Genomic DNA, 194,496 nt, shown 5'->3' on the forward strand with positions numbered 1-194,496 from the left:
ATGAGAATGAAAATCATTTAATTTTCTGAGTAATTCCAAAAGCTCGGTCTTCTCCTTATTTTCAAGTTTTCCGGCGAGAATTCTGGAAGTCATATTCACTTTTTCAACGGAGCGGTGGAAATAATCTTCGCCTTTTTCGGTGATGTTTAAACGCTTGCTTCTCTTATCTTCGTTGTCATTTTTTTCCTCAATTAAACCATATTCAAGCAGACGTTTGATAATCTGCGTACCCGTCTGTTTTTCGTGTCCGTTCCTTTCAATAAGCTGAATTTTAGTAAGATTAGGCTCATCTTTTAGTCGGTAGAGATAGGTAAATTCTTCATTGGCAAGTTCTGGAAAATCATTCAAACCTTTTCGAATGAGTTGTTTAGAATATCGTCCTAAAAGCAAAACCTGTTTGCAGATTTCATTTTCCGTAAACGAAACCTGGTGCTGTTCTTTCTTAAAAAGCTTGGTCGGACTTTCTTTTCTGTATTTTTTATCATTCAGCCATAACCTGAAATCCTCAATGGTGGAGTGAGATCTGTAAGCATCGGAATTTTCAAATTCTTTAACCTGATGAAGCAGATCAATGAAAAAGTCAGTATTCATAGTACAAATTTAATATAAATTTTTTTTCTTTTTTATAGTCTTACACTTCCCATTCCGCCATCAATTCCAAAAATCTGTCCGGTAATCCAGGACGACTTATCCGAAATCAGGAAAGCTGTCATTTCTGCAATTTCTTCCGCGGTTCCTACTCTTTGCAAAGGATGTCTTTTCGCAGAGGCTTCCCTTTTCTCGGGTGTTGCTAAAAGTTGTGATGCCAGATTGGTGTCCGTTAAAGAAGGCGCAATTGCATTCACCCTGATTTTTTGTGCCGAAAATTCTGCCGCCAGACTTTTTGTAAGACCTTCCACTGCGTTTTTGCTCGCTGCAATTGAAGCGTGAAAAGGCATTCCCAGTTTTGCCGCCACGGAACTGAAAAGAACAACCGAAGCTGAATCTGATTTTTTAAGATTCGGCAACAGTTTCTGAATAATTTTTACCGCTCCCAAAACATTGATCTCAAAATCATTCTTAAAATCATCCACAGAAAGTCGGTTAAACGGTTTCAGATTAATGCTTCCCGGTGCATAGACCAATCCGTCCACAACTTCAGGAAAGTTGATTTCATCTAAATTTCCCGAAAGAATGTCCATTGTGTGGAATTCAATATTCGGATGATTCAGTTCTGGATTTTCCGTTCTGGAAATCCCGATAATTCTGTTTTGTTCTGAAAGGATTTTTGCCGTTGCCAATCCAATTCCTTTTCCGCAACCAATGATGACGATATTTTTCATAATGATTTATTTTTATGTTTTTGAACACGAAGTTCACAAGGTTTACATTTTGAGACACTTCGACAAGCTCAGTGTGACATCTCTAATATTAACTGTTTTTACGCTGTCAGGCTGAGCTTGTCGAAGCCTTTATATGTTGTGCTTTTTTTATACTTTTTTTAATTTTTAAAGTATACTTCCAAACAATTCTTTTGTGTCTTTTGTGGTAAAATTTACCTTTTAGAAATTTTATTATTGCTGATAACTCTCTGTCTGCTGCATTTAAAACGGTTAATCTCTTCGCTTCTTTTCTTCAGATGTTTCTGGCTCACTCCCGAATTCACTCTTTTTCTCCAAAGCTTAAAACTCGATTCTTTCAGTTCCGAACGCATCAGTTCAATCACTTCCGATTCACTGATTCCGAACTGAAATTGTATCGCTTCAAACGGCGTTCGGTCTTCCCACGCCATTTCGATGATTCTGTCGATTTGTTGTATGTTGAGGTTTTTATTCATTTTTTTTAATTTGATAAATATTCTATCAATTGCGTCGGGCTTTAGCCCGATGTTATAGTTTAATTTACAAAAAGCTTTAGCCGAAATATATTTTTAAGTTTTGGCTAAAGCCAAACATTCTATTCTTTTTGAAAGCTAGTTTTTTGCTTTGCTGAGTGAAACGCCTTTGCGAACCTAAAAGCAGTTAGTATTTAAAAAAAATCTTTGCGAGCTTTGCGTTAAAACCAACTCAATTTTATTTTAAACTTCCAATAACTTCCTTCGCCGTCTTAAAATGCTGTTTTCGTTTTTCTTCCGGCATTTTCTCCAATGTTCTCAGCATCATTCCCAATCTTGGATTTTTAGCAAAAAATTCTTTGTTGTCATTGATGAAATTCCAAAACAGCGCATCCCATTTTTCATTCCATTCTCCATCGGGATAATCGCTCATTTTTTTGATGTAATTGCTTCCGCTGATGTACGGTTTCGTGCTCATTTTTCCGCCGTCCGAAAAACTGCTCATTCCATACACATTCGGAACCATTACCCAGTCGTAAGAATCGATGAACATTTCCATAAACCATTGATAGACCTCATCCGGATTGAACTGACAAAGATTCATAAAATTGGCAAAGATCATCAGTCTTTCGATGTGATGGGCATAACCGGTTTTCAGGATTTTCTGAAGCGAACTGTCAATCGGGCGGATTCCTGTTTCGGCGGTGTAAAAAGATTCCGGAAGTTTTTGCTTGTGTTTCCAATAATTTTTATTCCGCTGATACGTTCCCTGATACACATAAACCCCGCGAACAAATTCTCTCCAACCCAAAATCTGTCGGACAAAACCTTCAAGAGAATTCACCGGAATATCATTTTCTTTTGCAAATGAAATCGCTTTTTCCAGCACATCTTCAGGTGTTAAAAGTCCGACGTTCATCAACGGAGAAAGCACGCTGTGATGCAGAAAATGTTCCTTTTCAACGATGCTGTCTTCATAAACGCCAAATTCAAGAAAACGGTTTTCAAGAAACTGATCCAGCCAATGTTCCGCTTCCTTAAAAGTAGTCGGGTAGAGCTGTTCATCCGTAAGTGTTCCGTAATTCTTGGCAAAATGTTTCTCGGTGTAATCTTTCGCTTCCTCGTAAAATTCATTGCTTTTCGGAAAATGAATCGAAGGCGCTTTTTTATTTTTCGGATATTTTTTCCGGTTTTCTGTGTCGTACGTCCATTTTCCGCCTAAAGGTTTTCCTGCTTTCATCAGGATATTTCGGGTGATTCTCTGCTGTTTGTAAAAATCAGTCTGATGATAAGATTTTTTACCCTCAAAATAATCTTTCAGATCGTCTTTGGTATTGATGAAAAGCGGACTGTCAAGAATTTCGAGTTCCAGTTTTGTTTCCTTTAATCTTTTTTCCAGCCAATTGTCGCAAACATCCGTTGTTTTTATCGTTGTAAAATTTTCTTTTTCAAGCTTCGAAATTAAATTTCGGATGTCTGAATATTTGGATGAACTTTCAATATATTCAACCTCAAAACCTGCCTTTTTTAGTTCATTTTCATAAAACTTCATTGTCGCACGATGAAACGCAGTCTTCTGTTTGTGAAATGGATACTGTTTAAAAAACAGAAATTCCTCAATCAAAAGCACAGGCTGATTTTTATCCAGATAATCCGTATCCTCAAAAAGCTGATGCGGAAAAATCAATTGGGCGGTATGTTTCACTGTTTTAGCCATAATTTTCTGAATTCTTGATTAGCATCATACATTTCCGCCTGTTTCTCAGGGTTAAAAGTCCGGTCACGGTTGTCATTTCCGACTCCGGCAAGATACATCCAGTTGCCGTAATTGCTGTGAACATCATAATCGATCAGCATTTCCTCAAAATATGCCGCTCCGATTCTCCAGTCCTGTTTCAGGATTTTACAGAAATAGGAAACGACATTTTGACGACCACGATTGCTCATCCAGCCAGTATTTTTCAATTCAAGCATATTCGCATTGACGAAATCGGAATCCGTTTCTCCGTCTTTCCATTTTTGAATCAATGTTTTATTGTTTTCAACGAAATATTTTTGATGATTGATTCCGCTTTTCCAGAAAATCAAATCTTTGTACTGTAAGGAAATATATCTGAAAAAATCCCGCCACAACAATTCAAAAATCAGCCAGTACGTCGAATCATTGGATCCGAATTCCTCTTCATATTTCTTAATTTCATAGTAAATCGTGACCGCAGAAAGACTTCCGTCAGACAACCAAGCGGAAAACTTTGAACTGTAATCTGTCCCCACCAAACCATTTCGGGTTTGTTTGTATTGACTCAAATTTTGTGTTCCAGAAAAATAATGATGCAGCCTTTTCAGAGCTTCATTTTCTCCGCCCGAAAAAGGAAAAGCAGTTCTTTCATCCATTTCAAAATCTTCAAAACCGAGCGATTTCAACGAAATGATATCGCTTTTAAAATGAATTTCTGATTTATTATACATCAAATCTTCCGATTCAAATTCAAGACGAATCAGCAGATTTTTTTCAATTTTTTGTCTAAAACTGGTAAAAAGCATCGGAATTTTATCCAAAGTTTTAAAAACAAAAAGCGGATGAACCAAAAATTGTGAATATGATTTTTCCCAAATTGCGAATGGGATCACTTGCCGGATTTTTGCTTGAAGTTCGTTTTCCTCTTTTGTCCATTCTTCCTGACAGAAAATCTTCACGATTTGAAATTGTTCAGAAATTTCTTTGAAAATATCTTCTGTTTTGCCGTATCTGACTGAAAAAGGAATTTTCTGTTTCGCTAAATTCTGCTTTAAATCTTCTACACTTTCCAATAAAAATTTTGTACGGTATTTTCCGATTTTCCTGAAACCAAATTGTTTTTGAACAAAAAATTCAGCGTCAAAAATATACATTGCAAGAAAAGGCAAATCTTCCTGCATTGCTTTGTATAAGGATTCTGAATCTCTAGTTCTCAAATCTTTGCTGAACCAGAGGATGTTGATTTTTTGTTTTTCCGGCATCTTTCGCTGCAATATTTTACTTCGTCCCAGTTTTTCTTCCACTTTTTGCGCCAGTTGAATGGCAGTCCGCAGACTTCACAGATTTTGGAGGGTAATTGTGAAGGCATATTTTTATTAAATTTTAGTTTAAAAACAATTGTAATGTGTAGTAGCTCAATTTCTATTTGGTTAAAGTTTTAATTTTGATTGTCATTAAATATCTTTAATTATCAGGTCGCTCGTACGGAGCTCCCTCTTATGGGTCTTTATTTTTTCTATTAACAGCAAATTCCTACGGAATTTTGTGATGCTCCGGTAGGAGCTAACTGTTAGTAGAAAACCATTTTGTGTAAGCAGGAGCTCCGTAGGAGCGACCTGTTAATGATTTATTTATTCCAACAAAATTATTTTCAAACCTTTTTTGCTCTTTGAATATTTAAAATTCATCAAAAATCTGTTGTGACTTTTAATGATCTTTCTGTGATTAAATATCACTTACAATAATTTTTAAAATTATTAATTGCCACATCTTTCGCTTTCAAATCGTGCATCATATTGTACAATCCGAAAAACGTTCGGTTCAGGTAAATAAAATGTCTGGAACCTCGGTTGGTATTCATTCCTTTCATATCACTTGCTTTGGCGTATTTTTGTCCCAAATCAGCAATTTCCTGAAAGAATGATTCATCTGAAAAATCGAATTTTTCCTGATTAAATGGTCTTGTAAACAATTCCAGCAACTCGTAGAATAATTTGGCAAAAAATTCTTTTTCTTTTTCTGAATCATCTTCACGCAAAATTTCCAGCGTGAACAATTTCTCACGGAATATTTCAGGATTCTTAAGATTTTCCTCTTTTGCCAACTCAAAATACGGAATGTAAAAATCTTCCGGAATTTCCTTGATGCAGCCAAAATCGATAACCAACAGTTCTTTGTTTTCAGAAATCAGAAAATTTCCAGGATGTGGGTCGGCGTGAACTTTTTTCAGAATATGCATCTGATACATATAAAAATCCCAAAGTGTCTGTCCGATTTTGTTCAAATCTTCCTGAGAATTCTGTTTTTTGGTAAATTCCGAAAAATGAATTCCCGACATCCAATCCATTGTAATGATTTTCTCACACGAATATTCAGGATAATAATGCGGGAATTTCACATTCGGAAGATGATTGCATTCTTCTGCAAAGTGTTGACTGCATTTTAGTTCCAAGTTATAATCGGTTTCTTCAAACAGTTTGTCTTCCACTTCCTGAAAATAAGATTCGGAACCTTCTTTTTTGATGTTGAACATCTTCATCGCAATCGGTTTTACCATTTTAAGGTCACTCGAAATGCTTTCTCTTACGCCGGGATACTGGATTTTAACCGCCAGTTTCTTGCCATCTTTTTTTGCGGTATGAACCTGTCCGATGCTCGCTGCATTAACGGATTCGGCAGAAAATTCATCAAAAATATCTTCCGGATTTTTCCCGAAATATTTTCGGAATGTTTTCTTTACCAAAGCACCTGACAAAGGCGGAACGGAAAACTGCGAAAGGGAGAATTTCTCCACATATTCCACCGGAAGAATGTTTTTTTCCATACTCAGCATTTGGGCAACTTTGAGCGCGGAACCTTTCAATTCTTTCAGTGAGTCGTAGATGTCTGTTGCATTTTCCTCGTTCAGAATTTTTCGGGCTTCATCTTCATCTTTTGTTATTTTATTTCCGTAATATTTCAGGTAATTGACACCGACTTTCGCTCCTGCTTTGAGCAGGCTGCTTGTCCGTTCTAATTTTCCTGTAGGAATTTTATCTAATGTTTTCATTTTTAAATTTTGTTTGTAATGTGTTTGATGTACTAAGCTCCTTTGGGAGCTTTATCTGTGTAGCTTAAAGCATTTGTTCTTGGCGGCACTCCGTAGGAGTGCAATCAATTCAGCTTCATCTTTTTTCATTTTAAGATTGAACTCCTACGGAGTTCTCTTCAATACGATTATTCGTAATTTCTACACAGATTTCGCTCCTACGGAGCGCAACATTCTACTGTTTTTCTTTTATTTTTCGCAGCAGAGGTGCCTCATTCTTTTACCTTTAATTTTGAATCGGCGAATTTCGCAGCCCGACCTGAGTGGAGCTCTTTTTGTAAGACTGGGAAAAGCATTGGCACAAAAAAGCGAGAATCCTTCGACAGGCTCAGGATAAACTCAGGGCGGAAATAGCTGCCCAAATAAATAATCGCTTTATTTGAAGCCAAAAGCTATACATTAACTCATTTTAAACTTTTCCTTCCACAGAAATTTCCCAAGATCGAAAACTTTTCTTAACGGTTCATTATCCATTAATTCAAAACCGGTGTCGATGGTTTTTTCGATGAAAATATCGGTCTTTTCAAAATCCGGAGAAGTGTCTTTTTTCCAGAAATCAATGGCGGAAATCAAATGGAGCCAAAGTGCTTCCTGTCTTGATTTTTCGTTGAATTTTCGGATGTCTTCTTTCGCTTTTTCAATCATTTCCCATTCGTTGAAATTAAGGGTATTGACAAATTGTTTGTGGGTTTCCCTAAGATTCTGAAGCGTTTTGATGTTCTGAATTTTATTGCTTCCCAAAATTGATAATACCAGAGAACGGTTCATCGTCATATTTTCAAAGAAAATATAATAGACATTCAGGAGTTTTTCTTTGGTTGTCACTTCGCTCGAAGAATTAACTTCCGAAGCGAGTTCCAGAGATTTTGTGAAAAGATGATTCACAATTTCTCTTTCGATTTGCTCAAATCCTGAAAAATAATGGTAAAACTCTTTTTCCTCAAAATTATTTTCTTTGGCAAAAAGATAGACGTTTTTAGGTTTTTCTCCGTGATTCAAAAGATAATCTCCGTATAATTCAAATATTTTTTCCTGCGTGATATTGGCTTGTTCTTGCATAATAGAATTTATTTATTGACAAATTTAGTAAATAAATTTACATTTAATTAAAATAAAGTATAAATTTGTACTATATAAACCATTTAATTTTTGAATTATGTTGACAATACAGGCACAATCGAATATACCTACAGATTTTGGAATGTTTACTGTTTATGCGTTCTCAGAACACGAAGAAGACTGGAATCCGCACTTGGTTTGGGTGGCAGAAAATACAGATTTCAGCAAAACGGTAAACGTGCGTTTTCATTCTGAATGCATCACAGGCGAGATTTTTCATTCTAAAAAATGTGAATGTGGACAGCAGTTGGACGCAGCAATGAAATATATGTCGGAAAACGGCGGAATGATTATTTATCTTCGACAGGAAGGGCGTAATATCGGAATCATCAATAAATTAAGAGCGTATGCGCTTCAGGAAAAAGGTTTTGATACGGTGGAAGCAAATTTGAAATTGGGTTTGCCTGCGGATGGAAGAAATTTTGATGTGGCAGTTGAAATGCTTAAGATTCTGAACGTTAAAGAAATTAACCTATTGACCAATAATCCGGATAAGCTTAAATCTTTGGAAAACAGCGGAATTAAACTTAACCATCGGGTTTCTTTGGAAATAGAATCGAATGAGGTGAATGAAAGTTATCTTTCAAAAAAGAAAGATTATTTCGGGCATCTGTTGGAAAAGGTATGATTTTCTCACTAGCTGAGAAATAATTTTACACACCAAAACTCAAATCTAATGCAAAAAATTCTGCTTACCGGAGCTACCGGATATATCGGAAAACGAATGATTAACGTAATCGCTGCACAAGGTTATCAGGTAATCTGCTGTTGCAGAGATAAAAACCGTTTTTCTAAAAGTGTGGATATTGATGATGCACAGATTGAAGTGGTGGAAGTGGATTTCCTGAAACCTGAAACGCTGGAAAAAATTCCAAAAGATATTTCCGGAGCGTATTACCTGATGCATTCGATGAGCAACAGCAATGATTATGCAGAAATTGAAAAACAATGCGCCGTTAATTTTTCAGATTATATTGAAAAAACCGATTGCAAACACATCATCTATCTTTCGGGTTTGGCGAATGAAAAAGAATTATCTCAACATTTGAGTTCAAGATTTGAAGTTGAAAAAATCCTGATGAAATGTAAAGTTCCGGCAACAGTTTTACGGGCTGGAATTATCATTGGCTCAGGAAGTGCCTCGTTCGAAATCATAAGAGATTTGGTGGAAAAATTACCAGTGATGGTGGCTCCGAAGTGGCTCCATACAAAATGTCAGCCGATTGGAATTGCCAATGTGCTGGATTTTCTGATTTTTACTTTATTTAAAGAACAGGCATATCATAAAAATTTCGATATCGGATGCGATAATGTTTTGACATATAAAGAAATGCTTTTGGAGTTTGCCAAAATCAGAGGACTGAAACGAAAAATTTTTACGGTTCCTGTAATGACTCCGAAATTGTCTTCGTACTGGCTCTATTTTATTACTTCGACATCTTATAATTTAGCTTCTGCATTGGTGGGAAGTATGAAGATTGAAGTCATTTGCAGACCGGAAAGCCTTGCGGAAATTAAACAGATTACCGGAGTTCAGCCATTTTCTTATGATACGGCTCTGAGAAGAACGCTGGCTAAAATTCAAGACAACGAAATTGCCTCAAGCTGGAAAGACAGTTTTATCAGCAGCAGAAGCGATTCCAGCCTGAAAGATTATCTTGATGTTCCGAAGTATGGCTGTTTTACAGATTTAAGAACCGAAGAATATGATGACCGTGAAAAATGTCTCGACAGAGTTTTTTCATTAGGCGGAGCGAACGGATGGTACGGTCAAAGTCTCTGGAAGATCCGTGGATTTATGGATTTACTGGTGGGCGGACCCGGATTGAGACGAGGAAGAACACATCCCGACAAGCTTCACGAAGGCGATGCGCTGGATTTCTGGCGTGTTCTTTATGCCAACAAAGAAGAAGGAAAACTGATTCTCTTCGCTGAAATGAAACTTCCCGGAGAAGCCTGGTTAATGTTTAAAGTCTACAAAGGTAAACTTTGGCAAAAAGCGGTTTTCCGACCGCACGGATTATCTGGAAGATTATACTGGTATTCCGTTTTGCCGTTTCACGGAATTATTTTTAAAGGAATGGTGAAGAGATTGATTGGCAAATAGTATTTCCTCTAGCATTTACTTATAAGTAAAACAATCAATCTCTATATCGGTTGTTGATTACAAATTTTTCGAGCTTACTTTGTTATAAATATGATGAATAAGACCGTCTGCAACAGATATTTTTGGAACAAAAATCTTCGTGATTTCTGACCATGTCATAACATTGTTGTAAATTTTGAGAGCATGAACCAAAACGTCGGCTCTGTCTTGTCTGAAACCATATTTTGTCATTCTTTCTTCCACCGTAAGTTCATTAAACTCTTTATAAACTTTTTTAAGGTGAGCCGAAGAAATTGGTCTGCCGTCTTTTGTTTTACTCATTGAGAAAACTTTATTGATATTTCCGCCGGATCCAATAGCCACAATGGGTTTTTTGCTGGAAATATTTTTCTTTATTTCTTCTTTCATTTCCTTCCAATTTCTCTCTGTAACGAGATTATTAAGCAATCTTATAGTGCCGATATTGAAGGATCTTTCGTAGATCATTTTGCCGTTTTCATAAAAAGTAAGTTCTGTGGAGCCACCGCCAACATCTACATAAAGGTAAGCGAAATTTTTATCAAGTCCTTCTGCCACGTGGTTTTCATAGATAAGTGTAGCTTCTTCGTCCCCCGAAATAATTTCAATATCTATTTCTAAAGTCTGCTTCACCTGCTGTATAATTTCCTGACCATTGGCTGCATCACGCATTGCACTGGTTGCACAGGCTCGGTAATGATTTACTTTATAAATTCGCATCAGATCACTGAAAATCTTCATAGAATCAATGACCATTTTTTTTCGTTCATCACCAATTTTTCCTATGGTGAAAACATCCATTCCCAGTCTCAAAGGAATTCTGAGCAGATTAAGTTTAATAAACTCAGGTTTACTGTTCTGAATTTTCACTTCATTGATTAAAAGTCTGGCTGCATTACTTCCTATGTCTATCGCTGCAATGATCATATCTGATGATGAATTTTATTGAAAACTTTAAATATTACACAAATATAGGATAAATGGTGAAAAGATTATTGCCATGACATTCTTTAAGGCAACTTAATAATATAAAAAATCCCCAAGCTTTCGCTCAGGGATCATATTTAATAAGTTCTAGACTTCTTATTTCACTTCTTCGAAATCTGCGTCCTGTACATCTTCTGCACCTCCTGCATTTCCTGCGTTCTGTGCTCCTGCATCAGCTCCCGGCTGTTGACCTGCTGCATACAATTCTTCTGAAGCTGCCATCCATGCTGCGTCTAAAGCTTCTGTTTTAGCTTTTACATCGTCTGCATTTTTAGCTTCAAAGGCTGTTTTTAATTCTCCATGAGCAGTTTCGATGGCTGCTTTTTTATCCGCAGATAATTTCTCACCAAACTCTTTCAATTGCTTTTCAGTCTGGAAGATCAATCCGTCTGCTTTATTGAAGATTTCAACTTCTTCTTTTTTCTTAGCATCGGCAGAAGCATTTTCCTGAGCTTCTTTCTTCATTCTCTCAATTTCTTCGTCAGAAAGACCAGAAGAAGCCTGAATTTTGATAGACTGCTCTTTACCAGTTCCTTTATCTTTAGCAGAAACACTTAAGATACCGTTTGCGTCAATATCGAAAGTTACCTCAATCTGAGGAACTCCTCTTGGCGCAGGTGGAATATCTGTAAGGTCGAATCTGCCGATTTCTTTGTTATCGTTGAACATTGGTCTCTCTCCCTGTCCAACTCTGATGCTTACTGCAGGCTGATTATCAGAAGCTGTAGAGAACACCTCAGATTTTTTAGTTGGAATCGTAGTGTTTGCTTCAATTAATTTAGTGAAAACAGAACCCATTGTTTCGATACCTAAAGAAAGTGGCGTAACGTCTAATAAAAGAACATCTTTTACATCTCCTGTCAATACACCTCCCTGAATTGCTGCACCAATTGCCACAACTTCATCCGGGTTAACTCCTTTAGATGGTTTTTTACCAAAGAATTTTTCAACTTCTTCCTGGATGATCGGGATTCTTGTAGAACCTCCTACCAAAATTACTTCGTCGATATCTGAAGTAGATAAACCTGCATCTTTCAACGCTTTCGCAACAGGCTCCATAGATCTTCTTACCAAATCAGCAGATAATTGCTCGAATTTAGCTTTCGTTAAAGTCTTTACTAAGTGTTTAGGACCTGTAGCGGTAGCTGTAATATATGGAAGGTTGATTTCAGTTTGTGGAGAAGAAGATAATTCGATTTTTGCTTTCTCAGCCGCCTCTTTCAATCTCTGTAATGCAATTGCATCAGATTTTAAATCTACACCTTCTTCAGATTTGAATTCATCTGCCATCCAGTTGATAATTACATCATCAAAGTCATCACCTCCTAAGTGTGTATCTCCGTTTGTAGACAATACTTCGAATACACCATCTCCTAAATCAAGGATAGAGATATCGAAAGTACCACCTCCTAAATCGTATACAGCAATCTTTTGGTCTTTATGATTTTTATCTAAACCGTAAGCTAATGCCGCAGCAGTTGGTTCGTTGATGATTCTTTCTACTTTAAGGCCTGCGATTTCACCTGCTTCTTTTGTAGCCTGTCTTTGAGCATCGTTGAAGTAAGCCGGAACAGTAATTACTGCTCTTGTTACCTCTTGTCCAAGATAATCTTCAGCAGTTTTCTTCATTTTCTGAAGCGTCATTGCAGAAATTTCCTGTGGAGTATATTCTCTGTCGTCAATTTTTACTTTTACCGTATCGTTTGGTCCTGATACTACTTTATATGGTACTCTTGTAATTTCAGAAGCATCATCTTTAAAATGTGTTCCAATAAATCTTTTGATAGAATAAACCGTTTTTGTTGGGTTGGTTACCGCCTGTCTTTTTGCAGGATCTCCTACTTTTCTTTCACCATCTTCTGTAAATGCAACAATAGACGGTGTTGTTCTTTTACCTTCTGCGTTAGGAATAACAACAGGGTCTTTTCCCTCCATTACAGCAACACACGAGTTGGTTGTTCCTAAGTCAATTCCAATTATTTTACTCATAATATTTTATATTTTTTCTAAATTTTAAATTCAATTTACACTCACACTTTCTCAATATCTGTACCATTCATTTTTTTGTGACAAATTGACATATTAAATTAAAACAACCTGATTAAATAATTCTAAAAGTAAGCTTGTTCCAAACAGAGCAGCGTTTTTTGCTATGAGAACAAAAAATAAATACCCATAGCGATTGATTAAAAAATGGATTATTATCAGTTTATTAAGTTTAAAATTAAAGCTGGTATCGTACTTGTACTCTTCACAAACCTTTCACAATTTATACCGATATGAAAAAATATAATCTCACCATTGTTGTATTTTTATTCAGTCAATTTCTTTTCCATGCTCAAAAACTAAAGTCGCCGGACGGAAAACTGGAAATGACTTTTACGATTACAGACGGAGTTCCATTTTATAATCTGAAATATAAAGGGGATTTGGTAATTGAAGATTCAAAATTGGGATTAAGAATATTCGACGACACTTACGTACATTTTGCTTCCGAACAGGAGAAAGCAACAGATAACAATTGGGATCTCAACCGTGGTTTCATTAAATTGTCGGAAAAAAGGGATAATAAAAATGAAGAATGGCAGCCGGTCCTCGGAGAAAAGAAAATGTATATCAATCATTATAATGAGCTGAGCGTGACATTGCATCAGTCATCTTCCGACAGAAATATGATTATAAGATTTCGATTGTTTAATGATGGTCTAGGGTTCAGATATGAATTTCCTTATCAGAAAAATTTTGAGCATTTCAGAATTAAGGAAGAAGATACTGAGTTTGATTTTCCTTCAGATATGAAAGCATGGTGGATTGTTGCAGATTACGACTCACAGGAATATCAACCGCAAACGACATTAATTTCTGAAATTCCCGGACGGTGGGACAAAGCCTACGATAAACATTCATCCCAAACTTTAGTAAAAAATGCTGTGCAGTCGCCGCTACTTTTGAAAAAAGAAGGGAAAAATGAATTGTATGTCAATGTGGCGGAAGCTGCTGTCCTGAATTATCCGGCATCTCATTTGGAAGTGGATGCAGAGCGTTATAAATTTAAAACCCATCTTACCCCTAACAAACTAGGCATTAAGGCGTATCTTCAGACACCATCTGTTACACCTTGGCGAACCGTTATTGTATCTGATAAAGCCGCACAAGTTTTAGATTCTAAACTTTTATTCAACCTTAATGAACCTACGAAGTATAAAGATACTTCTTACATTCATCCTACAAAGTATATGGGAGTTTGGTGGGAAATGATTATTGGAAAATCAAAATGGGCTTATTCTACCAATACAAGTGTAAATTTACAGGAAACCGATTTTTCTAAGCTTACGCCAAACGGAAAGCATGGCGCAAACAATGAAAAAGTGAAAGAATATATTGATTTTGCATCAGAAAACGGTTTTGACGGGCTATTGATTGAAGGCTGGAATATTGGGTGGGAAGACTGGATGGGACATGACAAAGAATTTGTCTTTGATTTTATTACTCCTTACCCTGATTTTGATATTAAAATGCTGAATGAATATGCACATTCTAAAGGATTAAAGCTCATTATGCATCATGAAACGTCTGCTTCAGCAACCAACTACGAACGTTGGGCAGATGAAGCCTTCAGGCAGATGAATAAATATGGTTATGATGCCGTGAAAACAGGCTATGTTGGTGATATTATTCCCAGAGGAGAGCATCACTATTCTCAATGGACTGTTAATCATTATTATCGAATTGCAAAGAAAGCCCATGAATACAAAATTATGGTTAATTCCCACGAGTCAATAAGACCGGGTGGAGAAAGCAGAACTTATCCCAATTGGATTACCTCCGAAGCTGCACGAGGAACTGAGCACGAAGCTTTTAAAGGAAATAATCCTGATCAACAGACTATTCTTCCTTTTACCCGATGGATAGGGGGTTCTATGGATTATACACCTGGAATATTCCAGACTAAACTAGATTATTATTTCCCGGGAGATAAACGATTTGTAAAAACAACTTTAGCAAAACAGCTTGCTCTGTATGTTGTCATGTATATGCCCTTGCAGATGGCTGCAGATTTGCCGGAAAATTACAAAAAACATATGGATGCTTTTCAGTTTATAAAAGATGTAGCAGCAGATTGGGACGACACAAAGATTCTTGCAGCAGAGCCGGGAGATTATATTGTGACTGCGCGTAAAGAAAAAAATACTGAAAACTGGTTTGTAGGAGGTATTACAGATGAAAATCAAAGAGAATTTATGGTTGATTTTTCATTTCTCGCCAGCAAAAAACGTTATGAAGCTACGATATACGAAGATGGGAAAGATGCCGATTATATTGATAATCCCCAAAGCTATCATATTTATAAAAAAGATATTACCAGAAGTACTAAAATCAAAATTAAAATGGCACGCAGCGGTGGTTTTGCTATCAGCATTAAGCCTAAAACCTAACGGTTGTATGATTGGATTTTTTAATAGTAACTAATATTGTCATTTAAAAATTCAAATGGTTAAAATATTCGGGTTAGCCGGACGTTTTAAAATTGTTTTTCTGTTGGAAGTGATTAGTATCATAAGATTTAGATCACTTATTTTATAAGTTTGATGAGCCAACAAATCAATTTGGCAAAATCGATAAGGAGACCAATTTAAAAGACTTATAAATTATGACTGCAAAAGGAAAATTGCTGATTATTGGAGGGCATGAAGATCGAAGTGACAACCATATTGATATGGAAGAAGCTAATAATCATTTCTCACCTTATGAAATTCTTAAACTTTTAGCACAATCTAAAGATCACAGGATCGAAATTATTACAGCGGCAAGTTCTGAACCTGAAGATATGAGGAAAACGTATAAGGAAACATTTTCTAAAATCGGATTCACCAACTTTGGATTTATGCATTTGTCTGATGAATCTGAAATTGAAGAGTATATTGAAAGAATAAAGCAGGCAAAAACTGTTTTTTTTACAGGCGGGGATCAAAACAATATCTGTGAAAAGCTTAACAATTCGCCTATAAATGCTGTATTAAAGGAGAGATACTATAATGATAAAGATTTTATGGTGGCGGGAACAAGTGCTGGAGCTATGTGTATCCCAGAGATCATTATTGTTGAAGCAGAGAACGGCGAAGCAATTATTGACAATGATATCCAGCTTGGCAAAGGTCTTGGTGTGTTGAATAGTTCTTTGGTAGATACTCATTTTATACATCGCGGGAGGTTTGGGCGTTTAGCTCATGCCGTACTGAAAAATCAGGAATTATTTGGATTAGGTCTTGGAGAAGATGCCGCGCTTCTTATTGAAAATGGAAATCGTGCTATATGCAAAGGCTCCGGAATGGTAATCGTGATTAGTGCAAAAGAAGTTATGCAGACCAACGTTGAAACTGCTGATAAAGATTGTCCGATATATGCTGAAAATTTGAAGGTAAATCTTTTAACTGACGGATGTATCATTGACTTATACAGCGGTAATATGGAAAATACACAATGCTAAATGAAAAACAAATAATAGATTAATCATTGTCTATTGGAATTGTAGACTATTTGTTGTAAATTTGTACCCAGATTCTCATGTTTAATTTGAGTTTTCATGGTTATTAGTTTTTATCCTCGGCATTGCCGGGGATTTTTTTTATTATTACTAGTAATAATATATAATGAATTGAGTGAATGATAAATTGTTCCCTTTTTTATATCCTAAAAACATATGTTATATAAATATTTATGTACTAGTTACTTACATTTATTAGTTCATGTGATAATTTCAAAATTTTTACGTCGATATTGATAAATCATAACCACATACGTTTGTTATTGCTCTCAGATCATTCTACTTTTGTCTAAGAAATCAAGGACACCAAATTACAAATATATTTTCATCATTCAGTTTTCATGTAGATCAAGGGTTCAGATCACTAGGGAGAGCGAACCCTTTTTTCTACATTTCTTACTAAATCAATAACACAATTGTATATAAATTGGTAAAGCGAATCCAGATGGAATTCGCTTCCTTTTTTTCATATAAAGAGAAAAACAGTTATTATTGATCCTGATTAAGTCTCATAAATGCTCTAAAAATTCATTTCATTCTTAAAAAAAATGAATAAGTAAATTAGGAGATAATATTAATGGCAATACTGGTTCTTTTACATATATTTGTCAAATTTATGATCTCCGAAGAAAATCCTTTCAATAATAACTTTAGTTCTGATTTAATTATCCAGGCACTAACTTCTTCTTCTGCACCAACAGCTATTTATTCAGGCGAAAATATGGTCATACGTTTCGTAAATGAAGGTATGCTTGCAATTTGGGGCAGGGATTCTTCGGTGGTAGGAGAACCATTAATGGAAGCAATTCCAGAGTTGGAAGGTCAGCCTTTTTTAGGATTGCTTAAGGAAGTTTGGCATACTGGCAAAACTTATTCCGTATCTGAGGCTCCTGCCAAACTGATCATCAATGGTAAAGAAACGCTTGATTATTTTGATTATGAATACAAAGCACTCACTGATGCTCACAATAAAACATGGTGCATCATCAATACAGCTCTTAAGGTAACTTCAAGACGTGAATTTTTACAGCAGATACGTAAAAAAGAAGAGCTAGAACAGGCACTCAACAGAGAAATGGCAGCAACTCTTGAAGAACTCACTTTAACTAATAAAGAGCTAAACCATTCTTTAAAGCAACTTGCGCACAGCAGAGAATATATCCGTACAATCATTGAGCAGGCTCCTGTAGGAATTGCTATGCTGAAAGGACCCGAACATATTATTGAAATTGCTAATCCGGCAATTCTTAAGATTTGGGGACGCACAGAATCAGAAGTAATTGGTTTTCCACACGAAAAGGTGCGTCCGGAATTACGTGGGCAGCCGGTGAATAACTGGCTTAGAGAAGTTTATCATAGCGGAAATCTTAGAATAAATACAGAATTTCTTGTCAGATTGCGTCATAATGATGGTTTGAGAGATGCTATAGTAAATTCTGTGTATCAACCCATACTCTCCGCTGACGGAGATATTTCAGGTGTTCTGGTAATCCTTGAAGAGATCACCCAACAGGTTTTACAACGCAGAAAAAACGAAAATGATCAGCAAATGCTTGCTCTTGCTATAGATGCAGGGGAACTGGCTACCTTTTATTATCAGCCTTCAACAAATCTTTTTTCGGGAAATACGCTGCTTAAAACTTGGTTTGGACTGGCTTCCCATGAAAATATTGATCTTTCACTTGCATTAGCTGTTATTTTGCCGGAAGATAGAGACCGTGTATTTGAAGCTATCAACAAAAGTCTCAGTAAAGATTCTGACGGAAATTATTTTGTAGAATACCGCATCAGAAATAATACAGATAAAAAAATAAGGCTGCTGCAGGCTAATGGAAGAGTTTTCTATGATCAGCAGGGTAATCCTTTGAGCCTTAATGGTACGCTTAGAGATATCACCGAACAGAAAAAAGAAGAAGAAAGAAAAGATGATTTTATGGGAATGGTAAGTCACGAACTTAAAACACCTCTCACGTCACTTAAAGCGTATCTTCAGGTTTTGCAGCGTATGTCAATGAATACAGAAAACCTTTTTCAGCAAAATACACTTGAAAAATCTTTGAAGCAAGTGGATAATATGAACAGCATGATTAATGGTTTTCTTAATGTATCAAGACTTGATTCTGGACAGATGTATATAGATAAAACTCTTTTTGATGTGGAGTTGTTATTCTCTGAAATTAAGGATGAAGTTCTGGCAACTAACCATACGCACCAGATTATGTTCAAGACATCCGGGCAAATATTTGTACTTGCAGACAGAGAAAAAATATCACAGGTGCTTCATAACCTTATTGGGAATGCAGTCAAGTATTCTCAGCCGGAAACTATAATTACAGTAGAATATCAAACCATTGGTAATACTTTAAAGATTAGTGTTCATGATCAGGGAAAAGGAATTTCCCCAGAAGATCAGCAGCGGATATTTGAACGATATTATCGGATAAAAGGTATCAATAGCGAATCTATAGCAGGATTCGGTATCGGACTTTATCTTTGTAAAGAAATTGTTGAACTTCACAGCGGTACCATTGAAGTTCAAAGCTCAGAAAACAATGGGAGTATATTTTCATTTATTTTGCCACTGAATGAACAGAAATAATATATTTTTGAAGTTATCCTAAAGATAAAGTGTTCAGTTTAATATTATTTCGATAGGTAATAATTACATTTGCAACACAATTTTTCATCCATTGAACAAAATTCTCATCATTGACGACGAAGAAAAGATCAGGACGCTGCTTTCCAGAATTATCGGTCTGGAAGGTTTTGAGGTTTTTCAGGCTTCTGATCTGAAAAATGCCAAAAAAAGACTTGAAGTTTCTGAAATTGATGTCATTATCAGCGATGTGAAGCTTCCGGACGGAAGTGGTGTGGAGTTTTCTAAAATTATCAAAGACAATTATCCTGCTTCAGAAGTGATTCTCCTGACAGCATTCGGAAATATTCCCGACGGTGTACAGGCTATCAAAAACGGTGCTTTTGATTATATTACTAAAGGTGATGACAATAACCGGATTATTCCGCTCGTGTATAAGGCTTTGGAAAAGGTAAAGCTCAACAAACGTCTTTTCCAGCTGGAAAAACAGTTGGGTGACAAACAGTCTTTCGATAATATTATCGGGAAATCTTCGCTTATAAAATCTGCCATTGTTTCTGCAAAAAAAGTTGCGGTGACAGATGCTACGGTGCTTTTAACGGGCGAAACAGGAACAGGAAAAGAGGTTTTTGCACAAGCCGTTCATAATGCAAGTAACCGAAGCAGACAAAATTTTGTAGCCATAAACTGTTCTGCTTTTGGCAAAGATCTACTGGAAAATGAGCTGTTCGGACACAAAGCCGGAGCCTTTACAGGCGCAATGAAAGATTCAAAAGGTATTTTCGAGGAAGCTAATAACGGAACGGTTTTCCTGGATGAGATCGGAGAAATGCCTTTGGATCTGCAGGCAAAGCTGCTTCGTGTTTTAGAATCCGGCGAATTTCTGAAAGTTGGTGACAGTAAACCGACGAAAGTCAACATTAGAATTATTGCGGCAACCAATAGGGATTTACAGAAAGAAATCAATAACGGAAACTTCCGGGAAGATCTGTATTATCGGATCAATATTTTCAATATCGTGTTGCCATCTTTGAGAGAAAGAACTTCAGACATTGAAGAACTTGCCTATTTTTTTCTCAGAAAATTTTCAGGTAAGATTGGAAAAAAAACAACCGGTATTTCCGATGAGTATCTTAATTCACTAAAAAAACATTCCTGGAAAGGAAACATCCGGGAACTCAGAAATATTATTGAAAGGAGTGTGATTTTGGAAGAAAGTCATGAATTATCTGTTGGTAGCCTTCCGTTCGATTTACAGCAAAATACCAGCACAAATTCATCTGAAAATAAAACCTTATCCGCTTTTTCAATGGCAAGTGCAGAGAAACTTCATATCCAGAAAATCCTCAATCACACCAAAGGCAATAAAGCAGAAGCCGCCCGTTTGCTGGAAATTGGCATTGCAACACTTTACCGTAAGATTGAGGAATACAAAATTTCATAATCAGCTTATCATTCTGATAACGAGCCTATCATTTTGATAGGCTTTTTTATTTGTTTAAATCTCTAATTTTAATGTATTTAATTGTAAATGAATATATTAAATTCAATTTAATTAAATCGGAATATATCTTGGCATAGTTGATTCAAATAATTAAAGAATGAATCATCGAAAAACATTACATCCAATCACAAGATGTACTCCACAATCTTCACAAAAAGAAACTGAAAATCCATTAAAGATTGTTCCCTGGAACCTGTTGGTTACATTTTACGGAATAATCATTTGCGCTGGAATTATTTACAGAACATTCAATCCATAAAATGATGACATTTATACTCACGTTATCAGGAATTTTCCTGTTTATCATCTTTTTTTTAACAGTTAAATATTTTGAAAAGATATGATTGCATTATTCATCATTGCAATAGCCGTATTCGGATATATGTGCTATGTGCTAATAAAACCAGAAAAATTTTAAAAAGTAAAAATGTGAGAAGTTAAAATTTAAGGTCAATCCTTCGTACGTTTTATATCTCACTTCTAACGAATATAATTATGAATACAGAAATTTTAGGAATTATCCTGATGTTTGCCATCACCGTAACTCTGGCGATACCCTTAGGAAGATACATAGGAAAGATCTTTACCAAAGAAAAAACCTGGCTGGATGGAATTTTTAATCCCATCGACAAATTATTTTACAAAATTTCAGGAGTTGATCCTGAAAAAGAAATGAACTGGAAGCAGCATCTTGGCGCTATGCTTACCATTAACGCGGTTTGGTTTCTCATTTCAATGTTTGTGCTCACCAATATGGAGTGGTTACCGCTTAATCCGGACAATAACCCTTCCATGAGTGGAGATTTGGCTTTTAATACGGCAGTAAGCTTTGTTACCAATACCAACCTTCAGCATTATTCGGGAGAATCTGGATTGTCTTACTTAGGGCAATTAACCTTAATGCTTTGGCAGTTTATTTCTGCGGGTTGCGGTATTGCGATTGCCGCTGTGGTTTTCCTTGCCATGAAAGAGAGAACTACAGATAAATTGGGTAATTTTTATTTTCTATTCATCAGATCCTGCACCAGAGTTTTATTCCCGGTTGCAGTAATTGTAGCTTCATTATTGGCTCTAAACGGCACTCCGATGACGTTTGAAGGGAAAGAAAAAATTATTACTCTTCAGGGAGATGAGGTTGAGGTAAGCCGTGGTCCGGTGGCAGGATTTGTAGCAATCAAACAGTTAGGAACCAATGGCGGGGGTTTTTTTGGACCTAACTCTTCGCATCCGCTGGAAAATCCTAGCTATTTTACTAACATGGTCGAAACCATATCGATTATGCTGATTCCGATAGCAATGGTATTTGCAATGGGTTATGTTTTAAAAAGTAAAAAGCTGGCGTTGACTGTTTTCGGAGTAATGACCGTTGGATTTTTACTTTTATTGATTCCAACAGTAATTAACGAAATGAATGGCAATTCAGCTATCGAAAAAATGGGAATTACTCAGAATTTGGGTAGTATGGAAGGAAAGGAAGTTCGATTCGGACCGGCTGCTTCCGCATATTGGGCAATCAATACAACGGTGACGAGTAACGGCTCGGTCAACTCAATGCACGATTCTCTGACTCCGCTTTCAGGAATGAATGCAATGCTCGGAATGATGGTGAATGCTTTTTACGGAGGTGTTGGCGTAGGATTTCTGAACTTTTATATTTTTATTATTCTGGCGGTTTTCATCAGCGGATTGATGGTCGGCAGAACACCGGAATTTCTCGGCAAAAAAATCGAAGCCAAGGAAATGAAAATTGCCATGATGATTGCACTTCTTCATCCTTTTCTAATTCTTACAGGAACTGCCATCTCCAGTTTTATGGTTGCGCACAATCCCGATGAATACGGAAGCTGGCTAAATAATCCTGGGTTTCACGGTTTCAGCGAAATGTTGTATGAGTTTACCTCATCCAGTGCCAACAACGGAAGCGGTTTCGAAGGATTGGGAGACAATACACCATTCTGGAATATTGCCTGCGGTATCGTAATGCTGATGGCGAGATACTTACCGATTATCGGTCCGGTAGCTATTGCAGGAAGCCTTGCTGCCAAAAAATACATTCCTGAAAGTGCAGGAACTTTAAAAACAGATACTGCAACATTCGGCTTAATGGTATTTGCAGTAATTGCTATTGTAGCAGCTTTATCATTCTTCCCGGCTCTGGCTTTGGGACCTATCGCTGAATATTTTTCAATGTAATTAATTATTAAAACAATGAAAGGAAATAACAATTTGTTTCAGGCAGAATTAGTCAATGAGGCACTGAAACAATCAATTATAAAACTTCACCCTTCAAAAATGTTCCGCAACCCGGTAATGTTTATGGTATACATCGGAACTCTGGTAATGGCCGGAGTATGTATCTGGATTGCGATGGGTGAAAAAAGCCAGGGAAGCCTGGTGTACAATATCATCGTAACCTTTATTTTATTCATCACACTACTTTTCGCCAATTTTGCAGAGGCTATCGCCGAAGCAAGAGGTAAAGCACAGGCTGATTCTTTAAGAAAAACAAGAGAAGAAACTCCAGCTAAAATACTGGCTTCAAATGGAAAAGTTAAAATAGTTCCGTCCAATCAGCTTAGAAAAGGAGATGTATTTGTTTGTGAAGCAGGAGATATAATCCCGTCTGACGGAGAAATTATCGAAGGTTTGGCTACGATTGACGAAAGTGCCATTACGGGAGAATCTGCTCCGGTAATCCGTGAATCTGGCGGAGATAAAAGCAGTGTAACCGGAGGAACAAAAGTGCTTTCAGACAAAATTAAAGTAAAAGTAACAACAGAGCCTGGGGAAAGCTTCCTTGATAAAATGATTGCTTTGGTGGAAGGTGCTTCCAGGCAGAAGACACCCAATGAAATTGCTTTAACCATTCTTTTGGCAGGTTTCACATTGGTTTTCATTATTGTAACGGTTACTTTAAAACCTTTCGGTGATTACGCCAATACACCGATCACGATTGCGGCGTTCATCTCCTTATTTGTTTGTCTGATCCCAACAACCATCGGAGGATTGTTATCAGCCATCGGTATTGCAGGAATGGATAGAGCTTTAAGAGCCAACGTGATCACCAAAAGTGGTAAAGCGGTAGAAACTGCAGGAGATATTGACGTTCTGTTGTTAGACAAAACAGGAACTATCACGATCGGAAACAGAAAGGCTACTCATTTTTATCCGGCAAACGGCATTGACGAAGCCGTTTTAGTTAAAGCAGCCGTACTCAGCTCAATGGCCGACGATACACCGGAAGGAAAATCGATTATTGAACTCGCAGGTATCAATCCTTTGAGCTATGAAGTAAAAGAACCGCAATTCATCAGTTTTACGGCAGAAACAAGAAGTTCGGGAATTGATTATGAGAACACACGAATCAGAAAAGGAGCAACTGACGCAATTAAAAATATTGTTACAAATTCGGGCAATCTATTTCCGGCAGAGGTTGAGCAAAAGGTCAGAGAAATCTCGCAAAACGGAGGAACACCGCTCGTGGTTTCAGAGAATGAAAGAGCGCTTGGGGTTATAGAACTTCAGGATATCATCAAGCCGGGAATCAAAGAGCGTTTTGACCGTTTAAGAAAAATGGGAATCAAAACCGTGATGGTTACGGGAGACAATCCTTTAACTGCCAAATTTATTGCTGAAAAAGCAGGTGTAGATGATTTTATAGCAGAGGCAAAACCTGAAGATAAAATGAATTACATCAAAAAAGAGCAGTCGGAAGGAAGATTGGTAGCGATGATGGGAGACGGAACCAACGATGCTCCAGCTCTTGCTCAGGCAGACGTAGGTGTTGCGATGAACAGCGGAACACAGGCTGCCAAAGAAGCCGGAAATATGGTGGATTTGGATAACGACCCGACTAAACTGATTGAAGTGGTTGAAATCGGAAAGCAGTTATTGATGACCCGTGGAACGCTTACAACATTCAGTATTGCGAATGACGTAGCCAAATATTTTGCAATCGTTCCGGCATTGTTTATTGCTTCGATTCCGGCATTGCAGGGACTTAATATTATGGGACTTCATTCTCCGGAATCAGCGATTCTTTCAGCAGTAATTTTCAATGCGATTGTCATCCCGATGCTGATTCCTCTGGCGTTGAAAGGTGTTGCTTACAAACCAATTGGAGCTAGTGCATTATTGAGAAGAAATCTTCTGATTTACGGTTTGGGAGGTGTTTTAATACCATTTATCGGAATCAAATTAATTGATTTACTCGTATCAGTATTTATTTAAACTAAAAATAATTAATGTTAGGACGCCGGTACAGGTGGATTTGTCTGAAATTTTAATAGTAAATTACTATCCATCTGCCCGGATTCTAACAATCAATTTTAACAATAAAAGAAATGAAACAAAATATATTACCAGCCATCAGATTAACACTTTTCTGCGCTGTATTTTTCTCAGGATTCTACACTCTTTTTATTTTCGGAATTGCTCAGGCTGCCCCGAATAACGGAAAAGGAGAAATCATTGAGCATAACGGGAAGAAATTTTACGCCAATGTAGGACAGAAATTCGATAAAGACGAATATTTTTGGTCTCGTCCGTCGGCTGTAGATTACAACGCTGCGGGAGCCGGAGGAAGTAATAAAGGACCTTCAAATCCTGATTACCTAAAAGAAGTTGAAGGCAGGATTGAAAACTTTATGAAGCACAATCCAACGGTTAAGAAATCTGAAATCCCTTCTGATATTGTGACGGCAAGTGGAGCAGGTTTGGATCCGAATATTTCGGTTAAGGCCGCTAAAGTTCAGGCTCAAAGAATTGCCGACGTTAGAAAAATTGACATCAGCAAGGTGAATTCACTCATCCAAAACAGTATCGAATCTCCTTTCCTTGGAATGTTCGGAACAGAAAAAATCAATGTTTTAAAACTCAATATCGCATTAGACGGTTTAAAGTAAATTATATTACTAAAAAATGAAATCGAAGGTTGGCTACGCCGAACGGTGTTTCACGAATTCGAATCTTACAATAAAAAAATTATGAGTAATAAATTATCATTACTTGCATTTGTAATGCTTGGAGCATTTTCTACACTGCACGCTCAGGAAGAAACAGAAACTAAAAACCCTTTAAAAATCTCTGGATATGCAGAGGTGTATTACCAGTACGATTTCAATAATCCTGAAAACAACACAAGACCCGGATTTGTGTACAGCCACAACAGAAACAATGAGGTAAACCTTAATTTGGGATTTGTAAAGGCTAATTACGAAACCGAAAAATTCAGAGCCAATGTAGCTTTAGGTGTGGGAACTTACATGAATGCCAATTATGCGGCAGAACCGGGTGTTCTTAAAAATATTTATGAGGCCAATGTTGGGGTAAAAATATCAAAAAACAAAAACCTCTGGATTGATGCGGGTGTAATGCCATCACATATCGGTTTTGAAAGTGCAGTAAGCAAAGATTGTTTTACTTTGACCAGAAGTATGTTGGCAGACAACTCGCCTTATTTTGAAAGCGGTGCCAAAATCTCTTACACCAGCGACAGCGGAAAATGGTTTGTAAGTGCTTTAGTTCTTAACGGATGGCAAAGAATCCAGCGTGTAGACGGAAATTCAACCGTAGCGTTCGGACATCAGTTGACTTATAAACCTAACGATAAAATTACCCTGAACAGCAGTTCTTTCATCGGTAACGATAAGCCGGACAGCATCAGACAGATGAGATACTTTCACAATCTGTACGGAAGTTTTCAAATCAGTAAAAAGTTTGCTCTGATTACAGGGTTCGACATCGGGGCTGAGCAGAATGCCAAAGGCAGCGAGCAATATAATGTTTGGTATTCACCTGTGGTTATTGCAAAATACAGTCCTGCAGAAAAATTGAGTTTTGCAGTAAGAGGCGAATATTACCAAGATAAAAACGGTGTTATTGTGTCTACAAGAACAGAAAAAGGTTTTCAGACTTTTGGATATTCAATTAATGTGGATTACTGGATTCTTCCTAATTTGGTTTGGAGAACGGAAGTAAAAAACCTGAACAGCAAAGACCAGATTTTCTTTAACAGAGATAATGAATTAAGGAAAAATAATTTATCGGCTGTTACATCACTGGCTGTTAGCTTCTAATAAGTGAGAAGTTTGAAGTGAAAATGTAAAAGTGGAAACGGTATTTATTGGTAAAAATTAAAGTTTTTTTTCTCACTTTAAGTCTTAATTTCTCGTTCTACATTTACATATCACTTTTTTACTTCTAACTTTTTACTTCTAACTGAAAAAATTATGGAAGATAAAAAATGTGCCCAGGATTTCCTCAACCTGATCAAAAAATCAAGACGTGGAAAATTCAAAATCTATATCGGGATGAGTGCAGGCGTCGGAAAAACTTACCGGATGCTGCAGGAAGCGCATTCACTTCTGTCAAACGGCATTGATGTAAAAATCGGTTATATTGAAACGCATCACCGTAAGGAAACACACGCCTTGCTGGAAGGTCTGCCAGTCATTCCCAGAAGAAAATTGTTTTACAAAGGAAAAGAGCTGGATGAACTGGATGTACAAGCAGTCATTAATCTTCGTCCGGAAGTAGTGATTGTGGATGAATTAGCACATACCAATATAGAAGGCAGTAAAAACCAAAAAAGATGGCAGGATGTGTTAGAAATTCTGGAAGCAGGAATCAATGTCATTAGTGCCGTTAATATTCAGCATATCGAAAGTCTGAATGAAGATATTAAAAGCATAACGGGCATAGAAGTAAAAGAAAGAATTCCTGACAGCGTTTTGGCTCAGGCGGATGAGGTGGTGAACATCGACCTTACTGCAGAAGAATTGATTGACCGACTGAAAGCCGGAAAAGTTTATGATCAATCAAAAATCAATTCTGCACTGAGCAATTTCTTTAAAAGTGAAAACATCCTCCAGCTTCGTGAATTAGCTTTAAAAGAAGTGGCATCACAAGTGCAGCGAAAAGTGGAAACAGAAGTGTCGGTCATTAAAAATATCCGGAAAGAACGTTTTCTGGCGTGCATCAGTTCCAATGAAAAAACGGCAAAAAATGTGATCCGAAAAGCGGCAAGACTTGCGAATTATTACAACAGTCAGTGGTATCTGCTGTATGTTCAGATTCCAAAGGAAAATCCCGATAAAATTGCGCTGTATAAGCAGAGATATCTTATTAATAATTTTAAATTAGCAACAGAATTGGGAGCAGAAATTATCAAGGTTAAAGGCTCAAATGTTGCACAAACCATTATGCAGCAATGCGAGGAAAGGAAAATCACGACTGTATGCATCGGGAAACCTCATCTCAGCATCTGGAAAATCATTGCTGCAACAGATACTTTCAATTCACTGCTCAATAAATTATCAAAAGAAAATATAGACTTAGTTATATTAAGTTGAAAATTTAAAATTGAAATATGAAAAATCAAAATATTTTAAAAGATAAGTCTTACCTTTTTGCGGTAAGAATTGTAAAGTTTTATAAATTTTTGAAAGACGATAAAAAAGAGTTTATTCTATCAAAACAAGTTTTAAGGAGCGGAACTTCTATCGGTGCAATGGTGGAAGAAGCTTTGCAGGGAGAAAGTAAAATGGATTTTATTCATAAACTTTCAATTGCAAACAAGGAAGCAAATGAAACGAGATATTGGATAAGATTATTGAAAGATACAGATTTTATAGACGAAAAATTATCACAGTCTCTTATTTTTGATTTGGAAGAATTGATAAAACTTTTGGTTTCAATCATTAAAACAACTAAGAATTCTGTTGCTAAGTAATTTCAATTTCTAATTCACAATTATCAATTTATTAAAGTGAAAATTAAAACAAAACTCAATATTGGTGTCGGTCTGCTCTTTATCATGATTTTTGTATTGTCGGTTCTGAGCGGATGGTACATTAATCAATTGAAAAAAGATACCAATAACATCCTGAAAGCCAACTACAACACACTAGAATATTCCCGAAATATGCTTTTGGCGCTGGAGGAAATAAATTCTGACCCGCTTGCTTATCAGGTTTTTCAGAAATATTTACACAAACAGCAGAAAAATGTAACAGAATCTGGTGAGAAAGAAGCCACAGATAATGTTTCCGTTCATTTTGAAGCATTGAAAAAAGATACCGGAAATATATTTCTTCAATCATCCATAAGAAAGGATATTGCAGAACTGATGCAGCTGAATATGAGTGCGATCGAACACAAAAGTAGCATTGCAGATTCTACTGCTGAAACTGCGATAATGGTAATTTCCGTTACGGGAATGCTGTGTTTCATTGTTGCTTTTATTCTTTTGGTAAATCTGCCGTCCAATATTGCGGATCCTATTAAGATTCTGACAGAAAGCATCCGGCAGATCGCCAATCAGAACTATAAAGAAAGGGTTCATTTCCAAAGCAAAAGTGAGTTTGGCGAACTGGCAAAATCCTTCAATACAATGGCGGAAAAACTTCAGGAATATTCTGAAAGTAAGCTGGATAAGATCATAAGAGGCAAAAAACGTATTGAGACTTTGATTGATAATATGCACGATCCAGTAATCGGTATTGATGAAAATAAAAAAGTGCTTTTTGTGAATGATGAAGCTCTTAAAATTACAGGATTGAAAAAAGAGGCTTTTGTTGGAAAACTGATTCAGGATGTAGCAGTAACCAATGATCTTGTGAGAGATTTGATCAGAGAATTGATAAAACCTGACAATATCAGTCCGGATAAAGAACCTGTAAAAATATTTGCTGACAGTAAGGAAAGTTATTTTGAAAAAGAAATCATTGATATTAACGTAGTTCCAACGGGAGAGCAGGAAAGCCGCTTTATTGGTCAGGTAATAATGCTGAGAAACATTACCCCTTTTAAAGAATTGGATTTAGCTAAAACCAACTTTTTAGGAACAGTCTCGCATGAATTTAAAACGCCAATTTCTTCTATTAAAATGGGCTTACAACTCTTAGAAAACGAACAAATCGGAAACCTGAATAACGAGCAGAAAAATTTGGTGAATGGAATCAAAGAAGATGCTAACCGACTTCTGAAAATTACTGGTGAACTGCTCAATATTACTCAGGTAGAAAGCGGTTCCATACAGTTGAATATAAAGTCTTCGGACATCAAAGCAATTATTGATGATGCCGTAAAAGCCAACAAGTCTGCCTCGGAACAGAAAAATATTCACATTAATGTTACAATTGATGATAATATTACAAACGTCTTGGCAGATAGTGAGAAAACATCCTGGGTTTTGAATAATCTGTTGTCTAATGCCATCCGCTATTCATATGAAAATGCTGAAATTGATATTAAGGTTTTCGGTGATAGTGAGCATATTTGTTTTTCGGTGCAGGATTATGGAAGAGGGATTGAAGAAGAATATTTAGACAGAATTTTTGAACGCTATTTTAAAATTCCGGGAACAAAAAAACAAGGGACAGGTCTTGGATTAAATATCAGCAAACAGTTTATTGAAGCACAAGGTGGAGAAATTACTGCTAAAAGCGAATTGGGAGCAGGAAGTATATTTACTTTTTTGTTGAAAAGAGATAAGTAATTTACTGAATAAAGCCGCTTAAAATTAATCAGGCTAAGATTTGTTATTAAAAGTACCTTTTAAGGAACATTAATTGCAGTGTCATTTTACATTCATAAGACAATAATTATGAAGTTTAACTATTAATTACAAAAGATAGTTTGTCATTAGAATGAACATCTCATGATAATCTGTTATAAAAATCACAAAATTATTATGGAAAATTTGTTTTTTGACAATTGGGAAAGTCTTGTCAGAACTTTTATAGTGGGATTATTAGGCTACTTCGCATTGATATTGATGCTTAGAATATCTGGTAAAAGAACATTATCACAAATGAAAGAATTTGATTTTATTGTTACCGTTGCTTTAGGCTCTACGTTGGCAACATTGTTATTAAGCAAAGAAGTTTCACTGGCAGACGGTATTTTAGCTCTTGCAATGCTAATCTCATTACAATACCTTTTGGCATATCTGTCTTTAAGATCCAATAAAGTTTCTAAACTCATCAGCTCAGATCCAACATTGTTGTTTTACAAAGGAGAATTTCTTTGGAGCGCATTAAAAAAAGAAAGAGTAACAGAAGCAGAGGTGCGTTCTGCATTGCGTAGCAATCAAATTACTTCTCTGGAAAATGTTGAAGCTGTTGTCATGGAAGCAAATGGTAAATTCACAGTAGTGAAAACGGGTTCGCTTTCAGATAAAGATTCGCCTTTGTCCAATGTAAAGAGAATTGATTGATCTTCAATATTCCAAAAAAATTGTAATCATAGGTAAGTTGATTTGCTTATAAAAATTTGAACCATGAATAAAAATATATTCAAGTCTGTAAGAAAGATCTATAAAAATATTACCAACAGTATCGCATTTATTCCCGGAACAGTAGCATTTGCGTTTTTGGTATTATCGTTTTTTATGGTTCAGTTTGATTTTTCTGATGCAGGAAAAGAAATAAAAAGCAATGCACATTGGCTTACATTAAAGGACGCAAGTACCGCAAGAACCATCATTTCAACCATTACAGGAGGAATTATCTCTTTGACTGTTTTCAGTTTCAGTATGGTAATGATTTTACTCAATCAGGCGGCATCGCAGATGAGCAACCGCATTTTAGACAAACTCATAGGAAATCGTTTTCAACAGACTATCTTAGGCTTTTATATCGGAACAATTGTGTATGCACTTTTTTTGTTGAGTACCATAAGAGATATAAATTCAGGTATTTATGTACCGGCTATCAGTACGTATTTTTTGATTGCTCTTACAGTTGTAGATATTTTTTTATTTATATATTTCCTGCATTATGTTACTCAATCGGTGAAATATGATACGATTATCCATAGAATTTATGATGCTGCCTGTCATTCACTTAAAGAAAATTGTATTTCGGAAGATATTTCCAATCCTAGCTTTTCTGTAAATGACTACTTTCCAATCAACGCATATAAGTCCGGCATATTTCAGGGATTTTTGCGTGATGGTCTGTTGAGAATCTGTGAAAAAGAAGACATGATTATTTCTTTCAATTATCCTATTGGTACTTTCGTTATACAAGATACACCATTACTGAGGATTAACAGAGACAAAATTTCTGAGGATTTGCTGGATGAGATCAACAGTTTTATAGACATTCATCGGGGTCAGAATATTGATTCATCATATCATTACGGATTACGGCAGTTAATGGAAGTTGCTATTAGAGCCTTAAGTCCGGGAATAAATGATCCGGGAACCGCTGTTTTGAGTTTACAATCACTAAGTCAGTTATTAGCATTTCGGCTGAAAAACAATCCGTCAAATCAGATTAAAGACGAAAGTGGTTTTGTAAGAATTATAACTAAAGAACGATCGTTTACCGATCTTTTTAATGAATATATCTATCCGATATGGGACTACGGTAAAGATGACCGTCTTTTAATCAACGAGATGCATCACATTCTAATTCAACTCCAAGAATTAAACGATACGCAAGCAATACGTGAACTTTTAGTGGTTGTGAAAGATGCTAAAATTAAAAAGAATTTCCATGCAGCTTCGGATAAAAATCAAACAGATCGTTAATACATATTTTTGGATGAAAATTCATATACAACTTAGAGTTCGTTAAAATAATATTGAATAATCTATTTAGGTTTTTTGATTTTTCCTCGTAAATTTAGGCAATGAATATTTTAAAACAGTATAAAATAAGAAGTACTCTCAAAACAGGAATCATAATTCCCAGCATGATTTTTATTGTCGGAATCTGTCTGGTTTCAGCAATATATCCTAAAATAACCGATGGTTTATTAACAATCGTTAAAAATTTTATTTTTGTGAATCTCAACTGGATTTACGTTTGGGCAGTAACGATATTTGTGATTTTTCTGGTATATATCATGGCAGGTTCATACGGAAATATCCGTCTTGGCAGAAATGACAGCAAACCAGATTACAGCTTTTTTTCGTGGCTCTCTATGCTTTTTGCTGCAGGAATGGGAATTGGTCTGATGTATTTTAGTGTGGCAGAGCCAATGCAGCATTATTCTAATGATATTTTTTCAGGAAAATCTTCTGTTCAAAGAGCTCAAAATGCTCAGCTTTATACTTTTTTTCATTGGGGTATTCATGCCTGGGCAATTTATGGTGTTGTCGGGCTGGCTCTTGCTTATTTTTCTTACAGGTACCGGCTTCCATTGTCACTGAGAAGTTGTTTTTACCCGTTACTGAAAGATAAAATTAAAGGAAAATGGGGAAATGTTATTGATGTGTTTGCATTATGCAGTACTTTTTTCGGAATTACCACAACATTGGGATTTGGTGTTGTTCAGATCAATTCGGGACTTGTAACGCTTAATATTTTACCTGAAACCAGTTTTTTATATCAAATTCTGATCGTAGCTGTTTTGGTCTCACTTGCCATATTATCTGCAGTAACAGGATTAGATAAAGGAGTGAAAATTTTAAGCAATGTCAATATTATTGCTGTCGTAGTTCTGTTGATTTTTGTATTGGCTTTGGGACCAACGGTTTATCTGATCGGAAGTTTTACTGAAGGGATTGGGACGTATATCAACAGCTTTTTCAGCCTTACTTTTAATACTCATGTTTATGAAGAAAATACCCAGTCATGGTTCTATGACTGGACGATTTTATATTGGGCATGGTGGATATCATGGTCGCCGTACGTAGGACTTTTTATAGCAAGAATCTCAAAAGGAAGAACAATAAGAGAATTTGTATCTGCGGTGTTGATTTTACCAACTCTTTTCAATTTTATTTGGATGTCTGTTTTTGGTAATAGTGCAATATGGTTTGATGCCAATGTTGCCGACGGATTTTTGAGTAAAATGGCTAGAGATCCGGACGGATTGATGTTCCAGTTTCTTGAATATCTTCCTTTTACCGAACTGGTAAGCTTCTTAGTGATAGCTATCATTATTATTTTTTTCATAACGTCTGCAGACAGCGGTATTTATGTGATGAATAGTATTGCTACAAAAAATTCGAGAGTTTCACCAAGATGGCAGACCGTTGGTTGGGGATTATTGCTGGCAGTATTGTCATTAATGTTGCTCAATGCAGGCGGTTTAGCTGCTTTGCAAAGTATGACACTTATTACGGCACTGCCTTTTTCAATTATTATGCTCTTATTTATCATAAGTCTTACCAAAGCATTGATCATAGATAAAAATTATTACGAAAAAGATTTTTCATCAACAACGGTTCCTTGGTCGGGTGAGCACTGGAAGGAAAGACTGAAACAGATTGTCTCATTTAATGATGCTCAATCAACCGAAAAATATATCCAAACCACCGTAATGCAGGCATTTGAGGAGCTGCTTTCCGAATTTGCGGTAAATAAAGTGGAGGCAAAGATCAATTCTGAAAACATTCCGCAAAGTATTGAAATTGAAATCAGGTATGATATCATCAACAACTTTATCTATGGTGTAAAAAGTGAGCCTAAAGTTGTTTCAGAGCATTTGCTGAATGAGGAAAATCTTCCCGGATCTGAAGAGGATCTCATTTATTTCCCAAAATCATATTTTGGTGACAACAGGGAAGGATATGATGTAAAACTTTTCACAAAAAACGAACTCATTTCCGATGTTTTAAAACACTACGAACGCTTTTTAGAAATAATTTCTGAAGAAAAAAATACAATGTTTATAAGCAGTGATGCCAATCACCGTTTTAAGTGAAAGAGGCAAACGCAAGATCGGTTTTTCACTTGCTGTAACAGAAAGTTTATTATAGTTTTCTAATTCTTTCATAAATAATTTTTAATTCATGGGAAATTAGCTGTCAAACAGTTTATATAACCTATCTTTGTTAAAACCATATATTAAATTATTTCGTATATGATATAAGTTGTCGGGCAATTTTATGTTTAGATATTTCTATTGCACTGCTGACCATATTCAGAGTTCAATTGATATATAAACAAGATTTCATGGCTATACTTATTTTCATTATCATTCATTGGTATGCATCACTTTTTTTTCAGTCGGTATTTCATCACAGATATGCGGCACATAATCTCTTCACGATGTCAAAATTTTGGGAGAGAGTGTTTTATTTTGGATGTTTTATAACGCAGGGATCGTCTTATATCAGTGCCTATACTTACGGTCTTATGCACAGACTTCATCATGCTCATACAGATAAGGCAGAAGATCCGCATTCGCCGCATAATGATCCCAATCCTTTTTTGATGATGTGGACTACGAGAAACAATTATTTCAATTTACATATCGGAAAAACCGGAGCCGAAGACAAATACAAAAAAGATCTGCCGGATTGGGAAAAGTTTGATAAAATTGCTCACAATTATATCACCAGATTTATCTGGATCGGGATTTATATTTTTATTTACTGGCTTTTAGCAACAGCTTGGTGGCAATGGTTGTTTCTTCCTGCTACAATTATTATGGGTTCTTTGCAGGGTATGGCGGTTAACTGGTGGGCTCATAAATTTGGTTATGAGAATTATAAGATGAAAAATACTTCAAAAAATATTCTTCCATTTGACTTTATTTTTTGGGGTGAAGCCTACCACAACAATCATCACAGACATCCACAAAAACCCAATAACGCATCCAGATGGTTTGAATGGGACATGGGATTTCAGACCATGGTTATTTTACATAAGCTTCGCGTAATCAGAATTAAATAATTTCTGGATTAATGAAAAAATAAAAAACCTACTGATTTTCAGTAGGTTTTATTGTGTCAAATCAATTCGCAACTGTTTTTGGTTTATTGATCAGATTTTCAATTTTTACCAGAACATCGTCAATATCAAATGGTTTACCAATAAATTCATCCGCTTCACAGGCATTAGTTACCTGTTCTGCTTTAGCGTGGGCACTGATAATCATTACAGGAACATCAGAAGTTGAAGGATCTTGCTTTATTTCATTGCACAGATCTGTACCGAGTCCGTCAGGAAGTTTCACATCTAAAATAAAAATATCTGGAATTACCGATTTGTCTCTGCTGTTAAACAACGCTGCAGTCGAAAAAGAGCGTACGTCATAATTCTCAAATGACAGGAGTAGTTGCAATGCATCTCTGATGCCTGTCTCATCTTCTACGATAAATATTGTTTTCATATCACCATCATGACAAAAACAAAGCCAACCCAGATTGAAATTTAAAAATTTGTTCAAAATTTAAGATGCAACTACACAACTTCGAACAATAAAACAAAAATATAACTGAAGATACGCACACTTTAGATAAAATGATTTTTATCATAAAATACACTATAGAAAGCCTTTTCCTGCGATTTGGGGGATTTAGCAGAATTAATTAAGCATTAGGATAAAGTTTTGTATAATTTTTGCTTCTAAAATTTGATTAAATTTTAAGAATATTAAAATATAGATAAAAATACACTATTAATAAGTTTTTATCTGTTAATTATAATTATTTTTGAAATGTAGATCCTGTAACTAAACTGAATTTTTTCTGTTATGATTTTAATTGTTGACGACAATCCAAGCAATCTTTATTCACTAAAAAAACTTTTAGAATCAAAAGACTTTGAGGTTGATACAGCAGATTCCGGTCAGCAAGCATTGGGGAAAGCACTGAAAAATGATTATGCAGTGATTATTCTGGATGTTCAGATGCCCGAAATGGATGGTTTTGAAGTAGCAGAAGCTTTAGCAGGATACAGTAAAACAAAGGATATTCCTATTATCTTCTTATCTGCAGTAAATACTGAGAAAAGATTTATCACTAAAGGATATGCTTCGGGAGGTAAAGATTACGTTACAAAACCTGTAGATCCGGAAATTCTGATGCTGAAAGTAAAAACTTTTTACAATCTTCAGGAGAAAAATGTAGAGATGAAAAAAGCTCATCAGAGTCTTGAGCTGGAGGTAAAAGGCAGAAGAGAATCTCAGGTCACCATGAAATCGCAGATAGATCATTTTCATCTGATGCTGGAGTCTCTTCCACAGATTGCTTTTACCATGAATGAAGAAGGATGGGTAGATTTTGTCAACTGCAAATGGTACCAGTATTCTAAGTCAGAAAAACATTTTCCGGAAACGCATCCTGATGATCCGGATATAAACGAAGAGCTTGAAAGGTGCAGAAAAAAAGCAAAAGCATTAGATTTAGAAATAAGGATTAGAAATATTGAATCTGGTGATTTCAGATATCACTTACTTCGTATAACTCCTGTACTTGAAGATAACATTGCAAAAAAGTGGGTGGGAACTTTCACTGATATTGATGCTCAGAAAAAAGTAGAAAAAGAAAAAGATGAGTTTTTAAGTATTGCAAGCCATGAACTTAAAACCCCTTTAACCAGTATTAAAGCCTACATTCAGTTATTAGACAGAAAGCTGAAGCTCAGCGAAAGCAGTACAGAATCTGGTTTTATGGTAAAAGTACACGATCAGATCGAAAAGCTTAACATGCTGATAACAGATCTTCTGGATGTATCTAAGATTGAAAATGGCAAGCTTAAAATAAGTAAACAGCCTACCAATCTTGAAAATCTTATTCAAAACACCATAGAAAATATTCTTCAGACCAACGAAAACAAAGTGAAGATTGAACGTCACGGTGTAATTACCGATATTCTCATTCCTTTGGATGCCATAAGGATAGAGCAGGTTCTGATCAATTTTTTAACCAATGCCATCAAATATTCTCCACAGAACAATCAGGTAATCGTTACTACTTTTGTAGATGAGGAGGAGCAGGAAGTGAAAGTGAGTGTTACCGATTTTGGAATTGGTATTCCGGATTACAAACAGGAATCGGTTTTTCAGAAATTTTACAGAGTAGATGAGTCGTCGCTTCAGTTTCAGGGAATGGGAATCGGGCTTTATATTTGTTCGGAAATCATCAAGCAGCATCACGGAAATATTGGAGTTTCCAGCATTGTAGACGAAGGTTCAACATTCTATTTTACATTACCATTAAATTAATTTTATGCCTAAAAAAATACTTAGGAATTTACAGTTTGGAGTAGGTTTTTCTTTGATTATTTTGATTGCGAGTTCTATCTCGTCCTATCTAAGTATTCAGAATCAGATGAATCACCGCGAAAGCGTTGGAAAAAGCCGGCGGTCTGTAACGGCTGTAAAGGATATTCTGGTATCGCTTCTGGATGCCGAAACAGGAAACCGGGGCTATCAGCTTACAGGTAAAGAAAGTTTCTTAGAACCGTACAACCGAAGTATGCGCGAATATTCGCAGGCTATAGAACGTGCAGAAAGTTTGGATATTGAAGATCCAAAGCAGGAAGAAAGACTGATGTATCTCAAAAAAAATGTAGAAAGTAATATCAGTAATCTCAAGCTTTTTGTAGAAAACAGGAAAAAAGGTATTGTGATGACTCAGGATCAGATTTTACAAAGTAAAATCTACATGGATCGTTGCAGGAAAATGGTAGATGAATTTGTGAAATATGAAGATTTTAATCTTGAGAAGAAAACAATATCGCTCAATAACTCTTCCAATACAACAGTTCTTTTCATTATTTTTTCAGCGCTTTCTGCCATTGCTGTTACTGCGTTTTTTTATTTTAAACTAAGATCAGATCTTATAAGGAGAGAAAAGCTTGAAAACGCATTAAAGCTTAAAGATATAGAAATTACCAGAAGGGTAAGTGCTATACAACAGATAGCCAACAGAGTTGCCAACGGAGACTACAGCCAAAAAGCAGAAGATGATTCTCAGGATGATTTGGGTGATCTTGCAGATTCGCTGAATCACATGACAGAGTCTCTTAAAATTTCGTTTGATAAAATTAATAAAAGTGAATGGAGGCAAAAAGGACTTGTTATTCTGAATGAGTCTTTGGTTGGAAACAAATCTGTGAAGGATGTATCTGAAAAGTCTCTTCAGCAACTCTTAGAATACGGAAACTGCATCAACGGTTCGCTGTATTTATATGACGAAGGAATTCTCAGACTTTCTGCTGCGTTCGGCTTAGAAAATAATATGAAGAAAACCTTTGATCCGGGAGAAGGCATGGTAGGACGGGTTTTCATGACTGAGAAAATGAAGGTTTATAATAATCTGCATCAGGATGATTTTGTGGTAACTTTTGCCAGCAGTACAATCCAGATTTACGGAATTATGCTGTTACCTGTTTTTGGAGACGGATTCTGTATTGGTGTTATTGAATTAGGCTCTACCGTAAATTTTGAAGAAGATAGAATTGATTATTTTATTGAATGCAGCAGAAACATCGGGATTGCTCTAAGTGCAGCAAAAAGAAGAGAAAAAGAACAGCAGCTGCTTGAAGAAACACAGGCGCAGTCAGAAGAATTGCAGGTGCAGCATTCTGAACTTGAAAATCTGAATACAGAACTTGAAGCACAGACTCAGAAACTTCAGGCTTCGGAAGAGGAGCTGAAAGTACAGCAGGAAGAACTGATGCAGGCAAATGCCGAGCTGGAAGAACGTTCCAGATTATTAGAAGAGAAAAACCACCTCATTGCCGAAAGAAATATTGAGATTCAGAAAAAAGTAGAAGAGCTTGCGCTGAGTACAAAATATAAATCTGAGTTTTTGGCAAATATGTCTCATGAATTGCGTACACCGCTGAATTCTATTCTTTTGCTGTCAAGACTGATGGCAGAAAATCCTGAAGAAAACCTTAATGAAGATCAGGTAGAATCTGCCAAAGTTATCCAAAGTTCAGGAAGCAGTTTGCTTACACTGATTGACGAAATTTTAGATTTGGCTAAAATTGAATCCGGAAAAATGACTTTGGAATATGAAGATGTAAATGTGATTGATGTTGTGAAAGATCTGCAGAGTCTGTTTAATCCTGTTTTCCAGGAGAAAAGGCTGCTGTTTAATATAGACATTGAAGATAATTTAAATAAAATTATCAAAACAGATCGCCTGAGAGTAGATCAGGTATTAAGAAATTTACTTTCTAATGCGTTAAAATTTACTAAAAAAGGAAGCATCAGTCTTTCCATCAAAGCAGATACAAAAAAGAAAGATTTTGTCGTGTTTTCGGTAAAAGATACGGGAATCGGTATTCCGGAGGACAAACAGAAAATCATTTTTGAAGCCTTCCAGCAGGCAGACGGATCTACAAGACGGAAGTTCGGAGGTACGGGTCTTGGGCTCTCCATCAGCCGTGAGATTGCAAGATTACTTGGTGGTGAACTTGTATTGGAAAGTAAGGTAGATGAAGGAAGCGAGTTCAGCCTGATCATTCCGGTAAAAGAAATTTCGGAGATCGTTCATCTGGAAACTGATCAGGATATTGTAGAAATTATCCGTGAAGATGTAGAGCAGATACAGCATATTCTGGAAGATGGCGAGCAAAAAGAGATGGTAAATACGCTGGAAATTCCGGAGGATGTGGAAGACGACAGAAATGATATAGGTGAAGATGATAAAGTAATTTTAATTATTGAAGATGACACCAATTTTGCCAAAGCTCTTTTAAAATATTCCAGAATGCAGAATTATAAAGGAGTAGTTGTTGTAAGAGGAGATTACGGACTTTCTTCTGCGTTAAAATACAATCCGAAAGCAATTTTGTTAGATGTTCAGCTTCCCGTAAAAGACGGATGGCAGGTAATGGATGATTTGAAATCTAACCCTAAAACAAAGCATATTCCCGTGCACATGATGTCGGCGTTGCACGTAAAAAAAGAAAGCCTGATGAGAGGTGCAATTGATTTTATCAATAAGCCTGTTGCTTTGGATCAGATGGATGATATGTTCCGAAAGATTGAAGATGCGCTCAAAAAAGCTCCGCAAAAGGTTTTGATTGTGGAAGAAAATGCAAAACATGCAAGTGCACTTTCTTATTTCCTCAGCAATCTCAACATTTCTTTATCTGTAGAAAACAATGTGAAAGATAGTGTAAAGGCTTTTAAAGAAAATCAGATCGACTGTGTGATTCTGGACATCAGTGCTTCTAAAGGCAATGAATACCAGATTGTAGAATCTATAAAAAGTTTTGAAGGATTGGAAAATCTGCCGATTATTATTTTTAAAGAAAATAATTTATCTAAATCTGAAGAGCTTAAAATAAAGCAGTATGCAGATTCTATTGTTGTAAAAACTGCGCACTCTTACCAGAGAATTTTGGATGAGGTTGGCTTATTCCTTCATTTGGTGGAAGAAAAAAACAGCGCACTTGAAGTAGTGAGAAGCAAAACATTAGGTTCACTGACAGAAGTTCTGAGCGGTAAAAAAATACTGATTACCGATGATGATGCAAGAAATATATTTTCGCTTACCAAAGCTCTGGAGAAATATAAAGTGGAAGTTGTTGTCGCAATGGATGGGAAGCAGGCTTTGCAGCAGATAAAGGAAAATCAGGATGTGGATGTGGTATTGATGGATATGATGATGCCCGAGATGGATGGTTATGAAACAATAAAAGAGATACGGAAAATGCCTAAGTTTGCAAAACTTCCGATTATTGCCATCACCGCAAAATCTATGATTGGTGAAAGAGAAAAATGTATTACTGCAGGAGCATCAGATTATATCTCAAAGCCGGTAGATATAGATCAGTTGCTATCCTTGCTTCGTGTTTGGTTATATGAAAGTTAAACAGCTAAAATTCTGATGAATAAGAAAGTACTCATTGTGGATGATGATCCACGTAATATATTTGCTCTTACACTTACACTGAAGGCAAAAGGCTATCAGATAGAAAGCTGTACAATGGCGCAGGAAGCAATTGATATTTTGAAAAAAGATAATCAGTTTTCTATTGTCTTAATGGATATGATGATGCCGGAAATGGACGGCTATGAAGCGGTGAAAATTATCCGTGAAACTCCCGATATCAACCATATTCCAATCATAGCTGTTACCGCACAGGCAATGCCGGAAGACAGGCAGAAATGTATTGATGCCGGAGCACAGGATTATGTCTCAAAACCGATTAATGTAGATCAGCTGATGGCTGTTATTCAAAAATATTCTTAAAATGCTGGAACCAAGTATAATAAAAGATGAAGAAATTGAATATCTTATAAAAGATGTTTATGATCTGTATGGATATGATTTTTCTGAGTACAGCAGAGCATCTTTTAAAAGAAGGGTAAACCGTATCTGTCTGATCGACAGATTTACAAGTTTTGCTGAACTTCGTTATACTTTGATCAACGAACCTGAATATCTGAAAAGATTTATTGAAGAAATCACGGTAAATGTAACAGAGATGTTCAGAGATCCTCATTTTTTTAAAGCTTTGCGGGAAAAAATTCTTCCGCAGTTGGGTACATATCCGCTGATAAGAGTTTGGGTTGCGGGCTGTTCTACCGGTGAAGAAGCATATTCAATGGCAATTCTCCTGAAAGAAGCCAACCTTTATCATAAATGTCTGCTGTACGGAACAGATCTGAATCCTTCCGTTCTGGAATCAGCCAGAGCAGGAGTTTTCCCGTTGCATCAGATGAAGCTGTACTCTGAAAACTATATGCTTTCGGGAGGAAAGAGAGATTTTTCAGATTACTATACCGCCAATTATGACAGTGTAGTTTTTGATAAAAGTCTGAAAGAAAAATTGATTTTATCTACGCACAATCTGGTTTCGGATAGCTCGTTCAACAGCTTTCAGTTGATCATTTGCAGAAATGTTCTGATTTATTTTGACCGAGGTTTGCAGGAAAGAGTTTTCCGCTTGTTTGATAACAGTCTGGAAAATCTCGGATTTTTAGCTCTTGGAGCAAAAGAAACACTTAGATTTTCTAAGCTGGATAAAAATTATCAGCAGATAGAAGACCAGAGAATCTGGAAAAAAACTGATTCATAAAACTAGTATGGAAACAAAATTCAATACCACAGAATTAGTATTAATAGGAGGATCAGCAGGAAGTCTGCAGGTTATCCTGGAATTTATTAAAAATCTGAACAGAAAAGTTTCGTTTCCTATCGTTTTGGTGCTTCACAGAAAGGCTCATTCCAATAATGTATTACAGGTTTTGCTGCAACAGTTTACAGATTCTGAGGTGGTTGAGATTGATGACAAAACAGAAATAATGCCCAACAAAATATACATTGCTCCTGCAGATTATCATCTATTATTTGAAAACAAAAAAACCATGTCTTTAGATGGTTCCGAAAAAATGAATTATTCCCGCCCTTCAATAGATGTAATTTTTAAATCCGGTGCCGAGGTTTTCGGTAAAAACCTTCTGGGAATTTTGCTTTCCGGAGCCAATGCAGATGGAGTGGAAGGATTGCTATACATAAAAAAAAATGACGGAAAAGTATGGATTCAAAATCCGGATACAGCCGAAGTAGATTATATGCCGCGACAGGCAGCAGAACGGGTTGCTTATGATTTGCTGATTAGTCCTCAAGATCTTGCAGAGCAGATTAATCTTCTTGATATAAACTAATTTAAACTAATAACTGAATAATTTTCAATTCTATGAATAAAAAAATATTGATTTTTGATGATGATAAAACCATTTTGGAGGTTATAACGATCATTTTTGAAGAAAATGGCTATCAGGTCGAAATTTCTGAAACTTCTCATGATATTCTGGAGAAAGTTTCCCAATTCCGTCCGGATGTTATTTTAATGGACAACTGGATTCCGAAGATTGGTGGAGTAGAGGCGACACGGCTGCTGAAGAACAGTACAGATTTTAAAGATATCCCTGTCATTTATGTAACGGCAAATAATGATATTGTAGCACTTGCAAAAGAAGCAATGGCAGATGATTATGTTGCCAAGCCATTCAATCTTGATGATCTCGAAGAAAAAGTAGCAAAATATATATAAGAAAGATCCTGCAACATACACTGATGCAGGATTTTTTTTAATTAGCTAATCTCTTTTAAGTCCTGTGAGCTTTCCAGCATTGTTCTAATGCGGGTTTCAATAACAGATTGATCACAGTTTTCAAGATTAATCTCATTAATCATCGCCGTGAAAAATTGCTTTAAATCTGAATGCTCTGTAATTTCGTTACTAAAAGTTGGGGCGACAATTACTTTCTTTGATACTAGATTTTCAATAAGAGAAAATTCACATTCTGTATTCAGGTCTATATTGAATTGTTGTTTTATACTCAGCTTAAAATAATCATTCAGTAAATCTTTTTCCATTTTCGTATTTTTGTTTATATACATATAACTTTTATGCCACAAATGGTATTTTTCAGTTATTTGTTAAAAATAATTGGTTCTCCGCCAAAAATGAGAGTTCAGAATTGGGTATAACGGTTTGGGTATTGCCGAATGCAGGGATTTTTAGCACCCAAGCTCAAAGGAAATACCTCATTCAAATATAGCAAAAAGTTCAAAAGAATTACTTTAGCCCCGTTTTTGCCAATACAATGTTAGGCGATGTTTTTTTTTATCTTCTTTTAAACGCATAGTCTATTAATGGTTTGTTAGAATTGTCTAGTTTTGTAATGTAATCATCAATTATTAAGAAAAAGCTGCGTTTATTTTCAGCTAAAATTAGAATTTCTTGAGCAATTTTTGTTTGTTTTTTGGTTTTTGCTGCTATTAATAAATTTATGTTCGAATTTTTAACGTTGTTGTTTTTAATGAAATCTTGAAATGGTTTTGTAAAGTCATTTGAATAAGATAATATCAATTTAAAATTCTCAAAATCACTATAAACTTTCTCATAATCACGTTGTAATTTATGTTGCTTAAGATAATAATTCTTATTGTGATAGAACTCAATAATATGATGCTTGATATAGTATTTTTTGAATTCATATGGATATAACTCACTTATTAACTCAATTAAAAACGTATGTTGTCCATTTCTTTCATTTTGTTTTTCAGCTAAAATATTGAAAAAACTATCTTTTTCAGCTTCACTTAAGTTTGATAAATGTCTTGCAACAAAATATTCTTGAATTGAACGATGAATAAATGAAAGAATATTTCCATCCTCAACAAGAATAGAGATGGAAACTTTTAAATCTTCAAGAAAGTTTGAAATATTGATTTTTTTATCAATATTATTAGAAACGTCCTTCAAAATATGTTCAAATTCTAATGCAGTAAAACTGAATAAATTTTGAAAATAACTTGCTAAACAAAATGAACTTAATACATATTCGAAGTTTTCTCTATCTAGTTTTGATAATTTTGGTCGTCGATATCCACGTTTTGAAAATGTCTCATGTTTTTCGAATAATGCATCAAATACTTGCCAATAAAATTGTGTCTTCTTTGGCGGTATCTTTGGGTAACTTTCAAACGAATTAATGAATAAAATTAAAAATAGAGGATTACTTAATAACTCAATATATTTTAAGCTTGTTTTATTATTGAGAGTTTTAATTATTTCATCTGCAAAATTTTGATTATCAAATAATTGTTTTCTAACAAAAACTTCAATTTGATCCAGATCTGCTAATCCGTTGAGATAAATATTGTCAAAGCCATCTAGTTGAGTTGCTGAAGTATATGGTCTTGTTGAAATAACAAATTTATTTTTATTAAACTTAGCAACAAAATCCATGAAATCTTTAGTTATTACTGATTTTTTATTAACATCTAGTTCATCATAACCATCAAGAAAAAAAATGAATTCACCACTATCAAACATTTTTTCAATTATATTTTCATCTATTCCTACTTTATTAAATATGAGATGTTCAGTAAATGCGATGAAAACATAATTTTCTATAATCTTTTTATCTTTTACAACTTTTTTAATTTCATAGTTATTAAAATCTCTAAAGTTAAAAATTATTGGAATTTTATAATTTTTGATGACACATTCAATGTAGAAATGTTTAATAAAAGTAGTTTTACCAGCTCCTCCAGTTGCAACAATAGAAATTTTGTTTCTATCTATTATAAAGGAATTAAAGTCATGTATTATTGAATTCCTGAATGTAAAATCTAATGGGAAATAAATATCAGAAAGGTTTACGCTATCTTTATGTAAAATAGTTCTAACAGTTGAGAAATTTTTAGCATTTTCAACCAAATATTCTAAAATTTTATTGTTTGAAAATTGACTAATTTTTGGTCCAGCAAACTTTGATATTTTTTCTAACAATAACTTTGAACTTTCTATAATTAACTTTTCTTCCATTGTTTTTTATAAAATATCGCCTAACGTCGTTCCGGCGCTTGGCGTCAGTTGCGAGCTTCGGAACGAATTTTTTTCTGTTAAAGATAATATTTCTTGCGAAAAATAAACGTGAATTTACTACCAAATTCGCAATTGCGCCAAACGCCTGTTGTAGGCAGTATCAATTTATATTTCAATTTTTGTTTTTTCAATTGAAAGTGTAAAATTATTTAGTTCGAGGATTTTTATATTGTAGTATACATTACGTTCAAGTGAGATATTTCCTTTTTTACTAATTCTATTTTCGATTCCAATTTGTTCAATTTTATTATTGTAATTTTTCTTTAGTTCAGTTAATAGTAATACAAAATACTTTAACTTTTGAAAATCGTTTTCTGAAATTTGAGTCGATTGTTTAAAAAGAAATGAAATATTTTTATCATTTTCATAAATTTCAGAAAAATATAAATTATTAAAAAAATATGGTCCTAATATGATTTTAGAAATTGTTTCTTTTTTTATTTCAATTTTTCTAGAGTCAGTTTTGAAAATATCTTGTTTGTCAGAAACGTTTTGGTTTATTATTTTATCTCTTAATTTTGGTGTTAAGAAATCTAATTTATTTGTTGTATGACCTAGTTTATTTTTATTTATTAAAATTCTCCATTCTTTTTCATACTTCCAATCTTTCCATTTAGTTGAAATATAATACAATGTTGGTTCCATCATACTTAATTCGTTATTTTCGAATTTCAAATATTTTGAAAAGTCGATTGTATGCAATTTCTTTTTATAGTTTATTGGAAATATATAACAGTTTGTAACTTCTTGTTTGAGTTTCTCTAATAAAACATCTATATCTAATTCTAATACAAAGCCGTCATCATATGAATAGTGTGCCCACATTAAATTACTAGTACAGTTTTCAGTTAAAGATAAAACACCAGTATTAAAAGAATTTAAAAATGAAAGCATTAATTTGATATCTTCAAAGCCTATATTTTTCGATTCTTGATATAATTTCGATAGTTCTTCATTCGAAAATTGGTCAATAAAATCTTTATTACTAATTCCTAAATGTTGGTAAATTCCTTGTAGAATAAGTGAAAAGTATTTTTGTTCTAGATTTTTTAAATCCCATAAAATCATACTACCGTCAATAATATCATTTAGCTGATTCGGATGAGAAAAATATAAATATGGATTTTCTTTTCCTGTCAAAACATTAACTGAATTCGAACTCAATGAATAATGTTTATACATTTTTTTAGGATAATTCTGATTTGTATAATCGTTCAGATTTATTGGAGGAATGTTTTTATTCATTGTTTTTTGCAGTTTTTTGGGAGATATTGCCTACAACGTTTACATTGACGCATTGCGTCAAACTATCAATAAACTCTGGTATTGACGAAATGCGTCAATCCAAATTATCAATTCTCAAATATAAAAAAACAATTCAATAAAAAATTGTGGTTTTCCGTAATTAATTTTAATTTCAAACTTCTTTTTTGATGTTTTAGAGTTAATGATGTAAAGGAATAAATGATGATTCCTTAATCCTGATGTTTTTTATCAGAACAAAAAAAGAGCAGTAATACATGCTTACCACTCTTTTGAACAAGATAAAATAAAATCTATTTACCGCCGCCTCCGTTTTTCTCGACATCGGTTTTGGAGTTTTCCTTAACTTTCTGGTTTCCAAATCTTTTCACAAAAGATAAAGAAAATCCGTACCAGTCTGATCTTACAGAATTTCTGAAAGTTCCTGTCTGGCTGAATGTTGTTACATCAAAATTGGGTCTCTGAAAAATATTCATCAGCTGAAGACTGATTTCCATCTGTGTTTTAGGGAAAATTTTAGTTGCTGAAATATTATGGAAAACATTGGTGAGATTGGCGTAAGAGTTTCCGTTGTTCTGATTAGAAACTTCTACCCATGCACTCAGATTGATATTTTGGTTGAATAAATTGGTATATGAAACATTGGCAGAACTGCTCCAGAAGCTGATGTAGTCTCTTGCTCTGAGGTCATTTCTCTGGTTAAAATCACTGTTGTCAATATAATTCCAGCCAAATCCTACATTTACATTAAGCTTGTTTTTGAAGAATGTCTGGTTGGTATTGGCATTGATAAAGTATTTATGCACTTTTCCATTAAAATTTTGTGGCTGTGCAATAGTTTTATCAAATTCCGGAGTTGCTCCTTTTTCGGAAACATAGGCAGTCCAGTAATCCTGATTGGTAAATGAATATCTTGCAGAAAGGAAATACTTTTTGAGAATCCCAAATTTCATATAAAGTCTGTCACTCGGATTAGGATTAAGATTCAGGTTGCCACGGTAATAAATTCCGTCATTATTCGGAATAAGAAAAGGATTAAATTCCGAATACCAAGGTCTCCAAAGGTATCTGTTGTACGTTAAACTCAAATCGTAGTTTTTGGAAAAAGAATACTTCAGCAACAAGTTGGGTAATAACGTTCCGTACGATTCTTTTCTTTTTGCTCCTGAAATATCCTGACCTACAGAATAGTCAATATGTTCATAGCGCAATCCGACTCTGGTTTCTAATTTTTCAAAAAAAGTTTTACTGAAATTTGCATAAAGAGAATTGATGTTATCTTTATAACGGAAGATGTCGTAAGTCGGCAGGTTGCTCAGGTTATTCCCGTAAAGCTGATAAGGAATGACATTATTATTAAAATCCATTTTACCTCCTACTTCCATATTTCCTCCGGATTTTCCCAAAGGCTGTGTGTAATCTACTTTAATATAGTAATTTCTTGACTGCTGTTCAGACAATATTCCTATTTCGTTGGCTTCAGTAAGAGCAGAAGATGTTTTGATGAATAAATTGTCTTCATTGGAACCATCATAGTTTGACCCTATATTAACGTCCAGAATTTTATTCTTTTCTTTATCGTAATATTTGTAGAAGAAGTTTGTTCCTAAAGTTTTATTCAATACGGATGCGTTTTGGCTTTGACTGTATGAGCTGTTGAATGTTCCATCCAAAAATCTTGTTCCATCTGCCTGAGAATAGCTGTTTCTGTTACCTTGATACGCTTCAAGGATTATTCCAACAGAGTTTTTATCATTAAGTTCGTATTCCGATGTAGAAGAAAGCGATGGATTTTTGCCTTTAAAAATATTTTCGGAGTCAATTTGTGTGACGTCATTATTTTCGTACAGAGTATTGATGATAGAGTTTTTCTGAACGAAAGTATTATCACTGTAGCTTCCGATTAAAGTCTGTGTGAATTTATTTTTATGGTAATTCAGGTTAAAATTGGTGTATTGCGAGTTCTTGGTATTCTGACGGTTGTTGAAGGTTACACTTCCTTTAATTCCTTCGTCATCACGTTTTTTTAGAACAATATTGATCACAGATCCCGATGTTTCATATCTTGATGACGGACTTGTAATGACCTCAATTTTCATTAAATTATCAGCAGGGATGGTCTGCAGATAATCTTTCAGTTCCTTTCCTGTAAAAACAGATTTTCTGTCGTTGATGTAAACAGTAACCTGTTCGCCTTCAGCTTTCAGAGCATCATTATTGTCAACGCTTACTAATGGAGTCATTCTCAATACATCCCAAGTAGTATTTCCAGCCAGTATAGAGCTGTTGGCAACGTTGAAAACTGTACGGTCTACTTTAGATTCTACGGTGGGTTTGCGTGCGGTAAAAGTTACAGCTTCAATTTCTTTTTCTTTAGTTTTTACCGTATCGGTTTTTGCCTGAGCAAAAGTAAAGATACCTGCCAATAGTGCAATAGGTACGAAAATGTTTCTCATGAAAACTTAATTTTATAAATAAGACACTTTAAAGGGAATATTTGTTACATGAAAACACTCATAAAATTTTGTTAAATTTTTATTGTTAACCAAAAAGCGTGTGGTATGTATTCGTTTTTCAGATAGATATTGATTTTAATTCAAATATTAATGATAAATTTTAAAATAATAATTCACTATTGCGAATTGTTAAACATATTGCGTTTTTCGTATGACATAAATCATATAATCATAATATTTATGATAATTAATATGTATTAAATATCAATTTCTATATTTTTACGATTCCTAGAAAACTATTGTGTGATGATAAAGTCTCTCTCAGCCCTTATTGGGCTAAGCATATCTATGTGCGTCTATTCTCAAAAACCGGTTTCAACAATTTATTCTGACTTCGGCGGCTTTTGGCAAAGTACTACTTCTCCGGCTATTCCCAATAACAATCATAATCTACTGGCATTCACTTGGGATGCTGATGGAAGCGGAACGGTTTATTCACCGATTACTTACAGTACCGGTGTAAATGATGCAGTTCTTAATACGAATGGAGTAGCTTTTCAGGCCGGAACTTTCATCTCTTTGCCAATTTATAATATTCCTAATCCGGGAAGCAACACTTTTATAGGAGTGGGACAAGCATTGGGCGGGAATGGCAACGTTTCTCCAGTTCCGGTAAACAATAATCTTGTGGAATATCTATCTGACGGATTGAATGGATTAGGACTCGGAACTGCCATTTTTAATATTCCTCAGGGTTCAAGCATCAGTTTAAATACAATGGGCATTGTACCGTCGTCAATAGGTGACGGCATACCAGATCTTATTTTTACACAAATGGGGGAACCTTCCGGCGCTAATGATACTTTTTATTTTACAGATGCAAATAATAATATCATTGGAAATACGTATTCTGTGGCATTTAATAGCGTACCCGTAATAGGTAACGCCTGCTGGAAGTTTTATAATGCCAATACAACTCCTCCGTCTTATAATTCAAGTATTTCAAGTAACTGTACCCGTGCGATAAGAGTTTTGGCAGCTGACTGGTCAGAATTTGGTATTACGAGTGCTAATTATTCTCAGGCGATAAAATTGGTACAGACTTTTTCCGGTACTTCAGATCTTGCTTTTATTGGAGCTTATAACGAAGATTCTATCACCTTTGCGGCGAGTATCAACGGTTCTGTTTATAATGATAATAATGCTGGGGTTCCTGATGGAAATGCTTATCAGGGTGCAACGGTGAGATTGTTTAATAATGGTACTGAAATCAGGTCAACGGTTACTGATGTCAACGGATTTTATTATTTTGATAACATCAATACCAATACTTATCAGGGACCTTATGCAGTAACGCTTACTGTACCTTCAGGATTTGCTGTTGTAGGGAATAAAAGTGGTACAACCAGTAATAGTCTTAATGTTAATCTTACCAATAGCTCCTCCAGCGGAAATAATTTTGGAATCAATCGGCCACCGGTGGCTGTAAATGATAATTATTCTGTGCCAAAAAATACGCCGAAAACCTTTAATATTCTTGCGAATGATTATGATTTTAATTCAGGCTTATTAGTCGCTTCGACTATTAATTTAGTACCGCCTTCCGGAGCTTCATCAGTCGTAAGTCAGAGTGGTGCTGTAAAAAGTTTTTCTGTGTCAGGACAAGGATCCTGGAGCGTGGATAATAGTGGTTTATTAACTTTTACGCCAGAAAATAATTTCTTCAATAATGCTTCTGTTGTAAACTATACAGTGAAAGATAATGCGGGACTTACCAGTAATATTGCTTCAATTAATATTGCTGTTGATTACTGTTTCAAACCTGGAATTGGCGGTACTCCTGATGCTTATACAAATGTGGGTATTTCTACACTTTCTCAGAGATACAGAAACTGGCCTGAAGGTCCGGGACTGAATCAGGGCGGAGTTCCTAATGGTTTTTTAGCATTAAATTCTACCAACAAAGGAATGGTCATAACCCGGGTAGCAAATACTGGACTGATTAGCCAGCCTCAAAAAGGAATGATTCTCTACGATATTTCTGCTCAATGTGTGAAACTTTATGATGGTAATACATGGAAGTGTATCAAACGAAGCTGTAATGATTAATACTTTTAAAATTTTTATGATGATTAAATATATTCTTTCTCTATTAGTTGCAGGATTGGCAAACGCACAGGTAGCAATAGGTAAAGCTGAAGTGTCGGGAAGCAGTTCTATTCTGGAATTTGCCGGAAATGTTACGAATACCACAAATTCTCGCGGAATAATTCTTCCTGCAGTAAATTCTTCACCTGTTTTTCCGGTGGTTTCACCTTCTACCAATAATCCTCAGAACGGCACATTTATTTTTGACAAACAATCAAGAAAAGTCAGAATGTTTGAAAATGGAAGTTGGATAGATTTGTCTGATGAAGGAAATTCTGGCAGTATTATTCCTGTTGCTGGGTCAGAGGCAGGATCTGGTGTGATTATCGGTGCTCAGAATACTACTGCGCAAGGCGTTCTGGTACTTGAGTCGGCAGACAAAGCGCTTTTATTGCCCCATATCAGCAATCCGCATCTTACAGTAAAAAGTCCATATCCAGGAATGATGTGTTATGATATTGTAAGTAATTCTCTGGCCGTCTATGATGGCATCAACTGGAATTTTTGGAAATAAACTAAAAATTCATTTCAAGGTTATTGATTATCATTAAAATAAAAACCCAGCCGAAGCTGGGTAAAAACTAATAACCATGAAAACTCAAATTAAACATGAGAATCGCTATAGTAATAACAATTTGTGTGCCAAAAAACCAGTGATTTTTTCATAATAAATGTTATAATTTGTTAAAATATTTTAAAGTTTTAAACTGATACTTATTTTACGTTAGCCAGTTATAATAAAGGTTTTCTTTTATTAATATTTTAATTTAATTATGCCGAAATCATAGCAGGTTTCTTTAATAAAGAAAATAACAAAACCGGAAATTTTTCTTTCATTATTTTTTGTACTTTTGCGCCATTAAAAAACATTTATTTATGTCAAATATTACGTTTACAATGATTAAGCCTGATGCAGTTGCAGATGGTCATATTGGTGCTATTTTAGGGAAAATCGCTGAAGGCGGATTCAAAATTAAAGCATTAAAACTTACGCAGTTAACTGTAGCAGATGCAAAAAAATTCTATGAAGTGCATGCCGAAAGACCTTTCTATGGTGAATTGGTTGATTTTATGAGTTCAGGGCCAATCGTTGCGGCTGTTTTAGAAAAAGAGAATGCTGTTGAAGATTTCAGAACATTAATTGGTTCTACAAATCCTGCAGAAGCTGCAGAAGGTACCATCAGAAAAATGTTTGCAAGAAGTATAGGAGAAAATGCTGTTCACGGTTCAGATTCTGATGAAAATGCACTTATTGAAGCTCAGTTTCACTTTTCAGGCAGAGAAATTTTCTAAGGAAAGATTAATTTTTACATACTACATAAATCCGGAATTTTTTTTCGGATTTTTTATTTTAACCTGAGTTCGGGATAAATTTTCTTAAACGCAATGTTAAAAAGAGAGATTCAATTATTAGGAATTCAGTTTTAAATACACAAAGGCACTTCGGCTACGCTCAGTATAAACTTTAACTTATCAAAGTAATACCATTTTGTCTTTTTTCCAATAAACGAAGTGCCATTGTTTAGGTTAAAACTTTCGCGGTTGTTTTAAATTGTCAAACTGCTTGTATGTGACAATATGTCATCACAAAAATACCGTGTTTTTACGGATAGTTTTCAATATCAAATTTGCGCATCTTTACGAAGTAAAAACAAATAAAAGCTAAGCATCAATTTTCAAAAACTAATAACCATATAATTCTCTTTTATTTGTGAGAAAAGACAGTTTTTTTAAGCTGTCTTTTTCTTTTGCCATAGTTTTTGGGTTAAACAACTGCTCCTGAAAAGGTGTTTTTCCTTATGATATAGTTTTGATTTTGAGTCAACTTTGTCTCATTAATTTTAAAATAAAAAATCATGAAAAATTGGAAACACATTCCGGCAAAAATGTCCTTAGTTAAAAATTTAATTTTATCATTAAGCATATCTGTAGCTGCAATTTCGGTAAGCTGCAGTAAAGATGATGAAGCCGAACAGCCTGTACCAGTAGTTTACGCAGAAGAAAATCCTTTGGCGAAATATTATGAGAATACAGGATTTACGACATCTTCAGATTTTATTAATGCAGGAGATTACGAATTCGGACTCGCTTTTACACCGAAAGTGAAGGGTAAAATCAACGCCTTGGTTGCAAAACTTCCTGCGGCAAACTCAAGTCTGAGGGTCACTATCTGGGATTATGCCACTAAGACAGTAATAAGATCTGAAACAGTGAATGTAGGATCTGCTAATACGGAGATTGTAAAAAGTATTCCTGAACTGGTTTTGGAAAAAGATAAAATGTATCTTATATCAATGAATTCAAATGATTGGTATAAAAGAAATAAACCAGACAATTCTAATACGGTATATCCTGTAACTGCCGGAAATATTGTTTTTTCTGAATACAGATGGGTTTCAGGTACAGCACAAAACTGGCCTACCAATGTATCTTCTAATTACAATGCAGGAGATTTAAGCTTTAAATTCCAGCAAATTGATTAACCAATCATTCTTATATATTAACAAAAAGGCTGTTTCAACATTGAAACAGCCTTTTTAAGTCATAAAATCTTATTAAACTTTCAGCAGTTCAATAGTCCGTTCCGGAGATTCTGCAGAGAAAACTGCATTTCCGGCAACCAAAACATCTGCTCCTGCATCAAATAATCTTGAGGCATTGTCCAGATTAACTCCGCCGTCAATTTCAATCAACGCTGTGGAATTGTTGCTGAGAATTAAATCCTTAGTTTCAGCGATTTTTTTGTAGGTGTTTTCAATAAACTTTTGTCCGCCAAATCCAGGATTGACACTCATCAGCAATACAAGATCTACATCTGCAATAATATCTTCCAGCATAAGAACAGGCGTAGAAGGATTCAGTACGACTCCTGCTTTCACCCCTTTGCTCTGAATATGGTGGATGGTTCGGTGAAGGTGGGTGCATGCTTCATAATGTACTGAGATAAGATCTGCTCCGTGATCAATAAATTCATCAATATATTTTTCTGGTTCTACAATCATCAGATGGACATCTACAAACTTACTGGCATGCTTCTGCACAGTTTTCATAACCGGAAATCCAAAGGAAATATTCGGAACAAATCTGCCATCCATTACATCTATGTGAAACCAGTCTGCCTGAGAATTGTTCAGCATTTCGATATCTGTTTGCAGATTCCCGAAGTCTGCGGATAAAAGGGAAGGAGCAATAAGCTTCGTTTTCATTTTTACTTTTTATACTTTACTTTTATTTCTTTTTCAAACTGATTAACTAAGATAAATTAAACAGTTTCGATTTACTTTTTACTTGTTGCTTTTTACTTATTAATGGTATTTCAGCTTCATTTCCGGTGTGATTTTCAGAATCGTTTCATAAATCAGCTGAATAACATTTCCCACATCTTCTTTCGCAACCATTTCTACTGTTGTGTGCATATAGCGCAAAGGTAAGGAAATCAGCGCACTCGGCACACCGCCGTTAGAATGAGCAAATGCATCAGTATCTGTTCCGGTTGCTCTGCTTGCAGCGGCTCTTTGAAAAGGAATTTCTTTTTCTTTTGCAGTTTCGATGATCAGTTCCCTTATCTTATGATGTACACTTGGCGCAAAAAATACTACAGGACCATTTCCACATTTTTGATCTCCTTCTTTTTTCTTCTCAATCATTGGAGTAGTTGTGTCATGGGTTACATCAGTAACAATAGCAATATTGGGCTTGATGGTATCTGCAATCATATCAGCTCCGTAAAGACCTACTTCTTCCTGCACAGAGTTGGTAATATATAATCCGAATGGAATTGTTTTTTTATTTTCTTTTAGCAGTCTTGCTACTTCTGCGATCATAAATCCGCCGATTCTGTTATCCAAAGCGCGGCATACAAAATACCGGTCATTCATTTCAAAAAACTCATCGGGATAGGTAATCATACATCCTACAAAAATTCCCAGATCTTCTACTTCCTGTTTTGATGTAGCTCCGCAGTCAATAAATATATTTTCAATTTTAGGAGTAGGTTCGTTCTGGTTGGTACTTCTGGTGTGTATAGCAGGCCAGCCAAAAACTCCTTTTACAATTCCTTTTTCTCCGTGAATATGCACAACTTTTGATGGTGCAATAGTCTGATCAGAGCCACCGTTTCTGATAACATATATCAATCCGTCATCTGTAATATAGTTTACATACCACGAGATTTCATCGGCGTGAGCCTCAATCACAACTTTAAATTCTGCTTCAGGATTGATGATTCCGTAGCAGGTTCCGTAATGATCAACTTCAATTTTATCTACAAAAGGAGTGATGTATTCCATCCATATTTTTTGTCCTTCATGCTCATAGCCTGTTGGTGATGAGGTGTTTAAGTATTTTTCAAGGAATTTGATTGATTTCTTTTCAAATTTCATATAAAAGGAATGATTTTTGTTGTTAAAATTTGCTATTAATACCTGTAAAAATAATGAAATTTCATAAAATTGCCCTCCTTTTTCTGATCTTTTTGGGAGTGCATATATTTGGGCAGCGAGATTCTGTAATTACTAAGTCATTGGATCAATATCCCCAAGACCTGCTTCAGAAGGATGAATTTGGGAATCTGTATTATTACGATGAAAGGCAGAAAGCAAAAATCTACGAAATCAACGGTGAAACGGTGGTGGTAATGGATGAGCTTACGCTTTTAAACAAACCCAGATTCAATAATCAGTTAGATAAAAATTATTATTTCTTTCTTAATAAAAAACTGTACAGAGTATATCCTCTTTTTTTAACAGCATTGCAGCAGTACCGCGATATTAAAGTGGAAATGGATGATATGAATACTTCAGCAAGACGTAAATATGTAAAAGACAGGCAGAATATGCTTGCTGATCAGTATGAAAAGCAGTTAAGAGATCTAACCACAACAGAAGGTCAGGTTTTTGCAAAGCTAATGAACCGTGCTACCGGTAAAAATGTTTTTGAGATTATAAAGGAACTTCGTGGAGGATGGAGTGCTTTCTGGTGGAATCTGAAAGGTAAAATGGCAGATATTGATTTGAAAGATCAATACAATCCTCACAGAAACCGAACTGATGAATATCTGGAGTCTTTGTTGCAATCTAACTGGAACTCGGGTTATTTGGAACCCTATCCTGGAGCAAAAGATTTTAGAGTTTCAAAATAAAGCGTTTAATGAAAAAGATACTTATTGTTTACCTTATCACCTTTGTAGCAGGCTCTTTATTTTCCCAGCAGCTAGGAAGAGGGGATAAGAATTCTGAAGTTGATAAGAATGATTGTATCACTTTCATAGATGAAGAAAAAATCAAAAGTAAGGTTGGATCTGACCGAAGATTGATTGGCTTTATTCCCGGGACTTTAGGCAGGGATAAAAAGAACAGACCTCCGCTGAATTGTGAGACAAGTCACGGAAAATTACAATTTTCTACATTGTAAATAAAAATGGTGTTGTAATTTATGCGAGAAGAGAAGACGGTCTGGAAGATGTGTGCGTAGTTTCTTCGGTTGTCGGCTGGGTTCAGAAATACGTAAAAGCAGAGAGATTCTCAGACTTGTCTTATGGCAGATATACTATTGATATTTAAATCGTTCTTTTAGTTTGTCAAAAACTATTCTGTCAACCGGAAGTGTGAAAGGATTTTCTTCCTGATCAATAGGAATCCATTCTGTTTTTTCGATGCACGGATCCAAAATAATAAAGTCTTCTTCGTTAATGATGTTGACAAGATAATACACTGTGATCAGCTGTTCATTATCCCTGAATCTCGAAACCAGAAAATCTTCCTGAGTATAAAGATGTTCAGCAATTTCTATGTTTACATTCAGTTCTTCCTCAAATTCTCTTTTAAGACATTCCGTCAAGCCTTCGCCGTATTCCAGTCCGCCGCCGGGAAATTTCATTAAAGGCTGTCCAGCATATTCTTCAAAAAGGGTCAGAACTTTCATGTCCTTTACAACGCATGCATACACTCTTACATTAAAGCTGTTGATCATAATAATAATTTGTAGAGCTAAAATAAGGAAAAATATTTTGAAACATATACTGAAAGCTGAAAGTAAATGTTATACTATAAACCTAATAAAAGAATGTCTGGGTTATAAATTTTCGGCTCTTTATTATATTTTAACAGCGTTAATCATCTCTCTTTTTCCTGGAGGTCCCTGTTTTTTTTCTACTTTAAAATTAAGCTCTTCCAAAATTCTTCTCACGGTGCCTTTTGATGAATAAGTGGTAAGCAACCCGTTTGAATCCATTTTCTCTGAAACCATTTCAAATAAAGGTTTTTCCCACAAATCAGGCTGTACTCTTGCTCCGAAACAGTCAAAATAGACCAGGTTAATTTTTGGTAAATCAATATTTCTGAGATCAAAGAAGTCACATTGAATCTTTTTCAGGTAGAAACCTTTAATAATTTCTATTGAATTTTCCCATTCGCAGGTATGAATTTTATGATAAATATTTTTTAATTCAGGATTATCAAATAATTCAAAATAGGCAAGATCCTTAATTTCCGATTCATTTATGGGATATTTTTCAAGGGAATAATAATTGATGATATGATTTTTGTCAGTTTTTAAATATTCATTAATTGTTACTAAAACATTCAAACCTGTTCCAAAACCGAGTTCTAAAATGTTAATTTCATAATCATAAATTAAATTCAATCCATTTTTAATAAACACGTGTTCTGCTTCCTGCAATGCTCCGTGGTGAGAATGGTAGTTTTCATTTAATTCGTTGATAAATAGGGTTTTACTGCCGTCTTTTGTGGTTTTTATTTCTCTGTTCAAGGTATTTTTTTTTCAAATTTAACCTAAAATTTTTATATTTAAAAAATTATGTTAAATTTGTAGAACATCATAAAAATTTTAAGAAATGATAATTCAAAAAACTGAAAACTCCAGAATTTCTGCTTTCGATCCTAATAATTTTTCTTTTGGTAATACTTTCATCGATCATATGGTGATCTGTGAGTACGAAAACGGAAAATGGGGCGAGGTAAAACTGGTTCCATACGGTCCTTTGCAATTCACACCGGCAATGATGGGAGTAAATTACGGACAGGCATGCTTTGAAGGAATGAAAGCCTACAAAGACAAAGACGGACAGGTTTTCCTTTTCAGGCCTGAGAAGAATTTTGAACGTATCAATAAATCTGCAAAGCGTCTTGCAATGCCAGAAGTAACTGAAGAAATGTTTCTTGAAGGATTAAAAGCATTGGTAGATATGGATAGAGACTGGATTCCTCAGGGTGAAGGAATGTCTTTATATATAAGACCTTTGATCTTCGCTACCGAAGAAGCTCTGAAAGCAAGAGTTGCCAATAAATATATGTTTGCTATCGTAGCTACACCGGCAAAAATGTACTATACGGAGCCTGTTTCTGTAAAAATTTCAGATCATTATTCAAGAGCAGCTAACGGAGGAGTAGGATCTGCGAAAGCGGCAGGAAATTATGCAGCAGCATTTTATCCTACACAATTAGCCATCGAAGAAGGTTACGAGCAGATTATCTGGACAGATGATGCAACACACGAGTATTTTGAAGAAAGCGGAACTATGAATGTTTTCGTAAGAATTAATGATACTATTTTTACGCCGCCTACTTCAGAAAAAATTCTTGACGGTGTAACAAGAGACAGCTTTATTCAGCTTGCGAAAAAGAGAGGAATAGAAGTGAAGATAGAACCTGTAAAAGTAAAAGACGTAATAGAAGCTCAGAAAAACGGAACTTTAAAAGAAGTGTGGGGAGTTGGGACCGCTGTAGTTACCACTGTTTTCCAGGCATTGGGTTATAATGGAGAAAAACTTGAACTTCCTAGACTTTCGGATGAAGAAAGTTATGCAGTAACACTTAAAAATGATCTTGTAAACTTGCAGACTAATCTTTCAGAAGACCCTTTCGGATGGAGAGTATTGGTAGATCATGCTATGGAAACTGTATAATCTCTAATAAAATATTGATTGAAGCCGGATTTTTCCGGCTTTTTTTATTGAAGCAATGCTGTTTTGGATTGTAATTTGTTTTAAACTCCAGTATTTTTCCAAAGAGAATAACCGGAAAGTTTGACATCAAAATTACCATAAAATTCCGTAATTTTGCACAGCGTGATTTTCTGGTAAAATCGCTCCAAATTATGAGTAAATCAACAGAATATATAGAAGTTTACGGTGCACGTGAACACAATCTTAAAAACATCAATGTAAAAATTCCGCGCAACGAATTGGTGGTTATTACCGGGCTTTCCGGCAGTGGAAAATCCTCACTGGCTTTCGACACCATTTTTGCGGAAGGTCAACGCCGATACATTGAAACTTTTTCTGCTTACGCAAGGCAGTTTTTAGGCGGGCTGGAACGTCCTGATGTAGATAAAATTGAAGGACTGTCTCCCGTTATTGCCATCGAACAGAAAACCACCAACAAGAATCCACGTTCTACCGTAGGAACGGTTACTGAACTGTACGACTTTCTCCGACTTTTATTCGCAAGGGTTTCAGATGCATATTCACAGACTACCGGAAAAAAACTGGTAAGCTATACCGAAGATCAGATTCTGGAAACCATCAAAGAAAATTATAAAGGCGAAAAAATTATGCTGATGGCTCCTGTGGTACGTTCCAGAAAAGGACATTACCATGAGCTTTTTGTACAGATGGCAAAAAAAGGTTACGGACAGGCAAGAATTGACGGCGAATTGCAGGATATTGAATACGATCTGAAACTTGACCGTTATAAAACCCACGATATTGACATCGTAATCGACCGCTGGATTATTGGAGAAAGTGCTTCTGAAGCCAGAATGGAAAAATCTCTACGTACCGCTATGGAAATGGGAGAAGGCTTGATCGGCATTCAGAAATTAGGAAGAAATGAGATAGAATATTTTTCTAAAAATCTGATGGATGCCGAAACCGGTCATTCTTTGGCATTGCCGGAACCGAATACATTTTCTTTTAATTCACCGAAAGGAAGCTGTCCCAATTGCAAAGGTTTGGGTACCATCAAAAAAATCAATACCGATTATTTTGTTGAAAATCCTAAATTATCAATCAATCAGGGAGGTTTGCTGCCTTTGGAAGATATTAAATCAAACAAATATATTCTTTCCCAAATTAAAAATATTCTGGAAATATTTGGACTGGATTTATCAACAGCTTTCAAAGATATACCGGAAGAAGCGCTGGATTATATTTACAACGGATGTCATAAGGAATTTAATAAAGATCTTAAATACGCAGGAATTACCAAAAAGATAAAGGTAAGTTTTGACGGGCTGATTCCTTTCATGGAAGAAATCATTGAGGAACGAGAATCTTATGAAGCCATCATGCTGGAAAGACATTTTACAACGGAAGAAACCTGTCCGGTATGTAAAGGAACCCGCCTTCAGCAGGGAAGTCTGAGTTTTAAAATTGATGGAAAAAATATTGCAGAAGTCAATGCTTTGAGTTTAATTGATCTAAAAGAATGGCTTGCTGACGTAAAAGATAAATTTTCTGAGAAAAATAAAATTATTGCTCACGAAATTTTAAAGGAAATAGAAACCAGATTGCAGTTCTTGTTGGATGTAGGTCTGGATTACCTGAGTCTGAGCAGAAGTTCCAGAACACTTTCCGGTGGAGAATCCCAAAGAATCCGCCTTGCAACGCAGATCGGTTCGCAGCTGGTAAATGTTCTTTATATTTTAGACGAACCAAGTATCGGGCTGCATCAAAGGGACAACGAAAGGTTGATCAATTCACTGAAAAATCTGCGTGACATCGGAAATTCTGTTTTGGTGGTAGAACATGATAAAGACATGATTCTGGAAGCTGATGAAGTTTTAGATATTGGTCCGAGAGCCGGGAAATTTGGCGGAGAAATTCTTTGGCAGGGAAAACCTGAAGATCTGGTAAAAGCTGATACGATCACAGCACAATACATCAACGGAAAAAGAAAAATAGAAATTCCCGCGGAAAGACGAAAAGGAAATGGTAAAAATATTGTGTTAAAAGGTGCAACCGGAAACAATCTTAAAAATGTTACGCTTGATATTCCTTTAGGAAAACTGGTGGTGGTTTCAGGGATTTCCGGAAGTGGAAAATCTTCATTGATCAACGGAACTTTGTATCCTATTCTTAACAAGCATTTTTACAGAGCTGTTCAGGAACCTTTGCCGTATAAAAAAATTGAAGGTCTTGATAATATTGATAAAATAGTAGATGTAGACCAGACTCCGATTGGAAGAACCCCACGTTCAAATCCTGCAACTTATACAGGGATGTTTACCTACATCCGAAATCTTTTTGCCGAATTGCCGGAATCTAAAATCCGAGGCTACAAGCCGGGAAGATTTTCTTTCAACGTAAAAGGCGGAAGATGCGAAACTTGTCAGGGAGGCGGTTTGAAGGTTATTGAGATGAATTTTTTACCCGATGTGTATGTTCACTGCGAAACCTGCAACGGAAAACGTTTCAACAGAGAAACGCTGGAAGTCCGTTACAAAGGAAAATCAATTTCTGATGTATTGGAGATGACGATTGATGAAGCCGTAGAGTTTTTCCAGCCGATTCCTAAAATTTTCGCAAAAGTAAAAACGCTGCATGATGTAGGATTAGGATACATTACTCTTGGACAGCAGTCTACCACGCTTTCGGGAGGCGAAGCGCAGCGTATCAAGCTGGCAACAGAACTTTCAAAAAGGCAGACCGGAAACACTTTATATATTCTTGATGAACCGACAACCGGACTTCATTTTGAAGATGTGAAAATTCTGATGGAAGCCATTAATAAACTGGTTGAATTGGGCAACTCATTCATTATTATTGAACATAATATGGATGTCATTAAATTGGCAGATCATATCATCGACGTGGGTCCAGAAGGTGGAAAACACGGCGGACAAATTGTTGCACAGGGAACACCGGAGGAAATTATTAAATCTAAGAAGAGTCTGACAGGGAAGTTTTTGAAGAAGGAAATGTAATTTAAACAAGTAGTGTTATCAAGGTTTTAAATTTTGACAAGGTTGAATGGGATATTTTATTTCTTTAAGTTTAGATTGCGACTTTTCACTTTGTGTCATTCACATTCTCAGTTAGCATTGTCTCTGAGAGAAGCGAAACAATAAACATTCTTTAAGTGGTAAATTGCAAACTGATACAATATAAAATCCGTCTCACAAGTGAGACGGATTTTATATTTATAAAAAAAAACAGAAATTATTCTGTATCGTATTTGCTGATTACTTTTTGGGTAACTCCGGAGCTGCTGAATCCACCGTCGTGGAAAAGATTCTGCATTGTCACTTTCTTGGTAAGATCTGAGAAAAGCGTTACACAGTAATCTGCACATTCCAAAGCAGTTGCGTTGCCAAGAGGAGACATATCTTCGGCATAACCAAGGAAACCACCAAAACCTTTTACGCCGCTTCCTGCCGTAGTTGGAGTAGGAGACTGGGATACAGTGTTTACACGCACTTTTCTTTCTCCCCAATAGTTTCCAAAAGTTCTTGCAATGCTTTCAAGATAAGCTTTGTTATCAGACATATCGTTATAATCCGGAAATGTTCTCTGAGCAGCGATATAAGTAAGCGCCAAAATACTTCCCCATTCATTCATACAGTCTTTTTCGTACGCTACTCTCATTACTTTGTGGAAAGAAACAGCAGAGATGTCCCATCCTTTTTCCAACCAGTCATAGTTCATTTCTGTGTAATGTTTACCTTTTCTTACGTTGATAGACATTCCTATGGAGTGTAGAATAAAATCAATCTTACCAAATTTTGCGATAGCGGCATCAAAAAGCTTTTCAAGATCTTCAATAGAAGTTGCATCTGCACCAATAACTTCCGAGCCTGTTTTTTCTGCTAATCCGTTTAGCTCGCCCATTCTCAGAGCGATGGGAGCATTAGATAAAATGAATTCAGCACCTTCTTCGTGGCATCTTTCAGCAACTTTCCATGCGATAGATTGTTCATTAAGGGCTCCAAAAATAATTCCCTTCTTGCCTTTAAGTAAACCGTATGACATAATTTTTTAATGTTAATTTGATTACAAATGTAGCAATAATTTGTGTTTAGAGCATAATAAAAACGAAGCCTTCGTAAAAAAGACTTCGTTTTTCTCTGATAATATATAAAAGACTAAAAAACTATTAATTTGTTTTCTTGTTCCATTCTGCTTTTACATCTTCAGCAGCATCTTTGGTTTTTTCCCAGGCATCATTCGCTCCGTCTTTAACGTCTTCCCAGGTTTCTGATGCGTTGGCTTTTACTCTGTCGAACCAATCTTCCTGAGTCGCTTCCTGATCATTATTTCTTTTTTCGTTGATATAATCTCTCGCTCTGTCTGCCAAATCACTTACTTTCCATTTTGCATCATTAGCTGTATTTCTTAAAGAATTTTCTGTGTTGTCAACCGCTTTCTCAGCTTTGTTGTAATCTTGATTTTCCATAATATTGATATTTAGTGTTAATTGAATTACAGTAAAACAGACAAGAAGTGTTCCTAAAAGAAGAATTATTTTGTTAAACTTTTCATAAATCTTCAGTTTCTGGCAGTAATTGTCAGTAAACGTCTATTTTATAATTTCTATTCTAATTGTAGCGCAGTTTAATTTATCAATAGGAATTGCTGAAATTGTGAATTTATTTAGTTTTTATTGAATTTTATATTAATAATTATCTTTTATGGTATTTTTATTCAATTTATTACTAATTTGCCTATTTTTGTATTAAATAAAAACTAATGAAAACAAAATTTTTAACTGTTGCATTTATTGCTGTTCTGAATTTAAGTAATATGTTTAGTCAGGTTGGGATAGGAACAACAGCTCCTCATTCATCATCTATTTTGCATCTTAACAGCACAAATAAAGGTCTTTTGCTGACAAGTATTTCTTTGTCATCTGTAACGGATGCCTCTACCATTCCATCACCTGCAACAGGACTCTTGGTCTGGAACAATGGAACGGGTGGACTTTCTCCCGCCGGATTATATTATTGGAACAATTCTCAATGGAATTTTATATCCAATGCAAGCAGCGGAAGCTCATCAACAGGATGGAGTACAAACGGAAATAATGCAGGATCATATTCCGGTGCTTCTACTACGCTGTCTATCGGAACTTCAACATTTGATGATTTGGTTTTTAAAGTGAATAATGCAAATGCAGGTCGTCTTGGAACTAACGGATCGGTTCTTTTTGGTACAGGAACTTCTTCTTCACAGAATGGTGTTGCTATAGGAACCAACTCGACAGCAAACAACAATGAAAGTACAGCAGTAGGAGCAGGTTCAAGTGCAGCAGGTTTTCAGTCTCTTGCTTTGGGATACAATGCAAAAACAAATTCCAATAACGAAACGGCTGTAGGTAATAACGCACAAACAAACGGGCAAAATTCTACTGCACTGGGTACAGGAACCAATGCATCGGGTCAAAATTCTACAGCATTAGGATTTGGAGCGTCAACAGCACAAGCTAATGCTATTGTTATAGGTAATAACAATGCCAACGTAGGGATCGGAACAAGCACACCCAATACTTCTGCAAAAATAGATGTAAACGGACAATATAAGCTTGGGGAGAGGGGAAGCATTCACAAAAATCAGATAAGTTTTGAAGTATTTCCGTCAGTTTCAATTGCTGGTTTGCAGTCAGGAAGAACTACAACAATCAATATTCCAATTCCTGCAGCATTACAGCCAGCTTCTACACGTGCAAGTATTGTAGTTTCTCCGGCATCAGATTTTGCAGGAATTTCAGAATTTGGAATTAATAACCCACGCCTTACTTCCACTTCCAACATAACGATCAATGTCACCAATATTACCAACGGAACGGCCAGTTTAAACTCAGGACATTTTTATGTAACAATCAATGAATTTTAAACCAAAATCAATATAAATGGAAAAGGATTGCAACCAGCAATCCTTTTTTTTACTTTATAATCCTTTCTAAAACCCATTCAATCAGTTTTCTTTCGGAAACCTGATGGTTGGAAGAAAATTCACCTCGCCTTCTGTTGGCAATAACATTATTAACTGTAATTGCTTTATGACCTAATAATTTTGAAAATGCATAAATTGCAGAAGTTTCCATTTCGAAATTGGTGATTCCCAGATCATTTAAGTTTTCAAGAAATTTTTCATCCAAAGCTTTTAAGCGTAGCTGTCTTCCCTGCGGCGCATAAAATCCCGGAAAAGTAGCTGTATTGCCGTGATAAGCTGCATCTTTATACAATTCGCCCAATTCTTCAGACCATTCTGAGAAATAAAGCATTGGCTTAATATTCAGATAAGGGAAATTTTCATAAAAGTTTTTAGAAAAATCATTTTCAAAATGATAATCCTGATAAAAATTCATCAATCCGTCTAAACCTACAACATTCTGGGTAACCAGCATATTATCTACCTTTACATCCGGATTTACACTTCCGCATGTTCCCATTCTGAAAAGACTTAACGACTGATGTTCTTTTTTGAATTCTTTGTTTTTCAGATCAATATTCACCAAAGCATCAAGCTCATTCATGACGATATCAATATTTTCTGTACCAATTCCTGTAGACATCACAGAAATTCGTTCACCACTCAAAGTTCCGGTATGGGTATAAAATTCACGTTTATTCTTTTTGATTTCAATGGTATCAAAGTACTGCGAAACTTTCGGAACTCTGTCGGGGTCCCCTACCAATATTATTTTTTCAGCAATATCTTCAGGTAAAAGATTCAGATGATAAACACTTCCGTCCGCATTAAGCACCAGTTCTGAAGCAGCAAGTTTATTGAGCATAATTATTATAAGTTTATGTATTCAGTTTAATTTTTTGGGGAGTTAAAATTACTAAATTTTAGGTGAATAAAAGATAAACATTATTTAATTCGCTGTTAAAACTGCTGTAATGTTCAGATAATAGTTTTGCAGTATGAAAATATATCCGTTATTGATCTTTGTTGCTTTCTTCGGTTTTTTTGTGATGTCTTTTGAAACTGCAGATAAAGGAGTGAAAGTAGAAAACAATTTTATTTCTTCTGCTTTACTGGACTTTAAAAAAAAGGTGGAGAAACTTAAAACCGATGTATATCTTTACCAAGATGAAAAAGCAGATATAGAAACCGTTCGCAAATCGCTGTCATCTGCAAGAAACTCATATAAAGAGATTGAGTTTTATATCGCCTATTACTATCCTGAGTTTGCCAAAACTCATCTGAATGCCGCTCCTTTATTCAGAATAGAAGCAGCCGGAACTTCCGCTTTTACTTTACCGCCGGAAGGATTACAGGTTTTGGATGAATTGATTTTTTCTGATGAAGCTTCTGATAACAAACAAAAAATTATTGAAATCACAGACTTTTTATATAATAACTATAATAACTTTTATCTGAGTGCAGCCCAAAACGGAACGAGCCAAGGTGTCAATAAAAGTCTTCCTTTACGGATTGAGCTGATCAGAATTTACACTTTAGGGCTTACCGGATTTGATACTCCCGGTTCGCTCAATATTTCTGAAGAAGCGGGACATGCTTTATCAGGAATAAAAAAATATATCAAAAACGATCTGTATTTCCGAAACTTTGCAACAGAAAAGGCAGAGCGGATGCTGTCTGATGCCATTGCCTATCTTTCTTTTCATACAGATTTTGAAAGTTTTGACCGAATTGAATTTTACAAGAAATATCTGCAGCCAATTTATGAGGAAATGGGAAAGTGGGATGGAAATGCTGATGAATTGAAGGAATTTTCAGGCTGGAATCCTTCCAATAAGAATATTTTCAGCAGTGATTTTCTGAATCCGTATTTTTACACGCTTCTGAAAGAATCTGAAGATAATGACCAGTTGAGAAATCTGGGAAAAAGAATTTTTTACGATAAAACATTAAGCGATAACGGAAAAATGAGCTGCGCGAGCTGCCATTTGCCTGAAAATGCTTTTACAGATTTACAGCCAAAATCTTTGAGTAATATTAAGGATAAAACTGTTCTCAGAAATTCCCCGTCTCTTTATAATGCTGTTTTTGCGAAGAGATTTTTTTACGATATGAGGGCGTTTTATCTTGAGCAACAGGCTGAACATGTAATTTATAATAGTGATGAGTTTAATACAAGCTATGAAAGCATTATCAAGAAGCTTAAGGCAGATTCAGGCTACAAAAAGGCATTCAGAATAGCTTATAAAAACTCAGAAATCAATCAGAAAACTTTTTCTAAAGCATTGAGTTCCTACGTTGCATCCCTTTACTCGTTTGATAGTGATTTTGACCGTTTTATGAGAAATGAAATAGAGGTTTCTGAAGATGTAAAGAAGGGATATAATCTTTTTATGGGAAAAGCCAACTGTGCCACCTGTCATTTTGCACCTCATTTTTCAGGACTTGTTCCTCCTTTTTTTAATGAAAACGAATCTGAAGTTTTGGGCGTGACAAAAAATCCAATTCAGAAATTTCCTTTAGAAATAGATGCTGACAAAGGAAGAATCAACAGCAACGTAAAAAAAGAAAATTCCTGGATTTATGAAAATTCTTTTAAAACGATGACGGTAAGAAATATTGCCCTAACGAAACCGTATTTTCACAACGGAACGTTCAGTACACTGGAAGAAGTTATAGATTTTTATAATGAAGGCGGAGCAGAAGGGCTGGGTTTGAAAATAAATAATCAGACTTTACCTGCAGATAAACTGAATCTTTCGTCTCAGGAAAAGCAACAGCTTATTTCTTTTCTTAATTCACTTACCGATATAAGTAAAGTAAACTCTAAAGGAAAATAGTTTTTTTAACAATAATTTAATCCTCGTAATATTCAGTTTTTGATTTGTTAATTTTTGGATTAGTTTATTTAAAACCTTATTAATAAAGACTTGGCAAAGATCAGATAGTTTTGCAACAGTAAAAATAAAAAGTATTAAAATGAAGAAAAAACTACTTACAGTTGCTATGCTTGCATCAATGGCAGGCTCACTGATTCATGCACAGACTACCATATTCGGACAGGGATCATCATGGAGCTACGATGACAGTAATGTGGCGTTGCCTGCTCAATGGAAAAATGCAGATTACAATATCACTTCCTGGGCTTCCGGAAACGGACCTTTAGGATACGGTGATCCGGTAACCACAACCATTAATTCAGGATTAATCACGGCTTATTTTGCAAAAGATTTTACAGTAAATCTGGCAGATTTAAGCGATAATATGGAATTTGGAGTAAGAAGAGATGATGGTATTATCGTGTATCTTAACGGACAGGAAGTCATAAGAGATAATATGCCTTCGGGAACCGTTACTCACAATACGTTTTCTAGTACTACAATAGACGGAGCTGCGGAAACTGCGATCAATCTCTTTACCATTCCGAAAAATAAATTTGTACAGGGTATTAATAGAATTTCTATCGAATTGCATAACAGAAGTGCAACAAGCTCAGATCTGACAATAGATGCTCATCTGAAAACCACTGTACCTGTGACACCGCCTGTCAATACATGTACCGGAACTCATATCAGCTGTTTTACATCTATTGTACCTACCAGCCAGACTTCTAAACTTATTATTCCCGCAGAACATACATATCAGATGATTCTGAAAGAAGGTGACAGCTATACCGAAGGTGGAGGAATGGTAGGTGGTCTTAATGACTTTACCGGTTATGTGCCAAAAAACTCAAGCAGTGTAGATGGTTATCTGTCCGTGAACCACGAGACCAATCCGGGAGGTGTAACGATGGCTGAAATCAATTACAATTCTACAACAAAACTCTGGCAGCTTACCAAGTCAAGAGGAGTAAGTTTTTCTGCACCAAGTCTGGTACAGACCATTAGAAACTGCTCAGGAGGTGTTACTCCATGGGGAACCATTGTTACGGCAGAAGAATCTGTAACAGGAAATGATACCAACGCAGACGGTTACAAAGATTACGGCTGGCTGATTGAAATAGATCCCGCAACAGCACAGGTTATTACAACCAATACAGATGGAAGCAAAGGAAAGCTTTGGCAGATGGGGATTATGAACCATGAAAATGTAGTAATCAATAATGCAGGAACTACTGCGTATTATGGGGAAGATGGAGGAACGCACATGATTTACAAATATGTAATGGATACTCCTAATAATCTTAGCTCAGGAAATTTATATGTATTAAAGCTTGATCAGGGATTATCAAACGGAAATCCAGTAACTACAACCGGAATCTGGATTCAGGTTCCGAATAAAACAAAGGCAGACCAAAACAATACAGCTGCATTGGCACAGTCTCTGGGCGGAACTCAGTTCAACGGAGCAGAAGATGTGGAGATCAGCCCAATTGACGGAAAGATTTACTTTGCAGCAAAAGGTTTAAATAAAGTATACCGTCTCCAGGATAACGGAACTACCGTTTCTCAGGTAGAAACATTTGTTGGCGGGCTTACAACACAATATTCATTCAACACAGCACAAGGGGTAAAAACCGAGACATGGGGAGATGGTAATGATAACCTTACTTTTGATGAGCTTGGTAACCTGTGGGTGCTTCAGGATGGCGGTAAAAACTATATTTGGGTAGTAGCTCCGGACCACACTCAGGCAAATCCGAAAGTAAGACTTTTTGCTTCCATGCCTGCAGGATCAGAACCAACAGGATTAACATTTACACCAGATCACAAATTCGGATTCTTCTCTGTTCAGCACCCGAGTTCTACAATTTCTACTGATATTGATGCAACTGGAAATACCATTGATTACAGAGGCAAATCTGCAACTATGGTTATTGCTCTTAAGCAATTTTTAGGAACTCAGCAGGTTCTTGGAACATCCGAAACTGTTGCCCAGTCAGATGTAACAGTGTCACCAAATCCTACTGCGGGACTTGTAAAAATCAATTCGCCAAAAGCATTGAAAAATCTTTCGGTTACTGCTTATAGTATGGATGGTAAAATTGTATACAGCAAAACTTTCAACGGATCAAATACTTCATTAGAGCTGGACTTTACTGCACAACTCCAGACAACAAAGGTATTGATGCTTAATATTGAAGCAGAAGGATTCCAGAAAACGGTAAAAATCCTCAAAAAATAAATTACTAATTTTCTTTCACGGCTGCCGGCAGTTTCTTTGTCGGTGGCTTTTTATTTGTAAAATATGAAAAAGCTCTTTCTATTTGCGGTTGTTTTCTTTGTTTTTTTTCAAACCAAAGCACAGATTGATCCTCTTAAATATCCTACATTTACAGACATTCAGGAAGCATTGGCTGCTAAAAAAACAGTTTACAGCATCAGTTTCAGAGATAAAGGTATCTATAATGTTTCTCCCGAAATATCAAAGTTTAAGAATCTTTTTTTTCTTAATCTTATGGGAAACAATCTTGAACAGATTGATCAGGAAATTTTTTTGCTTAATGAGCTTGAAATTCTGAATATCAATTCCAACAACATCAAATTTATTCCTGACGAAATCGGAAAGCTGAAAAACCTTACCAATTTCTCTATGAATCTCAATCAGCTGGTAAAAATCAATGAAAATCTTGCAAATCTTCAACAATTAAAAATAGTACAGTTTGATGCCAATAATATCACAGTATTTCCTGAGGTTTTACTGAAAATAAAAGGACTCGAAGAAATAAATCTCTCATCCAATCAGATCAGTTTTATCAGTCATGATCTGAGCGTGATTGAAAATTTAAAGTATCTGAATCTTTCTGCCAATCAGATCAATGATTTCAGCAACATAAGACTTCCGAAGAAACTGAAATACCTGGAGTTGCAGCACAATTCAATTGTCAGCCTTTCTGAAAAGCTTTTTGAGTCGGAAAATTTAGAATTTTTGAATGTAAGTGATAACAGAATTAAAGAAATTCCACAAAATGTAAAAAAACTGAAATCTGTTGTCAGTATGAATCTGGCAAATAATCAGCTTAAAGATCTTCCGAAAGAATTTAGCAGACTCAAAAATCTGAAAACATTAATTTTAGCGGGAAATCCGATGAATCATGAGACTATTGAGAAATTAAAAAAAATAATGCCTCACACACAAATCTATTTTTAGATTATCCGCCGACTCTTTTGGTTTTATAGCCCATTTCTTTCAGGATATTCATTATTTTATCCCGGTTGTCACCTTGTATGATGATCGTTCCGTCTTTTTCAGAACCACCTATTCCCAGCGTGGTTTTTATTTTTTTTGAAATTTTCTTCAAGTCTTCTTCACTACCTTCCCATCCTTCAACGATGGTTACAGGTTTTCCGTTTCTGCCTTTTTTTTCAAATTTACAAACCAGAGGTTCTTTTTGCTTAAATTCTTCTTCAGGCATTTGAAAATCCTGTTCTTCATGTTCCGGGAAAAGGTTTTTGAGTTGATCACGTAAGTCCATAAAGCAAAATTAAAAATTATTGTTAATTTGATGTAACCTTTCCTTATATTTATTTGTCTTTTTATAATAATTCAACCACTATGAGAAATATTATCTGCATTTTAACGACAATATTATTGTCCTTTGGTATGGCAAAAGCACAGTCAGGGTTTTCAGAAAGTCCTCTGAATGCCATATTTGAAACTAAAGATGTTGACAACTTCTGGAAAGCATTTGATGCTATGGAAACTTCAAAAAGCAATCCTTTTGAAGAATATATGAGCAGCGGTTCGCCGGGAGTGAAAGGATTTACACCATACAGGATATTGAATGCCGACTCATTATACCTTATGGTAAAAAACAAAAAAGAAGATTATATAAAAAGTAAAAATGTTCTGTCTGAAATCGGTTATAAAGAAAAAAGAATAAAAGCTATATACAGCGCATTGAAATATTGGTATCCGGAAGCTAAATTTCCGCCAGTATATTTTGTTTACGGACGTTTTAATTCCGGAGGTACGATTTCCCAGGACGGAATAATCATCGGAACGGAAATGCTTAAAGATCTGAACGGAATTACCGGGCTAATTGCACATGAGCTGATTCATTTTCAGCAGAATATCAAGGGAGATCATTCTTTATTGAGACAGTCTCTGGTTGAAGGCAATGCTGATTTTGTAAGTGAATTGGTGTCCGGAGAAAACATCAGCAATCCACACTTTAAGTACGGAGACGCAAATTCTGAGAAGCTTTATAAGGAGTTTGTAACAAAACTGAAAGAAGACGATTTGCAGGACTGGCTTTATGGAACAAGCGGGAAGGATAACAGGCCCAATGATTTGGGGTATTGGATTGGTTATAAAATTACCGAAGCATATTTTAATAAGCAACCGGACAAGCACAAAGCAATTCAGAATATTCTGAATATAGAGAATCCTCTATTATTTCTCAAAGAAAGCGGATTTTTGGATCCTTACATCAGAGAATATGTTAAAAAAAACAATACGAAATTCGATGACTTTTTTAAAGAATATTCTGACGAAACTCATGAGGTAACCTTTATAGTCAATGTTCCTGATAAAAATGATGAAATTTATATTACCGGAAATCAGCCGGAACTGGGAAGCTGGAATCCATCTTCTTTGAAAATGAACAGAAAAAACAACTACCAAAGATACATTACCTTAAAAATTCACCTTCCTGCACAATTAAAATTTACAAAAGGAAATTGGGACAAAGAAGCTGAAGTTTCAGAAATTGATAAAGGCAGCAATATAAAAATACAAACATTACCTTCAAAAACAATACATTATCAGATAAAAGGGTATCGCAATTAAACAATGTTTTTAATCTTTGTAGTCAATAATATTTCGTCGAAATTTAAGTCTTTCAAATTCTTCAATTCGCTTTAAAATCAATAAATTTGTTTGTTAAATAAATTTAAAATGTCAAAAAAAGCAATATTAGCAATACTTGATGGTTGGGGTTTAGGAACAAATCCTAATGTTTCGGCATTAGCTCAGGCAAATACACCATTTATAGACAGCTGTTATCAGAAATTCCCACATACAACTTTAGAAGCAAGCGGTTTGGCAGTAGGACTTCCTGCGGGACAAATGGGAAATTCCGAAGTAGGACATATGAATCTGGGAGCAGGAAGGGTTGTTTATCAGAATCTGGTAAAGCTCAATATGGCAGTAGAAAACGGAACTTTAGGACACGAAGAAGTTATTCAGCAGGCATTTGCTTATGCAAAAAGAGAAAATAAAAATGTGCATTTTATCGGTTTGGTTTCTAATGGTGGAGTGCATTCACATATCAATCATTTAAAAGGCTTATTATCTGCGGCCAAAGAGTTTGGTTTAAATGAAAACGTATTCGTTCATGCATTTACAGACGGCAGAGATTGTGATCCTTACTCAGGGCTCGGATTTATTGAAGAACTTCAGAATCATATGCTTCATACTACTGGAAAGCTGGCTTCCGTGATCGGAAGATACTATGCGATGGATAGAGACAGAAGATGGGAAAGAGTAAAGCTGGCTTATGATGCTATGGTGGAAGGTATTGGTCTTCAGACTACAGATGCTGTTACGGCAATAAAAGCTTCATACGAAGAAAATGTAACAGATGAATTCATCAAACCGATTGTAGTTGTAAACACTACACAGCTTGGAAATATTGTTCCGGTAGGAAAAATTGTAGATCATGATGTGGTAATCTGTTTCAACTTCCGTACAGACAGAGGAAGAGAAATTACCGAAGTACTTTGTCAGCACGATATGCCTGAGTATTTTATGCATAAACTGAATCTCCATTACATTACACTCACCAATTATGACAAGACTTACCAAAATGTAAATGTTGTTTTTGACGAAGAAGTTTTGAGAGAAACAATGGGTGAGGTTTTAGAAAGAAATGGCAAGACACAAATCAGAATTGCTGAAACCGAAAAATATCCTCACGTTACATTTTTCTTTTCCGGAGGTAGGGAAGAAGAGTTTCACGGTGAGAAAAGACTGCTGTGTCCAAGCCCAAAAGATGTTCCTACTTACGATCTGAAACCGGAAATGTCAGCTTACGAAATTACCAATGTCATTTTACCTGAATTGAAAAATCAGACAGCAGATTTTATTTGTTTAAATTTTGCCAACACAGATATGGTAGGTCATACCGGTGTTTTTGAAGCTGCTGTAAAAGCTGCCGAAACTGTTGATCAATGCATTGAAAAAGTAGCAACAATGGCCTATGAGAATGGCTACACAGTCTTTATTCTGGCAGATCATGGCAATTCGGATGTCATGATAAATGAAGACGGATCTCCAAACACACAGCATTCTACCAATCTTGTTCCGTTTATTGTAATGGATAAAGATAAAGAGTGGACTCTGAAACCAGGAAAACTGGGTGATGTGGCTCCTACTATATTACATACAATGGATATTGAAATTCCTGCAGTAATGACAGGAGATATTTTGGTATCTTGATACAAAATAATAATCTTAAAATAGCGTTACAATAAGAGCGTGTTTAATTTGTTTGCATAAGACTTTTGAAATATTATGTTAATTAAAAAGTTTTTGATAAGCAAACTCAGATAGTAATGCTATTTTTAATGATTTATATCAGGCATGGTATGAGATACATACGATATTATGCCCCAAATAATAAATAAATCATATCTTTGTAAATTATAAATTTTATTTTTAAATGTACAATCAGCTGGTAAGAAAAGAGGTAATGAGTATTTTGGAGAAGGAAGTCAGTTCTTTTCTTGATAAATTTTTGACTCCGATAGAAAAAATATGGCAACCTTCAGATTTTTTACCTGATCCGTCAAGCGAAGATTTCAAACACGATTTAGACGAAATACAGACCTTTGCACGAGAAATGCCTTATGATCTTTTTGTAACCTTAATTGGTGACTGTATTACAGAAGAAGCTCTACCGTCTTACGAATCATGGTTAATGGGTGTTGATGGCGTTAATCAGGAAGAAAAAGTAGGCTGGGCAAGCTGGGTAAGATCTTGGACTGCTGAGGAAAACAGACACGGAGATCTGCTGAACAAATACCTTTATCTCTGCGGAAGAGTAAATATGAGAGAAGTAGAAATTACAACTCAGTATTTAATCAGTGACGGTTTTGATCTGGGAACAAGTATGGATCCTTACAGAAATTTTGTTTATACCAGTTTTCAGGAAACAGCAACCAATATTTCCCACAGAAGAGTAGGTACACTGGCTAAGCAGTCAGGAAACGGTAAACTGGCAAAAATGTGCGGAGTAATTGCAGCAGACGAAGCAAGACACGCAAAAGCTTATAAACATTTTGTGACCAAAATTTTAGAGCTTGATCCTTCAGAAATGATTTTGGCGTTTGAAGATATGATGCGGAAAAAAATCGTAATGCCTGCTCACATGATGAGACAGTCTGGTCAGAAAGCCGGAGAACTTTGGGGGCATTTTTCAGACGCAGCGCAAAGATGTATGGTCTACACAGGTCAGGATTACATCAATATTATGAAAGAGCTTCTTGATGAATGGAAAATTGAGCATGTAACAGGTCTTACCGAAAAAGCAGAAAAAGCACAGGAATATTTAATGAAACTTCCTTCCAGATTGCAAAAAATAACAGACAGATTATCCACACCGGATTTACAGTTTGAATTCAGCTGGGTGAAGAATTAAAATATTTTAATTAAATTATAAATGAGAGTGCTGATTGTTTTTCGGCACTCTTTTATTTATTTCTTATCTTTGCACAGCTAAAAACGCAATAAAATGTTAAATAATAAAAAAATTGCTGTAGATTTTGACGGAACGATTGTAGAGGATGCATATCCTTCAATCGGTAAACCTAAAATTTTCGCATTTGAAACCCTCAAAAAACTTCAGTCACAAGGCTTTAGATTGATACTGTGGACTTACAGACACGGGAAAACTTTGGACGAAGCAGTAGAATTTTGCAGACAAAACGGGATAGAATTTTATGCTGTCAATTCCAGTTTTGACGGAGAAGTTTTTGATCCTCAGACACAATCAAGAAAACTTGATGCAGATTGGTTTATAGATGACAGAAATCTGGGAGGCTTTCCTGGTTGGGGCGAAATTTACAATATCATCAACGAAAGAATTGAATTTCGCGTTGAAGGTAAAGAAGTTTTAGCTTATTCAAAACTTAAAAAAGAAAAGAAAAAAGGACTGTTCTGGTAAATCAAGAAATTAGAAGTTAGTAATTAGAAAATAGTTCTAAACGGTGCTTCAAATTTACTGGTCAGAAAATATAGATGTTTGCTGTTATTTAAAACTAATATCTAACATCTAATATCTAACATCAAAAATAAATGATTCAATTAAAAAACATAGACGAACTTCGTCTGATGAAGCAAAGTGCCCAGTTAGTTTCCAGAACCTTAGGAATGTTGGCAAAAGAAATCAAACCTGGAGTTACTACATTGCATTTAGACAAATTAGCGCACGAATTTATAAAAGACCATGGTGCACAGCCCGCTTTTTTAGGATATGGAGGTTTTCCTTATTCACTGTGTATTTCACCTAACGAACAGGTGGTGCATGGTTTTCCAAGCAAAGAAGAAATAAGGGAAGGAGATGTACTTTCTGTAGATTGCGGCGTTATTCTCAATGGTTTTGTAGGTGATCATGCGTATACTTTTGAAATTGGTGAAGTAAAACCAGAAACCCAAAAGTTATTAAAAGTTGCTAAAGAATCTCTCTATAAAGGAATTGAGCAGTGTGTAAGAGGAAAAAGGATAGGAGATATTTCTCATGCTATTCAAACACATTGTGAAAAAGAAGGATACGGAGTGGTAAGAGAGCTTGTTGGTCATGGAGTCGGAAGACAAATGCACGAAGATCCGCAGGTTCCGAATTACGGAAGACAGGGAAGCGGAAAAGTAATCAAAGATGGTTTGACTATCGCTATTGAGCCGATGATCAATCTCGGAACAGAAAAAGTAAAGTTTCATAACGACGGATGGACGGTTACTACGTTAGATAATCAACCTTCTGCACATTTTGAGCATGATGTGGCGGTAATTAACGGTAAACCTGTTTTATTGTCTACTTTCCAGTATATTTATGATGCTTTAGGAATTGTAACAGATGAGGAAAAAGCTTTTCAACTGGATTTTTAAATGAAAAAGCTGACTAAGTTTTTACTCAATAAAATTCCTCGTCCGATGCTTATTCAAATGAGTGTTTGGGCGAGACCGCTTATTTATCAGTTTTTTAAAGGAGATCAGTTTTTTGATCCTATTGACGGAAAATCATACAGGAAATTTCTTCCTTACGGCTATGGTAAACAAAGAGAAAATGCTTTATCTCCGGGAACTTTAAGCCTGGAAAGACATCGGCAGATGTACCTTTATCTGCAGAATGAAACCGATTTTTTTATTAAAAATTATAAAGTTCTTCATATTGCTCCCGAACAGGAATTTTTAAGAAAATTCAAACGAATGAGCAATATCAACTACATATCGGCAGATTTATATTCTCCGATTGTAGATGTAAAAGCAGATATTTTAGATTTGCCCTTCCCGGATGAAAGTTTTGACATCGTTTTTTGTAATCATGTTTTAGAACACATTCAGGATGATACCAAAGCTATGAAAGAGCTCTATCGTGTTATGAAGCCTGGAGGATGGGGAATTTTACAGGTTCCTATGAAAAACTCTTTAGAAAAAACTTATGAAGATTTTTCTATTACAGATCCAAAAGAAAGGCAGAAACATTTTGGACAGTATGACCATGTCCGATGGTATGGAATGGATTATTTTGACCGTTTGCAAAATGTCGGATTTGAAGCTGAAGCTAATTATTATTCTCAAAAGTTTTCTGACGAAGAAATCAAAAAATATGGTTTGAGAAAGAATGAAATTCTCCCGGTAGTATTTAAAAAATAAAAAATAGGCTTTAGAAATTCTGAAGCCTTTTTTTTAAAGGTTTTTCCTGAGATGTTCTAATGCATGAATGATAAGTTCGTCTTTTTTTGCGAAGCTGAATCTTATATAGTCTGAATTTTGTCTGGAGGTGTAAAAAGCAGATAAGGGCAGACAGGAGACTTTCTTTTCTATTGTAAGCCATTTTGAAAAATCAATATCTGTCATTGTTTTATTCAAGTTTCTGAAATTTACAATCTGGAAAAAACCGCCTTCTGCCTGAGATTCAATTTGAAGCGGAGTTTCCTTAATTAGATTGATAAAGATATCTCTTTTATGCTGCATCATTTCCTGGTTTTCTTTAGGATCGAAAACTTTTAGGTATTGTGCAATGGCATACTGACACGGCGCATTGGTACTGTAAGAGATGTACTGCTGATAACTTCTGAAATTTTTGAGCAGATTCTCATTGGATATGAGATAGCTTACTTTCCAGCCGGTTGCGTGAAACATTTTTCCAAAAGAAAAGATACAGAATGTTCTTTTTTTTAGTTCGGGATGAAGAAACGAGCTGTAATGATCTACAGAATCATAACAGTAAAGATCGTAAATTTCTTCTGAAATTAAATAAATTTCTTGGTTTTTAATCAATTCATAAAGCTGATTCCAGTCTTCTTTTTTCCAGATTTTTCCTGTAGGATTCTGAGGAGAGTTAACTATAATTGCTTTTGTCTTATCTGAAAAACATTTCTGTAATTTTTCCCAGTTTATACTAAAATCAGTTTCCAGATCATAATAAACAGGAATTCCGCCATTGATAACAATAGATGGTGCATAAGTATAATAAGAAGGCTGAATAACAACAACTTCGTCGCCAATATCTAAAATTGACTTTAAAGAAGTAAAAAGAGCAAATGTAGAGCAGGGCACAATATTAACCTCATTTCGATTAATGATTAAACTGTGCTTTCTTTTAGCATGAAGGTTTATAATTCCTTCAATGAGCATTTCATTTCCTGCAAGTGATTCATAACTGTGCGAACAATCATCTGCAGCTTCTTTGAGATAGTTACGTAAACGTACATCTACTTCAAAATCTGGCAGCCCTAATGACAAATCATAACTTTGATGTCTCGAAGCGAGTTCAGACATCTCAGTGAAAAATGTAAAATCATTAAATCCGTAATTATTTACCATAGGCTTTATCAAATATATAAAAAAATAGTTTTGCTAATACAGCTAAAATATTTTTAGTATTTTTAAACCAATAATTCTTAATCTGCTATTTTTTATTCAAAGCAGTCGTTTTTAAACAAATATTTATATGAGAAAAATACTAATACCACTTTTATCTGTAGTTATTTTAAGCAGTTGTGGATCCGCAAACGTTTCAGAAAGTACGAAAAAAACTGATGTTTCAAATTCAAGTAGTTTAAAAAATAATAAGGCTTTTAATTCTGCATATCAGCAAATTAAGATTGATGATTTGAAGAAAAACTTAACAGTAATTGCTTCTGATGAAATGGAGGGAAGAGACACCGGAAGTCCGGGGCAGAAAAAAGCGGGTGAGTATATGATCAACTTTTATAAAGATTTAGGTATTTCTTATCCTAAACAACTAGGTTCATATTACCAGAAAGTTCCGGCTTCATTTATGAAACAGAGAGGCGGCTGGAATTTGCCCGACTCAGAAAATATTCTTGCTTTTATTGAAGGAACTGAGAAACCGGAAGAAATTATTGTTATTTCTGCTCATTATGATCATGTAGGAAGTAAAAACGGTGTTGTTTATAACGGCGCAGACGATGATGGAAGCGGAACTGTTGCTGTGATGCAGATTGCAAAAGCTTTTCAGGCTGCTAAAAAAGCAGGAAACGGTCCTAAAAGATCAATTCTGTTTCTTCATGTGACAGGAGAAGAACATGGGCTTTTCGGTTCTGAGTATTATGCAGATCATCCTGTTTTTCCATTAGCAAATACCGTTGCAGATCTCAATATTGATATGATTGGTCGTGATGATCCCGAAAACAGAGGCAAAAATTATGTCTATGTTATCGGTTCGGAAATGTTAAGCTCAGAACTGAAAGTAATCAATGAACAAGCCAATAAAGCAACAAATAACCTTGAGCTGAATTATAAGTATGATGATCCTAAAGATCCGGATAGATTATATTACAGGTCAGATCACTATAATTTTGCCAAAAACAATATTCCTGTTGCATTTTTCTTTGACGGAATTCATGAAGATTATCACAAACCTACTGATGATGTCAGCAAAATAGATTTTTCTTTATTACAGAAAAGAACTCAACTTGTTTTTGCTACTGCTTGGGAACTGGCAAACCGAAAAGATAGAATTGTGGTAGACAAAAAATAGATTTTACTAAGTCAGAAGATGATGAATCAGCAAATTAAATCAGTCCGTCCATTTGTTGGAGCTAAAAACTTTACCGTCAGCAGAGAGTTTTATAAAGATTTAGGGTTTGAAGAAAATATTCTTCAGCCCAATCTTTCTGTTTTTAAAAAAGAAAATTTTGCCTTTTATCTACAGGATTATTATGCAAAAGAATGGATTGATAATACAATGATTTTTGTAGAAGTCGAAAATACTGATGATTTTTGGAAAGAATTATCTTCATTGAATTTGCAGGAGAAATACTCTGATGTAAAACTGGTTCCTGTGAGAATAATGGATTGGGGTAAAGAGTGTTTTCTGCATGATCCTTCAGGTATTTTATGGCATTTCGGAGAATTTTTTAATTAATGATCATATGATTTACGCTTTCGATACGTATTATTATGACAATTTCGCTAAAACAGTCTGTATCGCTTTTGAAAATTGGAATTCTGAAAAGGAAACTGCTGTTTACTCAGAAAACATATCCATTACTGCTGATTATGAAAGCGGTGCGTTCTACAAAAGAGAATTGCCATGTATTCTTCATTTATTGAAAAAAATTAATTTAAATGAAGGAGATGTGATAATTGTTGATGGCTATATGAGCTTAAACTCAGAGGGTAAGTTAGGCTTAGGAGGTTACCTGTTTAAAGAACTTGATGAAAGATGTCCTGTTGTTGGAGTTGCAAAAAATAAATTTTCGGAAGAAAATATCAACAGAGCAGAAGTTTTACGGGGTAGAAGTAAAATACCTTTATATGTAACTGTTACCGGAGCAGATATTTCAGAAATTCAAATAAAGATTCAGAAATGCATGGTGAATTCCGAATCCCGTCACTTCTCAAAAAGCTGGATCAGCTAACCAGAGTCAGCCAATAAAAGAATCCGCTCTTTAGAAGCGGATCCAGTAGATAAATACATCTCATTTTTTAAATTAGACAACAACAAAAAAGCACAGCCGACGATGCTGTGCTTAAATTTTTATTTTAAATTTAATTGCAATTCCGGAATCGAAAAAAGCAAAATTTAGATACATTGGATTTGTTTTACATAGTAAATTTAGAGATAAATATTGATAAAATATTTAAACTGAATGTTAAAATTCACATTTTATCAACATAAAAATATGAATAATTATTTTTAAATATAAGTGAAATACATAATAAAAGATTATTATTAGCTTTTTAACTTATATTTTTTATTTATAAGTATTAATGATTATATTTGCAGAATGATTGCCGTCATCACCGGAGATATTATCAATTCGCAGCAGTCTGCGACAGAAGTATGGATTACCAGACTTAAAAACCTTCTCGAAAATTGGGGAAGCACTCCGCAAGCATGGGAAATTTACAGAGGTGATGAGTTTCAGCTGAAATGTAAAATAGACGATGTTTTCTGGTATTTCTTAGCCATAAAATCATTAATCAAGAGTCAGGAAAATTTAGATGTAAGAATTGCCATTGGCATCGGACATGAAAATTTTTCGTCCGAAAAAATCACAGAATCTAACGGCTCTGCGTATGTAAACTCGGGAAGACTTCTGAATGAACTTAAAAGTGACGGACATACTGTTTCAATAAAAACATCTAATGACCGTGTGGATCGTGATCTGAATATTCTATTGAAATGGGCATCCAAAGATTTTGATAACTGGACAATGGCTACTTCGGAAATCGTTCACGAAATGATCATGAATCCCAACAGTACACAGGAAGATTTAGCAAAAAAATTTAACATTTCACAGTCTTCTGTAAGTCAAAGGCTGAAACGCGCCAATTACGAACTCATTGTAGAGACTAATCAATATTTTAAAAAGAAAATTTCAGAACTGTAAAATGATTTTTGTTCAGCTCATATTGGCGCATTTACTTGGAGACTTTATTCTTCAGCCAAATTCATGGGTTGCAGAGAAAGAAAGCAAAAAGCTGAAAAGCAAATATTTATACCTTCATGTTCTCATTCACACGATTCTGAGTTTCATTTTCCTTTGGAATACCGAACTTTGGTGGATTGCCGTTTTGGTAGGGTTTTCACATTTTATTATTGATGCTGCAAAGCTGAGCTTCCAGACGGTAAAATCTAAAAAATCATGGTTCTTTATTGATCAGGCTTTGCATATTGCAGTGATTGCAGGAATTTCCTTTTATTTCAATGAATTTAATTTTGATTTTCTTAAAAATCAGGAGTTTTTAAAAATCATTATGGCAGCTTTGTTTTTAACGACACCGGCTTCCATTTTCATCAAGATATTATTGTCTTCGTGGACTCCGGTTTCCGAAACTCAAAACAATATACAGACTGAATCTTTATCAAGTGCCGGAAAATATATCGGGATTTTAGAACGATTATTGGTTTTCACCTTTATTGTAGTCAATCATTGGGAAGGCGTAGGTTTTATGATCGCTGCGAAATCTGTTTTCAGATTCAGTGATCTTGCTCAGGCAAAGCAGAGGAAGTTAACCGAATATGTTCTTATCGGAACTCTTTTAAGTTTCGGAATGGCAGTTTTAACAGGAATTTTAGTTAAGTAATATATCAATCTAATAAAAGTAATTGTAGAAATGGAAAAGAAAGAAATGTTGTACGAAGGTAAGGCAAAACAGGTTTTTGCAACCGATAATCCTAATGAAGTAGTGGTGCGTTTTAAAGACGATGCTACTGCATTCAATGCTCAGAAAAGAGGGTCTGTAGACCTTAAAGGAGAGATGAACAATGCGATCACCACTCTTATTTTTGAATATCTGAATGAAAAAGGGATTAAGACTCATTTCATTAAACAACTGAACGAAAGAGAGCAGTTGGTAAGAAAAGTATCTATCATTCCTTTGGAAATGGTGGTAAGAAACTATTCCGCTGGAAGCATGGCTCAGAGATTAGGAGTGGAAGAAGGAATAAAATCTCCGGTTACCATCTTCGATATCTGTTACAAAAAAGACGAATTGGGAGATCCGCTTATCAACGATCACCACGCAGTGTTCTTAGGTGCGGCAACGTATGAGGAACTTGATGAAATGTATGAATTAACTTCAGACATCAATGAAATCTTAATTGATCTTTTCGATAAAATGAACATCATCCTTGTAGATTTCAAAATTGAATTAGGGAAAACTGCAGATGGTGAAATTATTCTTGCTGACGAAATTTCTCCTGATACATGCAGGCTTTGGGACAAAGATACTATGAAGAAACTGGATAAAGACAGATTCAGAAGAGATCTTGGTGAAGTTACCGAAGCGTATGTTGAGATTTATAACAGATTGAAAGCTGTTCTTAACAAATAAATGTAGAGTAAGCAGATGTAAATTTATTTAACATAATATTTAAATTTACATCTAACTGAAGATCTACAAAAAATCTATATAGAAATAAAAATGAAAAGTTTAGACATTCATAAAAGTGAATATTTAAAACAATTTGAAACTCAAACCTACGGAAGAAATCTTTTCAGAACGCAGGAAGAAGAAAGATTAGACGCTCCCAACGAAGAGTGCGGTATATTCGGAATGTATTCTGATAATGATCTGGATACATTTTCTCTTTCACAGTTCGGGCTTTTTGCACTTCAGCACAGAGGGCAGGAAGCTTGTGGTATTTCTGTTCTTAAAAACGGAAGAATTACCAATATGAAAGATGAAGGTCTGGTTTTGGATGTTTATAAAGAGATCGCAGATCCTGAAACTTTTATGGGAAATTCTGCCATCGGCCACACCCGTTATACAACTGCAGGAGACAAAAAGAAATATAATTTCCAGCCTTTTTTTGCTAAAAACGAATATGATCAGATTATTCTTTCAATTGCACACAATGGAAATTTAACCAATGCAAAAGAGCTGAAAGCTGAGCTGGAAGCTGAAGGTGTTGTGTTCAGAGCAACTTCTGATTCTGAAGTGATTTTAAGATTGATTCAGAAAAATCTTGATCTTGGGCTTCGCGGAGCGATCAAAGCGACCATGGAAAAGATTGAAGGAGCTTATTCTGTAGTCGGAATGACGAGAAACAAATTCTTTGCATTCAGAGATTTCAACGGAATCCGTCCTTTGGTTTTGGGAGCAATTAACGAAAATTCTTATGTGGTTGCTTCTGAATCTGTAGCACTGGACGCTGTTGGAGCACAATACGTACGTGATATTTTACCGGGAGAAATTATTTATACCAATGAAAATGAGCCTGGAAAACTTCACTCCATTATGGTTGATGAAGCAAAAGCAAAACAAAGAATCTGTTCTTTTGAATATATTTATTTTGCAAGACCCGATTCTTCACTTGAAAACATCAATGTTTACGAAATCAGGGAAAAATCAGGAGAAAAAATCTGGCATCAGGCTCCTATAGAAGCAGATGTTGTGATTGGTGTTCCGGATTCCGGAGTACCAGCTGCAATTGGTTTTTCCAAGGCTTCAGGAATTCCTTTCCGTCCGGTTTTAATTAAAAACAGATACATCGGAAGAAGTTTCATCGTACCGACTCAGGAAATGAGAGAAAGGGTAGTAAACCTTAAACTGAACCCGATTATTTCTGAAATTAAAGATAAAAGAGTGGTTATTATTGATGACTCCATCGTACGTGGAACTACTTCAAAAAGACTGGTTAAGATCCTGAAAGATGCAGGAGTGAAAGAAATTCATTTCAGAAGTGTTTCTCCACCGATTATTGCGCCTTGTTATTTAGGAATTGATACGCCATCAAAAGACGATCTGATTTCTGCCAATATGACTACGGAAGAACTGAGAAAATATTTAGGAGTTGATTCTTTAGAATTTTTGAGTGTTAAAAATTTAAAAGAGATTTTAGGTTCTGCCAATCACTGCTTCGGATGTTTTACTGAAGAATATCCGGTGGGAAAAGGAGAGGAAGTGGAGTTATTTAATTAAAAAGATCTCAAAGATCAGATATTCCTAAAAAAAGTTTATTGAAATTGTTTCAATAAACTTTTTTGTTTGTTGTTCTTTTACATATAATTAATCATTCGCTTGTTTATCACCCACAATATTGATGCTTGTAGGAGTTACCAAAGGAATTTTGATTTCGTCTAATTTAGTTTTAATCTGTGATAAAGCATTACTTTTTACCTGAACTATATTGGCTCCAACAGCTAGCCAGAATTTTACCTGTAAAGTGAAATTTCCTTGTTTGTAATTAGTAAAATTCACCTCTGCTGTTTCGGGACGGTCAGTATTTGGCAGATTTCTGATCACTTCTAAAATGCTGTTTTGTGCCTTATGGATATCTTCATCTGCCGGAATTTCAAAATCTAATATGATTCTTCTTTGCGGAGAAGCAGAGATGTTGTAGAAAGGTGCATTGAATATGACCTGATTGGGAATATATGCTTTTTTACCATCATCAGTGATAATTTTTGTTGTAAGAAAGCCAATATCCTGCACTGTTCCGGAGTGATTTCCTATTGTGATATAATCGCCTGTTTTAAATGCTTTGTCTATACCAATCAGCATTCCTGAAAATATACTTGATACAAGATCTTTCAGGGCAACTCCTGCAATAACTCCTGCCACTCCCAGGCTTCCGATAAATTTCCATAAAAAGCTGCTGAAGCCCATGATTTCCAATGCAACAAAAGTACCCAGAAGCATGATAATGAATCTGAAAATTCCGATAATAGTGACTACAGAACCTTCCTTTTTGCTGTTAGGAAAAATTTTGTGCATAAGATTTACTGCAGCTTTACTCAGGTATTTGCTGAACATCAGAAAGAATGAAAAGACGATGATTCCGACTACCAGTTTCGGAGTAAACTGTGCAAACTTCACATACCAGTTCTCTAATACGCGGTATACCATGTCAAAATAGCTGCGACTGGTTTTTTCCATATTTTTTTTTAACAAAAATATAAAATTCTTTAAAATTATTTTGTTGGTTTCAAAAAGTCTATTAAATTTGTAGACTAATAAAACAAAATATTATGTCAATTAAATTAGGAGATACAGCACCGGATTTTCAGGAAGAATCCAGTTTGGGAATAATCAATTTTTATGATTACTTAGGAGATTCCTGGGGAATTTTATTTTCTCATCCTGCAGATTTTACGCCTGTGTGTACTACGGAACTTGGTTTCACTTCAAAACTTCAGTCGGAATTTGAAAAAAAGAATACGAAAGTTATTGCATTAAGTGTAGATGGAGTAGAAGATCATAAAAAATGGATTGAAGACATCAATGAGACCCAGAATACATATGTGCAATTTCCTATCATAGCAGACAAAGACCGGAAGATTTCTGAGCTTTATGATTTCATTCATCCTAATGCTTCAGCTACGGCAACCGTTCGTTCTCTTTTGATTATTGACCCGGAAAAAAAAGTAAGACTTATTATTACCTATCCAGCTTCTACAGGCAGAAATTTCAATGAAATCAGCAGGGTTTTAGATTCATTACAATTGGTAGATGAATATAAGGTGGCAACACCTGTTAACTGGACAGATGGTGATGATGTAATTATTCCGCCTGCTGTTTCTACTGCCGATGCAGAAAAGCTTTATCAAAAAGGTGTTAAAGAAATCAAACCTTATTTAAGATACACACCTCAGCCAAACAAATAGCAATTGGTTTTTTTATTTATTATATAGTTTAGTTTTAATTGAAAAAGCGGCTCGGAATAATTTCCGAACCGCTTTTGTTGTTTATTTAATAATAGTTTATTCAATATTATTGAGCATCGTTTGCTATTTGTTTAGCTTTTGATGTTGGGATAAAGATACTGAAACCTACATTAAAAGTAATGTTAGAGTTTAAACCTTCATTACCAAAACCTGTCTGTCCTCTGTATTTTACCAAACCTTCCAAACCAATGTTCGGAGTGATAAAATAAGAATAACCAGGACCTACACCAAAGTCAAAACCTGTTGTAGAGTTTCCGTTTTCTACGCTGCGACCTCCTAGACCTGCATTAGCTTCAAAAAACCAACGACCATGATTTAATAAATTATCAACACCTTTTTCACCTGGTGAAAGATAATATCTTCCTAAACCACCAACTCCGTAAATGAACTCAGTCGGGCTGCCGTTCGTAACTTTATTGATACCTAGATCTACATATCCACCGACAGCAACATTATCTTCAATGAAATATGCACCTCTTGGCTGAATCTGAATGTTATATCCACCTCCTGTATTCAATCCAAAATTACTTGAAATCAAGCTGCTTCCAACCATCCAGTTACCTCTTTGGATCTGTGCATTTGCTGTAGTAGCTAATCCTGCAACGGCTAATATTCCTGTAAGAATTAGTTTTTTCATAATTTATAATTTAATAATTAATGTTTACTATTTTGAATAAATTATGAAACACAATTAATGTGCCAAACCATCCTGTTATGAAGCTTTTTAATAAAAAACAGTCAATTTTGTCATAATATACTTATGTGGAAAATTGAAGTTATTTTTAATGATATGATAATTTAAATCAACAATAAAACCACAGCAGCAACAAGCCCTGCAACTGTGAATTTAATTCCACGTTTGAATGCTTTACTTTTTGGGTTAAACATCCAGAAGCTTGATATAACGAAGAAAAAGAGACAAATCCCGAAAAATGCATTTAGAGGCGAAAATCTATCTTTAGACTGAGATTTGTGAAGTTTTGCCATTTTATCCAAAATGAAAGGCAGCTCTTTTTTTGTGTATTTTGCTTCTCCTGTTACAGAGTTATAAGTTCCCTGTTTGAATTTAAGAATGGTTCCTTCTGTTTTTTCAACCTCAAAATTCTTAATTTTCAGTTCTTTACCAAGCGCTTTTTCATCAAGATTTTTTTCGATGATTTTTTCATATTTTTTTTCTTTTTTAAGAAAGTCGGTATCTCTGTAAATGAGCAAGACGCCACTTACAGCGTAAATTGTCATAATGCCTGCCATGAAATACCCCAGATATCGGTGGGTAATTCTCATGAAACTTCTTGTGTCTTTAATCTTATCCATGTATTGTTTTATTTCAAATAGTAAAAGTGGAAACCTCAAAATTCAGTTACCACTTTCCAATAATTTATCTTGTTGAACTTAGAGTTTATAGGTTAATGTAAAATAATAGTTTCTTGGTGCAATTGGGTTTACAGAATAATTTTCGTGTACATTGTAGTTTACTGTGTCAAAAAGATTACCCACTCTTGCCTGGATCATGAATTTTTTCCATTCATAAGCTGCTGATAGTGATACAGTAGTGTAGTCATCCAACTCAAAAACTCTGCTTATACCGTTTCTTTTTTGTAAGCTGTTGGCACCGGTTTTTGTGTCGTTCCATCCTGCAAGTCTGTCACCTATGTAATATATTCCGGCTCCAAATTTTAATCCGGGAACAAATTTTGTGAATTTATAAAATACAGATGCATTTGCTGTTGTAGCAGGAGTTCTTACTAATCTTTGGTTTTCAACATACCCAAACATTTCCGGAGTATCCAGATAAACAGAATGGTTATATGAAAAACCACCAATAATAGATAAATTTTCATTAGGATTGCCTGTAATATCCAGTTCAACACCTCGGCTTCTCATTTTTCCTGCAAAATCTTTTGTAAGACCTGTAGGATCTATAGGGTTGCCATTGTCATCCAGTGCATTCTGGTAATAATTTCTGTAGAAAATCTGATAAACTGTCAGGTTAACTGCTAATGAATTATTCCAAAGATTTTTTTTGGCACCCACTTCGTACTGATCAATATTAGTAGGAGTAAGAGCTTCATTATTTCTTAGCTTCCCAACATTGGCTGCAAACGAATTGGTATATGTGGCAAATGCAGAAAAGTTATCATTAGGCATATACACGAAACCTAATTTTGGTGATATTGCCTGATCTGATGAAGCTGAATTATCTACCAGCTTTTTAACTTCTTTAGAATCAATACTTACCAAACCGTTTGTTACGGTTTTAAATGCAGTATTAATGGTAGGCATATTTTCAATATATGACCATCGTAATCCGGCAATTACTTTGAATTCTTTAGTTAGGCTGATAAAATCCTGAGCATAGACACCAATTCTTCTCGTATTGATTCTGTTTTTTTCTAATTTTTCTGAATCAGGCATATTTCCACCTATCCATGATTCTGGGTTGTCAAGATAAAGCAGACCATTGCTGTTCCCATTGGTTCCGTAAAGATAACTTGTTCCGTAAGCACGTCTGGTGGTGGGATTAAAGTAGCTGTATGCGTCGGCTGTACCATAATCTGCATCAGTTCCGAATAATACTTTATGATTAATTTTTCCCGTATTAAACTCTCCATTCAGATTTACCTGTGCAGACGTATAGTTTTGTTCATTATAGGTTCTGTTCAATGGTCTCTTCCATGTCAGTCTGTCGCCTACATAGCCCCACTGAACTCTTTCTGTTGAAAAGTAATCTTTTGTATAGTTCTGATAAGAAGCTGTAGCATTTAGAGTCCATCTTTCGCTGAACTGATGATTAAAAGTAACATTGGTAGTAGCCTGTTCTACATTTTGAAATTGCCAATCTGTTCCTAAAAACGAATTTCTTGGCAGAAGATTATTTAATTTAAAAGTATAACCATCTCGCTCGGTAATAGCTCCAATTCCAAAATCAGGAGTGAAATCATTCTTAAGATAATCTGCTTCAATGATTAATTGCGATTTTTCACTCAAATTAAAAAGAAATGAAGGATTAAAATAATATTTTTCCGATTGTACTACATCTCTGAAACTTTCAGCATATTCATAGGTTCCATTAACTCTGAATGCAGCGTTTTTTGAAAGCGGACCATAAATATCAACCATTGGTTTATAAGAATTCCAGCTTCCGGCGTTCATTCCTACATTTCCTCCGAAATTAAATCTCGGTTTTTTAGTAATCATATTAATAACACCACCTGCAGCAGTATTTCCGTACAGCATTGCATTAGCACCTTTCAAAACTTCCACTCTTTCCAAGCCTGTTACTTCTGGAAAAACACCGCTGTTGACTCTGGAACCATTTTTGAAAATATTGTCATTTCCTAAGATAAAACCTCTTCCTCCAAAGCTGTCCTGTGAATTTCCTCTTGAGGAAGTTACATAAATACCATTTACATTCTGAAGAACATCACTTAGCTGTTTTGCCTGTTGCTGCTCAATGATTTCGTGAGTTACAATAGCGATCGGCTGAGGAGTTTCCATCATCGTAAGATTAGACTTTGTAGATAAAGGTCTCGCTTTGTTGGGGTTTCCTGTCTTATGAAGATTCACATCTTCAATAGTTTGAATTTTAAGGGTATCACTTTCAATATATTTCAGCTGCGCATCCAAAGAAATGGTTGCGAATATTAATCCTATTGTTGCAAGCTGCTTTTTCATGTTCGTTTTATTGTTATTTAGAGCGGTTTTAAATAGTACGCAAATGTAAATTATTATTTAGAATTAATAAAAACTATAAAATGATATTTATCATTAATTGGTTATTTAGAAAATAGGATGTTTCCTGCTTTTATGAGGATTCAAAGGGAATTATAATATCTTTGTTAAAAATTTAGAGTATGCAATTAATTAAAGCAGGACTGTGTGCGTTTGGAATGAGCGGTAAAGTTTTTCATGCTCCGTTTTTGAAAGAACATCCTGGCTTCTTTATTTCAGCAATTGTTGAGAGGAATAAGAAAGAATCTAAAGAAAAATATCCTGATGCAACTATTTACCGCTCGGTGGAAGAGATGCTGAATCGTGCAGATATTGATCTGGTTATCGTAAATACTCCCGTTCAGACACATTTTGATTTTGTTAAAAAAGCTCTACAAGCAGGAAAAAATATTGTTGTTGAAAAGCCTTTTACTGTAAATGCTGCTGAAGCTGAGGAATTATCGGAATTAGCCAAAGAAAAAGGGTTATTTTTAAGTGTCTACCAAAACAGAAGATTTGACAGAGATTTTCTAAAGGTGAAAGAAATTCTGTCGGGCGGAAAGCTGGGTGAATTGAAAGAGGTAGAAATTCGTTTCGACAGATTCAGAACTGAAGCAGGAGGTAAAGAACATAAAGAAAATCCGAATCATAAGGGTTCCGGAGCACTTCATGACTTAGGAGCACATCTTATAGATCAGGCAACTTTGCTTTTTGGGTTTCCTGATAAGATTTTTGCTGATGTTTTTTCGATGAAAGGGGAGAATTTTGCCAATGATTATTTTGAAATTTTACTCTATTATAAAAATCATTTTATCGTACGATTAAAATCAAGTACATTTTCTAAAGAAGCCCATTATGCTTACAGTCTTCATGGTTCCAAAGGCAGTTTTTTGCAGGAGCGAAGCGACAATCAGGAAAATGAACTGATTGCAGGAGCCATTCCTGTTTATGGAAAAGACTGGACAAAGCCTTTACAGCAACAAGATGGAATTCTCAATTTTGTTGATGAAAATCAGAAAACCGAGCGGATTCTCACATTAAGCGAGCCGGGAAACTATATGAACTATTACCAGCAGATTTACGAACATATTGTTTTTGGATACCCGCTGCCATCGCCTGCCGAAGAAATTATTCAGAATATGCAAATTATTGAAGCAGCGATAGAAAGTGCTAAAGAAGAAAAAGTGGTTTATTTATAAGGTTTTAGGGTTGGGATAATAAGAGAGTTTTGATTTGCCAAAAATAATTGATAAACAAACTCTTTTGGTCTAAAAAAACAGCCTTTCCGACTCTAAAACTCTCAAAAACCCTTTATTTCAACTATGCTTCTCCTAAGATTTCCTGAAGTTCCAGCCATCTCATTTCGTGATTTTCAAGCTTTTCTGAAATTGTTTCGAGTTCTGCTGACAAACCTGCTATTTTTTCATAATCGGTTTCATTATTAAGCTTTTCTAAAATTTCAGCTCTGTTTTTTTCGAAATCCGGCATTTCCTTTTCAATTGTTTCGAGCTCTCGCTGCTCTTTGAAAGAAAGTTTCTTTTTTGCGGTAACAGGAGGATTGGCTGCAGGAAGTTTTTTTTCAGGAGTTTCGGTTTTATCCTCTGTTTTTTGATTTCCTGATTCAGTTTTTTTACTTTCTCTGTATTCGGAAAAGTTTCCGGTAAAGTCTTTAATTTTTCCGTTGCCTTCAAACGCCAGAATATGATCTACGATTCTGTCCATAAAATACCGGTCGTGGGAAACGATAATCAAAGAACCCTGAAATTGCTGTAAAAAATTTTCTAATACCGTTAAAGTAGGAAGATCCAGATCATTGGTAGGTTCGTCAAAAATCAAAAAGTTTGGATTCTGATACAGGATATACATCAGATGCAGTCTTCTTTTTTCTCCTCCCGAAAGTTTGGAAATAGGAGAGTACTGCGTTTGGTCATCAAAAAGAAATAATCTTAAAAACTGCGATGCAGAAAGACTTTTTCCGTTGGCTAAAGGATAATGTTCTGCTACTTCTCTGATGAAATCAATCACTCTTTCATCTTCTTTATACTGAAGTCCTTTTTGTGAAAAATATCCAAAATGGATGGTTTCTCCGGTTTCAATCTCTCCGTTGTCAGCTTTTTCAAATCCCTGAATGATATTTAATAAAGTAGATTTCCCGGCTCCGTTTTTACCCACAATACCCACTTTTTCACCTCTCTGGAAAGAATAACTGAAGTCTTTCAGCAAAACTTTGTCTCCAAAACTTTTATCAATATTTTTGAGCTCCAGGATTTTGTTTCCTAATCTTTTCATTTCAAAATCAAGTTCTAGACCTTGTTTCCTGGTATCAGTTTTAGCAACTTTTTCCGTTTCGTAGAAAGAATCAATTCGTGATTTTGACTTAGTAGTTCTGGCTTTCGGCTGTCTTCTCATCCATTCCAGTTCCTTTCTGTAAAGGTTGTTTGCTTTATCAATGGTGGCATTCAGATTATCTTCACGAATCATTTTATTCTCAAGATATGTTGCGTAAGCCCCGTTATGAACATATAAGTTCTGATCTTCCATTTCCCAGATAGTATCACAAACACTGTCGAGAAAATAACGATCGTGAGTAACCAACAGTAATGTTATTTTTGCCTTATTCAGATAGTTTTCCAGCCATTCTACCATTTCAACATCCAGGTGATTGGTTGGCTCATCCATAATCAATAGAGTATGGCGGTGTTCAGCTCTGGTCGCTGTTAAAAGTTTTGCCAAAGCTACACGTTTAATCTGTCCTCCCGAAAGATTTCCCATTTTGGCATTCAGGTCTGTAATTTTGAGCTGAGAAAGAATCTGTTTCATTTCGTTTTCCAGATCCCAGGCTTTATGCACTTCCATTTGCGCCAAAGCATTTTCTATAAAATCGGTATCAGTAGAATGCAGAGATTGATGATAGTTTTTCAGTGCCTGAATCGGTTCAGAATCCAGCGTCATCATATATTCATCAATGGTGAGCTGAGAATCAAAATCAATTTCCTGATCAAATAAAACTACCTGAATATCTTTGTTGATAATTACAGTTCCGCTGTCCGCAATTTCTTTACCCATCAAAATTTTAAGAAGAGTAGATTTTCCGCTGCCGTTTTTGGCAACAATGGCAATTTTATCCCCTTCATTGATATTAAAACTGATGTTTTTAAATAAAGTCTTTATTCCGTACGATTTGGTAAGATTCTCAGCAGCAACGTAATTCATCTGATATATAAATTTTGTGCCACAAAAGTACAAAATATAAAAATCTGCCGACAACAAAAAACATTTTAGTTTCGATTCGTTAGTGCTTAAATCTAACCTTAAAAATAATTATCCCGAAAAACAATATTAACTTATAATGAACGATCAATCTGCTTTTTTCATCGCAGCACTTGCGGTAAATCCGTGTATGGCAATAGAGAGAAGAATGGTAAATAAAACCAATGTCCATAATTCATTTTCATTTTCAAAATCAAATTTAGAAAGAGCAAAAGAGAGATAAAACACAGATCCCATTCCACGGATTCCGAAAAAACCGACTACAAGTTTATCCCGAAAGTTGAGTGTGTTTTTTCTGAGTGCTATCCAGCCGAATAACGGACGTAATACCAGAAGAAATACAAGACCAAAACCTACTGTTTGCCATGTTATATTTTCTAAACTTCCCATCACCACACTTCCTCCAAGCAGAATAAGTAGAATACACAACAGAAGTCTTTCTATCTGATCAGTAAAAGAATGAAGCTCATCATGATATTCATGTTTTTTCTCGTAATGACGGAAGGTAACGGCACATACAAAGACCGAGATGAAGCCGTATCCTGAGATGAGTTCGGTACATCCATAAACTAAAAGTGTAGCAGCTACCGCAAGAAGTCCGTCACTGGTTTTCAGGAATTGGTATTTTTTTGCAGCATCAAATACTATATATCCCAGAGTTTTTCCTGCTATAAATCCGATAAGGAGTCCTATTCCTATACGGTAAATTACATCATACGTAAACCATTTGAAAAAGCTTACGTCATGCCCAGACGTTGAAAAACTGATAACTACGGCAAGCCATGAAAAAGGAAATGCCACTCCATCATTAATTCCTGCTTCTGCTGTAAGAATAAATTTTGTCTTACTTGTATGTTTTTCATTGGGAGGTCCCACCTGTACATCAGATGCCAAAACGGGATCTGTAGGAGCCAGAACTGCTCCCAGTAAAACTGCTGAAGCCAAACCCAGACCTAATATATAATATCCTAAGAGAAATACAGCAGAAATACATAAAAGCATTGTTATAAAAACCAGCTTTAGCGGAGAAGACCAGTTTTTAAAAGAAAATTTCTGATCAATTTTTAATCCTGTGCCCATTAAGGAAATAATAACAATAAGCTCAGAAAGGTGAAGCGTAAAATCAAGATTATCTCCGGGAATGGGGTTGGGTAAATGTTGTGGAAAAAGTAAATAAATAAGACCTCCAAATAAGACGTAAAATACAGAATAAGAAATTCCTGTATATTGAGATAGTTTTGGCATCCAAACCATTAAAAATGCTGCAAGACCTGCAAAAGTTAATATTAATACATAATCCATCCTGTAATTGTAATCTGGTTTAAAACAATATTCCAAGCAAATTTTCAGCCACAATAAATAAAAATATTGATGATTGTATATTGAAAAACAAACTACATTATAATTTAAAGACTACATTTGTGGACATTTTTATGGCTTATCACTTTAAAATTTTCACCTCTGTTTCAGAACTTCCGGATGACTGGGATTTTACTATAGGACAATACAATGTTATGCTGTCAAAATCCTACTTTTATACTTTAGAAGAGTCTAAACCAAAGAACATGAAATGTGTTTTCGCAGGTTTTTTTGATCGTAATGAATTGATTGGAGGGGCTTTGATTCAGTATCTGAGTTTTTCAGAACATAAAACATTTCAGAAAAACGAAATTTTATGCAGCATCAGAAATTTTATTACAAAACAGTTCAGCCGCGATTTATTGATTCTTGGAAATAATATGCTCACCGGGCAAAACGGATTTTATTTTAATCTTTCAAAAATCACCTCAGAAAATGCAATACTGTTATTGGATGAAGCCTCACTGGAGTCTCAACACCTGTTTGGTAAACCATCCCTTGTTTCGTTCAAAGATTATCAGAAAAGTTTTCTAAAACATTTTGAAACCAAAAACTTTGAGAAGTATTACAGATTTTCTGTTCAGCCCAACATGATTTTAAACATCAGGAAAGAATGGAAGAGCATGGAAGACTATTCTCTTGATTTTTCTAAAAAGTATAGAGCAAGATTTAAATCTGCCAAAAAAAAGCTGGATGGCATTCATAGAAGTGAATTGGACATTGAAGAGATTAAAAAATATCAGCATGATATGAATGCTCTTTATCAGAATGTAGCTGAAAATGCACCATTCAACACTTTTTTTCTTCGTGAAAATCATTTTAAATCCATGAAGTTTCATCTGGGTAACAAATTCAGGGTATTCGGGTACTTTTTAGAAGAAAAACTGATTGGTTTTTATACTTTAATCATCAATAATAAAGATGTTGATACTTATTTTCTTGGGTACGATAAAGAAATTCAGAAGGAGAAACAAATTTATCTGAATATGCTTTTTGATATGGTAGAATTTGGGATCGAAAATCGTTTTGAAAGAATAATTTTTGGCAGAACGGCTTTAGAAATAAAGTCTACGATTGGTGCAGAACCTGTTGAAATTTTTGGATTAATCCGGCATAAAAACAAATGGGTTAATTTCCTGATGGAAAAGATTTTTACTTCAGTTAATCCAAAAACCGAATGGATTCAGCGTAAACCGTTTAAATAAAATATTTCTAAATTTGGTTAAAAAGGTTTAAGCTTTAAAATTTCTTATCAATGATAATGAATATTAATTCAGAAATATCATAAAACTTCTAAATTATTCTTTGATAAATTTTGCATAGTAAATATTGTTCTTGGTTTTTACTTTCAGATAATAGGTGCCTTTTGCAAAGTCTTCCACCTGAACAGATTTTTGAACAGATTTTGTAATAAATCTCCCAAGATTATCATAGATTTCGACAGCCGTTACTTCTTCTTCAGTCGCGATATTCAGGATGGTTTTTACAGGATTCGGAAAAATTGCAATTTTATTTCTTTTTACAAGTTCAGAAGTATTTAATGTTGAATTATAAAAATTTCCAAAATTTAAAATTCCGTATCCCATCTGATCAGTATGAGCGGGATAGAGTGAAGCAGTCTGACGGAGTTTGGTTCTCATCAAATCTCTGTTCATGGTAGGAAACGCCTGTATGAGACAGGCAACGCCGCCTGCGGCAACAGGAGTTGAGAGAGAAGTTCCTGTAGAGGTTGTTACAGAATTGTTGTTAACTGTTACCGTATTGGTACCTCTTGCACTTGCATCTGGTTTTACAGCTCCGAGAGAATTGGGTCCGTAGGAAGAAAATCCTGAAGAATTTCCTGCTGAATCTACGGCTCCTATAGTGAAAACTTTGGTATTATCTGCCGGTGTTGTAAGGTAATGCCACGAATTCTGCCCGGAATTGCCTGCTGCAAATAAAACAAAAATGCCTTTGTTGACAGCAATTTCGCTTCCTCTTGCGATGAAGGATGTTGATCCGTTCAGATGAGCATAGGTGTAATTGTACTTAGGATCATCAAAGATATTGTAGCCCAGAGAAGTAGTAATGATGTCAACTCCTTTTCGGTCGGCTTCTTCAGCAGCTTCAATCCAATATAATTCTTCTTCCGGAATCTCAACAGCCGCATTTTCGCTTCTGTAAAGATAAAAATCAGCATCAGGAGCAGAACCAACAAACGAATCTGCGATATATCCGCCGATTGTTCCTAAAACAATTGTTCCGTGATAATTTAAAGAAGGATTGTAAATGTCGGTATTTTTGGCTACAAAATCATAGCCGCCTTTAATTTTATTCTGAGTCCATAATCTGGAAAATGCAGAACCGGTATTTACGGTAGGAAATCCGGTATCAATGACGGCAATAGTAACTCCGGTTCCCGTATATCCTGCAAGATGAAGAGGTCTGAGATTGATCTGATCAATCTGTTCGGAACCTGCGCCGTACCCAAAAACAGTTAAGTTTTTTTGTTGAGCTTCAAAATCAGACCATTTATTTGTTGTCTGATTTTTTAAAACAAGAGAAGAATTTTTAGCAAAACTTTCAACAGACTGCACGAAAGGCTGAGCTTTTATGATATTTACCTGAGCCTGATTGGCATTCACTGCAACACCATTCAGCCATTTAGAATAATCGGTAATGGTAAATCCCAGATTTTGTAAATTTTGAATATAAGACTGCTCAATAGGAGCGTCCTGATCGTTAAGCGGAATTCCCAAGGCAGTTCTTCTGTCAATAGATTTTTGTGAAAGCTCGGAAAGCGGATTGGCATAAAATGCAGCTTTGTTTGGTTTTCCTGTAAAATAGACAAATACCAATTCCGATTGTGCATGTGTAATGGAGTAACCCGCTAAAAAACAAAAGAGTAAAAACTTTTTCATCTTATAATTTTGCATAAAGATAAAACAAAATCAATAAAATTTTTGACAGGATTTTAAATTCCTTATTTTTACACAAATATTTGTTGATAAACCCACACACAATTTAAACTTTAAATGTGACGGTACTTTCAAAAAAAATTAAAAAATATGAAGAAAATTCAGATGGTTGACTTACAAAGTCAGTATTACAAAATAAAAAATGATGTAGATAATGCAGTTCTTAATGTGATGGATTCTGCTGCTTTTATCAACGGACCTGAAGTGAAGCTTTTTCAAAACGAAATGGAAACTTATCTGGATGTAAAACACGTAATTCCTTGTGCTAACGGAACAGATGCTTTGCAGATTGCTTTGATGGCACTTGATCTGAAGGAAGGCGATGAAATCATTACGTCAGATTTTACTTTTGCTGCAACTGTAGAAGTAATACACTTATTGAAACTGAAATCGGTTTTAGTAGATGTAGATTACGATACTTTTACCATCTCTACTGAAGCTGTTAAAAAAGCGATTACTCCAAAAACAAAAGCGATTATTCCTGTACATCTTTTCGGGCAGTGTGCCAATATGGAAGAGGTCTTAAAAATAGCTGAAGAAAACAATCTTTTTGTTATTGAAGATAATGCACAGGCAATTGGTTCAGAATTTACTTTTTCAGACGGAACGGTAAAAAAAGCGGGAACCATGTCTACTGTAGGAACAACTTCTTTCTTTCCTTCTAAAAATTTAGGCTGTTATGGAGACGGAGGTGCTATTTTTACCAACAACGATGATTTGGCGCACAGATTAAGAGGAATTGTCAATCATGGGATGTATGAAAGATATTACCATGATGAAGTTGGAGTAAATTCCCGATTAGACAGTGTTCAGGCAGCGATTTTAAGAAAAAAACTTCCCCATTTGGATACTTACAATGATGCAAGAAGAAAAGCGGCAGATTTTTATGATGAAGCATTTGCAGGGAACGAAAATATCCTGACTCCCAAAAGAGCTGAATACTCAACGCATGTATTTCACCAATATACTTTAAGAATTCTGAATGGAAAACGTAATGAACTACAGAAGTTTTTAACTGAAAAAGAAATTCCTGCAATGATTTATTATCCTGTAGCTTTAAGAAAGCAAAAAGCTTATTACCAGGAAAGTAATGATGCTGATTTTGTGAATACAGACAAACTTTTGGATCAGGTAATATCTCTTCCGATGCATACGGAATTGGATGAAGAGCAGTTGAAGTATATTACGGATGCTGTGTTGGAATTTATGGGATAAATGAAGAAGAGAGTTTTTAAGTATAGAATTATCGGGATTTTACTATTTTTAATAGAAGTCTTTATATTCATTTTATTTAGCTTTGGAAGTTATGATAGCTTTGCTAACTTTACTTCACAAGAAATATTTTCACAAGAAAGTTGTCTTTTTCTATTTGCTGTTGCAGTAGCTTTTACTTCTTTTTTAAGTTTAATTTCGCTTCTATTTAGATCTAGATATACAATTTTACTTTTAAACATTCACTATTCAATTATTTTATTACTTTTTCTAATTGGAATGATGCAATTAATTTACAGAAATGATTACTATAAGGAGGATAATTGGAAATTTATTACAATAATTTCAATTATTTTAATTCTCATATTCATGGTGAATTTCTTTAAGATTAAACGTATTGATTTCTTGGAATTAGATGAAATAGGAAAACCAAATTAGCATTACATATAAAACAATGGCAATACTCGTCACAGGCGGACTCGGATATATCGGTTCTCACACGGTTGTAGAACTCATCAACAATAATTTTGAAGTGGTAATCGTAGATGATTTATCCAATTCGGAAAAATTTATTTTACACAATATAGAAGAAATTACAGGTAAAAGACCTGTTTTTTACCCTTTCGATTTAAAAAGAAAAGAACTTCTTACTCAGGTTTTTGAAGCACATCAGATTGAGGGATGCATCAATTTTGCTGCTTTTAAAGCGGTAGGAGAGAGTCAGGAAAAACCAATAGACTATTATGAAAATAATTTGTTTTCGTTAATTAACATTCTTCAGGAATTTAAATCAAGAAATATTTCTAATTTTATCTTCAGTTCATCATGCACAGTTTACGGACAGGCAGATGAAATGCCGATTGATGAAAACACGCCGCTCAAAATGCCAGAAAGTGTGTATGGGAAAACAAAGCAGATGGGCGAAGAGATTCTGAAAGATTTTGCAGTTGCTTATCAGAAAAAGGTATGTCTTTTAAGATATTTTAATCCGATTGGTGCTCATCCTTCAGCATTGTTGGGAGAATTACCGATTGGAATTCCCAATAATCTGATTCCTTATGTGATGCAGACAGCAGCCGGAATTCGTGAAAAACTGAGTGTTTGGGGAAATGATTATCCTACTGAAGACGGAACGGCTATCAGAGATTATATTTATGTAGTAGATCTCGCAAAAGCGCATGTCGCAGCTCTAAAAAATCTGATGAATAAAAATTCAGATGAGACAGTTGTTGATGTTTTCAATTTGGGAACAGGAAAAGGTTCATCGGTTTTAGAAGTTGTACATGCTTTTGAAAAAGCAAACGAAGTTTCAGTCCCTTATAAGATCTGCGATAGAAGAGAAGGTGATATTACCATTGCTTATGCCAATGCAGATAAGGCAGAAAAAGAGTTAAAATGGAAATCAGAAACATCTTTGGAACAGGCTTTGAAGACAGTATGGGAGTGGCAGAAATATCTGCAGTCAAGAAACAATTAACATTAAATATTGCGGAATTTATGATTTTAAAAAATTCAGCAATTATAAACTTAAAAAAATAGCTACTTATGAAAACACAAAGAATAGGAATTACCTTTTCCTCATTTGATTTGTTGCATGCAGGTCATATCAAGATGCTGGAAGAAGCAAAAACTGTTTGCGATTACCTTATTGTAGGTCTTCAGATAGATCCTTCACATGATCGCCCTAATAAAAATAAACCTACTCAGACGATTGTAGAAAGATACATTCAGCTAAAAGCAGTGAATGCAGTAGATGAGATCATTCCGTATTACACAGAAGAGGATTTGGAAGATATTTTGAAATCTTTCGTTATTGATGTGAGAATTATTGGTGATGATTATCTGGACAGAGATTTTACAGGAAAAAAATATTGTGAAGAAAAAGGAATTGAAATTTTTTATAATAAAAGAGATCACCGTTTTTCTTCCAGCGATTTAAGGCGGAGAATCTATGAAGCCGAAATGGCAAAAGAGCTCTTAAAATAAAAAAATTCCGAAATATTAATATTTCGGAATTTTTATAATTTTTATTTCTTGATGATAAATTCAGATGTGTGATTTTCAATGCTCAGGATATATTGTCCTTTCGCAAAATTGCTCAGATCTATTTTCTGCAGCTGTCCGGAAGTAAGTGTTTCAAACAATATTTTACCTGAAACATCATAAATCTTCAGAGCAAGATTTTTTTCTGAAGAATCTATCATAATATAATCTGATGTAGGATTCGGAAACACCTTAAACAATTTCTTTATGGAAGCTTCTTTGGTGTTGAGAAAAGAATTATTGTAAAATACTTTATTTCCGTCAGCAGGATTAGTAATGATCAATGTTTTTGCAGTTCCGTTATTCAGAATTTCATAATTAAAAACAGCTCCGTTTGCCACTAAATAAAAATCACAATTCTTTTGATCATAAGGTCTTGCGTTTTGCCAATTGGTTCCCCAATAATCGACTAGAGTACAAGCTCCGCTGGTTTTAGTAAAAGAATTTTGAGTTGCTGAAAAAACTATTTGTACACCTGCAGTATTAAAATATCTCGAGCTGAAGGTATATAAAGATCCGTTCTGCACAAATGATGATGTCGTAAGACTTTGATCCATCATGGGTGAGTTGGTAGTCTGTCCGTTCATCTGAATTTGGGAAATATACCAGCTATTGTTGAAAAGCTCAGGATTTTGTGCAGAAATCAGTCCGCCAATCAGAGTCAGACAGAGTAAAGTTTTTTTCATGGAATTATTTTTTTAAAGTTACAAATTTTTTTGAAAAAATTAGTGTGAAACAGCTTTCAATCCAATTACAGAACCAATTAAGGTACTGATGAAGAATATTCTCCAAAAACTTACTGGATCTTTGAAAAAGAAGATCCCAATCAAGACGGTTCCTACAGCCCCAATTCCGGTCCAGACTGCATAAGCGGTTCCGATAGGCAAAGTTTGGGTAGCTTTGATTAATAATAGCATACTGATCGTTAAGCAGACCAAAAACCCGGCGAACCATGCATACATTTCGTTTCCGGTGGTTTCTTTTACTTTTCCGAGGCACGATGCGAAAGCTACTTCGAACAGTCCCGCAATGATTAAAATAATCCAGTTCATAATTTATCTCTTATTTTAATGTCAAAAATAAACCTTTTAAATATAATGATGAAGGCAGGCAAATTTTGTTTTAGTAACTTTGTAAAACTTTAAACGTAGAACATTAAACTTTAAACAAAATAAATGCACAAAGCAGGATTTGTAAACATCGTTGGAAAACCAAATGCAGGAAAATCTACTCTTCTTAATCAATTGATGGGAGAGAAGCTGGCAATTGTAACACAGAAAGCCCAAACAACACGACATAGAATTTTTGGAATTTATAATGAGGAAGACTTACAGATTGTATTCTCTGATACACCGGGAGTTTTAGATCCCAAATACGGTCTTCAGGAAAAAATGATGGATTTTGTCAAAGATTCTTTGCAGGACGCTGATGTTTTTCTTTTTATTGTAGATGTTACAGATAAAGCCGATCCTTCAGAGTTTCTTATAGATAAACTGAATAAAATTCCTGTTCCGGTATTGCTTTTATTGAACAAAGTAGATCAAACCAATCAGGAAGGTTTGGAAAAACTGGTAACGGAGTGGCACGAAAGAATTCCGAAAGCTGAAATTCTTCCAATTTCGGCACTAAATGCTTTTAATACAGATATCATTCTTCCAAAGTTAAAATCTATGCTTCCGGAAAGTCCTGCGTACTACGATAAAGATATGTACACAGACAAACCGGAAAGATTTTTTGTAAACGAAGCCATCAGAGAAAAAATTCTTTTAAACTATGATAAAGAAATTCCTTATTCGGTAGAAGTAGTGACCGAAATGTTCAAAGAAAAAGAAGGAATTATTTTTATTGATTCTATTATTTATGTAGAGAGAGATACCCAAAAAGGAATTTTAATTGGGCATAAAGGCGAGGCGATCAAAAAAGTAGGAACCGAAGCTAGAATTGATTTAGAAAAATTCTTCGACAAAAAAATTCATCTGAATCTTTTCGTAAAAGTAAAGAAAGACTGGAGGAAAAACGATCGTGATCTTAAAAATTTTGGCTACAGATAAACTAAAAAACCAATATCCATCGCTGTATTAAAAGATTTTATTATCTTTAATTTTAAAATTTATTCAATGATCTATTTTAACTCGAAAACCACTCCTGTAATTTTTGATATTGTTATTTTTATAGTAAGATTATTGGTTGGATTTGCGATGATTTCTCACGGATTTCCCAAACTTCAAATGCTGATTGAGGGCGGAGATATCCAGTTTTTTGATTTTATAGGACTAGGTCCGAAAATAACTTTAGGATTAACGGTCTTTGCTGAATTTGTTTGTTCAATTTTTATCATATTAGGACTTTTCACCAGAGTTGCGGCAGGTTTTCTGGTTTTTACTATGATGATAGCAGCGTTTGTTGTACACGGCTCAGATCCTTTCGATAAAAGAGAGATGAGTCTTTTGTATCTTTCAATTTATCTGATTATCATTTCATTGGGAGCCGGAAAAATTTCAGTAGATCACATGATCGAAAAAAGGAGAGGAAATTCAGAATGGTAAACTTATTTGATATAAATAAAAATCCCGGAACATTTTTAAATGCTTCGGGATTTTTTATTGTGAAAATAAATTTTAAGCTAATTTCTGAGAATCTGCTACAAACTGAGCCAGTCCGCTGTCTGTCAAAGGATGCTTCAGCAGACTCAAGATCGGAGGAAGCGGTGAAGTGATAACATCTGCACCGATTTTAGCACAATCTATAATGTGCATAGAGTGACGGATGGAAGCTGCTAAAATTTCGGTTTCATACATATAATTATCAAAAATCAATCTGATTTCCTGAATTAAATTTAAACCGTCTGTCGTAATATCATCTAATCTTCCTAAAAATGGAGAAACGTAAGTTGCGCCTGCTTTTGCTGCCAAAAGAGCCTGTCCCGGAGAAAAAATCAGTGTACAGTTGGTTTTGATTCCTTTATCTGAAAAATATTTTAAAGCCTTAATTCCGTCTTTAATCATCGGGATTTTCACCACAATATTCGGGTGGATTGCCGCAAGTTCATCACCTTCTTTGATCATTTCTTCATACGTAGTAGAAAGTACTTCTGCAGAAATATCTCCGTCTACAATTTCGCAGATCGCTTTATAATGATTTTTGATTGCTTCCGCTCCCTGAATTCCTTCTTTAGCCATCAATGAAGGATTAGTAGTTACGCCATCAAGAATTCCAAGATCTTTTGCTTCCTTAATCTGCTCCAAATTGGCAGTGTCAATAAAAAATTTCATTCGTTTATAGATTTATTCGCACAAAGATAATCATTCCTTTGTAATTCATGGTTTCACTAATAAAATGATTAGTTTTAATTATCTTTGTTTTTGTCAGAAAAATTAATTAAACATTAATCATATCATGAACATCATATTGGCTTCGACCTCTACACTTTTCGGCGGAAATTATCTGGAATATTTAAAAGAGGACTTAGTAAAGCTCTACGATGGAGTAGATGAAATTATTTTTATTCCTTTTGCCAGACCGGGAGGAATTTCTCATGAAGAATATACCCAGAAAGCACAATCTTTTTTTGAAACATTAAATATTAAAGTAAAAGGTCTTCATCAATTTGAAGATAAAATTGAGGCAGTGAATGCTGCAAAAGCATATTTTACAGGCGGCGGAAATACTTTTTTGCTGGTTAAAACTTTACATGAAGAAAATTTGATGTCTGTTTTAAAGCAAAACATAGAAAGCGGAAAGCCTTACTTAGGATGCAGCGCCGGAAGCAATATTGGCGGACAAAATATGAAAACAACCAATGATATGCCGATCGTTTATCCACCGAGTTTTGATTGTATGGGGTTGGTTCCTTTTAATATAAATCCTCATTATCTTGATCCGAACCATGGCTTGAAACACAATGGAGAAACCAGAGAAACCAGAATTAAAGAATTTTTAACGCAAAACGATGTTAAAGTTGTAGGGCTTCGTGAAGGGAATTGGATCAGAAGAACAGGAGATAAAATAACCGTTGAAGGCAGCGAACTGACAAGAATTTTTGAGAAAGGAAAAGAGCCTTATGAAATAGAGGCAGGAAGCAGATTGTAGTTTGATTTCTCTATTTGATGTTTAGCAAAGTGTTATTATGATAAATTTTTAAATTATTTTTCATGAAAAACGTACTCACTATATCTATTCTTTCCACGCAAACTATTTTTGCTCAAAATATTGCGCAGAAATTAGATAATGCTACAAAAAATCTGATGAACTCAACTTCAGCCATTTCATCAAACTTATCGTTGTATGTAGCTGATGAAAGTGGAAATCTCATCTATGAATTCAACGGCAATAAAGGACTTTCAACCGCCTCTACTCAAAAGATTTTTACCGCTGCAGCTGCTTTGGAAACTTTGGGCAATAATTATACATACACAACAACTTCTTCATATTCAGGAAAAATTTCAGATGGAAATCTGAATGGCAATCTGTATATTTCTTCCAATGGCGATCCTACTTTAGGAAGCTGGAGATATGACGGCTATAAACCGGAAAACTTTAAGCAAAAATTTCTGGAAGCTGTGAAAAGGTCTGGAATTAAAAATATTTCGGGGGATTTGATTGTTGATGATTCTTATTTCGATCATCAGACTATTCCGGGAGGCTGGCCTTGGGATGATTTAGGAAATTATTACGGAGCCGGAGTCTGGGGGGTAAACTGGCGCGAAAATCAGTTTGATATTAACATCAGCGGAACCGATTTCAAAAGTTTTTCATATCCTTTGGAAGGAGTGAGATGGCTGAATGATTTAACAGCTGCCGGAAGTTCTGATCAAAGTCTGATTTTTACTGCTCCTCATTCTGATGTTGCTTTAATCAACGGAAGTTTGCCCGCCGGAAGAGTGACCACCGTTTCAGGATCTGTACCCAATCCGCCTTTGCAGCTGGGCGCTGAAGCAGTAAAATGGCTGCGGGAATCGGGAATTGAAGTTTCAGGAAAATTAATGACAAGTTCCCAGCTGGAAATCGAAGGTAAAAAGATGCAAGAAGCACCTGTAAATAATGTTATCTTAAACTACAAGTCACCAACTTTAGACAAAATTGTCTACTGGTTTTTAAGAAAAAGTGTGAATCTTTATGGTGAAACTTTAGTTAAAACTTTAGGTAAAGAAAAAAAGGCAAATCCAAGTTTCAGAAGCGGGATTTCTTTTTTAAAAGAATTCTGGACATCAAAGGGAATCAATTCCAACATGATTAATTTTGCAGACGGAAGCGGACTTTCTCCACAAAATTATGTTTCGGCAAAAGCTGAAGTTCAGGCTTTGATATATGCTAAAAAACAACCTTGGTTTGAAGCATATTATGAAGGCTTTCCAACGCAGGACAATGGGATGAAAATGAAAAGTGGAACAATGAGAGATACCAAATCTTACGCAGGATATCATACTTCAAAAGACGGAAAGAAATATGTATATTCTATCATTATCAACAATTTTCCGGGAAGCGGAAGTGCGGAGCTGCAGAAAATTTTAAATGTATTAAAATAAAAATATTGAAAAAAAGAACCATTTTAGGCAGGTTAAATAATTGGTTTATTTTTACGATGATGACTATTGTGGTGATCGCAATCGTTATATCTTCCACTTTGGTTATCAATTATCTAAAAAGAGAAGAGATCAAAAGGGTTGATATTTTGGTCAATGCCATCAAATTTCAGCAGGATGCAGTCACGCCCAGTCTGGAGGTTCAGGAGTTGCTGCTGAATATTTACAGTTCAAATACCACCATTCCGGTTATTATTTTAGATAAAAATGATCAGGTAATTGAGTTTAAAAATTTACCCAAAGAAGTAGGATCTGAAACCAAAGATGTGATTGCTCTTGCCAAAAACATGGCAAAAAAATATCCGGTGATTGAAATAAAAGTAGCGGGAGGAAATGATCAGTTTGTTTATTATGACAATTCAAAAGCACTTAATTACCTTCAATACTCGCCTTATTTACTGGGCTTATTTGTGTTGAGTTATTTTCTTTTTTCATTCTGGTTTTTAAGAACAGTTAAAAAAACTGATGAAGGCTATTTGTGGGCGGGACTGGCAAAAGAAACTGCACACCAGATCGGAACTCCGTTATCATCAATGATCGGCTGGATGGAAATTATGAAGCTGGAAAACCCGGATTCAGACGGAATTATAGAAATAGAAAAAGATATTGAAAGACTGAGAACCATTTCAGAAAGATTTTCAAAAATCGGTTCGGTTCCTGAACTTAATGACATGAACTTCAATGAAACCATTCAGGAAAACTTTGATTATCTAAGAACGAGAATTTCAAAAAAAATCAACTTCACCCTGCAGATTCCCACTTATAATATTTTAGTTCCTCATAATAAAATTCTGATGAGCTGGGTGATCGAGAATCTGGTAAAAAATTCTGTAGACGCAATGAAAGGAGAAGGTATTTTGAAGATGTCGGTTTTTGAGCGTAATAAAAATATTCTGGTAGAAGTAAAAGACAATGGCAGCGGAATGACAAAATATCAGGCAAATAATGCTTTCAAACCAGGTTATTCTACTAAAAAACGAGGTTGGGGATTGGGATTGAGTTTAGCTAAAAGAGTAGTGCAGGAATATCACAACGGCGATATCAGGATTTCCCAGACTGAAGTAGGAAAAGGCAGCACTTTCAGAATTCTGATTAAGAAGTGAATTAGGATAAAAGCTACATAAAAAAAGTAAAAATTTTCACTATTTTTGAAACATGATTAAAGCTAAAAACATCCATAAATCATATGGAAATCTGGAAGTACTGAAAGGAGTTGATATTCACATAAAAACTGGTGAAGTGGTGTCTATTGTAGGGGAATCTGGTGCGGGAAAATCTACGCTTCTTCAGATTTTAGGAACATTAGACAGCCCGTCTAATCCTAAAAATTACGATACTGAAATCACACTGAACGGAGAATCATTTATCAACATGAATGATAAGCAGATCTCAAAATTCAGAAATCAGAATATTGGTTTTGTTTTTCAGTTCCATCAGTTACTGCCGGAATTTACTGCTTTAGAAAATGTATTGCTGCCGACCAAAATTGCGGGAAGCATCGAAAAAGAAGCCTTAGAAAAGGCACATCAGCTTTTTGAAGATCTTAAAATTGCTCAGAGACTGCATCATAAACCAAATCAGCTTTCAGGAGGAGAAGCACAGAGAGTAGCAGTAGCAAGAGCGTTGATTAATTCACCTAAAATTATCTATGCAGATGAGCCAACCGGAAATCTGGATTCAAAAAATGCAGATGATCTTCACCGCTTATTCTTTGATCTGAGAGATAAGTACAACCAGACTTTTGTCATCGTAACTCACAATCCCCAATTGGCGGAAATTACTGATCGTAAATTGATAATGAAAGACGGAATGATTATAGAATAATTTTTTGTATGAAATTTTTAGTGTGCATTTTTATCTTTTTTACATCCTTCAATGCCATAAAAGCTCAGGATACGAAGGACGTTTTATCAAAAGAAAAAATAATTGAACTGAAAAACTATCTGAAAGATAAAAATTATAATCAGGATCTGGCAATTTTCATCAATTTTAAAATTCATTCAGGTAAATACAGATATATTGTTTATGATCTTAAAAATGATAAAGTTTTGCAGAAAGCAATCGTTTCTCATGGATCGGGTTCTGTGATTCCCAATTCAGATAAACTGCGTTTTTCAAATACAGAAAACTCTTACCAGTCATCTTTGGGAAAATATGAAATTCAGGAAAGTTACGAAGGGAAATTTGGTAAATCATATCGGATGAAAGGACTGGATTCCAGCAACAATAATGCGAAACAGCGAGCCATTGTTTTGCATTCTTACGATTGCATTCCCGATAAAGAATCTTATCAACTGTCTTGTTTAAGCTTAGGGTGTCCGATGCTTTCAAAAAAAGCCTTTAAAGAAACCGCTAAATTTCTGGATTCATCAAAAAAACCTGTGATTTTATATGCATTTTACTAAATTTGTGTTGATAAAAACACAAAAAGATGTCTATAAAATTTTTAGCTGAAGATGACCGACCAAGGGAAAAGTTCCTGCTGAAAGGCAAAAATGCACTTTCTGATTCCGAACTTTTAGCGATTATTATGGGGAGCGGAAGCCGTGATGAGACAGCTGTTGAACTGGCAAGAAAAATTTTAGGTTCGGTAAACAACAATTGGCATCAGCTTAGTCTGCTTACGATTAAAGATTTAATGAAATTTAAAGGCGTAGGAGAAGTGAAAGCAATTACAATTGCGTCATCTTTGGAGATAGGAAGAAGAAGAGCCAGTCAGGAAATTCCCGAAAAACCTCAGATTTCCGGAAGCTTAGATGCCTATAATGTTTTAAAACTCCATTTGTCAGATTTAAGGACGGAAGAATTTTGGGCTGTCTTTCTGAATCAGAGCAATAAAGTGATACATATTGCACAGCTCACACAAGGCGGAATCAGTCAGTCGATTGTAGGTGTCAGAGTTTTATTTAAAACAGCTTTAGAACACTTTTCAACCGGAATTATTGTGGCGCACAATCATCCTTCGGGAAACAAAAAACCGAGTACTGAAGATATTAATATTACTAAAAAAATAAAAGATGCCGGAAACCTGATGAATATTCAGCTTCTGGATCATTTGATTATTACTCAAAACGCTTATCTTAGCTTTGCCGATGAAGGTTTATTATGATTAGAAGATTAAAGTATCACGAAATAGATTTTAACAAATATTCAAGTTGTCTTGAAAATTCATTTCAGCGGAAATATTCCGCTACAAGATTATTTTTAGATATTACTTCTGATAAAAAATGGGAGCTTTTGGTTTACAAAGATTACGAAGCTGTAATGCCGGTTCCTTATGTTTTTAAACTGGGAAAGAAAATTGTTCATAACCCGATGCTTTGTCAGCAGCTTGGTATTTTTTCCAAAACAGATGATGTTGAAATTAATGAAGCTTTTCTGCATTTTCTGGAACAGAACTATCTTATCAGAATTTATACTTTTAATGAACACAACCAGTTTAAAACCTCTTTAAAAACCAAAAAAAATTTTCTAATTGCTCCTGATGATTATGAGAGAGTATATTCCAGATATTCACCCAAAAGAAAAAGAAAGCTGAGACTTGATGAGGATGTGGTCAATCATTCTGAAATCAAAAAAATAAGTTTTGCTGAAGCTGAAGGTTTTATAAGACAAAACTTTTTGGGAGCAAGCAAAGAAGAGGATATTGATTCTTTTTTGAACATTTTTAAAAAGATGGCTGATGAAAATTGTATTGAAATTACGGCATTTTTTCTTCATGGAAAAATAATTAATACCATTATTACCTACATTGATGATTGTACAGCTGCGCTTTTAGGAACTTTCAATGATAAAGAATATGTGAAAATTTCAGGAGCTTCGGTATTGATAGATCATGCCATAAAAGAGAATATTGGCAATAGAATTTTCGATTTTGAAGGAGGCGAAATTCCTAATGTGGAAGAGTTTTTTCGGGGCTTTCGTCCAGAATTGCATCCCTATCGTTTAATAGAATATTCCAAAAAAGAGCTTATCAGAAAAATGATCAGGTTGAAGTTTATCATAAAATCGTAATTTAATGTACTCTTAAACTTCTTTGTGAATATTATTTCCTACATTTATATCTGTTTTTGAATCATAGAAAATGCTTAATAAAATTCGTCAGTATAAGCTTCCTTACATCATCTATAATTTTTTCAACAAAAAAAAATTGGAACATAATATTCCGCTTTATAAAAAATACGGAATTGATAAAAGCTATTTTTCCAGCATTTCGAGCAAAGATTTTGCACACCTTCCACATCACGAAAGGAAGTTTGACGCTCAAAAACTTTATAATACAGAATTTTACAAAAATTTATCCGAAGAAAATAAGCTGAGCGCACAGGGTTTTGATGAAAACGGATTTTTGGTACTCAGGAATTATCTTTCACCGGAAACTGCGGATCAGATCAACAGCGAGATAGACCGGCTTCTGAAAGACGGAATCATTAAGTTCCGATATGCCGGAAAGCTGATGTTTGTCATTCATCATTCTGAAATCTTAAAAAATATCGGAAATGATAAACAACTACTCGAATTTTTATCTGTTTTAATGGACGGTGATGCTAAACTATTTCAAAGTATCAATTTTATCAACGGAAGCCAGCAGAAGACTCATTCAGACAGTATTCACATGACAACTTATCCTTTAGGCGGATTGTTGGGAGTTTGGATCGCTTTGGAAGATGTGGATGATAGCAATGGTGCATTACATTACATTCCTAAAAGTCATAAACTTCCCTATTTTTTGAATTCTGATTATGATAATGAAGGAACATCGCTTAAAATCGGTAAAAAAAGCTACAAAGCCTACGAAGAATTTCTTGAAGAAAAAGTAAAAGAGCTGGGACTGGAAAAAGAGGTTTTCAGAGCAAAAAAAGGAGATCTTTTAATATGGCATGCTAATATTTTACATGGCGGAGAACCCCATTTAGATAAAAACAGAACAAGAAAAAGCCTTGTCTACCACTATTTTGATGCAAAAAGTGTGTGTTATCATGAGGTTACCCAAAGACCTGCATTATTTGAGCTGTAAATTCATAAAATATTATTAATTTTGCATCCTTAAATTATGTCAGACTTCTCAGAGTATTTTCCGTATGCTGCGGCATTAGTTATTGCAATTCCTTTTTTGGTTTTGCTCAGACAGTTTGTTTATACCTACATTAATTTAAAAAATCAGGAATTAAAATTACTTTCCATCAAATCAAATTCTGAAAACAAGGCTCATTCTTACGAGAGAATGACTTTATTTTTAGAAAGAATAAAACCATCCAATCTTATTCAGAAATTCGACAAAGATCTGGCGGTACACGAGTTTATTTTTCTTACTGAAAAAACCATTAGCGAAGAATTTGAATATAATGCGTCACAGCAGTTGTATATCACCAAAAATTCATGGCAGAATATTGTAGATTCTAAAAACGCTATTATTGATCTGCTGCACAAAACGTATGAAAGTCTGAATAACAATCCTGATCTTAATGAATTTAAAACTGTTTTCATTATGAATTATATGAATGAAAACGATTTTATCGGAGCAACGATTGAGGATTTAAGACGAGAAATTTTAATAATTGCCTAATTAAAAAAATAAATATAAATAATGATTCCAAATTTTAAAGCGCATCCATGGCACGGAATTTCTGCAGGGGAAGATTCGCCAAACATTGTTAATGTTTTTGTTGAAATTGTTCCTTCAGATACCATCAAATATGAAATTGATAAAGTAACAGGTTATCTTAAAGTTGACCGTCCGCAAAAGTTTTCAAACATTATTCCTGCATTATACGGGTTTGTACCGAGAACATACTGCCACAATGAAGTAATGAAACTTGCTATTGAAAGCGGTGCAAATGATGTAACAATGGGTGACCACGATCCATTGGATATCTGCGTTTTAAGCTCGCACAATATCCATGCAGGAGGTCTTTTGATGGAAGCAATTCCAATCGGAGGATTTAAAATGATTGACGGAGGTGAAGCAGATGATAAAATTGTAGCGGTAATGATCAACGATCATGCTTTTGGTCATTTCAGAGATATTTCTGAACTTCCGGCTGCTGAAGTTAACCGTCTGATGCACTATTTTCTTACATACAAAAACTTACCGGATGAGCCTGCAAAATGCAGAATTCAGGAAGTTTACGGAGCAGACCACGCCAAAAAAGTGATCGAAGCATCCAAAAGAGATTATTCAGAAAAATTCGGAGGTTAAGTTTATTTAAGATTTCGAAATTGTATATATGGCAGATGAGCAATCATCTGCTTTTTTTATGTAGTAAATTAAAAATTTAGCATTATTATTAATAGGTCATAAATTTTTAGAATGTTTTATGGAAATAATTGATTATATTTAAAAATCTATTACCAAAAAAATATTAAACTATGAGCTTATTTATGTTAGTGCCAATTTTTGGCGTTATTGCATTACTTTACACTTTTCTTCAAAGCAACTGGGTGAGCCGGCAAAATGCCGGAAACGAAAAAATGAAGCAGATCAGCGGATATATTGCTGATGGTGCAATGGCTTTTTTAAAAGCTGAGTATAAAATTCTTACTTATTTTGTCATTATTGTTGCTATTCTTTTAGCATTTATGGGAATGAGCAATGCCAATTCTCACTGGAGTATTGGAGTTGCTTTTGTAATCGGAGCGGTATTTTCTGCTTTAGCAGGCTTTATCGGAATGAAGATCGCCACAAAAGCCAATGTACGAACAGCAGAAGCAGCAAAAACTTCTCTATCCAAAGCTTTGAAAGTTTCCTTCACAGGAGGATCTGTAATGGGTATGGGAGTTGCCGGATTGGCAGTTCTGGGATTGGGAGCTTTATATTTGATTATTAAGCAGATTTTTGCACCCAATTCACCTGTAGATTCTCACGAAATGGAAAAGACGATAGAAATCCTTACCGGATTTTCCTTGGGAGCAGAATCTATTGCATTATTTGCCAGAGTTGGTGGCGGAATTTATACAAAAGCTGCCGATGTGGGTGCAGATTTGGTAGGAAAAGTTGAAGCAGGAATTCCGGAGGATGATCCTCGAAATCCTGCGACCATTGCAGATAATGTAGGTGATAATGTAGGTGATGTTGCCGGAATGGGTGCTGATTTGTTTGGTTCTTATGTAGCAACAGTTCTGGCAACAATGGTTTTAGGACGGGAAACGGTTTCTGTGGATGATTTCGGCGGATTTACCCCAATTTTATTACCGATGCTTATTGCAGGAACAGGAATTTTGTTTTCTATTATCGGAACTTTTTTTGTTAAAATAAGTGATAACGAAGGTACGTCTACTTCTAATGTACAGAATGCTCTTAATCTCGGAAATTGGAGCAGTATCATTATTACAGCAATTGCATCTTATTTTTTAGTGACTTATTTGTTACCGGAAAAAATGGTTCTCAGAGGATTTGAATTTACTAAGAATGGAGTATTTGGAGCTATCATTGTGGGTCTGGTTGTAGGAACCTTAATGAGCATCATTACAGAATATTATACAGCGATGGGGAAAAGACCTGTTTCCAGTATCGTAAGACAATCTTCAACAGGTCATGCAACCAATATTATCGGGGGACTTTCAGTGGGTATGGAATCTACCTTTTTACCGATAATCGTTTTAGCAGGCGGAATTTATGGTTCGTATTTATGTGCTGGACTTTACGGAGTTGCTATCGCAGCAGCAGGAATGATGGCTACAACTGCAATGCAGCTTGCCATTGATGCATTCGGACCTATTGCAGACAATGCAGGAGGAATTGCTGAGATGAGCGAACTAGCAAAAGAAGTTCGTGAAAATACAGATATTCTGGATGCGGTAGGAAATACAACTGCAGCTTCTGGAAAAGGTTTTGCCATTGCTTCTGCAGCATTAACAGCTTTGGCGTTGTTTGCAGCATTTGTCGGTATTGCAGGAATTGACGGAATTGATATTTACAAGGCAGATGTTTTGGCGGGACTTTTTGTAGGCGGAATGATTCCTTTTATTTTTTCTTCACTGGCTATTACAGCGGTTGGTCAGGCTGCGATGGCAATGGTAGAAGAAGTAAGAAGACAGTTCAGAGAAATTCCTGGAATTTTAGAAGGAAAAGGAGAACCCGAATACCAGAAATGTGTTGCTATTTCTACTGATGCTTCTATCAAAAAAATGATGCTTCCGGGAGCTATCGCTATTGCATCTCCATTATTGATAGGATTTATTTTCGGACCTGAAGTCTTAGGCGGATTTCTTGCTGGAGCAACGGTATCCGGAGTTTTGATGGGGATTTTTCAGAATAATGCGGGCGGAGCTTGGGATAATGCCAAAAAATCTTTTGAAAAGGGTGTTGACATTAACGGAGAGACTTACTACAAAGGCTCTGATCCTCACAAAGCTTCTGTAACCGGTGATACGGTAGGTGATCCTTTCAAAGATACTTCTGGACCTTCTATGAATATTCTGATTAAATTAATGTCAATTGTTTCACTGGTTATTGCGCCTACTTTGGCAGTTTTACACAAAGATAAAATTGATGCCAACCGAAAAGCAAAAATAGAAAGCCTTACCGGAGTTAAATCAAATTCAATCATAAGTACGGAAAATGATAATTCTCAGGAAATGTCATCTCCTGAAATTATTAAAGGTCAGCTAAATGAATTTGGTGATTTTGTTTATGAAACAGGAAAAATGAGAGACGTAAAACTCGGCAATGGAAATACGATTTCTTTAGGCGAAAACAGTCAGCTTTTCTATTTGAATAATGAATTGGCTAAAAAGGATAAAGAATTGTTAAATCCTGAAAAATGGTTTACAATAGAAAATTTATATTTTGAAAGCGGATCAAGTGACTTAAGAGCAGGTTCGGAAAGTCATCTTAAAAATCTGGCAGAAATAATGAATGCTTATCCTGAATTAAGAATTAAACTGGGAGGCTACACCGATAATTCAGGAAGCGAAGAAACCAATCTGAGGCTTTCTAATTTAAGAGCTCAAACAGCAAAACTCAAATTACTTGAAATGGGAATTGCGGGAGACAGAATAGAAGCAGAAGGTTATGGTTCACAGTTTCCTGTTTGTACGATGGATGAAAGTGATGAATGCCATGCTAAAAACAGACGTATAGATGTACGGATTTTAGCTTACTAAATGAAAAATAAATTGATTATAAAGCACTGCGGATAAGCAGTGCTTTTGTTTTTCTGGTAATATTTACATTGGACCTTGCTGATCGTCTCCGGAAGCATTTGAATTCACATCCTTTTTACGTTTAGGTTGATCAATCTTTTCTCCTTGTTTAAATCTGTAAGTAAGAGAAACAGCAAACTGTCTTGGCTGCCACTGCATATAAGAATCTCTAACAAAGTTTTGCCCGAAGGTAGTTGATTCCATCGCTCTGGTATTGAAAATATCCTGAATATTGAACGATAGTGTTCCGTCACCTTTCCAAATCGTCTTAGAAGCTCCAAAATTTAATGCATACATATCTTTTCTATCCTGAAAAGCTGTTTTTTGCCCACCTCTGTAAAAACCTTGCAATTGGAAGCTAAAGGTTTTATCAACTTTAAAGGTTGTCGTAAGTCTGGATCTTGCAGCAAAACCGCTTCCGTTAAAATTTGCAGTTGCAACGATAGGATCTCCGTTATTATCTAATGTGTCATATAAGGTACTTCCTTTAGTTTTATATCCAAACAAATCAATATTTCCAAGAAACTTAAGCCAAGGTGTAGCATCCCAACTGAAATTCAGATCTAAACCGTAACGATCATCAGTTCCTAAGTTGATTGGTTTGGTATGAAAAACTATTCGGTCTTCTTTTTTACCAAGACTATTAGTAAATGTTTCTTTTTCATTATAAACCAGCATCTTTGTGTCATCTGTCTGGTGTCTGAAATATAGTGTCGGATTAATAGTAAGCTTCTTTTTAGAAATACTGTATCCAAGCTCAAAAGAATCTACATAAGAAGGATTTAAATCAATATTTCCATCGAAGATGTTCTGGTTGTCATTGTAGCTGGGATTGGGAATAAGAAACCACGATCTTGGTCTGTCAATTCTTCTGGAATAATTTAGCAACAGCTGATTATCTTTTGAAAACTCATAGCTCAAAAATACGCTTGGAAATAAGTTGTTGTAGGATTTTCTTCTTATAAGCGGTGCTTCATCTGGTACAAGATTAGCATAATCAATATCAATAGTAGAGTGTTCATTTCTTAACCCCAACTGATATCCAATCTTACCGATTTTACTTTTAAACTGTATGTAGCCTGCATTGAACATCTCTCTGTACAAAGCATCATAAGTATATAAAGGTAGAAATCTTAATGTTTGAATAGCAACAGTGCTTTCTCTTACATCATTATTATAGTTATTTTCATTAATGTCTAATCGGTAACCTGCTTCTATTTTAGAATTTTCACCAATTGGAAGTTCATAATCAGCTTTTCCGACTAAAGTTTTATTCTTTGTTTGCTGATTAATAATATTTTGTAATTCAAAATTTCCATTTTTGGTTTCATCAATATAAGTATCATTGTAAGAACGGTTACTTTGTAAACTTAATGACAAAGCAAGATTTTGTCCTTTATCATCAAATTTATGATCCAAACCAAAATCGCCCTGAAAAGCGAGATTGTCATTCACTCCTGTAGTAATCCTATTTCTAAAAATATCTGCAGCGTTTAATAATTTATTGTCATAAGTTACGTTTCCGTTACTTGTATTGTTGAATGTTCTTACAGTTCCTGATGCATTAACAGAAGTTTTATCGGTAATATCATAAACAATACCGGTCGAGAAATTATAATTATTATTCTGGCTGTCATTGATGTTTTCCTGATTAGTTCTCAGGATAGATTCATCTTTTGTAACATTATTGAAAACGCTATTTGTTCTATTCGTATTTCTGGATTCTCTGTAACCGCCGCCACCGTTTAAAAACCACGTTAAATTACCCTTTCTCCAGCTTAAATTAGTATTCAAATTGGTTTGTGGTAAATAGCCTAAAGTTCCGATAACACTACCATTAAAACCTGTTTTCTTTGATTTTTTTAAAATGATATTTAAAATACCTGCGGTTCCGCTTGCCTCAAATTTTGATGAAGGATTGGTAATTACTTCTATTCTTTCAATCTGATCTGCCGGAATACTTTGCAGGGCATTGGCTCCGTCATCAATTCCTAAAAGCGCAGAAGGCTTACCATTGATTAAAAAACGTACATTAGAACTTCCTCTCATAGAAACAGTTCCGTCTGTATCAACAGAAACCGAAGGTACATTAGACAAGACATCCTGAAGATTTCCGCCTTTACTTACGATGTCCTGAGAAGGATCATAAGTTCTTTTGTCTAATTCAACTTTGTATGGCTTTGTAGTAGCTGTAATTGTTACTCCCTGAATATCCTGAGTTTTCACATTCGTTGCAGAAGATTCTGCCTCAATAGAAAGGGCTCCAATATTTCCGGGTCTGCTGATTTGCTTATTGATCACACTTTTTTTATAATCTATAGCTTCAACTGAAATGTCGTAATTTCCCGGAGTAAGATCTAGTTTATAATTACCTTTTTCGTCAGTAAGAGTAGCGTCACTGAAGAGCTTATTCTGTTTGTGGCTGAATGTTACTGATGCATAAGGTACAGGCTGATTACTCTTGTCTACAACTGTTCCCGAGATCCCCACTTTTTCCTGTGCAAATGCTAAAGCTGCTGCTGAAAGTACAAAAGTAAGTCCAAAGGTTTTTCTGGTGAAAATACTGATTATTTCCGTTTGATTCATAGATATTCTTTTTATGAAATTGTAACAATAATGCTTTATGATTAAATTCTAACTAAAACATAAATTGAGCCAATTTCATGGTTTGTTTAATGTTTATAATTTATATGTCGATTAATAATAATAAATGTTAATTACAAACTTGTTAAAAAAAGTTAAATATTTTTATTATTTGATATTTTTAGAGTTTAGCCAGTCCTGATATGCTTTCGCATTCACTGCATGTTCCTCTGCACTTGCTGTGAATTTGTGATATCCTAATCTCGCAGGATCTGCACACATAAATATATAATTGTTGTTTTCTGCATTCAGAACAGCATCTACAGAATTTTTATCTACCACACAAATTGGTCCTGGTGGAATGCCTTTATTTGCGTATGTATTATAAGGAGATGGTGTTGTAAGATGTTTATAAAAAACTCTTTTTATAGATTCTTTAAAGTTTGTCTGCTTATTGATGGCGTAGATTACGGTAGGATCAGACTGCAGTTTCATGTCTTTTTTATAACGGTTAAGATAAAGACCTGCAATGGTTTTCATTTCATCTGGCTTTCCTCCGGATTCTTTATACACTATCGAAGCCAAAGCGTAGATTTGATCTCTCGTTAGTCCCGACTGTTGTTCTTTAGATTTTCTTTCCTCGTCCCAGAATTTTTGGTACTGATCATCAAATTTTGTGAAAAACTCCTGCGGAGTTACCGTCCAAAAGAATTGATAAGTATCAATAAAAAAATATTTTTTAAGATCTTCTGCATTTTTATAACCTTTTTCGGTAGCTATTTTATTCAAATCATTTACAAATCTCAACGAATCAAGCTCTGTTTTTCGGCTCACTTTCCCAACCATCTGATAAATATCTCCAAAATCCCCGATTCTGAAAGAGTTCGCCGTCTGGTTACCTGCCTTTATCATATTTACCAATGAGGTATTATTGGCTCCTTTTTGAAAATGATAACGACCAGGCTTAAAGTAGTTGTCCATATCTTTATCTTTTGCTACTTGTTCAAAAGATTCCTTATTTTTAATATATTGGCTTGCAGAATCTAAAATCTGTTTAAAGTTGGCACCGTGAGGAATAAGCACATATCCTTCTTTTGCCACATTGCTGCCATAATATTTTTTATAAAATTTAAAACCAAAAAATCCTGCAACAGCAAGAATTAAAAGGATAATAATAAGAATAGCTTTTTTCATTCCTGAAATAAGATTAATAGTTTTTAAAGTAAAAAAATTAAATGAGATCTATTTTGCCTCTGAAAACCTGTTTAGCAGGACCTTCCAGCCATATTTTTTGAAATTTACCTTCATTTTTTTCTGCATAAACTTTCAGGTTGCCTCCTAAAGTTTTTACTTTGATGGAGGTTAGATTGTTTTTTTGCAGAAAAGTTAAAGCAGAAGCTGTAACTCCTGTGCCACAACTGTAAGTTTCATCTTCAACGCCTCGTTCATAGGTTCTTACAAATATTTCGTTATCAGAAATTTTTTCTACAAAATTGACATTAATGCCTTTTTCACAATAATTTTCGGAGTTTCTAATCCTATTTCCTTCAGCAAAAACATTGTAGTTGGCAATATCTTCAACGTATTTCACGTAATGAGGGGATCCTGTATTCAAAACAAAATCTTCTCCGTCAGAAGAAATGCTTTCAACATCAATCATTTTTAGTTTGACAACTCCGTTATGTATTTCGGCTTCATGTTCCCCGTCAATAGCTATGAAAGTGCATTTTTCCTCGAAAATATCCAGAAAAAAAGCAAATGCGACCAAGCATCTGCCACCATTTCCGCACATGGTGCTTTCTCCGCCATCCGAGTTATAGTAAACCATTTTAAAATCGTACCGGTCATCATTTTCTAAAAGAATGAGACCGTCTGCGCCAATTCCGAATCTTCTGTCACAAAGTTTTTCAATTGTTTTTTGATCTTTAGGAAACTGTAGATCCCGGTTGTCAATCATTACAAAGTCGTTTCCGGTTCCCTGATATTTATAGAATTCCATTACACTTGAATTTTGTTATAAAAACCTGCAAAATTACTTTATTTTATATGAAAAAACGAACAGCAGATCTGTTCGTTTATTTATTATTTGATGAATGCTATCTTCTGAATCCGCCATTTTGATTATTTTGATTATTTTGGTTGGTGTTTTGCGGTGCTTCTGATCTGTTTCCTGCCGGATTGCTGTTTCTAAAACCGCTTCCATTGCTGTTTCTCGGTGCCTGTTGCGGAGGCTTTTGAGGAGATTGATTTCTGTAGCCGCTGTTTCCCTGTGTATTTCTGTTAGGGTTTCTGAATCCGCTGTTGTTGGTATTATTTCTTGGGTTGTTATTATTGGGGACATTTCTGAAACCACTATTTTCCCGAGGTATATTGGAGTTTTGACGTTCAAGATATATTCTTGTTCTGTTGTTCCCATAATAATAAGGAATGCCGTTATCATAATAGTATCTCATGTCATTACGATAATAATAACCATCATTTCCAAAATATCCGCCGTTGCCGTAATATCCTTGCGGAGCGTAATAATATCCGTTATCATAGTAAGGTTCTCCGTAAGCTGCATAACCTGTATTGTAAGCTGAGCATGCCGTGAGACTTGCGGTAAGACTTAATCCTAAAACTATTTTTATTATATTTTTCATAACTCTATCGTTCTTTTATTAGTATAACTATTCTTCCAGGCAACAAATCCTACGATTGCCATAATAGTAAATACCAAATATTGAACCGAAGTGATTCCGTACCCTTTATAAATATACATAGGGATAGATGCAAGATCTCCTATAATCCAGAAAATCCAGCTCTCAATACGTCTTCTCGCCATAAGCCACATTCCCACCAAAAAAACGGAGGTAATAAATATATCCAGCCAGTTTGCCCTGTCAAGATGATGAACTCCCACTGTGACCTTATCAATAGAAAAGCCGTTTTCAATAAAAGGTTTATAATAATAAATGAGAGTTATCAAAATTAAGCTCATCATAAAAAGAGCAGAAGATAAAATCCATTCTTTTTGAGAAGCCCAGTCTACGGTTACATGAATCTGATCTTCAGAATTTTTAGCCCACAAAATCCAGCCGTAAATACTCATTACCGTGTAATAGATGTTGATAATGCAGTCACCAATCAATCCAGCGATATATAAAAGATAGACATAAATAACGGTGGAAACAATTCCCGTAGGATAAACCCAGATATTTTTTTTAATAGAAAAAAATACACTCAAAATTCCCAATAGAGTTCCTGTAATTTCAAGAGTGATTTGCAAAATGTCTGCAGTTTCATAAGGCTTTATGAAAAAATCATATAAATTCATGGTTTAAAAATAACTAAAAAAACAGATAATTAAAATGAATAGAAATGGGTGTAAATCAGTTTTTTATATTTTTAAAGTTAAATTAATTTGCGAAAATCAGTCATTAAATGTTAATATCTCTAAATTTTTTATATTTTCGTAAATCTTTAATAAATAGAAACATGTCGAATATTTGGAAAACTAAACCACTCGGAGCCTATGAGGCGGATATGAAAAAAAGTGAACTCAAGCGAGTTCTGGGCAAGTGGAGTTTAACTGCCATAGGTATTGGAGCAATCATTGGAGGCGGTATTTTTGTACTTACGGGAACGGGAGCTTATTATCATGCAGGTCCCGCATTAGCATTGTCTTTTGTAGTTGCAGGTATTGCCTGTATTTTTGCTGCGTTGTGTTATGCAGAATTTGCAGCATTATTGCCTGTTGAAGGTTCTGCTTATGCGTATGCTTATGGTACAGTGGGTGAAGTTTTTGCATGGCTGATTGGATGGGGATTAGTTCTCGAATATGCAATGGGCTCTATGACGGTTGCTGTTTCATGGTCGGGATATTTTAATAAATTCCTGAAAATTATCAATGTTGAACTGCCGTATTATCTTACCAATGACTTTGCTACTGCAAAACAATATGCGGTGAGTCATGGTCTTACGGAACCTTCATTTGCATTCAATCTTCCTGCGTTTCTGATTGTTTTGATCGTGACTTCTATATTGGTAAAAGGCACAAAAGAAGCTGCAGGAGCAAATAATATGATTGTAATTCTGAAAACTTCTGTTGTAGTTTTTGTAATTGTTGTAGGTGCACTTTTCATCAATATGGATAATCTTACACCATTTATTCCGGACGAGAAAATGATCATTCAGTCTGATGGTAAATTAGGACCTGCTTACGGTTTTAATGGTATTATTGCCGGTGCAGCTGCTGTATTTTTTGCTTATATAGGCTTTGATGCTGTTTCAACTCAGGCTGCAGAAGCAAAAAATCCAAGAAAAGATATACCATTTGCGATTATTGTTTCGTTATTAGTATGTACAGCTTTATATATTCTTATGTCTCTTGTACTTACGGGGATGATGAGTTACAAAGATTTCGGAATTGTACCGGATGCGTTAACAGCTCCTGTTGCTGTTGCTTTTGAAAAAGCTACCGGAATGGATTGGGCAGTAATATTGATTACAGTTGCTGCTACGATAGGATTAATTTCTGTACTTCTTGTAATGATGTTGGGGCAGTCAAGAATATTTTTAGGAATGGCTAAAGACGGTTTGTTGCCGAAAATGTTCAAAGAAATTCACCCGGTGAGAAAAACTCCTTATAAAAATACTATACTATTAGGAATTATTGTAGCTACTGTGGCAGCCCTTACACCTATCAGTACATTGGTTCATATGTGTAGTTTCGGAACTCTTTTCGCATTCACAATGGTTTGCTTTGCTGTTTGGCTGCTTAGAGTAAAAAAACCTGAATTAAAAAGAGGATTCAAAACTCCGATGCTTCCTGTAGTAGCATCATTGGGAATTTTAATCAACATCTATCTAATTGTCAATCTGGAAATCACTGCCATTTACATGGCGATAGGCTGGCTGGCTTTGGGACTTCTTATTTACTTCTTATACGGAAAACGAAATAGTGTTCTAAACCAGGGTGGTTATGATGAATTTATAGAAAATTAAATTATCAATATACATATATAATCCGCAGTTATTTCTGCGGATTTTTTATTTTTACAGATATGAAAAAAATAATAATTCTTTTTTGTCTGACTTTAAATCTCTTTTTGTTTTCTCAGAAAATTGAAAGTTTTAAAACTATATTCAATGACAAGATAAGCATCAGAGCCATTGAACTATACGATAACAAAATTTGGTATAGCGGAACAGATTCTAAATTTGGGTATGTTGACTTAAAAAAGCCGCAGAACCAAAAACAGATCAGACTTTCTGAAAAGAAACTTCAATTTAGAACTCTGGCTCAGGATATAACATCATTTTATGCTGTCAATATTGAAAGTCCTGCTTATTTTTTCAAGATCAATAAGAAAACACTTACTTCGGAAATCATTTATACAGATACAACGAAAACAGCTTTTTATGATGCTTTACATTTTGTAAGTGATGACTTGGCTTTTTCATTTAGTGATACCGATAAAAGTTTAAAATTGAGATTGCTGGAAATTTTTCCTAAAAAGAATAGTTATAAACCTTCCGGTTTCATATCCCGGAATGGAAAATTAATGATGAATGAAGGTGAAGCTGCTTTTGCAGCCAGTAATACCAATTTGGCATCTTACAAAGAATATTTATGGCTGGGAACAGGAGGTGGTTCAGCAAGAATTTTTAAATTTAATTTGAGATCTCAATATGCGGAAATCTTTGAAACTGGATTTATTCAGGATTCAGAATCTCAAGGTATCTATTCCATAGATTTTGCCGATGCAAACTTCGGAATTGCTGTAGGAGGCGATTATACAAAACAGGAGGCAAATGTTAATAATATTGCCACTACGCAAAATGGCGGTAAAAGCTGGAAGATTCAAGCATCAGGAAATAATGCAGGTTACACTACTTGTGTGAAAATAAAACCCGGATCAAAAGGTAAAGACATCATTTCTGTCGGAGATCAGCATATCAGTTATTCATCGGATTATGGAAAAACATGGCAGGAAATTTCTGATGAAAAAGGTTTTTACGTCTGCCGTTGGATTGATCAAAACACAGTAGCTTTTGCAGGAAAAAATAAAATTTCTATAATGAAGCTTATATTCTAGATGCTCAAACTCATACGGATTGATAGTCTTTATTTCAGAAGTATTGGTTAATTTTGCAGGATGAATTTTTTTAATTCATATTAATCATTTATTTTAATTCTGCATGAGTTCATTAGTTGATAAATATAATATTCCCGGTCCTCGATACACTTCTTATCCTACTGTTCCTTATTGGGACGAGTTTACTTTTTCCCGCGAAGAATGGAAATCAAGTGTGATAAAATCTTTTAATGAAAGTAATTCGGAAGAAGGAATTTCAATTTATATCCATCTTCCTTTTTGTGAAGCACTGTGTACTTTCTGCGCTTGCCACAAAAGAATTACAAAACAGCACAGCGTGGAAATTCCTTATCTGGAAAGTGTTTTGAAAGAATGGACGCTTTACCTGCAGTTGTTTAGTGAAAAGCCAAAATTAAAAGAGCTTCATTTAGGAGGTGGAACTCCCACTTTTTTTTCACCTCAAAACTTAAAAACTTTGCTGGAAGGAATTTTTGAAACTGTTGAAATTTCAGACAAGCCAGAATTTTCTTTTGAAGGGCATCCGAATAACACCACAAGAGAACATCTGCAGACTTTGTATGATCTTGGTTTCCGAAGAGCAAGTTTCGGCGTTCAGGATTATGATCTGAAAGTACAGAAAGCCATTAACAGGATTCAGCCTTTCGAGAAAGTAAAAGAAGTTACAGAATTGGCAAGAGAAATTGGATACACGGGAGTGAGCCACGATTTGGTTTTCGGACTTCCGCACCAGCATTGGGATGCAATGGAATATACCATTCGAAAAACTTTAGAACTGAAGCCAGATCGTCTTGCATTTTACTCTTACGCTCATGTTCCGTGGGTAAAAGGGGTGGGACAGCGTGGTTTTGATGAAAATGACCTTCCAAGCGGAGAAGAAAAACGCCGTTTATACGAAGATGGTAAAAAGCTTTTGCAGGAATTGGGATATATTGAAGTCGGGATGGATCATTTTTCTCTTGAACACGATGATCTTTACCAGTCTTTAATTCAAAAGAAATTACACAGAAATTTCATGGGCTATACGTCAAGTAAAACTCAGCTTATGGTAGGATTGGGTATGTCATCTATTTCAGATTCATGGTATGCTTTTGCACAAAACGTAAAAACAGTGGAAGAGTATCAGAAGATGGTTGAAGAGGGAGAAATTCCTGTAGTGAAAGGTCATATACTTAATGATGAAGATTTGCTGATCAGAAGAAATATTTTAAATCTGATGTGTCAGCTGGAAACAACATTTCAAGACATTAATGCAATTCCCGAACTTCAGAATGCTTTTGCTATGCTGGATGAAATGCAGCGGGATGAATTGGTGGAAATCAACGGGAATCAGATAAAAATAACAGAAAAAGGCAGAGCTTTTACCAGAAATGTTGCAATGGTTTTTGATCTCAGAATGATGAGAAATAAACCGGAAACAAGAATTTTTTCAATGACTATTTAATGAATTTAAAATTGATTAAGAAACATATACAAATTAATTGCTTGGATAATCTCTGAGCAATTTTTTATTTTACGTGCTTAGGTATTCTCTTAAATACAGTTTTGAAAACTGACAATTTATATGAAATTTACATTAAGTTTCATTTAAACATCAAAAATACTTTCACATTTTATCAAAAATATGCCTGAATATATCTGAAAATAAACGATTTCTGCCGTGAAAAATTCATAAAATATCAATAAAATCATTATATTTGCCGACTTAATTTAACGTAGTTATAACAAAATGCAAGGAAAAGGACTTATTACAATTGTTGCTATTGTATTAGGGCTAATATGCTTAAATGAGCTATTGCCAACCTGGTACGCAAGCAAAATTGAATCGCAGATTGAAGCTGCGAACGGGAACGAGAAAGAGATCAAACGATTAAAAGAAGATACTCTTCATCTGGGTTTTACAGATCTTTATTACTCTAAAGCGAAAGACAAAGAAATGAAACTTGGTCTTGACCTGAAAGGAGGTATCAATGTACTTTTGGAGATCAATCAGAGAGATTTGGTAAGTGATTTAACTAATTATTCTGCTAATCCTGTTCTTATTGAAGCTCTAAACAGAACAGATGAAGTACAGAAAAACTCTTCAAAATCATATATAGATAACTTCTTCGTTGAGTTTGATGCAGTAAATAAAGCTAAAGGAGCTAACCTTAAACTTGCGGATCCTGAGATTTTCGGAAATACCAATCTTTCTGAAATCAAATTCAATACAACGGATGACCAGGTTAAAAGCATCGTTAAAAAAAGAATTGATCTTTCTGTAGGTACTGCTTTTGAGGTAATCAGAACCAGAATTGATAAATTAGGAGCTATACAGCCCAATGTACAGAGAGTTCCCGGAACAGCGAGAATTTCTGTAGAAATGCCGGGAATGAAAGATATTGATAAGGTGAAAAAAATGCTTCAGACTTCCGCAAAACTTCAGTTTTGGGAAATACAGCAGATCCCGGAAGTGGCACCTTATTTCCAGACTATTACCACAACAATTGCCGCAAAAGGAGATTCTATGGGAGTTGCAAAAAATGTAAACTTCATGAATCTTTTGCAGTTGGACAAACTAAAAACCAATGGTGTTGCAAGTGTGAAATTATCTGACACTGCAACTGTAAATAAAATCCTTAACAGCAAAGTAGCACAGTCTTTGAGACCGGCAAACATTAAATACACTCAGTTTATGTGGGGGTATAAGCCTGAAGCTACAGACGAAAACAGTCTTGTTTTATATGCTATCAGAGGAAATATCAATCAAAAAGCACCTGTAGACGGAGCAGTAGAGACGGCTAACATCAGCTATGATGAATTGGGCAGAGTGGTTGTAGATATGCAGATGGATTCTAAAGGTGCAAAAGACTGGAAAACGCTTACAGAGAAAAACGTAGGAAAACCGGTTGCTGTAACTTTGGACAACAGAGTGTATACTGCACCTAATGTTGTCGGTGCAATTCCTAACGGAAGAACTCAGATTTCAGGGAATTTTTCTCAGGATGAGGCGAAAGAATTAGTAGATGTTTTAGGAGCAGGTAAACTTCCTGCAGGAGCAAAAGTAGTTCAGGCAACACAGGTTGGTCCTTCTTTAGGTCAGGAGTCTATTGATGCCGGTGTGGTTTCATTTGCTATTGCATTCCTTATCATCATTGTTTATATTATTTTCTATTATGGAGGAGCGGGTATTTATGCGGTAGTTGCAATGATCATCAACTTATTCTACATTTTCGGAATTATGGATTCCGGAGACTTTACATTGACGCTTCCTGGTATTGCGGGTATAGTACTTACTATGGCAATGGCAGTAGATACGAATGTTATTATTTACGAAAGAACAAAAGAGGAACTTTTCGCAGGGAAAAGTATATTTGAGGCATATAAAGACGGTTTCAAGCATGCTTTAAATGCAATTATTGATGGTCACCTTACAACTTTATTAACGGCAGTAGTATTATTTTTCTTCGGAACGGGACCTATTAAAGGTTTTGCATTGACGTTGATGATTGGTATTGTAATGACATTATTTACCTCAGTAGCGTTATCAAGAGTAATGATCTTCTCAAGACTGGAAAAAGGAAAAGGTCTTTCCGTTTGGACAGCTCCTACTAAAAATCTTTTTAGAAATACGTGGATTGACTTCATTGGAAAGAGAAAAATTGCTTACGCGGTTTCAGCTATTTTAACCGTAGTTAGCTTAATTTCAATTTTTACAAGCGGTTTCAAATATGGTATTGATTTTACTGGTGGTAGAAATTATATCATAAGATTTGATAAGCCGGTAAATGCGGAGGATATTGAAAAAAAATTGGTTCCGTTTTTCAAAACTGAAGATGGTAAAAACTCTTCGGTTGAAGTGAAAACTTTTGGTAATGACAATCAACTGAAAATCTCAACAGATTATCTGATCAATGATGAATCTTTGAGAGCAGACCAGACTGTTGAGCAAAAATTATTTGAAGGATTAAAAGATGATTTCTCATCATCGACTACTTTGTCAGATTTCAAGAGCGCAGATAAAGGAAATACAGGAATTGTTTCATCAGAAAAAGTAGGACCTACCGTTGCTGATGATATTCAGAATCATGGTATTTTGGCAGTTGTTGCAGCTTTGGGAGGTATCTTTATTTATATCTTGTTCAGATTTAGAAAGTGGCAGTTTTCTTTGGGTGCAGTTGCGGCTTTATTCCACGATGCAGTTATTATATTAGGAGCTTATTCGTTACTTCACAGAATCATGCCTTTCAACATGGAGATCAATCAGGATTTCGTAGCTGCAATTCTTACGGTATTGGGTTATTCTATTAACGATACGGTAATTATCTTCGACAGAATTAGAGAATATCTGAGAGAAAAGAAATCTGCAACCTTGGCAGGGCTTTTTGATGATTCTATCTCAAGCACTTTAGGAAGAACGTTCAATACAACACTTACTGTGTTATTGGTAATTCTTGCGATTTTCATCTTCGGAGGAGACAATTTGAGAGGATTTATGTTTGCTTTATTAATCGGTATTGGTTTCGGAGCTTACTCGTCTATCTTCATTGCTTCTGCAATTGCTTATGATTTCCTTAAAACAGGCAAAGAAGAAGAAGTAAAAGGCAGAACAACAACCAGCAAAGAAGTTCTTTCTTCAAAATAATTTAAACTACATTAAATAAAAGAGTCTTTCAATTGAAAGGCTCTTTTTTTATGATCTATTTCTATTTACTTTTAAAACGGTAAAGTTTTAAACAATAATCAAAATATTAACTAATTTTGCATCCGCAATGGAAAAATCAAAAAAGAAAGCAGCAATAGGTTTTATTTTTGTAACGCTTTTGATAGATATTATCGGATTAGGAATTATTATTCCTGTAATCCCGAAACTTATAGAAGAACTTATTCACGGAAGTGTAAACGAAGCTGCAAAATATGGCGGATGGCTCGGTTTTGTATATGCTTTTGCGCAATTTATCTTCGCTCCGGTTATTGGTAACCTAAGTGATAAATATGGAAGAAGACCAATAATTTTAATTTCACTTTTCGGGTTTGCCGTAGATTATATATTTCTTGCCCTGGCTCCTAATATTATGCTTCTTTTTTTAGGACGAATTATTGCCGGAATTACAGGAGCAAGCTTTACCACAGCCAGTGCATATATCGCAGATATTTCTACAGATGAAGACCGTGCAAAAAACTTCGGAATGATTGGTGCTGCATTTGGTCTGGGATTTATCATCGGACCTCTTTTAGGCGGCGGCTTAGGATATTTTGGTCCAAGAATACCTTTTTATGCAGCAGCAGTTTTATGTTTGCTTAATTTTTTGTATGGTTATTTTATTCTTCCTGAAAGTTTAGATAAAGATAAAAGACGTGATTTTGACTGGAAAAGAGCAAATCCTGTAGGTTCATTTAAATTTATTTTGAAACATCCTGAACTTTCCGGGCTCATTGTGTCACTTTTTCTCGTATATATTGCTGGACATGCAGTACAGACCAACTGGAATTATTACACCATGGCTGTTTTCGGATGGGATGAACTTATGGTTGGAATTTCATTAGGAGTAATTGGTATTCTAATAGCTTTGGTTCAGGGCGTTCTGATCAGATGGACAACGCCGAAATTAGGTGAAAATAAAAGCATCTATGTAGGTTTGTCATTGTATGCATTAGGAATGTTGCTTTTTGCTTTTGCCACAGAAGGATGGATGATGTTTGCTATTTTAATTCCGTATTGTCTGGGTGGGATTTGCGGACCATCTTTACAATCGGTGATCAGTAAGAATGTTTCGGCAACAGAACAGGGAGAGCTTCAGGGTGCACTTACAGGTTTGATGAGTGTAACTTCATGCATAGGTCCACCTTTGATGACGTATCTTTTTTATCATTACAGTGAAAAAAGTGCTGTCGTAAAATTTCCGGGAGCTCCTTTTTTTCTGGCATTTATTATGATGTCTGTAAGTGTTGTAATAACGTACTATGCTTTTCAAAAAAAGAAGTCTTAAAATTTGTTTAAAAATGCCGCATAATATAATTTGTATGTATAATCTTTTGTAATTTAGCCTTATGGAATTAAGCATTGGAGAAATGGCACTCGTTGCCATCGCAATAGTAGTTTTGTTCGGTCCCGACAAACTTCCGCAGATTGCCCGAGATTTGGGTTCTGGTGTGAGAAAAATGCGTGGAGCCGTAGAAGATATAAAAACCGAAATTTTGAAAGAAACCGATAATCCTGTTTCCGAAATAAAACGTGAGATAGAAAAAGTAAAAGATGCTGCCAAAGATTTTAATCCCATGCAGAATATTGAAGAAAATATCTCGAAAAAACCTTCTGAATCTGCTCCCCAACAACCTATAATAAAGCCGGCAGATGACGAAGCATACGAAGGTCCTGTAAGCAGATAATGATGGAGGAAATTATTCAGCAAGACAAAGAGCTTTTCCTTTATCTAAATAATTTGGGCGATACGCCATTTGATCAGTTCTGGATTATTGTTTCTGATAAGTGGATCTGGATCCCGCTTTACGTTATCTTTTTTTATTTTTTATATAAAAATTTCAAGCTGAAATCGCTTTTATATATCTTGATTTTTGCAGCAATCGGAATAACAGTTTCAGATCAGGTATCAGGAATTTTTAAATACGGTGTTGCGAGACTTAGACCTTGTAATGATCCTTCTCTTCAAAATTTCATGAGAATTGTAAAATGTGGCGGACCTTACGGTTTTTATTCCGCTCATGCATCCAATACTTTTTTTCTGGCAACGTATCTTGGCTTACTTTTGAAAGATAAGTTAAAATGGTTCCCTTATTTCATTTTTATCTGGGCGATGGTGGTAGCTTACAGCCGTATTTATCTAGGAGTACATTTTCCGATGGATATTCTTGCAGGTGCCGTTGCAGGAACTGTATTCGGATTGATGTTTTTTCTTTTGGTGAAAAAAGTAATGAGCAGACAAGCAGTTTCAGGAAACTGATATGATTTCATATTAAAGAAAATAGTAATTTAGCTTTCAGTAAACAGCAAAATCCTAAATATGAAAAAACAACTACTATTTTTTTCTATAGCTTTATCAGCTCTTCATTTTGTATCTGCACAAGATAAAAAAACAGCTGAAGAATGCTTTAAAAAAGCTGACTATCAATGTGCAGAAGAGCAGTATTCAAAGCTTGTTTTAACCGAACATATCCAAAGATATCAATCTGAATATTACAATCTGCTTGGAACATCTCAGCGCAGATTAGGAAAAACAGCACAGGCTTTTAAATCTTATGAATCTGCATTAAGATCTGATCCGAAATCTGTTTCGGTATACGAAAATCTGGCATCACTTCATAATCAGAAAGGCAACAGAACAAAAGCGCTAGAATATATTAATACCGGTATCAGAATTGAGCCTGAAAATGCTGAATTGTATCTCACCCGGTCCAAAATTTACAATAATTTAGGTAAAAAAGATCTGGCAATGGAAGATTTGAAGCATATTCTTACGTTTGCTCCGGATAATATTTTTGCAAGAACAGGTTTGGCAAACCTCAAAAAAAATAACGGAGATCTGGATGGCGCACTGAAAGATTATAATCAGCTTCTTTCCGAAAAGCCAGAATCTCTTTTATATAACGGAAGAGCAGATATTTATCTGAAAATGAAAAAAACAAAAGAAGCTCTCGCAGATATTAATAAAGCCATAACTATAGATCCTAAATTTTCTCAGTCATACGTAACGAAAGCTGCTATTTTGTTTGAAACAGGAAAAGATAAAGAAGCTTGTACTAATCTGGAAAAAGCTGGCGCAGCAGGTTATGAGAAAGTGCTTTTACAGGAATATAATGCCAAATGTTCTAAAAAATAATCAGTTTTAATTAATATTAATCATTCAAAATATTCATGTTAAATATCGTTCTGGTCGAGCCTGAAATCCCAAACAATACCGGAAATATAGGAAGATTGTGTGTGGGAACCGAAAGCAGGCTGCATCTCATTCATCCGCTAGGATTCTTAATTGACGATAAAAATTTAAAAAGATCAGGTTTAGATTACTGGGTTCATCTGGACGTTACGGAATACAAAAATGTACATGAATGGATATCTGCAATTCCTGACTTATCAAGAGTGTTTTTGTTTAGTTCTCATGCTGATAAATCTTACCTTGAAAATGATTTTCAGGATGGTGACTGGCTTGTTTTCGGAAAGGAAAGTGTGGGTTTAAGTAAAGATGTTTTAGACCGCTTTGATAATCATTTAACGATTCCGATGTCTAATCTCATCAGAAGCTTCAATATAGCCAATTCTGTTGCTTTTGTTGTGGGAGAAGCGAAAAGGCAAATAGGGTTGTAATAAATTAAAACAGCTTTTTGATTTTTATAGTAAGTAATGCATCGGAAATTTGTTAGATTTGGAAATTAGGAGAAGACAAAACTTTTCAAATTGCTTAGTTGAAAAAATAATACGATGAAAATTTTTATTCTTGCATTTTTATTATGTCCTTTTTTTGCATTTACGCAAATAAACAAAGAACTCGAATTTGATATTAAAAAATACGATTCTCTATCTTTGATAAGTGATTTCAGAACAATTGATAATTTTGATGAATTTGTATTGTTAAGAGATAAAGTAGAAAAGTCAATTCTTTCAAAAACTAATGAATCGGATTTAGTAAGTTTCTATAAACAAGAAATTCCTTTGTCTTTCAGAAAGTTAATTATTCAAAAATTCTTTGAAGATAATGATACAGCAACTGTTGTTCAACTTTTTAAAGCAACCATTGGACGAAAAGATATAATAGCAGAAAGCCATTCTATTAGAAATTTTGATCCAGAAATTGGATCTATTATTTTTAACGGAGAATTGTTTGAGCGTTTAATAATGGATCCCAAAACATATGAGATTAGGGAAAGTGCTCTAAAAGATGAATTATTAAATTTTATTTTTGCTTCTGAACCATTAAATGAAAATTTACTGTCCAATATTCAATATGCTATTCCTTTGAAGAAAGAATATTATGATGTAATTAAAAAACTGGTCAAAGAGAAAAATTTCCCTTATCTGCTCGGATATATAGCTAAATTTAAGAAACAGGAAGATATAGAATTTATTAAAAGTTTTGGCGACAAATCTTTCTTTGCTATACAGGAGTTCCCTGATGAGAAATTTATTCCATTTCTAGAGCAGTTTATTGAAAAATTTGCAGGTGATGAAGATTTTTTTGTATACCAAACCTATTTGAGAACTGTTGCAAAATTTTGTAGTCCAAATGCGAAGATACTTGTTGAAAAAATATTTAATTCTGGTAACCCCAGAAGGAGTTTTTTAATTTCGGCTTTGAGTAGGAGTACTTATGATTTTAAAAACGAAGTATTTGTTGATCATTATTGCGAACTATATTATCCTTACATAAAAGAAGCTTGGATAAATGATGGAGTACTAGATAATTATGTATTCGAAAATTACACAAAAAAAATTCTCAATAAAAATGACCTTGCAAGTTATCTATATAATGGATTTAAAAAAATTAAGATTAATGAATTTTCTACACGTGATATAGATAATGAAGTTGAATTACCGAATCTTTCTCAAACGAATATCAAGTTTTTGAAAACCCTAAATAGTACAATGTATCTAGAGATTGTAAACAAATATATTTTGGAGCTGGATTTTTTGCAACATTTGGATTTTTTCATAAAATTTCTTGATGACAGACAAGCAATTTTAAATGCTAAAGATGCTATAAAACTGAGGATTGATAAAGAAGAAAATTCTAATTATTTAATTTATACTGCACAAACATTAAAAAAAAATGATTATAAAGAGCTTTTCGATTATACAGTTGAAGCAATCAAAAGGCTAAAACCTAAAGTTATGAAAGGAGATCACGATTACAGCAAAGAACAAATAAAAATTTTTGAAAAACAATTTTATCTTTCTTTATAATTTTTTGAATACATATAAATATTCAAAAAAAATATATCTCAATCGTTGTGATAAGGTTTTCCCTGCAAAATCTGATCTGCACGGTAAAGCTGTTCCACAATAAATAGACGAATCATCTGATGGGTAAATGTCATTTTAGATAATGACATTTTTTCGTTGGCTCTGCTGTAAATTTCGTCTGAAAATCCGTAGGCACCGCCAATAAGAATGTGGATCTTTTTTACCGAAGAATTCATCCAGGTATCTATTTTCTGAGAAAATTCTCTGCTTGTAAACTGTTTTCCTTTTTCGTCTAAAATAGTAACCCAATCATTCTTATCAATATGGTTGAAAAATAATTTAGCTTCTTCCTTTTTCAGGAGATCAGGAGAAAGATTCTTGGCATTTTTGATGTCGGGAATTTCTGTGATTTCAAAATTCCAGTGTTTTGGAAGCCGGGCAAGGTAATATTTAATCAAAGAGGTAATTTCTTTATCATCTGTTTTACCGATACAAACTAAACTGATTCGCATTTCTTATATTTGCTAAACACAAATATACTTTATGGCTATAAAAATTCCTAAATTTATCCTGAAAATTCAAGAGTTTCTTGATGATTTGCATATTCCTGTACTCGGAATATCACTTTGGCAGCTGTTTCAGATTTATTTTGCAGGAGTTTTTAAAGGAAAAATAGGGAAGAAGGCAGCTGCAATCTCCTGGAGTTTTACATTGAGTCTCTTTCCGTTTCTTCTGTTTCTGCTTTCCGTTTTGCCTTATATGCCGCATTATGATAAACTTCAGTTTTATATTTTTGAAGTTTTGATGAGTAATATTTTTCCGTCTAATATTGAGGGAGATGTTAGAGGATATATTCAGGAAAATATTATTCCTAACATGAAGGGAATAAGTAATTTGACTATACTTATTGCTTTGGTTTTTGCGACAAACGGAACTTTTTCCATCATCAACGGCTTTAATGAAAATTCTAAGGAGAAATTACCGGATGTCAAAGAATTTATTCTTTCATTCTTTATTACGATAGGCTTTGTAAGTGTTGTTTTTTTATGTCTGTTTGGAGTCTATTATGCTGAAGTTGTTCTCAAACAATTTAAACCTGCTTATGATTTGTCATGGTTTGTGAAAAACCTTTCCAAGCTTATTGGTTTCGTTTCATTTCCTATATTTTTCTTTTTACTCTTAACTTTATTTTACTGGTTAGGAACAGTGAAAATTGCAAGATTCCGACAGGCAATTCCGGGAGCGATCCTTACAACTGTTTTGTTTATTCTTACAACCTATCTCTTTACTCTTTATGTAAAAAATGTGGCACGATACAACGTATTATATGGTTCTATTGGAAGTATGATTTTGCTGATGATCTGGATCAATGTAAATGTTTATCTTCTTCTCTTCGGAAATGAACTGAATATGGCACTTCGCAAATTAAGAATAGAGAAGCTTCTTTCGGATGAGATCAAAAGAAAGACTAAAAGTTATCACGCCGAAACTACCGAGCCAAATCTTGAAAGTGATGAAGAGCACAGGAGAGAAAAATAGCAATTATTCCTGTAAATTTCTGATACATTTTTCCCTTATATCCCATATTTCATCAAAACTTCTGTCTATTTTATTATTGCTTAGCCAGTCTTTTATAAAACTCTGATGGTATTCAACTTTAAAAATGTCTACTTGTTCAGGTTCAATTTCGATTTCCTGAATGATGTACTTTTTGAGATTGTTAATATCAGAATTTTGAGTGGTAACATCAAACCTTTCATTATTGATCATTAAATAGCAATGTGCTTCCGGGATAAAATCCAGATGATGATCCTGTAATACATTTCCAATTTTAGGAGTATTCAGATGATTCATTTTGTACATTCCTAAAATGAGTTTAACATTATCAATATGATTAAGCTTGGCAATTTTTCGTAAAAAAGCATGTTTTGAACTGCAGGTTCCTCTGTTCTCTTTTAATACTAATGATAAGTCATATCTGTTTGAATTTCTACCGTAGGGAAGCTGTTTTATAAAGTTAACTGCTTCGCTCCAAGTTCTGATGTTTTTTTGTAATATTAAGCTTGTCAGTTCATCATCAGAAAATAAAGCAATTTGTTTAGTAGAAATAATGATTTTGTATCCATCAGGATCAGAAAATAATATTTCGTTATTTTCCCAATAAGGATTTCTTGGTTTTTCCTGCTGAATATGATTGCTTTTTAATTTTCCTATAAAATTTTGATATTCCAAGTCCGAATTTACATAAAACACCAAAGCATCGTCTTGATCAAAAACACTTTTGGGTGACTCTTCCGATGCTGTAAACTCTAAATGCCAATCTGTATTTTCGAGTCCTAAAAATATACCGTTATATCCGTTATGGTTTTCAAAAGATCCTAGTTTGTTAAGACCAATAATTTTGGTATAAAAAATTTCAATACAAGGAAGATCCCGGGTGTGTCTGGCAAATCTTAATATCATTTTGGAAAAAACTAATTTTGAGCCAATTCCATTTCTTCATCATCGTCTTCTTCAATATTTTTTGATCTGCTCAGAATAAAATACCCTAAAACTGCTGCCAGAAAAGAGGCTATCAATATCGCAAATTTGGCTTCATCCTGAATGTCAATCTGATGTTTAAATGAAAGTAGAGCAATAAAAATTGACATCGTAAATCCTATTCCTGCCAAAAGACCTACACCCATCATCTGGCTCCAAGAACTATTGTGCGGGAGCGAACTGATTTTTAATTTAACCGCAATAAAAGAAAGAAGATTAATACCAATTAGTTTACCTAAAACGAGTCCACAGATTATTCCTAATCCCAAACTGCTGAATAAACCATCTGTCATTCCGCTTTTGAATGCTATATTGGTGTTTGTCAACGCAAAAATAGGCATAATGATAAAACTTACCGGAAAGTGCAGAGAACGCTCCAGTTTTTCTAAAGGAGAAATTTTTATGTTGGAAACATTCGTAGGAATGCTAAACGCCAGCAAAACTCCTGCAATGGTCGCGTGAATCCCTGAATGATGCAGATAATACCACAAAAAGATTCCTGGAATAATGTAAAAGATAATTCTTTTAATTTTTAAATAATTAAGTGCAAATAAGAATGCTGTAATTCCCAGCGAAAGCCAGAGATTCATCCACTGTATTTCATCAGTATAGAAAATAGCAATAACCAGAATGGCTCCAAGATCATCAACAATTGCTAACGCAGCAAGAAATATTTTCAGCGACGAAGGAACTCTTTTCCCCAACATGGAAATAATTGCCAATGAAAATGCAATATCTGTTGCCATGGGAATTCCCCAGCCTTTGCTGTAAGCTGTACCATTATTGAAAAGACTGTATATAACAGCGGGAACCAGCATTCCGCCAATGGCGGCAAAGATTGGAAGAGAGGCATTTTTAAATGAAGATAATTCGCCTTCTACCAACTCTCTTTTGATTTCTAATCCTACCAAGAGAAAAAATACAGACATTAAGCCATCATTAATCCAAATACTTATCGGATACTGTAGATGAAGACTTTCTATACCGATTTTTGTATCTAAAAATATCTGAAAATGTTCACCTAAACCTGTATTGGCAATGATGAGCGCCAATATTACACAGCAAATAAGCAAAATACCTGATGACTGGCTGCTTTGAAAAAATTTTTTGAAATATACAGATAACTTCATTCTTATGATTTTACAGCCTTCTGATACGGGAAATTCCGTCGATGGCTTTCAGTTTTTTAAAGGTTTCTTCAAGCTGACCTTTGTGTTTTACTTCTAGATTGATGGTTCCGGTAAAAATTCCGTCATTAGACTCTATAGACATACTTTTCATATCCATTCCCATAGCGCCGCTGATAACGGTGGTAATGTCATTAATCATTCCCATCCTGTCGAGTCCTTCAATCTCTATTTTGATACGGTTTTTAAAACTTTCCTCATTTACCCATTTTGCAGGAATTACCCTGTAATCATACTGAGCTCTGAGGTTGATCGCATTCGGGCAGTTGTCATTATGTACCTTAATGCCTTCGGAAATGGTAATAAATCCGAAAATTTTATCTCCCGGAATCACCGTACAGCATTTAGCATACGTATAATTGAGTTTTTCTTCATCCTTTCCGAAGACAATCATGTCGAGATTTATTTCTTTTGAGTCTTCGTAGTTCGGATTTTTGTTGGAAGTTCTCTTGAATCGCGAAAGCAGATTGTTGAATACGTTTTTGCTTTCAATATATTTTCTCAGACTGCTTGCATCAAGCTCATTGGTCTGAAATTTAAGAAATAATTCCTGCGAACTTTTAAGATTAAAAAATTTCTGAAGTTTGTTGATTTCCTCATCATTAAAATTAATTTTTGCATGGCGAAGCTTTCTTTGCAAAATTTCTTTACCTTCTTCTACAAAAGAGTTTTTCTGAGAATTAAGGAAACTTTTTATTTTAGATTTTGCTTTTGAAGTCACCACAAAATCCAGCCAGTCAAATTTTGGTTTTTGATTTTGTGAAGATAAAATATCTACCTGATCTCCATTTTGCAATACATAAGAAATTGGAACAAGCTTTCCGTTGATTTTGGCTCCCAAACATTTCATTCCCAGATCGGTATGTACCGAAAATGCAAAATCAAGCGCTGTTGCATTGGTCGGAAGAATCTTAATTTCCCCTTTTGGCGTAAAAACAAAAACCTCTTTAGAATAAAGATTTAGTTTTATATTGTCTAATAATTCTGTGGTAGTAAGATTTTGCTGCTGTTCAAGAACTTCACGGATCTCTGTTACCCATTTCTCAAAGTTCCTGTCATCATGACTTTGTTTGTAGCCTTCTTTGTATTTGTAATGTGCGGCAACACCTTTTTCGGCAATATCATCCATTCTTTCCGAACGGATCTGAACCTCAATCCATTTTTTATCAGGACCTAAAACGGTAAGGTGTAAACTTTCATATCCTGTGGAACGGGGCTGTGTGATCCAGTCTCTCATTCGGGAGGGATTGCTGTGATATACGTCGGTTACAATAGAATAAATTTTCCAGGCAAGGAACTTTTCGTTTTTCGCATCTGATTTGTAAATAATTCTAATGGCGTAATTATCAAAAACTTCCTCAAACGGAACACCTTGTTTCAGCATTTTTCTGTAAATAGAAGAAATTGCTTTCGCACGGCCTTTAATGCTTACATTCAGACCTTCTTCCTGCAGCCTTTCGGAAACTTCTTTTTTAAATTCTTCAATATATCTTTCCCGATTTTCTTTTGCCAGTTCAAGTTTTTCGGTGATTTCGCTGTAAACTTCGGGGTTATTATATTTCAGAGAAAGATCTTCCAGTTCAGATTTTATGTTGTACAATCCCAGTCTGTGAGCCATTGGGGCATAAATATACACCGTTTCAGAAGCAATTTTTTTCTGCTTATCGGGTGCCATGCTTTCCAGAGTTCTCATATTATGAAGACGGTCTGCAATTTTGATCAGAATTACTCTGAAATCTTCTGAGAGAGTCAGCAAAAGTTTTCTGTAATTTTCAGACTGCACAGAAATATTCTGATGATTCATAATAGAAATCTTCGTGAGACCGTTTACAATACCTGCAATTCTCTCTCCGAATATCTTTTTTAAATCTTCATACGTATAATCGGAATCTTCAATCACATCATGCAGTAATGCACAGGCAATAGAAGTAGCACCCAGACCGATTTCTTTTGCAACAATTTTTGCAACTGCGATAGGGTGGTATATATAGGGTTCGCCCGATTTTCTCCTCTGATCTTTGTGCGCATCCAGCGCAATATCAAAAGCCTTACGGATAAGCTTGTTGTTTTCCTCATCCAAAGTCCTGTATGTATTAGAAATCAGGTCTTTATATCGTGCTAAAATTTCTTTGTTTTCTTGCTCCAAATCGTAACTCATCTGTGTAAAAGCTTTATTGGAACGAAAGTACGAAAAAATAAGGATTTTCCCGGGTTATACAACAAAAAATCCGCAGAAAAATATCTACGGACTCCGGTTAAAAGTTTTTATCTTTTGGTTAGTTTTTTAGGCTTTCACTTCAGAGGTAATTCCATCATGCTGAACTTTTATTCTGACATTCGGGCTGTTGTGAATTTCGGCTTTGCACCGTGCATCTATCAGTTTTTTAAGATGACTGTACGAAGCCTGTTTGATACTCATGTTTTCAAATAAATAAGTCTTAAGAACCTGATTCTGATCAAAAATGTGCCTGATTTTTTCGGTCAGATCTCTGTTCTTTATTTCTACACTCACCAACAACTGGGAGTTATGATCCTCACTAAGATAAACAATATACTCGGAATCCCGAATGCCTGAACTTTCCAGTTCCAGCTCGAGTTTTTTGTAATCATTCTGATGGCTGAACATTCCTGCTAAGATACTCGACATATTACTTTTGTTTTGGTATCTAAAGGTAGTAATAATTTTAATATCATTAAAAAATTTTTAATAAAATTTATAATATTTTATTTTATCTATAAAAAATTAATAAAATTTAAGATGTTGTCTATTTTCGCAAATAAAAAACTCTGCTCAGCAGCAGAGTTTAATGTTTATATCTGAACGGATTTTAAATCCTTTCGTTTTTGATTTCTTCAACGATTTCAGGATTCAACAAAGTGGTGATGTCTCCAAAATTGCTGAAATCTCCTTCAGCGATTTTTCTTAAGATTCTACGCATAATTTTTCCTGAACGAGTCTTCGGAAGTCCGGAAACAAACTGTATTTTATCAAGCTTAGCAATCGGACCGATCTGGTCTGAAATCAGTTGATTAATTTCTTTTTTCAGATTGTCCTTATCTCTGCTTTCTCCGGATTCTTTCAGAATAACAAAACCATACAGTGCGCTTCCTTTAATATCGTGCGGGAAACCAACAATCGCTGATTCTGCAACTGCAGGATGTTCATTAATGCTGTCTTCAATAGGAGCGGTTCCCAGATTATGTCCGGAAACAATCACTACATCATCTACACGACCTGTGATTCTGTAATAGCCAACCTCATCCCGCAAAGCACCGTCTCCTGTGAAATATTTCCCTGGAAAAGCCGTAAAATACGTTTCCTTGTATCTTTGATGATCTCCCCAAATAGTTCTTGCAATTCCCGGCCACGGAAAACGGATACAAAGATTTCCTGTAACCTGATTTCCTGTAATTTCATTGCGTTTATCATCCATCAAGACGGGTTGAATTCCCGGTAAAGGAAGCGTTGCGTAGGTTGGTTTTGTAGGCGTAACGAATGGAAGTGGCGAAATCATAATTCCTCCGGTTTCAGTTTGCCACCAGGTATCAACAATCGGACATTTTTTCTTTCCGACATGATCGTTAAACCAATGCCAGGCTTCATCGTTGATCGGTTCACCAACAGAACCGATCACTTTTAACGAGCTTAAATCGTGTTTGTCTACCCATTCTGAACTTTCTTTAGCCAGAGAACGAATGGCAGTCGGAGCTGTATAAAACTGTGTAATTTTATGTTTTTCAATCACTTCCCAGAATCTGTCCGGTTCAGGATATGTAGGAACGCCTTCGAAAATAACAGTGGTCGCACCGTTTAAAAGCGGTCCGTAAAGGATGTAGGAATGTCCTGTAATCCAGCCAATATCTGCAGTACACCAATAGATGTCGTTTTCTTTATAATTGAATACATTTTTAAAAGTATACGCAGTGTAAACCATGTATCCGGCGCAGGTATGAAGCATTCCTTTAGGTTTTCCTGTAGAACCGGAAGTGTACAGAATGAACAGCGGATCTTCTGCATCCATAATTACGGTAACGAAATCCGGAGAGGCGTTTTCGTAAAGATCTTCCATCCAGAAATCTCTATGCTCCTTCATTTTTACTTCATTATTGGTTCTTTTTACTACCAAAACTTTTTCTACACTTGGCGTTTTTTCCAGAGCTTCGTCTACAATGCTTTTAAGATCTAAAACTTTGTTTCCTCTGTAGCTTCCGTCTGAGGTGATGACCATTTTTGCACCACAGTCATTTACTCTTGAAGAAACTGCCGATGCCGAAAATCCTGCGAAAATAACGGAATGAACGGCTCCCAGTTTTGCACAAGCTAACATAGTGATAGCCAATTCCGGAATCATCGGAAGATAGATGCAGACTCTGTCGCCTTTTTCGATGCCCATTTCACGAAGAACATTCGCGGTTTTGTTCACTCTTTTATAGAGTTCGTTGTAAGAAATATGCTGTGCTTCTTCTTTTGGATCGTTCGGTTCCCAGATGATTGCTGTTTTATCGCCTCTTACCGCTAAATGTCTGTCGATGCAGTTTTTAGTAATATTTAGTTTAGCATTTTTAAACCACGAAATTTTGGCTTCATTCATATCGTATTTTACGACCTTGCTCCATCTCTGATACCACACGAAATTTTCATCTGCAATTTTATCCCAGAATTTTTTAGGATTTTTGATCGATTTTTTATACTCTTCAAAATATTGCGGTAGGTTTTCTATCTGATAGTTTCTCATATTTTTCTTTTTAAAATTTATTTTATTATTTAAATTATTGTCTTAATACACAATGTGCGGAGTTTTTTGTTTTTTATGTAAGCCTAAATCATGAATAATTTGATCTATAATTTTAGTTCCATAACGGGTAAAAACCGATTTTTTATTGATGTTTCAATCTGGCTGATTTTTAGAAATCCGAAACCTTCATAAAATTTCTCTGCATTGGGATCAGCTTCCAAAATTATCTTTGCTGTTTTTTCTTTCTTAGTTTTATTCATGAGATCGTTCATAAGTATTTTTCCATAACCTTTTCGCATTTCTTCAGGAACAACGAATAAATTGTCAAGTTTTACAGTATTTTCATTAAAATTAAAATAAGAGTAGTAAGCAATAATTTTATTATTTAATGATAATTTATATACCTCACTTTTTTTGATATAATCTTTACTTATCGTTAAATCTTGCGACCATTCTTCCATTTGTTCATCCGAATATCCCCAATGTGCTTTTGATTTTTTGGTTATTTCGGTTAAAATCTTATCGTCTTCAGGATTTGCTTTTACTATTTTCAACATTATGATTTCAATTTATGCTCTGTATTCTCCAATTTTCTCCTGAATCTCTTCAATAATCTTTTCGTCATCAATCGTCGAAGGAATCTGAAATTCTTTTCCGTCCAGTAAAGTTCTGATCAGCTTTCTTAAAATTTTTCCAGAGCGTGTTTTAGGTAAGCGTTTTGCAACCATCACATTTTTAAGGCAGGCAACAGCGCCTATTTTTTCGCGGACTGTTTTTACGATGTCTTTTTCTACCTGATCTTCAGAAACAGCAGATCCGTTTTTTAAAACGACTGTTGCAAAAGGAATCTGTCCTTTCAGTTCATCATCAATTCCGACTACGGCACATTCTGCAACATCGGGATGAGAGGAAACAATTTCTTCCATTTCGGAAGTGGAAAGGCGGTGTCCTGCAACATTAATGACATCATCCACTCTTCCGGTAATGAAAATATAGCCGTCTTCATCTTTTATGGCTCCGTCTCCGGAAAAATAATAGCCTTTGTACTGCGAGAGATAGCTTTTCTCAAAACGGTCATAATCATTCCAGATTCCTAATAAAGATCCTGGTGGAAGTGGTAATTTTATAACTAAATAACCTTCATGATGCGCATCCAGTTCATAGCCGTTTTCATCGAAAATTTTAATATCATAGCCCGGAATTGGTTTTCCTGCGGAAGCTCTTTTGATTTTGTAGTCGTCATTAAAAGTCATTAAACCCAGCATTGGCGAACCGGATTCTGTCTGCCACCAGTGATCGATTGCCGGAACGCCGATGTGTTCAGCAAACCAGTCCAGAGTGGCGACATCACATCTTTCGCCTGCTAAAAACTGCTTTTTGAAATGGCTTAAATCATATTTTTTCACCAATTCTCCGTTCGGATCTTCTTTTTTGATGGCTCTGATTGCTGTTGGAGCGGTAAACATTGCTGCCACTTTATATTCGGAAATAATTCTCCAAAATGTTCCTGAATCGGGCGTCATAATGGGTTTTCCTTCAAAAATAATCGTTGAATTTCTGTTGATTAAAGGACCATAAACGGTATAACTGTGACCAACTGCCCATCCGAAATCGGAAGCTGCCCAAAAAGTCTCCCCCGGTTCGATTCCATAAATATATTTCATCGAAAACTTTAGCGCGGTTGCGTAACCTCCCGTATCTCTTGCAACGCCTTTTGGTTTTCCGGTCGTTCCGGAGGTATACAGCAAATAGAGCGGGTGAGTGGATTCCACCGAAACACAATCTGCTGGTTCTGAATTCTGAACCAGATTTTCGTAATCAATTAACCCATCAAACATTTCATGTTGATTGTCAACTAATTTTCTGTTGTACACAATGATGTGATCCACCTTATCCTGTGCCAGTTCGATCGCTTTTTCTACTAAAGGCAGATAAGGAATTCTTTTTGCAATCTCAACTCCAGCGGTTGCTGTAATTAATGCTTTTGGTTTACAGTCGTCAATTCTCACTACCAGTTCATTCGGTGCAAAACCTCCGAAAACCACATTATGGATCACTCCGATTCTCGCGCAGGCAAGCATGGAAAACAAAGTCTGCGGAATCATCGGCATATAAATGACAGCAGTATCGCCTTTTTTTAAGCCTAAAGAAATTAATCCTCCCGCCAATTTTGAAATTTCTTCTTTGGTTTCATTGAAGGTGTAGGTTTGCTTTTGGTTCGTTACGGGAGAATCGTAAATAACCGCAACCTGATCTCCAAAACCATCTTCAATATGTTTATCAATACATAAATAGCACATATTGAGTTTTCCGTCCGGAAACCACTGGTTGTATTGGTTTTCGTCATTAGAAGTAATGGTTTTCGGGAATTCAAACCAACTGATTTCCTGAGCCTGTTCTTTCCAGAAATTCTCTTTGTCTTCTATGCTTTGCTTAAATAAAATATCTGTATTCATAATAGTTTTTATGTTTTTGTCATTGCGAGGAGCGTAGTGACGAAATAATCTTTTAATACTTTGTTGAGATTGCTTCACTTCGTTCGCAATGACGGTGTGGAAAATGTATTAAAACATTTCTTCTATTTGCTGCATGAGTTTTTTTATTGAATAAGGCTTTGTAACGTAAGCATCGGCTCCCATTTCCAGCCCTTTTTCAATATCTTTCGGATTGTTTTTGGCACTTAGGAAAATTACTTTTGTATCTTTCAGTTTTTCATCCTGTTTTATTAGTTCCAGGGTACTGTATCCATCAAGATTCGGCATCATAATATCCAGTAAAATGACATCAGGCGTCATTGTTTTCAGAAATTCCAAAACTTCTGTTCCGTCCCTCGCAATAAATACGTCGTATCCATTTTTCTTAAAGCTGTATTCCAGCGACATTAATATTTTGTGCTCGTCATCAGCAATGATTATCTTCTTCATATTGTGGTTGTCTTATTGTTCAACTGCATTGTTTTTATTTGTTTCTTTTGGGGAACCCGAAGGGTTCAATTTAAATAGCTGTAGGTGAAACCTAAGGAATAATGATTCGCATCATACCATCCCGTAAGGGTTGAATTTTATTAATTTAATTCCGGATCGATTCCATGTTCTGTTAAAAGCTTTTTAAATTCATCATCAAAAGTCTCTGTTTTATGGTGATGTTTTTGATTTTTTATATAATTTATTATTGTTTCTTTATCCTTTAATGAATAGGTAAATGCTCCGTATCCTTCCTGCCATCCTGAGAATTCAGGAAATAATCCCGATTCTTTCATCCACAAATTGGTTGCAACTTTTATATCTTTTACAAGGTTGCTGAGATTTACATTTGGATGCAGATCACAAAAGATGTGGATATGATCCGGCATTCCATTAATTCTATATAATTTACATTTTTTATTTCTTAAAATTCCCCAAATATATTTGTAAAGTTCTGATTCATTTTCTTCATTAATTGTTTGTTCCCGATGTTTGGTTCCAAAAACAATATGATAAAATATTTGTCGATACGTTCCCATCTTCTCATTTGTGTTTATTTATTTCCATAGGTTTTACCTACGGCTATTTAAATTGAACCCTTTGGGTTCTCTCATCCCTTATCTTCTTTTGGCAGAGCAATTGTAAATGTCACACCCAATCCGCTGTTTTCTGCTTTTATGGTTCCGGAATGTGCTTCTACGATTCTTTTTGAAATAGCAAGCCCAAGACCGCTTCCGGAAGGTTTTCTTATGTTTTGGTTCTTTGATTGATAAAACTTATCAAAAATAAGCTCAAGATCTTCTTCGGGAATATGTTTTCCGGTATTGAAAATCGCTATGTTGAGATCATTATCTTTTTCAAAAAATTTGGTCTGAATAGTTCCCTGCTCATCTGTAAATTTCAAAGCATTTCCTAAGATATTCTGAAATAACTGAATCATTCTTGCTTCATCATATTCAAATAAATAATGATTAAGAAGATTGACTTCACTTATATGAATGTTTTTCTGTTGAATAAGATGGATAATAGGATTCAATGCTCTTTTATACGTTTCCAGAATATTGTTTTTCTGAATGTGCAAAGCAATTTCGCCATGCTGGAGTTTATCCAGATACAGAATATCATTAATAATTTCACTTAAGCGGTCAGATTCAGTGATGATATTGTTTAAAAATTCTCTTTTAATTTCTAAAGGAATATCGTCGTCATCGGCTAAAATTTCTCCTGCTGAACGAATGGCTGTAATCGGAGTCCGCAATTCGTGGGCAACAGAATCTAAAAAGTCATCTTTCTGTCGGTCTTTGATGATTAAATTTTCATTCGCTGCAGTAAGATCATGAGAAAGCTGTTTGAGTTCTTCAGATTTTTCGGTCAGTTTTTTATTCAGAATGATGTTTTCTTTAGATTCTTCAAGAATATTTAAAACTTCTTTCAAAGAAATTTTATCTTCTTTGGTAACGCCTTCAATTAAAATTTTTGCAGAAGCAGTCCCAATTCTTCCTGCCAGAAGATTTTCAGAAAATTTGATAAATCTTGAGTCTGCGGTTTCTTCCTGAGTATCAATATTGTATTTGATATTGAAGATCCGCATTGCCTGTTCGGTCTTCTTTTTACCTAAAAAACGTTCCAGAATATTTTTAATATCCGAAACATAAGCCGTTCCTCTCCATATAAAAGCATTTTCATGATTTTGGATATATTTATCAATATCAACATATAGTTCGGCAAAATTTCTTTCACGGTAGTTTCCTTTCATGCTTACCGATAAAATCGTGAATAAACCTGTGTTTACCAAAATAGACCAAAAGAAAATTTCCGGAATACGGTCTAAAAATGTTATATCAAAGAACTGGAAAGCATCATACATATTTCGTAAAATACCCTTCAGATCCTGATTGTAAGAAAAATAATACTGTGGAATAATTAAGCCGAAATAACAGATAATTAAACCTGCTAAAAGTCCGGTAATTGCTCCTTTATAACTTCCTCTTCTCCAGAATATGGCTCCGAAAAATGCAGGAGCCAACTGTGCGATAACGACAAAAGAAATCAATCCCACAGAATCGAGCGAAGTTTTCAGAATGAAATATTTATAAAAGACAAAAGCTAAAATAATCAGTCCGAAAATTGAAAACTTTCGAATATTGGTAATGTTTCTTGTATTTTGAGTTTCATTTTCAGCTTTAAATTTGCCCAATAATCCGTAAGGAATAATGAGGTTGTTGGAAAGCATGATGGATAAGGTAATTGATGATATAATAATCATCGAAATTGATGAACTTAAACCACCAAGAAATACCAAAACGGTGATTAAAGTATTATCAAAATACTGCGGAATTAAAATAGAATAGAATTCCGGATTTACATTCTGACCATCAAAAAGCAATCTTCCGCCCCATGCAATAGGAAAAATAAAAACAGTGAAAACCAATAAATACAATGGGAAAAACCAAATGGCTGTTTTGATGTGTTTTTCCTGTCTGTTTTCTACAATAGCCGTATGAAACTGTCTTGGAAGAATACAGATTGCTGTTCCGGAAATCATACTGAGAACCATCCAGTTCATGGCGCCTTCCACACCATTGAAAGTATTTTTAGCCTTAAAATCAGGAAATTTACTTGCCTTGCTGTAAAGATCTGAAAATCCGTCAAATGAGAAATAAATAACAAATAAACCTAAAATAATAATGAAAAACAGTTTAAGAAAACTTTCTAAAGCTATTGCTGAAATAATTCCTGATCTTTTTTCTGATGCATCTACATATTTAGTTCCATAATATGAAGAAAATACCGCAATTAAAACAACGACAAAGGTTGCACTGTCATTTAAAATGTTTTTAGATATTGCCGTTTCTGTTACCAAATGAAAGGTTTCGGAAATTGCTCTTATCTGTAATCCGATATATGGAATAATTGCTAAAATACACACCAAAGTGATAATAGCGCTGAAACTTCTGCTGTTTCCGTATCGTAAAGAGATAAAATCTGCAAGACTGCTTATTTTGTTGATTCTTGAAATACGGACAATCCTTGTGTTGATATAAATCCATGCCGGAATAATGATAACCGGACCAATATAAATAGTAAGGTAATTGAGTCCGCTTGTCGCAGCAACGCCAATGCTTCCATAATACGTCCATGCAGTACAATATACAGCAAGAGACAAAGCGTAGATGTATGGATTATTGATCCAGAACTTACTTTTTTTCTTCTCAGCAAAATACGCAACAAGAAACAGAAGAGCCAGATAAATAAGAACAACAGTAAATAATGCGAAACTACTCATCATATTTTTTTACAATGAAGAAAGAAATCATAATAGAAATCATCCAGACAGAAAAAACATACACCAGAATTCTTGGAAAACCTAAAACCTCTTTCTCGCTGTTGAAAAGTAGGGAAACAGGAATACTGAAAGCAATCAGCAGACCTATACACAGGATAATCAGTTTTTGTTCGTGACGTTTTTTCATGATGGAATGATGAATTTATTATAATTGGTAAACATTGATCAGAAAGATAATTGATGAATAGAATCATTCATCAATTATCATCTAACATTTAATTTACTTATCGTCAGAATATTCTCCTATCAAAGAGTAATATCCGAAAATTGCCATTCCACCGGAGACAATGGGTACCAATACAAAAAGTATAATGATACCAAATACAAGATCTTCCTGCTTTCCTGAGGCGAGTTTAGGGATTCCCATCACTGTGATCCCAAAATAGGCAACAGCAAGAGCAATTAAAATCCAAACAATGCCTAATATTTTTTTTAGTCCGTCCATTTTCGTAGTTTTAAAATTAGTGAATTTTGATTAAATAAGCTATTTGTCGTGGATATTATTGTTTTTGTTTTTAAGATAAAACATTCCGATGACCAAACAGACTGTTGCAACACCGATAGGATACCAAAGACCTTCGAGATACCACGTTGCGTGTCCCGCATCTTTACCTGTGGTTACCAAATAGGTTGCAACCGCAGGAAGTAAGCCTCCAAATACGCCATTACCAATGTGATACGGAAGAGACATCGATGTATAACGGATTCTCACCGGGAACATTTCTACAAGAAATGCTGCAATAGGACCATAAACCATCGTAACAAAAATCACCTGAATAAAGATAAGGAAAACAAGATACCATTTTGTGCTGTCACTTAAGGTAACGGATTTTGATACTTTAGGTTCTTCAGCTTTTCCATCCTTCATTACCGGACCGTTGATTGACCAATGAACAATACTGTCTTTTTTAATTAAAGTTCCGTCGGTATAAACTGTTTCTTTATGGAAAGTGATCAGACTGTCTGCTGCAATTTCTTTATGAACTTTGGCGGTTCTGTTTTCAGTAATGCCATTATCGGCAACTGTTTTAGCTTCGATATTAATGCTTTTGTACATAGCATCATAAATCGGTCTGTACGCTAAAATAGCAATCAGCATCCCAGTCATCATAATCGCTTTTCTTCCTACTTTATCAGACAGCCATCCGAAAAACACAAAAAACGGAGTTCCTAAAAACAATGCGGTTGCCATCAAAGAATCTACCTGTGCAGATTCTACATTCATCACTTTTTGAAGGAAGCTCATGGCGTAGAATTGTCCGGTGTACCAGATTACTCCCTGTCCCATTGCTGCTCCAAATAAGGCAAGCAAAACAAATTTGAAATTAAATTTATTTCCGAAGCTTTCTTTTAAAGGATTTTTTGAAGTTTTTCCTTCACTTTTAGCTTTTGCAAACAAAGGAGATTCTTTCATGTTTTTTCTGATGATATAAGAAACACCCACCATAAGAATCGAAATCCAGAACGGAACTCTCCATCCCCAAGTGTCAAATTCTTCTGCTGAAAGTGAACTTTTCGTAACAAGAATAACAATCAGAGAGATAAAAAGTCCTGCTGTAGCGGTAGTCTGAATCCACGATGTCCAGTAACCTCTTCTGTGTGGCTGTGCATATTCTGCGACATACGTTGCTGCACCACCGTATTCACCTCCTAAAGCCAGACCTTGTAAAAGTCTTAAAATTAAAACCAAAACAGGTGCTAAGAATCCGATAGTTTCATAGCTGGGAATACATCCGATCAGGAATGTTGAGAAGCCCATAATTAATAAAGTGACCAGAAAAGTATATTTTCTGCCAATAATATCTCCTAGTCTTCCGAAGAATAAAGCTCCGAATGGTCTTACGACAAAACCTGCCGCAAAAGTTGCCAATGTAGATAAAAATGCTGCGGTAGGATTGTCTGCAGGGAAAAATTTGGTTGCCAAAACAATGGCGAGACTTCCAAAAATATAGAAATCATACCATTCTATAAGGGTTCCGAGAGATGACGCTGTAATAACGCTCCAGATGGTGCGGTTTTTCTGCTTTTCAGTCATATTCTCGTAGCTGTCGTGATGTTGCTGGTTCATATTACTAGATTTTATTTTTAATTAAGAATGAAATTTTAGAGATAAATTTGGAGCTGGATAATAAACTCTCCTTTGGAAGTCGGGCTTTCAGTCGGACTTGTGTAAACAGGTCTTGTAGAATATTGAGTGGTAACCTTTGCATGATGACCATCTAAAAACCAGTTGGCTCCTACATCAAACTGAGAAGAAGATTTCTCATAAGCATCAAAATTTTTGTGAGTATAAGCTGCGAACGGCTGAATTCTGATTTTTGGCTTTTCGGCCTGACTTGGTAGTAATAATCCCGCCTGAGCGTAGATGATGTCACCTGTACCTATCATTGGCTGTAGATTTCCCGGTCCGGCTATTGCACGTTGCCCGACAAAGTTGGGATCATTGGCTGCAACGTTCATGATTCCCAGATTCCTTACATAATTAGGTCCGAATTGATAGTTAAAATAACCTGCGTAAGCAGAAACAGCCATTTTATTTTTAGCATTTCCCAAAGGAATATCTGCAAAAGCATCGGCGGAAAGTAATGTTATATTATGTTTTTCAATATTTGAATTGACTGAAGTTCTCGTTCCGTCTTTTTGATGATAAAAACCTGCACCCAGATTGAAAACCTTTTTGGTTCCCAGATAAGAGCCTACTTTATACGGCAGTGTATTCGATTCTGAATCTAAGAACTGATATTCAAAATAACCTGCCTTAGACCAATTTGGGTTTCCGTTGTTGTCAACTGCAACTGAATTATCAGGATTTAAAGTGTTAGCTGGAGTAAGATCGGTTGCAAATGGTTTATTCAGACTCATTCTGTACTCAAAATTTCCATATTTTCCTTTGGCGAAAACTCCCATCTGTCGTGCAAACTGATCCGAATTATCAATCAGAGGCCAACTGAAAATAGGGGAGTCTACTGTAAGAAAATTTAATGTTGAAGCCATCGTCATACGGGAAAGTCCCATGTAATAATGAAGTCCTCCTCCTAAAGTAAGACTGAATTTTCCTGCTTCTCCCGGTAATATAACAGCATATTCATTCCATGCATCATGAAAGAAAAGCTGAGGTTTTTTACCGTTTCCGTAGCTTCCCGTTCCTGATGTTCCGGTTGCTCCGCCGTTGATGAAAGTTTGATTATTTATACCGACGTGCGCAAGAATCATGTATCTTTTACTGATCTGTGCATACGCCAAAATACGTGCTCTTCGGTTTCCTAAGTTCCAGGTATTGTCGGTAGCTTCACCGCCGACCATACTTCCGGGATTCATGTCTGAATTTCTGATCCAGAACTGATCCCATAGAATAAATCGTACATATTTATCTCCGTTAGGATTTAGATTTATTTTTAAACCGCTTCCATAATCCGGAGAACCTTGTGAGTATAAAGAACTGCTGATTAAAGCTAATCCAATAAAACTTAATATTTTCTTCATAAATTATTAATTTTTTGGCTTTTATTTTGTGAAAGCCAAATTGGAATTAATAATTTAATTACAAAAATTTAATATATATAATTGGTAATAGTATATTTTTTAATTTTAAATCATGAATTTTGAGCTGAAAAACTGTTCTTATAAATCATGTTTTTTAAATTAAATTGATAATTAATGTTTTGATTATTATATTTTTAAATGAATAAATTCTATTTCATTAGAACTCAAAATTTATAATTAATAACTTATAACTTCTGAATCTACTTCTTAAACCTTTCCCATTTTATCAGCATATATTTGTCTGCAAACTGTGTGATAATTAATCCTGAATTCTTCAGATTTTCTTCTTTACTCATATATTCAATCAGTTCATTTTGTTTTAGGATTTTATACACCGGATGAAATTCAGAATGAGGAGGTCTTGTAATATTGTATTTCTTAATCCACGAACTGATCGTAACGTGCGAGACACCAATAATTCTTTCAATTTCACGGAAACTTAAACCCTCAAGATACAGCTGTAATGCTTTGGTTACATAGTAATCATCTATTTGTTTCCCAAGTTTTTTCACAGTAAAATAATAGTTGCAGTCTTTACATAAAAAGCGTTGCTTGTTGTTTACAATTCCGCTTTTAACCACTTTGTCTGTGTTGCATTTCGGACAGCGATTTTCCATAGCTATATCTTTTTAGCAAATATATAATAATTTAGCAAAATATTAAATTCATGTAAAGATAAAATTACCTGTATATTAATTTAATGCAATAAAATTATCTTTTTTATTTGCTTATTAAAGAAATTATATTTTAAATTTGCCAAAAAATTTAGATAAATAAATGGAAATAGAAGTTTCCTCATCCATACATCTGAAGTATGTGAGTGAAATACAGCAGGAAATGTACGATTCTGCACAGCGCAGAGGAACGGGGATTGCCAAACGTTCCATCGAGTATCTCAGTAAAAAAATTACTGAAGGTAACGCTGTAGTTGCCACTGATAAAGGAAAGTGGGTAGGTTTCTGTTATATAGAAACATGGTCTCACGGACAGTTTGTTGCCAATTCAGGACTTATAGTTTCTCCGGAATTCAGGCATTTGGGAGTGGCAACCTTAATCAAGGATAAGGTCTTCGCTTTGTCCCGAAAAAAATACCCAGATGCTAAAATTTTCGGATTAACTACCGGTTTGGCGGTTATGAAGATCAACAGCGATTTAGGATATAAACCCGTTATCTATTCTGAATTAACACAGGATGAAGAATTCTGGAACGGCTGTAAAAGCTGCGTCAATTATGATATTTTAATGAAAAAAGAACGGAGAAACTGTCTTTGCACAGCAATGCTTTTCGTTCCCGATAATACAAAAAACAGCACTGAAAATAATCAGTCTGAAAACAGATACAATAATGAGCAAGAAAGTAGTTTTAGCATTTAGCGGAGGTCTGGATACCTCTTACTGCGCCAAATATTTGAGTGAAACAATTGGATATGAGGTGTATGCAGTGACTGTAAATACCGGAGGTTTTTCCAAAAATGAAGAAAAAGAACTGGAGAAAAAAGCCCTGAATCTTGGGGTAAAAGAATACAGGTGCGTTGATGCTCAGGAAGATTATTACAATTCTTGTGTAAAATATCTGATTTTCGGTAATGTTCTGAAAAACAATACCTATCCTCTGTCTGTAAGTGCGGAGCGTACCATTCAGGCGCAGGAAATTGCAAAATATGCGATTGAAATCGGCGCGGATGCAATTGCGCACGGAAGTACGGGAGCGGGAAACGATCAGGTTCGTTTTGATCTTATTTTTCAGGTAATGTGTCCGAATGTAGAGATCATTACGCCCATTCGTGATATGGCTCTTTCCCGTGAAGAAGAAATTGAATTCTTGAAAAGTCACGGTTACGAAATGGAATTTCAGAAAGCACAATATTCTGTCAATAAAGGACTTTGGGGAACTTCAGTTGGCGGAAAGGAAACGCTGACTTCAAGAAATTATCTTCCTGAAGAAGCTTTTCCGTCACAAATTAAAGAAAATCAACCTTCCGAAATAGAAATTGAGTTTAAAAATGGTGAAGTTGTAGCAGTAAATGGCGAAAAATTTGAACATTCTGTTTATGCAATTCAGAAAATTGAAGAATTGGCTTCGGCTTATGGAATCGGTCGTGATATTCACGTAGGAGATACCATTGTCGGAATCAAAGGAAGAGTAGGTTTCGAGGCGGCAGCGGCTTCAGTGATTATCAAATCGCATCATTTATTGGAAAAGCATACGCTTTCAAAATATCAGCAAATGATGAAATCCCAATTATCAGACTGGTACGGAAACTGGCTTCACGAAGCACTTTTCTTAGATCCTGTGATGAGAAATATTGAGTCTTTTCTTATTGATTCTCAAAAAGCAGTCAGCGGAAAAGTATTTGTAACCCTTCATCCTTATCGATTTATCTTAAACGGAATTGAATCTGAACACGATTTGATGTCAGACAAATTCGGAAGCTACGGAGAAGCAAACAGGGCGTGGACAGGCGAAGATGTGAAAGGCTACACAAAGATTGTAAGCAATTCTTTAAATATATACCATCAGATTAATAAATAAAATTTGGGCAGCTTTATCCGCCTTCCGCTCCCAATCTTTTTTGCAAGACGATTTCAGATTCAATAGAACTTGAATTCCAAGCAAAAAAGGATTTCCACTCAAGTCGGGCTGCGAAAATTTGGGCGCAAAATGAACCCGCAGGGTTCAATATGAATAGCCGTAGGTGAAACCTATGGATTAAAAAGGATCAACATAAACATAGAATCCGAAGGATTCAATAAAAGTAGCCGTAGGTGAAACCTATGGACAAGAATAAAAATGATTGAAATTAACAAAACAGCAGGAATTATTGGCGCCAACGGTTATACAGGAAGCGAACTGGTTCGTCTGCTGGCTTTTCATCCTCATGTGTCTTTGCGTTTTTTATATAGTCGTTCGAATTCGGGAACAAAGATTTCAGATTTGTACTCGGATTTAGCGACGGTTTGTGAAATGGTCTTGACGGATCAGCCTGAAGATGTTGATATTCTGTTTCTATGCCTTCCTCACAAAGAAAGTCAGAATTGGCTGGCTCAAAATCCTATAAAAGATTCAACGTTGGTTATTGATTTAGGAAATGATTTTCGTTTGGATGGAAATTTCGCCAACAGAAATTTTATCTACGGTTTGCCTGAAATCAACAAAAAACAACTTTCAGGAGCGAAAAGTATTGCGAATCCGGGATGTTTTGCAACGGCAATTCAGCTGGCTTTACTTCCGTTAGCAAAAAAAGGTTTGTTAAATGAGGTTTACACAACAGGAATTACAGGTTCAACAGGCGCAGGTCAGTCTTTGCAGGCAACCACGCATTTTACATGGAGGAACGATAATATTTCAGCGTATAAAACTTTAACACACCAACATGTGGATGAGATTTTACAGCAATTAATTTCTTTTAATAACCAGGAAGTTAGTCTTAATTTTATTCCATGGAGGGGAGATTTTGCCAGAGGAATTTTTACGAGTTCCACAATAAAGACAGATTTAGAACTTTCAGAGATATATCAGTTGTTTGAAGATTTTTATGCAGATGAACCTTTTGTACAGGTAAGCGAAAAAGCAATTGATTTAAAGCAGGTTGTCAATACCAATCGCTGTGTGATACAGGTTGAAAAATGTGGGAATGTTGCGGTCATTCACTCAGCGATTGACAATTTGTTGAAAGGTGCTTCCGGACAGGCGGTTCAAAACATGAATATTGCCATGGGCTGGGAAGAAAATTTAGGATTAAACTTAAAACCGATTGCGTTTTAAAAGCTCAATCAAAAATGACTTAGGAAAATGGAGCGTTAAGAAAAATAATTTTATGAACGTTAAGAAAATTCTACTGTTTGAATCGCGAAACAAATGTAGAACCGAAAAACAAATGCTGATTTCGCGCAAGTTTTAGAATTTTTAGAGAACAAAAATATTTTTTAGCGGAAGTTTCCAAGTCTTGAACTTTTGTTTCTTTTGTTTGACTACATCGAAATAGTATTCATCAACTGAAAGGAGATAATCTTCGATTTCAAGGCAAAAGAAAAATATAAGAAGATGAATCATTCATCAAACATCAATTATCATTTATAAATAGACATGAATTTATTCAACGTATACCCATTATTCAACATCAATCCTGTAAAAGCGAAGGGATCATTTCTCTGGGACGATAAAGGAGAAAAATATCTTGATTTTTACGGAGGTCATGCGGTGATTTCTATTGGGCACAATCATCCCCATTATCAGACTCAATTAAAAAATCAATTAGATAAAATATCTTTCTATTCAAATTCAGTTCAGAATGAATTGCAAACTGAATTGGCTGAAAAATTGGGGAAAATTTCAGGTTTAGAAGATTACAATTTGTTTTTATGTAATTCAGGAGCAGAAGCGAACGAAAATGCTTTAAAACTGGCTTCTTTCCACAATGGAAAAAATAAAGTGCTGTATTTTTCCGGTTCATTTCACGGAAGAACTTCGGCAGCCGTTTCGGTAACGGACAATCCCAAAATTGTAGCTCCGGTGAATTATGATGAAAGATTCATTAAATCTGAATGGAACAATATCGAACAGCTTGAAGAAGTTTTTGAAAAACAGGGAAATGAAATTTCATCCGTCATCATTGAAGGAATTCAAGGGGTTGGCGGAATTATGATTCCAACGGTTGAATTTTTAACTAAAATCAAAGAATTATGCGAAAAATACAATGCTGTTTTGATTTTGGATGAAGTTCAGTCGGGATACGGAAGAAGTGGCTATTTCTTTGCCCATCAGGAATTTAGGATTGAAGCAGATATCATCACCACGGCAAAAGGAATGGGAAATGGTTTCCCGATTGGCGGCGTTTTGATTCACCCGAAGTTTCAGGCAAGCAATGGTTTATTGGGAACGACTTTTGGCGGAAATCACTTAGCTTGTGTAGCGGCAATTGCGGTTTTAGACGTCATGAAAGATGAAAATCTTATCGAAAATGCTCAGGAAATGGGCACTTACATTGAAAATGAAATTAAAGATTTTCCACATATCAAAAACATCCGAAGGAAAGGCTTGATGATTGGGATTGAACTCGACAGAGACTGCTCGGAAGTGAGGAATAGCCTGTTGTACCATCATCATATTTTCACAGGAAACTCTAATGATAAAGCGGTCTTAAGGATTCTTCCGGCACTTAACATTAAGAAAGAAGAAACCAATCTTTTTATTAATGCTTTGAAAGAAGTATTGGAGAATATTTAAGCGCTAAGATATTAAAGAAAGCTGAGAAAGTTTATTTGAAATTAAATTTAGTGCAAAGTTTGTCATTCCGCAGGAATCTGAACTGATACAATGAAAATTTAGATTCTTCCTTCGTCAGAATGACAAACACAACTTTCAATTGCTGAGTGAAACGCCATTGCGAACGAAAAATATTTTCAAGTTTAATTTTAAAAAACTTTGCGATCATAGCGTTAAAAACTCAACATAATATGTAAGATAAAAAATCTTTAAAATCAATTCAAAATGAAAAAATTCACCTCTGTAAGTGACGTTGAAAACTTACAGCACATTATAAAAAAAGCATTACAAATTAAAGAAAATCCTCTTTCGGAACCCGAAAAAGGAAAAGGAAAAACTATTGGACTTGTATTTTTAAACTCAAGTTTGAGAACCCGTTTAAGCAGTCAGATTGCGGCTCAGAATTTAGGATTAAATGTTTTAACCTTAAATGCAGCACAGGAAGCATGGAATCTGGAATTTGCGGACGGTGCAGTAATGAACGGCGATACGGTGGAACATATCAAAGACGCAATTGAAGTTTTAAATCAGTATTGCGATATTATTGCAGTTCGTTGTTTTGCAGGAATGAAAAGCAAGGAAGATGATGTGAATGAAAGCATTCTCAGCCAGTTTGAGCAACATGCGAAAGTTCCAGTTATTTCTCTTGAATCTGCGACACGTCATCCTTTGCAAAGTTTAGCAGATTGCATCACCATTACCGAAAACTGGCACTTCGACAAGCTCAGTGTAAACCGTAAACCGAAAGTAGTTTTAACGTGGGCGCCTCATATCAAGCCGATTGCTCATGCGGTGGGAAATTCTTTCGCAGAATGGATGCAGGAAATGGATGTAGATTTTGTCATCGCCAATCCGGAAGGGTATGATTTAGATAAAAACTTTACAAAAGATGTGAAGATTATTTATGATCAGGAAGAAGCATTGAAAGATGCCGATTTTATCTATGTTAAAAATTGGTCGTCTTTTGATGATTATGCTAAAATGCCTGAAGTGAAAGAAAACTGGATGCTGACGAATGAAAAATTAGTAAATACCAATCAGGCAAAGGTTATGCATTGTCTTCCTGTCCGCCGAAATTTGGAACTGAGTGATGAGGTGATGGATGGTGAAAACTCGATCATTTATCAGCAGGCAAAAAACCGAATTTTCTCCGCACAGGCTGTTTTTTCTGAAATCTTAGATGAATTGAATTCTTAATAAATCAAACCTCATAGGTTTTTAAAACCTATGAGGTTTCCAAAAAAGATTTGTAATGAAAGAAAAATTATACATCATAAAAATTGGCGGAGCATTAATTGATAACGAGGAATTATTAGAACAGTTTTTAGAGCAGTTTTCTGAAATTCAGGAAAAGAAAATTCTGGTACATGGAGGAGGAAAACTGGCAACAACTTTAGCCGATAAACTGGGAATTGAACAGAAGCTCGTAAACGGAAGAAGAATAACCGATAAAGATACGTTGGATATTGTTGCAATGGTGTATGCGGGAGGAATCAACAAAAATATTGTAGCAAAACTTCAGCAGAAAAAATGCAAAGCCATTGGATTTTCTGGTGCGGATGCGAATTTAATTAAAGCCAAAAAAAGAGAACACGCCGAAATAGATTTCGGATTTGTGGGAGATATCACAGAGAAAAGCGTGAACAGAAAATTAATTTCAAAATTGCTGAAACTGGAATTGGTTCCTGTATTTTCGGCAATTACCCACGATAAAAAAGGACACCTTTTCAATACCAATGCAGATACAATCGCTTCGGTAATTGCACAGGCTTTATCCATAAAATATGATGTTGAATTGTTATACTGCTTTGATAAAGAAGGAGTTTTAGAAGATGTGAACAATCCTGAATCTGTTATTAAAAATATTTCCGAAGAAGAATTTTCAGCCCTAAAAGAGGATGGAAAACTTCATAAAGGAATTCTTCCCAAACTTGAAAATGCTTTAGGAGCGGTTAAAAATAATGTCAATAAAGTATTTCTCATTAAAGAAACTGAACTGAAAAACCATATAGAAAACCATCATGCAGGAACTGAAATCTGTTTATAGCAAAGAAGAATTGCGGGATAACGCTGTTGAATTATTAAAAAGACTGATTGAGATTCCTTCATTCAGCAAAGATGAATTTAATACGTCCGTGGAAATTGAAAATTTTTTCAAAAAACATCAGATTCCTACAAAACGTTTTAAAAATAACGTTTGGGCGGTAAATAAAAATTTTGATGTTTTCAAACCGTCAATTTTGCTGAATACACATCACGATACCGTAAAACCCAACAAAGCATATACTTTGGATCCGTTTGTTCCGATTGAAAAAGATGGAAAATTATTCGGACTGGGAAGTAATGATGCGGGAGCTTCTCTGGTTTCCATGGCGCAGGTTTTTTTACACTTTTATGAAAAAGAAAATTTACAATATAACTTAATTATAGCTTTGACGGCAGAGGAGGAGATTTCAGGTTTTGACGGGATCGAAGCCTTATTTCCCCAATTACCCAATATCAAATTAGCCATTGTAGGAGAACCCACGCAGATGAATCTGGCGATTGCAGAAAAAGGACTTTTGGTAATTGATGGTGAAATGAAAGGCACTCCTTCTCACGCCGCTCATACAAACAATGATAATTCTATTGTGAAATGCATGGAAGATTTGCAGAAAATTTTAAATTTCAAATTCCCAAAAGTTTCGGATTATTTGGGTGAGATTAAAGTGACATTGTCAGGAATTCATGCCGGAGTTCAGCATAATGTCGTTCCGGAGTCCTGTACTTTCACTTTGGATGTAAGAGTTACAGACGAATATTCTAATAAAGAGGTATTTGAAATCATCCAGTCGCAGATAAAATCTACTTTAACGGCAAGATCTTTCAGGCTGAATTCTTCTAAAATTGAAATGGATCATCCTTTTGTAAAAGCAGGTTTGGAAATCGGGAGGACAACGTATGGTTCGCCAACATCATCGGATCAGGCAATCATTCCCTGCACTTCTGTAAAATTGGGACCCGGAGACAGCAGGCGTTCTCACACGGCGGATGAATTTATTTTCATTGAAGAAATCGCGGAAGGTATTGAAATTTATATCAAAATTTTGGAAAAGATTTTATAGGCTGGAAGCGGGGAGATTGATGATGGAAGTCTATGAAGCATAAAAATATCGACCTAGGAAAATGAAGCGTTAAGAGAAATAGTTTTATGAACGTTAAGAAAATCCCACTGTTTGAGTGCGACGGAAATATCAAATCGAAGAAACCAATATTCAATTCGCACGAGTTTTGGGATTTTTAGAGAATAAAAATATTTTTTAGCGAAAGTTTCCAGTCTTGAAATAACATTCGCCGAATTTATGGAGGCAATTTTTGTTTCTTTTGTTTGACTACGTCGAATCTTCGATTTCAAGACAAAAGAAAATTTTAAAAACAAAAAAGAAATTTTATGAAAAAAATATGGCAGAAAGACAATAACACCACCAATATATTAGTCAATACATTCACAGTTGGGAAGGATCTTGATTTTGATGAACGTTTGGCAAAATACGATGTCAAAGGTTCAATGGCGCATTGCAAAATGTTGTCGGAAGTCGGGATTATTTCTGTTGAAGAATCAGAGCAAATGTTATTTGTTTTAAAAGAAATTTTAGACGATATCGAAAACGGAATCTTTCAAATCGATAAGAATGCGGAAGATATTCATTCTCAGATTGAATCGATTTTAATTGAAAAATTGGGCGATACCGGAAAGAAAATTCACACGGCGCGTTCCAGAAACGATCAGGTTTTAGTGGATATCAAATTGTATTTATTAGATGAAATCCGTGAATTGACAGCATTAACTGACGAATTCTTTCAGATATTAATTAAACTGGCGGAAAAGCATAAAAATGTTTTGCTTCCGGGATACACGCATTTGCAGATTGCGATGCCTTCTTCATTCGGATTGTGGTTTGGAGCTTATGCAGAAGCGTTGTTGGATGATGTTGAAATGTTGTTTTCAGTTAAAAATATCATCAATAAAAATCCATTGGGTTCTGCGGCAGGTTATGGTTCGTCTTTCCCGATTGACCGTGAAAGCACAACATATAATTTAGGCTTTCAGTCGATGAATTACAATTCGGTTTACGCTCAGATGACGCGTGGAAAGTCTGAGAAAATGCTGTCGATGGCAATGGCGACTTTAGCCGGAACATTAGGGAAATTTTCTTACGATGTTTGTCTGTATTTAAGCCAGAATTTCGATTTCATCAGTTTTCCAAAGGAATTTACCACAGGAAGCAGCATCATGCCACACAAGAAAAATCCGGATATTTTTGAGCTGGTTCGTGCGCGTTGCAACAGAATACAGGCTTTGCCGAATGAATTTATTTTGCTCACAAATAACCTTCCTTCCGGCTATCACAGAGATATGCAGTTGACAAAAGAAATTCTTTTCCCAGCTATTGATTCTTTAAAAGAATGTCTTGAAATTTTGAGCTACACATTACCCAATATTCAGGTGAGAGACGGAATTTTGGAAGATGAAAAGTATAAATATCTTTTCAGCGTAGAAAAGATCAATGAAGAAGTGAAAAATGGAAGTTCATTCCGTGATGCGTATGTGAAAGTAGGTCAGGAGATTGAAAATAACGATTTTGATTTTGAAATTGGAAATTTAAATCATACACATCAAGGAAGTATCGGAAATCTTTGTTTGGATAAGATAGAATATCAGTTTAATAAGTTGAAAAATAAATTATTGGGTTGATAATTAAATGAATAAATTATGTATCATAATTTATTCATTTGTTTCGTGGAAATCTTCGAAATGAGACTCTTCATTATAATCAAGTTTTTCAAATCTATCATCGAATTTTGAGTGTAAAACTATATGTAGTCTTTTGAAGAGAATTTCTAAAATATCATTTTTATCTTCTTCTTGAATTGGAACTGACATTTTTGTTATGAAATCATTACCTTTTTTACTTCTTATTTTATCAAGACAAAATAGACTGATGAATTTAGATTCAACTCCATATAAAGATAATCCTAATACTTGAAATCTGCTGGTGTCAATGTTAAAATATTTTCCAATACTTTCTATGTCATCACCAAATTTTGTTCCTAAGTAATCAGAAATATCTGCGGCGGCTGTTCCTACGAAATCGTTATATTGTACGTCTGCTTTCATATTTATTATTGTAATTCTCGTTTAATTGTTGCTAAAGTTTCTCCGAAAGTTTCTTTAATATTACCTTTTGAAAATCTTATTTGTTGAATACCATGTAAATTAGAAAATTCTTCAGTTCCACTTTCCAATAGAACAATTGATTTACTAAAACCTAATTTTCCTTGAAATAAGCCAATTTCATGTATGACATTTGGTCTTGCAGTAGTCTTACCATCATTAAGTTTATCTTCAGCTGTCATAACCAAAACGGCAAATGAACTTTTATTGGACATTTCTTCCAATATATCTCGAATTGTATGACCAGCTCTTGCTCCTGTTTCGTAAGCTTCAATTTTAAAATCATGCTTATCTGACAAATGATCCTTTAAATCTTTCCATTGAGGATTTCTACCATGACCAATAAAAATAGTTAAAGGATTATCATTATCAACCTTATCTACTTTTGAGTTAGGGAAATTTTTTTCAAATATTTCAAAGACTTCTTCAATCTCACCACGAGATTTTGCTTGTACAATTATATTTGTTTCTTTATTTGAGACATAATTTATTGATATACTTAAATTTTTATCAAATTTTCTTATTGTAGAATTTATATGCGGTTTTCGATAATCAGCAAAAAACTCTCTCTCGTCATCAAATTCCCAAGTTTCATCAGAAGTTCTTAATTTATAACTTCCTTTAGCATCTTCTTTAGAAATATACTTTTCAAAAACTTCTTTTATGACATCTGCTCTAAAATATGCTAATTCAAAACTTTTAGTTTTTTCCATTGAAACTTTTGTATAAAATTACGGTTTTTATGTTATTAATTCTAGAGCTAATCCAAATCAATCTTAAACTTAGTAGACTTCTTCACCTCATGAAGCACGATAGAACTGTGATATTGCCCGATACTAGGAATATTTGAAATGACGTTGACGGTAAAGTCATTATAAGAATTGATGTCTTTTGCAATAATTTTCAGCATGTAATCATATTCACCAGAAAGACTGATGATTTCCTGAACTTCATCATGCTGCATAATGTTTTTTTCAAATGTTTCCAGAACTTTTTTAGACTGTTCTTTAAGACGGACATTACAGTAAACCACAATATTTAAGCCCAGTTTTTCACGGTTGAGAAGACCTACATATTTTTCAATGATTCCCTGTTTCTCCAGCTGTTTAATACGTTCGTAAGTCGGCGTAAAGGTAAGACCGATTTTTTCTGAAATTTCCTTAACAGAATGCGTAGAGTCTTCCTGAATGATGCTGAGAATCATTTTGTCTTTTAAGTCCATATATAATGAAGGTTGAATGGTAACAAAAATAATATATAAAAATGAAATAGGAAAAAGAATATTCTAATTAAATCCACTTTAGAGTTTTGTCATTTTACAGAATTGTTATATCTTTGCACCTAATGAATAACACAGTATTTATATCATTAGAATTTCCGGGCGTAGACGCCCTTTACGATATTTATTTATTTTAAGCGAAGATATTTTCTTCGCTTTTTTTTTGTAAAAAATTTAAAGACAATATGTTTACGATTACAGAACTAAGCAACGAGAGAATCAACAGTATAGTAACAGAAGCTTTGGCTTTTGCGAACGGAAAAACTGCCAAAATTGATGGAGAAGTTTTTTGTTCCAATCTTTTCTTCGAAGACAGTACCAGAACGAAAACAAGTTTTGATATTGCCGAAAGAAAATTAGGATTGCAGGTGGTTCCTTTTGATGCATCAAACAGTTCTGTGAATAAAGGGGAAAGTCTTTATGATACAGTAAGAACAATTGAAAGTCTTGGAGTAAATCTAGTGGTAATAAGAGATAAAAAAGACAGATATTTTGATGAATTAAATGATATTAAAATTCCCATAATCAATGGAGGAGACGGAACAGGAAATCACCCTTCACAATGTATGCTGGATTTGATGACGATTTATCAGGAATTCGGAAAATTTGAAGGATTAAAAATAGGAATTGTAGGAGACGTAAAACACAGCAGAGTTGCCAATTCTAATGCCGAAGCTTTAAGAAGATTAGGCGCAAAAGTTTATTTTTCCGGACCTGAACAATGGTTTGATGAAGGTGCTTTAATCAACGGAACCTACTTATCTGTTGATGAAATGATAAAAGATGTTGATGTATTGATGCTATTGAGAATTCAGCATGAAAGACACGATGCAAAAATGAGTTTTTCTGCTTCAGAATATCACAGAAAATATGGCTTAACAAAGGAAAGAGAAAAAGCCATGAAAAAGGAAGCCATCATTATGCATCCAGCTCCGATCAACAGAGGAGTTGAAATTGATTCAGATTTGGTAGAATGCGAACGTTCAAGAGTTTTCAAACAAATGCAGAACGGCGTTTTCGCAAGAATGGCAATTTTAAAAGAAACCTTAGAAAAAGAAGGATATACTTTTAAATAAGAACCAAGGTAAAAGAGCCAAGGTAAAAGAAAAAAGAATCAAGTAGTAAGACGACCCGAAAGGGTCAAACAACAATAGCCGTGGGTGAAACCCATGGAAAAAAATGACCAAAGATCTGAAAGGGCGATCTATGAATAGCCGTGCGTAAAATCCATGGACAATAAAAAAAAGCCTCGTAGAGGCGACCTGTTAATAAAAAAAGAAAATCTAAATAAAAAAAATGAAGAAAAAGTTAATACTGGAGTCCGGTGAAGTGTTTCATGGAGAAGGTTTCGGAGCAGACTTGGAAACTGCAGGAGAAGTAGTTTTCAATACCGGAATGACAGGGTATCAGGAACTGATTTCTGATCCGTCTTATTGTGGTCAGATTGTTTGTATGACTTACCCGCTGATTGGAAACTATGGTATTAATAGAGATGATTATGAGAGTATTGAGCCGGCTATCAAAGGTCTTATCGTAAAAGAACTTTGTGATCTGCCATCTAATTTCCGTACTCAGATTACTTTAGATGAATTATTTAAAAAGAAAAGCCTTTCAGGAATTTCAGGAATTGATACAAGAAGACTGACAAGAATTCTTCGTAACTCCGGAGTGGTGAAAGGAAAAATCGTAAATGATGATTCTGCTGATGATACAGTAGTTTCAGAATTAAAATCAACATCGTTCCCAACCAATCAGGTGGAAACGGTTTCTACAAAAACATCTTATGCAAATCCAGGAAGAGGTTTAAAAGTTGTTTTAGTGGATTTTGGATCAAAATTGGGGATTATCAGAGAATTATCTCAAAGAAACTGTGATATTACAGTGGTTTCTCATGACACAACGGCGGAAGAAATTCTATTGATGGATCCGGACGGAATCATGCTTTCAAACGGTCCCGGAGATCCTGAAGATAATCAGGCTGCCTTAGAAATGATCCGTGGATTATTAGGAAAAGTTCCAATTTTCGGAATCTGTTTAGGACATCAGTTAATTGGTTTGGCTTGCGGAGCAAAAACTTTTAAGCTGAAATTCGGACACAGAGGTGGAAATCACCCGGTTTTAGATTTAGAAAAAAATAAAGTAGCAATTACTTCTCAGAATCACGGTTATGCAGTTGATCAGGAAAGTTTGAAAGATACAGATTTAATAGAAACTCATATCGCACTGAACGACAGAACAAACGAAGGTCTGAAACACAAAATTCACCCGTGCTTCTCAGTTCAGTATCACCCTGAAGCAAGTCCAGGTCCGGAAGATGCAAATTATTTGTTTGATGATTTCATTACTTTGATGGAGGATTTCAAGAATAAATAAAATCAGCAATTTAGATTTAAATAGATATAAATGTCAACATTCCGCCAAATATATTATCATATTGTATTTAGTACTAAGCATAGAAAACCTGTGTTGAGCATTGAGCATGAAGATCAATTATATAAATACATTTGGGGAATTATCAAGAATAAAAACTGCAAACTTTATAGGATTAATGGGATGCCAGATTATATTCATTTATTTACAGATTTGCACCCATCAGTTTCTTTAAGTGGTCTTGTTAAAGACATAAAAATTTCAAGCAACCTGTGGATAAAGCAAAGCGGACTTTTTCCTGATTTTGAAGAATGGCAAAGTGGTTACGGAGCATTCACTTATTCGGAAAGAGAAAAAGATATGATTATGAATTATATTAAAAATCAAAAGCAGCATCATAAAAATGAATCTTTTGAGGTTGAATATAAGAATTTACTACTATCTAATGGGATTGAATTTGATGAAAAATATCTATGGTAAATAATGTTCAACCCATTTCATGGGTTGTTTGATATAATGAAAATTTGCAAACCATAGGTTTCACCTACGGCTATTAAAATTCAGCCACTTCGTGGCTGCGCAAAAAGGAAAAGAACCATGAAATGGTTCAACAATAATAGCCACGGATGAAATCCATGGAATAATAAAAAAAGAAAAAATGAAAAGAAACGACATAAAAACAATTTTAGTAATCGGTTCAGGACCCATCATTATCGGTCAGGCGGCGGAATTTGATTACGCAGGAACGCAAGCTTGTCTGTCTTTGAGAGAAGAAGGCTACAAGGTAATTTTGATCAATTCAAACCCTGCAACGATTATGACAGATGTTGAAATCGCGGATAAAGTATATATTGAGCCGATTTCACTTCAGTTTGTAAGTCACATCATCAGAAAAGAACGTCCCGATGCACTTTTACCGACTCTTGGAGGACAAACTGGACTGAATATGGCGGTAGAACTGGAAAAATCAGGAATTCTTGAAGAATGTAAAGTTGAGGTTTTGGGAACGAAGCTTTCAGCAATCAACAGAGCAGAAGACAGAGATTTGTTCCGTGAATTGATGAGAGAACTCAATGAACCGGTTCCTGAATCTGATATTGTAAACACGGTAGAAGGAGCATTAAGATTTGCTGAAGAAATTGGTTATCCTGTAATTGTTCGTCCTGCCTTCACGATGGGTGGAACAGGTGGAGGAATTGCTGCTAACGAAACAGAATTAAAAGAAATTGCCGAATTAGGATTGAAACACAGCCCTGTAACGCAGTGTCTGATTGAAAGATCAATCGCGGGTTTCAAAGAAATAGAATATGAAGTAATGCGTGATGCAAATGACAATGCGATTGTAGTTTGTAACATGGAAAATATAGATCCTGTAGGAGTTCACACAGGAGATTCAATTGTTGTGGCACCATCTCAAACGCTTTCAGACAGAGAATATCAGTTGTTGAGAAACGCTTCACTGAAGATTATAAGAGCTTTAGGAATTGAAGGTGGATGCAACGTACAGTTGGCTTTAGACCCGCATTCATTCGATTATTATATCATTGAGGTGAATCCGAGAGTTTCCCGTTCATCAGCTTTAGCATCAAAAGCAACAGGGTATCCGATTGCTAAAATTGCTGCTAAAATTGCAGTAGGATTGACTTTAGATGAGATCATGAATCCAGTTACCGGAAAAACATACGCTTGTTTTGAGCCGGCTTTGGATTATGTGGTAACGAAATTCCCAAGATTCCCTTTCGATAAGTTTGAAACGGCAGACCGAAGATTGTCAACACAAATGAAAGCAACGGGTGAAGTAATGGCAATCGGAAGAAATTTCGAAGAATCTTTACAGAAAGCAATTCGTTCATTAGAAACAGGAATCAGACATTTAGGTTTAAAGAAAAAACAGGCAGAAGCCTTAACAGACGAAGAGATCGAAAGAAGAATCCGCGTTTGTGATGACGAAAGATTATTCATCATTGGTGATGCTTTAAGAAGAGGGTACGACTGGGAACAGATTGTAGAATGGAGCAAAATAGATAAATTTTTCATCTGGAAAATCAAAAAATTAATTGATTTTGAAAAAACAATTGCTGATAATAAATTTGATGTTAAAACTTTAATTGAAGCTAAAAAATTAGGTTTTGCAGACTTAAATATTGCTCATCTTTGGGAAGTCTCTCAGAGAGAAGTATTCAACTTCAGAAAAGAAAACGGAATTATGCCGGTGTACAAAATGGTAGATACCTGCGCCGCAGAATTCGAGTCTGAAACTCCTTATTTTTACGGAACTTACGAAGAAGAAAACGAATCTGTAGTTTCAAATAAGGACAAAATTATCGTTCTGGGTTCTGGTCCGATCAGAATCGGGCAGGGTGTTGAGTTTGATTATGCAACGGTACACTCAGTTTGGGCAATCAAAGAAATGGGTTATGAGGCAATTATCATCAACAATAACCCCGAAACAGTTTCAACTGACTTCTCGATTTCAGATAAATTATATTTCGAACCTTTAACGGAAGAAGACGTAATGAACATCATTGAGCTGGAAAAACCAAAAGGTGTTGTGGTACAATTCGGAGGACAGACAGCGATCAATTTAGCAGATAAATTAGCCGCTCACGGAGTTCAGATTCTGGGAACTTCTCTGGAAGATCTGGACAGAGCCGAAAACAGAGATAAGTTTGAAAAAGCGCTTCAGGAAATGCAGATTCCGCAGCCGTTAGGAAAAACATCCACTTCAAAAGAAGAAGCAATAAAAATAGCCAACGAAATTGGTTATCCGGTATTGGTTCGTCCGAGTTATGTTTTAGGAGGAAGAGCAATGGAAATTGTGTACACGGAAACAGAACTGGCGCACTATATGGAAAATGCAGTTGAAGCAAGCCCTGAACATCCTGTCTTGGTCGACAAATATATGGTTGGAAAAGAAGTGGAAATTGATGCGATCTGCGACAGTGAAACGGTAATCATTCCGGGAATTATGGAACATATCGAAAGAGCGGGCGTTCACTCCGGAGACTCAATCGCAGTATATCCTCCACAGAATATTTCACAAAGCGAGATCGAAACTTTGGTTGACTATACAAAGAGATTGGCAAAAGGATTAAACGTGATCGGATTGATGAACATTCAATACGTTCTTTTCGAAGGAAACGTTTATGTGATCGAGGTAAATCCAAGATCATCGAGAACCGTTCCTTTCTTATCTAAAATCACGGAAGTTCCGATGGCAAATTTAGCTACCAAAGCGATCTTAGGTCAGAAACTGAAAGATCTGGGCTACGAAAGCGGACTGGTTCCAAATAAAGAAGGTGTTTTTGTAAAAGTTCCGGTATTCTCTTTCTCAAAATTAACAAAAGTAGATATCTCTTTAGGACCTGAAATGAAGTCTACAGGAGAAGTTATGGGGAAAGACACGACTCTGGAAAAAGCTTTATACAAAGGATTGGTTGCAGCAGGAAGAAAAGTTCCGATGCACGGTTCAATCTTGTTCACAGTTGCAGATAAGCATAAGCAGGAAGCAGCTGATCTGGCAGCAAGATTTCACGAAGTTGGTTTCAGAATCTGGGCAACGGAAGGAACGGCAAAATTCTTTGAAGAAAAAGGAATTCCTTGCAAAATAGGATACAAAATCGGGGAGGAGAGTGTTAACCTGATCGACCTGATCCAAAAAGGAAAAGTACAATATGTTGTCAATACCATGACGAAAGGAAAACAGTCGGAAAGAGACGGTTTCCAGATCAGAAGAATGAGTGTGGAAAACGGTGTTCCTTGTTTAACGTCTATGGACACGGTTGAAGCCATCTTAAAAGTAATCGAAAGCATGAGTTTTAAAATGGAGACGATGTAATTGTCGGAAATTTTAATGATTTACCATAAATCAACCTCACAGATTTTTAAAGTCTGTGAGGTTTTTTTATTTGAATTACCGAAAATTCTGAAAAAGGAATACAAATTATTTTTGATTCTGAAAATGAAATAAGCATCAAAATATCACACAAAAGTGCTATCTTTTACAAAGTTGATATTGAGTAACTTCGGATAAAATATTTCAGGAAAATGTTGTGAATTATTTTAAATTACAGTAACTTTTTTCTGTAATTTATAAGTGATTTTTTATTGACTAATAACCTTAAAAACTTATATTATGTTTAACTTTTTTAATGCTGCTGAAACAAAAGCAATCATTGTTGATAAGCTGGTAAATCAGTACGGTCAGATTATCAAAGATCAAAGCAAGTTAGAAGAAGCAAGGCTGCTGAATCACCCGCTTATTGATCTTGAAGATAATCAGAAGCGTGTAGAAACCAGAATAGCTCGTGAGAATCTTAATTTCAATCTTGGAATTGAAAGAATTATTGAAGAAAATGATTTGGTTGACATTGTCAATCTTTCTAAAATACTAAAAATATCTCAGTCTGTCTGCCGAATTTTACATAATAACAAACCTGTGGGAACGGGTTTTTTAATCAACGGAAATATTTTAGTTACCAACAATCATGTGATTTCCAGTGAAGAAGAGTGTACAAATATTAAGGCTGAATTTTTCTATGAACTTGATGAGGAAGGTAGAATACTGAATCCGGTACAGTTCAGACCAGAACCTAAAGCTTTCTTTTTTACTTCACACATCAAAAAGAGTCCTGAAGATGAATTTTCCGGACTGGATTTTACCATGGTTGCGCTTGAAGAAATTAATCTTAGAGGAAAAAAAATTACAGATATTCCTTCTTTAGAACTGGATGGAAATATTGGTAAAATTATCAAAGGTGAAACCTGCATAATCATTCAGCATCCTAATGGTCAGCCAAAAAAGATTTCGCTAAACAATAATTCTTTCTTTTCTGAAAATCAGGATCAGATTATTTATGAAACCGATTCTTTGCCGGGTTCATCAGGTTCACCGGTTTTAGCATTAGGAACGTGCGAAGTGGTAGCACTACATCAGACCGGGGTTCCAAAAATGGATGAAAACGGAAATCCTCTTACCAAATACGGAACTGTTGCCAACTCAGAAACTCCTGATGAGGATATTGAATGGGTAGGAAATGCCGGAATCAGAATCAGCAGAATACTGGAGTTTCTTCAAAAGAAAAATTTTGATAAGCCGGCTCATAATACTAAAAAAAATGAAATTCTTGCAAGAACCAATAAAGCTAAAAAAGAGTTGGACGAAGTAGTAGAAAATCAGCCTGAAATATCTCTTACAGATGTTAAGAATGAAGCACAGAAGCTAAAAAATTCTGCATCAGATGCTAAATTGAAAGATGAAAATAAATCTGCAGCCGCTTTTGAAAAATTTCCGTTTATTATCCTGGCAAAAAACAACCCTGAAAATTTCGAAAATCTTGAAGCTGAACTGAAACTTAATTATGGTAATGACTTTAGTCTTTACCTTGCAACTCCTGTGTCTGCAAAAGAAAATGAAGAAGAACTTTTTGTATTGAATATTTCTTCTGAAGGCAAAAATCCAAACGAATTTGCCAGAGAATTACTTTCATTAAAAGAGATTATTCATGCAGAATATGACAGTGAGATTTATCTCAACATGGAAGTAACGTATGACAATGATTTGAAAGCTTTTGAAAGCTCTGGTTCTAAAGATTTTAATAATGAACAGCATTTTCTTGAGCTGTATAGCCAAACCAGCAAATATGTAAAAGGTAAAACCAAAGAACAGTACAGACAATGGAACTGGAAGGCTGTGAATTATAACTCAGCGATTACCGATACTATAGGAGATTCCATAAAAATTGTTCAGTTTGATACCGGATATTCTCATCATCCGAAAAATTATGGTGCTTTTAATTTTTCAGAAGATTTTGATTTTGTAGACGATGATGATAATTCCAGAGAAGAGGAGCATCGCAAGATTACTTTGGCAGATTACGGTCACGGAGCCCGTACAGGAAGCATTATTATAGGAAATCTTTATTCTGATGCAGAGGAAAACGGCAATTGCGGATTACTGCAGCAAAACGGAATAAAACTTATCCCTTATCGTGTTGCCCAGGATGTTTTGATTTTAGGAAGACAGGCAGAACTGGCAAAAGCTGTAGATGCTGCTATTGCCACGGGCGCAAAAGTAATTACCACGAGTATGGGACTTCCTCCAACGATGACAACATACAATCTGGCAAAAAAAGTTTATGAGAAAGGAATTATATGGTGCTGTGCTGCAGGAAATGAAGTAAGAGAAGTGGTAGCACCGGCAGTACATCCCGGAACTATTGCAGTCGCCGCCTCAAATCCGGATGATAAAGAATGGAAAGGCTCTTCAAGAGGGAAAATGGTTGATATTACAGCACCGGGAATGCATGTGTATGTTCCGAAGTTTTTAAAAGAAAGCACAGGCTTATTTCGCTACGGAATGGGGTATGGTCACGGTACAAGTTATGCGACGCCTCACGTTTCATCTGCAGCTGTTCTCTGGCTTTACAAAAACAGAGAAAAACTAAAAAACTATCATGGCTTTCAGATTATTGAAGCTTTCAGAACTTGTCTGAAAAGTTCGGCAAGAACACAGCATCATCTTCCTGCAAATTTTGGAGCAGGTATTTTAGACATTGATAAACTTTTAAAGACAGAACTCCCGGATAGTTCAGACTTGATTGATGCTTACATAGATGAAGACATCAGCAGAGTTGCAATGACATTCAGAACCGTAGGAGAAAGCCTTAAAATGTTATGGAACGGAATTTTGAGAGGAATCAAAAAAGGAATTACTAAGGAAGAAAGCCTTATTGCCGAAGAATACGAAATGTCTGATCATGCTAAAAAAATTATTGAGCAGAATTCACCAACAGGATATTCAGCAAAGGAAAGCATAACAAATCCTAATGTAAACAGAACTCTTGAAACATTTAACATGATAAGAGAAAAAGTAGTTAATTCTTAAAAATGCAGATATGAAAAATATTTTTGATTTTCATTTTCATTTGTTATTCAAGCATTTGATCAGTATAAAAGATAACGGTCGTCTTCCTCTTGATTCCAACTTCAAAACAAAAGGATTGATGAGTGCGATAGATGAGTTTATGGGAAATGCATTCGACAGTCAGTCATCACCTCAGATGGTAAAAACCAGCCAGCTCGGATATGGAGTTACAGCACTGATGGCGATGGAATATGCTTTTGCAGAAAATATCAATGGCTTTTTCAAAGGGTTCAGTCCGTCAAAACTTCCCATCAACTGGAGTTTTATAGACCGTGTGAAAAACAGGGAAACCACTTATTTTGATTTATTTAAAGAAGAAATTGCTTATTATCAATCAAACTTTACCAATTTAGAAAAAGATTTCAATATCCGCTTTATCAGCAGGAAACAAAAACCGGCAGAAGATATTTTCAGCAACCAGCAATATACTTACCTTGCGTTTTCTGTAGAAGGAGCACACAATTTTTCTGATGCAAAAATCAGAGAGTCTGGAGCTGTTACAGATCCCGGAAAATGTTACCGTGAGATTCAGGATGATAAAAATAATGTAGATTTATTCAGTATCAATCTTGTTCATCTAAGCGAAATTCCCGAACAGCACATGTGCGGTTTTGCTCAGGCTCTCAACGGAACAGCTCAAACAGCATTCCGGAGCGAAGATTTTATCCCGAAATCCGGCTTTGGAATTTCAGATAAAGGTAAAGATTTTATCCGTTCAGTCTTTCTGCATCCTTATCCTTCTCTTATTGATATAAAACATATGAGTGTGTTTTCCCGCCACAAATTTTATCAGTTTCGCGAAGAATTGGGAGAAGAACATCCCGAAACGCTCAGACTTCCGATTATTTCATCGCATACAGGTTTTACATTTTCTTCGATCAAAGATTTTGTAGAGCAGAAAAATTACCGTTCAGGTTTCAGGTATGTTCAGGGCAAAACAATTTGTGAAATTCAGGCTAAAAACAGATTTATCGGTAAAACAGATTTTCTGCTGAATAATAAACTGTTTGCCAATCCCTGGACCATTAATTTATTTGATGAAGAGATAATAGAAATTATGCGCAGCAACGGACTCATCGGAATTTCGATGGATCAGCGGATTCTCGGTGCAGCAAAAGGTACTGCAGATGGAATAAGACCTGAATATTTTAAAGATCCTGAAGCTATCCCACTCTACGAATGGCGAAAATGGTTCAAAGAGGGAACTTTTGACCTGAAAGAATCTATGACAGCTACTCAGGAATATAAAACCGACCGTCAGATAAGACATATTTATCTTTTATGTGCACATATTATTTATGCAGTACGGTTGGGATATGCTGAGATGAATTGGGTGGGAGAGCGCAGTCCGTGGGATCACATCTGTATAGGTTCTGATTATGACGGATTGATTAATCCCATAAATCCGTATGATGATATTACCAATATCGGAAAACTAAGAAATGATCTGCTGGTTTATTTGCCAGTTGTCGATAAACGTCTGGAGCCTCTTAGCGAAATAAAAGTTTTTAAAAATACAGGTTCAGAATCTATTCAGGAAAGTTATCTTGAAGAATGTGTTGACAAATTTCTTTCTGAAAATGGCAAAAAGTTTTTGAAAAGATACCTCAATAACTGGTATTAATATTAAAAATGAATTTAATCTGATGTTTAATTGATAACTTAAATTAACTGCCAACCAATATTTTTTAGCCCTGTGATTATATTACAGGGCTTATTTTTTATAAATCTGACGAAATTTAACTAAATTGGTGTTATGGAATATAATGCAATATCTCAGAATACATCATTTGAAATTAAAGCAGGCAGCCAGATTCTTGGTAAGCTCACTTATGGTAATTGGTTTAAATTTAATGCAGAAATGGAAATTGCCGGTGAAAAATATGATGTTGAACCGAAAGGCTTCTGGAAAAAGAATATTGAAATAAAAAATGATGCAGAAATTATCGCTGATATAAAGATGAACTGGGACGGAGATTTAATCATAAGAATGAAATCATCAGGTAAAGAGGAGGAATTTGTATTAAAACACTCGGGCTTTTTTAAGGAGAAGTTCATTCTGACCAATGATCAAAACGAAGATTTACTCATCTTTAAAGCATCCTATCGTTGGGTAGACATGATCTATAACTATCACATCACCAGTTCAGAAAATTTTGAGGCTATTCCGGGTAAAACTTTATTGCTTTTCATCACTTTATATGCTGCCAATTATTTTATGTGGATCTCTGCATCAATTTAATTGTGACTACACTAAAAATATTAATTTTCTCTCACATTTGAATTAAAATAATTATCTTCGGATCATCAAATAAAACCTAATGACGAAACACCAACAGCGGGTCGTTGAAGTGAAGCATTTTTTCGACAATAAAGATACTGTTCTCGGGTTCAGAAAACTGATGGATTGTGCCATGGATACCCAAAACATGGACATCTACAAAGAGTCAATTGAACTTACAGACTGGAAGGAAAAATATCCTGACTATACCGAAGAACTTATTCAGAAATCTAACGATCTGCTTCTCAAAATTGAAAAAATTCCTGTTCAGGAGCATCCTTTGGAGCCCTCTGTTCTTCGGGCAAGAAACATTATGAAATCTTACGGAAGCAATCGCTTTTCGCTGGGACCGGTTTCTGTAGAAATCAACAAAGGTCAGGTATACGGTTTGGTAGGAGAGAACGGTAATGGCAAGACGACACTTTTGAGAATTTTAGCCAAAGAAATTTCTTACAATGAAGGCGAACTCAATTATTCATTTAATAATCAGCCCGAAAATGATTTCGATCTTCGTACGAAACTGGTCTATATTCCGCAGCGAACAGAAAAATGGTATGGAAGCCTGAAAGACAATTTGAAATTTGTACTTTCCAATTACGGAATTTCTCCTGAAGAAAATGAAACCAGAACTCTGATGATGATTGCCCGTCTTGGTTTGTGGAATTATAAACATTTGAAATGGAGCGAGCTTTCTTCCGGTTATAAAATGCGGTTTGAGCTAGCAAGGACGCTGTTGAGAAAGCCCGAGATTCTTTTGCTGGATGAGCCTTTGGCAAATTTGGATGTTTTGGCGCAGCAGGTCATTCTGGAAGATTTAAAATCAATTGCCAATTCTGTAAATAATCCCATTGCTTTGATTCTCAGTTCGCAGCAGCTGTATGAGGTGGAGAAGATTTCAGATAAAGTCATTTTCCTGAAAAATGGGCAGTACAAAGATAATTCTGAACTTCAGAATACCGAAAATTCCCATCTGATCATCGAAATTGACACCCCGGAATCCCGTGAAAAACTGCTGGAAATTTTCAGAGATTTTAATCCTGAAAAACTGAACTTCAACGGAGGTATTTTTGTAGCATATTTCCCTTCTGAAACTAAGTTTTCGGAGGTGATGAAAGCCTTAGGAAACGCCGGAGCAGAAATTGTGTATATCCGAAATATTTCTTCTTCTACCAGAAGATTTTTCGTGAGTTAATCTTCCTTAATCTAAAAAAATGCAAAAAATAAATCAATTCAATCAATATCTGCTTGAAAAATATCCTACAATCTGGAATACCAGAATCGTGTGGATGCTTTTAGGAAGCTTAGCAGTACATATTCTGTTTTTCGTGATAGGTTATCTTTCACATATAGATCCTGTTTCACTGCAAAAATACAGCGTGAAAAATGATTATTATACAGATGGAGTTATCTTTATACATCTTATTATCTCTATTCTGATGATTGTAGGCTGGCTTCTCATGATGTTTAAAAACAACGCTTTCAAAAATTTTTATCCGTCCTCAAAGGGTAAACTTTTTGTCCAGTTTGTACAGTACTTTATCATCATTTTCGCAAGTACAACTTTTTTCTTTTCCTATATGGTTGGCTTCAGATTGTTTATTAATCAGAAGTATTCTGACGAGGAAATGTCGAAAAATATTGATATCATCAACAGAGTACATCCTTTTCTTTCACAAAATCTGGAAAGTTACACGCTGGAAAACCGTCTTTTTCCCAAACCTTTCAACGATTTGTATTGTGAAACGGATATTGATGATATTGACAGAAACAAAAAATATTTTGTGTATTATGACAGGGTTTATCAGTTTAACTCTGTATATTCCAAAACTTCATTCAAGAGAAACAAAAAAAATGAATTTATCATTCCTGAACCCGAAGCTTCACTGAAAACACCTATTGCATATTCCGACACAAAAGAAAAATCTCAGATTTTTTATTTCAAAAAAGAGGTAGTGGACGTTTCTCCTTATATTAAAACAACAGGACTTACGTATTACAATTTCTCAAATATACTGTATGACCATAACTTTCAAGCTTATGATGATGGAGTTTCAGGGATTGAGATCGATTATTATTACAACAAAGACTCTCCTGATCATACTTTAAAAAACAAAAAAGCCATAATCAACCAGAAAACCGCAGAACTTCTAGACAGAAAAAATCCCGCTGAGCTGGAAAAATTACTGACAGATTTTCTTGTCATTTCTAAAAAATATAGAGTTAAAAATAATCTTGAGGCAAAAAGCTGGGTAAAAATGATTTATACTCCCCAAAATCCTGATTTTGAAGTGCGGTATTTCATTAAAGACTATCAGCCTCGCATAAATGAAGATGATGAATACTATGATTCTGATATTGTAGTTGATTCAGTTTCTAATGCTATAGATGAATATGGAAATATTGTGACTGACAGTGTGAAAATACGTCAATTTAATCCTGAAATTAATAATCAGGTCTCTCCGCAGGATTATTTTAAAAACAATGTCACCGATTATTATTACTGTACAGATCATATGAAAGAGCTGTTGGAAAATGTAGACAGGGTAAAAAATGAAGACTTCTTTTCAGAAAATGTTCATATTTATATCTGGATTGCATTTTTTCTTTCAACTTTTATTTTCAGTTTCAGAATTACAGGACTTAAATCCCTTATGTTCAGTGTAATCAGCGCAGGATTACTTGTTTTGGCGATTACGTTGGTCATCGTAATGTACACTGCAGTTACAGGGCTTAAAGAAGAGTTTTTCGTTTTATATTTTTTGCTGCTGGTTTCACTGGTCATTCTTCTTATCCCGATTTTTAAAATAGAATCTTTAAGCAAAGTGGTTTCTTCTATTTTTGTTAATATTTCTATGAATGGTTTTGTGCTCTTTCTTCTTTTGATTTTTGGAATTATCAATATGCATCAAAAAGCAATGTGCGGTGTAGAGATTTATGACAGCTATGATATTTCTCAGACTAAAACCTGTGTCACGGTATTTGATTATTTAGGACTTGGAATAAGCTATATTCTACTTCTCGGAGGATTTATCTTTATGTATTTCTATACCTCTGTTCTCCAAAGATGGAAGGCGATGCCGGAATAATTTTATCAATAACAATATTTAAACCTCGTAATTCATGTATGAGGTTTAATTTTATTTACAACAGCCATGAATATCATTAAAACACTTCTTGACGCTCATATTTTTCAGACTAAAAAAACGGTGAAGCGTAATCAGTTTTTGAAGTTAAGCGGAGAAAAAGACACGAATATTTATTTTATTGAAAAAGGGAGTGTCAGAATTTTTATAAATGATCAGAACGAAGAGCGTATCATCCGTTTTGGCTATGAAGGAAATATCATTGTATCTTTAGACTCATTCCTGTCTGGAAATCCTTCTGATTTTTGCATTCAGGCAATCAAAAAAACCGAAGTCCTCATTGCCGGAAAAAAAGACTTCTACAACTTTATTCAATCTTCAGGAGACAACCTGAAATTGTGGACTGTAATTCTGGAAGATCTTGTCCTGCAACAAATTGAAAGAGAAAAAGACCTGCTCATCAGCTCTCCAAAAGAACGCTATGAAAGGGTACTGAAAAGAAGTCCGCAGCTTTTTCAGCAAATTCCGGATAAATATATTGCCAATTATCTCAGAATGTCACCTGAAACTCTTTCAAGGCTCAAAAAATCTTGATTCCGATCAATGTTTATCATTTCTCAAAGCCGGATCTTTGCCATAAAATTGACATGAAAATGAATACACGACAATTGATTGATGAGCTGAAAAGTATTACGCAGGGTAATCTGAATTTTGCTGAAAAACTTCTCAGTCAACCTGATGAGAAACTCAATTTCAGGCTTTCAGTAAAGAGCTGGAGTATTTTGGAGTGTCTGGAACATCTTAATTTGTACGGAAGATTTTACCTGCCTGAAATAAGAAACAGCATTCAGAATTCTGATACCAGATCTACAGAGGTTTTCAGTTCCGGAATATTGGGAAATTATTTTGCTAAATCAATGCTGCCGAAGCAGAAACTCAATAAAATGAAAACTTTCAAAAGCATGAATCCCATTCACAGCAATCTGGATAGAAAAGTGCTGAACGAGTTTATTGCCCAGCAAAAACAGATGACAGAGCTTTTAAATGATGCTGGAAATGTAAATTTAAATACAATAAAAACCGGAATCAGCATTTCAAGTTTTATAAGGCTGAAACTGGGAGATACCTTCCGCTTTGTTATTTATCATAATCTGAGACACATCAAACAGGCAAAAAGAATTCTAGAAATTTAACAAATTTTATCAAAACCAAAAAGCTATTTATAAACTTGATTTTGTATTTTTAAGCAAATTTTAAAAAGTGAAAAAATTATTATTTGCAGTTTGTATATCAGCTTCTGCCATGGCTTTTGCACAGGATTATTCTGTACCAGCAGCAAGCCCGCGACAAAAAGTTGAGCAGCAGTTTTCGATGTCTAAAATTACCGTAGATTACGGAAGACCGGGAGTAAAGGGAAGAAAAATATTTGGTGAGCTCGTTCCTTATGGTCAGGTTTGGAGAGCAGGAGCCAACTCATCTACAAAGATCACTTTCGGACAGTCGGTCAATTTTGGTGGTAAAACAGTTCAGGCAGGAACGTATGGATTATTTATCGTCCCAACTGAAAAAGAATGGAAAGTAATCTTAAACAAAGACTTCCAGCAATGGGGAGCTTATACGTATGATCCTAAACAGGATGTGGTAGATGTTACCGTTCCGGTAAATACATTGGCAGACAAACAGGAATGGTTTGAAATTACTTTAAATCCTACTGATGAAAACTCTGGAAATCTGGTTATTAAATGGGATATGGCTCAAGCTGAGATTCCTTTAAGACCAGCCAAACCAGATGCGGTAACCAAAATTGCAGAAAAGCTGAAAGAGATTAAAAAAATTGAATCTGAGGCTGCAAAATCTAAAGGATAATACTATAAACAATACAGATCCCCTTTACAACGAGGGGATTTTTTGAACCTTGAATCTGTCATCATAATATTTAGTTTTTAAAAATATTTATATATGAAAAAATATAAAATCCAGAAATCACCCTTTGTAGTTCCCACCAACGATGGTAAGCTTATTCAGGAACATTGGGGAAACTCAACAGAAAATCCCAATATTTCTATTGCGCACATGATTGCGCCTCCCAATTGGAGCGAACCGCACCAAACTCCTGAATTCGATGAATTTACACTTATCATCTCCGGGAAAAAACAATTTGAAATCGACGGCGAAATAGTAGTTTTAGAAAAAGGACAAAGTATTATGATCGAAAAAGGAGCAAGAATACGTTACAGCAATCCTTTTCCGGAAGAATGCGAGTATATTGCTATCTGCCTTCCTGCATTTTCTATGGAAAAAGTAAACAGGGAAGATGAAGGAGTAGATTGATGTAAAATAGTATAACAGTGCAGCAATTATTTTCTATTGTTACACTGTTAGATTTCTACTTTGTTATATTGTATAGTTGTTTTATTACTTAAGGATTTCTTTCAGAAATAAAAGTGTATGATTCCATGCTCTTTTTGCCATTACAGGATTATAATCAGGAGATTTCGGGTCTGTAAAAGTATGTTTTGAATTAGCATACGTAATGATCTGCCAATCTGCTTTTCCGTCTTTCATTTCTTTTACGAGATTATCATAATCTTCTTTGGTAACGCTTTGGTCTTCCGCAGGATTTTCAACCAGAACTTTTGTCAGAATCTCCCTATTTTCTCTAGACGGATCTTTTCCGATGCTTCCATGAATAGAGATCACACCGGCTACGGGAAGCTGTCCTCTTGCAGACTCCAAAGCGCCTGTTCCTCCGAAACAATAGCCAATTACTGCAATTTTTTCAGGAACTGCACCATTTTTCTTCAGCTGTTCCAAAGCTAATGCAATTCTTTTCTGATAATCGTTAAAATTCTTCTTGTAATAGCCTGAACTTTTTGCTGCCGATGCATTATCCGTCGGAATATTTCCTTCACCGTAAATATCAGCAATGAAAGCAATATAACCTTGTTTTTCCAGATCTGCAGCCGCTGTTTTGGCTTCATCGTCAATCCCTTTCCAGGCGGGGAGAATCAATACTCCTGGAAGTTTTTTCCCTGCATTTGCAGTAATCATTCCGTTCAGTTTTTGCGAACCATCCTGATAAGAAACATTTTTAAGATTCTGACTCAAAACACTTCCTGATGTCATCATAAATGCAGATAGTAAAATTGTGCGTATCATATTTTGTTATTTTGTTGATGTCAATCTTTTCATTACAGCTCCTGAAATTTTGATGACTGTATTTCAGGTTCATTATTTTCAGGAGCTTTTTCCCGCTTTCCGCTGTATCTTTTTTAAACGAACTCCGCTTTGCTTCGTTCGCTCAAAAAAGGATGCCGCTCTAATCGGGGCTATTTAATTTCGGTGAATGAACAAGCAAAAATCGTACTCAAAATTTCAAAAAAACATTTCTTTGAGATTTCATCTATTCTTTATAAAAAGATACTCGCCGTTTTCATAATATGCATGAATATGCTGTAATCCGTTTGTAAGAACAATTTCTGAAGCTCCGATAACAGAGTTGTATCTTGCAGTTTGCTCAAAGGTTTTTTCAGTCAGTTTAATCTGAGGTGCTTTGCATTCGATCAAAATTTTAGGTTCCGTTTTTTCGGTAATCAGAAGATCTATTCGTTTTGTTAAGCCATTCAGCAAGATCTTTTTTTCCGTAATCAAAGCAGAAGCAGAGTAAGCTTTTACCGTAAGATAATAGTGAACCCAATGCTGTCGTACCCATTCTTCAGGAGTAAGCAAAAGATAAGTTTTGCGCACCAGATCATAGATAAAAAACTTATCTTTGTCTTTCTTGAATTTAAAATCAAAAGTTTCCTGAAAATTCAGTTTGGGAAGTTCCATTAGTAAAAGATGAAAGAATTAGATTTAATCCTCAAAAATATTAAAAATAAAGAAGTTCTGCCGATTTATTTTTTTCATGGAGAAGAACCTTACTTTATTGATCTTGCTGTAAAAGCTCTGGAAAATGATTTTCTGGAAGAAGACGAAAAAGCTTTTAACCAGACCGTTGTTTACGGAAAAGATACCACATATCAGGAAGTTCTTTCACTGGCAAGGCAGTTTCCGATGATGGGTGATAAGCAGGTTATCATCGTAAAAGAAGCTCAGGATCTGAAACTTACCGAAAATGAAAGCAATGCATTGGAAGCGTATATTCAGAACGCAGTTCCTTCTACTGTTTTAGTTTTTGCCCATAAACATAAAAAGCTTGACAGCCGTAAAAAGGTTACCAAGCTTCTTGAAAAATCCGGAACATTGTTTCTGAGTGAATCTGTAAAAGAAAATCAGCTTCCGAAATGGATTGCAGACGAATGCATTAAACTAAGCATTAAAACCGCTCCCAATATTTCGCATCTTCTTGCAGAATATCTTGGCAACGATCTTTCCAGAATTGCCAATGAACTGAATAAGCTTAAAATAATCCTCAAGCAAGGGGATATTTTAGACGGAACGGTGGTAGAAAATCACATCGGAATCAGCAAAGAATTTAATGTTTTTGAATTACAGAAAGCTTTAGGAACAAAAAATGCCAATGCAGCCTTTAAAATTGCTCATTTTATGGGTAAAAATCCGAAAAACAATCCGTTTGTGATGATGCTGGCAAGTCTATACAGCTATTTTTCCAATATAATTATCTACAATACTATGGCAGGACAGCCTCCGCAGGTCATAGCTTCTCAAATGGGAATCAATCCTTATTTTATTAAAGATTATGCCGAAGCAGCCAGATTATATCCGCTAAAGCATTCTACCAGAGTTATTTCTATTTTACGGGAGTTTGATATGAAAGGAAAAGGACTTGGAGCAGTTAATATGACTGAAGCTGAACTTATTAAAGAGCTAGTGTACAAAATCATCAATGTGGATAAAATTAAGATGAAAGTGTGAAAATGAATAGTGAATAGTTAATTCATTTCATTTTGACATTTCTTCGAATGAAAATTCACAATTCACTCATTAACTTTAAAATCGACCATTTGCATATCAGATATTGACAACTATCATCAAAATAAATTTAATTAGAAAGTAAAATTTACGAACTTAGCATCCGAAATTTTTAAAATTATTGATAAACAGATTATGGAGCAAAATATTTTAGATTGTATAATAGTAGGATCCGGACCTTCTGGTTTTACCGCAGCAATTTATGCCGCAAGAGCAGACCTGAAACCCGAATTATACACAGGTCTTGAGCCGGGCGGACAATTGACTACCACTACTGAGGTAGATAATTTCCCGGGATATCCTGCAGGAATTACCGGTCCTGAAATGATGATGGATCTTCAGAAACAGGCGGAAAGATTTGACACAAAAGTACATTACGAACTGATTACAAAAGCTGAATTCTCCCGTGAAATCGGCGGAGTTCACAAGTTGTATGCAGGAAATAAAGAGATTTTTGCAAAAACGGTTATTATTTCTACCGGAGCTACGGCAAAATATCTAGGTCTTGATGATGAAAAAAAATATGCAGGAGGAGGAGTTTCAGCTTGTGCAACCTGTGACGGTTTCTTTTATAAAGGAAAGGATGTTGTAGTAGTGGGAGCAGGAGATACTGCCGCAGAGGAAGCCACTTATCTTGCGAAATTATGCAGAAAAGTGACCATGCTTGTAAGAAAAGATGTCTTCAGAGCCTCTAAAGCAATGATTCACAGAGTGGAAAATACTCCGAATATTGAAGTGAAATTCCATCATGAACTGATAGGAATAGAAGGTGCCAATAATCTGGTAGAAAAAGCAGTGATTATCAATAATCAAACACAGGAAAAATCTACTGTTGATGTAGAAGGAATTTTTATTGCTATCGGTCACAAACCGAATACCGATGTATTTGTTGGTCAGGTTGATTTGGATGAAAACGGATATATCATCACCGAAAAAGGCTCTACAAGAACCAATCTTCCGGGAGTATTTGCAGCAGGAGATGTACAGGATCACATCTACAGACAGGCAATTACGGCAGCAGGAAGCGGCTGTATGGCAGCAATGGATGCCGAAAAATATCTTGCCGAACTGGAATAATATAAGGATTACTCTTAATTTATATAAGCCAAAAACCGCCTTTCAAAAGATTGGCGGTTTTATATTTATCGGAGTGATGTATCATTCTATCACTTTATAAGTATAATAAGGTACCATATCTTCCTTATCAAAGCCGATGATCCAAACCTTTAGTTTCTTTGTATGATCATTATTGTAAAATTTCAGCGCATTATTATAGCGGATCTTTAAAGCAGAACTCCAGTACAAAGTCGTACGATTATCTTCTGCAATAGTTTCAGGTCTTATATTTTCAAAGATTGCGTTTTTAAAAGGTTCTTCATTATCATATCCTTTTAAAGTCACTTTATGCAAACCTTCCGTGTCGTAATTATTCGAAAAAGCCGTACTTCCCCGACGTGTATATACTACAACCGCACCGGCTCTTCCACCGCCATAAAACCCTTTAATAACTTTAACTAAGGCAATATCCGAAATAGAAATATTTTGAAGTGAAGCCGTTGGTACTCTGTTCTCGTCAATATAAGACTCTATCCTGTTGTTTGTACTGTTAATACTGTTCTGTCCTAAAAATAGTTCACCTGCATCCGTGCGTAATCCGGGAACTCTGCCAATTAACCATGTTATAATATCACTTCCAAATTGAGGAGAACTTACAAAATCAAATAATGTTTGATTAAAACTGTTGAACATAGGACTGCTTAATTCATTATTAAGTTTTTCTGCCGGGCTCATTTTCTTCCCTTTAATATTAACTTCTTCAATTTCAGTAAATTTTTCACTAAACAATTTTTCAGTTTTAAGATTAGCAACAGATTTTGCAACATCTGCAGAAATATCATTTTTTTCATTCACTTCTTGCAGCTTAAATCCTGATGCAGGAAGTTCTTTTCTTAAAGGTATAAACGAATATAATGGTTGAGAAAATATCTGTGTATTTCTTATGACATCTTCATTACTTGTATTTAGTTGATAGGAAAATTGAAGTTTATCTGAGAAGACCAAACTTTTCATATAAAAATACCCTGACTCATCAGTTTTTATTTGTCTAAATTGGTTTCCTTCATCTGACTGACGAAAAATGAGATTTACATCTGAATTAACTATTGGTCTACCTTGTGATATAACTTTAAATTTATATGACAGATATGGCTCTGGCTTATTCTTAATTACAGGATATATACCTTGTATTATATTTTTCCAGTTAAATCTTTCCCATTTTTCTGAAATCAAGAGAGCATCTAAAGCTTCCGGGTTACGTTCACCATGAAAATATTGTGCGGGTCTTGAAATCGTAGATCTCAGATCACCAGTTAGCCAGAGTGTGCTAAGCAAACTACTATCTTCTTCGGTATTTTTACTCTCCGCATCGGTTATTAGGATATTGTAGTTAATTTCTTTTGTTTCGTTAAATGATAAAGTATTTACAGCACGTTGAGAGAAATTGGGAACAAATTCGATATTTGTTTCTTTGATTTTTAAAATATCGTTTTGTACAAAACACAATCGCTGTGAAATCTGGTTATCATTGGAGTCAAATAGAGTAAGTGTCAAAATTCCATTAACCAATTTTTCAGTAGGAATAGAAAACCATTTATTTTCAACTATTTTATTAAATTTAGCTTTATAAACCAATTGATTATTGATTGTTGCAATAACTTTATAGGTATCATCATCCGTTAATTCTGCTGACTGAAACGAGTATCTTATTTCGTCATTTTTACTTTCAACAATTAATCTCCAATCAGATTTAGTTGCTTCGGGAAGATATGCGATTGATTTCTTTCCGGAGGGCTCACTTACAGTCACCAAATATTTTTCTCCTTTTTTTGCTGTAAAATTAAATAACCCTACATTTTCATCATAATTTTCAAATTGCACCAGCGCAACATTAGGATTATTTATTTCTGATACTGTGCCTGACCACTTTTTAGGCAGAATTCCCTTAGAGTGAAGTCTTACGGAGAATTTAGCCGGTTTATCTTCAAAATAGGCACCACCTTCAGGATGTACCGTAGCAGATATGATTGCATTAGTATCCTCTACCACCTTTTGCTTAGATGCAGGATTATATATTGGTATCGGTTTTAGAAAATTATAATCTTCACTAAAATTTGTCATCCAGGTTGTATAAGCCCTAATGTAATAGATACCCTCTTTAAGATCAGCAGGAATTTTAAAAGTACCACTTCCTTCTCCTTCTATCAAGGCAATGATTTTTTTATCAATCTGCTTTTTTTGTTGGTCATAAAGTTCAACGAAAAGGGTCGTTGAAATTTTTGAAATTTCATACCCATCCATTACATAACTTTTAAAATTAATCTGGTCACCAGATATAAAGAGATCCTTGTTAAATAAAAGATGTATTTTTTCCTGTGGATAATTTTCTTCAAATTTCTTCAGGGCGGCTTCAGCTTTATCCTGGGCAAAACAGAAATTGGCAGTTGCCATAAGAACACCGAGACTGATTTTTCTTGAAATACTAAAATTCATAAACTGTTGTGTTTTTTAACCCCACAAAAATACATTTTATCTTTCAATAGAGAAATAGAGTATTTTATTTTAAATAAAGCGAAAAGGGTAACAAAGATACCGGCTATACTGAAGCCTTCAAAAAACCGTGCTAATTAAGAATTGCTTAGTATTCAATAAAAGAAGGCGAGTTGCCCCGCCTTAAATGTTTTCACAACGGAATAATCCTTATTGTGAATTGCTTTCGGATACAAATGTAGAAAAATAATTTTTTATCTTGTTTACGGTTTTCCGTATTTTAATAAAAAATATTCTTTTTACTTTTATGCAATTTCAAAAACTCAATAATTATGACTAAAAATATACTTGGATTAGACTTAGGAACCAACTCTATTGGGTGGGCTTTGATCAAACAAGATTTTGAAAATAAACAAGGAGAAATTCTTGGAATGGGAAGCAGGATTATTCCGATGGGAGCAGAATTAAGTAAGTTTGAACAAGGACAGGCTCAAACTAAAAATGCTAACAGAAGAATTGCAAGAGGAACGAGGAAACTCAATAAAAGATATAAACAGAGAAGAAATAAACTGATTTATATTTTGCAAGAACTTGGAATGCTACCTGATCAAATTAAGCTGGTAAATGAATTTTCAGATCCAAATAAATTAGACAAAATTTCAATACTTCCAATTTCTAAAAATCAACATCAATTAACGGCTTTTGATTTACTGGAATTACGTGTGAAAGCACTAACTGGAAAAATTGAATTGAAAGAGTTAGGTAAAATTATTCATAAATATAATCAATTAAGAGGTTATTCTGGTGGAAATTCGGAGCCTGAAAAGGAAGAAAACAGTGATGAATCTGAAGAAAAAGAAAAAGCGAATGAAAGCTTTGTGATTTTTTCTAAAGTTTTGTCGTTAGGAGTACCTGAAGAGATTACTTTTAAAGGTAAAAAACTAAATAAAAGAAAAATTTCGATTGAAACTGAAGAAGGAATCATTGAGGCTGAAACTTTTTTGGACAGCTTAAAAGAAAATGATTCTTTAGAGCTTCAGGTTAATATTCGTCTTGCAAAGTCAGGAGATACTATTACCATAAAACTTCCCAATAAAACAAGTTGGAGAAAAAAAATGGAAAATATAGAGAAACAATTAGCCGATAAATCAAAAGAAATTGGTCGTGAATATTTTATCTCAGAACTTTTATTCGATATTCTGAAAGAAAATAAATGGGCAAAAATCCGTAATAATGTTATTTTGCGTTCACGCTATGAATCGGAGTTTGAAGCAGTCTGGAATGAGCAAGCTAAATATTATCCGTTTCTTGAACATTTGGAAATAAGCAGATTACAAAAAATATTAGAATTTATATTTCCAGGACAAAAAGAAAGTCAGGAAAAACTACGGCAAACAGGATTAGAAAAGGGACTAAAATATGTTATTAGAAATCAGGTTGTATTTTATCAGAGAGAACTAAAGGATCAAACGGATTTAATTTCAAACTGTCGATATGAACCGACTGAAAAAGTAGTAGCTAAAAGTCATCCTGTTTTTCAGGAATATAAAATTTGGGAGCAGATAAATAAATTAGTCATTAATACAAAAATTGAAAATGGTGTAAACCGAAAAGGTGAAATCAGATACAAGTATATTGACAAACCAATTCCAACAGTTCTAAAAGAGTGGTTATATGAAGAACTGCAAAGCAAAAAAGAAATATCTTTTAGTCCAATACTTAATAAACTCAAAAAGGAATTTAATCTAAGAGAAAATGTAGATTTTCTTAACGGAATGAATGTCAAAGACAAGTTAAAAGGAAATGATACAAAAGCAATTCTGCAAAAAACTTTTGGGGAACTGTGGAATGTATTTCAATTGAATGATTTTAAAAGGCAAGTGGAACTTTGGGAAATCCTTTATAATGGTAAGGGAAATGAATATGATTTGACAAGTGACAGAACTTCTAAAATATTATCTTTTATCGAAAAATATTCACCTGACTTAGAAAATAAGGATGCTATTGCGATTAAGATGTCTAAAATAAAGTTCAGCAGAAACTATTCCAATCTTAGCCTAAAAGCAATTGAGAATATTTTACCATTGGCAAGGGCAGGAAAGTTTTTTGATCAAAATTTTTCTGATACATTAAAAGATAAAATCATTAAACTTCTGAATGAAAATGTTGAAGATCCATTTGAAAAGTCAGCTCAGGAATTTTTAGACAAAAATCAGGATGTTTTATCAGATGGAGGAATTGTAAATGCTATTGCGATCATATTGGTTTATGATAAACATACCGCTAAAGAATATTCTAAGGATGAACTAATTAAAGAATTTCCCCAGATTTTAAGATTAAAACAAGGAGAATTAAGAAATCCTTTGGTGGAACAAATCATTAATGAAGCATTAATTATTGTAAGAGATATTTGGAAAAAATATGGTTTTAAACCAGATGAAATAAGAGTAGAACTGGCGAGGGAACTTAAAAATAATGCAGTTGAACGTGGCAAAATGTATTCTGCAAATTTAAAAAGTCAAAAGCATAATGCAGAAGTAAGAAATAAATTAATTGAGCTTAAACAGGAGATTTCCATTGCAAATATTGAAAAATATAAATTGTGGGTCTCTCAAGAAAACTTGCAGGAAGCATATCTTAAAAACTATAATGATCCGTCTAAATCTGAAATAGAAAAGTTAAAACTTTGGGAATCTCAAGGTCATATATCACCATATACAGGACAGCCAATTTCGCTTTCGGAGTTATTTAATCGTGAAAGATATGATGTTGATCACATCATCCCACAATCAAGATATTTTGATGATTCCCTTTCTAATAAAGTCATTTGTGAGAAATCTATAAATAATGACAAGGGAAACAGAACTTCTATGGAATATTTCGAGGTAGGTTCAATAAATTACCAAATTTTTACAAAAGATCAGTTTATAGATCACGCAAACAAATATTTTTCAGGGAAAAAGCGAAGAAACCTTTTGGCAACTTCCATTCCAGAAGATCCTATACAAAGACAGATAAAGGATACTCAATATATTTCCATCCGAATCCGTGAAGAATTGCACAAAATTGTTGGGAACGAAAATGTAAAAACTACCACCGGAGGAGTTACAGATTATCTGAGAAATCATTGGGGATTGACAGATAAATTTAAAGTTTTACTGAAAGAAAGGTATGAGACCGTATTACCCAAACTTGCTCAATTAGAATATGATAATTATAAGAAAGAAACTGAAAATAAGATTAAAGAATATGAAAACGCTGGTGTTGAATTTAATGAACCTATTTTAGATGAAGAAACTTTTATTAAGAAATTCAAAAGCGAATTTATCAGAAAGAAAAATAATAAATTGATTATAAAAGGCTGGAGCAAAAGAATAGATCACAGACATCACGCAATGGATGCCCTTGTTATAGCTTGTACGCAGCCAGCGCATATCAAAAGACTAAATGATCTCAATCAAGTTCTGAAAGAATGGTTAGATAAAAACAAAGAAAAATTCTTTCCCGATTTTAATGGAACTAAAACAGAATTACTTGACGAAGTACTGAATTTAGCAGAAGAAAAAAGAAGAGAAATATTTAATCAGCTAGAGAAATTCAGAGCCATTGAAATGCCGTGGAATGGTTTCCCTGAAGAAGCAGAGCAAAAACTTAAAGAAATTATAGTTTCACATAAGCCCAAAGATAAACTTTTGTTGCAATATGATATTCAAGGAAATAGACAAATAAAGTTAAGAGGACAATTGCACGAAGGAACTTTGTATGGTCTTTCAAATGGAAAGGAAATATATAGGATTCCAATTAGTAAACTTGCAGGAAAGCAGTTTGCTACAGAAAAAACAATAGAAAAAATTGTAAATCCATTTTTAAAGAAAGTAATAGAAGAACATTTAAAATCTTATGATAAAAAAGAAGAGGCATTTTCTGCAGAAGGAATATTAGATTTAAACAAAAAACTTGCTGAAGGAAAAGATGAACAAGGAAATCCAAAACCACATCCACCAATTTCAACCATAAAAATTTACTATAAAGATCCATTAAAATCTAAAAAGAAAAAAACTGATGATGAAGATGATATTTCGTTGCAAAAGTTAGACAGACAAAAATCATTTAATGATTCTCTATATGTTAAAACAGGAGATAATTATCTATTTGCAGTTATGGAGAAAGAAGTATTTGACAAAAAATTAAAAGAGAATAAAACGGAACGTCATTACGACTTGATTACTTTTTTTGATGCAGCTAATCTTTTAAAGTCAGAATTCAATGGCTCGGAAGACAAGAAGAATTTTAGTAAAGAAGATTTATTTAGAAAATATTTCGAAGAAAGAAATAACGCACGATTACTTTTTACCTTAAAACAAGGAGATTTTGTATATCTCCCAGATGATAACGAAGAAGTTATTTTGGATGAGTCAAGTTCTTTGTTTATAGAGTATTGGAAAAATATATCGGCAAGAAGCAAGAATATTTATGTGGTTCAAAAATTCAGTAAAAAACAAATTTATTTTTTGAAACATACTATTGCTGATACCATTGCAAAAAAAGTAGAATTTGGTTCACAAGACTGTTATGAAAAAATTGGAGAGAAATCTATCAAAGAGTTTTGTTTCAAAATTAATTCAGACCGTTTAGGTAACATTTCAAAAGCATAAAAAATGATCACCCGCTCCATTTACATCGGCAATCCCGCTTATCTTAAGCTCAAAGACGAGCAGATGAAAATCCTCTGTCCGGAAACCAAAACAGAAAAGGGGAGTATTCCTGTGGAAGATTTGGGATTGTTGATGCTGGATCATTATCAGATTACCATTTCGCACCATCTGATTCAGAAAATGATGGGAAATAATGTCGTCGTAGTCAGTTGTGATGCCCATCATTTACCTCACGGAATAATGCTTCCGTTGTACGGGCATACCGAACATTCCGACCGCGTAAAAGATCAACTGGAAGCCAGTGAACCACTCAAAAAGCAACTTTGGAAACAAACCATAGAATGTAAAATTGAAAATCAAAAGGAAGTTCTACGACGATTAGGAAATTATTTTGAACCGATGATTGAATATCAGAGAAATGTAAAATCCGGCGACATTACGAATATGGAAGGGATTGCGGCGCAGCATTACTGGAAATACCTCATCAGTCTGGACTTTTTGAGGCAGCGTTTTGGAGATTCACCCAATCAGTTTTTCAATTTTGGATATGCCGTACTCAGAAGCGTTGTCGCAAGAGCCATCGTAGAAACCGGACTGTTGCCTGTTCTCGGTATTTTTCATAAAAATAAATATAATCCGTATTGCCTTGCCGATGATTTAATGGAACCTTACCGTCCGTTTGTTGATCTACTCGTGATGCAATGGCTGAAAATTCATCCGGATGCTGAAGAACTGACGAAAGAATTTAAAGCACATATTCTCCAGATTGCGACCAAAGATGTGCGTATTGATGACAAAACAAGACCGTTGCTGGTTGCTGTAAAAACAACCGCGTCATCGCTTTACAAATGCTACACAGGAGAAAAACGGCTGATTTCCTATCCGGAATTGATATAATTTTTTTATGGCAGCTTTATCCGCCTGTAGTTTATCCTGAGCGCAGTCGAAGGGTTCCCGCTTTTTTGCAGATTTCCCACCGCATTTTTTCCACCGTTAAAATCTGCAAAAAGAGCTCCACTCAGGTCGGGCTGCAAACGTTACGACAAACAAACAATAGTCACCAAAAATGAACGCCGAAAGGTTTAATGCATACCGAATTATGTGGGTTTTAGTATTATATGACCTCCCGACCGAAACGAAAGCGAATATGAAAGATGCAAACCGTTTTCGGAAGGCATTGATTGATGACGGATTTACCTTATTCCAGTTTTCGATGTATGTACGACATTGTCCAAGTCGTGAAAATGCGGAAGTTCATATTAAAAGAGTAAAATTTATGCTTCCGAAAGCCGGAAAAGTTGCCATTATGTGCATTACGGATAAACAGTTTGGAGACATCGAAATCTTTTTTGCCAGAAATAAAGAAGAACCACCACCAACGTTCCAACAACTCGAATTATTCTGAATTTTAAATTCTAAAAACAAAATAAACCCTCTGAAAAACAGAGGGTTAAATTTTGAGGTTGTGTCATATCTCAAAGATACTCAAAAATGAAAGCAATTCACAACAGAAGCTTATTAATCGCTGTAGTCCTGATAGTTGTGTCATATCTCAAAGATACTCAAAAATGAAAGCAATTCACAACTACGTTTATTGCGGTTATAGGTTACTTTCCGTTGTGTCATATCTCAAA

At 35.0% G+C, this 194,496-nt stretch carries 168 protein-coding genes (1 of these 168 cut by a window edge); 107 read left to right on the top strand and 61 right to left on the bottom strand.

Going from position 1 to position 194,496, the window contains the following annotated elements:
* The 7 genes from AC0NBN_RS02895 to AC0NBN_RS02925 form a co-directional block, all read right to left on the bottom strand.
* Positions 1-591 carry the 5' portion of a MarR family winged helix-turn-helix transcriptional regulator gene (locus AC0NBN_RS02895; protein ID WP_160811546.1) on the bottom strand. It extends 57 nt beyond the left edge of the window, so only the first 591 of its 648 coding nucleotides appear in the window; the start codon lies at positions 589-591; the stop codon falls past the left edge of the window.
* 32 nt (positions 592-623) lie between these two features.
* The gene (locus tag AC0NBN_RS02900) at positions 624-1,322 is read right to left on the bottom strand and encodes an SDR family oxidoreductase (RefSeq protein ID WP_160811547.1); all 699 of its coding nucleotides are present in this window, start codon (positions 1,320-1,322) and stop codon (positions 624-626) included.
* Positions 1,323-1,534: 212 nt separating this feature from the next.
* On the bottom strand, positions 1,535-1,816 hold the full coding sequence (locus tag AC0NBN_RS02905; protein WP_160811548.1) for a TIGR03643 family protein: 282 nt from the start codon (positions 1,814-1,816) through the stop codon (positions 1,535-1,537).
* A gap of 235 nt (positions 1,817-2,051) precedes the next feature.
* Entirely contained in the window at positions 2,052-3,530 is a 1,479-nt protein-coding gene (locus AC0NBN_RS02910; RefSeq protein ID WP_160811549.1) for a cryptochrome/photolyase family protein, read from the bottom strand.
* Positions 3,515-4,813, bottom strand: a complete 1,299-nt coding sequence (locus AC0NBN_RS02915) for a DASH family cryptochrome (protein ID WP_160811550.1) — start codon at positions 4,811-4,813, stop codon at positions 3,515-3,517. The genes AC0NBN_RS02910 and AC0NBN_RS02915 overlap by 16 nt, the downstream gene beginning before the upstream one ends.
* Positions 4,765-4,920, bottom strand: a complete 156-nt coding sequence (locus AC0NBN_RS02920; RefSeq protein ID WP_160811551.1) for a DUF2256 domain-containing protein — start codon at positions 4,918-4,920, stop codon at positions 4,765-4,767. The genes AC0NBN_RS02915 and AC0NBN_RS02920 overlap by 49 nt, the downstream gene beginning before the upstream one ends.
* Before the next feature lie 363 nt (positions 4,921-5,283).
* Positions 5,284-6,600 (bottom strand): ABC1 kinase family protein, encoded by a 1,317-nt coding sequence (locus tag AC0NBN_RS02925; protein ID WP_160811552.1) that lies wholly within the window; start codon positions 6,598-6,600, stop codon positions 5,284-5,286.
* Between the two features lie 79 nt (positions 6,601-6,679).
* On the opposite strand from AC0NBN_RS02925, the gene AC0NBN_RS02930 reads away from it, so the two are divergent.
* A complete protein-coding gene (locus tag AC0NBN_RS02930; protein WP_160811553.1) occupies positions 6,680-6,976 on the top strand; it encodes a hypothetical protein in 297 nt (98 codons plus the stop codon).
* Between the two features lie 62 nt (positions 6,977-7,038).
* On the opposite strand, the gene AC0NBN_RS02935 is transcribed toward AC0NBN_RS02930, so the two are convergent.
* Positions 7,039-7,698, bottom strand: coding sequence for a TetR family transcriptional regulator C-terminal domain-containing protein (locus AC0NBN_RS02935; protein ID WP_143883647.1), 660 nt, complete (start codon positions 7,696-7,698; stop codon positions 7,039-7,041).
* Positions 7,699-7,795: 97 nt separating this feature from the next.
* Between AC0NBN_RS02935 and ribA the strand changes: the two genes are divergently transcribed.
* Positions 7,796-8,386, top strand: coding sequence for a GTP cyclohydrolase II (gene ribA / locus AC0NBN_RS02940; RefSeq protein WP_143883648.1), 591 nt, complete (start codon positions 7,796-7,798; stop codon positions 8,384-8,386).
* Between the two features lie 48 nt (positions 8,387-8,434).
* Positions 8,435-9,865, top strand: coding sequence for an SDR family oxidoreductase (locus AC0NBN_RS02945; RefSeq protein ID WP_160811554.1), 1,431 nt, complete (start codon positions 8,435-8,437; stop codon positions 9,863-9,865).
* Positions 9,866-9,922: 57 nt separating this feature from the next.
* Here the strand turns inward: AC0NBN_RS02945 and AC0NBN_RS02950 are convergent, their stop codons facing one another.
* Positions 9,923-10,810 carry a Ppx/GppA phosphatase family protein gene (locus AC0NBN_RS02950; protein WP_160811555.1) on the bottom strand — a complete coding sequence of 296 codons (888 nt, stop codon included), beginning with the start codon at positions 10,808-10,810 and terminating at the stop codon, positions 9,923-9,925.
* Positions 10,811-10,966: 156 nt separating this feature from the next.
* Positions 10,967-12,859, bottom strand: coding sequence for a molecular chaperone DnaK (dnaK, locus tag AC0NBN_RS02955; protein ID WP_143883651.1), 1,893 nt, complete (start codon positions 12,857-12,859; stop codon positions 10,967-10,969).
* Between the two features lie 290 nt (positions 12,860-13,149).
* On the opposite strand from dnaK, the gene AC0NBN_RS02960 reads away from it, so the two are divergent.
* The 17 genes from AC0NBN_RS02960 (at position 13,150) to AC0NBN_RS03040 (ending at position 35,151) form a co-directional block, all read left to right on the top strand.
* On the top strand, positions 13,150-15,306 hold the full coding sequence (locus AC0NBN_RS02960) for a glycoside hydrolase family 97 protein (RefSeq protein ID WP_160811556.1): 2,157 nt from the start codon (positions 13,150-13,152) through the stop codon (positions 15,304-15,306).
* 215 nt (positions 15,307-15,521) lie between these two features.
* Positions 15,522-16,358, top strand: coding sequence for a cyanophycinase (locus tag AC0NBN_RS02965; protein WP_160811557.1), 837 nt, complete (start codon positions 15,522-15,524; stop codon positions 16,356-16,358).
* 673 nt (positions 16,359-17,031) lie between these two features.
* Complete coding sequence (locus tag AC0NBN_RS02970; protein WP_160811558.1) at positions 17,032-19,014, top strand: ATP-binding protein; 1,983 nt, start codon at positions 17,032-17,034, stop codon at positions 19,012-19,014.
* Between the two features lie 91 nt (positions 19,015-19,105).
* Entirely contained in the window at positions 19,106-20,455 is a 1,350-nt protein-coding gene (locus AC0NBN_RS02975; protein WP_160811559.1) for a sigma-54-dependent transcriptional regulator, read from the top strand.
* Between the two features lie 157 nt (positions 20,456-20,612).
* Positions 20,613-20,774, top strand: a complete 162-nt coding sequence (locus AC0NBN_RS02980) for a hypothetical protein (protein ID WP_160811560.1) — start codon at positions 20,613-20,615, stop codon at positions 20,772-20,774.
* Positions 20,775-20,855: 81 nt separating this feature from the next.
* The gene (gene kdpF / locus AC0NBN_RS02985) at positions 20,856-20,933 is read left to right on the top strand and encodes a K(+)-transporting ATPase subunit F (RefSeq protein ID WP_143883822.1); all 78 of its coding nucleotides are present in this window, start codon (positions 20,856-20,858) and stop codon (positions 20,931-20,933) included.
* 77 nt (positions 20,934-21,010) lie between these two features.
* Positions 21,011-22,708, top strand: a complete 1,698-nt coding sequence (kdpA, locus tag AC0NBN_RS02990) for a potassium-transporting ATPase subunit KdpA (protein WP_160811561.1) — start codon at positions 21,011-21,013, stop codon at positions 22,706-22,708.
* A gap of 15 nt (positions 22,709-22,723) precedes the next feature.
* Positions 22,724-24,745, top strand: coding sequence for a potassium-transporting ATPase subunit KdpB (gene kdpB / locus AC0NBN_RS02995; protein WP_160811562.1), 2,022 nt, complete (start codon positions 22,724-22,726; stop codon positions 24,743-24,745).
* Between the two features lie 113 nt (positions 24,746-24,858).
* Entirely contained in the window at positions 24,859-25,419 is a 561-nt protein-coding gene (locus AC0NBN_RS03000; protein ID WP_160811563.1) for a K(+)-transporting ATPase subunit C, read from the top strand.
* An 81-nt stretch (positions 25,420-25,500) separates the two neighbouring features.
* On the top strand, positions 25,501-26,592 hold the full coding sequence (locus AC0NBN_RS03005; RefSeq protein ID WP_160811564.1) for a porin: 1,092 nt from the start codon (positions 25,501-25,503) through the stop codon (positions 26,590-26,592).
* A 153-nt stretch (positions 26,593-26,745) separates the two neighbouring features.
* Positions 26,746-27,867 carry a sensor protein KdpD gene (locus AC0NBN_RS03010; RefSeq protein ID WP_160811565.1) on the top strand — a complete coding sequence of 374 codons (1,122 nt, stop codon included), beginning with the start codon at positions 26,746-26,748 and terminating at the stop codon, positions 27,865-27,867.
* A gap of 17 nt (positions 27,868-27,884) precedes the next feature.
* On the top strand, positions 27,885-28,247 hold the full coding sequence (locus tag AC0NBN_RS03015; protein WP_130913210.1) for a four helix bundle protein: 363 nt from the start codon (positions 27,885-27,887) through the stop codon (positions 28,245-28,247).
* 36 nt (positions 28,248-28,283) lie between these two features.
* Complete coding sequence (locus AC0NBN_RS03020; protein ID WP_160811566.1) at positions 28,284-30,014, top strand: ATP-binding protein; 1,731 nt, start codon at positions 28,284-28,286, stop codon at positions 30,012-30,014.
* Positions 30,015-30,209: 195 nt separating this feature from the next.
* Positions 30,210-30,734, top strand: coding sequence for a DUF421 domain-containing protein (locus AC0NBN_RS03025; RefSeq protein WP_143883662.1), 525 nt, complete (start codon positions 30,210-30,212; stop codon positions 30,732-30,734).
* A 63-nt stretch (positions 30,735-30,797) separates the two neighbouring features.
* Positions 30,798-32,054, top strand: coding sequence for a DUF2254 domain-containing protein (locus AC0NBN_RS03030; RefSeq protein WP_160811567.1), 1,257 nt, complete (start codon positions 30,798-30,800; stop codon positions 32,052-32,054).
* 101 nt (positions 32,055-32,155) lie between these two features.
* On the top strand, positions 32,156-34,177 hold the full coding sequence (locus AC0NBN_RS03035; RefSeq protein ID WP_160811568.1) for a BCCT family transporter: 2,022 nt from the start codon (positions 32,156-32,158) through the stop codon (positions 34,175-34,177).
* 251 nt (positions 34,178-34,428) lie between these two features.
* A complete protein-coding gene (locus tag AC0NBN_RS03040; protein ID WP_160811569.1) occupies positions 34,429-35,151 on the top strand; it encodes a fatty acid desaturase in 723 nt (240 codons plus the stop codon).
* A 61-nt stretch (positions 35,152-35,212) separates the two neighbouring features.
* On the opposite strand, the gene AC0NBN_RS03045 is transcribed toward AC0NBN_RS03040, so the two are convergent.
* Positions 35,213-35,590, bottom strand: coding sequence for a response regulator (locus AC0NBN_RS03045; protein WP_160811570.1), 378 nt, complete (start codon positions 35,588-35,590; stop codon positions 35,213-35,215).
* Positions 35,591-35,953: 363 nt separating this feature from the next.
* Here AC0NBN_RS03045 and AC0NBN_RS03050 point away from each other — a divergent pair, with 363 nt between their 5' ends.
* Genes AC0NBN_RS03050 through AC0NBN_RS03075 form a run of 6 tightly spaced genes read left to right on the top strand, consistent with a single transcriptional unit; the run spans position 35,954 to position 43,224 of the window.
* A complete protein-coding gene (locus AC0NBN_RS03050; protein WP_160811571.1) occupies positions 35,954-37,426 on the top strand; it encodes an ATP-binding protein in 1,473 nt (490 codons plus the stop codon).
* Between the two features lie 4 nt (positions 37,427-37,430).
* Positions 37,431-41,036 (top strand): response regulator, encoded by a 3,606-nt coding sequence (locus AC0NBN_RS03055; RefSeq protein ID WP_160811572.1) that lies wholly within the window; start codon positions 37,431-37,433, stop codon positions 41,034-41,036.
* A 15-nt stretch (positions 41,037-41,051) separates the two neighbouring features.
* Positions 41,052-41,417: a response regulator gene (locus tag AC0NBN_RS03060; protein ID WP_312342920.1), complete on the top strand. Its 366-nt coding sequence runs from the start codon at positions 41,052-41,054 to the stop codon at positions 41,415-41,417.
* A 1-nt stretch (position 41,418) separates the two neighbouring features.
* Positions 41,419-42,246 carry a CheR family methyltransferase gene (locus AC0NBN_RS03065; protein ID WP_143883670.1) on the top strand — a complete coding sequence of 276 codons (828 nt, stop codon included), beginning with the start codon at positions 41,419-41,421 and terminating at the stop codon, positions 42,244-42,246.
* A 7-nt stretch (positions 42,247-42,253) separates the two neighbouring features.
* Positions 42,254-42,835, top strand: a complete 582-nt coding sequence (locus AC0NBN_RS03070) for a chemotaxis protein CheB (protein WP_160811573.1) — start codon at positions 42,254-42,256, stop codon at positions 42,833-42,835.
* 32 nt (positions 42,836-42,867) lie between these two features.
* The gene (locus tag AC0NBN_RS03075) at positions 42,868-43,224 is read left to right on the top strand and encodes a response regulator (RefSeq protein ID WP_143883672.1); all 357 of its coding nucleotides are present in this window, start codon (positions 42,868-42,870) and stop codon (positions 43,222-43,224) included.
* A 41-nt stretch (positions 43,225-43,265) separates the two neighbouring features.
* Here the strand turns inward: AC0NBN_RS03075 and AC0NBN_RS03080 are convergent, their stop codons facing one another.
* The 4 genes from AC0NBN_RS03080 to AC0NBN_RS03095 form a co-directional block, all read right to left on the bottom strand.
* Positions 43,266-43,550, bottom strand: a complete 285-nt coding sequence (locus AC0NBN_RS03080) for a hypothetical protein (RefSeq protein ID WP_160811574.1) — start codon at positions 43,548-43,550, stop codon at positions 43,266-43,268.
* 250 nt (positions 43,551-43,800) lie between these two features.
* Positions 43,801-45,510, bottom strand: a complete 1,710-nt coding sequence (locus AC0NBN_RS03085) for an NACHT domain-containing protein (protein WP_160811575.1) — start codon at positions 45,508-45,510, stop codon at positions 43,801-43,803.
* 165 nt (positions 45,511-45,675) lie between these two features.
* Positions 45,676-46,815, bottom strand: coding sequence for a DUF2971 domain-containing protein (locus tag AC0NBN_RS03090; RefSeq protein ID WP_160811576.1), 1,140 nt, complete (start codon positions 46,813-46,815; stop codon positions 45,676-45,678).
* A 311-nt stretch (positions 46,816-47,126) separates the two neighbouring features.
* Positions 47,127-49,289 carry an outer membrane beta-barrel protein gene (locus tag AC0NBN_RS03095; RefSeq protein WP_160811577.1) on the bottom strand — a complete coding sequence of 721 codons (2,163 nt, stop codon included), beginning with the start codon at positions 49,287-49,289 and terminating at the stop codon, positions 47,127-47,129.
* Between the two features lie 306 nt (positions 49,290-49,595).
* On the opposite strand from AC0NBN_RS03095, the gene AC0NBN_RS03100 reads away from it, so the two are divergent.
* From AC0NBN_RS03100 to AC0NBN_RS03115, 4 genes are all read left to right on the top strand, one after another.
* The gene (locus AC0NBN_RS03100; RefSeq protein ID WP_160811578.1) at positions 49,596-51,398 is read left to right on the top strand and encodes an Ig-like domain-containing protein; all 1,803 of its coding nucleotides are present in this window, start codon (positions 49,596-49,598) and stop codon (positions 51,396-51,398) included.
* The gene (locus tag AC0NBN_RS03105; RefSeq protein ID WP_474466973.1) at positions 51,352-51,951 is read left to right on the top strand and encodes a hypothetical protein; all 600 of its coding nucleotides are present in this window, start codon (positions 51,352-51,354) and stop codon (positions 51,949-51,951) included. Before AC0NBN_RS03100 ends, AC0NBN_RS03105 begins: the two co-directional genes overlap by 47 nt.
* A 362-nt stretch (positions 51,952-52,313) precedes the next feature.
* On the top strand, positions 52,314-52,730 hold the full coding sequence (locus AC0NBN_RS03110) for a nucleoside-diphosphate kinase (RefSeq protein ID WP_089741181.1): 417 nt from the start codon (positions 52,314-52,316) through the stop codon (positions 52,728-52,730).
* 563 nt (positions 52,731-53,293) lie between these two features.
* Complete coding sequence (locus tag AC0NBN_RS03115) at positions 53,294-53,920, top strand: DUF4082 domain-containing protein (protein WP_143883680.1); 627 nt, start codon at positions 53,294-53,296, stop codon at positions 53,918-53,920.
* Between the two features lie 72 nt (positions 53,921-53,992).
* On the opposite strand, the gene rpe is transcribed toward AC0NBN_RS03115, so the two are convergent.
* Positions 53,993-54,643, bottom strand: a complete 651-nt coding sequence (gene rpe, locus AC0NBN_RS03120) for a ribulose-phosphate 3-epimerase (protein ID WP_160811579.1) — start codon at positions 54,641-54,643, stop codon at positions 53,993-53,995.
* Positions 54,644-54,742: 99 nt separating this feature from the next.
* Entirely contained in the window at positions 54,743-55,819 is a 1,077-nt protein-coding gene (gene chrP, locus AC0NBN_RS03125; protein WP_160811580.1) for a chryseobasin maturation metalloprotease ChrP, read from the bottom strand.
* Positions 55,820-55,872: 53 nt separating this feature from the next.
* Here chrP and AC0NBN_RS03130 point away from each other — a divergent pair, with 53 nt between their 5' ends.
* Positions 55,873-56,577 (top strand): DUF4294 domain-containing protein, encoded by a 705-nt coding sequence (locus AC0NBN_RS03130; RefSeq protein ID WP_143883683.1) that lies wholly within the window; start codon positions 55,873-55,875, stop codon positions 56,575-56,577.
* A gap of 8 nt (positions 56,578-56,585) precedes the next feature.
* Entirely contained in the window at positions 56,586-56,849 is a 264-nt protein-coding gene (locus AC0NBN_RS03135) for a hypothetical protein (protein ID WP_160811581.1), read from the top strand.
* Positions 56,850-56,984: 135 nt separating this feature from the next.
* Here AC0NBN_RS03135 and AC0NBN_RS03140 read toward each other — a convergent pair whose 3' ends face one another.
* On the bottom strand, positions 56,985-57,407 hold the full coding sequence (locus AC0NBN_RS03140) for an NUDIX hydrolase (RefSeq protein ID WP_160811582.1): 423 nt from the start codon (positions 57,405-57,407) through the stop codon (positions 56,985-56,987).
* Between the two features lie 123 nt (positions 57,408-57,530).
* The gene (mnmC2, locus tag AC0NBN_RS03145; protein ID WP_160811583.1) at positions 57,531-58,205 is read right to left on the bottom strand and encodes a tRNA (5-methylaminomethyl-2-thiouridine)(34)-methyltransferase MnmC2; all 675 of its coding nucleotides are present in this window, start codon (positions 58,203-58,205) and stop codon (positions 57,531-57,533) included.
* A gap of 85 nt (positions 58,206-58,290) precedes the next feature.
* Here mnmC2 and AC0NBN_RS03150 point away from each other — a divergent pair, with 85 nt between their 5' ends.
* Positions 58,291-59,361 carry a branched-chain amino acid aminotransferase gene (locus AC0NBN_RS03150; protein WP_160811584.1) on the top strand — a complete coding sequence of 357 codons (1,071 nt, stop codon included), beginning with the start codon at positions 58,291-58,293 and terminating at the stop codon, positions 59,359-59,361.
* Between the two features lie 191 nt (positions 59,362-59,552).
* Positions 59,553-62,381 carry an excinuclease ABC subunit UvrA gene (gene uvrA / locus AC0NBN_RS03155; RefSeq protein WP_160811585.1) on the top strand — a complete coding sequence of 943 codons (2,829 nt, stop codon included), beginning with the start codon at positions 59,553-59,555 and terminating at the stop codon, positions 62,379-62,381.
* A 235-nt stretch (positions 62,382-62,616) separates the two neighbouring features.
* Here the strand turns inward: uvrA and AC0NBN_RS03160 are convergent, their stop codons facing one another.
* Both AC0NBN_RS03160 and AC0NBN_RS03165 read right to left on the bottom strand, forming a co-directional pair.
* On the bottom strand, positions 62,617-63,426 hold the full coding sequence (locus AC0NBN_RS03160) for an enoyl-ACP reductase FabI (RefSeq protein WP_089741198.1): 810 nt from the start codon (positions 63,424-63,426) through the stop codon (positions 62,617-62,619).
* Positions 63,427-63,550: 124 nt separating this feature from the next.
* Positions 63,551-63,850, bottom strand: coding sequence for a hypothetical protein (locus AC0NBN_RS03165; RefSeq protein ID WP_160811586.1), 300 nt, complete (start codon positions 63,848-63,850; stop codon positions 63,551-63,553).
* A 293-nt stretch (positions 63,851-64,143) separates the two neighbouring features.
* On the opposite strand from AC0NBN_RS03165, the gene AC0NBN_RS03170 reads away from it, so the two are divergent.
* Positions 64,144-65,286 carry a hypothetical protein gene (locus AC0NBN_RS03170; RefSeq protein WP_160811587.1) on the top strand — a complete coding sequence of 381 codons (1,143 nt, stop codon included), beginning with the start codon at positions 64,144-64,146 and terminating at the stop codon, positions 65,284-65,286.
* A 49-nt stretch (positions 65,287-65,335) separates the two neighbouring features.
* Here the strand turns inward: AC0NBN_RS03170 and AC0NBN_RS03175 are convergent, their stop codons facing one another.
* Positions 65,336-66,190 carry a nucleoside phosphorylase gene (locus AC0NBN_RS03175; RefSeq protein WP_160811588.1) on the bottom strand — a complete coding sequence of 285 codons (855 nt, stop codon included), beginning with the start codon at positions 66,188-66,190 and terminating at the stop codon, positions 65,336-65,338.
* A gap of 133 nt (positions 66,191-66,323) precedes the next feature.
* Between AC0NBN_RS03175 and AC0NBN_RS03180 the strand changes: the two genes are divergently transcribed.
* The 3 genes from AC0NBN_RS03180 (at position 66,324) to AC0NBN_RS03190 (ending at position 71,418) form a co-directional block, all read left to right on the top strand.
* Positions 66,324-68,165 (top strand): cytochrome c peroxidase, encoded by a 1,842-nt coding sequence (locus AC0NBN_RS03180; protein ID WP_160811589.1) that lies wholly within the window; start codon positions 66,324-66,326, stop codon positions 68,163-68,165.
* A 139-nt stretch (positions 68,166-68,304) separates the two neighbouring features.
* The gene (locus tag AC0NBN_RS03185) at positions 68,305-70,452 is read left to right on the top strand and encodes an alkaline phosphatase PhoX (protein ID WP_160811590.1); all 2,148 of its coding nucleotides are present in this window, start codon (positions 68,305-68,307) and stop codon (positions 70,450-70,452) included.
* Between the two features lie 63 nt (positions 70,453-70,515).
* Positions 70,516-71,418, top strand: coding sequence for a leucine-rich repeat domain-containing protein (locus tag AC0NBN_RS03190; RefSeq protein WP_160811591.1), 903 nt, complete (start codon positions 70,516-70,518; stop codon positions 71,416-71,418).
* A 1-nt stretch (position 71,419) separates the two neighbouring features.
* Here the strand turns inward: AC0NBN_RS03190 and AC0NBN_RS03195 are convergent, their stop codons facing one another.
* A complete protein-coding gene (locus AC0NBN_RS03195) occupies positions 71,420-71,743 on the bottom strand; it encodes a translation initiation factor (protein WP_130913245.1) in 324 nt (107 codons plus the stop codon).
* 80 nt (positions 71,744-71,823) lie between these two features.
* On the opposite strand from AC0NBN_RS03195, the gene AC0NBN_RS03200 reads away from it, so the two are divergent.
* The 6 genes from AC0NBN_RS03200 (at position 71,824) to AC0NBN_RS03225 (ending at position 78,144) form a co-directional block, all read left to right on the top strand.
* The gene (locus AC0NBN_RS03200; protein ID WP_160811592.1) at positions 71,824-73,059 is read left to right on the top strand and encodes a DUF2268 domain-containing putative Zn-dependent protease; all 1,236 of its coding nucleotides are present in this window, start codon (positions 71,824-71,826) and stop codon (positions 73,057-73,059) included.
* Positions 73,060-73,167: 108 nt separating this feature from the next.
* On the top strand, positions 73,168-74,709 hold the full coding sequence (gene gpmI, locus AC0NBN_RS03205; protein WP_143883694.1) for a 2,3-bisphosphoglycerate-independent phosphoglycerate mutase: 1,542 nt from the start codon (positions 73,168-73,170) through the stop codon (positions 74,707-74,709).
* 223 nt (positions 74,710-74,932) lie between these two features.
* Entirely contained in the window at positions 74,933-75,910 is a 978-nt protein-coding gene (locus tag AC0NBN_RS03210; RefSeq protein WP_143883695.1) for an acyl-ACP desaturase, read from the top strand.
* A 93-nt stretch (positions 75,911-76,003) separates the two neighbouring features.
* Complete coding sequence (locus AC0NBN_RS03215; protein ID WP_130913247.1) at positions 76,004-76,435, top strand: BT0820 family HAD-type phosphatase; 432 nt, start codon at positions 76,004-76,006, stop codon at positions 76,433-76,435.
* A 131-nt stretch (positions 76,436-76,566) separates the two neighbouring features.
* Complete coding sequence (map, locus tag AC0NBN_RS03220; RefSeq protein ID WP_160811593.1) at positions 76,567-77,376, top strand: type I methionyl aminopeptidase; 810 nt, start codon at positions 76,567-76,569, stop codon at positions 77,374-77,376.
* On the top strand, positions 77,377-78,144 hold the full coding sequence (locus AC0NBN_RS03225; RefSeq protein ID WP_160811594.1) for a class I SAM-dependent methyltransferase: 768 nt from the start codon (positions 77,377-77,379) through the stop codon (positions 78,142-78,144).
* Between the two features lie 33 nt (positions 78,145-78,177).
* On the opposite strand, the gene AC0NBN_RS03230 is transcribed toward AC0NBN_RS03225, so the two are convergent.
* Positions 78,178-79,317, bottom strand: a complete 1,140-nt coding sequence (locus AC0NBN_RS03230; RefSeq protein ID WP_160811595.1) for an aminotransferase class I/II-fold pyridoxal phosphate-dependent enzyme — start codon at positions 79,315-79,317, stop codon at positions 78,178-78,180.
* Positions 79,318-79,444: 127 nt separating this feature from the next.
* Between AC0NBN_RS03230 and AC0NBN_RS03235 the strand changes: the two genes are divergently transcribed.
* From AC0NBN_RS03235 to purF, 7 genes are all read left to right on the top strand, one after another.
* Positions 79,445-80,497 (top strand): M28 family metallopeptidase, encoded by a 1,053-nt coding sequence (locus AC0NBN_RS03235; protein WP_160811596.1) that lies wholly within the window; start codon positions 79,445-79,447, stop codon positions 80,495-80,497.
* 18 nt (positions 80,498-80,515) lie between these two features.
* Positions 80,516-80,884, top strand: a complete 369-nt coding sequence (locus AC0NBN_RS03240; RefSeq protein WP_312343246.1) for a VOC family protein — start codon at positions 80,516-80,518, stop codon at positions 80,882-80,884.
* Positions 80,885-80,891: 7 nt separating this feature from the next.
* Positions 80,892-81,380 (top strand): endonuclease V, encoded by a 489-nt coding sequence (locus tag AC0NBN_RS03245; RefSeq protein ID WP_474466992.1) that lies wholly within the window; start codon positions 80,892-80,894, stop codon positions 81,378-81,380.
* Positions 81,381-81,749: 369 nt separating this feature from the next.
* On the top strand, positions 81,750-82,355 hold the full coding sequence (locus AC0NBN_RS03250; RefSeq protein ID WP_143883714.1) for a SatD family protein: 606 nt from the start codon (positions 81,750-81,752) through the stop codon (positions 82,353-82,355).
* Position 82,356: 1 nt separating this feature from the next.
* On the top strand, positions 82,357-83,052 hold the full coding sequence (locus tag AC0NBN_RS03255) for a DUF3307 domain-containing protein (protein ID WP_143883715.1): 696 nt from the start codon (positions 82,357-82,359) through the stop codon (positions 83,050-83,052).
* A gap of 30 nt (positions 83,053-83,082) precedes the next feature.
* Positions 83,083-83,802, top strand: a complete 720-nt coding sequence (gene purC, locus AC0NBN_RS03260) for a phosphoribosylaminoimidazolesuccinocarboxamide synthase (protein WP_089741268.1) — start codon at positions 83,083-83,085, stop codon at positions 83,800-83,802.
* A gap of 90 nt (positions 83,803-83,892) precedes the next feature.
* Complete coding sequence (gene purF / locus AC0NBN_RS03265; RefSeq protein ID WP_160811597.1) at positions 83,893-85,392, top strand: amidophosphoribosyltransferase; 1,500 nt, start codon at positions 83,893-83,895, stop codon at positions 85,390-85,392.
* A gap of 87 nt (positions 85,393-85,479) precedes the next feature.
* Here the strand turns inward: purF and AC0NBN_RS03270 are convergent, their stop codons facing one another.
* Entirely contained in the window at positions 85,480-86,349 is an 870-nt protein-coding gene (locus AC0NBN_RS03270) for a mechanosensitive ion channel family protein (RefSeq protein WP_143883717.1), read from the bottom strand.
* Between the two features lie 92 nt (positions 86,350-86,441).
* On the opposite strand from AC0NBN_RS03270, the gene AC0NBN_RS03275 reads away from it, so the two are divergent.
* Positions 86,442-87,077 carry a peroxiredoxin gene (locus AC0NBN_RS03275; RefSeq protein ID WP_160811598.1) on the top strand — a complete coding sequence of 212 codons (636 nt, stop codon included), beginning with the start codon at positions 86,442-86,444 and terminating at the stop codon, positions 87,075-87,077.
* Between the two features lie 106 nt (positions 87,078-87,183).
* On the opposite strand, the gene AC0NBN_RS03280 is transcribed toward AC0NBN_RS03275, so the two are convergent.
* From AC0NBN_RS03280 to AC0NBN_RS03290, 3 genes are all read right to left on the bottom strand, one after another.
* A complete protein-coding gene (locus tag AC0NBN_RS03280; RefSeq protein ID WP_143883719.1) occupies positions 87,184-87,774 on the bottom strand; it encodes a porin family protein in 591 nt (196 codons plus the stop codon).
* Positions 87,775-87,935: 161 nt separating this feature from the next.
* Complete coding sequence (locus AC0NBN_RS03285; protein ID WP_143883720.1) at positions 87,936-88,451, bottom strand: hypothetical protein; 516 nt, start codon at positions 88,449-88,451, stop codon at positions 87,936-87,938.
* A gap of 78 nt (positions 88,452-88,529) precedes the next feature.
* Positions 88,530-90,812, bottom strand: a complete 2,283-nt coding sequence (locus tag AC0NBN_RS03290) for a TonB-dependent siderophore receptor (protein WP_160811599.1) — start codon at positions 90,810-90,812, stop codon at positions 88,530-88,532.
* Between the two features lie 179 nt (positions 90,813-90,991).
* On the opposite strand from AC0NBN_RS03290, the gene AC0NBN_RS03295 reads away from it, so the two are divergent.
* Positions 90,992-92,047: a Gfo/Idh/MocA family oxidoreductase gene (locus AC0NBN_RS03295; RefSeq protein ID WP_160811600.1), complete on the top strand. Its 1,056-nt coding sequence runs from the start codon at positions 90,992-90,994 to the stop codon at positions 92,045-92,047.
* Between the two features lie 121 nt (positions 92,048-92,168).
* Here the strand turns inward: AC0NBN_RS03295 and abc-f are convergent, their stop codons facing one another.
* Positions 92,169-94,061 (bottom strand): ribosomal protection-like ABC-F family protein, encoded by a 1,893-nt coding sequence (gene abc-f, locus AC0NBN_RS03300; RefSeq protein WP_160811601.1) that lies wholly within the window; start codon positions 94,059-94,061, stop codon positions 92,169-92,171.
* A 144-nt stretch (positions 94,062-94,205) separates the two neighbouring features.
* Positions 94,206-95,420: a cation:proton antiporter domain-containing protein gene (locus AC0NBN_RS03305; protein WP_160811602.1), complete on the bottom strand. Its 1,215-nt coding sequence runs from the start codon at positions 95,418-95,420 to the stop codon at positions 94,206-94,208.
* 119 nt (positions 95,421-95,539) lie between these two features.
* On the opposite strand from AC0NBN_RS03305, the gene AC0NBN_RS03310 reads away from it, so the two are divergent.
* Positions 95,540-96,682, top strand: coding sequence for an 8-amino-7-oxononanoate synthase (locus tag AC0NBN_RS03310; RefSeq protein ID WP_160811603.1), 1,143 nt, complete (start codon positions 95,540-95,542; stop codon positions 96,680-96,682).
* A 93-nt stretch (positions 96,683-96,775) separates the two neighbouring features.
* Here AC0NBN_RS03310 and AC0NBN_RS03315 read toward each other — a convergent pair whose 3' ends face one another.
* Entirely contained in the window at positions 96,776-98,377 is a 1,602-nt protein-coding gene (locus AC0NBN_RS03315; protein WP_160811604.1) for a S8/S53 family peptidase, read from the bottom strand.
* Between the two features lie 147 nt (positions 98,378-98,524).
* On the opposite strand from AC0NBN_RS03315, the gene AC0NBN_RS03320 reads away from it, so the two are divergent.
* The 3 genes from AC0NBN_RS03320 (at position 98,525) to AC0NBN_RS03330 (ending at position 101,632) form a co-directional block, all read left to right on the top strand.
* Complete coding sequence (locus AC0NBN_RS03320) at positions 98,525-99,649, top strand: DegT/DnrJ/EryC1/StrS aminotransferase family protein (protein WP_160811605.1); 1,125 nt, start codon at positions 98,525-98,527, stop codon at positions 99,647-99,649.
* Positions 99,650-100,100: 451 nt separating this feature from the next.
* Positions 100,101-101,123 (top strand): UDP-glucose 4-epimerase GalE, encoded by a 1,023-nt coding sequence (gene galE, locus AC0NBN_RS03325; RefSeq protein WP_160811606.1) that lies wholly within the window; start codon positions 100,101-100,103, stop codon positions 101,121-101,123.
* Positions 101,124-101,191: 68 nt separating this feature from the next.
* Positions 101,192-101,632 (top strand): adenylyltransferase/cytidyltransferase family protein, encoded by a 441-nt coding sequence (locus AC0NBN_RS03330; protein WP_160811607.1) that lies wholly within the window; start codon positions 101,192-101,194, stop codon positions 101,630-101,632.
* A gap of 41 nt (positions 101,633-101,673) precedes the next feature.
* Here AC0NBN_RS03330 and AC0NBN_RS03335 read toward each other — a convergent pair whose 3' ends face one another.
* Both AC0NBN_RS03335 and AC0NBN_RS03340 read right to left on the bottom strand, forming a co-directional pair.
* Positions 101,674-102,375 (bottom strand): T9SS type A sorting domain-containing protein, encoded by a 702-nt coding sequence (locus AC0NBN_RS03335; RefSeq protein WP_160811608.1) that lies wholly within the window; start codon positions 102,373-102,375, stop codon positions 101,674-101,676.
* A gap of 39 nt (positions 102,376-102,414) precedes the next feature.
* A complete protein-coding gene (locus AC0NBN_RS03340; RefSeq protein ID WP_143883699.1) occupies positions 102,415-102,741 on the bottom strand; it encodes a DMT family transporter in 327 nt (108 codons plus the stop codon).
* A gap of 123 nt (positions 102,742-102,864) precedes the next feature.
* Here AC0NBN_RS03340 and era point away from each other — a divergent pair, with 123 nt between their 5' ends.
* Together era and AC0NBN_RS03350 are read left to right on the top strand one after the other, a co-directional pair.
* Entirely contained in the window at positions 102,865-103,740 is an 876-nt protein-coding gene (era, locus tag AC0NBN_RS03345; RefSeq protein ID WP_143883700.1) for a GTPase Era, read from the top strand.
* Positions 103,741-103,806: 66 nt separating this feature from the next.
* Positions 103,807-104,235, top strand: a complete 429-nt coding sequence (locus AC0NBN_RS03350; protein WP_160811609.1) for a DoxX family protein — start codon at positions 103,807-103,809, stop codon at positions 104,233-104,235.
* Positions 104,236-104,307: 72 nt separating this feature from the next.
* On the opposite strand, the gene fsa is transcribed toward AC0NBN_RS03350, so the two are convergent.
* Positions 104,308-104,961: a fructose-6-phosphate aldolase gene (gene fsa, locus AC0NBN_RS03355; protein ID WP_039372485.1), complete on the bottom strand. Its 654-nt coding sequence runs from the start codon at positions 104,959-104,961 to the stop codon at positions 104,308-104,310.
* A gap of 124 nt (positions 104,962-105,085) precedes the next feature.
* Between fsa and pepE the strand changes: the two genes are divergently transcribed.
* The 11 genes from pepE to AC0NBN_RS03410 all read left to right on the top strand — a co-directional run bounded on the left by pepE (position 105,086) and on the right by AC0NBN_RS03410 (position 116,376).
* Positions 105,086-105,778, top strand: coding sequence for a dipeptidase PepE (pepE, locus tag AC0NBN_RS03360; protein WP_160811610.1), 693 nt, complete (start codon positions 105,086-105,088; stop codon positions 105,776-105,778).
* Positions 105,779-105,840: 62 nt separating this feature from the next.
* Entirely contained in the window at positions 105,841-107,214 is a 1,374-nt protein-coding gene (dacB, locus tag AC0NBN_RS03365) for a D-alanyl-D-alanine carboxypeptidase/D-alanyl-D-alanine endopeptidase (protein ID WP_160811611.1), read from the top strand.
* A 5-nt stretch (positions 107,215-107,219) separates the two neighbouring features.
* The gene (locus tag AC0NBN_RS03370) at positions 107,220-108,374 is read left to right on the top strand and encodes a sensor histidine kinase (RefSeq protein WP_474467007.1); all 1,155 of its coding nucleotides are present in this window, start codon (positions 107,220-107,222) and stop codon (positions 108,372-108,374) included.
* A gap of 52 nt (positions 108,375-108,426) precedes the next feature.
* Positions 108,427-109,095, top strand: coding sequence for an ABC transporter ATP-binding protein (locus tag AC0NBN_RS03375; protein WP_160811612.1), 669 nt, complete (start codon positions 108,427-108,429; stop codon positions 109,093-109,095).
* Between the two features lie 8 nt (positions 109,096-109,103).
* The gene (locus tag AC0NBN_RS03380; protein ID WP_160811613.1) at positions 109,104-109,676 is read left to right on the top strand and encodes a murein L,D-transpeptidase catalytic domain-containing protein; all 573 of its coding nucleotides are present in this window, start codon (positions 109,104-109,106) and stop codon (positions 109,674-109,676) included.
* A 26-nt stretch (positions 109,677-109,702) separates the two neighbouring features.
* Positions 109,703-110,380 (top strand): RadC family protein, encoded by a 678-nt coding sequence (gene radC / locus AC0NBN_RS03385; protein WP_160811614.1) that lies wholly within the window; start codon positions 109,703-109,705, stop codon positions 110,378-110,380.
* Positions 110,377-111,285, top strand: a complete 909-nt coding sequence (locus AC0NBN_RS03390) for a hypothetical protein (protein WP_160811615.1) — start codon at positions 110,377-110,379, stop codon at positions 111,283-111,285. Before radC ends, AC0NBN_RS03390 begins: the two co-directional genes overlap by 4 nt.
* A gap of 70 nt (positions 111,286-111,355) precedes the next feature.
* Positions 111,356-112,288, top strand: coding sequence for a phytanoyl-CoA dioxygenase family protein (locus AC0NBN_RS03395; RefSeq protein WP_160811616.1), 933 nt, complete (start codon positions 111,356-111,358; stop codon positions 112,286-112,288).
* Positions 112,289-112,324: 36 nt separating this feature from the next.
* Positions 112,325-112,837: a DUF7935 family protein gene (locus AC0NBN_RS03400; RefSeq protein WP_160811617.1), complete on the top strand. Its 513-nt coding sequence runs from the start codon at positions 112,325-112,327 to the stop codon at positions 112,835-112,837.
* 21 nt (positions 112,838-112,858) lie between these two features.
* Positions 112,859-113,470, top strand: a complete 612-nt coding sequence (locus tag AC0NBN_RS03405) for an inorganic pyrophosphatase (RefSeq protein ID WP_143883709.1) — start codon at positions 112,859-112,861, stop codon at positions 113,468-113,470.
* Positions 113,471-113,640: 170 nt separating this feature from the next.
* Entirely contained in the window at positions 113,641-116,376 is a 2,736-nt protein-coding gene (locus AC0NBN_RS03410; protein ID WP_160811618.1) for a sodium-translocating pyrophosphatase, read from the top strand.
* A 63-nt stretch (positions 116,377-116,439) separates the two neighbouring features.
* On the opposite strand, the gene AC0NBN_RS03415 is transcribed toward AC0NBN_RS03410, so the two are convergent.
* From AC0NBN_RS03415 to pnuC, 5 genes are all read right to left on the bottom strand, one after another.
* Positions 116,440-119,001, bottom strand: a complete 2,562-nt coding sequence (locus AC0NBN_RS03415) for a TonB dependent receptor (RefSeq protein ID WP_160811619.1) — start codon at positions 118,999-119,001, stop codon at positions 116,440-116,442.
* 165 nt (positions 119,002-119,166) lie between these two features.
* Positions 119,167-120,192, bottom strand: a complete 1,026-nt coding sequence (gene mltG, locus AC0NBN_RS03420; RefSeq protein ID WP_160811620.1) for an endolytic transglycosylase MltG — start codon at positions 120,190-120,192, stop codon at positions 119,167-119,169.
* Between the two features lie 37 nt (positions 120,193-120,229).
* Positions 120,230-120,997 carry a diaminopimelate epimerase gene (dapF, locus tag AC0NBN_RS03425; RefSeq protein WP_143883732.1) on the bottom strand — a complete coding sequence of 256 codons (768 nt, stop codon included), beginning with the start codon at positions 120,995-120,997 and terminating at the stop codon, positions 120,230-120,232.
* Positions 120,998-121,094: 97 nt separating this feature from the next.
* Positions 121,095-121,640 carry a hypothetical protein gene (locus AC0NBN_RS03430; RefSeq protein WP_160811621.1) on the bottom strand — a complete coding sequence of 182 codons (546 nt, stop codon included), beginning with the start codon at positions 121,638-121,640 and terminating at the stop codon, positions 121,095-121,097.
* Entirely contained in the window at positions 121,637-122,314 is a 678-nt protein-coding gene (gene pnuC, locus AC0NBN_RS03435; protein WP_160811622.1) for a nicotinamide riboside transporter PnuC, read from the bottom strand. The genes AC0NBN_RS03430 and pnuC overlap by 4 nt, the downstream gene beginning before the upstream one ends.
* Before the next feature lie 161 nt (positions 122,315-122,475).
* Between pnuC and AC0NBN_RS03440 the strand changes: the two genes are divergently transcribed.
* The 10 genes from AC0NBN_RS03440 (at position 122,476) to AC0NBN_RS03485 (ending at position 134,991) form a co-directional block, all read left to right on the top strand.
* The gene (locus AC0NBN_RS03440) at positions 122,476-123,984 is read left to right on the top strand and encodes an APC family permease (RefSeq protein ID WP_143883735.1); all 1,509 of its coding nucleotides are present in this window, start codon (positions 122,476-122,478) and stop codon (positions 123,982-123,984) included.
* Positions 123,985-124,043: 59 nt separating this feature from the next.
* On the top strand, positions 124,044-125,078 hold the full coding sequence (locus tag AC0NBN_RS03445) for a glycosyl hydrolase (RefSeq protein ID WP_160811623.1): 1,035 nt from the start codon (positions 124,044-124,046) through the stop codon (positions 125,076-125,078).
* Between the two features lie 103 nt (positions 125,079-125,181).
* Positions 125,182-126,540, top strand: coding sequence for an oxygen-independent coproporphyrinogen III oxidase (hemN, locus tag AC0NBN_RS03450; RefSeq protein ID WP_143883737.1), 1,359 nt, complete (start codon positions 125,182-125,184; stop codon positions 126,538-126,540).
* 285 nt (positions 126,541-126,825) lie between these two features.
* On the top strand, positions 126,826-129,720 hold the full coding sequence (secD, locus tag AC0NBN_RS03455; RefSeq protein WP_160811624.1) for a protein translocase subunit SecD: 2,895 nt from the start codon (positions 126,826-126,828) through the stop codon (positions 129,718-129,720).
* Positions 129,721-129,847: 127 nt separating this feature from the next.
* Complete coding sequence (locus tag AC0NBN_RS03460; RefSeq protein ID WP_143883739.1) at positions 129,848-131,065, top strand: TCR/Tet family MFS transporter; 1,218 nt, start codon at positions 129,848-129,850, stop codon at positions 131,063-131,065.
* A gap of 61 nt (positions 131,066-131,126) precedes the next feature.
* Entirely contained in the window at positions 131,127-131,465 is a 339-nt protein-coding gene (locus tag AC0NBN_RS03465; RefSeq protein WP_143883740.1) for a Sec-independent protein translocase subunit TatA/TatB, read from the top strand.
* 2 nt (positions 131,466-131,467) lie between these two features.
* The gene (locus AC0NBN_RS03470) at positions 131,468-132,037 is read left to right on the top strand and encodes a phosphatase PAP2 family protein (protein ID WP_160811668.1); all 570 of its coding nucleotides are present in this window, start codon (positions 131,468-131,470) and stop codon (positions 132,035-132,037) included.
* A gap of 60 nt (positions 132,038-132,097) precedes the next feature.
* On the top strand, positions 132,098-132,913 hold the full coding sequence (locus AC0NBN_RS03475) for a tetratricopeptide repeat protein (RefSeq protein WP_160811625.1): 816 nt from the start codon (positions 132,098-132,100) through the stop codon (positions 132,911-132,913).
* A gap of 35 nt (positions 132,914-132,948) precedes the next feature.
* Positions 132,949-133,398, top strand: coding sequence for a tRNA (cytidine(34)-2'-O)-methyltransferase (locus AC0NBN_RS03480; protein WP_160811626.1), 450 nt, complete (start codon positions 132,949-132,951; stop codon positions 133,396-133,398).
* A 114-nt stretch (positions 133,399-133,512) separates the two neighbouring features.
* Positions 133,513-134,991 (top strand): hypothetical protein, encoded by a 1,479-nt coding sequence (locus AC0NBN_RS03485; RefSeq protein WP_160811627.1) that lies wholly within the window; start codon positions 133,513-133,515, stop codon positions 134,989-134,991.
* A gap of 38 nt (positions 134,992-135,029) precedes the next feature.
* Here the strand turns inward: AC0NBN_RS03485 and AC0NBN_RS03490 are convergent, their stop codons facing one another.
* Positions 135,030-135,503 carry a 23S rRNA (pseudouridine(1915)-N(3))-methyltransferase RlmH gene (locus AC0NBN_RS03490; RefSeq protein ID WP_143883743.1) on the bottom strand — a complete coding sequence of 158 codons (474 nt, stop codon included), beginning with the start codon at positions 135,501-135,503 and terminating at the stop codon, positions 135,030-135,032.
* A 31-nt stretch (positions 135,504-135,534) separates the two neighbouring features.
* Here AC0NBN_RS03490 and AC0NBN_RS03495 point away from each other — a divergent pair, with 31 nt between their 5' ends.
* Positions 135,535-136,530, top strand: coding sequence for a YihY/virulence factor BrkB family protein (locus AC0NBN_RS03495; protein ID WP_160811628.1), 996 nt, complete (start codon positions 135,535-135,537; stop codon positions 136,528-136,530).
* 3 nt (positions 136,531-136,533) lie between these two features.
* Here AC0NBN_RS03495 and AC0NBN_RS03500 read toward each other — a convergent pair whose 3' ends face one another.
* The 15 genes from AC0NBN_RS03500 to AC0NBN_RS03570 all read right to left on the bottom strand — a co-directional run bounded on the left by AC0NBN_RS03500 (position 136,534) and on the right by AC0NBN_RS03570 (position 153,924).
* Positions 136,534-137,454 (bottom strand): VOC family protein, encoded by a 921-nt coding sequence (locus tag AC0NBN_RS03500; RefSeq protein WP_474467055.1) that lies wholly within the window; start codon positions 137,452-137,454, stop codon positions 136,534-136,536.
* 11 nt (positions 137,455-137,465) lie between these two features.
* Positions 137,466-138,662, bottom strand: coding sequence for a Na+/H+ antiporter NhaA (gene nhaA, locus AC0NBN_RS03505; RefSeq protein WP_143883745.1), 1,197 nt, complete (start codon positions 138,660-138,662; stop codon positions 137,466-137,468).
* A gap of 10 nt (positions 138,663-138,672) precedes the next feature.
* Positions 138,673-140,877 (bottom strand): RelA/SpoT family protein, encoded by a 2,205-nt coding sequence (locus AC0NBN_RS03510; protein WP_143883746.1) that lies wholly within the window; start codon positions 140,875-140,877, stop codon positions 138,673-138,675.
* A gap of 126 nt (positions 140,878-141,003) precedes the next feature.
* Positions 141,004-141,366 (bottom strand): hypothetical protein, encoded by a 363-nt coding sequence (locus AC0NBN_RS03515; protein ID WP_160811629.1) that lies wholly within the window; start codon positions 141,364-141,366, stop codon positions 141,004-141,006.
* 181 nt (positions 141,367-141,547) lie between these two features.
* Positions 141,548-143,476 (bottom strand): acetate--CoA ligase, encoded by a 1,929-nt coding sequence (gene acs, locus AC0NBN_RS03520; RefSeq protein ID WP_474467086.1) that lies wholly within the window; start codon positions 143,474-143,476, stop codon positions 141,548-141,550.
* Positions 143,477-143,559: 83 nt separating this feature from the next.
* On the bottom strand, positions 143,560-144,012 hold the full coding sequence (locus tag AC0NBN_RS03525; RefSeq protein WP_160811631.1) for a GNAT family N-acetyltransferase: 453 nt from the start codon (positions 144,010-144,012) through the stop codon (positions 143,560-143,562).
* Between the two features lie 12 nt (positions 144,013-144,024).
* A complete protein-coding gene (locus AC0NBN_RS03530) occupies positions 144,025-145,911 on the bottom strand; it encodes an AMP-binding protein (RefSeq protein ID WP_160811632.1) in 1,887 nt (628 codons plus the stop codon).
* A 108-nt stretch (positions 145,912-146,019) separates the two neighbouring features.
* On the bottom strand, positions 146,020-146,379 hold the full coding sequence (locus tag AC0NBN_RS03535) for a response regulator transcription factor (RefSeq protein WP_087706415.1): 360 nt from the start codon (positions 146,377-146,379) through the stop codon (positions 146,020-146,022).
* Positions 146,380-146,519: 140 nt separating this feature from the next.
* Positions 146,520-146,957 (bottom strand): IS200/IS605 family transposase, encoded by a 438-nt coding sequence (gene tnpA, locus AC0NBN_RS03540; protein WP_160811633.1) that lies wholly within the window; start codon positions 146,955-146,957, stop codon positions 146,520-146,522.
* Between the two features lie 71 nt (positions 146,958-147,028).
* A complete protein-coding gene (locus AC0NBN_RS03545; RefSeq protein ID WP_474467088.1) occupies positions 147,029-149,704 on the bottom strand; it encodes an ATP-binding protein in 2,676 nt (891 codons plus the stop codon).
* The gene (locus AC0NBN_RS03550) at positions 149,697-149,891 is read right to left on the bottom strand and encodes a hypothetical protein (RefSeq protein WP_059137151.1); all 195 of its coding nucleotides are present in this window, start codon (positions 149,889-149,891) and stop codon (positions 149,697-149,699) included. The genes AC0NBN_RS03545 and AC0NBN_RS03550 overlap by 8 nt, the downstream gene beginning before the upstream one ends.
* 93 nt (positions 149,892-149,984) lie before the next feature.
* Complete coding sequence (locus AC0NBN_RS03555; protein ID WP_056014937.1) at positions 149,985-150,209, bottom strand: DUF6814 family protein; 225 nt, start codon at positions 150,207-150,209, stop codon at positions 149,985-149,987.
* 39 nt (positions 150,210-150,248) lie between these two features.
* Positions 150,249-151,832 (bottom strand): MFS transporter, encoded by a 1,584-nt coding sequence (locus AC0NBN_RS03560; protein WP_160811635.1) that lies wholly within the window; start codon positions 151,830-151,832, stop codon positions 150,249-150,251.
* 35 nt (positions 151,833-151,867) lie between these two features.
* Positions 151,868-153,247, bottom strand: a complete 1,380-nt coding sequence (locus tag AC0NBN_RS03565) for a porin (RefSeq protein ID WP_160811636.1) — start codon at positions 153,245-153,247, stop codon at positions 151,868-151,870.
* Between the two features lie 260 nt (positions 153,248-153,507).
* Positions 153,508-153,924, bottom strand: coding sequence for an IS1/IS1595 family N-terminal zinc-binding domain-containing protein (locus AC0NBN_RS03570; protein WP_050379900.1), 417 nt, complete (start codon positions 153,922-153,924; stop codon positions 153,508-153,510).
* Between the two features lie 160 nt (positions 153,925-154,084).
* Between AC0NBN_RS03570 and AC0NBN_RS03575 the strand changes: the two genes are divergently transcribed.
* The 8 genes from AC0NBN_RS03575 to argH all read left to right on the top strand — a co-directional run bounded on the left by AC0NBN_RS03575 (position 154,085) and on the right by argH (position 163,308).
* A complete protein-coding gene (locus AC0NBN_RS03575; protein WP_160811637.1) occupies positions 154,085-154,681 on the top strand; it encodes a GNAT family N-acetyltransferase in 597 nt (198 codons plus the stop codon).
* Entirely contained in the window at positions 154,653-155,840 is a 1,188-nt protein-coding gene (gene argG / locus AC0NBN_RS03580) for an argininosuccinate synthase (protein WP_160811638.1), read from the top strand. The genes AC0NBN_RS03575 and argG overlap by 29 nt, the downstream gene beginning before the upstream one ends.
* A gap of 258 nt (positions 155,841-156,098) precedes the next feature.
* Positions 156,099-157,073, top strand: a complete 975-nt coding sequence (argC, locus tag AC0NBN_RS03585) for an N-acetyl-gamma-glutamyl-phosphate reductase (protein ID WP_160811639.1) — start codon at positions 156,099-156,101, stop codon at positions 157,071-157,073.
* Between the two features lie 321 nt (positions 157,074-157,394).
* A complete protein-coding gene (locus AC0NBN_RS03590; protein ID WP_160811640.1) occupies positions 157,395-158,534 on the top strand; it encodes an aminotransferase class III-fold pyridoxal phosphate-dependent enzyme in 1,140 nt (379 codons plus the stop codon).
* Positions 158,535-158,798: 264 nt separating this feature from the next.
* Positions 158,799-159,770, top strand: coding sequence for an acetylornithine carbamoyltransferase (locus AC0NBN_RS03595; RefSeq protein WP_160811641.1), 972 nt, complete (start codon positions 158,799-158,801; stop codon positions 159,768-159,770).
* Positions 159,771-159,825: 55 nt separating this feature from the next.
* On the top strand, positions 159,826-160,620 hold the full coding sequence (argB, locus tag AC0NBN_RS03600) for an acetylglutamate kinase (RefSeq protein ID WP_160811642.1): 795 nt from the start codon (positions 159,826-159,828) through the stop codon (positions 160,618-160,620).
* Positions 160,595-161,677 (top strand): M20 family metallo-hydrolase, encoded by a 1,083-nt coding sequence (locus AC0NBN_RS03605; protein WP_160811643.1) that lies wholly within the window; start codon positions 160,595-160,597, stop codon positions 161,675-161,677. The genes argB and AC0NBN_RS03605 overlap by 26 nt, the downstream gene beginning before the upstream one ends.
* A gap of 326 nt (positions 161,678-162,003) precedes the next feature.
* A complete protein-coding gene (gene argH / locus AC0NBN_RS03610) occupies positions 162,004-163,308 on the top strand; it encodes an argininosuccinate lyase (protein ID WP_160811644.1) in 1,305 nt (434 codons plus the stop codon).
* A 30-nt stretch (positions 163,309-163,338) separates the two neighbouring features.
* Here argH and AC0NBN_RS03615 read toward each other — a convergent pair whose 3' ends face one another.
* Genes AC0NBN_RS03615 through AC0NBN_RS03625 form a run of 3 tightly spaced genes read right to left on the bottom strand, consistent with a single transcriptional unit; the run spans position 163,339 to position 165,010 of the window.
* Positions 163,339-163,731, bottom strand: coding sequence for a hypothetical protein (locus AC0NBN_RS03615; RefSeq protein WP_160811645.1), 393 nt, complete (start codon positions 163,729-163,731; stop codon positions 163,339-163,341).
* A gap of 5 nt (positions 163,732-163,736) precedes the next feature.
* The gene (locus tag AC0NBN_RS03620) at positions 163,737-164,501 is read right to left on the bottom strand and encodes a nucleotide-binding protein (RefSeq protein ID WP_160811646.1); all 765 of its coding nucleotides are present in this window, start codon (positions 164,499-164,501) and stop codon (positions 163,737-163,739) included.
* 47 nt (positions 164,502-164,548) lie between these two features.
* Positions 164,549-165,010, bottom strand: a complete 462-nt coding sequence (locus tag AC0NBN_RS03625) for an Lrp/AsnC family transcriptional regulator (protein WP_160811647.1) — start codon at positions 165,008-165,010, stop codon at positions 164,549-164,551.
* Between the two features lie 242 nt (positions 165,011-165,252).
* Here AC0NBN_RS03625 and AC0NBN_RS03630 point away from each other — a divergent pair, with 242 nt between their 5' ends.
* From AC0NBN_RS03630 to AC0NBN_RS03690, 13 genes are all read left to right on the top strand, one after another.
* Positions 165,253-166,143, top strand: a complete 891-nt coding sequence (locus AC0NBN_RS03630) for an aspartate carbamoyltransferase catalytic subunit (RefSeq protein ID WP_160811648.1) — start codon at positions 165,253-165,255, stop codon at positions 166,141-166,143.
* Positions 166,144-166,363: 220 nt separating this feature from the next.
* Positions 166,364-167,440, top strand: coding sequence for a carbamoyl phosphate synthase small subunit (locus AC0NBN_RS03635; protein ID WP_160811649.1), 1,077 nt, complete (start codon positions 166,364-166,366; stop codon positions 167,438-167,440).
* Between the two features lie 30 nt (positions 167,441-167,470).
* Positions 167,471-167,917 (top strand): IS200/IS605 family transposase, encoded by a 447-nt coding sequence (tnpA, locus tag AC0NBN_RS03640; protein WP_160811650.1) that lies wholly within the window; start codon positions 167,471-167,473, stop codon positions 167,915-167,917.
* A 178-nt stretch (positions 167,918-168,095) separates the two neighbouring features.
* Positions 168,096-171,275, top strand: coding sequence for a carbamoyl-phosphate synthase large subunit (gene carB / locus AC0NBN_RS03645; protein WP_160811651.1), 3,180 nt, complete (start codon positions 168,096-168,098; stop codon positions 171,273-171,275).
* Positions 171,276-171,572: 297 nt separating this feature from the next.
* On the top strand, positions 171,573-174,323 hold the full coding sequence (locus AC0NBN_RS03650; protein WP_160811652.1) for a S8 family serine peptidase: 2,751 nt from the start codon (positions 171,573-171,575) through the stop codon (positions 174,321-174,323).
* 10 nt (positions 174,324-174,333) lie between these two features.
* Positions 174,334-175,986: an amidohydrolase family protein gene (locus tag AC0NBN_RS03655; RefSeq protein WP_160811653.1), complete on the top strand. Its 1,653-nt coding sequence runs from the start codon at positions 174,334-174,336 to the stop codon at positions 175,984-175,986.
* Positions 175,987-176,118: 132 nt separating this feature from the next.
* Positions 176,119-176,604 (top strand): hypothetical protein, encoded by a 486-nt coding sequence (locus AC0NBN_RS03660; protein WP_143883771.1) that lies wholly within the window; start codon positions 176,119-176,121, stop codon positions 176,602-176,604.
* 79 nt (positions 176,605-176,683) lie between these two features.
* A complete protein-coding gene (locus AC0NBN_RS03665) occupies positions 176,684-177,835 on the top strand; it encodes an ABC transporter ATP-binding protein (protein ID WP_160811654.1) in 1,152 nt (383 codons plus the stop codon).
* Between the two features lie 19 nt (positions 177,836-177,854).
* On the top strand, positions 177,855-179,729 hold the full coding sequence (locus AC0NBN_RS03670) for a hypothetical protein (protein WP_160811655.1): 1,875 nt from the start codon (positions 177,855-177,857) through the stop codon (positions 179,727-179,729).
* 66 nt (positions 179,730-179,795) lie between these two features.
* The gene (locus AC0NBN_RS03675; RefSeq protein WP_160811656.1) at positions 179,796-180,320 is read left to right on the top strand and encodes a Crp/Fnr family transcriptional regulator; all 525 of its coding nucleotides are present in this window, start codon (positions 179,796-179,798) and stop codon (positions 180,318-180,320) included.
* Positions 180,321-180,379: 59 nt separating this feature from the next.
* The gene (locus AC0NBN_RS03680) at positions 180,380-180,919 is read left to right on the top strand and encodes a DinB family protein (protein WP_474467074.1); all 540 of its coding nucleotides are present in this window, start codon (positions 180,380-180,382) and stop codon (positions 180,917-180,919) included.
* A gap of 67 nt (positions 180,920-180,986) precedes the next feature.
* Complete coding sequence (locus tag AC0NBN_RS03685) at positions 180,987-181,592, top strand: DUF2911 domain-containing protein (RefSeq protein ID WP_143883776.1); 606 nt, start codon at positions 180,987-180,989, stop codon at positions 181,590-181,592.
* Positions 181,593-181,685: 93 nt separating this feature from the next.
* Positions 181,686-182,057 (top strand): cupin domain-containing protein, encoded by a 372-nt coding sequence (locus AC0NBN_RS03690; protein WP_143883777.1) that lies wholly within the window; start codon positions 181,686-181,688, stop codon positions 182,055-182,057.
* Between the two features lie 84 nt (positions 182,058-182,141).
* Here the strand turns inward: AC0NBN_RS03690 and AC0NBN_RS03695 are convergent, their stop codons facing one another.
* Positions 182,142-182,885 (bottom strand): dienelactone hydrolase family protein, encoded by a 744-nt coding sequence (locus AC0NBN_RS03695; RefSeq protein ID WP_474467078.1) that lies wholly within the window; start codon positions 182,883-182,885, stop codon positions 182,142-182,144.
* A gap of 240 nt (positions 182,886-183,125) precedes the next feature.
* Positions 183,126-183,557, bottom strand: coding sequence for a type I restriction enzyme HsdR N-terminal domain-containing protein (locus tag AC0NBN_RS03700; protein ID WP_160811658.1), 432 nt, complete (start codon positions 183,555-183,557; stop codon positions 183,126-183,128).
* Between the two features lie 9 nt (positions 183,558-183,566).
* Here AC0NBN_RS03700 and holA point away from each other — a divergent pair, with 9 nt between their 5' ends.
* Both holA and trxB read left to right on the top strand, forming a co-directional pair.
* Positions 183,567-184,604: a DNA polymerase III subunit delta gene (gene holA / locus AC0NBN_RS03705; RefSeq protein WP_160811659.1), complete on the top strand. Its 1,038-nt coding sequence runs from the start codon at positions 183,567-183,569 to the stop codon at positions 184,602-184,604.
* Between the two features lie 192 nt (positions 184,605-184,796).
* On the top strand, positions 184,797-185,738 hold the full coding sequence (gene trxB / locus AC0NBN_RS03710; RefSeq protein WP_143883780.1) for a thioredoxin-disulfide reductase: 942 nt from the start codon (positions 184,797-184,799) through the stop codon (positions 185,736-185,738).
* 81 nt (positions 185,739-185,819) lie between these two features.
* Here trxB and AC0NBN_RS03715 read toward each other — a convergent pair whose 3' ends face one another.
* Entirely contained in the window at positions 185,820-188,210 is a 2,391-nt protein-coding gene (locus tag AC0NBN_RS03715; protein ID WP_160811660.1) for a hypothetical protein, read from the bottom strand.
* 329 nt (positions 188,211-188,539) lie between these two features.
* Between AC0NBN_RS03715 and cas9 the strand changes: the two genes are divergently transcribed.
* The 3 genes from cas9 (at position 188,540) to cas2 (ending at position 194,267) form a co-directional block, all read left to right on the top strand.
* Entirely contained in the window at positions 188,540-192,862 is a 4,323-nt protein-coding gene (gene cas9, locus AC0NBN_RS03720) for a type II CRISPR RNA-guided endonuclease Cas9 (RefSeq protein ID WP_160811661.1), read from the top strand.
* Positions 192,863-192,865: 3 nt separating this feature from the next.
* Positions 192,866-193,759 (top strand): type II CRISPR-associated endonuclease Cas1, encoded by an 894-nt coding sequence (cas1, locus tag AC0NBN_RS03725; RefSeq protein ID WP_160811662.1) that lies wholly within the window; start codon positions 192,866-192,868, stop codon positions 193,757-193,759.
* A 169-nt stretch (positions 193,760-193,928) separates the two neighbouring features.
* Entirely contained in the window at positions 193,929-194,267 is a 339-nt protein-coding gene (gene cas2 / locus AC0NBN_RS03730; RefSeq protein WP_007842732.1) for a CRISPR-associated endonuclease Cas2, read from the top strand.
* The last annotated feature ends 229 nt before the right edge of the window (positions 194,268-194,496 follow it).

Source organism: Chryseobacterium sp. L12 (assembly GCF_056133985.1).

Excerpts from the sequence above, each read along its gene's own strand:
- AC0NBN_RS03630 (WP_160811648.1), top strand. The coding sequence starts at position 165,253 with ATGTTTACGATTACAGAACTAAGCAACGAGAGAATCAACAGTATAGTA.
- tnpA (WP_160811633.1), bottom strand. The coding sequence starts at position 146,957 with ATGGGAACGTATCGACAAATATTTTATCATATTGTTTTTGGAACCAAA.
- AC0NBN_RS03560 (WP_160811635.1), bottom strand. The coding sequence starts at position 151,832 with ATGAACCAGCAACATCACGACAGCTACGAGAATATGACTGAAAAGCAG.
- dnaK (WP_143883651.1), bottom strand. The coding sequence starts at position 12,859 with ATGAGTAAAATAATTGGAATTGACTTAGGAACAACCAACTCGTGTGTT.
- AC0NBN_RS03525 (WP_160811631.1), bottom strand. The coding sequence starts at position 144,012 with ATGTTGAAAATAGTAAAAGCAAATCCTGAAGACGATAAGATTTTAACC.
- AC0NBN_RS03495 (WP_160811628.1), top strand. The coding sequence starts at position 135,535 with ATGGCTATAAAAATTCCTAAATTTATCCTGAAAATTCAAGAGTTTCTT.
- ribA (WP_143883648.1), top strand. The coding sequence starts at position 7,796 with ATGTTGACAATACAGGCACAATCGAATATACCTACAGATTTTGGAATG.
- AC0NBN_RS02915 (WP_160811550.1), bottom strand. The coding sequence starts at position 4,813 with ATGCCGGAAAAACAAAAAATCAACATCCTCTGGTTCAGCAAAGATTTG.
- AC0NBN_RS02980 (WP_160811560.1), top strand. The coding sequence starts at position 20,613 with ATGAATCATCGAAAAACATTACATCCAATCACAAGATGTACTCCACAA.
- AC0NBN_RS03090 (WP_160811576.1), bottom strand. The coding sequence starts at position 46,815 with ATGAATAAAAACATTCCTCCAATAAATCTGAACGATTATACAAATCAG.
- AC0NBN_RS03295 (WP_160811600.1), top strand. The coding sequence starts at position 90,992 with ATGCAATTAATTAAAGCAGGACTGTGTGCGTTTGGAATGAGCGGTAAA.
- AC0NBN_RS03100 (WP_160811578.1), top strand. The coding sequence starts at position 49,596 with ATGATAAAGTCTCTCTCAGCCCTTATTGGGCTAAGCATATCTATGTGC.
- AC0NBN_RS03535 (WP_087706415.1), bottom strand. The coding sequence starts at position 146,379 with ATGAAGAAGATAATCATTGCTGATGACGAGCACAAAATATTAATGTCG.
- AC0NBN_RS03240 (WP_312343246.1), top strand. The coding sequence starts at position 80,516 with ATGATGAATCAGCAAATTAAATCAGTCCGTCCATTTGTTGGAGCTAAA.
- AC0NBN_RS03075 (WP_143883672.1), top strand. The coding sequence starts at position 42,868 with ATGAATAAAAAAATATTGATTTTTGATGATGATAAAACCATTTTGGAG.
- AC0NBN_RS03400 (WP_160811617.1), top strand. The coding sequence starts at position 112,325 with ATGTCAGACTTCTCAGAGTATTTTCCGTATGCTGCGGCATTAGTTATT.
- radC (WP_160811614.1), top strand. The coding sequence starts at position 109,703 with ATGTCTATAAAATTTTTAGCTGAAGATGACCGACCAAGGGAAAAGTTC.
- secD (WP_160811624.1), top strand. The coding sequence starts at position 126,826 with ATGCAAGGAAAAGGACTTATTACAATTGTTGCTATTGTATTAGGGCTA.
- AC0NBN_RS03160 (WP_089741198.1), bottom strand. The coding sequence starts at position 63,426 with ATGTCATACGGTTTACTTAAAGGCAAGAAGGGAATTATTTTTGGAGCC.
- purC (WP_089741268.1), top strand. The coding sequence starts at position 83,083 with ATGGAAAAGAAAGAAATGTTGTACGAAGGTAAGGCAAAACAGGTTTTT.
- AC0NBN_RS03050 (WP_160811571.1), top strand. The coding sequence starts at position 35,954 with ATGATTTTAATTGTTGACGACAATCCAAGCAATCTTTATTCACTAAAA.
- AC0NBN_RS03665 (WP_160811654.1), top strand. The coding sequence starts at position 176,684 with ATGACGAAACACCAACAGCGGGTCGTTGAAGTGAAGCATTTTTTCGAC.
- rpe (WP_160811579.1), bottom strand. The coding sequence starts at position 54,643 with ATGAAAACGAAGCTTATTGCTCCTTCCCTTTTATCCGCAGACTTCGGG.
- AC0NBN_RS03200 (WP_160811592.1), top strand. The coding sequence starts at position 71,824 with ATGAGAAATATTATCTGCATTTTAACGACAATATTATTGTCCTTTGGT.
- AC0NBN_RS03330 (WP_160811607.1), top strand. The coding sequence starts at position 101,192 with ATGAAAACACAAAGAATAGGAATTACCTTTTCCTCATTTGATTTGTTG.
- tnpA (WP_160811650.1), top strand. The coding sequence starts at position 167,471 with ATGTCAACATTCCGCCAAATATATTATCATATTGTATTTAGTACTAAG.
- AC0NBN_RS03070 (WP_160811573.1), top strand. The coding sequence starts at position 42,254 with ATGGAAACAAAATTCAATACCACAGAATTAGTATTAATAGGAGGATCA.
- dacB (WP_160811611.1), top strand. The coding sequence starts at position 105,841 with ATGAAAAACGTACTCACTATATCTATTCTTTCCACGCAAACTATTTTT.
- mltG (WP_160811620.1), bottom strand. The coding sequence starts at position 120,192 with ATGAAAAAAGCTATTCTTATTATTATCCTTTTAATTCTTGCTGTTGCA.
- AC0NBN_RS03285 (WP_143883720.1), bottom strand. The coding sequence starts at position 88,451 with ATGGATAAGATTAAAGACACAAGAAGTTTCATGAGAATTACCCACCGA.
- AC0NBN_RS03655 (WP_160811653.1), top strand. The coding sequence starts at position 174,334 with ATGAAAAATATTTTTGATTTTCATTTTCATTTGTTATTCAAGCATTTG.
- AC0NBN_RS03270 (WP_143883717.1), bottom strand. The coding sequence starts at position 86,349 with ATGGAAAAAACCAGTCGCAGCTATTTTGACATGGTATACCGCGTATTA.
- AC0NBN_RS03635 (WP_160811649.1), top strand. The coding sequence starts at position 166,364 with ATGAAGAAAAAGTTAATACTGGAGTCCGGTGAAGTGTTTCATGGAGAA.
- AC0NBN_RS02925 (WP_160811552.1), bottom strand. The coding sequence starts at position 6,600 with ATGAAAACATTAGATAAAATTCCTACAGGAAAATTAGAACGGACAAGC.
- AC0NBN_RS03410 (WP_160811618.1), top strand. The coding sequence starts at position 113,641 with ATGAGCTTATTTATGTTAGTGCCAATTTTTGGCGTTATTGCATTACTT.
- AC0NBN_RS03030 (WP_160811567.1), top strand. The coding sequence starts at position 30,798 with ATGAATAAAAATATATTCAAGTCTGTAAGAAAGATCTATAAAAATATT.
- trxB (WP_143883780.1), top strand. The coding sequence starts at position 184,797 with ATGGAGCAAAATATTTTAGATTGTATAATAGTAGGATCCGGACCTTCT.
- chrP (WP_160811580.1), bottom strand. The coding sequence starts at position 55,819 with ATGAAATTTGAAAAGAAATCAATCAAATTCCTTGAAAAATACTTAAAC.
- AC0NBN_RS03395 (WP_160811616.1), top strand. The coding sequence starts at position 111,356 with ATGCTTAATAAAATTCGTCAGTATAAGCTTCCTTACATCATCTATAAT.
- AC0NBN_RS03590 (WP_160811640.1), top strand. The coding sequence starts at position 157,395 with ATGAATTTATTCAACGTATACCCATTATTCAACATCAATCCTGTAAAA.
- AC0NBN_RS03660 (WP_143883771.1), top strand. The coding sequence starts at position 176,119 with ATGGAATATAATGCAATATCTCAGAATACATCATTTGAAATTAAAGCA.
- AC0NBN_RS03460 (WP_143883739.1), top strand. The coding sequence starts at position 129,848 with ATGGAAAAATCAAAAAAGAAAGCAGCAATAGGTTTTATTTTTGTAACG.
- AC0NBN_RS02900 (WP_160811547.1), bottom strand. The coding sequence starts at position 1,322 with ATGAAAAATATCGTCATCATTGGTTGCGGAAAAGGAATTGGATTGGCA.
- AC0NBN_RS03140 (WP_160811582.1), bottom strand. The coding sequence starts at position 57,407 with ATGATCAACAGCTTTAATGTAAGAGTGTATGCATGCGTTGTAAAGGAC.
- AC0NBN_RS02910 (WP_160811549.1), bottom strand. The coding sequence starts at position 3,530 with ATGGCTAAAACAGTGAAACATACCGCCCAATTGATTTTTCCGCATCAG.
- AC0NBN_RS03570 (WP_050379900.1), bottom strand. The coding sequence starts at position 153,924 with ATGGAAAATCGCTGTCCGAAATGCAACACAGACAAAGTGGTTAAAAGC.
- AC0NBN_RS03280 (WP_143883719.1), bottom strand. The coding sequence starts at position 87,774 with ATGAAAAAACTAATTCTTACAGGAATATTAGCCGTTGCAGGATTAGCT.
- AC0NBN_RS03190 (WP_160811591.1), top strand. The coding sequence starts at position 70,516 with ATGAAAAAGCTCTTTCTATTTGCGGTTGTTTTCTTTGTTTTTTTTCAA.
- AC0NBN_RS03615 (WP_160811645.1), bottom strand. The coding sequence starts at position 163,731 with ATGAAAGCAGACGTACAATATAACGATTTCGTAGGAACAGCCGCCGCA.
- AC0NBN_RS03380 (WP_160811613.1), top strand. The coding sequence starts at position 109,104 with ATGAAATTTTTAGTGTGCATTTTTATCTTTTTTACATCCTTCAATGCC.
- AC0NBN_RS03040 (WP_160811569.1), top strand. The coding sequence starts at position 34,429 with ATGGCTATACTTATTTTCATTATCATTCATTGGTATGCATCACTTTTT.
- AC0NBN_RS03480 (WP_160811626.1), top strand. The coding sequence starts at position 132,949 with ATGTTAAATATCGTTCTGGTCGAGCCTGAAATCCCAAACAATACCGGA.
- AC0NBN_RS03675 (WP_160811656.1), top strand. The coding sequence starts at position 179,796 with ATGAATATCATTAAAACACTTCTTGACGCTCATATTTTTCAGACTAAA.
- holA (WP_160811659.1), top strand. The coding sequence starts at position 183,567 with ATGAAAGAATTAGATTTAATCCTCAAAAATATTAAAAATAAAGAAGTT.
- AC0NBN_RS03015 (WP_130913210.1), top strand. The coding sequence starts at position 27,885 with ATGAAAAATCAAAATATTTTAAAAGATAAGTCTTACCTTTTTGCGGTA.
- AC0NBN_RS03175 (WP_160811588.1), bottom strand. The coding sequence starts at position 66,190 with ATGCTCAATAAACTTGCTGCTTCAGAACTGGTGCTTAATGCGGACGGA.
- AC0NBN_RS03225 (WP_160811594.1), top strand. The coding sequence starts at position 77,377 with ATGAAAAAGCTGACTAAGTTTTTACTCAATAAAATTCCTCGTCCGATG.
- era (WP_143883700.1), top strand. The coding sequence starts at position 102,865 with ATGCACAAAGCAGGATTTGTAAACATCGTTGGAAAACCAAATGCAGGA.
- AC0NBN_RS03165 (WP_160811586.1), bottom strand. The coding sequence starts at position 63,850 with ATGGAAAATCAAGATTACAACAAAGCTGAGAAAGCGGTTGACAACACA.
- argH (WP_160811644.1), top strand. The coding sequence starts at position 162,004 with ATGAAAAAAATATGGCAGAAAGACAATAACACCACCAATATATTAGTC.
- dapF (WP_143883732.1), bottom strand. The coding sequence starts at position 120,997 with ATGGAATTCTATAAATATCAGGGAACCGGAAACGACTTTGTAATGATT.
- AC0NBN_RS03390 (WP_160811615.1), top strand. The coding sequence starts at position 110,377 with ATGATTAGAAGATTAAAGTATCACGAAATAGATTTTAACAAATATTCA.
- AC0NBN_RS03430 (WP_160811621.1), bottom strand. The coding sequence starts at position 121,640 with ATGAAAAATATAATAAAAATAGTTTTAGGATTAAGTCTTACCGCAAGT.
- argC (WP_160811639.1), top strand. The coding sequence starts at position 156,099 with ATGATTGAAATTAACAAAACAGCAGGAATTATTGGCGCCAACGGTTAT.
- AC0NBN_RS03055 (WP_160811572.1), top strand. The coding sequence starts at position 37,431 with ATGCCTAAAAAAATACTTAGGAATTTACAGTTTGGAGTAGGTTTTTCT.
- AC0NBN_RS03080 (WP_160811574.1), bottom strand. The coding sequence starts at position 43,550 with ATGGAAAAAGATTTACTGAATGATTATTTTAAGCTGAGTATAAAACAA.
- AC0NBN_RS03290 (WP_160811599.1), bottom strand. The coding sequence starts at position 90,812 with ATGAAAAAGCAGCTTGCAACAATAGGATTAATATTCGCAACCATTTCT.
- AC0NBN_RS03350 (WP_160811609.1), top strand. The coding sequence starts at position 103,807 with ATGATCTATTTTAACTCGAAAACCACTCCTGTAATTTTTGATATTGTT.
- purF (WP_160811597.1), top strand. The coding sequence starts at position 83,893 with ATGAAAAGTTTAGACATTCATAAAAGTGAATATTTAAAACAATTTGAA.
- AC0NBN_RS03170 (WP_160811587.1), top strand. The coding sequence starts at position 64,144 with ATGAAAACAAAATTTTTAACTGTTGCATTTATTGCTGTTCTGAATTTA.
- AC0NBN_RS03315 (WP_160811604.1), bottom strand. The coding sequence starts at position 98,377 with ATGAAAAAGTTTTTACTCTTTTGTTTTTTAGCGGGTTACTCCATTACA.
- AC0NBN_RS02950 (WP_160811555.1), bottom strand. The coding sequence starts at position 10,810 with ATGATCATTGCAGCGATAGACATAGGAAGTAATGCAGCCAGACTTTTA.
- AC0NBN_RS03550 (WP_059137151.1), bottom strand. The coding sequence starts at position 149,891 with ATGAAAAAACGTCACGAACAAAAACTGATTATCCTGTGTATAGGTCTG.
- AC0NBN_RS03510 (WP_143883746.1), bottom strand. The coding sequence starts at position 140,877 with ATGAGTTACGATTTGGAGCAAGAAAACAAAGAAATTTTAGCACGATAT.
- AC0NBN_RS03320 (WP_160811605.1), top strand. The coding sequence starts at position 98,525 with ATGAAGAAAATTCAGATGGTTGACTTACAAAGTCAGTATTACAAAATA.
- AC0NBN_RS03185 (WP_160811590.1), top strand. The coding sequence starts at position 68,305 with ATGAAGAAAAAACTACTTACAGTTGCTATGCTTGCATCAATGGCAGGC.
- AC0NBN_RS03575 (WP_160811637.1), top strand. The coding sequence starts at position 154,085 with ATGGAAATAGAAGTTTCCTCATCCATACATCTGAAGTATGTGAGTGAA.
- AC0NBN_RS03010 (WP_160811565.1), top strand. The coding sequence starts at position 26,746 with ATGGAAGATAAAAAATGTGCCCAGGATTTCCTCAACCTGATCAAAAAA.
- abc-f (WP_160811601.1), bottom strand. The coding sequence starts at position 94,061 with ATGAATTACGTTGCTGCTGAGAATCTTACCAAATCGTACGGAATAAAG.
- carB (WP_160811651.1), top strand. The coding sequence starts at position 168,096 with ATGAAAAGAAACGACATAAAAACAATTTTAGTAATCGGTTCAGGACCC.
- AC0NBN_RS03605 (WP_160811643.1), top strand. The coding sequence starts at position 160,595 with ATGCAGGAACTGAAATCTGTTTATAGCAAAGAAGAATTGCGGGATAAC.
- AC0NBN_RS03025 (WP_143883662.1), top strand. The coding sequence starts at position 30,210 with ATGGAAAATTTGTTTTTTGACAATTGGGAAAGTCTTGTCAGAACTTTT.
- AC0NBN_RS03245 (WP_474466992.1), top strand. The coding sequence starts at position 80,892 with ATGATTTACGCTTTCGATACGTATTATTATGACAATTTCGCTAAAACA.
- nhaA (WP_143883745.1), bottom strand. The coding sequence starts at position 138,662 with ATGAAGTTATCTGTATATTTCAAAAAATTTTTTCAAAGCAGCCAGTCA.
- AC0NBN_RS03095 (WP_160811577.1), bottom strand. The coding sequence starts at position 49,289 with ATGAGAAACATTTTCGTACCTATTGCACTATTGGCAGGTATCTTTACT.
- AC0NBN_RS03690 (WP_143883777.1), top strand. The coding sequence starts at position 181,686 with ATGAAAAAATATAAAATCCAGAAATCACCCTTTGTAGTTCCCACCAAC.
- AC0NBN_RS03005 (WP_160811564.1), top strand. The coding sequence starts at position 25,501 with ATGAGTAATAAATTATCATTACTTGCATTTGTAATGCTTGGAGCATTT.
- AC0NBN_RS03715 (WP_160811660.1), bottom strand. The coding sequence starts at position 188,210 with ATGAATTTTAGTATTTCAAGAAAAATCAGTCTCGGTGTTCTTATGGCA.
- argB (WP_160811642.1), top strand. The coding sequence starts at position 159,826 with ATGAAAGAAAAATTATACATCATAAAAATTGGCGGAGCATTAATTGAT.
- AC0NBN_RS03700 (WP_160811658.1), bottom strand. The coding sequence starts at position 183,557 with ATGGAACTTCCCAAACTGAATTTTCAGGAAACTTTTGATTTTAAATTC.
- AC0NBN_RS03405 (WP_143883709.1), top strand. The coding sequence starts at position 112,859 with ATGATTCCAAATTTTAAAGCGCATCCATGGCACGGAATTTCTGCAGGG.
- AC0NBN_RS02965 (WP_160811557.1), top strand. The coding sequence starts at position 15,522 with ATGACTGCAAAAGGAAAATTGCTGATTATTGGAGGGCATGAAGATCGA.
- AC0NBN_RS03485 (WP_160811627.1), top strand. The coding sequence starts at position 133,513 with ATGAAAATTTTTATTCTTGCATTTTTATTATGTCCTTTTTTTGCATTT.
- uvrA (WP_160811585.1), top strand. The coding sequence starts at position 59,553 with ATGAGTAAATCAACAGAATATATAGAAGTTTACGGTGCACGTGAACAC.
- AC0NBN_RS03490 (WP_143883743.1), bottom strand. The coding sequence starts at position 135,503 with ATGCGAATCAGTTTAGTTTGTATCGGTAAAACAGATGATAAAGAAATT.
- kdpA (WP_160811561.1), top strand. The coding sequence starts at position 21,011 with ATGAATACAGAAATTTTAGGAATTATCCTGATGTTTGCCATCACCGTA.
- pnuC (WP_160811622.1), bottom strand. The coding sequence starts at position 122,314 with ATGAATTTATATGATTTTTTCATAAAGCCTTATGAAACTGCAGACATT.
- AC0NBN_RS03335 (WP_160811608.1), bottom strand. The coding sequence starts at position 102,375 with ATGAAAAAAACTTTACTCTGTCTGACTCTGATTGGCGGACTGATTTCT.
- AC0NBN_RS03465 (WP_143883740.1), top strand. The coding sequence starts at position 131,127 with ATGGAATTAAGCATTGGAGAAATGGCACTCGTTGCCATCGCAATAGTA.
- AC0NBN_RS03250 (WP_143883714.1), top strand. The coding sequence starts at position 81,750 with ATGATTGCCGTCATCACCGGAGATATTATCAATTCGCAGCAGTCTGCG.
- AC0NBN_RS03470 (WP_160811668.1), top strand. The coding sequence starts at position 131,468 with ATGGAGGAAATTATTCAGCAAGACAAAGAGCTTTTCCTTTATCTAAAT.
- AC0NBN_RS03085 (WP_160811575.1), bottom strand. The coding sequence starts at position 45,510 with ATGGAAGAAAAGTTAATTATAGAAAGTTCAAAGTTATTGTTAGAAAAA.
- AC0NBN_RS03130 (WP_143883683.1), top strand. The coding sequence starts at position 55,873 with ATGAAATTTCATAAAATTGCCCTCCTTTTTCTGATCTTTTTGGGAGTG.
- AC0NBN_RS03215 (WP_130913247.1), top strand. The coding sequence starts at position 76,004 with ATGTTAAATAATAAAAAAATTGCTGTAGATTTTGACGGAACGATTGTA.
- AC0NBN_RS03255 (WP_143883715.1), top strand. The coding sequence starts at position 82,357 with ATGATTTTTGTTCAGCTCATATTGGCGCATTTACTTGGAGACTTTATT.
- AC0NBN_RS03500 (WP_474467055.1), bottom strand. The coding sequence starts at position 137,454 with ATGATATTAAGATTTGCCAGACACACCCGGGATCTTCCTTGTATTGAA.
- AC0NBN_RS03045 (WP_160811570.1), bottom strand. The coding sequence starts at position 35,590 with ATGAAAACAATATTTATCGTAGAAGATGAGACAGGCATCAGAGATGCA.
- AC0NBN_RS03680 (WP_474467074.1), top strand. The coding sequence starts at position 180,380 with ATGAATACACGACAATTGATTGATGAGCTGAAAAGTATTACGCAGGGT.
- AC0NBN_RS03230 (WP_160811595.1), bottom strand. The coding sequence starts at position 79,317 with ATGGTAAATAATTACGGATTTAATGATTTTACATTTTTCACTGAGATG.
- AC0NBN_RS03235 (WP_160811596.1), top strand. The coding sequence starts at position 79,445 with ATGAGAAAAATACTAATACCACTTTTATCTGTAGTTATTTTAAGCAGT.
- AC0NBN_RS03065 (WP_143883670.1), top strand. The coding sequence starts at position 41,419 with ATGCTGGAACCAAGTATAATAAAAGATGAAGAAATTGAATATCTTATA.
- AC0NBN_RS03695 (WP_474467078.1), bottom strand. The coding sequence starts at position 182,885 with ATGATACGCACAATTTTACTATCTGCATTTATGATGACATCAGGAAGT.
- AC0NBN_RS03110 (WP_089741181.1), top strand. The coding sequence starts at position 52,314 with ATGTCAAATATTACGTTTACAATGATTAAGCCTGATGCAGTTGCAGAT.
- AC0NBN_RS03135 (WP_160811581.1), top strand. The coding sequence starts at position 56,586 with ATGAAAAAGATACTTATTGTTTACCTTATCACCTTTGTAGCAGGCTCT.
- AC0NBN_RS03340 (WP_143883699.1), bottom strand. The coding sequence starts at position 102,741 with ATGAACTGGATTATTTTAATCATTGCGGGACTGTTCGAAGTAGCTTTC.
- map (WP_160811593.1), top strand. The coding sequence starts at position 76,567 with ATGATTCAATTAAAAAACATAGACGAACTTCGTCTGATGAAGCAAAGT.
- AC0NBN_RS03515 (WP_160811629.1), bottom strand. The coding sequence starts at position 141,366 with ATGTCGAGTATCTTAGCAGGAATGTTCAGCCATCAGAATGATTACAAA.
- hemN (WP_143883737.1), top strand. The coding sequence starts at position 125,182 with ATGAGTTCATTAGTTGATAAATATAATATTCCCGGTCCTCGATACACT.
- AC0NBN_RS03545 (WP_474467088.1), bottom strand. The coding sequence starts at position 149,704 with ATGAGTAGTTTCGCATTATTTACTGTTGTTCTTATTTATCTGGCTCTT.
- AC0NBN_RS03035 (WP_160811568.1), top strand. The coding sequence starts at position 32,156 with ATGAATATTTTAAAACAGTATAAAATAAGAAGTACTCTCAAAACAGGA.
- AC0NBN_RS03475 (WP_160811625.1), top strand. The coding sequence starts at position 132,098 with ATGAAAAAACAACTACTATTTTTTTCTATAGCTTTATCAGCTCTTCAT.
- AC0NBN_RS02945 (WP_160811554.1), top strand. The coding sequence starts at position 8,435 with ATGCAAAAAATTCTGCTTACCGGAGCTACCGGATATATCGGAAAACGA.
- AC0NBN_RS03060 (WP_312342920.1), top strand. The coding sequence starts at position 41,052 with ATGAATAAGAAAGTACTCATTGTGGATGATGATCCACGTAATATATTT.
- AC0NBN_RS03105 (WP_474466973.1), top strand. The coding sequence starts at position 51,352 with ATGATGGTAATACATGGAAGTGTATCAAACGAAGCTGTAATGATTAAT.
- AC0NBN_RS03275 (WP_160811598.1), top strand. The coding sequence starts at position 86,442 with ATGTCAATTAAATTAGGAGATACAGCACCGGATTTTCAGGAAGAATCC.
- AC0NBN_RS03445 (WP_160811623.1), top strand. The coding sequence starts at position 124,044 with ATGAAAAAAATAATAATTCTTTTTTGTCTGACTTTAAATCTCTTTTTG.
- AC0NBN_RS02935 (WP_143883647.1), bottom strand. The coding sequence starts at position 7,698 with ATGCAAGAACAAGCCAATATCACGCAGGAAAAAATATTTGAATTATAC.
- cas2 (WP_007842732.1), top strand. The coding sequence starts at position 193,929 with ATGAACGCCGAAAGGTTTAATGCATACCGAATTATGTGGGTTTTAGTA.
- AC0NBN_RS03650 (WP_160811652.1), top strand. The coding sequence starts at position 171,573 with ATGTTTAACTTTTTTAATGCTGCTGAAACAAAAGCAATCATTGTTGAT.
- AC0NBN_RS02905 (WP_160811548.1), bottom strand. The coding sequence starts at position 1,816 with ATGAATAAAAACCTCAACATACAACAAATCGACAGAATCATCGAAATG.
- cas9 (WP_160811661.1), top strand. The coding sequence starts at position 188,540 with ATGACTAAAAATATACTTGGATTAGACTTAGGAACCAACTCTATTGGG.
- AC0NBN_RS03625 (WP_160811647.1), bottom strand. The coding sequence starts at position 165,010 with ATGGACTTAAAAGACAAAATGATTCTCAGCATCATTCAGGAAGACTCT.
- AC0NBN_RS03555 (WP_056014937.1), bottom strand. The coding sequence starts at position 150,209 with ATGGACGGACTAAAAAAAATATTAGGCATTGTTTGGATTTTAATTGCT.
- AC0NBN_RS02970 (WP_160811558.1), top strand. The coding sequence starts at position 17,032 with ATGATCTCCGAAGAAAATCCTTTCAATAATAACTTTAGTTCTGATTTA.
- argG (WP_160811638.1), top strand. The coding sequence starts at position 154,653 with ATGAGCAAGAAAGTAGTTTTAGCATTTAGCGGAGGTCTGGATACCTCT.
- AC0NBN_RS03620 (WP_160811646.1), bottom strand. The coding sequence starts at position 164,501 with ATGGAAAAAACTAAAAGTTTTGAATTAGCATATTTTAGAGCAGATGTC.
- AC0NBN_RS03000 (WP_160811563.1), top strand. The coding sequence starts at position 24,859 with ATGAAACAAAATATATTACCAGCCATCAGATTAACACTTTTCTGCGCT.
- kdpF (WP_143883822.1), top strand. The coding sequence starts at position 20,856 with ATGATTGCATTATTCATCATTGCAATAGCCGTATTCGGATATATGTGC.
- gpmI (WP_143883694.1), top strand. The coding sequence starts at position 73,168 with ATGTCAAAAAAAGCAATATTAGCAATACTTGATGGTTGGGGTTTAGGA.
- AC0NBN_RS03415 (WP_160811619.1), bottom strand. The coding sequence starts at position 119,001 with ATGAATCAAACGGAAATAATCAGTATTTTCACCAGAAAAACCTTTGGA.
- AC0NBN_RS02960 (WP_160811556.1), top strand. The coding sequence starts at position 13,150 with ATGAAAAAATATAATCTCACCATTGTTGTATTTTTATTCAGTCAATTT.
- AC0NBN_RS03375 (WP_160811612.1), top strand. The coding sequence starts at position 108,427 with ATGATTAAAGCTAAAAACATCCATAAATCATATGGAAATCTGGAAGTA.
- AC0NBN_RS03440 (WP_143883735.1), top strand. The coding sequence starts at position 122,476 with ATGTCGAATATTTGGAAAACTAAACCACTCGGAGCCTATGAGGCGGAT.
- AC0NBN_RS03115 (WP_143883680.1), top strand. The coding sequence starts at position 53,294 with ATGAAAAATTGGAAACACATTCCGGCAAAAATGTCCTTAGTTAAAAAT.
- AC0NBN_RS03305 (WP_160811602.1), bottom strand. The coding sequence starts at position 95,420 with ATGGATTATGTATTAATATTAACTTTTGCAGGTCTTGCAGCATTTTTA.
- AC0NBN_RS03180 (WP_160811589.1), top strand. The coding sequence starts at position 66,324 with ATGAAAATATATCCGTTATTGATCTTTGTTGCTTTCTTCGGTTTTTTT.
- pepE (WP_160811610.1), top strand. The coding sequence starts at position 105,086 with ATGAACATCATATTGGCTTCGACCTCTACACTTTTCGGCGGAAATTAT.
- AC0NBN_RS02920 (WP_160811551.1), bottom strand. The coding sequence starts at position 4,920 with ATGCCTTCACAATTACCCTCCAAAATCTGTGAAGTCTGCGGACTGCCA.
- fsa (WP_039372485.1), bottom strand. The coding sequence starts at position 104,961 with ATGAAATTTTTTATTGACACTGCCAATTTGGAGCAGATTAAGGAAGCA.
- AC0NBN_RS03670 (WP_160811655.1), top strand. The coding sequence starts at position 177,855 with ATGCAAAAAATAAATCAATTCAATCAATATCTGCTTGAAAAATATCCT.
- AC0NBN_RS03530 (WP_160811632.1), bottom strand. The coding sequence starts at position 145,911 with ATGAATACAGATATTTTATTTAAGCAAAGCATAGAAGACAAAGAGAAT.
- AC0NBN_RS03210 (WP_143883695.1), top strand. The coding sequence starts at position 74,933 with ATGTACAATCAGCTGGTAAGAAAAGAGGTAATGAGTATTTTGGAGAAG.
- AC0NBN_RS03150 (WP_160811584.1), top strand. The coding sequence starts at position 58,291 with ATGATAATTCAAAAAACTGAAAACTCCAGAATTTCTGCTTTCGATCCT.
- kdpB (WP_160811562.1), top strand. The coding sequence starts at position 22,724 with ATGAAAGGAAATAACAATTTGTTTCAGGCAGAATTAGTCAATGAGGCA.
- cas1 (WP_160811662.1), top strand. The coding sequence starts at position 192,866 with ATGATCACCCGCTCCATTTACATCGGCAATCCCGCTTATCTTAAGCTC.
- AC0NBN_RS03195 (WP_130913245.1), bottom strand. The coding sequence starts at position 71,743 with ATGGACTTACGTGATCAACTCAAAAACCTTTTCCCGGAACATGAAGAA.
- AC0NBN_RS03565 (WP_160811636.1), bottom strand. The coding sequence starts at position 153,247 with ATGAAGAAAATATTAAGTTTTATTGGATTAGCTTTAATCAGCAGTTCT.
- galE (WP_160811606.1), top strand. The coding sequence starts at position 100,101 with ATGGCAATACTCGTCACAGGCGGACTCGGATATATCGGTTCTCACACG.
- AC0NBN_RS03595 (WP_160811641.1), top strand. The coding sequence starts at position 158,799 with ATGAAAAAATTCACCTCTGTAAGTGACGTTGAAAACTTACAGCACATT.